Source organism: Pseudomonas sp. PDM19 (assembly GCF_014852215.1).
Taxonomy (GTDB): Bacteria; Pseudomonadota; Gammaproteobacteria; order Pseudomonadales; family Pseudomonadaceae; genus Pseudomonas.
The window spans coordinates 561,100-782,286 of the sequence record NZ_JACVBG010000002.1 but is presented as its reverse complement, the minus strand read 5'-3'; the positions used below and the strand labels follow the sequence as shown (position 1 = coordinate 782,286).

Below are 221,187 nucleotides of genomic sequence, written 5' to 3'. Positions count from 1 at the left end.
CCCGCGAGCGGTGTACTCGACCAAGAGCGACCTGCTCTTCACCATTTTCAGCGGCCTGCGCGAGGCCGGCATCAGCCTGAGCACACCGCAGAACCTGATCCTGCAGCGGCCGCAACTGGCGCGCCCGGAGCCTGCCGACGAAGCGGCAACACCGCAAGTCGGCGACGATACCGGGCCGAATCCGCCGCCGTAGAATGAAGGGGTTACGCCGGCGGGGCAGCCGCCTCGCCGGCCTTTGCGCAACAGTCCCGCGCGGGAGCCGTCGTTGCGCCTGCAGCGTCCCGTGCCCGCCGTTGGCCGGCGCCCGTCGCGGCATCCGGCACCGCCGCCTGCCGCCTTCCTTCCTCGGTTGCCGCCGGGCCTCCCCGCGGCTACGCACGGGAGATCGCGCGATGGACGAAGCCAGACTCAACGAATTCATGGGCAAGCTGGTCACCGACATGGGTGGCGCGGCGATGCTCGCCAACATCATCCTGGGCGAGGAACTGGGCCTCTACAAAGCCATGGCCGACGGCCAGTGGCTGAGCCCGGCACAACTGGCCGAACGCAGCGGCTGCAATGCCCGCCTGCTGCGCGAATGGCTCAGCGCCCATGCCGCCTCCGGCTACATGGAGCACCAGGACGGCAACTTCCGCCTGCCCGAGGAACAGGCCATGGCGCTGGCCATCGAGGACTCGCCGGTGTACGTCGCCGGTGGTGCCTCCGTGGTTGCGGCGCTCTACCACGACAAGGACAAGCTGGTCGCCGCCATGCGCGGGGACGGCGGCCTGGCCTGGGGCGATCACCACCCCTGCATGTTCTCCGGCACCGAGAAGTTCTTCCGTCCCGGCTATCGCGCGCACCTTGTTGCAGAGTGGCTGCCGGCCCTGGACGAAGTGGTCGGCAAGCTCGAAGGCGGCGCGCGGGTGGCCGACGTCGGTTGCGGCCACGGCGCCTCCACCATCGTCATGGCGCAGTCCTTCCCGGCGTCGACTTTCGTCGGCTTCGACTACCACCAGCCTTCCATCGACGTGGCCAACCAGCGCGCCGGGCAGGCCGAAGTCGCCGAACGCACCAGTTTCCAGCGCGCCAGCGCCAAGGATTACCCCGGCAACGACTACGACCTGATCTGCTTCTTCGACTGCCTGCACGACATGGGTGACCCGGTGGGCGCCGCGCAGCACGCACGCCAGGCGCTGAAGGCGGACGGCACGGTGCTGCTGGTGGAACCCTTCGCCAATGACCACCTGGATGACAACCAGAACCCGGTCGGCCGGCTGTTCTACGCCGCCTCGACCTTCATCTGCACGCCCAATTCGCTGTCCCAGGAAGTCGGGCTGGGGCTGGGTGCTCAGGCCGGCGAAGCACGCCTGCGCAAGGTGTTCGAGGAAGCCGGTTTCAGCCGCTTCCGCCGCGCGGCGCAAACGCCGTTCAACCTGATCCTCGAAGCCCGCCCGTAACGCCTCCCCGATCGGCTACAGCGCCCGGAATACGGGCGCTGTAGCACGGAAACAATTCGTCATTTTGCCGTCATCAATCCGTTATGTGGCCCGTTGAAACTCGCAGGCTTTCAACCCAGGGAAGCCCCCAAGATGTTCAATAAAAAGACTGCCAACAAAGCTGCATCTCTCGCCCTGCTCGTCGCCGCCCTCGCCGGCTGCGCCGCTCAGGCTCCGGTCGCCAGCAAGGAAGCCACCCCCAACAACGACGACTGGTACCTGGTCCGCACCGACGAGACCCTCTACCTGTTCGATGACGCCACCGTCTACCGGGACTACATCGTGACCGGCAAGACCACCTACACCAAGGAAGTCGGCGAGAAGGACAAGTTCGGCCAGAACGTCGTGCTGGTCGTGCGTGCCGAAGACAAGGACAAGGACGCGAAGAAGATCGCCTCCTACCAGTTCTACAAGCAGAGCCTGCCGCCAGCGGCCGGCTTCTACGGCGAAATTCGCCAGGAAGGCGTGATCTACGTGGCCCAGCGCTACGGCGACATGGTCGACATGAACGGCCTGGGTGAACCGATCTTCCGCCACACCGAAATCGCCAGCGGCCCCAACGGCGAGCGTGTGGTCTACCTGATGCAGAAGGAAGAGAAGAAGCCGGTCAGCCTGATCGCCCGCTTCCAGAAGATCTACGGCATCACTCCCGCCAAGGGCTGATGACGCGAAAGCGCGCGCTCCGGGGAGGGAGTGCGCGCTTTCTTCATTCCGGCGCCGCAACGGCGCGGGAGCGTGCTAGCTGGCGGGCTCCAGCTGCACAGTGGGAATCGTGTTGGGCGCTTCTATGCCCCAGTCACCGAACTGGTACCAGTCATCGCCGAGCATCTCGGCCGGGTGCATGGTGCGATCCGCGCCGTTGCCGCAGGCCAGGTTGGTCGCCGGGCAATAGCGGTCGCAGCCCCAGCAGATGCGCTCGGGATGCGGCGGATTGAGGGGAAATTTCTTGGCCATGGTCAGGCCCTCGGGTTTCCTTGTGGGATTCCTGAAGGCTATGCCTGTCAGACCGAGCTGATCCTTGATCTGCGACAATTTCGCGCGGAATTCATGCGCATCTTTACGCACGGAAGTGGCTAGGCGGCTGGCCGCTCCAGCGCTGGAAGGCGTGGCGCAGGCTGGCGGTCTCGCTGAAGCCCAGCTCCTCGGCGATGCGGTAGATCGGCATGTCGCCGTCCTGCAGCAGTTCCTTGGCGCGGGCGAAACGCAGTTCGTCGAGCAATTGCTGGTAGCTGGTCTGCTGCTGTTGCAGGTGCCGGCGCAGGCTGCGCGAGGAGCAGTTCAGGCGGCGCGCCAGCTCTTCCAGGCCCGGCGGTTCCTGCAGGCGTTCGCCGAGGATCGCGCGGACCTTGTCGAGCCAGGCGCGGCGCGCGGCCAGGTCGATGTTCTGCCGGCGGCACTGTTCGAGCATCTCGCGGTGGGTCACTGCGTCGGCCAGCGGCAGGCGCATGTTCAGCCAGCTTGCCGGGAAGCCGATGGCGCTGCGCGCGCAATCGAATTCCAGCTGGCAGCCGAACAGCGTGGCGTAGGCCGCGCGGCGATCGGCCGGGCCGGCGTAATCGAATTCAGCGCGCACCAGCGGCAACGGCTGGCCGAGCAGGTCGGCGCAGGCCACCTTCAGCGAGCCCAGGCACAGCTCGGTGTTGAACGGGCGCAGCTCTTCTTCTTCGCCGTAGCCGGTGGCGACCAACCAGGCCATGTCGCCGTCCACTTCCAGCGCGAGGTGGAAGTAGGTGCCCAGCAGCACCGGGTAGCTCAGGCCGATGCGCAATGCTTCGCCCAGGGTCGGCGCGGAGATCAGCGCATACCCCAGCAGACCGTAGGCGGTGATCCGCGTGCGCACGCCCAGGCGCAGGCCAAGGGCCGGCTCGCCAGCGAGGCTCTGCACATTGCCGAAGACCTGCTGCTCCTGCCAGGGGCTGACCAGCCGGCGCAGGTCGAGCAGGTCGTCGCCGGTGATGCCGCTGCCCTCGAGGATGGACTCGCGGCTGTGCCCCTCGGACTCCATCAGCGCGACGGTCAGCGAGGTCATGTGCAGGGAGTTGAGCCAGGTGGAGCGGGAGAAGGTCAGAGGATTCATTCGATGCCCATCGTAGACGCTACGGCGCGCCAGCGGATGTTACCGTGGCCGGCGCAGGTCAGGGTGAGGCAAGTTGCGTGCCGGCCACCCAGCGTGGCCGTATCGATCCCCACGGGGCGGGGTTTCGACGCCGGGCGGGACAATTCCCGCCCGACTGCAGGGTTACCTTTGCGGACACCGGGACGGTGCGGGTGCACCGTCCCGGCGCTCAAACGTGGAGGAACTCAACCGCGCGAGAGGAAGCGCATGCCCTCTTCCAGACCGCTCAGGGTCAGCGGGAACATCTGCTCCTTCACCAGCTCGCGCACCAGACCGGTGGAGGAGGTGTAGTTCCAGGTGTCCTTCGGGTACGGGTTGATCCAGATGAGCTTCTTGTATTTCTCCATGAAGCGCTGCATCCACACGTAGCCGGCTTCCTCGTTCCAGTGCTCGACGCTGCCGCCGGCCTGGGTGATCTCATAGGGCGCCATGGCGGCGTCGCCGACGAACACCACCTTGTAGTCCGGCCCGTATTTATGCAGCAGGTCGAAGGTGGCGGTGCGTTCGCTGGAGCGGCGCAGGTTGTTCTTCCACACCGATTCGTAGATGAAGTTGTGGAAGTAGAAGTACTCCAGGTGCTTGAACTCGGTCTTGCAGGCCGAGAACAGCTCCTCGCAGACCTTCACGTGGGCATCCATGGAGCCGCCGATATCCAGCAGCAGCAGGAGCTTCACGGTATTGCGGCGCTCGGGACGCATCTGGATGTTGAGCAGCCCGGCATCCTTGGCGGTGTGGTCGATGGTGCCGTCGATATCCAGCTCTTCCGCCGCGCCCTCACGGGCGAACTTGCGCAGGCGGCGCAGGGCGATCTTGATGTTGCGCGTGCCCAGCTCGACCTGGTCGTCGAGGTTCTTGTACTCGCGCTGGTCCCACACCTTGGCGGCCTTGCCCTGGCGCTTGCCGGCGTCGCCGACGCGGATGCCCTCGGGGTTGAAGCCGCCGGAACCGAACGGGCTGGTGCCGCCGGTGCCGATCCACTTGTTGCCGCCGGCATGGCGTTCCTTCTGCTCTTCGAGGCGCTTCTTGAACTCCTCGATGAGCTTGTCCAGGCCGCCCAGGGACTGGATCTGCGCGCGCTCCTCGTCGGTGAGCAGGCGCTCGAACTCCTTGCGCAGCCACTCTTCGGGGATCAGCGCCTTGAGGTGGTCGTCGAGCTTTTCCAGGCCCTTGAAGTAGGCGCCGAAGGCTCGGTCGAACTTATCGAAATGGCGCTCGTCCTTCACCATGATGGTGCGGGCGAGGTAGTAGAACTCGTCCATGTCGGCGAACACGACGCGGTGCTTGAGCGCATCGATCAGGTCGAGCAGCTCGCGTACCGACACCGGCACCTTGGCCGCGCGCATTTCGTTGAACAGGTTGAGCAGCATGGATATGCCCTCACAGAAAATCGGACAGTCCCCTCGCCCATTGGGAGAGGGTCAGGGTGAGGGGGAAACACGGCGCGGTGGCCATGCCCTCACCCCTGCCCTCTCCCAGAGGGAGAGGGGGAAAAGCCAGAACATCAGCGACTGGCGCGACGGCTCATGAACGCCAGGCGTTCCAGCAGCTGCACATCCTGCTCGTTCTTCACCAGGGCGCCAGCCAGCGGCGGGATGGCCTTGGTGGGATCGCGCTCGCGCAGCACGGCTTCGCCGATGTTGTCGGCCATCAGCAGCTTCAGCCAGTCCACCAGTTCGGAGGTGGAGGGCTTCTTCTTCAGGCCTGGCACCTTGCGCACGTCGAAGAAGATGTCCAGCGCCTCGCTGACCAGCGTGCCGCTGATCTTCGGGTAGTGCACATCGACGATCTTCTGCAGGGTCTCGCGGTCGGGGAAGGCTATGTAGTGGAAGAAGCAGCGGCGCAGGAAGGCGTCCGGCAGTTCCTTCTCGTTGTTCGAGGTGATGATGATGATCGGGCGCTGTTTCGCCTTGATCGTCTCGTTGGTCTCGTAAACGTAGAACTCCATCTTGTCGAGTTCCTGCAACAGGTCGTTGGGGAACTCGATGTCGGCCTTGTCGATCTCGTCGATCAGCAGGATCACGCGCTCTTCGGCCTCGAAGGCCTCCCAGAGCTTGCCCTTCTTGATGTAGTTGCGCACGTCGTGGACCTTGTCCACGCCCAACTGCGAGTCGCGCAGGCGGCTGACCGCGTCGTACTCGTAGAGCCCCTGGTGGGCCTTGGTGGTGGACTTGATGTGCCAGGTGATCAGCTTGGCGCCGAAGGACTCCGCCAGCTGTTCGGCGAGCATGGTCTTGCCGGTGCCCGGCTCGCCTTTCACCAGCAGCGGGCGCTGCAGGGTGATGGCGGCGTTGACCGCCAGCTTGAGGTCGTCGGTGGCGACGTAGGACTGGGTGCCTTCGAACTTCATCGGTGAATCCTCGAACGATGCGGGCCGGGCGCTCTGCCGGGCCGGGCGAATGGTCGGACAAGCTGCGACTATACCGCGCAGCCAAGGCGAGTGTGAACGCAGACGCGGCATTCAGTCATTGAATGGCGGGTCAGGGGATGACTGATCGCAAATGGCCTGTCGATGACAAGTTTACTTTACATCGAAGAAATCCCGATGTTAAGTTTGCTTTACATCACAAGGAGACCTCGATGAATCCCGCCCTGCGCCGCTACACCCTGTCCTGCGCCGCCCTCATGTTCATTTACTCCGCCCTGGTCGCACTGATCAGCTGGGGGCTGGACCTGCAGAAGCTGCCTTATGCCCTGCGCGTCCTGGCCGCCGCTTCTCCGGCGCTGCCACTGCTGGCGATGCTCTATGTATTCGACCGCTACCTGCGCAGCGAGCCGGACGAATTCCTGCGTTTCCTGCTGTCCCGCGCCGCCATGCTGGCCGGCGGCGTGGTGGTCGGGCTGTTCAGCGCCTGGGGCTTCCTGGAGCAGTACGCCGCCTGGCCGCGTTTCCCGGTGATCCTCGCCTTCCCGTTGTTCTGGGCCGCCTACGGCGTGGCCGTGGTGCTGCTGCGCCGGCGCTTCGCCTGACCGATCCGAGAAAGGAGCAACCATGCACAATCGCCTCAAGGCACTGCGCGCCGAACGCGGCTGGAGCCAGCAGGACCTGGCCCTGCAACTGCAGGTTTCGCGGCAGAGCGTGATCGCCATCGAGAGTGGCAAGTTCGACCCCAGCCTGCCGCTGGCCTTTCGTATAGCCCGGGTCTTCGGCCTACCCATCGAGGCCATCTTCAGCGACGCGCAGCCCGAGTGAGGCGGGTCCGCCGACTGGACTACGAAGCCCGCCGGGCATAGGCTGCTGGGTCTGCACAGCTCCGAACCTAAGGAACGCATCATGAGCCGCATTTTCGCCGACAACGCGCAGTCCATCGGCAACACGCCGCTGGTCCAGATCAACCGCATCGCCCCGCGCGGCGTCACCATCCTGGCCAAGATCGAAGGGCGCAACCCGGGCTACTCGGTGAAGTGCCGGATCGGCGCCAACATGATCTGGGATGCCGAGTCCGGCGGCCGCCTGAAGTCGGGCATGACCATCGTCGAGCCGACCTCCGGCAACACCGGCATCGGCCTCGCCTTCGTCGCCGCCGCCCGTGGCTACAAGCTGATCCTCACCATGCCCTCCTCCATGAGCCTGGAACGCCGCAAGGTGCTCAAGGCCCTGGGCGCCGAGATCGTCCTGACCGAGCCGGCCAAGGGCATGAAGGGCGCGATCGCCAAGGCCGAGGAAATCCTCGCCAGCGACCCGGCGAAGTACTTCATGCCGGCGCAGTTCGACAACCCGGCCAACCCGGCGATCCACGAAAAGACCACCGGCCCGGAAATCTGGAACGACACCGATGGCGCGGTCGACGTGCTGGTGGCCGGCGTCGGCACCGGCGGCACCCTCACCGGTGTGTCGCGCTTCATCAAGAACACCAAGGGCAAGCCGATCCTCTCGGTGGCTGTCGAGCCGGTCACCTCGCCGGTGATCAGCCAGGCCCTGGCCGGCGAAGAGATCAAGCCCAGCCCGCACAAGATCCAGGGCATCGGCGCCGGCTTCGTGCCGAAGAACCTCGACCTGTCGCTGGTCGACCGCGTCGCCACCATCGCCGACGAAGACGCCAAGAACATGGCCCTGCGCCTGATGCAGGAAGAAGGCATCCTCTGCGGCATCTCCAGTGGCGCCGCCATGGCCGCCGCGGTGAAGCTCGCCGAAGAGCCGAACATGCAGGGCAAGACCATTGTCGTGGTGCTGCCGGACTCGGGCGAGCGCTACCTCTCCACCATGCTCTTCGACGGCCTGTTCGAGGACCAGGAACTGGTCCAGTAAGCTCTATTCCGCCCCTCTGCGGGGCGGATTCCTACCTGCCGTTCCGAATCGGTGCGGCTCGGGTCACATGCGCTGTCTGCGGACCCGCAGGCAGCCATGGCCCCTCGCCATGTTCCGGCAAAATGGTTAATTCTTGCGCAGCCCGCGACGAAGCGTCGCCCATCTTTCGCGGATGGCCCGGGCTTTCCGCACCGTTGTCAGGAACACAAGAATGAAAATTTCCGCCCCGTTGCTCTCCACCCTTGCACTCTCCCTCTCCGTTGCCGCCGGCGCCGCCCAGGCCGATAACGTGAAGATCTACAACTGGTCCGACTACATCGCCCCGGACACCGTGCCGACCTTCACCAAGGAAACCGGCATCCAGGCGACCTACGACGTCTACGACAGCAACGAGACCCTCGATGGCAAGCTGATGACCGGCAAATCCGGTTACGACATCGTGGTGCCGTCGAACCACTTCATGGCCAAGCAGATCCAGGCCGGCGCGCTGAAGAAGCTGGACAAGAGCCAGCTGCCGAACTGGAAGAACCTCAACCCGGTGCTGATGAAGGCACTGGAAGTGAACGATCCGGGCAACGAGCACGGCTTCCCCTACCTGTGGGGCACCACCGGCATCGGCTACAACCCGGCCAAGATCAAGGAAGTGCTGGGCGACAACGCGCCGATCGACTCCTGGGACATCTTCTTCAAGCCCGAGTACATGGAGAAGCTGGCCAAGTGCGGCGTAGCGGTGCTGGACAACGGCCCGGAGCTGCTGCCGATCACCCTGAACTACCTGGGCCTGCCGCATCACAGCCAGAAACTGGATGACTACAAGAAGGCCGAGGAAGCGCTGCTCAAGGTGCGTCCGTACATCCGCTACTTCCACTCCTCCAAGTACGTCAGCGACCTGGCCAACGGCGAGATCTGCGTAGCCGTCGGCTTCTCCGGCGACATCCTGCAGGCCGCCACCCGCGCCAAGGAAGCCAAGAACGGCGTGGAAATCCAGTACTCCACGCCGAAGGAAGGCTCGCCGCTGTGGTTCGACATGGTCGCCATGCCCAACGACGCGCCGGATGAGAAGGCCGCCTACGCCTTCATGAACTACCTGCTGCGCCCCGAAGTAATGGCTGGCGTGAGCAACTACGTGCACTACGCCAACGGCAACCTGGCTGCCGACCCGCTGGTGGACAAGGCGATCAAGGCAGACCCTGCGATCTACCCGCCGCAGGACAAGATGGCCAAGCTGTTCGCCCTCGAATCCATGCCGATGAAGATCGACCGCGTGCGTACCCGCACCTGGAACACCATCAAGACCGGCAAGTAAGCGTCACCCTTGCCTGACAACGCGCGGCCCCGGCCGCGCGTTGTCGTTTTCGTCGCGCAAGTCGCGCTTTGCCGCGCAACTCGCACAGGGCTCGCCAGCGGCGATCCGGGCCGCTATAGTCAGCCCACGCAGCACAGATGCTGCCCCACTGAACAGGTTCGCCTTCCATGTCCCGATACCCATTGCCCGATCCGGCAATCACCGTTGCAGCCTCCCCGGCCTGCGGCGTGGGTGCGGGCGCGGCCTGCCCTCCCCCGCCCCCTGTCGTCGCTGTCGCGTCGCCTCCGCCTCCCGGTGCGGCCTACCCGCCACCCGGCGTGAGCTTCTGACGCCACACGCGTTTTCCATCGCCTGGTTTTCCGCGCTCAACTGACGCGGCGCCCGGTCTGTGTCCGGCCTATTGATGGCCGGTCGTGATCTGCCTGACGACAGGTGCATTGCATGATTTCGCTCAACCGTTCCTCCCTGGCCGCCCTGGCCAGCACCTCCCTGTTCGTGCTGCTGTGGAGCAGCGCCGCCATCATCAGCAAGTGGGGCCTGGCCCATGCTTCGCCGATGGTCTTCCTCATCGCCCGCTTCGGCACCGCGCTGGTGGCTCTGCTGATCCTCTCGCCGCTGATCGGCCTGCGCTGGCCGCGCGAGCGCAAGCAGGTGCGCCACGCCGTGCTCACCGGCCTGGTGATGCTGGGCATCTACCCGATCTTCTACCTGATGGCGCTGGACCTGCACGTCACCCCCGGCGTCATCGCCACCGTTCTGGGCGTGCAGCCGATGCTGACCAGCTTTCTGCTCGAACGCCGGCATTCGGCGCCGCGACTGGGCGGCCTCGCGCTGGGGCTGATCGGGCTGGTGATGGTGGTCTACCAGAGCATCGGACTGTCAGGCCTGACCTTCGCCGGCCTGGCCTGCTGCCTGCTGGCGCTACTGTCGATCACCGGCGGCTCGATCCTGCAGAAGAACATCCGCGAGAACCCGCTGGGCACACTGCCCCTGCAGTACATGGCCGGGCTCGCGCTGTGCATTGGCGTCGCGCCCTTCCAGCCGCTGCATGTGGAGTGGAACGCCGCGTTCATCCTCAGTGCGCTGTGGATGGGCCTGATGGTCTCGGTGCTGGCCACCGTGCTGCTCTACCGGATGATCGCGGCGGGCAACCTGGTCAACGTCACCAGCCTGTTCTACCTGGTGCCGGCGGTCACGGCGCTGATGGATTACGCGGTGTTCGGCAATCGCCTGTCCGCCCTTGGCCTGCTGGGCATGGGGCTGATCGTGCTGGGCTTGATGCTGGTCTTCCGCCCGGCAGCCCCGGCCAGTGAATCCAAGTCGACACAGGCTGTGGATAACCGCTAGCCGGCCCCGAAAGACGCAGGCGAGGATCGCTCCTCGCCTGCGCTTCGCTCAGTTGGCTGCCTCGGCCTTCGGCTGCGGCGCCGGGCGCAGTACCAGCCACAGCGCCAGGGCAATCAGCACACCACCCTGCAGGTGCGCCCAGGAAAGCGACTCATCCAGCAGCAGCACGCCCCAGAACACACCGAACGGCGGAATCAGGAAGGTCACCGTCATGGTCTTCAGCGGGCCGATGCTGGCCAGCAGGCGGAAGTACAGGACGTAGGCGAAGGACGTGCAGAGGAAGCCCAGCCCGGCCAGCGCCAGCAGGATCTTCGGGTCGGCCAGCGGCGCCAGCGGCATGTCGAGGCTGGTACCGAGGAAGAACGGCAGCAGGCACAGGGTTGAGCCCATCTGGCTGCCCAGGGCAGAGACGGCGAAGTCCAGGCCGCCCTGGTCGTTGATCCAGCGCTTGGTGAAATACCCGGCGAAGCCGTAGCAGGTCGTCGCCACCAGGCAGGCGGCGGCGCCCCAGAGCACCTGGGCATCGAAGGGGACCGGGCCGGCGCGGGTCAGCACCGCTACGCCCGCCAACCCCAGCAGCACGCCGAGCGCCTTGCCGCCGGTGAGCGCCTCACCGAAGAACAGCGAACCGATCAGCACGCCCATCAGCGGCGTGGTGGCGTTGAAGATCGCCGAATACCCCGCCGGCAGGAACTGCGCCGCCAGGCTGTACATCAGCACCGGGATGCCAGAGGCGATCACGCCGATCAGCAGAAGACGCACCAGCTTGCCGCGGAAATCCCAGCGCGTGCGCAGGGCCAGCATGATCACCACCAGCCCGATGGCCGACAGCAGCACACGGAAGAACGCCGTCGGCATCACGCCGATGGCAGGCACCAGTTGGCGCATGAACAGGAAGCTGGCGCCCCAGATGGCGGCCAGCCCGAACATATTCAGCAGAGCAGCGGGATTCATCGCGAAAAGCTCCAGGGCAGGTAAGCCATCAGCCTACGCCGGCGGCAGACACCATCCATCCATAGCTGACTTTCAAAGTCCACTGTCAGATACGACGCAGGCGAGCCATGCTCAGCACGTCGGCGTAAACGCCGTCGCGCAGGGCGAATTCGCGCAGCGTTCCTTCCACCTCGAAACCGAACTTGCGGTACAGCGCGATGGCCGGCGCATTGTCGGTGTAGACGGTCAGCTCGACGCGACGCAGGCCCATCCAGTTGTCGGCGACGTCCATCAGTTCAGCCAGCAGCCGCGTGCCAACTCCGCGCCCCTGCCAGGCTACGGCGACACCCATGCCGATGCTGCCGCATTGGCTACGACGCACGCGGGGGAATTGTTCGAGGCTGGCACTGCCGATCACCTGGTCCTGGTGCATCGCCATCAGCGTGATGCGGCGCTCGTCTTCCAGCACCAGTCGCTTGCGCCACAGATCCGGCGCCTGGTGCGGCATCTGCAGCACCTGACGTGCCACCGCCGGATCGTTGTAGAGCGCCGCGAGGCCATTGATGTGCTGTTCCGTACAGCGCTCGATGCGAAAGTCTTCCATTGCGTGTCGGCTCCTTGCCGAAGGGGTTTCCAGGGCTCTTTATCCAAGAGCGTGGCCGGCCAGCATACGCGCTAATTTCACCGGAAAGCGCCACGATCCTCCGGCGAAATCGCCCTTTCCCTCACCGTTTCCCATGGCTAAGCTCGCTGCACCAGAACCCAGCAGAGGCGCTCCCATGGCTCATCACTGGCCGGCGACCGAGATTGCGACCCTGATCCTCGAAGGCTTCGACGACTACCGCGCGAAGTTCCACCAGATCACCGCCGGGGCGCCCGCGCGTTTCGAGCAGGCACAGTGGCAGGAAGCCCAGCGCGCCTCCGCCGAACGCATCGAACTGTACGAGGAAATGGTCGCCGAGACCGTGGGCAGACTGACCCGCGCCATGGCCGGCATCGACCTGGTGGACGTGGAGCGCTGGCCCATCGCCAAGAGTGCCTACATCACCCTGATCGACCCGCGCCTGGACGATGAGTTGGCGGAAACCTGGTTCAACTCGATCTTCTGCGGCCTGTTCAGCCACGACAACATCAGCGACGGCACGATGTTCGTGCACACGACCCGGCCCTCGCTGCGCGCCCATTCGCGTGATCCGCACACCCGTATCTACCGCCCCGGCGGCCAGCTGCGCCAGGCGCTGGAAAGCATCTTCGACGACTACCGTTTCGCCGTGGACTACGATGACCGCGAACGCGACCTGCAGCGCCTGGACAGCCTGCTGCACGCCAACCTGCCGGACTGGGTGTGCAAGGACCCGACTCTGACCATCGAACTGATCGGCTCGGTGTTCTACCGCAACAAGGGTGCCTACCTGGTCGGCCGCCTGTTCACCCCGGAAGAGCAGTGGCCGCTGGTGTTCCCGCTGGTGCACCACGAAGGGCGCGGCATCCAGTTCGACACGGTGATCACCGACGAGGCGGAAGTCTCGATCATCTTCTCCTTCACCCGCTCCTACTTCATGGTCGACGCGCCGGTGCCGGCGGAGATGGTCGCCTTCCTCAAGCGCCTGCTGCCGGGCAAGCACATCGCCGAGCTGTACACCTCCATCGGCTTCTACAAGCAGGGCAAGAGCGAGTTCTACCGCGCACTGATCAACCACCTGGCGACCACCGACGACCGCTTCGTCATGGCCCCCGGCGTGCGCGGCATGGTGATGAGCGTGTTCACCCTGCCGGGCTTCAACACCGTGTTCAAGATCATCAAGGACAACTTCAACCCGGCCAAGACCGTGGACCACGCCACAGTGATCCAGAAGTACCAGCTGGTGAAGAACCATGACCGCGTCGGGCGCCTGGCCGATACCCAGCAGTTCGCCGACTTCCGCTTCCCGGTACGCAAGTTCGACCCGGACTGCCTCGCCGAACTGCTGGACGTCGCGCCCTCCACCGTGATGCTCGAAGGCGACGTGGTGCTGATCCGTCACTGCTGGACCGAGCGCCGCATGACCCCGCTGAACATCTATCTGGAGCACGCCACGCCGGCGCAGGTGGAAGAAGCGCTGAAAGACTACGGCCTGGCGATCAAGCAACTGGCGGCGGCGAACATCTTCCCCGGCGACATGCTGCTGAAGAACTTCGGCGTCACCCGCCATGGCCGCGTGGTGTTCTACGACTACGACGAGATCTGCTACCTCACCGAAGTCCATTTCCGCCACATCCCGCCAGCGCGCTACGAGGAAGACGAGATGTCCTCCGAGCCCTGGTATTCGGTGGGGCCGATGGATGTGTTCCCGGAAGAGTTCCCGCGCTTCCTGTTCGTCGACCTGAAGCTGCGCCGGCAATTCGCCAAGCTGCACGGCAACCTGTTCGACGCGGATTACTGGAAGGGACTGCAGGAGCAGATTCGCGCGGGGAAAGTGATCGACGTGTTCCCCTACCGCCGCCACGAATCGCCGGAGGAAGCGCTGGCGCGCTAGGCCAAGTCAGGCGCGCTCCTGCTGGAGCGCGCCCTTATGAAAAACCGTCAGTTCCAGTGCCGCCGCGAGGCGCGACGGTTGTCCCCCAGGCCAACCAGGGCTGCCAGCGAAGCCATCAGCACCTCGGCGATCCACGCCAGCAGCAGCCCGCCGGCCAGCGCCCAGCCAATGGCCTCGGGCTCCAGCACCACCTGGTAGCGGTAGTTCTCGTAGGTTTCCTGCAGCAATTCATGGTTTGGCGCCGTCACCATGTGCAGGGCGCGCTGGTACCAGGGGCCCTGCAGGGCCTGCCATTCGTTCTCGAACAGCTGGGCACGGCGCATCAGGCGCTCGATGTTGTCGGCGTCACGCTGGAAGACCGGGTCGGCACTCCCGCGGTAATGCGCCACCAGGGCACTCAGGTCACCCTTGAAGAACTGCCCCGATGTGTCCTTGAAGCCCTGCAGCGCCTGAGTCGCCTCGATGCGATGGGCGTCGACGCGTTGCGCGTAATCCTTGATGAAGCCCGGCACCTGGACCGCGACCATCAGCCCCAGTGCAAACAGCACCATGCGTACGTAGCTGCGCAGCATTCTTTCCCCCTTCGTTCTTATGGATGTGCAAGGCGACGCCGGATTCTCCCGCTTGCCGCACCGGCATTCCGGGAATGCTTCACGTCCCGATCAGATGCGGCCCTGGGTGACGATCTCGCCACGCCACCAGAGCATCCATTCGCCGCCCTGCATCAGGGTCCAGTTTTCGTTGTCAGTCAACGGTTCGGTGGCGATCACCGTGACCACATCGTTGGGTGTGGTTTCCGACTGGAAGTCCACCGTGACGTCGGCATCGCGCAGGCGTGCCGGCCCGAATGGCGCGCGGCGGGTGATCCAGGCCAGCTTGGTGCTGCAGAAGGTAAACAGCCAGTCGCCGTCACTGAGCAGGCAGTTGAACACGCCCTTCTCGCGGTAGGAGGCGCAGGCGGTGACCAGGGTGGGCAGCAACACCTCCACCGGCACTGGCTCGGGGAAGGCACGGCGCACGCGGTTGAGCAGATCGCAGAAGGCTGCTTCGCTGTCGGTGTCGCCCACCGCGCGGTAGAGACCGGGCTCGGGATGGAAGTCGGCGAGCTGGCCGTTGTGGGCGAAGGTCCAGTAGCGCCCGCCCATTTCGCGCACGAACGGGTGGGTGTTGGACAGGCAGACCTTGCCGACGTTGGCCTGGCGGATGTGGCCGATCACCGCCTCGCTCTTGATCGGGTAGCGCTGCACCAGCCGCGCGACTTCCGAATCGACGCTGGCGGACGGGTCCTGGAACAGCCGCACACCGCGCCCTTCATAGAAGGCGATGCCCCAGCCGTCGCGGTGCGGGCCGGTGCCGCCGCCGCGCTGCATCAGCCCGGTGAAGCTGAAGACGATGTCCGTCGGGACGTTGGCGCTCATGCCGAGCAACTCGCACATGAATCAGTTCTCCTCCATCAGTGCCTCGCGCAGCTGATGCAGCTCGCGTTCCAGGCGATTCTGCATCCTTTTCCGCCCCAGCGGCAGGAACCGCGTGAGCACGCGCAGCAGCAAGGCCGGCAGGTCGTTCAGCTCACGCGGGATAAGGTGCAGATGAAAATGTTCGACGTGCTGGTTGGCCGCGGGGCCATCGTTCACCAGCAGGTTGATGCCGACCCGCCCGTAGCCGGCACGACGCAGCACGCGCTCCATGCGCTCGGCCAGCGGGATCAGGTCCTGCTGCGCCGCTTCGGATAGTTGGTGCAGGAAGGTCGCGTGCTCGCGGGCCACCAGCAGCAGGTGCGCGGGGCGCAGCGGGTAGATGTCCAGCAGCACGATGAAATGGTCGTCTTCGTAGAGGATACGGGCCGGCACGCGACCGGCCGCGATGGCGCAGAACACGCAGTCCATGGGAACTCCTCGAAAGGCCGTTCAGTTCATGCTGGACGCGTGCGGGGCAGGACGCAAGGTCGGTCTACAGGCGCGGTTCGATCCGCGCACGATTGTCGTGCCGCTCACTGGGGTGGGAGTTCACGCCTTCCACCAGTTCAGGCTGCATCAGCTGGCGCAGGGTCGGCTCGTCTTCCGCTTCCTTGTCCTGGCGGCGCTTCTTCAGCGAACGCTCCAGTGGCCAGCGGATCAGCACGACCAGCAGGTACAGGCCGAACGCGGCGAGCAGCACCAGGGCGAGGTCGGAGACGGCGCGCCAGGCGTTGTTGCCAACCTTGAACACCACGTCCAGCGCGGTAATGGCGATCGCCGGGGCGTACAGGTTGTTCGCCGGGTCCACCGGGGTCGGGGTGAACAGCAGGACGATGACGATCACCCGCAGGGGTTCGCGCAGCCAGCGCCACATCCAGCCGGTCATCAGGAACCAGACCAGGGTCAGGCCAAGGCCGGCGGCAATATAAGCGCCCCAGGCAAGCGTGTAATCGTGTTCGTTCATGCGCGTGCGTACGTGCGGTGTCGACAGAGGGGTGCGTATGATAGCTGCTTTTCCCCATGGGTGCGCAGCCGGGCGTCATCCATGCCGTCCCCGAGGAGCCGCCATGACCGACCGTCAGCCCCCCATCGCCCGCCGCGAAGCCGCCGCCGATCCCTATGCCTGGCTGGAAAACCGCGATGCCGAGGACGTCCTCGACTACCTGAAAGCAGAAAATGCCTACCTGGAAGATCGACTTCTTCCTCAGACGAAATTGCGCGAAACCCTGTTTCAGGAGATCAAGGGCCGCATCCGCGAGACCGACCTGTCGCTGCCCACGCCCTGGGGCCCCTGGCTCTACTACCAGCGCACCACCGCCGGCGACGAGTACCCGCGCCACTACCGCAGCCCGCGCCCGGCCGATGGTTCGCTGACCGTCGAGGAGAGCGCCGAGCAGTTGCTGCTCGACCCGAACGAGCTGGCCGGCGACGGCTTCCTGTCGGTCGGCGCTTTCAGCATCAGCCCCGATCATTCGAAGCTGGCCTACAGCCTGGATACCAGCGGCGACGAGATATACACCCTCTATGTGAAGGATCTGGCTGACGGCAGCGTCACCACCCTGCCCTTCGACGACTGCGATGGCAGCCTCACCTGGGCCAACGACAACCGCACCCTGTTCTTCGGCGAGCTGGACGATACCCACCGCCCGCACAAGCTCTATCGCCACTGCCTGGGCGAGAGCGGCGCACAGCTGATCTTCGAGGAGCCCGACGGGCGCTTCTTCCTCAACTGCTACCGCGCCAGCTCCGAGCGCCAGCTGATTCTGCTGCTGAACAGCAAGACCACTAGCGAAGCCTGGGTGCTGGACGCCAGTACGCCCGAGGGCAAGTTCGTCTGCCTGGCGCCGCGCGAGGAAGGCCACGAGTACTACCCGGACCACGGCCGTCTTGAGGATGACTGGGCCTGGCTGATCCGCAGCAACCAGACCGGCATCAACTTCGCCCTCTACCACGCCAGCGAAGCGCAGCCGACCCGCGCGCACTGGATCGAGCTGGTGGCGCACCGCGACGACGTGATGCTCGAAGGCCTGACCCTGAGCGCCAGCGCGCTCACCCTGAGCCTGCGCGAAGGCGGTCTGCCGATCGTCGAAGTCCACCCACACGGCCAGCCAGCGCACCGCGTCGATTTGCCGGACGCCGCCTACAACCTCTACGTGCAGGACAGCCTGGAGTTCGACAGCGCGGTGATCCGCCTGCGCTACGAGGCGCTCAACCGCCCGGCGCAGATCCGCCAGCTGGACCTCACCAGCGGCGAACAGAAAGTCCTCAAGCAGACCCCGGTGGAAGGCCCGTTCGACGCCGACGCCTACGAAAGCCGCCGCCTCTGGGCCGACGCTGCCGACGGCGTGCAGGTGCCGATCAGCCTGGTAGGCCGCCGCGAGGTGCTGGAAGACATCGCCCGCGGCAAGCCGGCGCCGCTCTACCTCTATGGCTACGGCGCCTACGGCGAGAGCCTCGACCCCTGGTTTTCCCATGCCCGCCTGAGCCTGCTGGAGCGCGGCTTCGTCTTCGCCATCGCCCACGTGCGCGGCGGCGGCGAACTGGGCGAAGCCTGGTACCGCGCCGGCAAGCTGGAGCACAAGCAGAACACCTTCAGCGACTTCATCGCCTGTGCCGAACACCTGCTCCGCCACGGCTACAGTACCCCGGCGCAGCTGGCGATCAGCGGCGGCAGCGCCGGCGGCCTGCTGATCGGCGCGGTGCTCAACCAGCGCCCGCAGCTGTTCGCCGCGGCCATCGCCGAAGTGCCCTTCGTCGATGTACTCAACAGCATGCTCAACCCCGACCTGCCGCTGACCGTCACCGAGTACGACGAGTGGGGCAACCCGCAGGAGCCGGAGGTCTACGCCCGCATCCGCGCCTATGCACCCTACGAGAACGTCAGCGCGCAGGACTACCCCGCCTTGCTGGTGGTCGCCGGCTACAACGACAGCCGCGTGCAGTACTGGGAAGCCGCCAAGTGGGTTGCCAAGCTGCGCGTCAGCAAGACCGACGAGCACCTGCTGCTGCTCAAGACCGACCTGGGCGCCGGCCACGGCGGCATGAGTGGCCGCTACCAGGGCCTGAAGGACGTGGCGCTGGAATACGCCTTCCTGTTCAAGGTGCTGGGCATCGAAGGCAACGCTTGATGCTCTACACCTGCCCCTGCTGCGGCTACTTCAGTTTCGGCGACCCTCCGGGGTCGTACGAAATCTGCGAGATCTGCTTCTGGGAAGACGACCACCTGCAGCTCTGCTTCCCCGACGCGCGCGGTGGCGCCAACGCCGTGAGCCTGATCGAGGCGCAGGTCAACTACGTGCAGTGGGGCGCCTGCGAAAGGCGCTTCCACGCCAAGGTGCGCCCGGCCACTATCGATGACGTGAAGGACGACCGCTGGTTCCCGCTGTGGGAAAAACGCGTGGAGCTACCGGACGAAGAAGCTCCGCTGAACGGCGAGGAAGCCTGCTACTGGCTACGCACGCCGGCCTGAATACCCCTCAGCGTCGGCTGCTGACAGCCAGGCCGACGCCCATGGCGACGATCAGCCCGCCCGAGGCCGTCTGCTGCCAGCGCCGCCAGGTCGGGTTGCTGCCCACGCGATGACCGACCCGTCCGGCGACCACCGAGACCACGGCGTTCACCAGGCAACCACCGAGGTTGAACAGCAGACCGAGGCAGAGAATCTGCAGCACGAAGTTCGGGCTGCCAGCGGGCACGAACTGCGGCAGGAAGGCGAGGAAGAACAGCGCCACCTTGGGGTTGAACACGTTGACCAGCATGCCCTGCAGGAACACCCGGCTCAGGCGCGCGGGCTCGAGCTCGGTGCGTCTCTGCTCGCGCCAGGCGCCACGGACCAGCTGCACGCCGAGCCAGACCAGGTAGAGCGCGCCCAGCCACTTGAGCACACCGAAAGCCACGCTGGACATCATCAGCAGCGCCGAAAGGCCGAACGCCGCGGCCAGCATGTGCACCACGCAGCCGGCACCGATCCCGAGGGTCGACATCAGGCCCGCCGCCGTGCCTTGTGCAGCCGAACGCGAGGCGACATAGAGCATGTCCGGCCCGGGCGTGAGGTTGAGCGCGAGGGTGGCGATGAAGAACAGGCTGAGGCTTTCGAGGCTGGGCATGGCGCGGCTCCGGGACGGCAGACGCGCAGCATGCCACGGGGGCCGCTGCTGACGGAAGGATCAGCCAGCGCGGAAGATCAGGTGCTCTTCCCAGTCGTCCTCGGGCACCGAACCCTCGGCGAGCATGCGCCCGGACTGGGAGATGCGTTCATGGTGCACCGCGTCCGGATCGCCGCAGACGAGGTGGTGCCACAGCGGCAGGTCCTTGCCCTCGGACACCAGGCGGTAGCCGCAGGTCGGCGGCAGCCACTGGAACTCGTCGGCCTGGGCCGGGGTGAGCTGGATGCAGTCCGGGACGCTGGCGCGGCGGTTGGCGTAGTCGGTGCAGCGGCAGGTCTTCAGGTCCAGCAGCTTGCAGGCGATGCGCGTGTAGTAGACGGTGCCGTCGTCCTCGTCTTCCAGCTTCTGCAGACAGCACAGGCCGCAGCCGTCGCACAGCGACTCCCACTCTTCCTGATCGAGCTGGTCGAGGGTCTTGCGTTTCCAGAAGGGTTCGACTTTGGCGGCCATTTTTTAGTCAGGGGCAATTTCACGGGGCGCAAAGTCTAAGCCCGTCGTGCGCGCAGGCCAAGCGCAGGCGACCATTGACCGCGCAGCGCTTGCCAGAGCGGGCCGCGCTGGTTAGTTTGATCGCCCCACGGGCCCGCTCCGCCTGCCTTCTGCCAGCGCCGCGCGACCCGCCAACCGCCCGACCCCACCGCGATGCCCGGCCGACCACGGCACCATCGGCAGATTCCACGCCCTTCAAGGAGCCACCATGAGCGCCAACCCTCGCGTTTCCGAGCACCCGATCGACCCGCAGTTCATCAATCGCTGGTCGCCCCGCGCCTTCAGCGGCGAAGCCATTCCCGAAGCGACCCTGCTGAGCTTCATCGAGGCCGCGCGCTGGGCGCCGTCCTCCTTCAACTCGCAGCCCTGGCGCTTCCTCTTCGCCCTGCGCGACACGCCGAACTGGCAGCGTTACCTGAACCTGCTGGGCGAGTTCAACCGCGGCTGGGCGCAGCACGCCTCGGCGCTGGTGGTGGTGCTGTCCAAGACCACCTTCGCCCCGCCCGGCTCCAGCGAGGAGAAGCCCGCCCTGTGGCACAGCTTCGACACGGGCTCCGCCTGGGGCTTCCTCGCCCTGCAGGCGAGCCTGGCGGGCTGGCACACCCACGGCATGGCCGGCTTCGACCGCGAACTGGCGCGCACCGAGCTGAAGGTCCCGGCGGACCATGAAATCCACGCGGTGATCGCCATCGGCAAGCTGGGCGACAAGTCGATCCTCGCCGAGAGCCTGCAGGCCCGCGAAGTGCCCAATGCCCGCCGCCCGCTGGCGGAAATCGTGGCCGAGGGTGACTTCTCGCTCTGACGGGCAATACCCCTTGCAGGAGCGCGCCATGCGCGCGATCGCGGGCATGGCCCGCTCCTACAGGTTGACTGCGGAGTGCCCCGGTTCGCGAGCAGTAACTAGGCGTCCCCCTCGCTCCAACAGAAAAGCCCAAAGAAAAAGGCCCCGAATGGGGCCTTTTTCATGTCCGCAGCGGTCAGTAACCGCGGGAGAAATCCACCTCGCCGCGCATGGCCTGCCCCGCCCAGAAGCGCGTGAGGTTGTCGCGAAACAGGTCGATCAGCAGGCTCGGTAGCGTCGGCGCAGCGGTATGCCCGGTCAGCAGCAGGCGCGGCGTGTGCCAGAACGGGTGCGAAGTCGGCAGCGGCTCCTGGCGGCAGACATCGATCACCGCACCGGCCAGTTGGTTGGCTTCCAGCGCTGCTACCAGGTCCTCATCCACCACCGAAGTGCCACGCCCGGCGTTGAGGAACAGCGCGGTGGGCTTCATCCGCTGGAACAGCGCGAGGTTGAAGATATCCGCGGTTTCCGGCGTGTCGGGCAGCAGGTTGATCACGTAGTCGGCGGTCTCGGCCAGGCGCGGCAGGTCATCCAGCCCGCCCATGCGCCCGAAGGGCACCAGCGAACGCGGGTTCTTCGCCACGCCAACCAGTTCCACGCCGAAGGGCGCCAGCATGTGCGCCACGGCCTGGCCGATCTCGCCGGTGCCGACGATGAGGATCTGCCGGCCACTCAGGCTGCCGGGCGCGCGGTCGTCCCACTGTACACCGACCTGGCTAGCCAGGCGGCCGAGGAACTGACGTTCGTGGGCGAGCATGTAGGTGAGCAGGTATTCGGTCATGACCTGGCCGAAGATGCCGACGGCGCGGGTCAGGGCGTAATCCTTGGGGAGGTCGTCGGCCAGCAGCGGGGTGATGCCCGCCCAGCTGGACTGGATCCATACCGGGTGCACGCCCTGGCGCAACAGTTGCGCCGCCAGGGTGGGCTCGCCGAGCCACACGGGGCATTCGGCCGCCGCTTCCACCAGGGTGTCGGGGTTGTTGCCGGAGATCACCGTCAACCGGGGCTCGGCCGCCATCAGCAGGGCGGCGTAGAGGGCGTGTTCGCGATCGAGTACGAGCAGGCGCATGGTCAGGCCTTTCGCTTCGAACGGTGGAGTATTTCCGGCTGGCGCATCTGGACTCGCTTCAAGGGAGCTTCCCTGGGGAAATCGTCGTCAGTTCTAGGGAAGTCAGGCGGCTATAGACACAGCCAGAGACCAAGCGTTCCGCTCCGTTGAACCCTTTTTACCCCTGCATAATGCGCTCAGGCCGCATATTTGCACAGTGCCAGCACTGGGCGAATACGCGGCCTGAAGGGAGTGACGATGCGGTCCGGATCAGACCGGGTCGTTCCGGCGCAGCAATTCCTCAGGGAGGTGCTGGATGTACTCCTCCTCCGCCGGCGGCATCTGCAGGTGGAAACCTTGTTTCTCGATGTTTTCCAGCACCACGTTGATGTCTTCCCGGGCCAGCTGGCGCTCGGGGCTCAGCACCAGATCGAAGGCGTGCTGCGGCGCGCCGAAGGCGACCAGCAGCGCCTCGGGCACGCGGCTGAGGGCTTCGCGCTTGTCGACGTACAGGTACATCTCGTTCTTGCGCGGACTCTTGTAGATGGAGCAGATGCGTTTCATATCGGTGCTTTCCGCGTTATTCGGCAGTAGGGGCAGCCAGGCTGTCCAGTAGGGCCTGCCCCATCAGCTCGCGGCGCCAGCCTTGCAGCGAATCGGGCAGTTGGTAGGGGCCGTTGGGCCAACCGGTCTTGAGCAGGGCTTCGAGGATTTTCTTGCGCAGCATCAGCTCGGGCGCCATCTCCAGACGCTCGGCTTCCTTCTGGCCGACTTCACGCAGCTTCTTCAGCACCGGTGTGATCTCTCGCGGCAGCGGCTCGGGCAGGGTCTGCGGCCAGGCGGCTTCGGGCAGCTTCGCCGCGTGGGCCATCAGTGCGATCAGGGTGTCGCCGTCCTGGCGCACGGTGCGCGGGTGCATGTCGTCGATGCGCGCCAGGGCGACCTTGTCGGCCGGCTGGAAGCGCGCCAGTGGCCACAGGGTGTGCTCGCGCAGAATGTGGTTGCGCGGCTTGTTGCGCAACCGCGCCTGCTCCTCGCGCCAGACGCACAGTTCGCGTAGCACGGCCAGTTGCTGGCGACCCAGCTTCCACGCCAGCTTGACGTCGAGGTAGGCCTCCTGCGGGTCACTGACGCGGCTCTGGTTGCTGGTCAGGTCGGTGCCGTCAGCCAGCAGCCACTGCAGCTTCTCGTCGCTCAGGCGCGGGGCGAGCTTCACGTAGACCTCGGCCAGGTGCTGCACGTCCTCGGCCGCATAGCGCACCTGCATGTCGGTCAGCGGACGCTGCAGCCAGTCGGAGCGGGTTTCGTCCTTGGGCAGGTCGAGGCCGAGGATTTCCAGCACCAGCTTGGAATACCCCATGGAATGCGGCATGCCCAGGTAGGCGGCGGCCAGCTGGGTGTCGAACAGCGGCTGCGGCAGGCTGCCGGTCAGGCGCTGGAAGACTTCCAGGTCCTCGCCGCAGGCATGGAACACCTTGACCACCACCGGCGACTCCAGCACGGCAGCGAACGGCGACCAGTCGCGGATCAGCAGCGGGTCGATCAGCCACACGCCGCTGCCGTCGCCCACCTGCACCAGCCCGGCAGCCGGGTAGAAGGTATCGACACGCATGAACTCGGTATCGAGCGCGAGGTAAGGCAGTTCTTTCCAGTCCTGGCACTTGCGCTCCAGGGTGGCATCGTCGCGAATCCACTGAATGTCGAGGACAGTCACGAACATCTCCTTCGTTTCGGTGCGCGCAGTATATAGAGATGCATGATGTGCGAGCATTCCACTCGGCCATCGGTCTGTGACAACTGCATGGCAATCTCTACGCTTTGCCCCGCCCACAACAACAAGAAGGCAGCTTGCGCATGAAAAAGCTTCTCGGACTGGTCGTCCTGCTGGCCGTAGCCGTCGCGGTCTACCTGGCGCTCACGCCCAGCCCCATCGACCCGCTGGCCTGGACGCCGCCCAAGGCGCCACCGATGACCGGCGTGATGGAACCCAACGACACCCTGATGAAAGCCGAACTGCTCGCCCAGGGCCAGATCGTCGGCCCGGAGGACACCGCCGTGGATAGCCAGGGCCGGGTTTTCGCCGGGCTGGATGACGGGCGCATCGTGCGCATCGGCGCCGACGGCAAGGCCGAGACCTTCGTCGAGACCGGCGGCCGCCCCCTGGGCCTGGCGTTCGACAAGAGCGGCAAGCTGATCGTCGCCGACGCCTGGAAGGGACTGCTGGAGATCGACCCGCAGGGCAAGATCCGCGTGCTGACCGATTCGGCCGACGGCGTTCCCTTCGCCTTCACCGACGACCTGGACATCGCCAGCGATGGCCGCATCTATTTCAGCGACGCGTCCAGCCGCTTCCACCAGCCCGACTACATCCTCGACCTGCTCGAAGCCCGCCCTCACGGTCGCCTGCTGCGTTACGACCCGGCCACCGGCAAGACCGAAACGCTGCTCAAGGACCTGTACTTCGCCAATGGCGTGGCGCTGTCGCAGAACGAGGACTTCGTGCTGGTCAACGAGACCTACCGCTACCGCATCACCCGTTACTGGCTCAAGGGCGAGAAGGCCGGGCAGCACGAGGTCTTCATCGACAACCTGCCCGGCCTGCCGGACAACCTTGCCAGCGACCGCAGCGGCACCTTCTGGGTTGCCCTGCCCTCGCCGCGCAAGGCCGACGCCGACATGATCCAGCAGATGCCCTGGCTGAAACGCCAGCTCACCAAGCTGCCGCGCGCCGTGCTACCCAAGCCGGTGCCCTACGGCCTGGTGATCCAGGTGAACGAGAAAGGCGAGATCGTGCGCAGCCTGCATGACACCAGCGGCCAGCACCTGCGCATGGTGACTTCGGCCAAGCCGGTGAACGGCGTGCTTTACCTGGGCAGCCTGGAGAACGACCGCATCGGCCGGCTGCCGATCCACTGAAAGGCGCCGGCTCCCGGGACGCTTCAGGCCGGCGTCTGCTCCTTCAGGGCAGGCGCCGGTGCAGGCGCGGCAGCGGGTTCCAGCAGCTCCAGCATGCGTTCGCGCACCTCGCCCATCAGCGCATCGACGCCGCGCTCGGTGAACCGGGTGGAATCGATCGGCGCACCGACATGCACCTCTACCGGCATGCCGAGGTTCAGCTTGAGGCCGCCGGCCGGCAGCAGTTGCTGGATGCCGCGGATCGCCACCGGGACGATGATCGCGTCGGTCTGCTGAGCCAGGCGGAAGCAGCCCTTCTTGAACGGCTGCAGCTTGCCATCCTTGGAGCGCGTGCCCTCGGGCGCGGCCCAGAGGACGATGCCGCTCTCCATCATTTCCCGCGCCTTCGCCAGGTCAGCCATGGCCTGGTGGCGGTTGTGCCGGTCGATGGACGGGAACTCCGCCGCGCGCATCGCCGCGCCCCAGACCGGCACGGCGAACAGCTCGCGCTTGGCGAGCATGCGGATCGATCCGGGCATGGTCACGAAGATCGCCGGGATGTCGTAGAAGCTGGAATGGGTGCAGAGGATCATGTAGCGACGGCCGTCGCCGAAGTCCGGCACCTCCCCATGGCGACTCATGCGCGCGCCGGTCAGGCGTAGCAGGCTGCCGGACCAGTCGCGGGTAAAACCGTCGACCTTGGCGCGGCGCAACCGGCCGATGGCTCCCAGTGTCAGGACCCGGACGCTGTAGCCCAGGGTAATCAGAACGGTCGCCAGTCCCACCAGGGCGACGCGCAGCGGGCCCGCCTTGCGCGGTGCCGATTGCTGGTCGTGCATGTTCGCCAACTCCCACCAACTTTTCATCGTACAAGCCTTATGATGCGCCCAAGCCCCGTCACGACACAGGAACGCGCCCATGACCCAAGCCCGCCTGCTCACGCCCGAGCAACTGGCCGCCCGCCTCGATGACCCGAGTCTCGTCCTGCTCGACTGCCGTTTCGCCCTCGAAGACCCGGCCTACGGCGCGCGCAGCTACCTGGAGAACCACATCCCCGGCGCGCACTTCGCCGACCTCAACCGGGACCTTTCCTCCCCGGTGATTCCGGGCGTCACGGGGCGCCATCCGCTGCCCGATCCGCAGCATCTGCAGGAACACCTGCGTGCCTGGGGCCTGAACGCCGACAGTGAAGTGGTGCTGTATGACGACGGCCCCGGCGCCTTCGCCGCCCGCGCCTGGTGGCTGTTGCTGTGGCTGGGCAAGAGCGAGGGCGTGTACCTGCTCGACGGCGGCCTGACCGCCTGGCGCAACGCCGGCCTGCGCCTGACGACCGCCGAAACACCGCTGCGCCCCGGCGACTTCAAGGGTGAGCCGGACAACAGCCTGCTGATCAGCGCCGGCGAACTGGCCGCGAAACTCGGCGGGGCCGAACTGCCGCTGATCGATGCCCGCGGCCTGCCGCGTTTCCGTGGCGAGGTCGAACCCATCGACCCGGTCGCCGGGCACATTCCCGGCGCCCAGTGCGCCGCCTTCACCGACAACCTCGGCAACGACGGCCGCTTCCTGCGCCCGGAACACCTGCACCAGCGCTTCGCCGGCCTGCTGCGCGGACGCCCGGCCGAAGACCTGGTGGCCTACTGCGGCTCCGGCGTCACCGCCTGCCACAACCTGTTCGCCCTGAGCCTGGCAGGCTACCCGCTGGGTCGCCTGTATGCCGGTTCCTGGAGCGAATGGATCACCGATGCCCGCCGCCCGGTGGCAAAAGGCGACTGACCTCCCCGCTCTGGCGGAAAAAACGGAAGGCGCTTCACACCGGCGCCTCCCGTTCCTATGGATAGGTGTCAGGGCATCGGTCAGACTCGTGCCCATTCTTCAAAGGAGTGATCCCATGCCTTCGCGCATCCGCCAAACCCTGCTCGCCAGCCTGCTGCTGGGCCTGTGCAGCACCACCCCGCTCTATGCCGTCGCGCTGGAAGCAACGCCCTGCGCCATCCAGGACCAGTGGTCCGACCTCTACGGCGAGGACCTGGTGAAAGCGGCCAAGGCCGGCCACGCCAGCGCCCAGTACACCCTGGGTCTGGAGTACGACTCCGGCAGTGACGAGTACGACCAGGACTACGAGAAAGCCGCCTACTGGTACGAAAAAGCCGCCAGGCAGGGCCACGCCTGCGCCCAGTACAACCTCGGCAACGCCTACGACAATGGCGATGGCGTAGAGCAGGACTCGACCAAGGCGGTGTACTGGTACCAGAAGGCCGTCGACCAGGGCGACAAGGATGCCCAGTACAACCTCGCGATCATGTACGAGAACGGCACCGGCGTGACCCGCAGCTACAAGAAGGCCTTCGCCCTCTATCTGCTGTCCGCCGAACAGGGCGACGTGGACGCCGAGTACGAGGTGGGCGAAAGCTACGCCAAGGGTCGCGGCGTGGCGAAGAACCCCGCACAGGCCCGCGCCTGGTACCAGAAGGCGGCGGACCAGGGCCACGAAGAGGCCGAGGAAAAGCTCTCTGCGATGCCGGAGTTACCACCGAGCATCTAATCGCCAGAAGGAATATGAAGGAAAGCTGCGCCGACCAAACAGTTTAAAAACAGGCCTTTACATCATCTTCATCGCACTACACTTCAATTCGAGCGGCTAAGTCCGCTTCCGGCGGGGCCGAGGATAATCATCAGAAGCTGCCAAGACGCCCAGCCCCGCCGGTCATTGATGACGAGGATGTCATGGGAATCGCCGCGAATGATCTTTGCCAGTATGTGATTCGCCCTACCCTTCACTATCTGGGGCGTCACAGTGTCGCGGCCGAATCGCTGCTGCTGGGGGCAGCGGCCTGTCAGTCGGCGCTGGGGAGCGCCCTCGATGACAGCCATGGTCACGGGCTGTATCGCATTGGTGAACAGCGGCACCAGACGCTCTGGGATGGATTCCTGGCGCTGGACCCCGAGCTGGCCAGCCGCGTGCGAGGGCTGGCCAGCCAGCATGCCTTCCTCGACGCACCGCACCTCGAACTCACGGTCAACCTGCGCTACAGCACAGCCATTGCCTGGATGCTGGTGGAGGCGGAACAACTGCCCCTACCGCTGGCGGACGACCCTATGGAGCTGGCACGCGTGTGGCGCCAGGTTTTCCACCCTCACGGACGCCTCCACGACTTCGTCGACGCCTGGCACAGCTACGTCGGAAATTTCAGTCGGGTCGCCTGAACATCCCTCATCCAGATGGTGACCGATCGGTCAGAAATTATTTACATACAGCGACGAACGGACATCACTCAGATGGAACGCTCGTTTGAGCCCCGAAGCCCAAGGTAGAGCGCCTGCCGACCACTACCCAAGACCCGGGAATCTTGGTAGCTTGCGCGCCGATAAACACAGGAGTTGCTCTTACAATGAAAACAACATGGCTCAAGACCACCCTCGCACTGACCATTAGCGCTGCCTCCGCTCAGGTGCTTGCCAACGGCATCGCCATCAACGAGCAGAGCGCCAGCGGCGCCGGTACCGCCTACGCGGGCCGCGCTTCCTCGGCATTGGACGCCAGCACCATCTACGGCAACCCTGCCGGCATTTCCAAGCTCAAGCGAACTGAAGTCAGCGGCGGTCTGGCCGTGGTGTCCGCCAAGGACGACATCAGCGACGCCCACAGCTCTGCCTCGGGCTCCAACAAGGGTGACTCCGTCCCGGTTGCTGCCGTTCCCTTCGGCTACTTCTCCACCCCGCTGGACGACAAGGTCAGCATCGGCCTGGGCGTCTATGTGCCCTACGGCATCATCAACGACTACGAAAGTGGCTTCCAGGGCCGTTCCCACGGTTCCTACAGCAAGGTCCAGGTGATCACCGTCCAGCCGACCATCAGCTACAAGTTCAACGACGTGGTGGCGGTCGGCTTCGGTCCGACCATCAACCGCATCGACGGCAAGCTGGAGAACTACCTGAACACCGGCGCGCTGAACGGCGCCCTGGGTGGCAACGGCGGCGACACCAAGATCAGCATCAAGGGCGATGACACTGCCACCGGATTCAACGTCGGCCTGCTGATCACCCCCACTGACAGCACCTCCATCGGCGCCACCTACCACTCCAAGGTGAAGTACGAGCTCGAAGGCCACACCACCGTGTCCAACTCGCCTGCCGGCCTGTTCGACTCGCGCATGGACGCCAGCCTGGACATCACCCTGCCCGAGTCCCTGGACCTGTCCATCACCCAGAAGCTGGATGACCGCTGGACCGTCTACGGTGGCACCACCTGGACGCGCTGGAGCCGTCTGAAGTCCATCGAGGTACAGAACACCGGCGCCCCGCTGGCCGCGTTCGACACCATCGGCGAAGACCTGAGCTGGCACGACACCTGGTCCGCCGCGATCGGTACCTCCTACCAGTTCAACGACCAGTGGGTCCTGCGTACCGGCTTCGCCTACGATCCGTCGCCGACCACCAACGAGCACCGCACCGTGCGTATCCCGGTGGGCGATCGCAAGATCTTCACCCTGGGCGCCGGCTACTCGCCGAACGCCGACATGACCTTCGACGTGGCCTACGCCTACCTGTGGGAATCCACCGCCGGCGTAAACCAGCCGGACGGTCAGGAACTGTCGGGCCTGCAACTGCAGCCGGCCTACAGCGCCAAGTACGACAACAGCGCCCACGGCCTGACCGCGCAGATGACCTATCGCTTCTGATAGCTTCTGCGGCATGAAAAAGCCGGGCAGATTCCCGGCTTTTTCATGCCCGTGATTTGTGCTGTGGTCTTTCTGTAGGAGCGATCCGGCTCAGGCCGCCTCGTCAGGCGCTGCGTGCTCGCGGCAGATCAGCTCGCCCTCGCGCGCTTCCAGTCTTTCCCCCGTCAGCCCGCAAAGCGCGCCGTCGTCCAGCTTCTGGTGGAAGCGACAGGTGCGGCACAGGCCGAACCCCGGCACGTTTTCCTGGCGTTGCACCGTCGTCAGCAGCTCCCGCAGCAGCTCGACCAGCAACTCGCTGCGCTCCCCCAGCGCCTCTTCGGCGCGGCGCAGGAAAGCAGGCGGCACCAACGCATCGATCAGCCCCCTGCCCTCCGGCGTCAGCTCCAGGTGCACGCTGCGGCGGTCCTGCGCATCCGGACGCTTCGCGATCAGCCCCTTGGCCTCCAGCGCCTTCAACGACTGGGACACCGTGCCCTTGGTCAGCCCAAGGAAGTCCGTCACCCCCAGCGGCGTATTCGAATAGCGGTTACAGCGCGCCAGGTAGTTCAGTGCGCTCAGCTGGATCGGCTGCAGCTCCGCCATCAGCGGCTGCTCGCGGGCCCAGGCGCGCATCAGGCTGGCGATGCGTTCGAGGTAGTCGTACAGGGTCGTATCGGTCATGGGCTGATCCCTCCGATAGATAGTATCGATCAAAAACCAGTTTGACAGAAGGTTCTTTTCGCACGCAGACTGAACTGGTATCGAATCGATACATAATCAATCAGGAGAAGGATCATGAGCAAAGCTGTTTACTACCATGCCGGTTGCCCCGTCTGCGTCGAAGCCGAGCGCGCACTGCTGCCGTTGCTGAACCGCGAGGTCGAAGTGGTGCACCTGGGCGAGCAGTCGCCGCGCGTGGCCGAAGCCGAGGATGCCGGGGTGAAATCCGTACCGGCGCTGGTGGTCGATGGGCAGGTGCTGCACCTGAACTTCGGCGCCTCCCTGGCCGACCTGAAATAAGGCCGGGCGGTATGAGCGACTACCAGCCGTTGCACTGCGATCTCCATGACTATCTGGAGATCGCCTGCCTCTACCGCTACTGGCTGCGTATCGAGCTGCGTGACGGCCTGGCGTTCGACGCCCAGGCCTTCACCACGCACACGCGAAGGACCGCGGGCGGAGTGCTGGAGGAGTTTCTCGAGGTGCGGGTGGACGATGCCAGCCGGGAGTTCCGGCTGGACCGTCTGCACGCCATTACGCCCTTGTCGGCGCAGGCGCTGTTCGGAAGGGTGGAGCTGCAGGCGGCCGGCTGAGCAGCCGCCACACCCTCACCACATGAGGTCGTCGGGCACCACGTAATCCTTGTACGGATCGTCCTCGTCCGGCTCACCACTGGGTTCGCTGAGGACGATGATGCGACGCTCGTCGCGCTCCTGGATGCGCAGCGCGGCATCGCGCGGCACGATCTCGTAGCGGCCATCGTAGCTGACGATGGCCAGGCTGCCGCGGCTGAGCTTGTCGCGGACCATGTCGTTGACCGCGATGCGCTTGACCTTCTTGTTGTCGACGAAGTTGTAGTAGTCGTCCGACTCCAGTTTCGGCAGGCGCGTGCCTTCGATCAGTTGCTTGATCTGTGCGGTCTTGGCCTTCTTGTCGGCCTTTTCCTGCTGCTGACGGTTCAGCTCGGCGTCGCGGGCCTGCTTCTCGGCCTGGGCCTGCAGGGCCGCCTGACGCTGGCTGTCGTCCTTGGCAACCTGGTTCTTGTGCTCCAGGCGCTGCTGCTTCTGTTTCTGCTTGCCGGCCTGCTTGGCCTGCTTCTCGTTGACCAGCCCGGCTTTCAGCAACTGATCACGCAATGACATGCTCATGAATCAAGGCTCTCCAACAGCCCATAGTGATGCAGGACAAATCCCAGACCAACGCATAGGTGCGGCGGGATCGTCCTCAGGGGGTATAATCCTCGGGCCTGTGCCAGCGCAGCGCAAGTGCCTGGCTCGAAATCACTCATCTGGAGCGGACTCGTAACCTCCATGCTGAAGCTCATCGTTCTCGCGGTACTGGCCATCTTCCTCGTCGCCATTCTCTACGTGCACCTGCGCGGCAAGGTGCGGCTGCCCTTCCTGCGCCAGGTCGTGAACCACTCCGCCTGGTTCGCGCCCTACAACTCGCTGATGTACCTGAACTCCAGCGTGCCGTCCAAACCCTACCTGGACCGCGAGCGCTTCCCCGAACTCGACAAGCTGCGCGACAACTGGCAGATGATCCGCGAGGAAGCCGAGCAGCTGTTCGACGAGGGCTACATCCGCGACGCCCTGAACAACAACGAGGCCGGCTTCGGTTCCTTCTTCAAGAAGGGCTGGACCCGCTTCTACCTGACCTGGTACGACGGCCCCCTGCCCTCGGCGCAGCAGTTGTGCCCCAAGACCGTGGAACTGGTGAGCAGCATCCCCAACGTCAAGGGCGCGATGTTCACTCGCCTGCCGCCGCGCAGCCACCTGAACAAGCACCGCGACCCTTACGGCGGCTCGCTGCGCTATCACCTCGGCCTGGCCACGCCGAACTCCGACGAGTGCCGCATCTTCGTCGATGGCCAGCCCTACGCCTGGCGCGACGGCCAGGACGTGATGTTCGACGAGACCTTCGTCCACTGGGTGAAGAACGAGACGGACGAATCGCGCCTGATCCTCTTCTGCGATATCGAACGGCCGCTCAAGTCGCCGCTGCTGACCCGCATCAACCGCCGCGTCAGCGCTTTCCTCGGGCGCGCCACGGCGCCGCAGAACGTCGAGGGCGAGCGCGTCGGCGGGATCAACCAGGCCTACTCGGTGCTGATTCGCCTGGGCGATGCCGTGGGCAGCAAGGTGAAGGTGTTCAAGCGCGCCTATCCCAAGGCCTACCGCATCGGCCGGCCTGTACTCGCGGTCGTTCTGCTGGTGCTGATCCTGCGTTGGCTGTTCGGTTGATCACCAGCCACTGTAGAACGCGCGGGGGCGCCCAGCCCATGCGCGCGATCGCGGGCATGGGCCGCTCCTGCAATTGAACTTCGGCGCCGAAGTTCGCGCATTTACAAGAAACCATGAAAAAGCCCCGCAATCGCGGGGCTTTTTCATGGGCGCCAATTCAACGGTGGCAGCACTTATCCACAGCTGAGCGGGTTCTTCTCGTCACGTTTGGCAGCCCCCCACAGCTCGTCCATCTCTTCCAGGTTGCTGTCTTCCAGGGTGCGGCCCTGGTCGCGCAGGGCTGTCTCGATATAGCGGAAGCGGCGCTCGAACTTGGCGTTGGCGGCGCGCAGGGCGGTTTCCGGGTCGATCTTGAGCTTGCGCGCCAGGTTGACCACCACGAACAGCAGGTCGCCCACTTCCTCGGCCTGGGCCTCGGTATCGCCGCCAGCCATGGCCTCGAGCACCTCGTCCAGTTCCTCGCGGACCTTATCCACCACCGGCAAGGCGTCGGCCCAGTCGAAGCCGACCTGGGAAGCGCGCTTCTGCAGCTTGGCGGCGCGACTCAGCGCCGGCAGGGCGTTAGGTACGTCGTCCAGCAGGGACAGTTGCACCGGCTCGGCGGCCTTGGCGGCGCGCTCCTCGGCCTTGAGCTCCTCCCAACGCTGCTTGACCGCCGCTTCCGCCAGCTTCGCCGGGTCGGACTCGCCATACAGGTCGCCGTCGGGGAACACATGGGGGTGGCGGCGGATCAGCTTGGTGGTGATGCCATCCACCACCGCGTCGAACTCGAAGCGCCCCTCTTCCCGCGCCAGCTGTGCGTAGTAGACGACCTGGAAGAGCAGGTCGCCCAGCTCCTCGCGCAGGTGGTCGAAGTCGCCACGCTCGATGGCATCGGCCACCTCGTAGGCTTCCTCGAGGGTGTACGGAACGATCGTCGCGTAGCTCTGCTTCAGGTCCCAGGGGCAGCCATGCTGCGGGTCACGCAGCCGGGCCATCAGGTACAGCAGGTCGTCGAGCTTATGCATCCTTGGCACCCGCGCCGCGGTCGCGCCGCGCCTCGATGATGTTGGGCAGCTGCGAGATGCGCGCCAGCAGGCGTCCCAGCGAATCGAGACCGGGGATCTCGATGGTCAGACGCATGATCGCGGTGTTGTCTTCCTTGTCCGAACGGGTGTTCACCGCCAGCACGTTGATGCGCTCGTTGAGCAGCATCTGCGAGACGTCGCGCAGCAGGCCGGAGCGGTCGTAGGCACGGATGACGATATCCACCGGGTAGGTGCTGACCGGCACCGGCCCCCAGCTGACCTGGATGATCCGCTCCGGCTCGCGCCCGGCCAGTTGCAGCGCGGTGGCGCAGTCCTGACGGTGGATGGTGACGCCGCGGCCGAGGGTGATGTAGCCGACGATCGGATCGCCCGGCAGCGGCTGGCAGCAGCCGGCCATCTGCGTGAGCAGGTTGCCGACGCCCTGGATCTGGATGTCGCCGCGCTTGCCGTGGCCGATCTTGCTCGGCTTGCGCGGGATGAGTTCAAGCTGCTCGGTGCCGCGCTCGGGCTCGACCAGCTGCTGCGCGTAATTGACCACGTGGGCCAGGCGCAGGTCGCCGGCGCCCAGGGCGGCGAACAGGTCTTCGCCGGTCTTGTAGTTGGCCTTCTCGGCGAGCTTCTCGAAGTCCACAGGCGGCAGCGCCAGGCGGCCCAGCTCGCGTTCGAGCATGGCCTTGCCGGCGGCGACGTTCTGGTCGCGCGCCTGCAGCTTGAACCAGTGGACGATCTTCGCCCGCGCTCGCGAGGTGGAGACGTAGCCCAGGTTCTGGTTCAGCCAGTCACGGCTCGGCCCGCTTTGCTTGCCGGTGATGATTTCCACCTGCTCGCCGGTCTGCAGGCTGTAGTTCAGCGGCACGATGCGGCCGTTGATCTTGGCGCCCCGGCAGTTGTGCCCGACCTCGGTATGCACGCGATAGGCGAAGTCCAGCGGCGTGGAGCCCTTGGGCAGGTCGATGGCATGGCCGTCGGGGGTGAAGACGTAGACCCGGTCGGGCTCGATATCCACCCGCAATTGTTCGGCCAGGCCGCCGATGTCGCCCAGCTCCTCGTGCCACTCGAGCACCTGGCGCAGCCAGGAAATCTTCTCTTCGTAGTGATTGGAGCTGGCCTTGACGTCGGTGCCCTTGTAGCGCCAGTGCGCGCAGACGCCCAGCTCGGCTTCCTCGTGCATGGCGTGGGTGCGGATCTGCACTTCCAGCACCTTGCCCTCGGGGCCGATCACTGCGGTGTGCAGCGAGCGGTAGCCGTTTTCCTTGGGGTTGGCGATGTAGTCGTCGAATTCCTTGGGGATGTGCCGCCACAGCGTGTGCACGATGCCCAGCGCGGTGTAGCAGTCGCGCATTTCCGGCACCAGCACGCGCACGGCGCGCACGTCGTAGATCTGGCTGAAGTCCAGGCCCTTGCGCTGCATCTTCCGCCAGATGGAATAGATGTGTTTCGCGCGGCCGGAGAGGTCGGCCTTGATGCCGGTGGCGGCCAGGGCGTCCTTGAGCTGCTGCATCACGGTGGCGATGTACTGCTCGCGGTCCAGCCGGCGCTCGTGCAGCAGCTTGGCGATCTGCTTGTACTGGTCGGGTTCGAGGTAGCGGAAGGACAGGTCCTCCAGCTCCCACTTGATGTGGCCGATCCCCAGACGGTGGGCGAGCGGTGCGTAGATGTCGAACACCTCGCGGGCGACACGCATGCGCTTTTCTTCGTCGGCGTTCTTCACCGCGCGGATCGCGCAGGTGCGCTCGGCCAGCTTGATCAGCGCGACGCGCACGTCGTCGACCATGGCCACCAGCATCTTGCGCAGGTTCTCGATCTGCGCCTGGGTGCCGAGCACCAGGGACTGCCGCGGGCTGAGGCTGGTGCTGATCGCCGCCATGCGCAGCACGCCTTCGATCAGCTTGGCGACGACAGGGCCGAAGCGCTGCGCCACGTCCTCGAGCTTGACCTTGCCCTCGCGCACGCCACGGTAGATCACCGCGGCGACCAGCGATTCCTGGTCGAGCTTGAGGTCCGCCAGGATCTCGGCGATCTCCAGGCCCGTCTGGAAGCTGGAGGTGCCGTCCGCCCAGGAGTTGTCAGCCGTGCTGACAGCCCTGTCTTCCACCTCGCGAGCGAACTCGCAGGCTTCCAGCAGGACCTTGCGATCCAGGCCCGGGACCAGGGTCTGGACATGGTCCAGCCAGGCCTCGAGATTGATGCTGCCGTCGGTGTTGACCGGCTGGTGCGCTCTCACCTGTACCATCGTGTCTACCCTTCCCCACGGTGCGCCACAACACACCGCTCACTGCGCCGGCCTTTCTTGCTTGAGCCGGTCGGATTGCGCGAGCCTTCCTAGCTCGCCTCGAACAAAGCCATGGCCTCGACATGGGCCGTCTGCGGGAACATGTCGAGAATGCCGGCGCGCTTCAGACGATAGCCCTGTCGGGCCAGCTCGCCAGCGTCACGCGCCAAGGTCGCCGGGTTGCAGGACACATAGAGTACCCGCTCCGCGCCCAGTGAACGCATCTGCCGTGCCGGCTCGAAGGCTCCGTCACGCGGAGGGTCGAGCAGCACGGCGGTGAAATCCTCCGCCGCCCAGGGGGCGTCGGCAAGCGGTTTCGTCAGGTCCGCCTGATGGAACCGGGTATTGACCAGGCCGTTGGCCCGGGCGTTGGCGGCGGCGCGCTCGACCATGGTCTGCACACCTTCCACGCCCACCACCTCGCGCACCTGGCGCGCCAGCGGCAGGGCGAAGTTTCCCAGGCCACAGAACAAGTCCAGAACACGCTCGTCGCTGCCTGGCTTCAGCCAGTCCAGCGCCTGGGCGACCATCGCCTGGTTCACCGGCTCGTTCACCTGAACGAAGTCGCCGGGGCGGTAGGCCAGGGTCAGATTCCAGGCTTCGAGCCGGAAGCCGAGGTCGCGGTTCCCACTGTTTTCTGCAGCATCGGAGCAAAGCGTCGGTTCGCCGTCACCCTGCAACCACAGCTGCACATCCCGTGCCGAACAGAATTCCAGCAGTCGCGCGCGGTCGCTATCGGACAAAGGTTCGATATGCCGCAGCAGCAGCGCGCTGGAAGTACCGTGGAACAGTTCGACATGGCCAAGAGACTGTGGCTTGGCGAAGCCGCGCAGCAGCTCCGGCAGCTCGCGGGCGAGACCTTGCAGTTCGGGCACCAGCACCAGGCAGTCGTCGAAGGCGACGATGGCCTGGCTGGCAGCAGCGCGGAAGCCGACCCCCAGGCGCTTGGCCTTGACGTCCCAGCGCACGGCGATGCGCGCGCGGCGGCGGTAGCCGAACTCCGGCCCGATCAGCGGTGCGGCCCACTCTTGCGGGACCAGGCCGGAGAAGCGCTCCAGCTGCTCCGCCAGGGTGCGCTGCTTGAGCGCCAGCTGATCGGCATGGGACAGGTGCTGCAGGCTGCAGCCGCCACAGGTGCCGGCCACCGGGCAAGGCTCGGCGCGGCGGTTGGCGGCAGCGGTGAAGATACGTTCGCTACGGGCGTCGACGATTTGAGCGCGGGCGGACAGCACGCGGGCTTCCACCGACTCGCCCGGCAGGGCGTTGTCGACGAACCAGGTGCGCCCGTCGATGTGGGCGATGCCGCGACCGTCGTGGGCCAGGCGCTCGATGTTCAGGCGCTGTTTCTTGCCCACCGGTACCGCAGGGCTGCGCGCTCCGCCGCTGGGCTGGAAGCGCAGGCCGGATCTCTGCTTGGCCATGTCAGTTGGAGTCGAACACGCCCGAGGACAGGTAACGGTCGCCACGGTCGCAGATGATCGCCACCAGGGTCGCGTTTTCCAGTTCGCGCGACAGGCGCAGCATGGCCGCCACCGCACCACCGGAAGACACGCCGCAGAAGATGCCCTCTTCGCGGGCCAGGCGGCGCATCACGTCCTCGGCTTCGTTCTGCTGCATGTCGACGACGCGGTCGACGCGGGTGGCATCGAAGATCTTCGGCAGGTATTCCTGCGGCCAGCGGCGGATGCCGGGGATGGCCGAGCCTTCCATCGGCTGCAGGCCGACGATCTGCACGTTGGGATTCTGCTCCTTGAGGTAGCGCGACACGCCCATGATGGTGCCGGTGGTGCCCATGGAGCTGACGAAATGGGTGATCTCACCGCCGGTCTGCTGCCAGATTTCCGGGCCGGTGGAATGGTAGTGGGCGATCGGGTTGTCGCCATTGGCGAACTGGTCGAGCACCTTGCCCTGGCCTTCGCGCGCCATCTGGTCGGCGAGGTCACGGGCACCTTCCATGCCCTGCTCCTTGGTCACCAGGATCAGCTCGGCGCCGTAGGCGGTCATGGCGGCCTTGCGCTCGGCGGTGGAGTTGTCGGGCATGATCAGGATCATGCGGTAACCCTTGATTGCCGCCGCCATCGCCAGGGCGATGCCAGTGTTGCCGGAAGTGGCTTCGATCAGCGTGTCGCCGGGCTTGATGTCGCCGCGCAGTTCGGCACGGGTGATCATCGACAGCGCCGGGCGATCCTTCACCGAACCCGCGGGGTTGTTACCCTCGAGTTTCACCAGCAGGGTGTTGGAAGTTTCCCCGGCCAGGCGCTGCAGGCGCACCAGCGGGGTATGGCCGACGCAATCGGCGATAGTCGGGTACTGCACGGTCATGGAAGCACTCGGATCTGGAACAGGGCGCTCTATGATACCGGCAAAAGCCGCCCCGCCATACGAAACTTCCTAACAAGCCGTGTACAGGGGCCGGCGTCGGCCTCAGGCCGCCGCCGCGTCGGGCAGGCGCAGGTGCACGCGCAGCCCCGCCTCGGCGCAGTCCGCCCAGAGTTCGCCGCCCTGCATGCGCAGCGAGCTGCGGGCGATACTCAGGCCCAGACCGAAGCCTTCGCCGGTACGCGCATCGGAGAGCCGGGTAAAGGGCAGGAAGATGCGCTCCAGGTCACTTTCCGCCACGCCGGGACCATCGTCTTCCAGCCACAAGTGCCAGCCACCGGACTCGCGCCGGCCGCTCAGGCGGATGCGACCATGTTCCGGCGAATGACGGATGGCGTTGCGCAGCAAGTTCTCCAGCGCCTGGGCCAGGCCGTTGAGATGGCCGCGCACGCGGCAGTCCGCCGGTACCTGATAAAGGAAGCGCTCGGTACTCCAGCCTGCCTCGAAGCGCGCGTCGTCCACCAGCAGGTCCCACAGCGAGCGCAGGTCGATCTCTTCCAGCTCCACGCGCGGGCGCTCGGTATCCAGCCAGGCCAGCTCCAGGGTGTCGGCGACCAGGCGCTGCATCACCTCCACCTCCCGCTCGACACGCTGACGCAGCGCGGCCTCGCTGATCGGGCTGTCGCCGGCCACCCGCAGGCGGCTGAGCGGCGTGCGCAGCTCATGGGACAGGTCGCGCAATAACTGGCGCTGCAGGCCGACGTGGCCGCGCAGGCGCTCGGCCATGTGGTCCAGCGCGCGGCCGAGTTCGCCGAGTTCGTCGCGGCGGGCGATCAGTTCCGGGCCGGCGACCGAACCGAGGTCATCCGCCTGCAAGGCGTTGGCGTGTTCGCGCAGCCGCCCGAGCGGGCGTACCAGCCGGCGATAGATCAGCCCGCAGAGCATCAGGGCAAGGATCGTCGGCACCAGCGCATGACTGATGGATTGTCGCAGGAAGCTCAGGCCGCCCGGCAGGTAGCGCTGCGGCAGTTGCACCACCAGCCGGCCAGCGCTTGGCTCGTCCGGGAAGGGAATGCCGATGTACGGCAGGGTCACGGAGCGCGAGCTTACCGGCCATTCCAGCCCGCGCTGGAAGGTCAGGTGCGCCACGTCTGCCATGGGCAGCGGATGCGTGCCCAGCGACTGCAGGCGGGCATCCACCACGACCATCCACACTGGCTCGCGCTGCTTCATCTGTGCCAACCAGGCATCGACACCTGCCGCCCCGCCGGTACGCCACGCCTGCTGGGCCTCGTCGGCATAGCCGGCGAGCACCTGCCGCGCCGCCTCGGACAGGAAGTAGCTGTCGCGCTCCATCTGCTTGCCCCAGTTCCAGGACAGCCAGATCACCGACAGGCACAGCACCACGAGGGCGACGGCGAGCTTCCAGAACAGCGAGTGGCGGCCGGGCATGTCAGTCCTCGGCCTCGGCGAAGACGTAGCCCTTGCCCCACACGGTATGCAGCGTGTGGCGGATATAGCCGATGGCCTGCAGCTTGCGGCGCAGGTGGCTGACGTGCATGTCCAGGCTACGGTCGTGGGCGGTGAAGGCGCGATGCAGCACGTGCTGGTAAAGGAAGGGCTTGCTCAGGGTCTCGCCCTGGCTGCCGAGGAAGGTTTCCAGCAGGCGGTACTCGGTGCCGGTCAGGCCGGCCCATTGGCCATCAAGGCCGACGTCGTCCTTCTGCGGGTCCATCTGCAGCCCGGTCGGCGCAGGCGTGCTGTTCAGTGACTGGCTGCCGCGCTCCAGCGCCACCCGGCGCAGCACGGCGTCCACGCGCACGCTGAGTTCGGCAAGGCTGAAAGGCTTGGGCAGGTAATCGTCGGCGCCCTGGGAGAAGCCGGCGATACGGTCCTGCTCGGCGCCCAGGGCGGACATCAGGATGACCGGCACCGCGCGCTCACGGCGCAGGGTGCGGAGGATGTCCAGGCCACCGGTGCCGGGCAGCATGATATCCATCAGCACCAGGTCGTAGTCGCCGCCGCGCGCCTGGGCCAGGCCTTCGTCGCCGTCCTGGCACCAGGTGACCGCGAAGCCGCGTTCGCTCAAATGGGAAGACAGGTGGGCGCCCAGGGTCGGGTCGTCCTCGATGGTCAGCAGGCGCAGGCCGGACGAAGCTATGGCATTCATATCAAATAAGAGTGATTAGCAATTGCGTGAAGTATTCACGATTCCACGCGCTCCCGGCAAGGCAAAGGGCTTCCGACGAAGGTCTGAACCGCTACACTGCCGGGGATAAACGCATCGGAGGAAGCGAGTGTTCAAGGATCTCGGCATCAAGGGACGGGTACTGCTGCTCACCCTGCTGCCCACCAGCCTGCTGGCGCTGGTGCTGGGCGGCTATTTCACCTGGGTGCAGCTGTCGGACATGCACGCCCAGTTGATCGAGCGCGGGCAACTGATCGCCGAGCAACTGGCGCCGCTGTCCGCCCCGGCCATGGCCAACCACAACAACGAGCTGCTCGAGCGCATCGCCAACGAAGCGCTGGACCAACCCGACGTGCGCGCCGTGACCTTCCTCGACCCGGACCGGGAAAAACTCGTCCACGCCGGCCCCAGCATACTGACGCCAATGCCCAGTGGAGACGGCTCGCACCTGAGCATGGCGAGCAACCTGGACACCACCCACTTCCTCCTGCCGGTGCTGGGCAAGCACCGCAGCCTGTCCGGCGACCCCGACGACGACGCCGAGAAGCTGCTGGGCTGGGTCGAACTGGAACTGTCGCACCACGGCACCCTGCTGCGCGGCTACCGCAGCCTGTTCACCAGCCTGCTGCTGATCGGCGCGGGCCTTGCTGTCACCGCCCTCCTCGCCCTGCGCATGAGCCGCGCGATCAACGCGCCGCTGGGGCAGATCGCCCAGGGCGTCGCCCAGCTCAAGGAGGGCCGCCTGGAAACCCGCCTGCCGGCGCTGGGCAGCCACGAGCTGGACGAGCTGGCCGGCGGCATCAACCGCATGGCCGAGGCGTTGCAGAGCGCCCAGGAAGAGATGCAGCACAACATCGACCAGGCCACCGAGGACGTGCGGCAGAATCTGGAGACCATCGAGATCCAGAACATCGAACTGGACCTTGCGCGCAAGGAGGCCCTGGAGGCGAGCCGGATCAAATCCGAGTTCCTCGCCAACATGAGCCACGAGATCCGCACCCCGCTCAACGGCATCCTCGGCTTCACCAACCTGCTGCAGAAGAGCGAGATGACCAGCCGCCAGCAGGACTACCTGGGCACCATCCACAAGTCCGCCGAGAGTCTGCTGGGGATCATCAACGAGATCCTCGACTTCTCGAAGATCGAAGCCGGCAAGCTGGTACTGGAGAACATCCCGTTCAACCTGCGCGAGCTGATCCAGGACACCCTGACCATTCTCGCCCCCGCCGCCCACGAAAAGCACCTGGAGCTGGTCAGCCTGATCTACCGCGACACTCCGCTGCAGCTGGTGGGCGACCCGCAGCGGCTGAAGCAGGTGCTGACCAACCTGGTGAGCAACGCCATCAAGTTCACCCACGACGGCAGCATCGCCGTACGCGCCATGCTCGAAGACGAGAGCGACGACCGCGCGCAGCTGCGCATCAGCGTGCAGGACACCGGCGTGGGCCTGACCGACGCCGACCTGCGCGCGCTGTTCCAGGCCTTCAGCCAGGCGGACAATTCCCTCTCGCGCCAGGCCGGCGGCACCGGCCTGGGGCTGGTCATTTCCAAGCGCCTGATCGAGCAGATGGGCGGCGAGATCGGCGTGGAAAGCAGCGCCGGCGATGGCTCGGAGTTCTGGATCAGCCTCAACCTGCCCAAGGCCCGCGACGACGGCGACGACCTGCCGCACGCCCTGGCCGGTGGCCTGCGCGTGGCACTGTACGAGCCCCACGAACTGACGCGCACCGCGCTGCACCACCAGTTGGAGGACTGCGGCCTGGAAGTCACCGAGTTCCCTGACCTCGTCACGCTGGAGAAGACCCTGCTGGCCGGGCCGTCGGACAAGGCGCCGATAACCCTGGCGCTGCTCGGCGTGACCGCCGCCGACCACCCGCCCGAGGCGCTGCGCCAGTCCATCCGCGAACTCGAACAGCACGGCTGCAAGAGCCTGGTGCTGTGCCCGACCATCGAACAGGCGCACTACAACGACGTGCTGCCAGACGCCCAGGTGCAGAGCAAACCCGCCTGCACGCGCAAGCTGCAGCAGGCACTGAATGAACTGCTGCACCTGCGGCCGACCCGCAAGGACAAGAACGTCAACGGCAAGCTCGAGCGCATTCCACGCCTGCTCTGCGTCGACGACAACCCGGCCAACCTGTTGCTGGTGAAGACCCTGCTGACCGACATGGGCGCCGAGGTGACAGCCGTCGACAGCGGCCTCGCCGCCGTCGAAGCGGTGCAGCGCGAGCGCTTCGACCTGGTATTCATGGACGTGCAGATGCCGATCATGGACGGCCGCCAGGCCACCGAGGCGATCCGCCTCTGGGAAGGCGACCGCGAGGTCAGCCCGGTGCCGATCATTGCCCTCACTGCCCATGCCCTGGCCAACGAGAAGCGCGCCCTGCTGCAGGGCGGCATGGACGACTACCTGACCAAGCCGATCGACGAGCGCCAACTGGTCCAGGTGATCCTCAAGTGGACCGGCCTGGCGCTGGGCGAGCCGCGCGACGAGCGTCCGCGCCAGGTCCAATCATCCCTGGAAGGCCTCAGCGTCCTGGACCCGGAGGAAGGCCTGCGGCTGGCCGCCGGCAAACCGGAGCTGGCTGCCGACATGCTCGGCATGTTGCTCGCCTCGCTGTCCGCCGACCGCCAGGTGATCCGCCAGGCCCGCGAGCGCAACGATCGCAACACCCTGCTCGAACGCATCCACCGCCTGCACGGTGCCACCCGCTACTGCGGCGTACCGATGCTGCGCGCGGCCTGCCAGCGCGCCGAGACGCTGCTCAAGCAGAACGATCCGGACGGCCCCGCCGCGCTGGACGAACTGGACAAGGCCATGGCCGAGCTGGCACAGGCGACCGAGGGCCGGCTGGAAATCGAAGCCGGCCAGACGCACTGAAGACGGAATTGAATCGATGCGCATCATCCTGTTCAGCAACCAGACCTACGACCGCGACAGCTTCCTCGCCGCCAACCATGGCCTCGGCTTCGAGCTGCATTTCCAGCAGGCGCAGCTGCGCGAGGACACGGTCGCCCTGGCCATGGGCTTCGAAGTGGTCTGCCCCTTCGTCAACGACGACCTGTCGCGCCCGGTGCTGGAGCACCTGGCAGCTGGCGGCACGAAACTGATCGCCCTGCGCTCGGCCGGCTACAACCACGTCGACCTGGCCGCCGCCCATGCGCTGGGTCTTGCCGTGGTCCGCGTACCGGCCTATTCGCCCCACGCGGTGGCCGAACATGGCGCAGGGCTGGTCCTGGCGCTGTGCCGGCACCTCCACCGCGCCTACAACCGCACCCGCGAAGGTGATTTTTCCCTGCACGGCCTGACCGGCTTCGACCTGTACGGGCGCACTGTCGGGATCATCGGCAGCGGGCAGATCGGCGAAGTCTTCGCCCGCATCATGAGCGGTTTCGGCTGCCACATCCTGGCCTACGACCCTTATCCCAATCGCGCCATCGAGGCCCTGGGCGGGCGCTTCGTCGAGCTGGACGAGCTGCTCGCGCAGTCCGACATCATCAGCCTGCACTGCCCGCTCAACGAGGCCACCAGGCACCTGATCAACGCCGACAGCCTGGAACGCATGAAGCGCGGCGCCATGCTGATCAACACCGGCCGCGGCGCGCTGGTCGATACACCGGCGCTGATCGAGGCGCTGAAAAGCGGCCAGCTCGGCTACCTGGGCCTGGACGTCTATGAAGAGGAAGCCGACATCTTCTTCGCCGACCGCTCCGACCAGCCGCTGCAGGACGACGTACTGGCGCGCCTGCTGACCTTCCCCAACGTGATCATCACCGCGCACCAGGCCTTCCTGACCCGCGAGGCGCTGGCCGGGATCGCCCAGACCACGCTGGCCAACATCGCCGCCTGGCGGGCCGGCAATCCGGTCAACCTGGTGAAAAACTGAGCAGAAGGCGCTCGCATCCGCACGCCACGCGCCCTAGAATGCCGCGCTTTCCCGGAGGACCCATGGCCCAGCACGATTTCCGCTACACCCTGCTCAACCCGCAATTCACCCTCAACGAGTGCCGCGCGCTGACTCCGGGCCGCTACCAGGTCACCGGCATCGGTGGCTCGATCAAGGCCGGCGACACCATGCTGGTCAGCCTCAAGGGCAGCAAAAGCCTGAGCATGACGCTGGAAGTGGAAAAGGTCCGCCACCTGATCAACCCGCCGGGGCAGTGGATGGCCGTGGCCAAGGGCCCGGTGTTTCGTGAACTGGGTATCCACGAGTGGAAGGTCAACTGCGACGGCTGCGAGGCTACACTGGACTTCGAATTCGCCGTCGATGCCACCCTCGGCAAGGCCGCCCAGCAGCCCGCCGCCGAGCAGCGCATCGCCGAACTGGGATGGGCCAAGGTCGGCAACCGCCACCTCTGCCCGGATTGCCAGAGCAAGGAGACTGCATGAAAGCCCTGATCGCCAGCGCCTGCACCGCGCTGGCCCTGGCCGGTTGCGCCAGCAAGCCGGTTCCCGAAGCAGAGCATACCTACCGCGTGGAGTGGGTCGGTGAGCACCCGCTGATCGACTACACGCACATCAGCCTGACCCTGGACGGCAATGGCCGCGCCTACGGCAGCGCCGGCTGCAACCACTGGTTCGCCAGCTACAAGCTCGAAGGCGACCAGCTGACCTTCGGCCAGCCCGGCGCCACTCGCAAGCTGTGCGCCGACCTGGTGATGGAGCAGGAACAGCAGTTCCTCAAGATGCTTGGCGAAGTGCAGCGCTGGGATATCACCGAAGAAGGCGAGCTGCGCCTGTGGCCGGTCTCCGGCCGCGCCATGCGCATGTGGCCCGAAGGCTGAGGCATTTTCGCCCGTGCTAGAAGAGCGTGAGCTGCTCGTGGGCGCCGCGCAGATCGACCAGGCGCACGCCCACGCCGATCAGCCGCACCGCCTTGTTGCCGCGTTGGAACGCCTGCCCCAGCAATAGCCGATAGCTTTCCAGGTCCCGCGCGGCGCCGGCCTGTTCCAGGGTGGTCTGAGTGAAGTCGTGGAACTTCAGCTTGATGAACGGCTTGCCCGGCCGGTAGCTGGTGTCCAGGCGCGTCATGCGCCGCTCCAGCTCACCCAGCAACGACGGCAATTCCTCCTGGCAAGCCGCCAGGTCCGGCAGGTCCTGGTCGAAGGTGTTCTCCACGCTGATCGACTGGCGGCGGCTGTCAACCTGCACCGGACGGTCATCGACGCCCCGCGACAAGCCCCAGAGCCGTTCACCGAAACTGCCGAATTCCTTGGCCAGCTGGATACGCGACCAGTCGCGCAGGTCCGCGCAGGTGCGAATCCCCAGGCGCGCCAGCTTCTCGGCGGTAACCTTGCCTACGCCATGCAGCTTTTTTACCGGCAGTTCGGCGACGAAACCGTCCACCTCGTCGGGCGTGACCACGAACAGCCCGTTGGGCTTGCGCCAGTCACTGGCGATCTTGGCGATGAACTTGTTCGGCGCCACCCCGGCGGACACCGTGATGTGCAGGGTTTCCCAGACTCGCTGGCGAATCTCCCGGGCAATGCGCGTGGCGCTGCCGCCGCAGCGCTCGCTGTCGCTGACGTCGAGATAGGCCTCGTCCAGGGAGAGCGGTTCGATCTGGTCGGTGTAGTCGCGGAAGATCGCGTGGATTTCCCGCGAAGTCTCGCGATAGACATCCATGCGCGGGCGCACGATGGTGAGGTCCGGGCACAGCTTCACCGCCGTGCGCATGGCCATGGCCGAATGCAGCCCATAGGCGCGCGCCTCGTAGTTGCAGGTCGCGACCACGCCACGCTTGTCCGGCGACCCACCCACCGCCAGCGGCTTGCCCGCCAGGCTGGGGTCGTCGCGCATCTCGATGGCGGCATAGAAGCAGTCGCAATCGATGTGGATGATCTTTCGTTGCCGAGTCACGAAGAAGACGCCTGCATCACCATCGGAAGCCGCCCCAAAAGGCGGCGGAAAACCCGGCCATGGTAATGCAAAACGTCGCCGCTTCGGTTATCCACAGCCAGGAAAACTCCGCCGGCGGACAACTGCCGCGCTGCCGTTCGCCGCAGCTAAATATCTGATAGAAAATCACTTTTCCCTATTTTTCGTTGACACACAGGCCCATCGGCGTAGAATGGATGCCGCGGGATGGAGCAGTCTGGTAGCTCGTCGGGCTCATAACCCGAAGGTCGTAGGTTCAAATCCTGCTCCCGCAACCAGACACAGAAAAAGGGTCACTCTTCGGAGTGGCCCTTTTTCGTTTGCGCGCGATTTAAATTATTGATCGAAAGCGAAATATCGATTGACAAGACCTTTCACATCCGTAGAATGGCCGCCGCGGGATGGAGCAGTCTGGTAGCTCGTCGGGCTCATAACCCGAAGGTCGTAGGTTCAAATCCTGCTCCCGCAACCAGACACAGAAAAAGGGTCACTCTTCGGAGTGGCCCTTTTTCGTTTGCGCGCGTTTAAATTATTGATCGAAAACGAAATATCGTTTGACACAAGGCTTCATATCCGTAGAATTGCCGCCGCGGGATGGAGCAGTCTGGTAGCTCGTCGGGCTCATAACCCGAAGGTCGTAGGTTCAAATCCTGCTCCCGCAACCAGACATCAAGAAGAAAGCCACTCTTAGGAGTGGCTTTTTTCGTTGTGCGCAAAAAAGGATCGCCCACGGGTGGCGTCTCACGGATCAGGAAAATACTCTTCCGGGGACTTGGGAATTCGCGTCAGTGCCCCTACTCTGTCGCGCTAAATCGATTGAGGTGCCCGATGAGCGCCAACCCCACCACACCCGATACCCCTGCCGCCGAGGAAGCTCCTGCCCGAGCGACCTGGCTCAACTGGGTGAACGCCAACCGCCAGGCACTCGGCCTGGGCGTGACCCTGGTGCTGTTCAGCCTCGCACTGATCGCCTGCTATCACCTGCTGCGCGACATCGACGCCTACTCCCTGCACGACGCCCTGCTCGACGTACCCACTACCTCGCTGCTCGGCGCCTTCGCCGCCACCGTGGTCGGTTTCATCTTCCTGCTCGGCTATGAATGGTCGGCCAGCCGCTTCGCCGGCGTGAAGCTGCCCGTCCCGGCGCTGCTGACCGGCGGTTTCTCCGCCTTCGCCATCGGCAACGCCGTTGGCCTGTCGATGCTCTCCGGCGGCTCGGTGCGCTATCGCCTCTATGCCCGCCAGGGGCTGGGGGCTGGCGACGTCGCCTTGATGACGCTGTTCGCCAGCCTGTCGCTGGGTTGCGCGCTGCCGGTGCTGGCCGCGCTCGCCGCGCTGAGCGACCTCTCCGACGCCTCCTTGGCCCTGCACCTGCCGGAATGGCTGGTGGCAGTGCTGGCGCTGGGCATCATCGCCCTCTGCCTGTTGCTGGTGGTTGCCGTCGAACGCCGCCGCCTGCCGGAACAGCCCTCGCCCGACAGCCACCTGGTCCGCTTCGGCCGCCGCACCCTGCGCCTGCCGGGCCTGCGCCTGTCGCTGCTGCAACTGCTGATCACCGCGCTGGACGTGGCCGCTGCCGCCACCGTGCTCTATCTGCTGCTGCCCGAAGCCCCGCCCTTCGGCGCTTTCCTGCTGGTCTACCTGATTGCCCTGGCCGCTGGCGTGCTCAGCCACGTGCCGGGCGGCGTCGGCGTGTTCGAAGCCGTGCTGCTGGCAGCCTTCGCCAACCAGCTGGGCGCCGCGCCGCTGGCTGCCGCACTGCTGCTGTATCGCCTGATCTACGTGGTCCTGCCGCTGATCGTCGCCTGTCTGCTGCTGCTGTTCCTCGAAGCCCGCCGCGTGCTGGTGGCCAAACAGGCGGTGCGCATCACCTCCGGCTTCGCCGCGCAGATTCTCTCCCTGCTGGTGTTCATCTCCGGCATCGTGCTGCTGTTCTCCGGCGCCACGCCGTCCATCGACACCCGCCTGGACGAAGTCGGCTTCCTCGTGCCGCACCGCCTGATCGATGCCTCGCACCTGGCCGCCAGCCTGATCGGCGTACTTTGCCTGCTGCTCGCCTACGGCCTGCGCCGCCGCCTCTCCGCCGCCTGGGCACTGACCATCGGCCTGCTGATCGCCGGCGCCGCACTGTCGCTGCTCAAGGGCTTCGACTGGGAAGAAGCGCTGATCCTCAGCTTCACCGCCGCCCTGCTGGTGATCTTCCGCAGCGCCTTCTACCGCCGCAGCCGCCTGATGGACCTGCCCTTCTCGCCGCTGTATCTGGGCGCCGCTGCCTGCGTTATCGCCGCGTCTATCTGGCTGCTGCTGTTCGCCTACCAGGATGTGCCCTACAGCCACGAACTCTGGTGGCAGTTCGCTCTGGATGCCGACGCCCCGCGTGGCCTGCGTGCCGCGCTGGGCAGTTGCCTGCTGCTGGCCGCGCTGGCGCTGTACTGGCTGCTGCGCACCGCGCCGCCGGCCATCCACGCGCCGACCCGCGAGGACCTGGACACCGCCGCCGGCATCCTGGCCAGCTCCGCGCAGCCCGACGGCGGCCTGGCCCTGTCCGGCGACAAGGCGCTGCTGTTCCACGAGGGCAACGACGCCTTCCTGATGTACGCCCGCCGTGGCCGCAGCCTGGTGGCGCTGTTCGATCCGGTCGGCCCGGCCCAGGCCCGCGCCGAACTGATCTGGCAGTTCCGCGACCTCTGCGACCTGCACCACGCGCGCCCGGTGTTCTACCAGGTGCGCGCGGAGAACCTGCCGCTGTACATGGACATCGGTCTCACCGCGCTCAAGCTCGGCGAGGAGGCGCGGGTCGATCTGCGCCGCTTCGACCTGGAGAGCAAGGGCAAGGAGATGAAGGACCTGCGCTACACCTGGAACCGTGGCCAGCGCGACGGCCTGAGCCTGGAATTCCATGACGCCGGCAACGCGCCGATGGACGAGCTGCGCGCCATCTCCGATGCCTGGCTGGGCGGCAAGAACGTCCGCGAGAAGGGCTTCTCCCTGGGCCGCTTTACCCCGGAATACCTGCGTTATTTCCGCGTCGTCGTGGTCCGCTTCCAGGGCCGCGCCGTGGCCTTCGCCAACCTGCTGGAAACCTCCGGCAAGGAGCTGGCGAGCATCGACCTGATGCGCGTAGCCCCTGACGCACCCAAGCTGACCATGGAGTTCCTCATGCTCGGCCTGATCCTGCATTACAAGGAGAGCGGGCACACCCGCTTCAGCCTCGGCATGGTGCCCCTGGCCGGCTTGCAGCCGCGCCGTGGCGCCCCGCTGACCCAACGTCTCGGCGCGCTGGTTTTCCGCCGGGGTGAGCAGTTCTACAATTTCCAGGGGCTGCGGCGCTTCAAGGACAAGTTCCAGCCCGACTGGGAACCCCGTTACCTGGCCGTGCCCGCCGGACTGGATCCGCTGGTGGCCCTGGCCGATACGGCCGCCCTCATCGCAGGCGGCCTGAGTGGATTGGTAAAACGCTGATATGTTGAAACGACGCTGGCGACACCTGCTCGCCCTCCTCCTGCTGGTCATCATCGCCGTGGGTCTGCTGCTGTGGAGCCGGCCGGCTTCCCAGGCTTCCCTCGAACACCGCCAGCTCGCCGACGGCAGTGCCGTCGCCCTGGCCATCCCCGGCAAGCAACCGAACGCCCGTGTACTGCTGGCCGTGCAGGCCGACCAGAAACTCGACGACGGCCAATTGCTGGCCCTGGCCCACGACAGCGGCGCCCGCGTGGTGCAGTTCGTCTTCCCGGAAAAGGACTGCGCCACCCAGCAGGCCCGCATCAAGGCTGCCGGCGAGCTGCTCGACGGCCAGCCGACCCTGGTCGCCGGCATCGGTCCGGGCAGCGCCTGGGCCTTCCGCTGGCTCGCCGGGCAGACTGACGACAAGGCCAAGGCCCTGTCGGTCGGTTTCTCCCTGGAGAAGCCCGACTGCGCCGCCACCCCGCTGCCGACGACTGCCGCCCACGGCCACTGGCTGGCCGCCTGGAACGACAACCCGGACGACGCCAGCGCGCGCTTCGCCCGCGGCCTGAAGAATGCCGAGACGGTGATCACCGACTACGACACCCCGCTGCCCAAGGTCCTCGCCGACCAGTTGCGACAGCAGCTACAAGGCGGTGGCGACAACGTGCCGGTGGTGGAAGTCCCGGCCGCCAAGCCCTCGGAGACCGTCACCCTGTTCTACTCGGGCGACGGCGGCTGGCGCGACCTGGACCGCGACGTCGCGGCGCAGATGGCCGAGCTGGGCTATCCGGTGGTGGGCGTCGATGCCCTGCGCTACTTCTGGGAGCACAAGACCCCGGAACAGAGCGCCGCCGACCTCGCCCTGCTGATGCAGCACTACCGCGAGAAATGGGGCGCCAAGCACTTCGTGCTGGCCGGTTACTCGTTCGGCGCCGACGTGCTGCCGGCGATCTACAACCGCCTGCCGGCGGACGCCAAGAAGGACGTCAGCTCGGTGATCCTGCTGGCCTTTGCCCGCAGCGGCAGCTTCGAGATCGAGGTGCAGGGCTGGCTCGGCAAGGCCGGCCAGGAAGCCTCCACCGGCCCGGAAATGGCTCGTCTGCCGGGGCCGAAAGTGCTCTGCGTGTACGGCATCGAAGAGAAGGACGAAAGCGGCTGCACCCAGCCGCAGTCGGTGGGTGAGAACCTGCAACTGCCCGGCGGCCACCACTTCGACGAAGACTATCCAGCCCTGGCCAAGCGGCTGGTGAACGCCATCCGCTCCCGCCAGTCAGCCGACGACGAAGGCTGACCGACATCAAAAGGGCCGCACATTGCGGCCCTTTCACTTTGGCTTCACGGTTTTTCAGGCACGCTTAAGGCTCTATGCTCAGACTGACAGCCCCGTCGTCAGAACGCGGCGCACGAAAAAGAGCCACACAAGGAACCGTCATGAGCCTTTCCAAGTCCCCGTCACGCTACGGCAGCCTGTCCATTGCCCTGCACTGGATCATGCTGGTACTGATCGCCGCCACGTACTTCTGCATGGAGTACCGCACCAACTTCCCCAAAGGCAGCGACACCCGTGCGCTGTTTTCCCAGTTTCACTTCATGTTCGGCCTGAGCGTCTTCGTGCTGGTCTGGCTGCGTATCATCGGCCGCTTCATCTACCCCACCCCGCCGATCGTCCCGGCGCCGCCGGCCTGGCAGATGGTGCTGGCGAAGCTCGCGCACCTGGCGCTCTACGGCCTGATGATCGGCCTGCCGCTGGCCGGCTGGATCATCCTCAGCGCCGCCGACAAGCCGGTGCCGTTCTGGGGCCTGGAGCTGCCGCACCTGGTGGCCAAGAACCCGGACCTGGCCAAGCAGGTGAAGTACTGGCACGAGACCATCGCCGTGCTCGGCTACTGGCTGATCGGCATTCACGCGCTGGCCGCGCTGTTCCACCACTACATCAGCCGCGACAACACCCTGGTGCGCATGCTGCCGGGCAAGGGTGAGGCGAAGCCGGAATAACCGCGAACCTTATCCACAGTTGCCGGCAAGCTACGCAACTGACCTGTAGGAGCGCGCCATGCGCGCGGTCGCGGGCATGGCGCGCTCCTACAGGGAATTACAGGCGTCAATCCTGCCGATACGGCAGCGCCGCGCGGGCCTCTTCGGCGTAAGCCAGGATGCCCGCCCTCTCCCCCACCAGGAACTCCTCCACCGCGTCACGCAGCCCCGGATGCCCCAGTCGATGCCAGGAGCGCGTGATCACCGGCTCGAAGCCACGGATCAGCTTGTGCTCGCCCTGCGCTCCGGCGTCGAAGCGCTTGAGGCCATGGCCGATGGCGAAGTCCAGCCCCTGGTAGAAGCAGGTTTCGAAGTGCAGCCGGTCGAACTCCGCCAGGCAGCCCCAGTAGCGGCCGTACAGCGTGTCGCCGCCCAGCAGGCTGAAGGCCATGGCCACGGGCCGGCCATTCTGGTGGGCGAAGACCACGCGGATCGCCTCGGGCATGCGCTCGCCGATCAGGCTGAAGAACGCGCGGCTCAGGTAAGGCGCCTGCCCGCGTACCTCATAGGTACTGCTGTAGCAGGCGTAGACGAAGTCCCAGTGCGCCTCGGACAGCTCGCGCCCCTCCATCCAGACGAAGTCCAGCCCGAGCCCGGCGACCTGCTCGCGCTCCTTGCGCAACTGCTTGCGCTTGCGCGAGCTGAGCGCGTCGAGGAAGTCCTGGAAATCGCGGTAGCCGCGGTTGCTCCAGTGGTACTGGCAGCCCAGGCGCTCCAGCCAGCCATCGGCATCGCGCAGCAATGCATCGGCGGCGGTATCGGTGAAGTTCACGTGCACGCCGGAGCAATGCCCCTCGTCCACTTCGCCCGCCAGCGCGCCAACAAGGCTCAGCGCCGCCTCGGGCGCGCCCAGCAGGCGGGCGCCGCCGACCGGCGTGAAGGGAATGCCCACCAGCAGCTTGGGGTAGTAGGGGATGCCGGCGCGCAGGCAGGCATCCGCCCAGCTCCAGTCGAACACGTACTCGCCGTAGGAATGGCTTTTCAGATAGGCCGGCGCAGCGGCCAGCAAGCGGCCATCGTCGCCCAGCAGCACGCGATGGGACGGTTTCCAACCGGTACGGCCGCCGACGCTGCCGCTTTCCTCCAGCGCGGAGAGAAAGGCGTGGCGCAGGAACGGCTGGTCGTCCGGCAACAGGGCGTCCCACTGGCGGGCATCGACTTCGGCGAGACGGGAAAGGGTCTGGATTGGCATGGCCGACAGTCTGGCGCGGTGCATCGGCATTGGGAAGATTCGGGCGGAAAATCTCCGGCGAAGATGACATTCGCGTTCGTCGGTATCCGGCGAAAGGCTTGTCCTGGTGGTCTATGTTGGGGGTTAACGAGGCTTGCCCGCGCATGACGCCGGCACCGTTCCGCTCGCCAGCCGCCCTGCGTGGGCCGTTGGTGAATAGCCAGGAGGACGCCCCATGAGCCTGATGCAATGCGAGTACCGCAAGTACACCATCACCGCCGATGTCGTCGAACACCCCGGCCTGCCAACTCCCTGGGCCGCCGGCTGCCACATCACCGCCCCGGACGGGCAGACCACCAGGCGCAAGACGCTGCCGGTTGAATACGCCTTCATGTCGGACCTGGAAAAGGCCCAGCACGCGTCCATCGCCCACGGTAAGTGGCTGGTGGACCAGAGCCTGGACCACGACCGCCAGCTGTTCTGATCAGCTGCCTGCATAGCCCGGTTCATCACTGACCGGCATCTCCGACAGGCGTACCTGAAGCGCCAGGAACTCCTGCGCCGATGCCTGCCAGGTCTGCCCCCGTGCCCACTGCGCGCAGACCTGGCGATCCAGTTCCAGTACCCGCAGGCAGGCGCTGCGCAGGTCGGCGTCCATCACTCCGGTGACGCCCTGTTCCAGCACATCCAGCGGCCCCGCCACCGGGAACGCCGCCACTGGCGTGCCGCACGCCAGCGCCTCATACATCACCAGGCCGAGGGTGTCAGTCAGCGAGGGGAAGACCAGCACGCTGGCTTTGCGGTAGGCCTCGGCGAGTTCGTCGCCGTGGCGATAGCCAAGGAATTCCACCTGTGGATAAATCGCTTCCAGCGCGGCCCGCTGCGGGCCGTCGCCTACCACGCGCTTGCGCCCCGGCAGGTCGAGGGCGAGAAAGGCTTCGAGGTTCTTTTCCTGCGCCAGCCGGCCGACATAGAGGAACACCGGCTCGTCCAGCGGTGCGCCCGCCCCCGGCTGGAAACGCAGGATATCCACACCCTTGCGCCAGAGCGCGAGGTTGTCGAAGGCGTGATCGGCGAACGTGCTACGCATGCGCTCGCTGCTGACCAGCACGGCTGCGCTGGGTGCATGGAAGCGGCGCAGGAAGGCATAGCCCCAGCCCAGCGGCAGCCAGGGCCAACGGGTGTTCACGTATTCGGGAAAGCGCGTGTGGATGGCGCTGCTGAATCTCAGGCCCCGGCGTACCAGCCATCGCCGCGCGGCCCAACCCAGCGGGCCCTCGGTGGCGAGGTGGACGCAATCGGGAGCGAAGCCGCTGATCTTCTCGCCTACCTTCCACAGGTCCCACGCCAGCGGGATCTCCGGGTAGCTCGGGCACGGACGGTGGCGAAAGTCCTGCGGGGAGAGCAGGCCGACCACGTGGCCCTGCCCTTCCAGCTCGGCCACCAGCGCCTTCAGGCTGGTGACCACGCCGTTGACCTGCGGCAGCCAGGCATCGGTGACGATCAGCAGCCTCATGCTGCCGACTCGACCACCACGGGCTCCTCGGCGCGCGCCTGCTCCTCGGCCAGTCGGTAGAGCTGGATGCTGCCATCCCAGTGCTCGATCAGCGCCGAGCAGGACTCCACCCAGTCGCCGCAGTTGAGGTACTCCACCTCGCCAATCTGGCGGATTTCCGCATGGTGGATGTGCCCGCAGACCACGCCGTTGAGGCCGCGCTTGTGCACCTCGTGGGCGATGGCTTCCTCGAAGTCGCTGATGAAGTTCACCGCCGTCTTCACCTTGTGCTTGAGGTACGCCGACAGCGACCAGTAGCCGTAGCCATAGCGGCTGCGCCAATGGTTGAGCCAGCGATTCAGGGTCAGGGTGAACTCATAGGCGGAGTCGCCGAGGAAGGCCAGCCACTTGTGGTAGCGGGTGATCACGTCGAACTGGTCGCCGTGGATCACCAGCAACTGACGACCGTCAGCGGTGGTGTGGACGATCTCGTCGACCAGGCGGATGTTGCCCAGCAGCAGCGAGGAATAGCGGCGCAGGAATTCGTCGTGGTTGCCGGTGACGTAGATCACCTCGGTGCCGCGCTTGCTCATGGTCAGCAGGCGGCGGATCACGTTGGTGTGCGCCTGCGGCCAGTAGATGCCGCCGCGCAGCTTCCAGCCATCGATGATGTCGCCCACCAGGTAGATGCGGTCGGCGTGGTAGCGCTTGAGGAAGCCGGCCAGGTGCTCGGCCTGGCAATCGCGGGTGCCCAGGTGGACATCGGATATCCACAGGGTGCGTACCCGTTGTTTCTTCGTCGGCGTCATGCGTTGCGCGCTGCTCATCGTCGGCGACCTCCGGTGGGGTTTCTCCGAGTGTCGACCCGCGCGGTGAAGCGAAGGTGACCGACTCGCGACAGTCCCGTTACAGCCCTCGGCGCGCTAGACTGTCAGCCTGCCCGCCAGCATGAAAGCAGCCTTGCATGAGCCAGATTCTCTCCCTGCGCCAGTACAGCCATGACCACCTCGCCCACAGCCACAGCCATGCGCAGCTGGTGCTGGGGCTGTCCGGCAGCCTGGATTTCGAAGTGGGCGGTCGCGGCAGCCTGGTGACCCGGCAGACCTTCGCCGTGGTGCCGCGTGACGAGCACCACGCCTGCGCCAGCCCCGATGGCAGCCGCTGCCTGGTGGTGGACCTGGAAGACGAGGAAGACCTGCTCGGCGGCCTCGGCCTGCACAGCGATGCCGGCCGCCGCCTGCTGGAAACCCCCGGCCAGCGCCTGCTCAGCAACGACCAGGCGCAGCTGGTGCACTGGCTCGCCGGCAGCTCGCTGCATGATCCGGTGCTGGCGCGCCAGGGCGCCATCCTGCTGCTCGCCAGCCTCGCCGCCGGCCAGCAGCGCCTCGACGAATCGGCGCAACTGCCGCTGGCCAGCCTCGACAGCTACATCGACCGGCATGCCGCGCACCCGCTGCAGGTGGCGGACCTGGCGCGGCTCGCCGGCTTGTCCGCGGCGCGCTTCCATGCGCGCTTCCTCGCCGAAACCGGGCAGACGCCCATGGACTACGTGCGCCAGCGCCGCCTGCACCTGGGCCGCGACCTGCTGCGCGGCTCGCACCAGTCGGTCGGCGAGATCGCCGCGCAGGTCGGCTACGCCTCGCAGAGCGCCTTCACCGCCGCCCTCGTCCGCCAGTTCGGCACCACCCCGCGCCAACTGCGTCAGCAGTCGCGCGACAATTCCCGCTAGCCGCGCGACAGACAACCGCGCGCCAGCAACCTAGACTGCCGGCAATCAAGCAAACCAGCAGGAGCTGCGATGTCGGCAGACACCATCGAGTGGCGGGATTTCGAGCGCGTCGAACTGCGCGTGGGCACCATCATCCAGGCCGAACCCAACGTGAAGGCGCGCAAGCCCGCCTACATCCTCCAGGTTGACCTCGGCCCGCTGGGGATCAAGACCTCCAGCGCGCAGATCACCGCACACTATGACGCCAACGAGCTGATTGGCCGCCAGGTGCTGTGCGTGTGCAATTTCGAGCCAAAATCCATCGCCGGCGTGCGCTCGGAAGTGCTGGTCACCGGCGCCTACGACAGCGACGAGAAAGTGGTACTGGCCGGTTTCGACAAGCCGCTGCCCAATGGTGCGCGGCTCGCCTGAGCCTCGTTTCACCGCGCGCCGGCTGGCCTGGCGCGCCTTCCTCTTTCCAGACAAGGCCCCGCCACGACAGTCGGCGGGAGCTCAGGCATGAAGCGCGTTACTGAACTCACTCCCCGCGGCGCCCTGATCGGCCTGCACATCGGCGCCCTGATGTTCGGGCTGTCCGGCATCTTCGGCAAACTCATCCTCGCCGGCCCCCTGGTCATCGTCTTCGGCCGCGCGCTGTTCGGCTCGCTGTCACTGGCGGCGGTATTCGCCGGACATCTGCGTGAACAGAAGCGCCCCACGCTGAAACAGGCCGCCATGCTGCTGGGCGGCGGCGTGTTGCTGTGTACGCACTGGCTGACCTTCTTCCTCGCGGTGAAGGTGGGCAACGTGGCGGTGGCCACCCTCGGCTTCGCCAGCTTCCCGGCCTTCACCGTGCTGCTGGAGGGCCTGCTGTTCCGCGAGCGCATCCGCAGGGGCGAGTACCTGGTAGTGGCATTGGTGTGCATTGGCCTGGTGATGGTCACGCCGACCCTGGACCTGCGCGACGGCGCTACCGCCGGCCTGCTCTGGGGCACCCTCTCCGGCCTGCTGTTCGCCCTGCTGTCGCTGGCCAACCGGGTGAGCGTGCGCGGCATCGACCCGATCCAGGCGGCGCTGTGCCAGAACCTGACGATCATCGCCTGCCTGCTGCCGCTGGTACTGCTCGACCTGCCCTCGGTGCGCGGCATGGACTGGCTCTGGCTGGTCGCCCTGGGCTTACTCTGCACCGGCGTCGCCCACAGCCTTTTCGTCGCCAGCCTGCGGCTGATCAAGGCGCGTACGGCGGCGGTGATCTTCGCCCTGGAGCCGGTCTACGGCATCGCCTTCGCCACCGTACTGTTCGGCGAAGAACCGAGCCTGCGCATGCTGGCGGGCGGCGTGCTGATCATCTTTGCGACCTTCCTCAGCGCGCGTGGATCGCACTAGGTTTCACTTGTAGGAGCGCGCCATGCCCGCGATTCGCGCGCATGGCGCGCTCCTGCAGGTTGATGCATGGTTCCCAGGAAGTCCCGGGCAAAAAGAAGGCCGCCGCGCAGCATGCGAAACTCGAACCTTGCCCCGGGGAGGGAATGCCAAGGATTCATCGCACGACAGCCTGCGTGGCGGCCTGTTCGGTGTGGCGCCTGCGGATCAGGCGCCGGGAAATCAGTTGATGCTGTAGCCGCGCCCGCTCAGGCAGGCGCCCAGCGCGCGGCGGTAGGTGTCGGATTGGCCCGCCGGCGGCGCCTGGGTGGCGGCGGCCGGGTCGAAACCGCTCTGGCCGACGGCCCAGGTATGGCACTCGTAGCGGTCACGGCTCTGCTGCTCCGGCGACTGGCCACTGGCGGGATAGGCGATCACTTCGTAGCTGGTGGTCGGGGCAGCCTGCACGGCTGGCGGCGTTTCCACCGCGACGTACTGGCGGCGGTCGGCGTTCCACAGGTAGTAGGTCCCGGCGGCGACGAAGTAGAGCATGCTGCCGATCCAGACTTCCCGCGCGTAATCCGGCAGGCCATAGCCATGCCCCGGGCCCCAGCCATGGTACGGACCCGGTCCCGGCCCACCGGGGCCGCCATGGGGCCCTGCCATGGCGGCGGCCGAGAGGCTCAGGGCCAGCAAGGTGGCGACGGATTTGAGCGCGATGCGCGAGGACAGCTTCATTTCACCTCCAGTCACGGGCGATCCACCGCCCGCCGTTCGTGGTGAGAATTGTCTCGCGCCCGCCCCCCGCGCAGTGTCAGCAGTCGGTAAAGACTGGGTAAAAAGCCCGATACACGCGGTATCAGTCCTGTTGCAGCAACCACCGGCAATAGCGCTGCACGCCCTCTTCCACGCCCATCATCGGCGCGCGGTAGCCCGCCTCGCGGAGGAAGGCGATATCGGCGCAGGTGTAGCACTGGTACTTGCCACGCAGCTCGTCCGGGAACTCGGTGTACTCCAGCAATCCTGCGCGGATAGCCGCGTCCAGGGTCAGCGGCTGCAGGTCCTGCTGTTCACGCAGGGTGTTGATCACCGCCAGGGCCACGTCGTTGAACGGCTGGGCACGGCCGCTGCCGAGGTTGAAGATGCCGCTGCGCTCGGGGTTGTCGAGGAAGTGCAGGTTGACCTTCGCCACGTCCTCCACCGAAACGAAGTCGCGCAGGTGGCCGCCGGCCGGATAGTCACCGTATTCGCCGAACAGCCTGACCTTGCCAGTCTCGCGGAACTGGTTGAAGCAGTGGAAGGCCACCGAGGCCATGCGGCCCTTGTGCTGCTCGCGCGGGCCATAGACGTTGAAGTAGCGGAAGCCGGCAACCTGGGTGCGAGCAGTGGGCAGTACCTTGCGCACGCGCTGGTCGAAGAGGAACTTCGAATAGCCGTAGACGTTCAGCGGCTTCTCGCAGGAGCGCATCTCGCGGAACTCATGGCCACCGCCGTATACCGCTGCCGACGAGGCGTAGAGGAACGGCACGCCCAGCGACAGGCTGGCGTCCAGCAAGTCGCAGCTGTAGCGGTAGTTGTTGTCCATCATGTAGCGCCCGTCGCGCTCCATGGTGCTAGAGCAGGCGCCCTGGTGCAGCAGCGCGCGCACCACGCCGAAGTCACCGCGCGCGTAGCGCTCGATGAAGTCGCGCTTGTCGAGGTAATCGCTGATGTCGCAATCGGCGAGGTTGGCGAACTTGTCGCCTTCGGTCAGGTCGTCGACCGCGATGATGTCGGTCTCGCCGCGCTGGTTCAGCGCCTTGACGAGGTTGCTGCCGATGAACCCGGCAGCGCCTGTGACGATGATGCTCATGGCGGGCATCCTTTGCGGAGAATGGATGCCACCAGCCTAAAAGCGAGACGCAAGTCTCATTTTGATGTGAAGCAAAGAAGTTAGCCAGCTATCGAATTGATCTGCCGGGCGGTACAGCTCGGATTCAGGAGCGGTCGTTGTGGCCCAGATCGCGCTGCGGATCGATGCGGTCGCGCACCCGCTGCTTGAGCACCTTGGCCTCGGGGAAACCGCCGTCGGCCTTGCGCTCCCAGATCTGCTCGCCGTCGCAGGCAATCTGGAAAACCCCGCCGGTGCCCGGTACCAGGCTGACCTTGCCCAGATCGTCGCCGAAGGTGCTCAGCAGTTCCTGGGCCAGCCAGGCGGCGCGCAGCAGCCACTGGCACTGGGTGCAATAGGTGATGACGATTTCGGCTTTGGCTTCGGACATGAATCAGACTCTGCTGTAGGACGCGAACCTATAATACCGGTCTGAAACGCCCTACCGGACTCTTCTCTTCATGCGCCGACTGCTGTTCGCCCTCCTCCTGCTCCTTCCCCTCGGCGCCCTGGCGGCGAATACCCCACCGAAGATCGGCCTGGTTCTCTCCGGCGGCGCCGCGCGCGGTCTGGCGCACATCGGCGTGCTCAAGGCGCTGGATGAACAGGGCATCCACGTCGACGCCATCGCCGGCACCAGCATGGGCGCGGTCATCGGCGGCCTGTACGCCGCGGGCTATACACCCAGGGAGCTGGAACAGCTGGCTCTGGGGCTGGACTGGAAGCAGGCGCTGTCCGACTCGCCGCCACGGGTCGACGTGCCCTTCCGCCGCAAGCAGGACGACCGCGACTTCCTGGTGAAGCAGAAGCTCAGCTTCCGCGACGACGGCACCCTCGGCCTGCCGCTGGGCGCGATCCAGGGGCAGAACCTGTCGATGCTGCTGGAGAGCCTGCTGGTCCACACCAGCGATACGCGCAACTTCGACCAACTGGCGATCCCCTTCCGCGCGGTGGCCACCGATATCTCCACCGGCGAGAAGGTGGTGTTCAGCAAGGGTCACCTGCCCCAGGCGATCCGCGCCAGCATGTCGATCCCGGCGGTGTTCGCCCCGGTGGACGTCAACGGCAAGCTGCTGGTGGACGGCGGCATGGTCGACAACATCCCGGTGGACGTGGCGCGGCAGATGGGCGTCGACGTGGTCATCGTGGTCGACATCGGCAACCCGCTGCTGGACCGCAAGCAGCTGACCACCGTGGTGGACATGCTCAACCAGTCCGTCACCCTGATGACCCGCAAGAACTCCGAGGCGCAGCTGGCCACCCTGAAGTCCAGCGACATCCTGGTGCAGCCTCCACTGAGCGGTTACAGCTCCACCGACTTCGGGCGCGTGCCGCAACTGATCGACGCTGGCTACCGCGCCACCAGCATCCTCGCCCCGCGCCTGGCAACACTGCGCAAGCCCGCCGATGCCGAGGCGGTTGCGCTCAGCGAAGCGCGCGCACCGGGCGAGCGGCAACCGGTGATCGACCGGATCGAGGTGGAGAACAACTCCAAGGTCAGCGACGACGTCATCCTCCATTACATCCGCCAGCCGCTGGGCGAGCACCTGGACCTGGAGCGCCTGCAGCGTGACATGAGCACCCTCTACGGCCTGGACTACTTCGACCAGGTGCAGTACCGCGTGGTGCACAACAAGCCGGGCGCGGACGGCAAGTCCGACAATGTGCTGGTGATCCACGCGTACGGAAAGCGCGGCGGCACCGACTACCTGCGCCTGGGCCTGAACCTCTCCGACGACCTGCGCGGCGACAGCACCTTCAACGTCGGCGGCAGCTACCGCATGAACGGCATCAACCGCCTCGGCGCGGAATGGCTGACGCGCCTGCAGATCGGCGACCGCCAGGAGCTCTACAGCGAGTTCTACCAGCCGCTGGACGTGGGCTCGCGCTACTTCGTGGCTCCGTACGTGTTCAATGAGGCCCAGAACGTCGAGGCCACGGACAACGACGACCCGATTGCCGAGTACCGGCTCGAGCGCTATGGCTACGGCCTCAACCTGGGCCGGCAGATCGCCAACAACGGTGAATTCCGCCTCGGCGTGGCCCAGGCCTTCGGCAAGGCCGATGTGCGGGTGGGCGAGCAGGACCTGCCGGACTTCCACTTCACCGAGGGTTACGCCCAGCTGCAATACTCCTTCGACACCATGGACAACGTGGACTTCCCCCGCGAGGGCGAGAACATCCAGACCTCCTTCCGCGAGCACACGCCGTCCCTGGGCGACGACGACCGCTACCGGCAGTGGGAATTCCACCTGGACAAGGCGCTGAGCAGCGGCCCGAACACCTGGGTGCTGGGCGGCGGCTACGGGCGCACCATCGACGACGCTGACGTGGTGGTGTCTAGCTTCCTGCTCGGCGGCGCGCGGCAGCTCTCCGGCTATCGCCAGGACGCGCTGGCCGGGCAGAACTACAGCCTCGGCCGGGTCATCTACTACCGGCGCATGACCGAACGCTCCTTCCTGCCGCTGGACTTCCCCTTCTACCTGGGCGGCAGCCTGGAGCGCGGGCGGGTATGGAACAACGACAACAGCTACGACACCGGTTACGTCAACGCCGGCAGCATCCTGATGGGCTTCGAGACGCCGCTGGGGCCGCTGTCCTTCAGCTACGGCCTGAACGATGCGAGCGAGCACGCGGTGTACATCAACCTGGGGCGTAATTTCTGAGGCGGCGCCGCGCCGGGAACGGCGCACAACCGTTTGCAGTGTTATGCCCTGATGCTGACGCGCCCCTACAGGGTATGGCGGGAGCGATATCCTGCAGGTATGAAAAAGCCCGGCAGGTGCCGGGCTTTTTCATCCGCGATGAAGCTCAGGCAATCAGCGCCAGCAGCTCGCGCGCTTCGGCCTTGGCCTTGGAGTCACCGCTGGCGATCACCTGCTTGAGGATGCCGTAGGCCTCTTCCAGGTTGCCCTGGTCGATGCACTGGCGGGCGCGATCTAAGCTGGCCAGCAGCTCGTCGTGCTCGTGGCCGATATCGTCCGGCAGGTCGAAGGTCAGCTCCTCCTCCACGCCCATGGTCTTGCTGCCATGGCCGAACATCTCGCCGTGCTCGCCCAGGTCCAGCTCGGTGATTTCCGGCAGCTCGTGCAGATTGCTGCGGAAATCCGACGGCACTTCCTGTGCGACCTTGGGTGCAGCAGCCTTGCCTTGTTTGGTGGAGTCGAAGGGGTTGTCGAGCTTGTCCCAATCCAGGTCCAGCGACAGATCGCTGAGGTTCATCGCGAAGTCCGGTTGGTCCTGCGCAGCCCTGGATTGCTCCACGGGAGTGGCTGCGGGCTCGCCCAGTTCGAGGTCGTCCCAGTCAGTGAGCGTCTCGCCGGTGGGCGGTTGCAGGGTGTCTTCCGGGCGAATCAGCATTGCCGGGTAGCGCGACTTGAGCTGGTCGATCTGCTTCTGGTCACCACCGGCAGCCACCAGGGCGTGCTCTTCCTCATGGAAGCCGGCCACGTCACCCAGCTCGGCCAGTACCAGCAGCAGCTTCATGCGCAGTTCGCGGCGGTTCGGCTCGGCGTTGACGGCCTTGCGCAGCATGTCGCGGGCCTGGGTGAAGCGGCCGTAGGCGATGTAGATATCCGCACCTTCCAGGCTGTCCGAGCTGGCGGCAGGCAGACGGGCGACGCCCGGTTCCGGCGTGGCGACCACCACCGGATGCGGCACCGGCACAGGAGCCGCCGCCACCGCGGCAGCCGCCAGTGGCTTGGCCTGCGGAAGTGGCTTCACCGGCTCGGGCGCAGCCGAGCGCAGGGGCGGCATCTCGACCGGCTTTTCCTCGCGCTTGCGACGGGCGAACAGCAGCCCGACCAGCAGCGCGCCAAGGGCGCCGGCGCCCAGCCAGGGCCAGTAGTTGAAGCCGGAGCCCTGGGCATCCCGCGCCGGGGTTGCCGGCTGTGCGCCGCCCGGAGCGGGGGTGTTCTGCTGCGCCGGCGCCACGGCATTGGGAGCGGCGGGCACGGCATTGGTCGGGGCATTGCTGGTCGGTGCATCAGCTGCAGGAGCATTGGCTGCCGGGGCATTGCCGGAGGCTTCCGCGCCCTGGCGGCGATCCAGTTCGGCCTGCAGCGACTGCACCTGCTGGTCGCGGCTCTGCAGGGCCTGCTGGAGGGATACCAGCTGCTTCTGCAGGTCGTCCATGCGCTGGTTCATCTGGTCGCGCTGGGCGTTGGCCAGCAGCAGGTCAGCTTCCACCTTGGCGACGCTGGCATCAGCGGCCGGCACTGCCGGTGCGGCAGCATTGCCCTGGGCCTGAGCCGGAGCGCTGGTCGCAGCAGTGGCCGCGCCGACGGGCTGCTCGGCGGCCGGCGCTGGAGCGGCGGAAGCGGGCTGCGGCGCCGAGGCCGTGCTGGCGCTGCCGGCGTGCTCCTGGCCCTGCGGCAGGATCAGCGTCTGGCCGACCTTCAGGCGGTGCGGGTCACCATTGACGAAGGCCTGCGGGTTCAGCGCGACGATGCTATCCATCAGTTGCGCGCGGGAAGCGCCGCTGCCCGTCAGGCGCGAACTGATCTTCCACAGGGTGTCATTGCGCACCGTGGTGTAGCGGCCATCACCCGCCGGCAGCGGCGGTTGTGCCGGCGCGCGGCGCACGGGCTCCGGGCGGTAGGCGTCCGGGCGGTAACCGGAAGAGCGCGAAGGCGCGACGTCGCGCGCCGCGACATTGGCGGCCACGCTGCGGTTGGCGCTGTACTCCGGCGGATCGATCAGCACGGTGTACTCGCGCAGCATGCGACCGTTGGGGCGCTCCACGGCAATCAGGAAATTCAGGTAAGGCTCGTGCACCGGCTGCGTGGACACCACCTTGATGTAGCCACGACCATTGCGGATCACCGGGGTGAAGCGCAGGTTCTGCAGGAACACGAAGCGGTCGACGCCAGCGTTCTCGTAGTCGGCGGGACTCGCGAGCTTCGCTATGAGTTCGTCGGAGGTCATGTCGCCGGTTTCGAGCAGGGCGATCTCGGCATCCAGCGGCTGGTTCAGCCCGGAGTGCAGCGTGATATCGCCGAGCCCGAGGGCATTCGCGTGAGCGGAGACAAAAACCGAAAGTGCGGCAAGCGTCAGCGGAATTCTATTTATTCGAGCCATAACCCCATCCCATTGTCCGGGTCTGCACGCCATTCCCTGACCGCTCTAAAGCGGCAGGTTGAACCTGTCCACACACTGGAACCATGCCGGACTGCAGACCGCAACGCACCACTCCTCTGTACCTTGCAGGGTACAGGCCGTCTGATATCACGGATTAGGTGGTGCTCAGGGTTTGGTCAAGATAAATCGTCGAAAAACCGGCGAATGGTTAAGGGGTGGATAGCGAATGGCCAGCGGCCCTGCAACGGACCGCCAGAAAAATGGCTACTTTACCCGAATAACGTGATGAATTGCTCAGTTTCGCTCGAGGTTGCCGAGAATTCGACTGAGCGTTTTCTGACACAGCGCGATTTCTTCTTCCGAAATCCCCGCCAGCACTTCGTTGCGAACGGCGGCGGCGATGTTCTCGATATCAGTGATCAGGACGTCTGCCTTGGGAGTGAGGGCGATGCGTTTGGCGCGGCGGTCTTCGGCGACGGCCTGGCGACGGACCAGCCCCTGGGCTTCGAGACCATCGAGCAGGCGCGCCAGGGTCGGACCTTCGACACCGACCGACTGGGCCAGCTCGCGCTGGGTGGGGGCGGCGGCGTGACGGGCCAGGTGCAGCAACACCAGCCAGCGAGCCTGGGACAGGCCGAGGTGGCTGAGACGGCGGTCGAGTTCGGCTCGCCATGCACGCGAAGCCTGGGCCAGTTGGGTACCGAAATAGTGCTTATCGTTGTCTGACATTGTGCTGCGTACGGTAGGGGGTTGGACGGCTAATTGATTTGACTAATTATTAGCCAGCTAATCAAGCCCGTACAATGACAGATTGTCGCAGGGTGTAAATCGCTCTCTCACCATTTCGCGTACTGGTCTTCGACGAACCCCCACAGGTTGTCGATGCGCACCTCGGCCTGTCCCGCCGGTCGCAGTACGCCGCTGAAGCGCCCGAATATCTGCTTGAAGTTGCTGGCCAGCACGCCGAGATTGAGGCGCTCCTGGTGCAGCCCATGGGCCTCGAAACGCAGTTCGACCTGGCCATCGTAGGAACGGATGGCCCAGGGTTGCAGCGGGTGGTCGCGGTCGAATTCGAAGCGCACGGTGTCGACCTTCACCAACTGGCCGTCGAGCCAGTAGCAGTTCTCGGTGAAGCTGGTCTCGTTGACCCCGCACGACAGGTTCAGCCCAAGGCGCCGCCCATGCGTCTCGCCGGACAGACAGGCCCAGTTCCAGAACGTCTCGCGGCGCATGTAGCCGGCGGACCAGTCGTGGTGCGCGTAGGCATCCAGCTCACGCAGGTCGTAGTCGCCCAGCGCGCTGCGCACCTCGCCGTGGCACTGCACGCCGGCCACCTTGCGCGCGTAGACCCAGCCGTTCACCGCCGTTGGCGTACAGAGGCTCATGGGCTGGAACGCCGGCTGCTCCTCGCTGAAGCGCGCGTCGATGCGGGTGCCGTCATCCAGTTCGACCAGCAGCCGCTTCTCGAACGGCGCGGAGCTGTTTTCCAGGCGCAGCAGGTTGCGCCCCTGGCGCAGTTCACAGACGCCGTCGTTGGGCGCCTGCGAGAAGTTCGTCCCCATGCCCAGCGGGCGCTTGAACTGGCGCTCGATCATCCGCCCGCTCTCGGGGTGGTAGAGGTAGACGAAACCGATAGTGAGCAGGCTGACATCCGCCAGTGCGCAACCGCCGATCAGCGTCGGGCTGATCAGGCCGAAGTACTGGAACTGGTGGAAGCTGCGCCACTTGCTCAATGCGCCAAGGCGCCGGCCCATGGGCGAGCGGAAGTCGAAATCGCGGTAATTGATGGTCGCCGGGGTGCCGGGAAAGATGCCGTAGTGCGGTTGGCCGTTGGGCTGGATCAGCTGCTGCATGGGCGCGGGCTCGGTGACGGGGTGCGGCGCATGCTAGCACCGCGCCTGCGCGCGCCGCAGTCACGCACGGCGCCAGCTCGGGGGACCGAATGGGCCATCAGGCGACGACCTGGTTGCGTCCGAACGCCTTGGCTTCGTACAGGGCACGGTCGGCATGCTCGTAGATGCTGCGCAGCGGGTGGCCGGTCTCCGGCCACAGGCAGGACACGCCGATGGACAGCGTCACCTCGTCCGCCGTCAGCGACCCTTCGTGAGCGATGCCCAGCGCCTGCACCGACTCGCGCACGACTTCGGCGCGCTCCCTGGCCTCGCGCTCACTGGCGCCGTAGAGCAGCACGGCAAATTCCTCGCCCCCCAGGCGCACAGCCATGTCCAGCGGCCGCCGTGCGCTGGCCGTCAGCACCTCGCCGATGCGCTGCAATACTCCGTCGCCGGCCTGGTGACCATAGCGGTCGTTGTAGGCCTTGAAGTGATCGACATCGCAGAGCAGCAGCGCCAGCCCCACGCTCTCGCGCTGAGCCTGGCGCCACAGGCGCTCCAGCTGGCGATTGAAACTGCGGCGGTTGTGCAGGCCGGTCAGGGCGTCGTGCTCGGCCATGACTTTCAGCAGGCGGCTGATGAGGAAGTGCTGGCGGGACTTGTAGTCCAGCAGGTAGCAGCCCACTGCGCCGACCAGGTTGGCCAGCAGCAGGAACACCACGTTGCTGATCAGCTTGGCCAGCGGCAACCCCGCATAGAGTTCGAAGCCCACGTAGGCCAGCAGGATCACCGAAGCGCTGCCCACCGCCTCGGCGAAGCGCAGGCCGATCAGGAAGTAGGCCGCCATGCTGACCAGCAACAGGCCCTCGTAGGGATAGTTCTGGTCCACGGTGTGGGCGATGCCGGCCACGGCCGCCGCGCCGATGCCGACACTGAGGATGCAGGCCAGGCTCAGCGGCACCAGCAGCTGGGTGTGCCGGCGCTGCAGGATCAGCCCGCCGCAGACGCTCAGCAGCACCAGCACGCCGATGCGCACGGCGAGCATGTCCCAGTGTTCTGCAGTCCGGATCAGGAGAAAGTCGATGGCCGCCAGCGCCAGCCAGATCAGCACACCGATGGTCAGCGCGGTACGCTTGAGATCGAAGCTGTCTTCGAGCAGGTAATGGCGGTACTGGGTCTCGAGGTCGGGTTCGAAACGCAGGCGGCGAAAGCCCCGGGAGAGCTGTTCGGCATAGGCATTGGAGCGGACGTCGTCCAGCCAGCTTTGTTGTTGTGGCACGCTCACCTCTTCTGGTGGAGGTCTAAGTGCCACCATAGCCGTTCGGGACGTGCGTCACAAGTTTGTCGTTTTGCCCCGTCACGAAACTGACGGGGCAGCCCACTCACCAGCGATCGTCCCGGGAGTTCCGGTAACGGTCGTGGCCGTAGTAGGAGTCGTTGCAGTAACGGCGATCCGAATGCCCATGGCGCTTGCGGCAATCACGGTCGTCGTCGTCATCGTCCTTGGACATGATGACCAGCCCCGCCACCAGGGCGACTGCCGCAACGCCGATCAAGGCGTTCTTCCCGCCCTCGGTCAGCCCGCCGCCACTGGCGCATCCACTGAGTTGCCCAACGACCAGCAGCCCCGCCACTACCCGCACCCAGCTCGCCATCTGTCACTCCGACAGTGATCCGTACTGACAGGTTGGACTGGTGGAAAAAGGCGCCGTTGCTGGCACATTGATATTTCATCTGTAACGCCGTGTGTCGGCGCGATCAGACTTCCAGCTCGGCCTGCAGGGCGGCACGCACGCAGTGCAGGACACCCAGAGGCACGCGGCCTTCGAACAGCTCGGCGATGGCGCTCACCGGCGGCAGTTCGCCGTCCTCGTCGAGGAAGGCATCCTGGACTTCGCCGAGCAGTTCCTCGGGCAGGTCCAGTGCCTGTTCCAGGGTCAACTGCTGGCGGCCGATGGCCTCGGCCAGCAGGCTGTAGACGTTCTTCTCGCTGCAATCGAGCTGGCGGGCGATCTGCGCGGGGGTCATGCCGGCGCGGGCCAGGGTCACCAGTTCGTGGCGCAGGTCGGTGACCGGTGCGGGGGTGTCCGGCGCCTTGTCCGACTCGGTGAGGACATCGAGGAAGGCCTGGCCGTAGCGCTCCAGCTTGCGCGCGCCGACGCCGCTGACCTGGGCCATGGCGGACAGCGTGGTGGGCTGGCTGCGGAGCATTTCCAGCAGGGTGGCGTCGGGGAAGATGACGTAGGGCGGCACCGAGTGCTCCTCCGCCAGCTTGCGCCGCAGGGTGCGCAAGGCTTCCCACATCTCGCGCTCCTCCTGGCGCACCAGCTGGCTGGCCGGGCTGGCGCCACCGGAGGAGGAAGACTTGCTGCGCTGCGGCTTCGGATCGCGGCGCAGGGCCAACGTCTCCTCGCCGCGCAGCAGCGGACGGCAGGCCTCGGTCAGGCGCAGGCCGTTGAAGCCGTCAACATCCACGTCGGCGAAACCACGGGCGACCAGTTGGCGGAACAGCGTGCGCCACTCGTCCTCGCCACGGGATTTACCGATACCGAACACCGCCAGGTGCTGGTGCCCGACGCTGCGCACTTTTTCGGTGTCCTTGCCCAGCAGCACGTCCACCAGGTGGCCGACGCCGTAGCGCTGGCCGCTGCGGTAGATGGCCGACAGGGCCTGGCGCGCGGACTCGGTGGCGTCCCAGGTTTCCACGCCATCGACGCAGATGTCGCAGTGGCCGCAGGGGTTGGGCATCACTTCGTCGAAGTAGGCCAGCAGCGCCTGGCGGCGGCAGCGGGTTTCTTCGCACAGCGCCAGCATGGCTTCGAGCTTGTGCCGTTCGACGCGCTTGTGGCGCTCGTCGCCCTCGGAGTTCTGCATCATCTGCCGCAGCAGCAACACGTCCTGCAGGCCGTAGGCCATCCAGGCGTCGGCGGGCAGGCTGTCGCGGCCGGCGCGGCCGGTTTCCTGGTAGTACGCCTCCAGGCTCTTGGGCAGGTCCAGGTGCGCGACGAAGCGCACGTTGGGTTTGTCGATGCCCATGCCGAAGGCGACGGTGGCGACCATGATCAGCCCTTCCTCGTTGAGGAAGCGCTTCTGGTGATAGCCGCGCAGGTCGTTGGACAGCCCGGCGTGGTAAGGCAGCGCCGGGAAGCCTTGGTTAGAGAGGAACTCGGCGACCTCCTCGACCTTCTTGCGCGACATGCAGTAGACGATGCCCGCGTCGCCGCGCCGCTCGCTCAGGAAGCCCAGCAGCTGCTTGCGCGGCTGCTCCTTGGGCACGATGCGGTAGAAGATGTTCGGCCGGTCGAAGCTGGAGAGGAACTGCTCGGCGTCCTGCAGGTGCAGGCGCTGGATCATCTCCTCGCGGGTACGCATGTCCGCCGTGGCGGTCAGGGCGATGCGCGGCACGTGCGGGAACAGCTCGGCGAGCTGGCCCAGTTGCAGGTATTCGGGACGGAAGTCGTGGCCCCACTGCGACACGCAGTGGGCCTCGTCGATGGCGAACAGGCCGATTTCCAGGCGCTGCAGGAAGGCCAGCATGCGCGGCTGCACCAGGCGTTCCGGGGCGAGGTAGAGCAGCTTGATCTCGCCGCGCTGCAGGCGGTCGGCGATCTCGCGCTGGGCCTCGGGGCTCAGCGAGGAGTTCAGCGCCGCCACCGGCACACCCAGTTCGTCCAGCGTGGCGACCTGGTCCTCCATCAGCGCGATCAGCGGCGAAACCACCACCGTCAGGCCCTCGCGCAGCAGCGCCGGAACCTGGAAGCACAGCGACTTGCCGCCGCCGGTGGGCATCAGCACCAGGGCATCGCCGCCGCCGGCCACGCGCTCGATGATCCGCGCCTGATTGCCGCGGAAGGCGTCGTAACCGAAAACGTCTTTGAGGATGCGCAGGGCCTGATCGAGCATGGGGGACTCCGAATGAAGCCGCGCATTATACGCAAGCGATCCCGCTGCGGCCGGCACCTTGTCCGGGAAACTGCGGAAAAATCCGTCACATGCGTCCGAGCCCTGCGTCGGCGCGGGCTGCACGGGCATTTGGCTTTTGCCGCGGGCCTGCGGAAAGACTACAATTCGGGACCGATCACCTCCGAGGTAGTACCCGATGTCCTTCGCCGACCAATTGTCCCGCCTGCAAGCCTTTCTCGATGCCGATGACCTGCACGAGGAAGCCTTGGACTACGTGGCGGCACACGGCTACCTGACCGCCCTGGCGATCTGCCCGGAGGAAGTGCCGGAGCGCGAGTGGATCGACGCCCTGTTCGCTGAGCCGCCGCACTACCGCAGCGAGGAAGAGCGCAGCGAGATCGAATCCACCCTGGTCCAGCTGAAGGCGCACATCATCCGCCAGATGGCCGGTGACGAGGAACTGGAGCTGCCCTGCGAGCCCTACCTGGGCGACGAGCCGGACGACTCCGACATCCGCGGCTGGTGCATCGGCTTCATGGAAGGCGTGTTCCTGCGCGAGGCCATCTGGTTCGAGCAGGCCGAGGAAGAAGTCAGCGAGCTGCTGCTGCCGATCATGGTCGGTTCCGGCCTGTTCGACGAACAGCCCGAGTTCGACGAGATCGCCAGCGACCGCGGGCTGGTGGACGACATGGTCGCGCAGATCCCCGAGCTGCTGACCAACCTGTTCCTGCTGTGCCAGGCGCCGGAAGAGAAGCCGGCGCTGCTGAAGCCGCGCACTCACTGATCCGCCACCGGAGCTGCGCCACGCGGCTCCGGACTCGTTTCGCGCCAGTCGATGCCTCGAGAAATCCGCCAGAGCCGCCACGCCTGGGTTCGCTACTGCCTGCTCGGCGTCGGCTGGCTCAGCGTGGCCTTGGGCGTGATCGGCATCTTCCTGCCGGTCCTGCCCACCACTCCCTTCCTTCTGCTCGCCGCCGCCTGCTTCATCCGCAGCTCCCAGCGCTTCTACGACTGGCTGGTGAACCACCCCAAGCTCGGCCCGTGGATTCGCGACTACCTGGACGGTGAAGGCATCCCGCTCAAGGGCAAGGTCTACGCCATCGGCCTGATGTGGTGCAGCATCCTGGTTTCCGGCTTCGTGGTGCAACGCCCCTGGGCCTGGGCGTTCATGCTGACCAGTGCGACGCTGGTGAGCATCTACCTGATCCGCACCAAGACCCGGCGCCTAGACTGATCGCGGAGTCAGCTGCGGCACCTGGCCGCCCTCTTCCTGCACGGGCGCCACCACCGGCCCCACCGCATCCACGGTAAAGCCAAAGGTGTTGATGCCCCCCTCGCTGCGCACGAACACCGAACCACCATGCATGCTCGCCACCGCCTTGACGATGGACAGCCCCAGCCCGTGGCTGCTCTGGCTGTTGGCGCGGGCCAGGTCGGCGCGGTAGAAGCGCTCGAACAGGCGCGCGCGCTGTTCGGCGTTGATCGGCTCGCCGGGGTTGCTGACTTCCACCAGCGCGGCGCCGCGCTCGCCACTCAGGCGCACCTCGATACGACCGCCCGGTGCGGTGTGCTGGGCTGCGTTGTACAGCAGGTTGGTCACCGCACGCTGGAACAGCGCCCGCTCGACACAGGCACGGGCATCGCCACGAAGGTTCACCTGCACGCCCTGCTCGTCGAAGATCACCTCGAGGAAATCCACGGTCGTCGCCACTTCGGCCGCCAGCGAGGTTTCCACCCGCTCGGCCGCCAGCCCGCCCTGATCAACGCGAGCGAGGAACAGCATGTCGTTGACGATGGCGCGCAGGCGCTCCAGTTCCTCCAGGTTGGACTGCAGCACCTCTTCGTAATCCTGCGCACTGCGCTCGCGAGACAACGCCACCTGACTCTGGCCGATCAGGTTGGCCAGCGGCGTGCGCAGTTCGTGGGCAACGTCGGCGTTGAACGACTCCAGACGCAGGTAGGCCTGCTCCAGCCGATCCAGCGCCTCGTTGAAGGCGCCCGCCAGCGCAGACAACTCCGTCGGCAGGCCCTCCAGGCGCAGGCGCTGGGACAATTGCTTCGGGCTGATCTGCCGCGCCTCGGCGGAGAGTTCGCGCACCGGCCGCAGGCCGACCCGGGCAATCCAATGCCCGCACAGCGTCGCCAGGGCGATGCCCAGAGCGGACAGCACGAACAGGGTGATCAGCGTGGCGTGGCGAGCGTGCTGGAAGGCCACGCTGTCGATCGCCGCGAGCAGCACCAGCTCCGGGCGCGAGCCGCTGGCCGGCAGCACGCCGACGCGGGCGCTGAGCGGCGAATCGTGGCCGGGCAGTTCCAGTTCGGCGTAGCCGTTGCCGCTCCCGAGCATCCGCCGTACCGCGTCGTTGGGCTGGCCGTAGCGGAAGCGCGAATCGTCGCTGTCGATCCAGAAGCGGATCAGCTGGTACTCCTGGCTCAGGGTATTGAGCTTGAGCTGCATGTGCGGCCAGCGTTCGGCCAGGTCGGGCTTGTCGAGCATGCGCGCGACCATGTTGAAGCGGGTGTCCAGCTCCGAGCGCTGCAGACGCTCGATCTGCCCGTCCAGCACGCAGTAGAGGGCCGAGCCGATCAGCAGGAAGATGCCCAGCGCGGCGCCGGCGAACATGCCGGCCAGGCGCGTGGACAGCGACAGCCCCCTCATGCCTCGCGCTCCTGGGTGGTGCGGCTTTCCAGCACGTAGCCCATGCCCCGGATGGTATGCAGCAGCTTGGTGTCGAAGGGGCCGTCAAGCTTGGCGCGCAGGCGCTTGATGGCGACCTCGACGACGTTGGTGTCGGTGTCGAAATTGATGTCCCAGACCAGCTCGGCGATGGCCGTCTTGGAAAGGATTTCACCACTGCGCTGGGCCAGCACGCAGAGCAGCGAATACTCCTTGGCGGTCAGCTCCAGGCGCGTGCCGCCGCGCTGCACACGGCGGCTGACCAGGTCGATGGCGAGGTCGGCAATGCGCATCTGCGTCGCGCTTTCCAGGTGTGCGCCACGGCGGGTCAGGGCCTGCAGGCGCGCCACCAGTTCAAGGAAGGAGAACGGCTTGATCAGGTAATCGTCGGCGCCCTCGCGCAGGCCGCGCACGCGGTCTTCCACCCGCTCGCGGGCGGTGAGCATGATCACCGGCGTCTGCCGCTGCTCGCGCAGGGCGCGCAGCACGCCGTAGCCGTCGATGCCGGGGAGCATCACGTCGAGGACGATGACGTCGTATTCGCCATTGAGCGCCAAGTGCCGGCCGTCGATGCCGTTGCTGGCGACGTCCACGGTGAAGCCCTGCTCGCTCAGCCCGCGTTGCAGGTAGTCGGCGGTCTTGCTCTCGTCTTCGACAATCAGTACGCGCATGCCAGCCCTCCGTTCGTGACGCCCGCAGTCCGGCATGCTACCCAGCCGCTCCTCATACCGCACCTCCCAGCGCGGCCGGTGCCGGTTGCTGGCGATGGAACAGCCGGTCCAGCGCCAGGTACACCACCGGTGTGCTGAACAGGGTCAGCGCCTGGCTGAAGACCAGCCCGCCGACCACCGCCACGCCCAGCGGCTGGCGCAGTTCCGAGCCGGTGCCGAAGCCGATCATCAGGGGGATCGCCCCCAGCAGCGCGGCCAGGGTGGTCATCATGATCGGCCGGAAGCGCGCCAGGCACGCCTCGCGGATCGCGTCATAGGGCGACAGCCCGCGCTGGCGTTGCGCGGCCAGGGCGAAGTCGACCATCAGGATGCCGTTCTTCTTGACGATGCCGATCAGCAGCACCAGGCCGATCAGCGCCATCACCGAGAACTCCAGGCCCCAGCCCCAGAGCAGGAACACCGCGCCGATGCCGGCCGAAGGCAAGGTGGAGAGGATGGTCAGCGGGTGCACGAAGCTCTCGTAGAGCACGCCGAGGATCACGTAGACCGCGAACAGCGCCGCAAGGATCAGCAGCGGCTGGCTCGCCAGTGAACTCTGGAAGGCTGCTGCGGCGCCCTGGAATTCGCCGCTGATGCTCGACGGCATGCCGATCTCCGCCTGCGCCCGCTGCACCAGGTTCACGGCGTCGCCCAGGGCCACGCCCGGCGACAGGTTGAAGGACAGCGTGACGGCCGGGAACATGCCGTTGTGGTTGATCTGCAGCGGCCCCGACTTGGCCGGCGTGACCCGCGCCAGGGCTGCCAGCGGCACCATCTCGCCGGTCAGCGGCGAACGCAGGTGGAACCAGGCCAGGCTTTCCGCGCGGCCGCGCTGGCGCGAATCCAGTTCGAGGATGACCTTGTACTGGTTGACCTCGGTCTGGAATTCGCCGACCTGGCGCTGGCCGAAGGCGTCATAGAGGGTCTGGCTGACGTCCTCGGCGGACAGCCCGAAGCGCGCCGCCGCCACCCGGTCGATCGCAAGCGAGGTGACGCTGGCGCCCATCTGCAGGTCGTTGGACACATCCTGCAGGCCGCCCTCCTCCTTCAGCCGCTGGGTCAGGCGATCCGCCCACTGCGCCAGCGCCGCGCTGTCATTGCTGCGCAGGGCGTACTGGTACTGGGTGCGCACCGGCCCGGTGGCAAGGTTGATGTCCTGCGCCGAACGCAGGTAGAGGACGATACCCGGCACCTTGGCCAGCTTGGGCCGGATGCGGTTGATGAACTCGTCCACCGAGACGTCGCGGTCGCCACGGTCCTTGAGCACGATCCAGAAACGCCCGTTGGCCAGGCTCTGGCTGCCGCCGGTGATGCCGATGGCGTGGTTATAGCTCTGTACCGCCGGGTCGGCGGCAACGATGTCGGCGAGCTGCTTGTGCTTCTCGGCCATGTCGGCATAGGAGATGTCTTCGGCGGCCTGGGTGGTGCCGAAGACGAAGGCGGTGTCCTGGGACGGGAAGAAGCCCTTGGGAATGCCGACGTAGCCGCCCACCGCGATGGCCACGCAGACCACGAAGCCGGCCAGCACCGTGCGCTGGTGATGCAGCGACCAGTCCAGCCCCTTGGCGTAGCGTGCCAGCAGCCAACCGGCGATGCCTGCGTCATCATGTCCATGCTTCGGCGCGCCCATGAAACGCGAGGCCAGCATCGGCGCGATGGTCAGCGAAGCGACCACCGAAATCAGGATGGCCGCCGTGACGCTGACAGCGAACTCGCGGAACAGCCGCCCGACGATGCCGCCCATGAACAGCAGCGGGATGAACGCGGCGATCAGCGAGAAGCTGATGGAGACCACCGTGAAGCTGATCTCCGAGGCGCCGGCCAGTGCCGCCTGCACCCGGTCCTTGCCCTGCTCCAGGTGGCGGTGGATGTTCTCCACCACCACGATGGCGTCGTCGACGATGAAGCCCACGGCGATGATCAGTGCCACCAATGTCAGGTTGTTCAGGGTGAAGCCCAGCAGGTACATCGCGGCGAAGCTGGCGCTGAGCGACACCGCCAGCACGGTGGCGACGATCAGGGTGGCCGACAGCTGGCGCAGGAACAGCCCCATCACCAGCACCACCAGCCCCATGGTCAGCAGCAGGGTCAGCTCCACTTCATGCAGCGAGGCGCGGATGGTGCGGGTGCGGTCGTTGAGCACTTCCACTTCGACGCCCGCCGGCAGCATTTCGCGCAGGCGTGGCAGCTCGGCCTGGATGGCATCGGAGGTTTCGACGATATTCGCGCCGGGCTGGCGCAGGATCACCAGCGCCACGCCGGGGCGGCCGTCCGGCCAGGCCTGCACGTAGTCGTCTTCCGGCGCCTTCACCACCTTCGCCAGATCGCGCAGGAACACCGGTGCGCCGGCGCGGTAGGCAACCACGAGGTCGCCGTACTCGCTGGGGCTGAACAGCTGGTCATTGGCCGCCAGGGTGGACACACGGCCGTCGCCGAACAGCGCACCCTTGGCCTGGTTGATGCTCGCCGACTGCAGCGACTGGCGCAGGTCGGCCAGGGTCAGGCGGTAGGCGGCGAGCTTCTCCGGCTGCGCCTGGATGCGGATCGCCGGGCGCTGCTGGCCGACCACGAAGATCTGCCCGACCCCGCTGATCTGGCTGAGCTGGCGTGACAGCAGCACTTCGGCAAGGTCACTGAGCTCAATCAGCGGCATCAGCTCGGAATTCACCCGGACGATCATGATCGGGCTGTCCGCCGGGTTGATCTTGCGCCAGGTCGGCAGGTTCGGCATGTCCGCCGGCAGACGCCCGGCGGCGGCGTTGATCGCGGCGGTGACCTCCTGGGCGGCGACGTCGATGTTCTTTTCCAGGTCGAACTGCAGCGTCAGGGTGGTCGAGCCCAGGGCGCTGGTGGAGAGCATCTGGGTGATGCCGGGGATGGCGCTGAACTGCACCTCCAGCGGGGTCGCCACCGAGGACGCCATGGTCTCCGGACTGCCGCCGGGGAGCAGCGCCTGCACCTGGATGGTGGGGAAATCCACCTGCGGCAGTGGCGCTACGCCAAGACGGAAGAACGCCAGCAGGCCGAGCAGCAGCGAGGCGATGGTCAGCAGGCAGGTGGCAATGGGGTGGCGCACGCACCAGCCGGACATGCCGGCGCGCACGCTCATGGCTCGCTCCGGCGGGCCAGGGTCTGCACGTCGCCCTGCACGTCCACGCGGGCGCCGGGGGTCAGGCGCGAGTGGCCGTCGAGCACCACTTCATCGTCCGCCGCGAGGCCTTCGACCAGCGTGCGGCCATCCACTTCCTGGACAATGCGCACCGGCACCTTCTGCGCCTTGCCGTCCTCGATGCGGAACACGAAGGCACCGTCCAGACCACGGCGCACGGCACGGCTGTCCAGCACCAGGCCGTTGCGCAGCACGCCGGACTGCAGGTCGATGGCGACGAACTGCCCCGGCCAGAGCTGGCCGTCCTTGTTGTCGAAGACCGCGCGCACGCGGATGGTCCCGGTGCTGCTGGCGACCTGGTTGTCGATGCTGCGCAGGTGGCCCTCGCCGAGCAGCTGGCCGCCGTCGCGGCTGCGCGCGACCACCGGGGAGTCACCCTTCATCAGCGGTTGCAGCTGCGGCAGGCTTTCCTGCGGCAGGGCGAAGACCACCGAGATCGGCGACATCTGGGTGACGGTGAACAGGCCGCTGCTGTCATTGGTGCGCAGCAGGTTGCCGACGTCGACGTTGCGGATGCCGACGCGGCCGGCGACCGGCGAGGTGATGCGGGTGTAGGACAGGCGCACGCGCTCGGCGTCGATGGTGGCCTGGTTGCCGCGCAGGGTCGCACGCAGGCGCGCTGCCTCGGCTTCGGTCTGCTCCAAGGTCTGGCGGGAAATCGAGCCGCGCTGGCTCAGCGTCTGGTAGCGCGCCAGGTCCTGCTCGACGATGCGCAGCTGCGCCTGATTGCTCTGCCTGGTCGCCTCGGCCTGCTCCAGCGCGGCGTTGATGGCGCGGTCGTCGATGGTCGCCAGCAGTTCGCCTTCCTTGACCATCTGCCCCTCTTCCACCAGCAACGCGGTGAGCTGGCCTTCGACCTGCGGGCGCACCAGCACGCTGTGCAGCGAGGTGACTGTACCGACGCCATCGAGGTTCTGCGTCAGGTCCTCGCGGGCCACGCGCGCCAGGGTCACCGGCACGCCGGCTGGCTGGGCCGCCGCCTGCGGCGCCTCGTGCCGGCCGGCAAAGCCCCAGATACCCGCTCCCAGCGCCGTCACCCCCAGCAACCCTGCCGCCAGCCAAACCCGCCGTTGCCCCTGCATCCCGCTCTCCTGCGTCTGGTTCGGCCACAGCGGCCGCATCCTGGGGTTATAAGCCAGAGCGCGGGACCGCACGCTGACCCTTAAATGACAATCCTGTCAGATTCGCCGGCAGAGCCCGTACGACGGGGCTTTTCGCCCAATGGCGATGCGCCAGCGCAAGTTTTCGAAGAGCGCCTAGACTCCACACATCCCACATGGAGCGCTGGCGATGCAGCCACCCCGAGGAGCCCTCTGGCTGTTCGCCAGCCCGCTGCGTCTGCGGGCCGGCGTGCTGCTGCTCGCGCTCCTCGCGCTGACCGCCGGCGCCGCCTGGAACTTCGACACCATCCTGAAGAACGCCGAGCAGCGCTACGGCAACCTCGGCACCGCCAAGACCCGCATCGAATCCTGGGGACGGCTGATCCAGGACAGCGAGAACCTCGACGAGAGCGCCAAGCTCAAGGCCGTCAACGCCTTCTTCAACGGCGCCCTGGTATTCACCGACGACCGCACCGTCTGGCGCCAGGAGGACTACTGGGCGACGCCGGTGGAATCCCTCTACAAGGGCGCCGGCGACTGCGAGGACTACTCCATCGCCAAGTTCGTCACCCTGCGCCGCCTCGGGGTCGCCAGCGACAAGCTGCGCATCACCTACGTCAAGGCGCTGCAGCAGAACCAGGCGCACATGGTGCTCACCTACTACGCCTCCCCCACTGCCGAACCGCTGGTGCTGGACAACCTGATCCCGCAGATCAAGCCCGCCTCCCAGCGCAAGGACCTCCTGCCCGTCTACGCCTTCAACGCCGAGGGGCTGTGGCTGCCCGGCCCTGGCGGCGGCAAGCGCACCGGCGACAGCAAGAAGCTGTCGCGCTGGCAGGACCTGTTGACCAAGATGCGCGCCGAGGGCCTGGACCTCGACGAGACGCGATAGGAGAAACCCGGCATGTCATTGCTCAAGCAACTGTTCCTGGCGATCTGCCTGTTCCTCGTAGTGGCCTTCGCCGGCAGCTTCGCCGCCAGCCTGGAAAGCTCTCGCGAGCAGATGATCAGCCAGTTGCGCTCCCACGCCCAGGATGCCGCCACCGCACTGGGGCTGTCGCTCACCCCACATGTGGACGACCCGGCGATGATCGAGCTGATGGTCAGCTCGATCTTCGATTCCGGCTACTTCGCCACCATCCGCGTGGTGAGCATTCCCGAGGGCAAGGTGATAGTCGAGCGCGACAGCGACACGCAGAACCAGCAGGTGCCGGGCTGGTTCGCCAAGCTGGTCAACCTCAAGGCCCAGGGCGGCGATGCGCTGATCATGCGCGGCTGGGAACAGGCCGCGCGGGTCGAGGTGGTCAGCCATCCGCAGTTCGCCCTGGCCAAGCTGTGGGACGGCGCGCTGGGCAGCCTCGCCTGGCTGCTGGCCTGCGGGCTGGTCAGCGCCATCCTTGGCGGCTGGCTGCTGCGCACCCAGCTCAAGCCGCTGGACCAGATGGTGCAGCAGGCCCACGCCATCACCCGCCGCGAATTCCTCACCCTGCCCAAGGAGCCGCGCACTCCCGAGCTCAAGCGTGTGGTGCAGGCGATGAACCAGATGGTCGACAAGCTCAAGGCGCTGTTCGCCGAGGAAGCCACCCGCAGCGAGAAACTGCGCGAAGAGGCCTACCAGGACAGCCTCTCTGGCCTGGCCAACCGCCGCCTGTTCGACGCGCGGCTGGATGCGCAATTGTCCCCCAGCGAACAGAACGCCGCCGGCTATCTGCTGCTGCTGCGCCTGAATGACCTGGCCGGGCTCAACCAGCGCCTGGGCGGGCAACGCACCGACGCGCTGATCCGCGACGTCGCCGAGTTGCTGGAGCGTGAGCGCGAGACCCACGGCACCCCGGACTGGCTCGCCGCGCGCAGCCGTGGCGGCGAGTTCACCCTGCTCGCCCCCGGCGTCGACAGCGCCAGCGCCGAACTGCTGGCCGACCAGCTCAGCGCCGCCCTGGAGAACCTGCGCGGCACCGGCGCCAGCGACTGCAAGCCGGTGGCGCACCTTGGGCTCGCGGCCTTCCGCCCCGGCGAATCCGCGGCCAGCGTAATGTCCCGCGCGGACCAGGCCCTGGCGCAGTCACAGGCCACCCCGGACCATCCCTGGCAGCGCCTGGACAGCTCCGGCGGCCAGCCCGCGCAGGACTCCCGCGCCTGGCGCGAGTGGCTCGACGACGCCCTGCAGAAAGGCAAGTTGCAGCTGTGGTTCCAGCCTGTGCGCGCCTGCGCCGAGAAAGGCGAACTGCTGCACCAGAAAGTCCTCGCGCGGCTGCTCGATCCCAAGGGCGAGGCCATCGCCGCCGGGCAGTTCCTGCCGTGGATCGAACGCTTCGGCTGGTCCGCGCGGTTCGACCTGGCCATGCTCGAACACGCCCTCGCCCACCTCGCCCAGCAACCGGCGCCACTGGCCTTGTCACTGTCGGCAGAAACCGTGCGCAGCGCCGAGCCCCTACGCCAGCTGTTCGAAATCCTCCGCGCCCACCCGCAGGAAGCGCAGCTGATGACCCTGGAAGTAGACGAACGCTACCTGCCGCCGCCGGCCGAGCTGGAGACGCTCGCCCAGTCGGTGCAGGACGTCGGCGCCAAGCTGGGCCTGCAGCACTTCGGCGGACGCTTCAGCCTGATCGGCAACCTGACCCGTCTGGGCCTCGCGTACCTGAAGATCGACGGCAGCTACATCCGCGCAATCGACCAGGACAACGACAAGCGTCTGTTCATCGAAGCCATGTACCGCGCCTCCAACAGCATCGACCTGCCGCTGATCGCGGAGATGGTCGAGACCGAGGGCGAGCTGCAGGTGCTGCGGGAGATGGGGATTGCCGGCGCGATGGGGCGGCTGGTCGGGGCGCCGAAGCCTTCGCAGAAGAACGGCGGGTAGACCGCTGGCCCAGCCGGCGGCTCACGGGCAGGGCCCGCTCCTGCAGGGAAGCACTGAGCGGGGCTGGCTCGCTTCTACAAAAAAGCTCCTGAAACGTCAGTCCTTCTTGCCCTTCTTCGCACTGGCGTAAGCCGCCTCCAGCGCGTCGTTGATGGTCTTGAGCACCTTCACCCGCGCATAGCGCTTGTCATTGGCCTCCACCAGCGTCCAGGGCGCGATCTCGGTGCTGGTGCGGTCGACCATGTCGCCCACCGCATCCACGTAGAGGTCCCACTTGTCGCGGTTGCGCCAGTCTTCCTCGGTGATCTTGAAACGCTTGAAGGGGATCGACTCGCGCTCCTTGAAGCGCTCCAGCTGGGTTTCCTGGTCGATGGACAGCCAGAACTTCACCAGCACGATGTTGTAGTTCGCCAGTTGCTCCTCGAAGTCGTTGATCTCCGCATAGGCACGCAGCCAGTCAGCATCGGAGGCGAAGCCCTCGACCCGCTCCACCAGCACGCGGCCATACCAGGAACGATCGAAGATGGTGAACTGCCGGCGTGCCGGGATATGCCGCCAGAAGCGCCACAGATACGGCTGCGCACGCTCCTCCTCGGTCGGCGCGGCGATGGGCACGATGCGGTACTGGCGTGGGTCCAGCGCATCGGTCACGCGGCGGATCGCGCCGCCCTTGCCGGCGGCGTCGTTGCCTTCGAACACGGCGATCAGCGAGTGGCTGCGGAAACGCTTGTCGCGCATCAGCGTGGCCAGGCGCGCCTGTTCCTTGGCCAGTTGCTCCTTGTACTGGTCCTTGTCCAGCGAAAGGCTCAGGTCCAGTGCATCCAGCAGCCCCTTGTTGTCCAGGCTGGAAACCAGCGGCGCGGCATGGGGCTGCGGGGTCGGGCGGTCCTTGCGCTTGAGCGCGGCCTGCAGGCTTTCGAGGATGGTGCGGCCGACCGTCAGGCTGCGGTAACGCTCATCGGAGCCCTCCACCACGTACCAGGGCGCATAGTCGCGGCTGGTGCGGCGCAGCACGCGCTCGCCGTAGCGCACGAACTTGTCATAGACCTCGTTCTGCTTCCAGTCGATCTCGCTCAATTGCCAGCTGCGGGTCGGGTCGTTCTCCAGCGCCTTGAGGCGTTCCTTGAGCTGCTTCTTGGAAAGGTGGAACCAGAACTTGAAGATCAGCGCGCCTTCGTCGGAATACATCCGCTCGAAGCGTTCGGCATCGCTGATCAGGCCATCGAGCTGGCTGTCCTTGATCTCGCCGGTGACCCGCGCATAAAGCATCTGGCTGTACCAGTTGCCGAAGAAGATGCCGGTCGTGCCCTTGGGCGGCAGGCGGCGCCAGAAGCGCCACTGCGGCGGCCGCGAGAGTTCCTCGTCGGTGGGCAGGAGGAAGCTTTCCACCCGGATCAGGCGCGGGTCCATCCACTCGTTGAGCAGCTTCACCGTCTCGCCCTTGCCGGCGCCCTCGATGCCGTTGATCAGGATGATCACCGGGAAGCGCGCCTGCTGCTTGAGCTCGTACTGCGCCTCGAGCAGGGCTTCGCGCAGCACCGCGACTTCCTTCTCGTAGGTTTCCTTGTCGATGGAATGACCGATCTCGGCGGATTCGAACATGCACCTCTCCTTGTCTCGAAGTGAGTAAAAGGTAGCGGAAGTGACGCAGGCTGTCTGCGCGGCGGATCGGCTAAACTGCCGGCTTCGTTTCACAACCCTGCCCCCACATGCCAGACATCAGCAGCGCCCAGATCGACTGGGACGAGAACGGCCAGCCGACCTCCCGCGTCTACGGCGACGTGTATTTCTCTCCCGTCTCCGGGATCGCCGAAACGCACCACGTGTTCATCGACGGCAACCGCCTGCCCGAGCGCTTCGCCGCACTGCCTGCTGGCGGGCGCCTGTGCATCGGCGAAACCGGCTTCGGCACCGGGCTGAACTTCCTCTGCGCCTGGCAGCTGTTCGAAGAGCAGGCGCCGAGCGATGCGCAGCTGCACTTCGTCAGCACCGAGAAGTACCCGGTGGCGCTGGACGACCTGCGCCGCGCCTTCGCCCTCTGGCCGGAGCTGGCGCACCTGTCGGGGCAGTTGCTGGAACAGTACGTGGCGATCAACCCCGGTTTCCAGCGCCTGGTCTTCGCCGGGGGCCGCGTGGTGCTGACCCTGCTGGTGGGCGATGTGCTGGACACCCTGCCCGAACTGGACGCACGCATCGACGCCTGGTTCCTCGACGGCTTCTCCCCGGCGAAGAACCCGGAGATGTGGAACGACGCGCTCTACGCCCAGCTCGCCCGCCTCTCGGGGCCGGGCACCACCATCGCCACCTTCACCAGCGCCGGCTTCGTCCGCCGCGGGCTGGGCGCGGCCGGCTTCAAGATCCGCCGCACCCTGGGCTTCGGCAAGAAATGGGAGATGTCCCAGGGCGAATTCCTCGGTGTCGAACAACCCGCTGGCAAGCCGTGGTACAGCCGGCCTGGCCAATCCAATGGTGCGCGCGAAGCACTGGTGATCGGCGGCGGCATGGCCGGTTGCGCCAGCGCCGCCAGCCTGGCCGCGCGGGGCTGGAAGGTGACGCTGATCGAGCGTCACGCGGGCCTCGCCGAAGAAGCCTCGGGCAACCCGCAAGGCGTGCTCTACCTCAAACTGTCCGCCCACGGGACTGCGCTGTCGCGGTTGATCGTCAGCGGCTTCGGCCACACGCGACGGCTGATCCAGCGTCTGCAGAAAGGCGAGGAATGGTCCGATTGCGGTGTGCTGCAACTGGGCTTCGATGACGTCGAGACACAGCGCCAGGCCAAGCTGACCGAGGCCTTCCCGGCGACCCTGCTGCACCTGCTGGACAAGGCCGAGGCGGAGTCCATCGCCGGCATCGGCCTGCCGGCCGGAGGGCTGTTCTACCCCGAAGGCGGCTGGGTGCACCCACCTTCGCTGTGCCGGCACCTTGCGCAGCATCCGAACATCCGCGTGCTGACCGGTGAGGAAGTCCGCCTGCAACGCGAAGCCGAAGGCTGGAGTGCCTGGAGCGGCGAGGAAGAACTCGCCAGCGCGCCCATCGCCATCCTCGCCACCGCCGCCGAAGTGCGCCGTTTCGCGGGCGCCGAGTCGCTGCCGATGAAGCGCATTCGCGGGCAGATCACCCGCGTGCCGGCCACCGCCGAGAGCGCCGCGCTGAGTACCGTGGTCTGCGCCGAAGGCTACGTTGCCCCGCCGCGTCACGGCGAGCACACCCTGGGCGCCAGTTTCGAATTCAAGCGAGACGACACTGAGCCATCATTGGAAGAACACTTGGGCAACCTCGACCTGCTGGCGGAGATATCCACAGACCTGAGCGCTCGGATGCACATTGCCCAGCTCGACCCGGCCACGCTGCAGGGCCGCGCCGCCTTCCGCTGCACCACCCCGGACTACCTGCCGCTGGTGGGCCCGCTGGCGGATCGCGAAGCCTTCGCCCAGTCTTACGCGGTGCTCGGCAAGGATGCACGCCAGGTACCGGAAACGCCGTGCCCCTGGCTCGACGGCCTGTACCTGAACAGCGCCCACGGCTCGCGCGGGCTGGTTACCGCGCCGCTGGCCGGCGAACTGCTCGCGGCCTGGATCGACGGCGAACCGCTGCCCCTGCCGCGCGCCGTGGCCGAGGCCTGCCACCCGAACCGATTCTTCCTGCGCGACGTCGTGCGCGGCCAGAAGAACTCCTGAACACCTCGCGGTCCATCGACAGGGCCGCGACCAGCTTCCAGAGCGGACCACCGACATGGATGCACTGCTGCTTGAATCTTCCGCCATCGGCCTGATCCTCGGGCTGCTGCTGGGCCTGACCGGCGCCGGCGGTTCGCTGGTGGCGCTGCCCCTGCTGCTCAGCCTGCACCTGCCACTGCACGATGCCATCGGCGTCAGCCTCGGTGCTGTCGCACTGTCTGCCGCCATCGGTGCGGTGCCGCGCGCACGGCAGGGCCAGGTGGCATGGAAGCCGCTGTTCTGGCTGGTGATCACCGGCTGGCCGGGCAACGCCGTCGGCCAGTGGCTGGGCAAGTACGTGCCCGACGCCTGGCTGATCGTCGGCTTCTGCCTGCTGGTGCTGTGGTCGGCCTGGCGCATGTGGCAGGGCTCCAGCCAGCCACGCAACTGCGACAAACCCATGCGCAACGGGCCGCTGCTGGGCGTCGGCCTGGCGGTGGGCTTGTTGTCCGGCCTGATGGGCGTGGGCGGCGGCTTCCTGATCGTGCCGGGGCTGCTGTGGTTCACACCGCTGTCGATGATGGCGGCGACAGCCACCTCCATGGCGGTGATCGCGCTGGTATCCGGTGGCGGTTTCCTGCTCTACCTCACCCACGCCCAGCCGCCGCTGCCCTTGCTGGCGTGCCTGGCGGCCGGCGGTGCGCTCGGCGTGCTGTTCGGCAACCGCCTGGCGGTGCGCCTGGGTGGCGCGACGCTGCAGCGCCTGTTCGCGCTGATGCTGGTGGCCGTCAGCCTGTCGCTGGCCGCGCAGAAACTGATGAGCTGACAGCCTTCAAGAGCGATTAGAACTCTTCTTCCTCGGCGCCGGCTCCCGGCGTCTCGAACAGCTCGGCAGCGCGCAGCAGCCCGGCGAGGATGGCGTGCTGCTCCCATTCCGGTAGCCCGGCGAAACGCTCCAGTGCGTGCTCGGGCAACAGCGTCGGCCCATTCCTGAGCGCTCGGCGCCCGACCGCTTCCAGGCTCAGCCACTGCTTGCGGCGGTCATCGTCGTCGCGCCGGCGGGTCAGCAGGCCCTTGCTTTCCAGGCGGGTCAGCGCGCTGGAAATGGACGACTGCGACAGCGCCACCTGCCGCGCCAACTGACCAGCGGTTATCTCCCCCTCCAGTTCGACCACCTGCAGGATCAGCAGCTGCAGCGGCGTCAGTTCGCCGTCGCGGCCCAGGCTCTTGGAGTGCACTTCCGCCGCCTGCTGCAGCCGTCTCAGGGCCTGCAACATGGAGAGTGCGTGGGCGTTACGCATCGCAGTCTTGCTCTCGGCCATCTCAGTCCACCTGCTGCTCCGTCATTTTTTCTCAATGAAATCAGATAGAACTCTCGCCAGATCGACGGGTCATCCCCTAAGGCGTCCATGAGGCGCCACCCACTTGATCCCCAACGGAGAACCGGTAAGGAAATGTGCGGACTAGCAGGAGAGTTACGTTTCGACAAACAGGCTGCGGACCTTGCCGCGGTCGAACGCATCACCCATCACCTCGCCCCGCGAGGCCCCGATGCCTGGGGCTTCCACAGCGAAGGGCCGGTGGCCCTGGGGCACCGGCGGCTGAAGATCATGGACCTGGCCGAAGCATCCGGTCAGCCGATGATCGACACCTCGCTGGGCCTGTCGCTGGTGTTCAACGGGGCAATCTACAACTACCCCGAACTGCGCGGCGAGCTGGAAGCCCTTGGGTACCGCTTCTTTTCCGGAGGCGACACCGAAGTACTCCTCAAGGGATACCACGCCTGGGGTGAACAACTATTGCCACGCCTCAATGGCATGTTCGCCTTCGCCATCTGGGAACGCGACAAACGGCGCCTGTTCATCGCCCGCGACCGCCTCGGCATCAAGCCGCTGTACCTGTCGCAGACCGGCAAGCGCCTGCGCTTCGCCTCCAGCCTGCCGGCGCTGCTCAAGGGCGGCGACATCGACCCGGCGCTGGACCCGGTGGCGCTCAACCATTACCTCAACTTCCACGCCGTGGTCCCCGCGCCGCGTACCCTGCTGGCCGAGGTGCAGAAACTGCCGCCGGCCACCTGGATGACCATCGACGCCGAAGGCCACACCGAGCGCCAGCGCTGGTGGACCCTGGACTACGGGCCGCTGCCGGACGAGCGCGAGCTGACTCTGGACGACTGGGAAGACCGCCTGCTGAGCAGCCTGCGCGACGCCGTGAGCGTGCGTCAGCGTGCCGCCCGCGAAGTCGGCGTGCTGCTCTCCGGCGGAGTGGATTCCAGCCTGCTGGTCGGCCTGCTGCACGAGGCCGGCGTCGAGGACCTGTTGACCTTCTCCATCGGTTTCGAGGATGCCGGCGGCGAGCGCGGCGACGAATTCCAGTACTCCGACTTGATCGCCAGGCGCTACGGCACGCGCCACCACCAGTTGCGCATCGACGAGAACGAAGTGATTTCGCAATTGCCGGCAGCCTTCCGCGCCATGAGCGAGCCGATGGTCAGCCACGACTGCATCGCCTTCTACCTGCTCTCGCGGGAAGTTTCCAGGCACTGCAAGGTAGTTCAGAGCGGCCAGGGCGCCGACGAGCTGTTCGCCGGCTACCACTGGTACCCGAAGGTGGCCGGCGCCAAGGACCCGCTGCAGGCCTACCGCGCCGCCTTCTTCGACCGCACTCACGGCGAGTACCTGGACACCGTGCGCGAAGCCCTGCGGGTGGAGGACGTGGCCAGCGAGTTCGTCCGCGAGCACTTCGCCCAGGCCGGCGCGGATGATCCGGTGGACAAGGCCCTGCGCCTGGACAGCACCATCATGCTGGTCGACGACCCGGTCAAGCGCGTGGACAACATGACCATGGCCTGGGGCCTGGAGGCGCGCGTGCCGTTCCTCGACTACCGCGTGGCCGAGCTGTCGGCGCGCATTCCGTCCCGCTTCAAGCTCGGCGACGGCGGCAAGCAGGTGCTCAAGGCGGCCGCGCGCAAGGTCATCCCCAGCGAAGTGATCGACCGGCCCAAGGGGTACTTCCCGGTACCGGGCCTCAAGCACCTGCAAGGCAATACCCGCGCCTGGGTCAGCGAGTTGCTGCTGGACCCGAGCCAGGACCGTGGGCTGTTCGAGACGGCGATGTTCGACCGCCTGCTCAGCGACCCGGCAAGCGACCTCACCCCGCTGCGTGGTTCCAAGTTGTGGCAGTTGGCGGCCCTCAACCTCTGGCTGACGGAACAAGGCCTATGAGGGACTGTTGATGCTTCGCTGCGGCCACGCCAGCGCCGCCCATTACGCAGCGCCCGGCACGAAGCGGAAGTGCGGTGGTTCCAGCAGCCAACGCATCACGTCTTGCTGCGCAATAGACGGGCTGGCCCTTCGGGTTGCGCGGCTCGCAGCAAAGCAACAACAGTCCCTCGGCTCGGCAACGCCGCCTCGTGCGGCGTTGCCTTTTCTTTCAGCCCAGGACAGAAGCCTTATCAGGGAGCGCAAGATGAAACCCCATTCCAACCTGCCCCATCCTCACAACCAGAGGTTGCTACGCGGCCAGACACCGACCTACGAGCGGCTGCAGGCGCGTTTCGCCGGTGATCACGCGGAAAGCCACGGCCCGCTGATCCTGCAGTGCGGCTGGGGTCGCCTGCTGATCGGCCACACCTTCTCCAGCCCCGACAAGCTCGCCGCCGAGCTGCTCAACGAACAACCCGGCGAACGCGACATCGCCCTTTACGTGGCCGCGCCGCAGCAGGTGCTGGCCCATGCCCCGCAGCAACTCTTCCTCGACCCTTCCGATGCGCTGCGCCTGTGGTTCACCGACTACCGCCCGGCGCGCCGCCCCTTCCGCGGCTTCCGCATCCGCCGCGTACACAGCGATGACGACTGGGCGGCGATCAACCGCCTGTACCTGTCGCGCGGCATGCTGCCGGTCGATCCGTCCAACGTCACCCCGCGCCACCAGGGTGGCCCGGCCTACTGGCTGGCGGAGGACGCCGAGACCGGCACGGTGATCGGCACGGTCATGGGCATCAACCACGCCAAGGCCTTCCGCGATCCGGAAGGCGGCTCCAGCCTCTGGTGCCTGGCGGTGGACCCGCAGTCCAGCCGACCCGGCGTTGGCGAAGCGCTGGTGCGCCACCTGATCGAGCACTTCATGAGCCGGGGGCTTGCATACCTGGACCTGTCGGTTCTGCACGGCAACCAACAGGCCAAGTCGCTGTACCGCAAGCTGCGCTTCCGCGAGCTGCCGACCTTCGCGGTGAAGTGCAAGAACGGCATCAACCAGTCGCTGTTCCTCGGCCCCGGCCCGGAGGAAGGGCTCAACCCCTACGCCAGGATCATCGTCGACGAATCCCATCGGCGCGGCATCGAGGTGCAGGTGCAGGACGCCGACGCCGGCCTCTTCACGCTCACCCAGGGCGGCCGGCGCATCCGCTGCCGCGAGTCGCTGTGCGACCTCACCAGCGCCGTGAGCATGAGCCTGTGCCAGGACAAGACCCTCACCCACCGAGCCCTCGACCGCGCCGGCCTGCGCCAGCCGCAGCAACGCCTGGCGGGCAGCGCGCAGGAGAATGCCGCGTTCCTCGAAGTGCACGGCGCGCTGGTGGTCAAACCGGTGGACGGCGAACAGGGCCAGGGCGTCGCCGTGGACCTGCGCACAGCCGAAGAAGTCGAGGAAGCCATTGCCCACGCCAGGCAGTTCGACACGCGGGTGATCCTCGAGAGCTACCACCCCGGGCAGGACCTGCGCATCGTGGTGATCGGTTATGAAGTGGTGGCCGCCGCCATCCGCCGCCCCGCCGAGGTGATCGGTGATGGCCGGCACAGCATCCGCAAGCTGATCGAGGCGCAGAGCCGCCGTCGCCAGGCCGCCACCGGCGGCGAGAGCCGCATCCCGCTGGACGGCGAAACCGAACGCACCCTGAGCGCCGCCGGCTTCAGCTACGACGACGTGCTGCCCAGCGGCCAGCGCCTGGCTGTGCGGCGCACCGCCAACCTGCACACCGGCGGCACCCTGGAAGACGTCACCGAGCGCCTGCACCCGGCACTGGCCGACGCCGCCATCCGCGCGGCGCGGGCGCTGGAGATTCCGGTCACCGGCCTCGACCTGCTGGTCACCGAGGCCGACCAGGCGGAGTACGTGATCATCGAAGCCAACGAACGCCCCGGCCTGGCCAACCATGAGCCACAACCCGTCGCCGAGCGCTTCGTCGACCTGCTCTTCCCGCTGAGCCGCGAACTGCTGCACCGCGACAACCGTGACCAGCCACACCCCAACGTGGAGGCCCCGGCATGACCCAACTGCCACAACCGGACCTGAACTATCTGCAGCGCGTGCTGCTGGAAATGCTCGCCATCCCCAGCCCTACCGGTTTCACCGACACCATCGTGCGCTACGTCGCCGAGCGGCTGGAGGAGATCGGCGTACCCTTCGAGATGACCCGCCGTGGGACCATCCGCGCCACCCTGCTGGGGCGGCGCAAGAGCCCGGACCGCGCGGTCTCGGCACACCTGGACACCATTGGCGCGATCGTCCGCGAGATCAAGCCCAACGGCCGCCTGGCACTGGCGCCGGTGGGTTGCTGGTCGAGCCGCTTCGCCGAGGGCAGCCGCGTCACGGTGTTCTGCGAGAACGGCGTATTCCGTGGCAGCGTGCTGCCGCTGATGGCCTCTGGGCACGCCTTCAATACCGCCGTGGACACCCTGCCGATCAGCTGGGACCACGTCGAGCTGCGCCTGGATACCTACACCGCCAGCCGTGCCGACAGCGAATCGCTGGGCGTGGCCATCGGTGATTTCGTCGCCTTCGACCCGTTGCCGGAATTCACCGAAAGCGGCCACATCAGCGCCCGCCACCTCGACGACAAGGCCGGCGTCGCCGCGCTGCTGGCTTCGCTCAAGGCCATCGTGGAAAGCGGCCAGGTGCCGCCCATCGACTGCCACCCGCTGTTCACCATCACCGAGGAAATCGGCTCCGGCGCGGCCGGCGCGCTACCCTGGGACGTGAGCGAGTTCGTCGGCATCGACATCGCCCCGGTGGCCGAGGGACAGAACTCCAGCGAGCACGCGGTGAGCGTGGCCCTGCAGGACTCCGGCGGGCCCTACGACTTCCATCTTTCCCGTCACCTGCTGCGCCTCGGCGAACGCCATGAGGTCGCCGTACGGCGGGACCTGTTCCGCTACTACCACAGCGATGCGCAGTCGGCGATCACCGCCGGCCATGACATCCGCACCGCCCTGCTGGCCTTCGGTTGCGACGCCACCCACGGCTACGAGCGCACCCACATCGACAGCCTTGCCGCCCTGGCGAAACTGCTGACGGCGTACATGCTCAGCCCACCGGTGTTCGACAGCGATGCGGAACCCAGCGAAGGCACGCTGGAGCGTTTCAGCAAGCAGCTGGAGCATCCGGTGCACATGGAAAGCACCACCCACGTGCCGCCGGTGGACGACCTGATCGACAGCGGCGATGGGTCGTCCGACAAGGGCAAGGACTCGGACAAGAGCAGGAAGTGAAGCTGCGCTGAGCGCAGCGCGGGACTACAATCCCGCGCTGCGATTCACGAGCACGATTCACGAGTAGCCCGCCATGCTGATTCCCTTCGAGCTGATCGAAGCCGACACCCTAAACAACCTGCTGGAAGACTTCGTCACCCGCGAAGGCACCGACAACGGCGACGACACGCCGCTGGACGTACGCGTCGAACGCGCGCGCCATGCACTCAAGCGCGGCGAGGCGGTGATCGTCTTCGATCCGGAAAGCCAGCAGTGCCAGCTGATGCTGAAAAGCGAAGTGCCGAAGGAGTGGCTGGAGGACTGAAGCACGCGCCCAGGAACACCTCACGTCCACCCATCCTACGAAGAAGCTCAGCGGCAAGATGGGAGCACGACGTAGGGCGCATAACGCCAAGGGCGTTATCCGCCGGATGCTTAACGGCTCAGGGGGCCAGACGCGGCCCGAGGAGCACCACGCTGGCGCCGATCACGCACAGCGCCACGCCCACCCAGTCGCTCCACAGCGGGCGGCTCTTCTCGACGAAGGCCAGCCAGAACAGCGACGCGGCGACATAGATGCCACCGTACGCGGCATAGGCGCGCCCGGCGTAGTTCGCCTCGACGCGGGTGAGCAGCAGGGCGAAGACCGTCAGGCTCAGCAGGCCGGGAATTATCCACAGGGCGCTCTTGTCCAGGCGCAGCCAGAGGTAGAAGGCGTAGCAGCCGGCGATCTCGCAGAACGCGGCGAGGACGAACCAGAGGTAGTTGATCATGGGGCTCTTTCCGTGACGGGAAGTGCGCCGGTCAGCCGCGCAGGCCGCCCTCGCGTTCCCAGGCGCAGCGCACTTTCAACTCGCCTTCGCGCGGGCTGTGGAAGCCGTTCTCGGATTCCCAGCGGAAGGTGTGGCTGCCGTTGACTTCGGTTTCCAGGTGCACCACCGCGCTGGCCCAGTAGAGGCGACGCAGCAGGGCTTCGAACTGTTCGACCCAGAGTTTCCACTCGTACTCGATGGTCTGGTAGCTGGCGCCGAAATGGATTACCTGGGACTGGTACAGGCCCGCGCCTTCGGTCTCGCAGCGGCTGAACATCTCGCGGCCAAGGAACGGCCAGGCTTCGCCCATGGGCAGGCTGTCGAGCACCTTGCGGTTGGCGGCGCGGCGCAGGCGGCGCTCCATCGAGTCGCCGGGCCAGTCGCGGATGCAGCCATAGACGATGGATTCACAGTGCAAGCGGGTTCTTCCTTCAATGACACGCAAGCCTTCTAACACAGGCCTGGCATCGCGCAAAGCGCGAATCCCCGCAGCTGCGCAGTAGCCCGAAAAAGCAAAAGCCCCGCGAAATGAGCGGGGCTTTCACCGGGGTCCAACGTACATCAGCCAGGCAGGCCGGTGACTAAAACTAACCCTTTGCACCGGCCTGGGCAAGCCCTCTCTTTCATTGCACCGAAAGGGGGCGAATTCCTTGTTCAGAACCTGCTTTACGATCTTGCGAGCTAGAGCAGAACAAGGCGAGGGCAGCTGAGAAAGCGGAGTGGACACGTAGTCCATGAGCATTTCTCAGCTGCACTCAACGCAGTTATGCCGACGCGCAGCAGATCGTAATCAGGTTCTCAGCTGAGGCTGCGACGCTTGGCCTGCATCTTCTCGGCCATTTTCGCCATTTCGTCGTAGATCGCCTGGGGGTTCTGCTGCTTGATCTGCCAGGCCATGCGGCCCTGCTCGTGGGGCAGGATCATGAAGACGTCGCGGGCCACTTCCTGGTGGATGTAGTCGGCGATGTCGGCGGCGCTGATGGGCGAGCTTTCCAGCAGCTTGCCGACCTGGGTCTTCATCTCCGGGCTCGGGCCACGGAAGGAGTCCAGCAGGTTGGTCTGGAAGAACGACGGGCAGACCACGTGGACCTTCACGTCCACCAGGCTGAGGTCGGCCAGCAGGCTTTCCGAAAGCGCCACCACGCCGGCCTTGGCCACGTTGTAGTTGCTCATCGCCGGGCCCTGCATCAGGGCGGCCATGGAGGCGATGTTGACGATGCGCCCCTTGCTCTTCTCCAGCAGCGGCAGGAAGGCCTTGCAGCCCTTGACCACGCCCATCAGGTTGATCGAGATCTGCCAGTCCCAGTCTTCCAGCGAGAGTTCGCTGAAGAAGCCGCCGGAAGCGACGCCGGCGTTGTTGACGATGATATCGATGCCGCCGAATTTCTCTTCGCAGGACTGCGCCAACTGGGTCAGCTGGCTGTAGTCACGCACGTCGCAGCGCTGGGTGAAGCCGTCACCGCCGGCCTCGCGCACCAGCTTCAGGGTTTCCTGCAGGCCTGCTTCGTTGACGTCGGCCAGCGCCAGCTTCCAGCCCTCGCGGGCCCAGCGCAGGGCGATTTCGCGTCCGAGGCCGGAACCGGCGCCGGTGATCATGATGCGATTTTGCATAGGGGAGGTCTGCCTTTTCTTGTCTTGTTCGGGACGGGTGATCGACAGGGTCTGTCGACGACTGTGGCCCGAAGTGTAACCAAGGCTTTCCGCTATCAGCGGCGAAATCAGGGCGCTGAATGCCCCTGGCAAACCGCCGGCGCACTAGCGCTTCGCGGGTTGCGCGATCAGGCCTGGAGGAGCACGCAGAGCTTGCCCAGCACCAGGGCGATGCCGGCGGAGACAAGAAGGTGGGCGGCGCAGTTGATGCGCTCGCGCTTGAACTGGGCGAAGCCGCTGATGCGGTAGCGCAACATGAAGACACCCAGCGCCACGGGAAGGGCCGGGCCGAGGAAGGCGAACTGCCAATAACGATCCGGATTGACCACCGGGTCCAGGGTCATGGCTTCGGCCAGCGGCGGCAGGCCCAGTCCGCATTGAACGAGCAACCACACCACGCCGAGCACAACCAGTACAACGCCCAGCATCCCTACGACTCCCTGATGGCAAAGGCCCAGTATGTTAGTACAGGTGCCCCCCGAGGGCTGTGCGACGAATCACCCTGTGGCGTATCGGCGCTGTGACGAAAGCCGAGGGAATCAGTTTTTCTCCACGCCTCGGCGCCAGGGTTTCCCACCTCGCCCCAGCCCTCTCCCTTGCGGAGAGGGTCAGGGTGAGGGGTTGCAACTGGCTCAGATCCGCCCGAGCAACAACAACACCAGCAGCACGATCAGCACCACGCCGATCACACCGGACGGGCCGTAGCCCCAGTTGCGCGAGTGGGGGAAGACCGGCAGGCCGCCGATCAGCATCAAGATCAGGATGATCAACAGGATGGTCCCGAGTCCCATATCGTCTCTCCTCTTTCAGTCGACGAGGGGCGATGGCTCGCGGTGTTGCGATTGGCCAGCGCTTGTAATGTCCGACCGGGAGGGTGCGCGGAAGATTCAAAGAATCTGCGTGCGCCAGGCTCAGCTCAGCTCAGCTCAAGTCGCGGGGCAGCGAGCCCTTGCGCAGGCGCAGGAACATCAGCGCGGCGGTGCGCGCATCGCCGATGGCGGTATGGCGTCCTTCGATGGGGATATCCAGATTGCGCGCCAGGGTATCGAAGCGCAGGTCCAGGTGCAGGTCGGGAAAGCGCCGGCTCATCTTGCGGTGGTAGATCTCCGAGACCTCCACGCGGGGGTTGTCCAGCCGCGCGCCGAACTGTTCATGCAAGTGCCGGCGCAGCACCGCGACGTCGAACGACAGGTAGTAGCCCAGCAGCGGCCGTTCGCCGATGAAGGCCTGCACCCGGCGCAACGCCTCCACCAGCGGCAACTGGCCTTCGAGATCGGCACGACGCAGTTTGTGGATGCGAATCGACTCGCCGTCCAGCGACGGCGGCGGCTCCACCAGCAACTCCAGGCGCTCGCCGAGGATCAGCTTGCCACGCCGGATCACCACCGCGCCGATGCTGAGGATGTCAGCCTTGCGCGGGTCGAGACTGGTGGTCTCCAGATCCAGCGATACCAGCTCTTCCGCCTCCGCCGGATCGTGCCGCCACCAGTAGAGGCGGCGGCGCCAGGCGGACCAGTGCGGATCGGGGGCAGCGACGCAGGCGTTCATCGGGTCTCCAGGTGAAATTGGCGGGTCAGGCTCTGCTTGAACTTCTTCACCGTGTGCAGCCCGAAACGCAGCAGGTCGCGCTCGTGGCGGCTGAGACGGGAAACATCGAGCCCTTGTTCGCGGCCATCGCGCTGGCCCTCCAGTTGCTGGCGCAGGCGCAGCTGGAGGAACAGCTCGAAGGCTTCGCTCAGGTTCTCGACCAGCGACTCGTCCAGCACGCCGAGCGCCTTCAGCGCGGCGAGGCGGCCGAGGGTGCCGCGCTCGTCCAGCCCTTCGCGCACGGCCAGCACGCGTGCGCCGTGGACGATGGGGAAGATGCCGCCACGCTTGACGTCCAGCTGCGCGTCCTGGGTCTTGAGCTGGCCGAGGAAAGTCAGCGGCGTATCGAATTGCAGCGCCGGCAGGGCCAGGTCGCTCATCCAGCGGCTGCTGTCGCCGGCCAGCTCGTACAGGCAGTCGCGCAGGCTGTCGAACAGCCTCCGGTTGCCAGCCACTGGCCAGGCATCGGCGAGAATCGACAGGCGCATCAGTTGTTCAGGGCGACCTTGCAACGGCAGCTCGCGCAACTCGCGTTGCCACTCGGACAAGGGTTTGCACCACTCCGGCCGACTGGCCATCACGCCACCGGGGCACGGCGGGTAACCGAACTCCAACAGCGCGGCGGAGAAGCGCTGCATCAGCAGCAGGCCCTGTTCCACTGGCAGGCCGTCATCGAGAATCAGCGCGTTGTCCTGGTCGGTCTTGAGCAGCTGTTCCGCTCGCCCTTCGCTGCCCATCACCAGCAGGCAGCAACGGCCGCGCAGCACCGGCGGCACCTGCAGTTCGAACAGGCGCTCAAGCAGTTGTTCGTTGAGCGCGCTGACCAGTTGCATGATGAAGCGCAGGCGGATGCCATTGCCCGCCAGGGTCGCGATCAGTGTGTGCAGGGTCTCGGCGGCGGCGCGCAGCTCGGCCTCGCTTTCGGCGCGGGCGATGCGCAGCGCCAGCACGTGGGAATGGGTGGAGAACAGGCTGAGCACCTGGGTCAGGTGCAGCAGGCCGACCACCCTGCCCTCCTCGCACACCGCCACGCGTTCGATGCGCTGGCGAGTCATGAGGATCATCGCGTCGAAGAGGAAATCGCCCAGCTCGACATGGCTCAGCGGACGGTGCGCCAGTGGGCCGATGGGTTGCGCCTCGCTGAAGCCGTCGCGAAAGTGCGCGGTCATCAGGTCGGTGCGGGTGACGATGCCCAGCGCGCCATCCTCGCGCACCAGCAACGCGTCCGCGCCACGGCTGAGTTGCAGGCGCGCCGCGTCGCCCAACGGCAGGCCGGGCTCGACTTCGATGGCCGGTAGCAGGTGTTCGGGGGCGATGCGGGTCAGGATGAATTCGGCAAGGTTCTGCCCGTCGCGCCGCTCCAGCTGGCGCTTGCTGGCCAGGTCCGCGCGGAAGAAGCGGGCGAACTGCGGGTTGTCCGTGCACAACTGGTGGAACACCGCCGCCGGCAGTTCGTAGACGATGCTCTCTTCCACCGCCTGGTAGCGGTGCTTGCTGCTGCCGGAGAACAGCCCGCGCACGTCGAACAGGTCCTCGGCGCCATACTGGGCGAACAGCTTGCCGTCTTCGCCGCGCTCCTCGATCACGCCCTTCATCAGCACGAACAGGCAAGGCACCGGCGCACCGGCTTCGAGCAGCACTTCGTCGACCGTGTAGTAGCCCACGCTCAGCGCGTCGCGCAGTTGCTCGCGCTCCAGCGGGCGAAGCTGGTCGAAGGGTGGCGAGGCGAAGTTGAAATCGTCGGACATCCGTCATCCATCCCTGTCAAAAAAGCGGGGCCGGGGGTGTTTCCACCCCCGGCCCCGGCAGGTTAGCTCAGGCTATCAGTGGGCGGCTGCGCCACTGGCACCCAGACCGGTCTGCGAACGGATGAACTGCGGGAAGAAGCGCGCGCGCTCTTCGTCGGCAGCGGTCGACTTGTCGGTGATGGAGAAGAACCAGATACCGATGAAGGCCACGGCCATGGAGAACAGCGCCGGGTACTCGAACGGGTAGATGGGTTTCTCGTGGCCGAGGATCTGCACCCAGATGGTCGGGCCGAGGATCATCAGTACCACCGCGGTGATCAGGCCCATCCAGCCGCCGATCTTCGCGCCGCGGGTGGTCAGCTTCTTCCAGTACATGGAGAGCAGCAGCACCGGGAAGTTGCAGCTGGCGGCGATGGAGAAGGCCAGGCCGACCATGAAGGCGATGTTCTGCTTCTCGAACAGGATGCCGAGCACGATCGCGACGACACCCAGGCACACGGTGGTGATCTTCGAGACGCGCAGTTCATCCTTCTCGTTGGCCTTGCCGCCCTTCAGCACGCTGGCGTACAGGTCGTGGGACACGGCCGAGGCGCCGGCCAGGGTCAGGCCGGCAACCACCGCGAGGATGGTGGCGAAGGCCACGGCGGAGATGAAGCCCAGGAACAGGCTGCCGCCGACGGCATCGGCCAGGTGCACGGCCGCCATGTTGTTGCCACCCAGCAGGGCGCCGGTGGCGTCCTTGAAGTCCGGGTTGGTGCTGACCAGCAGGATCGCGCCGAAGCCGATGATGAAGGTCAGGATGTAGAAGTAGCCGATGAAGCCAGTGGCGAAGAACACCGACTTGCGGGCTTCCTTGGCGTCACTGACGGTGAAGAAGCGCATCAGGATGTGCGGCAGGCCGGCGGTGCCGAACATCAGCGCGAAGCCCAGGGAGAACGCGGAGATCGGGTCCTTCACCAGGCCGCCGGGGCTCATGATGGACTCGCCTTTGGGATGGACCTTGATGGCTTCGGAGAACAGGGTGCTGATGTCGAAGTTGACGTGCTTGAGCACCATGATCGCCATGAAGGTGGCGCCCGAAAGCAGCAGCACGGCCTTGATGATCTGTACCCAGGTGGTGGCGAGCATGCCGCCGAACAGCACGTAGAGCACCATCAGGATGCCGACCAGCACCACCGCGACGTGGTAGTTCAGGCCGAACAGCAGTTCGATCAGTTTGCCGGCGCCGACCATCTGCGCGATCAGGTAGAAGGCCACGACCACCAGCGAACCGCAGGCGGACAGGGTGCGGATGTCCTTCTGCTTGAGGCGGTAGGACGCAACGTCGGCGAAGGTGTACTTGCCCAGGTTGCGCAGGCGCTCGGCGATCAGGAAGAGGATGATCGGCCAGCCGACGAGGAAGCCGATGGAGTAGATCAGGCCATCGTAGCCGGAGGTGAACACCAACGCAGAAATGCCGAGGAAGGACGCGGCGGACATGTAGTCGCCGGCGATTGCCAAACCGTTCTGGAAGCCGGTGATGCTGCCGCCGGCGGTGTAGAAGTCGGCGGCGGATTTGCTGCGCTTGGAGGCCCAGTAGGTGATGCACAGGGTCAGGCCAACGAAGGCGACGAACATGACGATGGCGGAGACGTTCAGCGGCTGGCGCTGTACCTCGCCGGTGAGGGCGTCAGCCCAGAGTGCAGGTGCGAACGCGGCCAGAGCGAGGGCCGCAGAAATTCGGCCTTTCATTGCTGGGCCTCCTTGAGGATTTCCTGATTCATGCGGTCGAATTCGCCGTTCGCGCGGCGCACGTAGATGCCGGTGAGCACGAAGGCCGAGAGGATCAGCCCGACGCCCATGGGGATGCCCCAGGTGACGGACGAATCGGCACTGATCTTCGCGCCGAGCAGCTGCGGCTGGAAGGCGATGAGCAGGATGAAGAGCACGTACAGGCTCAACATGATCAGGGAGAGCAGCCAGGCGAAGCGCTCGCGCTTGGCCACCAGCTCTTTGAAGCGCGGATTGGTATCAATCCGCTGGTAGATGCTGTCGTTCATTTTGTTCTTGTCCTCACAGCGGGGATGACGCGGATGTCGTCGATCCCTAATTTATTTGAGCGCTGCAAGGGCTCCAGACGACTTTAGTCGTAGCGTTTAGCCAGACTTCGCGGACAAGCCCGGAATAGACGCTGTGAAATAAAAAAATCCCCCGCGAACCCGGAGGTTCGCGGGGGATTTTTCTACATCGGAACAGGCGATTCGGGGCTGGCGTCAGCGCTCGGCCACCAGACGCTCCATCATCGCGGCAGGGGTGTAGCGGTACAGGGTTTCGGCGCTCACCGGTGCGGGACGGGCCTCAAGGAAGCGCGGCAGGTCGTCCGGCGAATCGACGCCCCAGATGAAGAAACGGCCCGGGTCGTAGAACGACTCCTGCTTCACCCGCGCGTTGGTGGTCAACAGCTTCTTGCCGAAGAACAGGGTCTCCAGCACCCGCAGGGTGTAGCCAGCCTGGCCGGTCTGGTTGACCTCCACCAGCACGTCGGCGCCCAGGGTCATCCGCAGGCTTTCGCGGTAGGGGTAGATGGCGCTGACGTGATACGGCGAAGCAACCTGGGTGGACTTGTCGCGCACGATGTGGAAATCAAGCTCGCAGCCCTGCTTGCGCAGAGCCTCGGCGATGGCCAGTACGGTGGCCGAACGCCCCTTGTCGCGGCCGAGGAACGTGCAGGTACGGCCGGTGCCAGTGCTGCTCGAACTGCTTGCCAGCTGCCTCGCCGCCGCCTCACTGAAGGGGAAGAACTGGTCAAGCCGTTCGACGTCCAGCAGAGAACACTGCTCGGGATCGAAGCTGTAGACGCGGTCGAAGAGGCCGCGCACCGAATCGATGAACTGGCGGTCCACCAGGTCGCGAACCAGCAACACCTTGTGGCCATTGAAGGTGCTTGCGATGCCGGCGTTGATACCGTGCAGCAGCTCTCCCTCGTTGCAGACCAGGATGTCTCCGGGGCGTTCACCATGCCGAGCGTTGACTCTCCGGCCCAGCCATTCCAGCGGCATCGGCACCGGCAGGCGCTTGCCCAGTGATCGGAACAACCGATAGATGCGCCGAACGTAGCCGGGCACCTGGACGATACGGACGTCGAAGTTGTCCTTCAGCGACTCGATCATCGCCCGCTCGTACTCGGCCTTCCAGCCCAGGAAGAAGATTTTCACTCGATCAGAACACACGCACTGCAATACCCGTGGAAAGCGACGCAGGGCAACATCGAACCGACAGCCCAACGGGATGCCGACCACTTGCACCAGCGATCGAGGCTCGACGCGAGCCAGTCAATGGAAGAGGTCGATTATCCCCCAGGAACCACAGCCGTGGAAACCGGGCGTCGCCCGCCCCTGCATGGCCACCGCGAAGGACGCGCACAAAGAAAATCCCCCGCAGTCGCAATGACTGCGGGGGATTGTCCCATATAGCGCGAGAGTGCGACCTAGGCGATCACAGCCATTCCTTCACGCGATCCGGGTGCGCCTCGACCCATTTCTTGGCGGCCACGTCCGGCTTCTCGCCGTTCTGCACGGCCAGCATGACTTCGCCGATCTCCTGGCCGTCCTTCCACTGGAACTTCTTCAGGAAGGCCCAGACTTCCGGTGCCTTCTTCTCCAGTGCCGGGTTCGCCACGCTATCCACGTGCTCCTCGTCGCCATAGACCTTCTTCGGGTCTTCGAGGAACTTCAGTTTCCACTTGGCGAACATCCAGTGCGGAATCCAGCCGGTCACCGCCACGGCCTTCTTGTCGTTCTCCGCGCGGGTCAGCTCGGAGATCATGCCGCTGCCGGAACTGGCCACCAGCTTGTAGTCCAGGCCGTAGTCCTTGATCGCCTGGTCGGTCTTGAGCATCACCCCGGCGCCGGCGTCGATGCCGACGATGCGGCCGCCGAAATCTTCCTTCTGTGCATTGAGGTCTTCGATGCTGTTGGCTTTCACGTACTCCGGCACGATCAGGCCGATCTTCGCGCCCGGGTAGTTCACACCCAGGTTGACCACCTTGTCCTTCATCTTCTCGTAGTAGGCGCCGTGGGTGACCGGCAGCCAGGCCGAGAGCATGGCGTCGAGCTTGCCGCGCGCCACGCCCTGCCACATGATCCCGGCGGCGACTGGCATCAGCTTGACCTGATAGCCGAGCTTCTCGCGCATGATCTCGGCGGCGACGTGCGTGGTCGCCACGCTGTCCGACCAGCCGTCCACGTAACCGATGGTGATTTCCGGCTTGGCCGCCGCACCGGCCAGCCCGGCAGCCGCCGACAGCACCAGCCCTGCGCCCAGGCCCAACAGGCGTCGCATCATTCGCATGGTTTTCTCCCCGTGATTTTATCGGCGCGCCTGGGCGAACCCGGCGCATTTCGCGGTCTTGGCCGCCCCTTCATGATCGGCGCACCCTGATGGCGAACTGCTCTGAGAGCGACGCCAAACGGTCCGATCCGCGACAGAACCCGTCCATCCACGACCGCGCCATTCCAACCACGACCCCGCTGCCGGCCTATCGCCTCCATACAGAGGCTCGATTACCCGGCGGGGTTCCCCCGCAGTAGTCTTTCAGCAACGGAGAATCATTCTCGACTGGAGGATCGCCACCATGCTCAAGACCGTCACCTTCACCCTGATGCACTTCATGATCGCCTTCAGCGTCGCCTACGCGCTGACCGGCAGCATCACCGTGGGCGGGCTGGTCGCGGTGGTCGAGCCGCTGTGCAACGCGGTGGGCTTCCACTTCCACGAGAAGGTCTGGAAGCGCATCGAGGGCAGCGCCGCAGGCGAATCGGCGCCGGCGCACCACTGGATTCACCGCCACGCCTGAGTGCCCCGCGCAGGCACTGACGGCGGCCGACGGCGTTGCTAAGATGCGCGCCTCGCCACGGTTCGCGTGCCCCCATGCCACAGTCCTCGCGCTTTCCGCTCCTCCCCTATTGCCTCGCCCTGCTGCTTGCCCTGATCGCCCTCTGCGGGCTCTGGTACGGCCTGGGTAAACCGGTGGTCCTGCCCGATGCGGCCACGCCCACGCACAAGCTGCAGTGCGCGTCCTACAGTCCGTTCGCCAAGGACCAGTCGCCCTTCGACCAGCCTTTCGTGCTGCGCCCGGAGCAGATGGACGCCGACCTGGCCCTGCTGGCGACGCGCTTCGACTGTGTGCGCACCTATTCCATGACCGGCCTGGAAAGCATCCCGGCGCTGGCCCGCAAGCACGGCCTGAAGCTGATGCTCGGCGCCTGGGTCAACGCCAACCCGGTGGACACCGAGCGTGAAGTCGAGGCGCTGATCAAGGCCGCCAACCGGTACCCGGACGTGGTGCAGGCGGTGATCGTCGGCAACGAGACCCTGCTGCGCAAGGAAGTCACCGGGCGCTACCTGGCAGGACTTATCCACAAGGTGAAGGCCCAGGTGCGCCAGCCGGTGACCTACGCCGACGTCTGGGAGTTCTGGCACCAGCACCCGGAAATCGCCCCGGCGGTGGACTTCGTCACCATCCACCTGCTGCCCTACTGGGAAGACAACCCCAGCGGCATCGACGATGCCCTCGCCCATGTGGCGAAGATCCGCGAGGACTTCGGCCGCGAGTTCGCTCCCAAGGACATCCTCATCGGCGAGACCGGCTGGCCCAGCGAAGGCCGCCAGCGCGAGACCGCCCTGCCCAGCCGGGTCAACGAGGCACGGTTCATCCGTGGCTTCGTGCACATGGCCGAAGAGAAAGGCTGGCACTACAACCTGATCGAAGCCTTCGACCAACCCTGGAAGCGCCAGAGCGAAGGCGCGGTGGGCGGCTACTGGGGGCTGTTCAGCGCCGACCGCGAGGAAAAAGGCGTGCTCGCCGGGCCGGTCAGCAACCTACCGGGCTGGCCGCAATGGCTGGGGCTTTCCGCCGTGATCCTGCTCGGCGCCCTGCTGGTGGGCGGCCGCCCGGCCTCTGCCCGCAGTGCTTTCCTGCTGCCGCTGGCCGGCGCGCTGGGTGCCGGCTGCGTCGGCCTGTGGCTGGAGCTGTCGGTGATCACCAGCCGCTTCTGGGGCGAATGGCTCTGGGCGGCGGCGCTGGCCGGCCTCAACCTGCTGGTACTGCTGCACATCAGCCTGGCGCTGTCAGCCCGCGCGGGTTGGCGCTCGCAGGCGTTCGACGTCCTGCAGCGCCGCGCCGGACTGTGGCTGGCGACCGCCGGTTTCGCCGGCGCGGTGCTGATGCTCGGGATGGTCTTCGACGCGCGCTACCGCAGCTTCCCCAGCGCGGCCCTGCTGTTCCCGGCGCTGGTCTACCTGTGCCGGCCGGTTGCCGCGCCGCGCCGCGAAGCGCTACTGCTGGCGCTGATCATCGCCGTCGGGATTCCCGCACAGCTGGCACTGGAAGGCCTGAGCAATCTTCAGGCACTGGGTTGGGCGGCGGTAAGCCTGCTCCTGCTGGGCGCACTGTTGCGCGGGCGATGCCCGGCCGAACCAAAGGCCTGACTCAGCGGGCCGGCGCGCGCACCAGACGCAGCCCGGCCAGCACCACGGCGAAGACGGCGAGCCCGGCGTTGTAGAGCACCAGCGCCGGCAGCGTGACCAGCATGGCCAGTACCGCCAGCCACCAGCCTGCCTGGCGCGGCACGAAGAAGGCCAGCAGCGAAAGCCCCAGCGCCAGCTTGCCGAACACCCCGAAATGAATCGCCCAGCCCAGTTGCGAACGTGCGCTGCACTCCCAGCGCGTGGCTTCGTCGGCGCAGATACCCACCCAGCGACTGTCCTCCATCAGCCCGAAACGCAAGCCATAGCTGGCGGCCAGCCAGAGCGCCAGGGCGAGCGGCAGGAGGATCAGGGGCAAACGTCGGGACATGGCGCCACTACTCCGGGAGGCGGGAAATCGGCGCCCAGCATAACCAGCGCCGGGGCCGATGCAAGAGGGGCCAAAGCCTGCTTAAACTTCCTTCACCCACGGAGCCTTCGATGAAGCGATCGACCCTGTTCCTGCTGGTCTGCGCGGCCTCCAGCTTCTGGTGGCTGTGGCCGACCGCCCGCCCCCACGCACCGCAGCAGCACAGCCAGGCCCTGTCCGCTGGCGGCTTCCGCGTCGAGCGCTATTCCATCTATCCGCTACAGGACTTCAGCATCGAGGCCCGCGTGCTCGGCCGCGAGGATTACCGCCTGGGCCGCGAGGCCGAACTGTCGCCCACCGACCTCGCCCTCGGATGGGGACCGATGGATGATCCGAAGGTGTTGGCCGATATCCGCATCAGCCAGGGCAACCGCTGGTTCTACTGGCACGCCGACAAGCTGCCGATTCCCCGCCGCGAGCTGGAAACCCACGCCGCCAACATGCACATGATCCCGGCCAATGACGGCGTGGCGAGCACCCTGGCCCATGTCAGCGCCGGGGAGCACGTGCGCCTGTCCGGCAAGCTGGTGCGCGTGGAAGGCGACGACGGCTGGCGCTGGGTCAGCTCGCTGACCCGCGAGGACACCGGCGCCGGCGCCTGCGAGCTGATCTGGCTGGAAAGCCTGGAGCGTTTCTGAAGCGTCCTGTTGCCAGCGGCGCGGGGCTTTGGGCATGCTCCGGAGCATTCGCAGCACAAGGAAACTTTCATGCCTCGCGTCACCCTGCGTCCTGCCGCCCCCGACGACATTCCACTGATCCTCGAGCTGATCCGCGAACTGGCCGACTACGAAAAGCTGGTCCACGAAGTGAAGGCCGACGCCCAGCGCATGCACGACCACCTGTTCGGCCCGCGCCCCTATGCCGAAGTGCTGATCGGTGAAGTGGACGGCGAGCCCCAGGGCTTCGCGCTGTTCTTCCACAACTATTCCACCTGGCTGAGCCAGCCGGGGATCTACCTCGAAGACCTCTACGTGCGCCCCTCCGCCCGTGGTGCCGGCCTGGGCAAGGCATTGCTGACCGAGTTGGCGCGGCTGGCGGTGGAACGCGATTGCGGACGCCTGGAATGGTCGGTACTGGACTGGAACGAACCCGCCATCGGTTTCTACCGCAGCCTGGGCGCGCGCCCACAGGACGAATGGACCGTCTATCGTCTAACCGGCGACGCCTTGCGTGACCTGGCGCGCAAGGGCTGAAACGCATATCGCACTTGTAGGAAATGTGCTGGTCTTAATGCCCGGTCACCCTAGAGTTGGCCTCCTCTTGAAAGGACTCCGAACCATGACATTTCTTCGCCGCGTGGCCGCCCTGATCGGCGGCCTCGCACTGGGGCTCGCCGGGCCCGCTTTCGCCCGCGATGTGGATCAGGCCAGCTACGGCTATCCGTTGCTCAACCCGTTCGAGGCGACCATCGCCACTACCCCGCCGGAGCTGCGCCCGCAGTTGCCAACGGACGACGACATCCGCCAGTCGGACTACGCGCTCAAGCTGCGCCCGGAGCGCGAGCATGAGCTGCCGAGCAACTTCTGGCCGGTGAAGAAGCTGCACTACCGCCTGGCCTGGCAGAACCACGAAGCACCGCTGGTGTTCATCATCGCCGGCACTGGCGCCCACTACTCCAGCACCACGCCCGAGTACCTCAAGCGCCTGTTCTACAACGCCGGCTACCACGTGGTGCAACTGTCCTCGCCGACCAGCTGGGACTTCATGGTCGGCGCCTCCCGCGTCGCCACGCCCGGCTACACGCCCGACGACGCCGATGACCTGTACCGGGTCATGCAGGCCGTGCGCGCGCAGCATCCGGACCTGCCCGTCAGCGACTACTACCTGACCGGCTACAGCCTCGGCGCGCTGCACGCGGCCTTCGTCAGCAAGCTCGACGAAACCCGCCGCAGCTTCAACTTCAAGCGCGTGCTGCTGCTCAACCCGCCGGTGAACCTCTACACCTCGGTGAGCAACCTCGACAAGCTGGTGCAGACCCACGTCAAGGGCATCAACGACACCAACACCTTCTACCAGGTGGTGCTGGCCAAGCTGACGCGCTACTTCGAGCAGAAGGGCTATGTCGATCTCAACGACGCCTTCCTCTTCGACCTGCAACAGTCCAAGCAGCACCTCTCCAACGAGGAAATGGCCATGCTCATCGGCGCGGTATTCCGCTTCTCCTCCGCCGACATCGCCTTCACCTCGGACCTGATCAACCGCCGCGGCCTGATCACCCCGCCCAAGTACCCGATCACCGAAGGCACCAGCCTGACGCCCTTCTTCAAGCGCGCCATGCAGTGCGACTTCGAGTGCTACATGACCGACCAGCTGATGCCGCTGTGGCGCGCCAAGTACGACGGCGGCAGCCTGCCGCAGCTGGTTGACCAGGTCAGCCTGTACGGCGTTCAGGATTACCTGAAGGAGAGCCCGAAGATCGCCGTCATGCACAACGCCGACGACGTCATCCTCGGCCCGGGCGACATCGGTTTCCTGCGCCGTACCTTCGGCGACCGCCTGACGCTCTACCCGCGCGGCGGCCACTGCGGCAACCTCAACTACCGCGTGAACGCCCAGGACATGCTCGACTTCTTCAAGGGACAGGATGCCACGGCCACCGGCATCGCCACCGCGCAGACAGGGAACTGACTCCATGCCACTTCGCCATTCCTGGACTCTCGCCCTGCTGCTGGCCTGCGGCCTCGCCCAGGCCGAGACGCCGCAACCCATAAAGACCCCGACCTCCACCGCCTTCGACATGGCGCCGGACGAGGACGGCTTCAAGCACCCCCTGGACGCGCTGAAGTTCAACCCCGGCCTCGACCAGCGCGAGTTCGAGCGCGCCACCTTCGACGCCCTCAACGTCTATGACCCCTGGGAGTCGTGGAACCGCCGGGTCTACCACTTCAACTACCGCTTCGACGAGTGGGTGTTCCTGCCCGTGGTGAACGGCTACGAGTACGTCACCCCGCGCTTCGTGCGCACCGGGGTGAGCAACTTCTTCAGCAACCTGGGCGAGGTGCCGACCCTGCTCAACAGCGTCGCCCAACTCAAGCCCGAGCGCGCGGCGAACAGCACCGCGCGACTGCTGTTCAACACCATCCTGGGCATCGGCGGCCTGTGGGACCCGGCCACGGCCATGGGCCTGCCCAAGGTCAGCGAAGACTTCGGCCAGACCCTGGGCTACTGGGGCGTACCGGACGGCCCGTACCTGATGCTGCCGATCCTCGGCCCGTCCAACCTGCGCGACACCGGCGGCCTGGTCACCGATTTCATCGCCGCCCGCGAAGTGAATTACCTGAACTACTCCGAGCTCAGCCGCGATTACTGGGAGCTGCCGGTGCTGGAGATCGTCAACAAGCGCTACAGCAACAGCTTCCGCTACGGACAGATGAACACGCCGTTCGAGTACGAGAAGCTGCGCTACTTCTACACCGAAGCCCGGCGCCTGCAGATCCAGGAGTAAGCCGGACCGCCGCCTTCGGGCGGCGGTTTTTCTTCCGGGCAATAATCGAATTAATCGATAGTTAGACCAAAAAACTCGCAACCATTCATCCATCAATTGGGACTAGGATGATCTCCATTCACAGATCAAGGAGGTCCCCATGACCCGTTTGCGTACCGTGATCGACCAGCACATCGGCCACCCCGCCTCCGACGGCGCCGGCGTGCGCCTGACCCGCGTGATCGGCGGCCCCGGCATCGAACGCTTCGATCCGTTCCTGATGCTCGACCAGTTCGACACGCAGAATCCCGACGACTACATCGCCGGCTTCCCGGCCCACCCGCACCGTGGCTTCGAGACCGTCACCTACATGCTCGAAGGGCGCATGCGTCACGAAGACCACCTGGGCAATACCGGCCTGCTCAAGCCCGGCGGCGTGCAGTGGATGACGGCGGCCCACGGCATCATCCACAGCGAGATGCCCGAGCAGGTGGAAGGCGCCATGCGCGGCTTCCAGCTATGGCTGAACCTGCCGGCGAAGGACAAGCTGTCCCCGGCCGGCTACCGCGACATCGAACCCGAGGACGTGCCCCACGTGACCACCGCGCAAGGCGTGGGCGTGACCGTGATCGCCGGGCGCTTCGACGATGGCCAGACCGTCACCGAGGGTGCCGTGCAACGACCGGGCACCGAGCCGCACTACTACGACCTGGTGCTGCCGGCAGGCACCTCCGTGGCACCGCGCATTCCGGCGGGCCATCGGGTGATGCTGTACGTCTACGAAGGATCGCTCAAGGTACCGGGCGAGCGCGGTGACGAGGCCGTCGCCACCAACCGCCTGGTGCGCCTCGGCCAGGGCGACGAGATCCAGCTGTCCAGCGACAAGGGCGCACGCGCCCTGCTGCTGGCCGGCAAGCCGCTCGATGAACCGATCGTGCAGTACGGCCCGTTCGTGATGAACAGCCGGGAGGAGATCGAGCAGGCCCTGCGCGATTACCGCGATGGTGTCTTCGCCGTCTGAAGCCTCACCGGCCCCCTGTAGGAGCGGGCCAAGCCCGCGATCAGCGGACAAGGTCCGCTGTTACAGGCGTCTGCGGTTTACAGCGACCAGTCTTCCATCCCCAGAAAGCGCGCGATCTCCGCGCGCTTTTCCATGGCGTCGCGATACCCCAGTTCGATCAGAGCGTTGCAGTACCCTGGCTCGAACAGCAGGTAGCTGAGCACGCCCGCCCCGCTCGCCTTGGTCGCCCCCGGCCCGCGCAGGAACAGGCGCAGCGGCCTGGGCAATTCGTGGCGGTACTGCGCGGCGATCTCGTCCAGCGGCCGGCTCGGTGAAATCAGCAGCACATCCACCGGCGCCAGCCCCAGCGTCGCCCGACGCGCCTCTTCGGGCACCAGTGAGCTGAGGAAGTTGATGCGGTGCAACAGTTCGATGTCGCCTTCGAGGCTGTCGATGAAGGTGCTGTTCAACAGGTGGATACCCACCTGCGCCAGGCTCGGCGGCTGGCCCGTGCGGTAGTTGGCCACCTGCTCGTTGGCGCTGCCCACCGTGGGGTTGCCACTGACACCGATCACCAACACCCGGTTTGCGCCCAGGTGCAGCGCCGGGCTGATCGGCGCCTGCTGGCGTACCGCGCCGTCGCCGAAGAACTCGCGGAGAATCTTCACCGGGCGGAACAGCAGCGGTATCGCCGAACTGGCCAGCAGGTGCTCGATCTGCAGCCGCGTCGGCACGCCGATGCGCCGGTGGCGCAGCCAGGGATCGATGGTGGCGCGGCCCTGGTAGAAGGTCACTGCCTGGCCGGACTCGTAGCCGAAGGCAGTAACCGCCACCGCACGCAGATTGCGCCGACGCACAGCGGCGGCGATGCCGGAGAGGTCCAGTTCACGTTCGAGCAGATAGCGCAGCGGCGTGCTGTCCAGCAGCGCGACCGGCTCGCGCTTGCCCAGCCCCAGCAGGCTGTGGCCAAGGAACTTGAAGGCCTGGCTGAACACGCCGGGCCAGTCGGCGCGGTACACCTGCCCGGTGCGGAAGCCCTTCCAGACCTTGGTCAGCCGCTCCACCGCACCGGTAAAGGACAACGCCCCGCAGGCCAAGCCGACGGCATTGATGGCGCCGGCGGAGGTGCCGACGATCACCGGAAAGGGATTCTCCGCCCCCTCCGGCAACAGTTCGGCGATGGCGGCCAGCACGCCGACCTGGTAGGCCGCCCGCGCGCCGCCGCCGGAGAGGATCAGGCCGGTGACGGCCGATGATCTTGCGGGAGTGGCGGGAGGAGTGGCGGAGTCGGTCACGGCAGAAGTCCTTGTCGCGTCGTTTCCAGCGTAGTCCGCCGGAGCGTTACTTCTTCTTGTCGTAGAGCTTGGGCTCGCCCTCGGGGCGGCTCTTGAAGCGGCGGTGCGCCCAGAGGTACTGCTCGGGCTGGCGACGAATCTCGCTCTCTACCCACTGGTTGATGCGGATGCAGTCGGCCTCTTCGCTCTCGCCGGGGAAGTCTTCCAGCGGCGGGTGGATGGTCAGGCGGTAGCCGGAACCATCGGCCAGGCGCGACTGGGTAAACGGCAGCACCAGCGCGCGGCCCAGGCGGGCGAACTTGGTGGTGGCGGTAACGGTGGCCGCCTGGATGCCGAAAAGCGGCACGAACAGGCTCTGCTTGGCGCCGTAGTCCTGGTCCGGCGCGTACCAGATGGCGCGGCCGGCGCGCAGCACCTTGAGCATGGCGCGCACATCTTCGCGCTCGATGGCGGTGGCGTCGGCGTTATGCCGCTCGCGGCCGGTGCGCTGGACGAAGTCGAACACCGGGTTGTCGTGCTCGCGGTACATGCCGTCGATGGTCTGCACCTGGCCGAGCAATGCCGCGCCGATCTCCAGGGTGGTGAAGTGCATGGCCATGAGGATCACGCCCTTGCCTTCGGCCTCGGCCTTCTTCAGGTGCTCGATGCCTTCGATATGGGCGAGCCTGGCCAGTCGCGCCTTCGGCCACCACCAGCTCATGGCCATCTCGAAGAAGGCGATGCCGGTGGATGCGAAGTTTGCCTTGAGCAGGCGCTTGCGCTCGGCGGCGGAGAGTTCCGGGAAGCACAGCTCCAGATTGCGCGCGGCAATTGCCCGGCGACTGCCGACCACGCGATACATCAGCGCGCCCAGCGCACGGCCCAGAGACAGCAGCGCCGGATACGGCAGCTGCACCACCAGCCAGAGCACGCCGAGGCCGAGCCAGAGCGGCCAATGGCGGGGATGGAGGAACTCACGGCGAAAGGTGGGGCGGTCCATGGAACTTTCCGGGCACGATCAAAGCCCGACATTCTACCTTGCCGACACGTCCTGTGCCTGCCGTGAGGCCTAGCAATCGGCCACGCTTGCGGCTGCCGGGGCGGTCCGCTATAAGTCCAACCATTTTGATGACGCAGTCCGACCATGAGCCAAGCTGACCTTCTCGACCACGATCCCGTATTCCAGCTCAAGGGCAGCATGCTGGCCGTCACCGTTCTGGAACTGGCCCACAATGACCTGCCGCGCCTGGACCGCCAGCTCGCCGACAAGGTCGCCCAGGCGCCCAACTTCTTCCGCGACACCCCGCTGGTGCTGGCGCTGGACAAGTTGCCCGACGGCGAAGGCCAGCTCGACCTGCAGGGCGTGCTGGACATCTGCCGCCGCCACGGCCTGCGCACCCTGGCAGTGCGCGCCAGCCGCGAGGAAGACATTCGCCTGGCCACCATGTTCGACATTCCCGTGCTGCCGCCGTCGGGCTCCTCGCGCGAGCGCGCGGTCGAGCCCAAGGACGCCGTCCCGCAGGTGACCGGCGCCGCGCCAGTCCGTCGCCCGCGTGGCGAGAAGCTCTCCGAGAAAGTCGTCGAGCAGGCCGCCGGCGCTGGCGTGCAGGCCGACAAATCCGTGGAGAAGCCGGCTGAGCAACCCGCCGAGGCCAAACCCGAGAAGCCGGTCGACGCCCCTGCCGAGGCAACCGCCGAAGCACAGGAAGCCACAGCAGAAGCTGCCCCGGAAAAGCCTGCCGAGCCGCCGGCGCCGGTCGTCCGCCCGACCAAGCTGGTGACCACCCCGGTACGCGGCGGCGTGCAGATCTATGCCGCCGGCGGCGATCTGATCGTGCTCGCCCCCGTCAGCCCCGGTGCGGAACTTCTCGCCGACGGAAATATCCATGTGTACGGTCCGATGCGCGGTCGTGCCCTGGCCGGTGTCAAGGGCGACACCAGCGCGCGGATTTTCTGCCAGCAACTGGCCGCGGAACTCGTGTCCATCGCTGGTAATTACAAGGTCGCCGAAGACCTTCGACGCAGTCCGCAATGGGGGCAGGCGGTGCACGTCAGCCTGTCGGGTGACGTGTTGAACATCACCCGCCTTTAACGGATACTGCCGCGACTTTCAGGGACCAGAATTCTTCGTTTTTTCTTTGGGGTGAATCACCTTGGCCAAGATCCTCGTAGTCACTTCCGGTAAGGGTGGCGTCGGTAAAACCACCACCAGCGCAGCCATCGGCACCGGCCTGGCCCTGCGCGGCCACAAGACCGTCATCGTCGACTTCGACGTAGGCCTGCGTAACCTCGACCTGATCATGGGCTGCGAACGCCGCGTGGTTTACGACTTCGTCAACGTCATCAACGGCGAAGCGACCCTCACCCAGGCCCTGATCAAGGACAAGCGCCTCGAGAACCTGTTCGTGCTGGCCGCCAGCCAGACCCGCGACAAGGACGCACTCACCCAGGAAGGCGTCGGCAAGGTCATCGAAGAACTCAAGCAGTCCTTCGACTACGTGATCTGCGACTCCCCGGCCGGCATCGAGAAAGGTGCCCACCTGGCCATGTACTACGCCGATGAGGCGATCGTCGTGACCAACCCGGAAGTGTCCTCGGTCCGCGACTCCGACCGCATGCTCGGCCTGCTGGCCAGCAAATCCGCCCGCGCCGAGAAAGGCGAGGACGCGATCAAGGAACACCTGCTGCTGACCCGCTACAACCCCGAGCGCGTCACCAAGGGCGAAATGCTCGGCGTCGAGGACGTCGAGGAAATCCTGGCCATCCGTCTGCTCGGCGTGATCCCGGAGTCCCAGGCGGTGCTCAAGGCATCCAACCAGGGCGTACCGGTCATCCTCGACGAGGAAAGCGATGCCGGCCAGGCGTACAGCGACGCCGTCGAGCGACTGCTGGGCAAAGAAATGCCCCACCGTTTCCTCGACGTGCAGAAGAAAGGATTCCTGCAACGACTGTTCGGAGGACGTGAATGAGCCTTTTAGATTTCTTCCGCAGCCGGAAGGCGCAAAACAGCGCATCCATCGCGAAAGAAAGACTCCAGATCATCGTCGCCCACGAGCGCGGCAACCGTTCGCAACCGGACTACCTCCCGCAGTTGCAGAAAGACCTGCTGGAAGTGATCCGCAAATACGTGCCCATCGACCAGGAACAAGTCCAGGTCGAGTTGGCCAACCAGGGCAGCTGTTCGATCCTGGAACTCAACATCACCCTGCCGGAGCGTTGATCCGGCCCGGGTGAATCTGCGGCGGCTTCGGCCGCCGCAGTCGTTTCTGTCCCACTTACTTTCGCGTACGAGCTTCCATGCCGCTTTCCCAGATCGAATTCGTCCATGAGGACGCCGCCCTCCTGGTGGTGAACAAGCCTACCCTGCTGCTCTCCGTACCCGGCCGCGCGGACGACAACAAGGACTGCCTGATCACCCGCCTGCAGGAGAACGGCTACCCCGAAGCGCGCATCGTCCACCGCCTGGACTGGGAAACCTCCGGCCTGATCGTGCTGGCCCGCGATGCCGACAGCCACCGCGAGCTGTCCCGCCAGTTCCACGACCGCGAGACCGAGAAGGCCTATACCGCACTGTGCTGGGGCGAATCCGAGCTGGACAGCGGTCGCATCGAAGCGCCGCTGCGCTACGACCCGCCGACCAAACCGCGCCACGTGGTGGACTTCGAGCAGGGACGCCATGCGCTGACCTTCTGGCGCGTCATGGAGCGCCACGGCAACTGGAGCCGCGTCGAGCTCACGCCGATCACTGGCCGCTCGCATCAACTGCGCGTGCACATGCTGAGCATCGGCCACCCGCTGCTGGGTGATCGCCTGTATGCCGAAGGCGAAGCCCTGGAACTGCGCGACCGCCTGTGCCTGCACGCCAGCATGCTGGCGCTGACCCATCCGCAGACCGGCGAGCGCCTGCGCTTCGAGTCGCCCGCGCCGTTCTGACCGCTCTCTGATCGGCGTGCAACCGTAAACGGTTGTAAGCCCGACACCCCGTCCCCAGGCCGCAGATTCGTGCATTTACGTTAAACTTCCGGCCATTCGCTGTCCGGAGTTACCCATGCGTACAGAACTCAACCAGGGCCTGATCGATTTCCTCGCGGCCTCCCCCACTCCCTTCCACGCCACCCAGGCCCTCGCCCTTCGTCTCGAAGAGGCCGGCTACCAGCGCCTGGACGAGCGCGACGCCTGGCGCACCGAAGCCGGTGGTCGCTATTACGTCACCCGCAACGACTCCTCGCTGATCGCCTTCAAGCTCGGCACTGCGCCCCTGCTGGAGAACGGCCTGCGCCTGGTCGGCGCGCACACCGACAGCCCCTGCCTGCGCGTCAAGCCGAACCCCGAGCTGGTGCGCAACGGTTACTGGCAGCTGGGCGTCGAAGTCTACGGCGGCGCGCTGTTCGCCCCCTGGTTCGACCGCGACCTGTCCCTGGCCGGCCGCGTCACCTTCCGCCTGGCCGGCAAGGTCGAGAGCAAGCTGATCGATTTCAGGGCTCCCATCGCGGTGATCCCAAACCTGGCGATCCACCTCAACCGCGAAGCCAACATGGGCTGGTCGATCAACGCGCAGACCGAACTGCCACCGATCCTCGCCCAGGTCGCCGCCGGCGAGACCCGTGACTTCCGCGACCTGCTCGGTGAACAGCTGCAGCTGGAGCACGGCATCACCGCCGACGCCATCCTCGATTACGAGCTGAGCTTCTACGACACCCAGCGCGCCGCCGTGATCGGTCTCGACCAGGCCTTCATCGCCGGCGCCCGCCTGGACAACCTGCTGTCCTGCTTCGCCGGCCTGCAGGCCCTGCTGGGCAGCAGCGACGAGCAGAGCGGCGTGCTGGTCTGCACCGATCACGAAGAAGTGGGTTCCTGCTCCGCCTGCGGCGCCGACGGCCCGTTCCTGGAGCAGGTGTTGCGCCGCCTGCTGCCCGAGGGCGATGCCTTCACCCGTACCGTGCAACGCTCACTGCTGGTTTCCGCCGACAACGCCCATGGCGTGCACCCGAACTACGCCGACAAGCACGACGGCAACCACGGCCCGAAGCTCAACGGCGGCCCGGTGATCAAGATCAACAGCAACCAGCGCTACGCCACCAACAGCGAGACTGCCGGTTTCTTCCGCCACCTGTGCCTGGAAAACGAAGTGCCGGTGCAGAGCTTCGTGACCCGCAGCGACATGGGTTGCGGCTCGACCATCGGCCCGATCACCGCCAGCCAGATCGGCGTGCGCACCGTCGACATCGGTCTGCCGACCTTCGCCATGCACTCCATCCGCGAGCTGGCCGGCAGCCAGGACCTGCACTACCTGGCCAAGGTACTCAGCGCCTTCTACGACAGCGCCGACCTGCCCTGACCCGAACGCCCGGCACAAGCCGGGCGTTTTTCTTCCAGCACTCCGCTCCTGCAATCAATCCGGCACTTCCACACTCACGTGGATGGCATCGTGCCGCCAGAACTCCAGGTCACAATCGATGATGCGCCCATGCTGGTCGCCGTTGATGCGGGTGATGCGCAGCGCCGGGCTGCCCTCGGCGACGCGCAGCACGCTGGCTGCCTCGCCATGCAGGGCCGTGGGCACCATGTCGAAGCGCACGCGGCCGTAACGGATGTCATAGCGGCTGGCATACAACTCTGTGAGTGAGCAGGTCAGGTCGCTGTCGAGAATCCCGGGGAAGTATGCCGGGTTGAGGTAGTGCTCGACATAGAGCACCAACCGTCCATCCACCCGCCGCAGCCGGCGGACCTGGTAGACGCTGGACAACGCCGGCAGCTCCAGCAGCTCGCAGATCGCCGCGCTGGCGGGAATCTGCCGGGCCGACAGCACCTCGGTTTCCGGCACCCGGCCCTGCCCTTCCACCATGGCGTGGTAGTGGCTGCGCACCAGCGGGTTGTACAGCAGCCGCGGCGGCGAGACGAACCAGCCACGACGCTCCTCGCGGTAGATCAGCCCCTGGGCCTCCAGTTGCCCCAGCGCCTCGCGCAGGGTGATCCGCGTGGTGTCGAACAGCTCGCTCAGCTTGCGTTCGGCCGGCAGCTTGCCGCCAGCGCTGAGCAGGCCGCTGTCGATCTGTTCGATGAGTGCGCGGCAGATCGCCGTGACCGTGGGTAGCGCCGTATCGCGCATTCGATTCCCTCTTTTGGACTAGTCCAGCCCCAGAACGGGGCATTTCTTTCCCCCGACGGGGTGCGGTCATCCTAGGAAAGCCCCATGACCGTCCCGTGACAATGTCTTTTCAAGCAGTCGCCATGCCAGTTAACGACACCAGCGTAGCCCAGGCGAATCGGGGCATTGGCGATGGTCTACGCTGTTCCCCTACGACCCGCCGGCCGCTCAGGGCCGGGCCGGCGCGCCTGGGGCTTACATCAAACTGTCATCCGCCCCGCTTAGATTGGCCTGCGTCTTGCTGATCTAGACCACGCTTGAAAACACTGAACGTCATCCGAAGGAGCACCGAATGAAACGCTTGCTTGCTTCACTGCTGGGATCGGCCATTGCCTTGGGCAGCGGCCTCGCCATGGCGGCCACCGCCGATCTGCAATCGCTGGAAGCCGCCGCCCGCAAGGAAGGCCAGGTCAACAGCGTGGGCATGCCCGACAGCTGGGCGAACTGGAAGGACACCTGGAAGGATCTGGAAAGCAAGTACGGCCTCAAGCACATGGACACCGACATGAGCTCGGCCCAGGAGCTGGCCAAGTTCAAGGCCGAGAAAGAGAACGCCAGCGCCGACATCGGCGACGTCGGCGCCGCCTTCGGCCCCATCGCCTTGCAGATGGACGTCAGCCAGCCCTACAAGCCCAGCACCTGGGACCAGGTTCCGGAATGGGCCAAGGACAAGGACGGCCACTGGGCGCTCGCCTACACCGGCACCATCGCCTTCATCGTCAACAAGCAACTGGTGAAGGACGTTCCGCACAGCTGGTCCGACCTGCTCAAGGGCAAGTACAAGGTCACCATCGGTGACGTCAGCGCTGCCGCCCAGGCCGTCAACGGCGTACTGGCCGCGAGCATCGCCAACGGCGGCGACGAGAAGAACATCAAGCCGGGCCTGGAGTTCTTCGCCCAGCTGGCCAAGCAGGGTCGTCTGTCGCTGACCAACCCGGTGATCAACACCCTGGAGAAGGGTGAAGTGGAAGTCGGCATCGTCTGGGACTTCAACGGCCTGAGCTACCGCGACCAGATCGACCCGTCGCGCTTCGAGGTACTGATCCCCTCCGACGGCTCGGTGATCTCCGGCTACACCACCATCATCAACAAGTACGCGAAGAACCCGAACGCCGCCAAGCTGGCCCGCGAGTACATCTTCAGCGACGCCGGGCAGATCAACCTGGCGAAGGGCAACGCCCGTCCGATTCGCGCCGAGCACCTGACCCTGCCGGATGACGTGAAGGCCAAGCTGCTACCCAACGAGCAGTACGCCAAGGCCCAGCCGATCAAGGACCCCAAGGCCTGGGAAGAGACCTCCAAGCGTCTGCCGCGCCTGTGGCAGGAAAACGTCATCATCAACATGCAATGACGCCCAGCCGCCCCGGTGCGAGCCGGGGCGGCCGCGTTCCAACGAAGGCCCCGCCCATGCGCCACGACGTCATCCTGGTCGTCCTCGACGGCCTCAACTACAGCGTCGCCCACGACTGCATGGGCCACCTGCAGGCCCTGTGCAACGCCGGCCGCGGCCAGCTCTACCGGCTCGAATGCGAGCTGCCTTCACTGTCGCGCCCGTTGTACGAATGCATTCTCACCGGTGTGCGCCCGATCGACAGCGGCATCCTGCACAACGACGTGTCGCGTCTGTCCAACCAGCGCAGCCTGTTCCACTACGCCCGCGATGCCGGCCTGACCACCGCGGCGGCGGCCTACAACTGGGTCAGCGAGCTGTACAACCGCACGCCGTTCGACCCGGCGCGCGACCGTCATACCGACGACGAATCCCTGCCGATCCAGCACGGCCACTTCTACTGGACGGACCACTACCCCGACTCGCACCTGTTCACCGATGCCGAGTCGCTGCGCCGCCGGCATGTGCCGAACTGCCTGCTGGTGCACCCCATGAACATCGACGACGCCGGCCACAAGCATGGCCTGGGCACGCCGCAGTACCGCAACAGCGCGCGGCACGTCGACATCATCCTCTCCGAGTACCTGCACCAGTGGCTGGCCGCCGGCTACCAGGTGATGGTCACCGCCGACCACGGCATGAACGACGACCGCAGCCACGGCGGCATCCTCCCCGAGGAGCGCGAAGTGCCACTGTTCGTCTTCGGCGAGGCGTTCAGCCTCGATGACCAGGCACGCCCGCGCCAGATCGAACTCTGCGGCACGCTGTGCGAAATCCTTGGCGCCGCCCACGACAAACCGGTCTGCCGGGAGTTGCTCAAGGCATGAGATCGAACACCGGAAAACTCTTCGCCCTGCTCTGCCTGCTGCCCTTCGCGCTGTTCTTCTTCGCCTTCCAGCTCGCGCCACTGCTGTGGGTGATGATCAACAGCGTGCGCACCGGCGACGGCTGGGGCCTGGGCAACTTCAGCGAAATCTTCGGCTCGCCGTTCTACCTGCAGGCGATCCGCTACAGCCTGGAGATTTCTGTCTGGTCGAGCCTGATCGGGCTGGCCATCGCCATCCTCGGCAGCTACTCGCTGCGCCAGGTGGACAGCAAGCTGCGCGACTTCGTGATGGCCTTCGCCAACATGACCAGCAACTTCGCCGGTGTGCCGCTGGCCTTCGCCTTCATCATCATCCTGGGCTTCAACGGTGCCATCACGCTGCTGCTGAAACAGGCGGGGATCATCGAGGACTTCAACCTCTATTCGAAGACCGGCCTGATCATCCTCTACACCTACTTCCAGATTCCCCTGGGGGTGATGCTGCTCTACCCGGCCTTCGACGCCCTGCGCGAAGACTGGCGCGAGTCCGCCGCGCTGCTGGGCGCCAGCCAGTGGGCGTTCTGGCGGCACATCGGCATCCCGGTGCTGACGCCTGCGCTGCTGGGCACCTTCGTCATCCTGCTGGCCAACGCGCTGGGCGCCTACGCCACGGTCTACTCGCTGACCACCGGCAACTTCAACGTGGTGCCGATCCGCATCGCCGGGCTGGTCTCGGGCGACGTGTTCCTCGACCCGAACATGGCCAGTGCGCTGGCGATGGTGCTGGTCGGCCTGATGAGCATCATTACCCTGGCCCACCAGTGGCTGCTGCGCCGGAGCTACCATGTCGAGAAACGCTAGTCCGCTGTACCACCGAGTGGTGGTCTATGCGCTGTTCCTGATCCTGCTGGTGCCGCTGGCCGCCACCCTGCTCTACTCGCTGGCCACCTCGTGGAGCGCCAGCGTGCTGCCGGACGGGCTGACCCTGAAGTGGTTCCTGACCCTGTGGAGCGACCCGCGCTTCCTCGTCGCCTTCGGCCAGTCGCTGCTGGTGTGCTTCGGCGCGCTGACCCTCAGCGTGGCGCTGGTGCTGCCGCTGATGTTCGTCATCCACTACTACTTCCCGCGCCTGGACGCACTGATGAACGTGCTGATCCTGCTGCCCTTCGCGGTGCCGCCGGTAGTGTCGTCGGTCGGCCTGCTGCAGCTCTACGCCTCGGGCCCGGTGCCTATCGTGGGCACCCCGTGGATCCTCATCGGCTGCTACTTCACCATCGCCCTGCCCTTCATGTACCGGGCGATCAGCAACAACCTGCAGGCGATCAACCTGCACGACCTGATGGACGCCGCCCACCTGCTCGGCGCCAGCACTTGGCAGGCCGCCCTGCTGGTGGTGCTGCCGAACCTTCGCAAGGGCCTGATGGTGGCGCTGTTCCTCTCCTTCAGCTTCCTCATCGGCGAGTTCGTCTTCGCCAACCTGCTGGTGGGCACCCGCTACGAGACGCTGCAGGTGTTCCTCAACAACATGCGCAACAGCAGCGGCCACTACACCAGCGCGGTGGTGGTCTCCTACTTCCTCTTCGTCCTGCTGCTCACCTGGGCGGCGAACCGTTTAAGCAAGGACAAGGCATGAGCTTCCTCAGCGTCGAGACACTGAACAAGAGCTACGGCAGCACCACGGTATTCCAGGACATCGACTTTGCCGCCGAGCGCGGCGAGTTCGTCACCCTGCTCGGCCCCAGCGGCTGCGGCAAATCCACCCTGCTGCGCTGCATCGCCGGTCTCACTGCCGTAGACAGCGGGCGCATCCTGCTGGACGGCGAGGACATCGTGCCCAGGAGCCCGCAGAAGCGCGGCATCGCCATGGTGTTCCAGAGCTACGCGCTGTTCCCCAACATGACCGTGGAGCAGAACGTCGCCTTCGGCCTGCGCATGCAGAAGGTACCCGCAGCGGAATCCGCCCAGCGCGTGCGCGAGGCGCTGGAAATGGTCGAGCTCGGCCCGCTGGCGGCGCGCTATCCGCACCAGCTGTCCGGCGGCCAGTGCCAACGCGTCGCCCTGGCTCGCTCGCTGGTCACCCGCCCGCGTCTGCTGCTGCTCGACGAGCCGCTGTCAGCGCTGGACGCGCGCATCCGCAAGCACCTGCGCGAGCAGATCCGCCGCATCCAGCAGGAGCTGAAACTGACCACGGTGTTCGTCACCCACGACCAGGAAGAAGCCCTGACACTGTCCGACCGCATCGTGCTGATGAACGCCGGGCGCATCGTCCAGAGCGGCGACGCCGAGACGCTCTACACCGCGCCGGAAAACGCCTTTGCCGCCGGTTTCATCGGCAACTACAACCTGCTCGACGCCGCCCAGGCAACCAAGTTGCTGGACCGCCCGTTCCGCCAGCAGGTGGCGATCCGCCCCGAGTCCCTGCGCCTGAGCGTGGAGCCGGGCGAAGGCATCCCGGTTCGGGTACTCTCCCACAGCCTGCTGGGCAACGTGATCCGCTACCGGGTCGACGCCAGTGGCGTCGAGCTGACCGTGGACGTCCTCAATCGCAGCGCCGAGCGGCTGTACCCGGCCGGCACCCAGCTCGGCCTGCAAATCGACCTTGAAAGCATTCGGGAGGTGGCCTGATGGCCCTGGTGATATTCGACCTCGACGACACCCTGATCGACGGCGACTGCGCGAGTCTGTGGAGCCAGCGCATGGCCGATCTCGGCTGGGTGGACGCGGAGTCGTTCCTCAAGCGCGACGCCGAACTCATGGCGCAGTACGCGCTGGGCAAACTGCCCATGGAGGACTACATGGCCTTCGCCCTGGAGCCGATGGCCGGGCGCAGCGTGGATGAGATCGAGCGGGAAGTGGCAACCTTCGTCGAGGACGTGATCGAGCCCCTGATCCACTCCGATGCCTGCGCCAGCCTCGCCCGCCATCGCGAGGCTGGCGACCGTCCGCTGGTGATCTCCGCCTCGGGCGTACACCTGGTCCAGCCCATCGCCGAACGCATCGGCATCGACGAAGTGCTGGCCATTGACCTGGAAGTACTCAACGGCCACTACACCGGCCGCACCGAGGGCGTGCTGACCTACCGCGAAGGCAAGGTGCTGCGCCTGCTCGACCTGCTGGAGGGCGACGACAGCGCGCTGGCTGACGCGCACTTCTACTCCGACTCGCGCAACGACCTGCCGCTGCTCAAGCTGGTGGGCAAGCCGCACGTGGTGAACGCTGACCCGGTGCTGCTGGAGCACGCGCAGAAGATGGGCTGGGACGTTCTGAACTGGAAGTAGGATTCCCATCAGCAATGAAAAGGGCCGCATCAGCGGCCCTTTTCATTGCTGCAATCGACTCAGCTCAGGCTTTCGTCGATCAGCACCACCACCTTGCCCTGCACCTGGTTGCTCGCCAGGGCATCGAACGCGCTCTGCGCGTCGCGGACCGGGAAGGTGCGTTCCAGTTGCGGGCTCAACTTGCCGGATTCGAACAGCGGCCAGACCTTCTGTCCCAGCTCGGCGATCAGCTGCGCCTTGTAGTCGGCGTCGCGCGAACGCAAGGTCGAGCCGATCAGCTGGACACGCTTGCCCAGCAGCAGGGCCAGGTCCAGTTCGGCCTTGCGACCGCCCATCAGGCCAATGACCACCCATCGACCGTCGCGGCCGAGGATTTCCAGGTCCAGCTTGGCGTAGTTCGCGCCAACAGGGTCGAGGATCACATCGAAGGGAGCGAAATCCCGAAGCGATTCGAGGCTCTCGCCGCGCAGGGCGCCGCCCTCGGCACCGAGGCCTTCGCAATAGGCGAGACGGTCGGCCGAACCGACGCTCACCCAGCACGGGCTGCCGAAGGCCTTGCACAGCTGGATGCCGGCCGAGCCGACGCCGCTGGCGCCCGCGTGCAGCAGGACTTTCTCACCGGGCTGCAGCGCACCGAGCATGAACAGGTTCAGCCACGCCGTGGCGTACACCTCCGGCAGCGCGGCGGCCTCGGCCAGGCTCAGGCCCGCAGGCACCGGCAGCGCATGACGCTCGTCCACCACCACTTCCTCGGCCATGCCGCCACCGGCCAGCAGGGCACAGACGCGGTCGCCCACCTGCCAGGTGCTGCCGGCGCCGACCTCGGTCACCACGCCGGAACATTCCAGGCCGATGATGTCGCTCGCCCCCGGCGGCGGCGGGTAGAGACCGGCCACCTGCAACAGGTCGGCGCGGTTGAGTCCCGCGGCGGCGACCTGGATGCGGATCTGTCCCTGTGCGCAAGTCGGGTTCGGGCGCTCGGCCCACTCCACTCGCCCTTCGATGCCTTGCAATGCGTTCACGCTGCCTCCATAGTGACTTCGCAGGGCCCGATCCGTAAGGTCGGGCCCTTTCTTCGCGCCGAATTCACCTGCGATTGAACCCGGCGCCGCCAATTAAGGCCTAATATGCGTCATAACTCCGCGATCAGTCGAATCAGCATGAAGCGATTTTTGCCCCGTACCGCCCTGTTGTTCATCCTCGGCGCCACCGCCTTTTCCTCGTTCGCGGCGACCACCAGCCCGAACGTCTGGGACGGCCTGCAGCCCGACCGGGATCAAGTGATCGCCAGCCTCAACATCGTTGAGCTACTCAAGCGCCATCACTACAACAAGCCGCCGCTGAACGACGAGCGCTCGGCGAAAATCTACGACAGCTACCTGAAGACACTCGACCCGGCGCGCATGTACTTCACCGCCGCCGACATCGACCAGTTCGCGCCCTGGCGCACCCAGTTCGACGACTTCCTGAAAAGCGGCGAACTGGAGCCCGGCTTCACCATCTACAAGCGTCACCTCGACCGCCTGAAGGAGCGCCTGGACTTCGCCCTGGCCACCCTGAACAAGGGCGTCGACAAGATGGACTTCAACACCGACGAATCGCTGGAAATCGACCGCGAGAAATCGCCCTGGGCGAAAGACAGCGCCGCGCTCGACGACCTGTGGCGCAAGAAGGTGAAGGACGAAGTCCTGCGCCTGAAGATCGCCGGCAAGGACAACAAGGCCATCCAGGAGCAGCTGACCAAGCGCTACAAGAACCAGCTGATGCGCCTGGAGCAGACCCGCAGCGAAGACATCTTCCAGGCCTACATCAACGCCTTCGCCCAGACCTACGATCCGCACACCCAGTACCTGTCGCCGGACAGCGCGGAAAACTTCGACATCAACATGTCTCTCTCGCTGGAAGGCATCGGCGCCGTACTGCAGAGCGACAACGACTACGTCAAGGTCGTGCGCCTGGTACCGGCCGGCCCCGCCGAGAAGAGCAAGCAGATCGCCACCTCCGACAAGATCATCGGCGTCGCCCAGGGCAAGGGCGAGATGGTCGACGTGGTCGGCTGGCGTCTGGATGAAGTGGTCAAGCTGATCCGCGGCCCGAAAGGCTCGCAGGTCCGTCTGGAAGTGATCCCGTCGACCAACGCGCCGAACGACCAGACCAGCAAGATCGTCACCATCACCCGCGAGGCGGTGAAGCTGGAAGACCAGGCGGCGAAGAAGTCGGAAATCACCATCGACCACGAAGGCAAGAACTACAAGCTGGGCATCATCGACGTGCCCGCGTTCTACCTCGACTTCAAGGCCTACCGCGCTGGCGACCCGGACTACAAGTCCACCACCCGCGACGTGAAGAAGCTCATCGCCGAACTGCAGAAGGACAAGGTCGACGGTATCGTCATCGACCTGCGCAACAACGGCGGCGGCTCCCTGCAGGAAGCCACCGAGCTGACCGGCCTGTTCATCGACCAGGGTCCGACCGTGCTGGTGCGCAACAGCGACGGCCGTGTCGACGTGCTCAACGATGACGAGGGCAAGGCCTTCTACACCGGCCCGATGACCGTGCTGGTCAACCGCCTGTCCGCCTCGGCTTCGGAGATCTTCGCCGGCGCCATGCAGGACTACCACCGCGCGCTCATCGTCGGTGGCCAGACCTTCGGCAAGGGCACCGTGCAGACCATCCAGCCGCTCAACCATGGCGAGCTGAAGCTGACCCTGGCCAAGTTCTACCGCGTCTCCGGCCAGAGCACCCAGCACCAGGGCGTGATCCCGGACATCGCCTACCCGTCCATCGTCGACGACAAGGAAATCGGCGAGAGCGCCCTGCCCGACTCCATGCCGTGGGACACCATCAAGCCCGCGCTGAAGGCCCAGGCCGATCCGTTCAAGCCGTTCCTCGACCAGCTGCGCACCCGCCACGACGCGCGCACCGAGCACAACGCGGACTTCGTCTATGCCCGCGAGCGTCTCGCCCTGGCCCAGGAGCTGATGAAGGAGAAGACTGTCAGCCTCAACGAAGCCAAGCGTCGTGCCCAGCAGACCAGCATCGAGAATCGCCAGCTGACCATGGAGAACGCCCTGCGCAAATCCAAGGGCCAGGAGCCGCTCAAGGAGCTGAAGAAGGAAGACGAGAACGCCCTGCCGGAAGAGGACAAGACCAAGCCGCAGGACGACGCCTACCTCACCGAATCCGGGCACATCCTGATCGATTACCTGAATCTGGACTCCCAGGTCGCCAAACACTGATCGGATGTAATCAAACAGTCATGACGCTGTCGTGAAATGCACAGGGCCGGGAAACCGGCCCTTTTGCTTTTTACAGCCACCGAGAACCGTCATGACCGTCACCGAGCAGTTGAGCGCGCTGGACCAGATCCTCGCTCACGGCGACCTGCACTGCCTGTTCCAACCCATCCTGTCGCTTTCGGAAAGGCGCCTGGTGGGCTATGAAGCGCTTACCCGCGGCCCGTCCAATGGCCCCCTGCACTCGCCCCTGCCGCTGTTCAGTATCGCCCGCAGCAGCGGCCGCCTCAGCCAGCTGGAGCTGCTCTGCCGACGCAAGGCCTGCGCACGCTTCCGCGACCTGAAGCTGGAGGGCAAGCTGTTCCTCAACGTGTCCCCGGAGTCCCTGCTGGAACCGACCCACCAGCCCGGCCGCACGTTGCAGTTGCTGCAGACCTTCGGCATCTCGCCCAGCGACGTGGTGATCGAGCTGACCGAGCAGACCCCCATCGAGGACTTCAGCCTCCTCGACACCGCGCTGCACCACTACCGCGCCATGGGCTTCTCCATTGCGCTGGACGACCTGGGCGCCGGCTATTCCAGCCTGCGCCTGTGGTCCGAGCTGCGCCCCGACTACGTGAAGATCGACCGTCACTTCATCGAAGGCATCCACCTGGATGCGGTGAAGCGCGAGTTCGTCGGCTCGATCCTGAAGATGGCCCACGCCTCCCGCGCCCAGGTGATTGCCGAAGGCATCGAGATTCCGGAAGAGCTGGCGGTGCTCTCGGAGATGGGCGTGGACCTGGTGCAGGGCTACCTGCTCGGCCGCCCCAACGAAACTCCGCCGCGCGATGCGCGCGCCCTGCTGCCGGAAGTGGACAACGCCGGCGCACTGCTCGCCGAGGATCAGTCCGATCTCGAACCGCTGCTGCTGGAGCAACCGGCCGTGCGCGACAGCACGCCCATCGGCGATGTGCTGGAAGCCTTCCGCGCCCAGGCCAACCTGAACTCCCTGGCCGTGCTGGACCGCGATGACCAGCCGGTGGGCATTGTCCACCGGCACGCGCTGGCCGACGCGCTGCTCAAGCCCTTCGCGCCGGAGCTGTATGCACGCAAGCCGATCAGCCGGTTGATGAGCGACGACTTCCTCGCCGTGGAGCGTAGCCAGTCGCTGCAGCAGGTCAGCCGCCTGCTCACCAGTCGTGCGCGGCAGCGCATCGAGGAAGACTTCATCATCACCCTGAACGGCCGCTACCTCGGCCTGGGTCGGGTGATCGACGTGCTCAAGCTGATTACCGAGCAGAAGATCCGCCAGGCCCGGCATGCCAACCCACTGACCCTGTTGCCGGGTAACGTGCCCATCCAGCAGTGCCTGGCGCGCCTGCTGCAACAGGGCCGCGAGGCCGTGGTGTGCTACGTCGACATCGACAGCTTCAAGCCCTTCAACGATCTCTACGGCTACGCGCGCGGCGACGAAGTCCTGCTGTGCCTGGCGCAGTGCCTGGGCGAGCGGGTGGACCCGACGCGAGACTTCGTCGGCCACATCGGCGGCGACGACTTCATGCTGGTGCTGGGCACGCAGGACTGGCGCGAACGCCTCAATCACCTGCTGGAGGATTTCCAGGGACAGTGCCGGCGCTTCTATAGCCGCGAGCACCTGGACGCAGGCTGCTTCGTCGCACACAACCGCCAGGGGCGGCGCGAGGAATATCCCTTGCTGTCACTGTCGATTGGCGTGGTGCACGTGAAGAGCGGCGCCGGGCAGCGCCTGGATGCCAGCCAGTTGGCCGGGCTGGCCTCGGAGGCCAAGCGCCACGCGAAGAACATGCCCGGCTACAGCCTGCACATCCTCACGGCCGAGTGAATCAGAGGCCCAGCTCTCGGGCGCGCGTTTCGTAGTGCTCGGCCTGGGCATCATCGGGCTCCAGCCCGGGGCCGCCGCTGCGATACAACTCGCCGAGCTTGCGCGCCGCCAGCGGGTGGCCCGCCTCGGCTGCCTGGCCCCAGTAACGCGCGGCTTCCTGCGCATCAGCGGCATGGCGGGTATCACCCTTGAGCGCTTGCACACCTACCTGGTAGGCCGCCTTGTGGTCGCCCTCTGCCGCAGCGAGACGCAGCAGACGCAACCCTTCCTCGCGAGCGCCAAAACCCTGTCCGCGGAACAGCAGCAGATGTCCGTAGAAGCTCTGCGCCCCAACATCTCCCAGAGCGGCCATGCGCGAAAACTGGCCCTGCATCCAGGCCCAGGAACGCGGCTGGCGAACCATCCACGGCCAGCCCATCAGGCGTCGCGCCAGGGCGTAACTCAACCGCGCTCGCAGGCGCCAGAACAGCTCGCGGGGTGTCGCCACGTCAGAGTTCCTCGGGGTACTCGAACTCGAACACGCGCGCGACTTCCGCCGCATGCCAGCCGGCGGCAGCGGGGCCGTCCGGGGCGCCGGAGAAACGCCCCAGGCGCTCGACATACTCGAAGAAACCGGTACGCGGCAGGCGGCTGGCGCCCTGGCTGATCACCAGCGAGCTGCGCAGCGGACGACCACCGCGGGCATCCAGCGCAGCCAGGTGTTCCAGCGCGGCGGTCAGCACGGTCATCGCCGGGGTCGGCAGTTGCAGGCGCTCGATCAGCGCGCGGTAGGTGAGCAGATGGCGTTGGCGGCGAGCATCTTCCAGCTCGCCGAGCAGGCCTTCCCAATGCTTGCGACTGATCTGCACGCTCAAGAAGCGGACTCCCCAGTGCTCAGGGCACGACGCAGGCCATGCTGGATGGCGTCGCTGGCTTCGCGCTCGCCGTTCTCGATCTGTCCCAGGTAGGACGGGCTGATACCCACCGAACGCGCCAGCGTCTCAATGGATAAGCCTCGGGCTTCACGCAGTGTTTTCCAGTCCGGCTTCTCGTCGAGTGCCGGGGCGGCAACGGGTTTGACGACCTGGGCGACACCACGGCCGGCGGCAGCCAGCAGGGCCTGGTATTCGGCCCAGGGAACCACGGCGTACTCCGCTTCGCCGTCACGCATGATGACTTGAACGTTCATGACAACACTCCTTGCAGGCGGCCATCTTAACAGCCTGATGCGCGCCTGTGCCGGCTATACTGCGCAGCGCCTCTCGCCACCAGACATGGGGACCGACTTGCAGCGCCTCCTTCCATTCTGCCTATGCCTGGCCAGCGCACTGTGTGGCGCCGAGGAACTGCGCTGGGGCTATTCGCCAAGCAACGGCATGCCCTACGCAGAAAGTATCGACCATGAATTGGCACCTGGCTTCATTCGCGATCTGGGCGAAAGCGTCGGACAGCGCCTGGGGCTCGAGGTTCGCTTCGTGGAAACGCCGGACAAGCGCGCAGAACCAGCGCTCGCCCAGGGTGCGATCCATCTGCTGTGCATCAACAATCCGCAGTGGATGAAGGCGCCGGAGAAGCTGCACTGGTCGCCGAGTCTGTTCGAGGAAGAGGATGCCCTGGCCCAGCGTGCGGACGCGCCGCCGGTGGAAAACCTCGCGCAGCTGCACGGCATCCGCATCGGCACCAGCCTGGGGTATGTGTACCCCGCCCCGCTGATGCAGGCCTTCGCCGAAGGCCGGGTGAAACGCGCCGACGTGCGCGACCTGGATACCCGCCTGCACATGCTCGAAGCCCATCGCCTGGACGCACTGATCGAGATGCGCCGCCCGCTGGAATTCCTCCTCGCACAGCACCATGAACTGCCCGTGGCGATCAACAGCAGCAATGTGCAGCGCTACTCCATCTACTGCTCGTACGGCCCGGCGCTGCCGCTACCCGCCGAGCGACTGGACGCCGTGCTGCAGGCGATGGTGAATGACGGCTCGATCCAGCGCCTGCTTGGCGAACAGACGGCGCGGCTGGGTCAGAGGCGCTGAATCGCTTCGGGCGGCGGGAGTTGCTTCAGGGCTTCGCGGGTTTCCACGCCTTGCGCATCGCGCCAGACCTTGAAGGCATCGATCTCCGATTGCCAGCGACGAATCACCCAGGCCAGCACCGCCAGGTCATCGAGAAAACCGACGCCCAGCAGCCAGTCAGGCACCAGGTCCACCGGCGAGAGGAAGTACAACAGCGCCGCCACCACCGAGACCAGCGCCTGGGAACTGATGCCACGGTAATCGCCGCGCACCCAGGCCACCAGCAACTCCTGCAGCAGCTTCAGGTCGGTCTTGGCCAGCTTCACCCGGCCACTCTTGCGCGACACCGCAAACAGCAGCGCCGGCAATCTCCCACCAGCGATGAAACGGCTGGCGAGCTTCAGGAAACGGTCAAATCCCGGAGGCTTTTTCATCGACTCACCTCGATAGGAAGATTCGTACAGGGCTGGTTAAGGTTATCCACCTTTCCTGTGGATAACTCTGTTGAAAGCCACCCCCCACATCGCCAAAACGCCCGAGCCACGAGGCCTGCAGACAGATCGGCGATTTTTTGTTCAGCCCTGTAAATGCGTTAAAAATCATGCAGTTGCGGCTAAGCGATGGGCCCGCCAATGTCAAGGGGAGGACATTGTTTCATCTGCGTCAAATATGTGCATAAGGGTAACACCGGCCCCAAGGTTACTCCCTTTCAGACCCGGCGGTCAGCGCAGCGTTCCAGAGCGCTTCCAGCACAAATGAAAACGCCCCGTGGGTAACGGGGCGTTTTCTCTGGTACGAAGGTACTCAGTTACTGCTTGGGCGCTTCCGCGGCCGGGGCAGGAGCTTCGGCTTCAGGCTGGTTCGGGTCCTTGATGGCCAGCAGTTCCAGGTCGAACACCAGGACCGAGTTGGCCGGGATGGTCGGGCTCGGGCTCTGGGCGCCGTAGGCCAGCTCGCTCGGGATGAAGAGCTTGATCTTCTCGCCGACGTGCATCAGTTGCAGGGCTTCGACCCAACCCGGAATCACGCCGCCAACCGGCAGGTCGATCGGGCTGCCACGCTGGATGGAGCTGTCGAAGACCGTACCATCGACCAGCTTGCCTTCGTAGTGAACGGTGACGACGTCGGTGGCCTTGGGCTGCGCGCCGTCGGCTTTCTTCACGACTTCATACTGCAGGCCGGACTTGGTGGTGACCACGCCCTCACGCTTGCCGTTTTCCTCGAGGAACTTCTTGCCGGCTTCCAGGGCCTCGGAATTCTTCTTGGCGACCTGCTCTTCAGCGCGCTTCTGCAGGGCGGTGAAGGCTTCAGTCAGCTCTTCGTCGGTCAGCTTCTGCTTCTGCTTGCCGACGGCGTCTTCGATACCCAGGGCGACGGCTTTCGAATCCAGGTCATTCATGCCTTCCTGGGCGAGGCTCTTGCCCATGTTCAGGCCGATGCCGTAGGAGGCTTTCTGCGCAGGAGTCTTGAGTTCCACTTCGGCGGCCTGTTTGTCGCAGCCCGCGAGAACCAGGCCGACCAGCGCGATCGCTGCCGCCAACCGATGTTGTTTCATGCTGAATCCTTGTCTTTGCGCCGTCATGGCTGAAGTAATGAAGCCGCGAGCTTATCAGGCGCTCGTGGCCAGTGGCTATGGGCAATAGGAACCACTGCCGGGGGAGAAGTTCCCACAGCAAACTTATAAGAAAATTAACAGGATAAGTCAGACGGGCAGCACGGAATCGCTGTGATCGAAACGGGCAACTTTCGACGGGAAGCTTCGCAGGAAAGCCAATTGCAGATAAAAAGGCAGGCAAAGAAAAAGCCCTCAGATATTGCTACCTGAGGGCTTTTCGAATTGTGGCGCAGCGGACGGGACTCGAACCCGCGACCCCCGGCGTGACAGGCCGGTATTCTAACCGACTGAACTACCGCTGCGTCGGACCTCGAGTGGTGGGTGATGACGGGATCGAACCGCCGACCCTCTGCTTGTAAGGCAGATGCTCTCCCGGCTGAGCTAATCACCCTTCGTCTCGAAGTGGGGCGCATTCTACGGAGGACATTGATACCTGGCAAGCCCCCCGATGAAAAAAATTTTCAGATGTTCCAAAGGCTTAGATGAAGAGTGCGAATGACGAAACGGGGTTGGCCTGAACCGCGCCGAACGGAATAATGCACCCTTTGTGTCCAGGAGTTAGCCCCTCATGTGGTTCCGCAACCTGCTCGTATACCGCCTCACCCAGGATCTGCAGATCGACGCCGATGCCCTGGAGAAAGCCCTGGCCAGCAAGCCGGCGCGCTCCTGCGCCAGCCAGGAACTGACCACCTACGGTTTCTCCGCGCCTTTCGGCAAGGGCCCGGACGCCCCGCTGGTGCATGCCAGCGAGGGCTTCTTCCTGGTCAGCGCGCGCAAGGAAGAGCGCATCCTCCCCGGCAGCGTCGTGCGTGACGCGCTCAAGGAGAAGGTCGACGAGATCGAAGCTGCGCAGATGCGCAAGGTCTACAAGAAGGAACGCGACCAGCTCAAGGACGAGATCGTCCAGACCCTCCTGCCGCGCGCCTTCATCCGCCGTTCGGTGACCTTCGCCGCCATCGCCCCGAGCCTCGGCCTGATCCTGGTCGACACCTCCAGCGCGAAGAAGGCCGAAGACCTGCTGTCGACCCTGCGCGAAGCCCTGGGCTCGCTGCCGGTTCGCCCGCTGACCGTGAAGACCGCGCCGACCGCCACCCTGACCGACTGGGTGAAGACCCAGGAAGCCGCCGGCGACTTCTTCGTCCTCGATGAGTGCGAGCTGCGTGATACCCACGAAGACGGCGGTGTGGTGCGCTGCAAGCGCCAGGACCTGACCAGCGAGGAAATCCAGCTGCACCTGACCTCCGGCAAGCTGGTCACCCAGCTGTCCCTGGCCTGGTCGGACAAGCTGTCCTTCGTCCTCGACGACAAGGTCGCGATCAAGCGCCTGCGCTTCGAAGACATGCTGCAGGAGAAGGCTGAACAGGACGGCGGCGAAGATGCCCTCGGCCAGCTCGACGCCAGCTTCACCCTGATGATGCTGACCTTCGCCGAGTTCATCCCGGCGCTGATCGAAGCACTCGGTGGCGAGGCGATGCCCGAAGGCATCTGATGCCCCGGCAGGCGCCGCGTCCGCGCGGCGCCTGACAACACAACAAGGCCCACATAAAAAGAAGGACGGCCCATGCGTGCTCTCATCCTGCTCAGCCGCTTCATGGGCAACACCTTCGCCCTCTGGGTGCTGCTCTTCGCCATCCTGGCGTTCTTCGTTCCCTCCCTGTTCACCCCGCTCACCGTCGCCATCGTGCCCATGCTCGGCGTGGTGATGTTCGGCATGGGCCTGACGCTCAAGGTCGAGGACTTCGCCGAAGTCGCCCGACATCCCTGGCGCGTCACCCTCGGGGTGATTGCCCATTTCGTCATCATGCCCGGCATGGCCTGGCTGCTCTGCCAACTGATGCACCTGCCGCCGGAAATCGCCGTCGGCGTCATCCTGGTCGGCTGCTGCCCCAGCGGCACCGCGTCCAACGTAATGACCTGGCTGTCGCGCGGTGACCTGGCGCTGTCGGTGGCCATCGCGGGCGTGACCACCCTCCTCGCCCCGCTGCTCACCCCGGCACTGATCTGGCTGCTGGCCTCGGCGTGGCTGCCGGTCTCCTTCGGCGCACTGTTCTGGTCGATCCTGCAGGTCGTCGTGGTGCCCATCGTCCTAGGCCTCGCTGCCCAGCGCCTGCTCGGCGCGCGGGTGCGTCACGTGGTGGACGTGCTACCGCTGATTTCGGTGATATCCATCGTGATCATCGTCGCCGCCGTGGTCGCCGCCAGCCAGGCGAAGATCGCCGAATCCGGCCTGCTGATCATGGCCGTGGTGATCCTGCACAATGGCTTCGGCTTCCTGCTCGGCTACTTCACCGCCAAGGTCTTCGGCCTGCCGCTGGCGCAGCGCAAGTCTCTGGCGCTGGAAGTCGGCATGCAGAACTCCGGCCTTGGCGCGGCCCTGGCCAGCGCACACTTCTCGCCGCTGGCGGCAGTGCCCAGCGCACTGTTCAGCGTCTGGCACAACATCTCCGGCGCGACGCTTTCCACCTGGTTCCGCCGCATGACCGACGAGCCATCGGTCCGGGAAAAAGCCCCGCAATAGGGCAGAAAACCGGCGCCGGCTTGCCCGGCGCACCGGTTTTGTGCAAAATACTGCACATTGTGAGGACGACCTCACCACCTTCCGGTGCTCCAGCGGGGACGGCCCTCCATACCATCCACCGTCTGGAGAGCTCCATGTCCTGGATCATTCTGTTCGTCGCCGGCCTGTTCGAAGTCGCCTGGGCCGTCGGATTGAAATACACCGAAGGTTTCACCCGTCCGATACCGACCGCTCTGACCGTGCTGGCGATCATCACCAGCATGGGGCTGCTTGGCCTGGCCATGAGAAATCTGCCGCTGGGCACCGCCTACGCCATCTGGACCGGCGTCGGCGCAGTGGGCACCGTCATCGTCGGCATCGTGCTGTTCGGCGAGTCCATGGCGCCGGTACGCCTGCTCAGCGTTGCGCTGATCCTGTGCGGACTGGTCGGCCTGAAATTGAGCCACTGACGCTGTATCGGTTCTCGATACCGGCGGGCTGTCGCTTTCCCGAAAATTTGTCGGTATGCTGCGGGCCACTGTGTTTGCTTGGGTCACTGTGGCTCGTGACCAGGCGGGGCCACGCCCCGCCAACCGGCTTCGACTGCACCTTGCAACTCAGGACGAGCGCGGACTTTTCCGCAAAACAATATTCAATTGTTCAAGGTGTATTTCCATGTCGAATCGTCAGACCGGCACCGTCAAGTGGTTCAATGACGCCAAGGGCTTCGGCTTCATCACTCCGGAAAGCGGCAACGATGTCTTCGTGCACTTCCGCTCCATCCAGGGCACCGGCTTCAAATCGCTGCAGGAAGGCCAGAAGGTCTCCTTCGTTGTGGTTGAAGGCCAGAAGGGCCTGCAGGCTGACGAAGTTCAGGTTATCTGAACCGCGACACGCCCATGAAAAAGCCCCGGCATTGCCGGGGCTTTTTCTTTGTGGCGAGAACGATCAGCGCGCCGCACCCCGCAGCACGGCGACCTGCTCCTGCAGCGCCAGCCGCTGGGCATCCTCCGGTGCCACCGGCTGGCCGGCCACCAGGCAGACCCGCGACCACAGGCGACGGAAGAAGCCCTTCTGCGGATCGCGGCTGAAGAAGCTGCCCCACAGCCCCTGCAGCGCCATCGGAATAACCGGCACCGGGGTCTCTTCGATGATGCGCTCCACGCCACCGCGGAACTCGTTCATCTCGCCGTCCAGGGTCAGCATGCCCTCGGGGAAGATGCACACCAACTCCCCTTCCCGCAGATACTCGGCGACCTTGGCGAAAGCCTTCTCGTAAGTCTCGGCGTCTTCGTTACGCCCGGCGATGGGCACCGCGCCCGCGGTGCGGAAGATGAAGTTGAGCACCGGGATGCGGAAGATCTTGTAGTACATGACGAAGCGCACCGGGCGACGCACGGAACCGGCGATCAGCAGCGCATCGACGAAGGACACGTGGTTGCACACCAGCACGGCCGGGCCTTCATCGGGGATGGCTTCGAGGTTGCGGTGGTCGACCCGGTACATCGAGTGGGTCAGCAGCCAGACCAGGAAGCGCATGGTGAACTCGGGAACGATCTTGAAGATGTACACGTTCACCGCGACGTTCATCAGCGAGAGCACGAGGAACAGTTCGGGGATCGACAGCTTCGCCACCGACAGCAGCAGGATCGAGACGATCGCCGCGACCACCATGAACAGCGCGTTGAGGATGTTGTTGGCGGCGATCACCCGTGCGCGCTTGTCCTCCTCGGTGCGTGCCTGGATCAGCGCGTACAGCGGCACGATGTAGAAGCCGCCGAAGATGCCGATGCCGAGGATATCCGCCAGCACCGCCCAGGACTGCGAATGCTCCAGCACCGCCAGCCAGTTGTAGGGCTGCTCGCCCTGCGGGAAGCCGCCCGAATGCCACCACAGCAGGATGCCGAACAGGCTCAGGCCGATGGAGCCGAAGGGCACCAGGCCGATCTCCACCTTTTTGCCGGAGAGCTTTTCGCAAAGCATCGAGCCCAGCGCGATACCGACCGAGAACACGGTGAGGATCAGCGTCACCACGCTCTCGTCGCCGTGCAGCAACTCCTTGGCATAGGTCGGGATCTGCGTCAGGTAGACCGCGCCGAGGAACCAGAACCAGGAGTTGCCCACCAGCGAGCGCGACACCGCCGGGCGCTGGCGCAGGCCGAGCAGGAGGATGCTCCAGGACTGGCGGAAGATGTTCCAGTCGACCTTCAGGTCCGGCAGTGCGGCGGCCGCCCGGGGGATATTGCGGCTGGCAAGGAAACCGCAGACGGCGACCAGCACCACCGCTATGCCGACGCCGGCGGCGTAGTCCTGCCGCGACATCAGCACGCCGGCGCCGATGGTGCCGCAGAGGATGGCGAGGAAGGTCCCCATTTCCACCAGGGCGTTGCCGCCGACCAGTTCGTCCTCGCGCAGGTGCTGCGGCAGGATCGAGTACTTCACCGGGCCGAACAGCGCCGAGTGGGTGCCCATGGCGAACAGCGCGAGGAACAGCAGCGGCAGGCTGCCGAACACGAAGCCCGCGGCGCCCACTGCCATGATCACGATCTCGGCCAGCTTCAGCGCGCGCATCAGCGCGTCCTTGTTGAACTTCTCGCCGAACTGTCCGCCCAGGGCAGAGAACAGGAAGAACGGCAGGATGAACAACAACGCGCAGAGGTTGACCAGCAGGTTGCGGTCACCGCCAACGGTGAGATGGTAGAGGATCGCCAGGATCAGCGACTGCTTGAAGATGTTGTCGTTGAACGCACCCAGCAGTTGGGTGATGAAGAAGGGCAGGAATCGCTTGGTGCCCAGCAGGGCGAATTGCGAGTGTTGAGACATCGTCCTTGTATACCTGCGTAGCGGCCTTGAGCCGGAATGACAGCACGGATATGACGGCAACAGCGTGAAGAAAAGCCACATTTCCCGCACAAATCCATTCGAACCGTGCAAACCGGGCAAGAAAAAACCCGTCGCGAAGGACGGGCTTTTCAATTACCGGGATGACCTCAGAAGCCGACGCTGCCCTGCACGTAGAAGGTGCGCGGCTCGCCGAGGTAGATACCGGCGTTGTTGTCGCTGGAGCGGGTGTAGTTCATCTGGTCGAAGAGGTTCTTCACCCCGGCGGCAAGCTTCAGGTTCGACGCCTGAGGACCGAAGTCGTAGCCCACGCGGGCATTCCACAGCACATAGCCGGGGATGTCGCCGTACTGGCCATCGGCGGTCGGCTCGGTGATGTAGTTGCCGGTGAAGCTACCGTTGGCGTTGGTGGTCGGGCCGGGCGCGCGCTGCTTCGACTGGGCGAAGCCGTCGAAGTTGTAGGTCCAGCGGTCATGCTCGTAGCGCAGGCCGATGGTCGCCACCTGGCGCGAATAGAGCGGCAGGTCGCGGCCCTTGAAGCCGGGGATCTCGCCTTCGTAGGTCGCGCGGGTGTAGGTCAGGGTGCCGTAGGCGGTCAGGCCGGCGAGTACCGGGTCGAGCGCGGCCATATCGTAGTGCGCAGAGGTCTCGATACCCTGGTGCTTGGTGGCGCCCAGGTTGGTCCAGCCCACGTCGTTGCTGATGTACTGCAGTTCGTCGTCGAAGTCGATGTAGAACAGCGTGACTTCGCCACCCCAGGTGCCGTTGTCGTAGCGGGTGCCCACTTCGTAGGTCTTCGCCTTCTCCGGCTGCAGGCCGCTGGCAGTGTCGTTGCCGCTGCCACCCTGGCCGAGCTGGAAGTACTGCAGGCTGCCGAAGGAGGTCTCGTAGTTGGCGAACAGCTTCCACTCGTCCGACAGGTGATACATCACCGCCAGCGCCGGCAGCGGCTCGTTGTAGTCCTTGCTGCGGTTCTTTTCCTGGACCGGCTTGCCCTTGTTGTCGATCACCGGGCGCTCGTGCCAGTCGGTGGAGATGCGCTCGAAGCGGATGCCCGGGGTGACGGTCCAGTTGCCCACGTCGATCTTGTCGTCGAGGTAGATGGCGTTCGCCTCGGTGCCGCCGGTGCGGTCCTGGTAGGTGTGGCCGTCACCGCCGGGAGTCGGCAGCGTGGTCGGGATGTTGTTGATCAGCGCGACCTGGCTGGCGCGCTCGTGCATCGCCTCCTTCAGGTAGCGGTAGCCAATGCTCGCTTCCTGGGTGGTCGGGCCGACCATGAAGATCCTCGACACGCGCGGCTCGATACCGAAGGTGTGGTAGTCGCGCGGGTACGACGCCAGGGTCTTGAGGTCGCGGTTGGCGATGGTGCTGCCGCGGAAGCTGTCGCTGTAATAGGTCAGCACTTCCACTTGCGCGAGGTCGTCGATCTGCCGCTTGTACTTGAGCGAGACGTCCTTGCGGCGGCCGGTGAAGTTGTCATAGTCGCGCACCGACTGGTACGGGTCCTTGTCGAACTGCGCCTGGGTCAGGCCGCCGGGCATGTCGGCGCTGCCATCGTAGTAGTGGAAGTTGGCGGTGAACTCGTCAGCGTCTGTGGGGGCCCAGTGGGTCTTGAACATCACGTCGTCGATATCGGTGGCGTCATTGCTGTCGCGGTAGCCCGCGCCTTTCACGCCCGAGTACAGCAGTGCAGCGCCCATGCCGTTGTCGGCGGTGCCGCCGAGGAAAGCGTTGTAGAGCTTCTTCCAGCCGCCGTGGGAAGCGGTTTCCACGGTGCTGCCGACGTCGCCGGAGAATTCCTTGGGAATCGCGCGGGTGACGAAGTTGATCACCCCGCCGACGTTCTGCGGTCCGTAGCGCACGGAGCCGGCGCCACGCACGACGTCGACGCTGTCGAGGTTGCCCACCGACAGCGGGAACATCGACAACTGCGGCTGGCCGTAGGGCGCCACGGCGGCCGGGACGCCATCGATGAGCACGGTGGAGCGCGGCGACAGTCGCGAGGTCAGACCGCGCACGCCGACGTTGAGGGAGACATCGCTGCCGCCGGTGCCATTGTTGTCCTGCACCTGCACGCCGGGAATGCCGCGCAGCACATCGCGCACGTTCTGTGCGCCTTCTTCGATCATCTGCTCGCGACGCACCACGGTGCGCGCGCCGGGGTGGTTCTGTACCACCTGCTGGTCGGCCTCGCCGAGCCAGTCACCGACCACGGTAACGGTCTCCAGCTCCTTGGTCTCTTCCTCGGCCTGCGCTGGCAGCAGCGGCGTGGCCAGGGCTACGGCGATCGCCAGGCGCGACCACGAACGAACGTGCGACATGCTTCCCCCTCCCCGGGTATTTCGTGAAGGGGCGGGAAATTAGAACTGATTGTAAATTTTGTAAATGCAAATGTATCGCAAATGACAAAATATTCCGGTTGACTCAGATTCTCTTTTCGGCATCTCGAACGACTGTTCATCAGCCACGGCAATAGGCCAGCAGCCCTTCGGTGGCGGGCTCTGGCCGATAACGACGCCGGAAAAATCAGACGGGGCGGAAAGACCGCGCACAAGCCTGGCGGTATTCGCCGGGGCCGACGCCATAGGCCTGCTTGAACTGCCGGCTGAGGTGACTCTGGTCGGCGAAACCGAGCTGCATCGCCACATTCACCGGCATGCAGCCCTGCTTGAGCAGCGCCCTTGCCTGCTCCAGCCGGCGCTGCTTGAGCCAGGCATGTGGCGGCAGGCCGGTGGCCTTGCGAAACACGCGGGCGAAATGGAAAGGCGACAGCCCGACGGCAGCGGCCAGCTCTTCCAGCGACGGCGGCTCCATCAACCGCGAACCGAGCAGCTCGCGGGCGCGGGCCACAGCCACGGGCTCATTGCCCGCCGGCGGTGCCTCGGGAATCCGTGCGTGACGCTGGAACAGCAGCAGGAGCGCCTCGCGCCAGCAGGTCTGGCGCTGCAGTACGGTGGCGTCGGAATCCACCAGGCGGTGGGCGGCGAACAGCGCCTGCACCAGTTCCGGGTCGAACACCACGCTGGCATCGAACGACGGCGTACCGCCTCCGCCCAGCTCCAGCTCCTCCAGCACGCCGGACACCTGCGCCAGCTCCGGGTAGAAGCCGCGGTAGCGCCAGCCGGCCTCGTCGGCCTTGGAACCGGTGTGCACCTCGTCGGGGTTGATCAACACCACGCTGCCGGCCGGGGCGAAGTGCTCGGCGCCGCGATGGTGAAAGCGCTGTGCGCCCTGCTCGATCATGACGAAGGCGAAGCCTTCATGGACGTGGGGCGAGAACACCTGCTCGATATAGCGCGCGTGCAGCAGCTCGACGCCACCCAGCTCCTGGGCGCGCCAGAAGCGGGTGCGTTCGCCACTCGCGTCGTGTTCTGCCATGCACTACTCCGCCCTGGAATGATCTAAACGCCGAGCCATTGCTGGCACCTCTGTGCCTGTGCTTGCCCTCACCCCAACCCTCTCCCAGGGGGAGAGGGGGCAATCCGTGCCGGCTGACATAGCGGTTTCATCCTGCGCCGATCGGTCCCCTCTCCCATGGGGAGAGGGTTAGGGTGAGGGGTTTTGAAGCCGCGAACAGAGTATCACTCAGCCGTTGAAACCAGCTTCCAGCGCGGCCTTCACCTGCGGCCATTCCTGGTCGGTGATGCTGTAGAGGATGGTGTCGTCCAGCCGCCCGCCGGCCAGGCGCCGGTGGTTGCGCAGCACACCCTCGCGCACCGCGCCGAGCTTCTCGATGGCACGCTGGGAGCGCTCGTTGCTGGCGGCGGTCTTGAACTGCACGCGGACCATCTTCCAGCTATCGAAGGCGTGGCGCAGCATCAGGTACTTCATGGTGGCGTTGAGGCCGCTGCCGTGCTGGGCCTGGTCCAGCCAGGTGGCACCGATCTCGCAGGCCGGCAGCGCCGGGAGGAAGTCCATGAAGCGCGTGGTGCCGACGATCTGGTTGCCCAGCCGCACCACCAGCGGCAGCGCACGGCCCTCGCGCTGGTCGGCCAGGCCCTGGCGGTACCAGTCCGGGCGCCCCGGCGCGCTCATGAACTGCAGGACGTCGCGGTTCTGCTCCGCCAGCGTCACCAGGTCCGGCACGTCGGCCTCCACCATCGGCTCCAGGCGCAGGGCCCCGCGCTGCAAGGTGATGGGTAACGGTCTGAACATGGCGCCCTCCTCGAAACACGACGCGAAATCTTCGCTCACATCAGAGCGTAGCGGCCGGCTGAAGTGCCGCGCGCCGGATGGCGCTCGACGGACGGACCGCGAAAAGGCCGGCAAGCTATCAGCCCGGCGCTCCGCTCTCAAGTGTGAGGCGTGACACAGCGCCACTGAGACATTGGTAGCAGGTGTCTGACAGTTCCGGACTTTGATGCGAAACTGCTTCGATGCCACAGCGCTCCTGCGGGGGAGCCAGTTCACTTCCGGAGTCAGCATGTCGTTGTCCAGTGGGTTGATCGCAACGGTCGCCCTGCTCTACATGGCGGTCCTGTTCGCCATCGCGTTCTATGGCGACCGCCGTCGCGCCCCTCTTTCGCCGCGTGTCCGCGCCTGGGTCTACAGCCTGTCCCTGGCGGTCTACTGCACCAGCTGGACCTTCTTCGGCGCCGTCGGCCAGGCCGCCGACCAGTTGTGGTCCTTCCTGCCGATCTATGTCGGCCCCGTGCTGCTGATGCTCTTCGCACCCTGGGTGTTGCAGAAGATGATCATGATCAGCAAGCAGGAGAACATCACCTCCATCGCCGACTTCATCGCCGCGCGCTACGGCAAGTCGCAGGCGCTGGCGGTGGTGGTGGCGCTGATCTGCGTGGTCTGCGTGCTGCCCTACATCGCCCTGCAGCTCAAGGGCATCGTCCTCGGCGTCAACCTGCTGATCGGTGCCGGCCCCGACTCCACCGGCATCCGCGCCCAGGACACGGCGCTGATCGTGTCGCTGATCCTCGCGCTGTTCACCATCGTCTTCGGTACCCGCAACCTGGACGTCACCGAGCACCACCGCGGCATGGTGCTGGCGATCGCCTTCGAGTCGCTGGTCAAGCTCACCGCCTTCATCGCCGTCGGCATCTTCGTCACCTACGGTCTCTACGACGGCTTCGGCGACCTGGTCGACCAGGCCCGCGTCGCCCCGCAGCTCACCGAATACTGGAAGGAGACCGTGCACTGGCCGGCGATGCTGCTGCAGACCGGTGTGGCGATGACCGCCATCATGTGCCTGCCGCGCCAGTTCCACGTACTGGTGGTGGAGAACATCGAGCCGCGCGACCTCAACCTGGCGCGCTGGGTGTTCCCGATCTACCTGGTGCTGGCCGCGCTGTTCGTGGTGCCCATCGCCCTTGCCGGGCAGATGCACCTGCCCGCCGGCGTGATGCCCGACTCCTTCGTGATCAGCCTGCCGCTGGCCGAGGCGCATCCGGCGCTGGCCCTGCTGGCCTTCATCGGCGGCGCTTCGGCGGCCACCGGCATGGTCATCGTAGCCAGCGTGGCGCTGTCCACCATGGTCTCCAACGACATGCTGCTGCCCTGGCTGTTGCGCCGCAAAGGCGAAGCCGAGCAGCCGTTCGAGGTGTTCCGCCACTGGCTGCTGACCGTGCGCCGGGTGAGCATCGCGCTGATCCTCCTGCTGGCCTACGTCAGCTACCGCCTGCTGGGCTCCACCGCGAGCCTGGCCACCATCGGCCAGATCGCCTTCGCCGCCATCGCCCAGCTCGGCCCGGCGATGATCGGCGCGCTGTACTGGAAGCAGGCCAACCGCCGCGGCGTGTTCGCCGGCCTGGCCGCCGGCTCGCTGCTGTGGGCCTATACGCTGGTGCTGCCGGTAGTCGCCAAGGGCCTGGGCTGGCCGCTGCAGACATTCCCCGGCCTGGCATGGCTCGCCGGCCGCCCGTTCGGCCTGTCCATCGAGCCGCTGACCCTGGGCGTGCTGCTCTCGCTGATCGGCAACTTCGCGCTGTTCGGACTGGTCTCGGTGTTCTCCCGCACCCGCGTCTCCGAGCACTGGCAGGCCAGTCGCTTCATCGGCCAGGAAATCTCCCAGAAACTCAGCTCGCGCTCGATGCTCGCGGTACAGCTGGAAGACCTGCTGATGCTCGCCGCCCGCTTCGTCGGCGAGGAACGCGCGCGACAGAGCTTCATCCGCTTCGCCTACCGCCAGGGCAAGGGCTTCACTCCCAGCCAGAACGCCAACGACGAGTGGATCGCCCACACCGAGCGCCTGCTCGCCGGCGTACTCGGCGCCTCCTCCGCGCGCGCCGTGGTGAAGGCCGCCATCGAAGGCCGCGAGATGCAGGTGGAGGACGTGGTGAAGATCGCCGACGAAGCCTCCGAGGTGCTGCAGTTCAACCGCGCGCTGCTGCAGGGCGCCATCGAGAACATCACCCAGGGCATCAGCGTGGTCGACCAGTCGCTGCGCCTGGTGGCCTGGAACCACCGCTACATCGAACTGTTCGAGTACCCGGACGGGCTGATCTACGTCGGCCGCCCGATCGCCGACATCATCCGCTACAACGCCGAGCGCAATCTCTGCGGGCCGGGTGATCCGGACCTGCACGTCGCCAAGCGCCTGTACTGGATGCGCCAGGGCACGCCGCATACCTCCGAGCGGCTGTTCCCCAACGGCCGGGTGATCGAGCTGATCGGCAACCCCATGCCCGGCGGCGGCTTCGTCATGAGCTTCACCGACATCACCAACTACCGCGACGCCGAGCAGGGCCTGAAGGACGCCAACGAAGGCCTGGAGCAGCGCGTGCAGGAGCGCACCTTCGAGCTGTCGCAACTCAACCAGGCACTCACCGAGGCCAAGGGCACCGCCGAGGCGGCGAACCAGTCGAAGTCGCGCTTCCTCGCCGCCGTCAGCCACGACCTGATGCAGCCGCTGAACGCGGCGCGGCTGTTCTCCGCCGCCCTCGCCCACCAGGAAAAACTGCCCGAGGAGGCCACTGAACTGGTGCGCCACCTGGACTCGTCGCTGCGCTCGGCGGAGGACCTGATCACCGACCTGCTGGATATCTCGCGCCTTGAGGGCGGCCGTGTCAGCGCCGACGTCGCGGGCTTCCCGCTGAGCAACCTGTACGACACCCTGGGCGTGGAGTTCCGCGTGCTGGCCCAGGAGCACGGCATCGACTTCCATGTGCGCGGCAGCAAGCTGCGCGTGGAAAGCGATATCAAACTGCTGCGCCGCGTGCTGCAGAACTTCCTCACCAACGCCTTCCGCTACGCCAAGGGCCACGTGCTGCTGGGCGTGCGCCGCGAGGCCGGGCACCTGCGCCTGGAAGTCTGGGACCACGGCCCGGGCATCCCACCGGACAAGCTGCAGGTGATCTTCGAGGAGTTCAAACGCCTGGACAGCCACCAGACCCGCGCCGAAAAGGGTCTGGGCCTGGGCCTGGCGATCGCCGATCGACTGTGCAAGGTGCTCGGCCACCGTCTGGAAGTACGCTCCTGGCCGGGCAAGGGCAGCGTGTTCAGCGTCAGCGTGCCGCTGGCGCGCCAGCCGGCTCCGGCGCCGCTCAACGGCCACAAGGTGGAAACCCCGGAACAGCTCAACGGCGCGCAGGTGCTTTGTGTCGACAACGAAGACAGCATCCTCACCGGCATGAACAGCCTGCTGACCCGCTGGGGCTGCCGCGTGCTCACCGCACGTAGCCGCGAGGAATGCCAGGCGCTGCTCGAGGGCGATGCGCGTCCGCAACTGGCGCTGATCGACTACCACCTGGACGACGGCGAGCTGGGCACCGACCTCATGGCCTGGCTGCGCACCCGTCTGGGCGAGCCCGTGCCCGGCGTGGTGATCAGCGCGGACGCCCGTCCTGAACTGGTGGCGCAGATCCACGCGGCCGGTCTGGACTTCCTGCCCAAGCCGGTGAAGCCGGCGGCGCTAAGGGCGTTGTTGAGTCGGCATTTGAGTTTGCGGTGATGGTCCTCAGCGCGGGCTTAGCACCCTCTCCCCGCCCTCTCCCTGAAGGGAGAGGGAGTTAACCGTGCCGTTCTTGGTTATGTGCCATCCGGCGAGCATTGGTCTTTCATCGCGCTCCGAACCAGTCCCCTCTCCCTTCGGAGCGGGGCGCGCAGCCAGGGTTAGGCAGAGGGTCTTCCCGGCCAGCTCCGCACCCGACTCAAGCCAGCCGCCCCCGCCACTGCAGCAACACCACCCCGGCAATGATCAACCCGACGGCCAGCAAGCCCTCGACTGACAGCCGCCGCACCGGGAAACCGGCCCAGCCGAACTGGTCGCACAACGCCGACATCAGCATCTGCCCCGCCACCACGCAGGCCAGGAAAGTCGCCGCCCCCAGCTGCGGCGCCAGCATTACCGCGACCGTCAGGTAAGCCGCGCCGAACAGCCCACCCAGCCAGCCCCACCACGGCGTGGTAGCGATGCCAGCTGCCGGCGGCAACGGCACACGGAAGGCCAGCAGGGCGATGATCACCGCCGCCAGGCTCACGCCCAGGGACGTCAGGCTGGCACTCAATGGATGCCCCAGCTGCCGACCGAGCAGGGAGTTGCTGCCGGCCTGCAGGGCGACCAGCGCGCCTACACCGATGGCGGGCAGCAGAAGAAGTAGTTTCGACATCGACTTTCCTCCGTTTCTTGTCGATGCCTTCAGCTTCTGCTATCCATCCTGCGCATGGAAATGAATGATCGGTACAGCACAGATGCACTCGATTCATGACTTGCGCCGCATCGACCTCAACCTGCTGGTGATCCTCGATGCGCTGCTGGACGAGCGCCACGTCTCCCGCGCGGCCGAGCGGCTGGCGATGACACAGCCGGCGGTGAGCCATGCACTCAACCGCCTGCGCGACCTGCTCGACGACCCGTTGCTGGTGCGCGCCGGCAACCAGATGCAACTGACCCGCCGCGCCTTCGAACTGGCCGAGCCGCTGCGGGAAATCCTCGGCGGTGTGCGCCGGCTGGTGCTGGGCGACGATTTCGACCCGGCCAGCGCCGAGATGGAGTTGCGCCTGGGCATGTCCGACTACAGCGCCTGGGTAGTGCTACCGGCCCTGCTGCCGCTCCTGCGCCGCGAGGCGCCGGGCATTCACCTGGACGTAAGGCAGGCCTCGCGGGTGGGCATGGCCGAGCAGGTGGCGAGCGGCGAGCTGGATGTCGCGCTCGGGGTCTTCCCGATGCTGCCCGAAGGACTGCGGATGCAGCAGTTGTTCGAGGAACGCTTCGTCTGCCTGTGCTCGAGGGAAACCCTGGGCGAAAGACAGCGCCTGGACCTGGACGACTATCTCGCCGCCCCGCACCTGCGGGTCGCCCTGCAGCAGAGCCCGGCGGAAGAGATCGACAGTCACCTGGAAAAACTCGGCCGGCGCCGTCAGGTGGCCGCCACCGTACCGCACTTCAGCGTCGCGCCCAGCCTGCTAGCGGGCACCGACCTGGTGCTGACCATCGCCGCGCGGATGCTCCCGGATGATCTCGAAAACTGCGGCCTGGCGAGCTTCGAACCGCCGCTGAAACTGGCACCTTTCGACTTCGTGCAGATCTGGTCGGAGGCCAGCGAGGACGACCCGGCACGACGCTGGCTGCGCGGCAAACTGGCCGAGGTGACCCGCCGTACCTGAGCCGTTACTCCGGCGTTTCCAGCCGCCGGAGGATTTCCCCGACGCGCTCGCCGAGCATCTCGTTGGCCGAACGCTTCAGGCCGCGCGCCAGCTCCACCAGCACCACCTGTTCGGCCACCGGCCGCAGGCGCTGGAAGACTTCGGCGAGACGCTCGAGGTCCGCTGCACCGGGCAGCAGGTCGGCGCCTGGCTTGTCCACCAGATGGGTCACTACCAGCCGCACGATGCCGGCGGCCAGGTGTTCGGTGTCGGTGCGCAATACCGCCAGATGATCCAGCAGTGCCGCCAGCGGAATACCGGCGCGATACAGCTCGACGCCAGCGTTGAACAGGCGCGGGCTGGGAATGCTGATGCGCTCGCCATCGAAGGCCAGCAAACCCTGCGCCAGCGCCTGGTCGATCACTGCATCATCGAGCTCATCGCCGAAGAGTGCCTGCAGGTCGCTGAACTCGATGCTGCCGGGGGACTCCAGGTTCCACGGGCCGACGATGGCTTCGTCGAGGCCGAGCACGTGGTCCAGGTCGTGGCCATGCTCCCAGCTCTGCAGCAGCTCCTTGATATTGGCGATGTTGTAGCCGCGCTCCAGCAGGCGGTTGATCAGCCGCAGCCGGCGCAGATGGCTGGCGAAATACACCCCGGCGCGGCCGCGGCGCTCGGGCGGCGGCAGCAGGCCGCGATCCTGATACGCGCGCAGGTTGCGCACCGTGGTGCCGCCCTCGCGGGCGAGCTCATCCACCGTGTACTCGCGCTCGTCCTCCACCGTGGAGGGCGCATCGTCCGGGCGTTGCAGCAGGCGCTGGAGAAGATTCAGGGGTGTGCTCATGGCGCGGATGATAGTCACCGTTGCGCCCTCAGAACAATCGAAAGCACTAGTCCCAAAGTGATCCGCCGCACTGCCCTGCAGCCCAACCAAAGACGGGACCTGCACCCGCCGCAAATCCCCCGCCGCTCCACAACCCGCGCCGCCAGCGGCTCCGCGCCCCGGTAACACTCAAGGCCCGGCACGCACGGCATGGCGCATCGCCCGCCAATGGGTCAGCATCGATCGTGACATTGCTCAATGTCACGATAACAACAACCAGCCTGGAGAAAGTCATGTCCCAAGGCGCCTGGGTGCCCACCCCCGAAGACCTGCGGCACTTCCGCGAGACTCAGCAACTGGCCTACCGCTGCTGCGAAACCATTGCCGGCGAACTGCGTCCGGGCATCAGCGAGCGCGAGACCGCCGCCCTGATGAAGACCTGGCTGCTCGATCACGGCGTGCGCGACTGGTTCCACCAGCCCTTCGCCTGGTTCGGCCCGCGCACCTCGTTCAAGGGCTTCGACGGCCTGCGCCACCTGGGCGGCTTCAACCTGGCCTTCTACCCCGGCAAGCAGCGTCTTGAAGAAGGCATGCCCTTCATCCTCGACTGCGCGCCGACCCTGGGTGCCTACACCGCCGACGTCGGTTACTCCGGCGCACTGGGCCACAACCTGCTGGTGGAGCGCCTGATGGACGACCTGCTGGCGCACCGCAACCTGATCGTCGAACAGGTCCGCCGGCGCCTGCCGCTGGCCGAAGTCAGCCAGTCGGTCGACCGCCTCTGCCAGCGCCAGGGCACCCTGCCGCGGCACAAGGCCTACCCCTTCGAAGTGCTGGCCCACCGCGTGGAAAAACTCGGCGCGCGGGACAGCGGCCCCTCGCTGGCGCGCTTCGGCGTGCGCAACATTGCCACGCTGATGAAGAACGCCCTGGTCACCGGCCGCCGCGAAGGCTGGTCACCGCTGTGGTCGAGCAACGACCGCTCGCAACACGCCCCGACACCCGGCCTCTGGGCGGTCGAGCCACACCTGGGGCTGCGCGGCGTGGGCGCCAAGTTCGAGGAGCTGCTGGTGGTCACCGCAGACGACGCCTACTGGCTGGACGACGACCTGCCCCACGTGCGCCGCTGGATCGCCCGCAGCCTGGTCAGCGCTCCGGCGCGGCGGGAGGTGGCATGAACGCGATGCTGGAAAAGGCACTGCCAACACCGGAGCGCCTCGACGTGCAATCGGGCAGCGTACGCCTGGCCGTGTGGCGCTGGGGCGAACCGCATCTGCCGATGGTGCTGTTCGTCCACGGCTATCCGGACAACCATGAAGTCTGGCTGCCGCTGATCCGTCGCCTGTCCGGGCGCTTCCAACTGGTTGCCTACGATGTGCGCGGCGCAGGCGAATCGGACAAGCCGCGCAAGACCCGCGACTACCGCCTGGAACTGCTCAGCCAGGACCTCAAGGCCGTGCTCGATGCGGTCAGCCCGCAGCGCGCGGTGCACCTGGTGGCCCATGACTGGGGCTCGATCCAGACCTGGGAGAGCGTCACCGATCCACAGCTGCGCGCGCGCATCGCCTCCTACACCAGCGTCTCCGGCCCCTGCCTGGACCACGTCGGCTTCTGGATGCGCGACCGCCTGCGCCGCAAGACACCGCGCGCGCTGCTGCAGATGGCCAGCCAACTGCTGCACTCCTGGTACATCTACTACTTCCATCTGCCGTTGCTGCCGTCTCTGTCGTGGCGCTTCGGCGCGGCCAAGGCCTGGCCGCAGTACCTGCGCAAGGTCGAAGGCATCCGCAACCCGGCACGCAACCCGCACCAGGCCAGCGACGGCGAGCACGGCGTGAAGCTCTACCGAGCCAACTTCATCACCTCGATCTTCAAGCCGCGCAAGCGCCATACCGAGGTGCCGGTGCAACTCATCGTGCCGACCCGCGACCGCTATGTCGGCCAGCAACTGTTCCAACAACTCTCGCTGTGGGCGCCGCGCCTGTGGCGCCGTGACGTCACTGCCGGGCACTGGCAACTGCTCGCCGAACCAGCCCGCCTGGGCGGCTGGATCGACGAATTCGTCAGCCACATCGAAGGCGGCGAAGCCACGCCGGAACTGCAGCGCGCCGCGCTGAAACCTGGCGCCGGCCCGTTCGCCGGCAAGCTGGTGGTGGTCACCGGCGCCGGCGGCGGCATCGGGCGGTCGACCCTGCTGAGCTTCGCCGAACGCGGCGCCAGCGTACTGGCAGCGGACATCGACCCGGCCGCCGCCGAGCGCAGCGCCGAACTGGCCCGCGCGGTGGGGGCCAGCGCCTACAGCTACTACGTGGACGTGGGCGACAGCGCCGCCATGGAACGCTTCGCACAGTGGGTGAAGAGCAGCCTCGGCGTGCCCGACGTGGTGGTCAGCAACGCCGGCATCGGCATGGCCGGGCCGATGCTCAAGACCACCCCGGAGGAATGGGAGCGCCTGCTGCGCATCAACCTGTGGAGCGTGATCGACGGCTGCCGGCTGTTCGGCAAGCAGATGGTGGAGAGCGGCAAGCCGGGGCACCTGGTCAACGTCGCTTCCGGTGTGGCTTTCGCGCCGTCACGCAACTACCCGGCCTACGCCACCAGCAAGGCGGCGGTGCTGATGCTCAGCGAGTGCCTGCGCGCCGAGCTGGCGGGCAATGGCATCGGCGTCAGCGCGGCGTGCCCGGGCTTCGTCGATACCGGCATCGTCCAGGCCACGCGCTTCGCCGGACTGGATGACGAACAACAGGCGAAACACCGCGCCAAGGTACAGCGCTTCTACCGTCGGCGCCGGCTCAGCCCGGACACCGTCGGCGAACGCATCACCCGCGCAGTGGAACGCAACCAGCCGGTGGTGAAGGTTGGCAGCGAAGTGCATCTGGGCGCCCTGCAATGGCGCTTCATGCCCTGGCTGTCGCGCCTGTTCGCCCGCCTCAACCTGACTGCCTGAGAATCCCCATGAACAACCCTCATCACAAGCTGGTGCAACGCAAGGTGCAGTTCGACTACAGCGACTCGCCCCTGCACTGGATTCCCGGCGAGCCCGAGGCTTCGCACGTGGTCAACGTCATCCACATGATGTTGCCGGCCGGCGAGCTGTGGTTCTGCCGGCTGTACAACAAGGCCCTGCCCTTCGTGAAGGAAGGCCGTCTGCGCGACGACGTGCAGGGTTTCATCCGCCAGGAGGCGATGCATGCCCGCGCCCACAACGGCGCGCTGGAACGCTACCTGAGCCACCACGGCATCGACTCGACGCGCTACCTGAAGGTCATGGACTACCTGTTCGAGCAGTTGCTCAGCGATACGCCGCTGGGCCTTACCCTGTTCAATCGCACGGCCTGGCTCAAGCGCTGGTGGATCGGCCAGCGCTGCGCCATCGTCGCGGCGGTGGAGCACTTCACCTGCGTACTCGGCAAGTGGATCCTGGAGGCCGACGCGCTGGACCGCGCCAAGGCCGACCCGGTGCTGCTGGACCTGTTCCGCTGGCACGGCGCCGAAGAGGTGGAGCACCGCAACGTTGCGCACGACCTGCACGTACACCTGGGCGGGACCTTCGTCAGCCGCCAGCTGTGGATGTTCGTGGTCTGGCCGCTGATCATCTACCTGTTCGCCTTCGGCACCCGAACCCTGTCGCGCCAGGACCCGAGCATCGCCCGGCCGCGTTCCTTTGCGGCGATCTGGCGCGACGGCTCGAAGTCCGGCGTGCTGCCGAAGATCAGCTCGGTAGCCACCAGTTTCCTGCGCTACTTCAAGCCCTGGTACCACCCGGACCACGAGGCCAATACCCAGGAAGCGCTGGACTACCTCGCCCGCTCGCCGGCAGCCAACCGGGCCGCGCGCGCTTCGTAAGGCCTGCCGGCGCGCCCGCGCAGTGGATGCGCGGCGCGCGCCGATCGCATACTGCGGCATCCGTTACTCGATTCAGGGATGCCGCGTATGCCAATGGGAACCTACCCGCTTCACTCCGCCCTGTCCTCCCGCGTGGAGCGTCTGCCGGAGCAGGTGGACGTGATCATCGCCGGCAGCGGCATCATGGGTTGCGCCACCGCCTGGCAGCTCGCCGGCCTTGGCCTGAGCGTGCTGGTGCTGGACAAGACCGGCCTCGCCAGCCAGCAGTCCACCCGCGCCTGGGGCTTCGTCCGCCAGCAGGCGCGCGATCCGGCGGAAGTGCCGCTGATGATGGCGGCGATCCCGCTGTGGGAACGTCTTGAAGAGGAGCTGCAACTACCGCTGGAATGGCGTCAGGGTGGCTGTCTGTACCTGGCTGAAACGCCGGAGCAGCAGCACAAGTACGAGGACTGGCTGAAGGTCGCCGCCAACTTCGGACTCGGCACCCGGCTGCTGGGCCGCGCGGAAGTCGCACAACTGATGCCAGCCTTGAGCGATCCCACCCGCGGCGCGCTCTATACCGCCAACGACGGCCAGGCCGAGCCACGCCGCGTCGCTCCGGGTTATGCACTGCGGGCCATCGAGCGCGGTGCCGTGTTCGTCGAAGGCTGCGGCGTCACTGGAATCGATCGCGCAGCCGGCGCCATCTGCGGTGTGCAGACCGAGCGCGGCTATGTGAAAACCCGACAGCTGCTGGTTTGCGCGGGTGCCAGCAGTTGGCGCCTGGTGCAGAGCCTAGGACTGACATTGCCGCAACAGGCCGTGCGCTGCACCGTCTCGCGCACCAGCCCCGGCCCGGATGTCGGCGCGCAGAGCTTCATCGGCCACGGCATCGGCTTCCGCCAGCGTGCCGACGGCAGCATCAACCTCGCCGACGAAACCCAGGCCGACATCGACCTGAATCTCGACTATCTGCGCGATGCCAGACATTACCTGCCGCACCTGCCGGAACACCGCGAGGGCTTCTCCTTCAAGCTCAATGGCGCGCTGTTCCACGACCTGCGCCAGCGCCTGCCCGGCTCGGAAAGAAGCGTGAACGGCCCGGTCCTCGGCGAGCGTGATCCGCAGGTGAAAGCGAACACCTCGCGCGTCTTCCAGGCACAGACCAATCTCGCCAAGGCATTCCCGGCGCTGCGCGATGTGAAGGTGGTGGAAAGCTGGGCCGGCCTGATCGACGTGCTGCCCGACGGCATCCCGGTGCTCGACGCTCCGCCGGAAGTGCCAGGCCTGCTGATCGCCACCGGCTTCTGCGGCCATGGCTTCGCCATGGGGCCCATCGTCGGTCAGTTGATGAGCCAGTGGATTCACAAGGGCGAAGCCGGAATGGACCTGCATGCCTTCCGGCTGCGGCGCTTCGCTGATGGAACGGCGGGCAAGCCCTACTCGCTGTTCTGAGGGGCTGCCTGCGGCGCATATTCGTGACCGGCTATCCCCGCAGGAACGCTCCATGCGCGCGATCGCAGGCAAGGCCGCTCCTGCAGGGAGGATCAAGTGTTCAGGCGATAACGCAGGCCCGCGTTACTCGCCCTCTTCCACCAGCGGCACATCATCGCTCAGTGCCCGCTCCAGCCAGTCTGTCGGCAGGCTCTTGCTGGCCCGCGCGCCAAGCAGTTTCACCTGCTCGGCGCGGCTGATCAGGTTGCCGCGTCCTTCGCAGAGTTTGTTGCGCGCCGCCGCGTAGGTCTTGTCCAGCTGTTGAAGGCGGGTGCCCATCTCGTCCAGGTCCTGCACGAAGAGCACGAACTTGTCGTACAGCGCCCCCGCACGCTCGGCGATCTCGCGGGCGTTCTGGTTCTGCCGCTCCTGGCGCCACAGGCTGTCGATCACCCGCAGGGTCGCGAGCAGGGTGGTCGGGCTGACGATCACGATGTTGCGCTCGAAGGCCTCCTGGAACAGGTTCGGCTCGGCCTGCAGCGCCGCCGAGAATGCCGCTTCGATCGGCATGAACAGCAGCACGAAATCGAGGCTGTGCAGGCCCTCCAGGCGACGGTAATCCTTGTCGGACAGGCCCTTCACGTGACTGCGCAGCGACAGCACGTGCGCCTTGAGCGCCTGCTGGCGAATCACGTCGTCATCAGCGGCGATGAACTGCTGGTAGGCCGTCAGGCTGACCTTGGCATCCACCACCACCTGCTTGTCGCCGGGCAGGCGGATCAGCACGTCCGGCTGGAAGCGTTCGCCGTCCGGCGCGCGTAGGCTGACCTGGGTTTCGTACTCGCGGCCCTTCTCCAGGCCGGCATGCTCCAGCACCCGCTCGAGTACCAGTTCGCCCCAGTTGCCCTGGGTCTTCTGGCCCTTCAGCGCGCGGGTCAGGTTGGTGGCTTCCTCGCCCAGGCGCAGGTTCAGCTGCTGCAGGCGTTCCAGTTCCCTGGTCAGCGAGAAACGCTCACGGGCCTCAGCCTGGTAGCTCTCTTCCACGCGCTTCTCGAAGGACTGGATGCGCTCCTTCAGTGGGTCGAGCAGTTGCCCGAGGCGCTGCTGACTGGACTCGGCAAAGCGCTGCTCGCGCTCGTCGAAGATCTTCCCGGCCAGCTCGGCGAACTGGGCACGCAGGTCATCCTTCGCCGCTTGCAGGTCGCCCAGGCGCTGCTGGTGATTTTCCTGCTGCTCGCGCAGCTCGGCCGAGAGCGCCGCATGCTCGGCGGAGAGCCGGCGCAGTTCGACCTCCTTGTCGGCACGCTCGGCCTGCCAGTCCTGCTCGGCGTTACCCAGGCGCGCGCGCTCGTCCTTGCCCAGTTCGACCTCACGACGCAATGCCGCTGCCTCGGCGGAGAGCTCACCATGCCGGCCGCTCAAGCGCTGGAAGGCCTCGCGATCCGCCTCGGCCTGGGCGGACAGCCCGTCCTGTGCCAGTTGCGCGGTGGCCAGGCGCTCGCGCAACAGGGTTGCCTCCTGCTCCACCTCCACCCTGCGCGCCTGCAGACGCCAGGCAAGCGCCGCCATGGGCAGCAATCCGGCGAGCGCACCGAGCAACAGAGCGGAAAGATCGAGGGGCATGCAGAGCTCCGGGTGTGGCAATGGATCGCGCCAGTCTAACAGTCACCCGCGCGATGAGCCCTCGTCCGCTGTAAAGGCCCTGGAACAAGGCTCCTGAGCAAGCGCTCGGGACAATCCACAGAAGCTGTGGATAACTCAGTGGAGAACTTGCTTAAAACAGCCCATACCCCCAGTGAACTGGGGCCGTGTGACAGATTGGTGATTTTTTCACCAATAGAAATTTCCTTTATTTTTCAATAAGTTAAAAAACGCAAGGAAATTCACGGGGTGGCCAACTGCAATGTTTCGGGGACTTGACAGAGTGCGTCAGCATTGTGCACAAGTGCGCGCCACGCAGCAGCCGACCGCCCCGTTTCAGGGCAGTGGATAGGAAGTATTCTCAGGCAGACAGTGCATTCAACACAGGCGACGCGCGCGCCGGAAGCTCCGTCTTCCGACGCCGTTACCCGGAGAATTTCATGCGATCTGAACCTGCCGGCGCGGCAGTCGCTGCGGCCGGACGATGCGGGGTGGTTCGGGAAGCTGAATCGACTGCCGCTCGGCGGCGCTGACCCGCGCATAAATGCGCTCGGCAGCACTGCGGCTGTTGCAGTCGTAGAAGAACTGGTTGAGGTACACGCGCCAGCGACGATCATCGCTGGGATGGACGGCTATCCGTATATCCATGGTCTGGCGCTCCCTGCTTGGCCATCCCGAAACATACACCGCTCACCATGACACGACAGTGGCAAAACGATGAACGGTCAGGCCGGATGCGGCAGCCTGCCATCCACCAGGTATTGCTCACGCCGGTACAGTCGCGGGCTGTCGGGCACCTGGGCATGCTTGAAGGCGACGTACTCGGAAGTCGTCTCGCACAGCCACGGCATCAGGTTCCGCGGACGCTTCTCGGTAAACGCCGCAGGAACGAACAACGCCACATTGATACCGCCTTGCGGGCAACGCGCCGAGCGATACTCGAACGCTTCCACACCCGCATCGCGCATGGCGCTACCCACCCCTTGGGTGACGCTGTAATCCTGCGGGTCGAGCAGCGCCTCGTGCTCACGGAACGGCGGCAGATGAAGGCGCACGCCTTTCTGCACCTGGAAACGCGCCTCGAACGAAGCATGCTCGGAAAGGATTCGCCCACTGGGCGGCGGCGTCGCCATCCCTTCCCAGAGGACGAAGCGGTAAAAGGCTGACTCCGCCATGGCCGTTTCCAGCTTGAGCGCGCCATAGAACAGGCTCGGCTCATGCCGCCGGCCGAAGCGCGAGCCCCAGCGCAGCGGTGGATAGCGGAACGGTGTCTTCAATAGATAGTGCAGCGGCTCGGCGGGTGGCGGCATGCGCGGTTTGCTGGTCTCCAGCAACTCCTCGAGCAGCGCCTGCTCCTCCAGGGTGTCCACCAGTTGCAACGTCGCTACCTGGCCCTGGCTCTCCACCAGACGTACCAGTCGCCCACGAATGGGAGCGACGACCCAATCCTCATACTTCGCCCAAAGACGGGCGCCGGCTGCGAAGGACATTCAGACCTTGCCCCGGATGGCGTCCAAGTATTCGACCACCGCGACCAGGCCCTGCACCTGCTCCATCAACTGCAACGGCACGCCGCCCAGGTGGCGGTTCTCGGTGCGCAGGAAGTGGCGCATGTCTTCATGGTTGCCGCCGAACAGCGCGAACAGCGCGCGGTAAATGCGCACCAGCAGCAGCGCCAGTTCGCCGGTCTTGCTGTCCACGCGCAGACCGTTCTGCTTCCAGCGACTCACTGCACTGCGGTCCACACCGACGATGGCAGCCAGTTCCTGCTGGGTCATTGCCAGGTGTTCGCGGGCAGTCAGTACTGCCTTCGCCAGGACGGCATCGGCGACCGGGTTTTCCTTCAGCAGAGCGCTCATGGCGAAACTCCATCCAGTGCATTTGCTGCAAACATACCATTAAATGCTGAAGACGCACAAAGACGAAAGGACGCAGCCGTCTGCCGGCGACTCATGCCCGGCTTTGTATCCACAAGCTGACAAACTGGAAAAACTCTTTACCAGACATTTACTTAGCCTTGGCACTCATTGACTCAGCACTGCGGTCAGATGAAATACCCGGATCGTCCGGGACGATGAAAGCAGAAATACGCACCGCCGTTGCGGTTGCGCCAGGAGAACACCATGAAGAAGTCCGTCGCCCTGCTCTGTGCTGCCCTGATGCTTGGCAGCCCGCTGGCCAGTTTCGCCCAGCCCGGCCCTGGTCCGGACAATGGCCCGAACAACGGCTCGAACCGGCAGGACAACCGCGGGCCGCAACAGCAGCACCAGCAGCCGCAGCCGCAGCGCGCGCCACAGGGCGGCTACAACCAGCAGGCACGCCCCGTCCAGCACAACGCCCATGCCTATCGCAACCCGGACTTCCGTCCGCAGGCCGGCATGCCGGTGCCTCATCGCGACTGGCGCCGCGGTGTGGTCGTGGAGCCGAACTATCGCGGCGACCGCTACTGGGTCACCGACTGGCACGCTCGCCACCTGTACGCCCCGCCGCGCGACCATCGCTGGCTGTACGTCAACGGCGACTACATTCTGGTCGCCATTGCCAGCGGCGTGATCGTCAACATCCTCAGCGGTTACTGATTCACCTCAGGCGCTGGCACTGACCATCGAGCCGGCGCCACTGCCACCGGCCTTGCGGATCGCCTCGGCCAGCGCGGCAGCAGTCTGCTGCATGGCGGCGCTGGTGCTGGCGATGCGGCTTTGCAGCGCCATCAGCGCAGCGGTCCGCTCGGCCTCCGAGGAGTAATGACGCTGCTGCGCCTCGGCCAGCTCGCGCTGCTCCTGCTGCAACTGCTTCTGCAATTCCTTCAGGCGCTTCTGTAATTGCTCGACCGCCGTGCTGGAGCTTCCGGAACTGCCGGAACTCTTGCTGCTCTTGCCGCTCGGTGCCGTGCCGCCAGCCTGCAGACGCGGGCTTTCGGTATTGCTGCCGGCGCTTTCATTGGCAGTTCCAGCCGATGCACCAGCATCGCTTGCCACCCGTAGCTGGGTGGCAAAAGTCTGGATGGCAGGGGTGATGGAAAGACTCATGCCGGATGTCCTTTGTTCCGGGAATTCAGCCGATGTATCGGCCACCACAGGAAAATCTTGAAAGCTCCTTCGCACGGCCTGGCAAAGCCCCTAGGATAGGCGCCTTTATTTCCGGCCTGTCGCCATGGACAAGAAACGCGCCTACCAACTGATCCTCGCCCGCCTCGCCGAAGACCTGGAGATCGCCGTGCGCGCCGCACAGACGGCCCACGAGACCGCGACCCACGAGGAGAACATCGCCGAGAACAAGTACGACACCCTCGGCCTGGAAGCGGCCTACCTTGCCGCCGGCCAGTCGCGCCGCGTGGAGGAGATCCGCCACGCCCTGGCGCTGTTCGAGAACCTGCAACTGCGCGACTTCGATGAAGAACAAGGCATCCAGACCAGTGCCCTGGTGCAACTGGTCAACGAGCAAGATCAGCAGCGCTGGGTCTTCATCGGCCCGGATGGCGCCGGCCTCAAGGTGCAATGCGAAGGCAGCGAAATCCTCGTCATCACTACCCGCGCACCGCTGGGTAGCGCGCTGCTTCATCGCCACCCTGGCGACGAAGTGGAAGTCGGCACCGGCAGCGCCCGCCAGCGCTACGAAATCCTCGACGCCCGCTGACAGGTCGTGTGCCGGGCTGCCGCAAAGCAGTCGAGAGCATCGATGAAAAATCTGAGCGGAACAGACAATACCCGGCACGCCGGCTGACGCAGACTAAGCTTCAAGGCCACACCCCATCCCTCCCGGCCTCAAGGAGAAGCACCATGCTGTTCAACTGGTCCGAGTACGTCCCCGCCGTGAAGAAAGCCTTCGGCGCCCTGGGCAAGAAACACCCGAAGATGATCGCTGCCTACCAGGCCCTGGAAGCTGCTGCCGCTGACGGCGACGCTCTGGATGCCAAGACCCGCGAACTGATCGCCATCGCCGTGGCCATCACCACCCGTTGCGACGGCTGCATCGGCGTGCATGCCGAGGCCGCGCGCAAGGCAGGCGCCACCGAAGCCGAGATCGCCCAGACCCTGGCCACCGCCATCTCCCTCAATGCCGGCGCCGCCTACATCTACTCCCTGCGCGCCCTGGAAGCCTACGAGTCCGCTGCCGCTCCGAAGTGAGCACCCGCCCGCGGCGCCCCAGCGCCGCGGGCTTGCCCCTTTCCCTTCAGGGCTCGGATGAGTTATCAGTGGGGCATAGCCAGCCAAAGCCTCAGCCCATGTCGCAGCCCACCTTCGGATTCTGGAAACTCACCCTCGCCATCGCCGCCGGCATCTGGCTCGGCTGCCTGGCCGTCGCCGCCACCGCCTGGCTGATCTAGCCCGACCTGCCACCTGCCGTCGTCACCCGCCTCGCGCAACCATCCGCGGAAACTTCGACCAGTCCCCCGCCAGCGCGCAGTAACGAAGAGATGTTCCGGCAGTACCTGCAACGCCAGCAGGCCACACAGGAACAGCATAATCGACAAGTGGAGAAATCGGAGCAGGAAAAGCGCTTCAACAGCGCGCCGTGCCAGTTCTGGCGGCAGCAGTACCAGGCGAATCCCACGGCGGGGAATCGGCAGAAGATGGATGGGTATTGCGGGTAATGGAGCGAAGGGCGGGGATTTTCAGGACGCAGAAAAGACAAAGCCCCTGAAACTCTAAGAATTTCAGGGGCTTCGGCCATATGTAATGGCGGAGAGATAGGGACTCACCATAACCACCTCCAGAGCCCACAAACCCCGTCGCACTGAGGCTTTCAGCTCGAATAGTAGTACAACTGAGTAGTACAATCTGCTGTACTCCTCCCCTGCACGTGCCCACCTATGGCTGACAATCTGATCCAGAAGAAAGGCGAATCCACTTGGTACGTACGACTGGCTGTTCCTGCTGATGTACGGCAAGCGATGGGCGGGAAAAAGGTTCTGATCCAGACGTTGAAGACCGGATTGCGATCTGAGGCCATGGACAGGCGCCTGCCTGTACTCGCGGCATGGAAGGCGAAGTTTCGAGCTGCACGAAACAAACAGGCCAACCGTGGAGACGCTTGGAAGGAAGTTATCGCGTCTGATGCTCAGGACTTCTCTCGAATCTTCCGTCAGCGAAAGACAGACGCAGTGCTTGGAGAGACGAAGCCACTTCCTGCCATTGAACCTGACGCGCTCCAGGAACTCCACCAACTCTTCTTCAGTGATACCGAAGCCGGAAGGCGACGGCGTGCTGAAGCAGATGCTGTCGACGCTCTGCTGGGGTTGGACCGCGAGGTGGCCCTGTATGACTTTGCTCACAAACTGCTGCTCGAAACCTTTGGCGGACTGACCGCAGCAGTCAACGAGTTCAGCCCGGCAGAAGCTGAGGAAATGCAGGCCATCCTGACTGACCCTACCGCCTACAAGGCCAAGTCCCCCATCACCAAGCAGCGGATTGCCGCCTTCCGACAGCACCGAGAAGCACGCAATGTCGCCATCAAGACAATCGATCAGCAGCAATCGAAGCTGGAGAAGTTGTCAGCGTACTTGTCCCAAGAGAGTCTCCCACTCGACTTTGACAGCGTGTCTGCATGGATGGATTCACTCAAGCTGTCGAGCAAGACGCTTGCTCAGTATTTGCTGGCTGGCAATGTCTTCTGGAAGTGGGCACTGAAGCACGAGTCACGCTGGCGAGAAGAATTTAAAGACCGGGCGAATCCGTTCGAGAACCACGAGCTACCGCAAGTGAGAGGAAAGGCTCGGGCTGACGCTCAACGAAAAGACTTCGATCTCGCTGACATCAGCAAGCTTCATAATGCGGCATTAGCTGACGGCCCCACGGCGCTATCCGACCTGATCCTTCTTGGTGCGTACACAGGTGCTCGGATCGAAGAGCTCTGCCAACTGAAGGTCGAGCACGTCATCAGACCTGACGGAATCCCGAGCCTCGATATTGTGGACAGCAAGACTGCTGCCGGCATCCGGCAAGTTCCAGTTCACCCCGCCCTGCTCCCCGTGGTTGATCGTCTCGTCAGCGATTCCACCGATGGCTACCTCGTACCATCCGAATGCAAGAACAAGTACGGCATTCGGTCGGATGCCCTTTCAAAAGCCTTTGGGAGACTCAAGAAGGCTCATGGCTTTGGCCCGCAACACGTCTTTCATTCCATCCGAAAGACTGTCATCACCCAACTAGTAAGAGCAGGTGTTCAGGGCACGCTCATTGCCGAATTAGTCGGTCATGAAACAGGAACCATCACCTTTGACGTCTACTCGCAAGGAGCATCCTCAGCACAAAAGCTAGAAGCCATCTCCAAGCTCTCGCTCCCACTTATCAGTCCCGATCATCTCCGCGAATAAGTGCACCAAGCACACTTTGGCGACTGTTGTAAATATCGCTGGACAGGCATGGGAGTTTGTGGGAACATAATCGGCTGCTTCAGTGAGCAGACATAAATTTCGAAACCTCCTCGCAACAACGATGCGCTCAAACGCTCGGAAATTGCAGGAGGTTTTTCATGGCCCACGAATTACCAAACCAATCACGGCACACCCCGAGAGGAATTGCCTATCGAAATGAACTGAACAAGGAGACCCACCATGCTTCAAGCTATCCCCTGCACCACAATTCCCGCCAGCAACACCACTCTGATCACCATTAACGGCTTTGTCATAGACAAGTTCACCGGTGAAGTCTTCGGCTACGACGACAAGCCTTCCGTGCTCAGCGAACGCTCTGACTATCAGCCCGAACTTAGCAAGTGCCGGTGTGCTGACGACCTAAACGCGCTCCTGAAACACGTTGACCGGCGCAAGCTGCCTCCACATACGCTTCACGCCCTAATCGACGCTCAGGACTACGCGCATGGTGTATGGCGTCGGACAGGCTTGGACTGCCGAATCACCCTGCCGATGATGAACATTCTTCGCAAGCTGCACGGACTAGTTCTGTACCGGAACATCATCATCATGCGTCAAGCCGATCTGGCGAAAGCACTGGGCACATCAGAATCAAATCTGATGAAGAAGCTGAGCCCGCTGATTAGCACCAACACGGCCCGAGTCTGCACCTCAAGACAGGGTGGCATTCGCATGGGTGAGATCAAGCTGACAGTCAATCCTCGGCTGATCTTCCGGGGTGGTGACCATGCACGGGAGGAGTACATAAAGGACTGGTACCTGAATCCAGCAAGCAACAGATCAGCCCCTGCCAATGTCACACTGAAGGCCGTAGCTTAGCCTTGCGTAATTTTCTCAAAAAAGCTACGAAAAAAACTGACTGCAAGCCCCGTGGCACAAGGGCTTGAGCAAACTCCTATTACTAAAGAAAACATTTCGACGGGCACGTCGAACAGTTCCACTCACCAGAGGAATACCAACAACTCAACAAGGAGGCCATATGACCTATGCAGCACAAGCACCAGAACCCCTTCCTTCCAGTGGTAAAGGTTCGAAATCACGAACCCCAGACTACGCACCAATCCTGTTCACCCTACCGAAACCAACCACCGACAAACCGAAAGATGATTTGTTATACGGTGTCGGTATTGATGACGTCACAGACACTCTCGGTGCTGATGAGTGGTCGCACATCGTCTGGAAAGGCATGCTTGACCGCTGCTACAACGAGAACTCAACAAGATCACGTGCAACCTACACTGATTGTTCCGTAGCACCATGCTGGCACAGGTACTCTGACTTTAAGGTCTGGTTTGACCAGAACTGCATCGCTGGATACGAACTGGACAAAGACATCCTCACGCCGGGTAACAGAGTCTACAGCCCTGATACCTGCTGCTTCGTACCCCCGAACATTAATATGGTCGTACGATGGCGACGGGAGCCACCACGATCAGGGTATCCGGGAGTCACCAAATTCGGCGGCGGATTCCAAGCCGAGATTGTGCACAAGCACACTCCCCAGCTCGGTGAGTGGAGAACGGATGCACTGGAAGCCCATTGCGACTGGCAGAGACTGAAGGCCAACGTGATTGACAATCACCTTCGCGACTACCTGCGAGAGATTGCACCTGATCTTCGCGTTGTACGAGCACTGATCAAGTACGCAGATCGACTGCGCTCCAATGCTAACGCGATGACTCCTACCTTCCAGTATCAGCACTAGCGTGCAAAGGAGCGAGAGCCTGAAACGCTTTCGCTCCCACACGCTCGCCTAGTTCGGGGGAATATCACCATCGGCCTCATCGCTCGGACACGAATCCCCAGTCGCTACAACCGAGATTATCCCGCTACATACAACGCATTCGGTGCGTAACCCCACCTAAACCGTGCGAAAACCAATCAGATCAGCAGGTCTGAAGTGGCCGAAAGCATAGGGATCATTGGTGCAAACCAGACAAATCAAGGGGTCCGTCAGCAGAATATTAAGCAAAGCCCTTTTTCTCACGCCATAACCTGATTCCGGAAAAACCTCCTGAAACCGATTACCAGTTCGCCTATCCGGACGGATTCGAATCGCCCCCCCCCCCCTGATTGTCTCCCGGCCAGCCTCCTACCTCGCTCTATTTATAATGCGACGGAATTGAATTGTTCACTTTTTGAGCAATTGTCAAACTGTCCTTTCAGGGCTCACCATTAATGTCATTTCTCCAACGAACGTTAGTGAATTGACAATTCATCTGGGCAAGCTGAAAATGTGCACATCGACGCACGGCCCGGATGATGAAAATGAACGTTGTTGCTTACTACCGAGTATCGACCAAAGGGCAAGGTGAAAGCGGCCTTGGCCTCGAGGCTCAACGCGACTACGTGCAGACAGCGGCAACTCAGCAAGGCTGGAACATCATTGCTGAATATGTAGACGTAGCTGTCTCTGGCTCAGTGCATCCGCTGGAACGTCCGGAAGGCTCCAAGGCATTCGCTCACGGTGTCCCTGTAGTAGTCGCCAAGCTTGATCGTCTGAGCCGTCGCGTTAGCCATATCGCCGCACTGATGGAAACGCACCAGTTCAAAGTGGCTACGATGCCAGCCGCTAAGACGCTGGAATTGCACCTATACGCCATGCTGGCCGAGCAGGAACGCACATTCATCAGCCAACGCACCAAGGACGCCCTAGCCTCTCTCAAGGTGCGTGCAGACAATGGTGATGCTGTTGCTCAAGCCAAGATCAACAATCGCTCTCAGGCGCTCCAGAAGGCTCAGAATGCAACGCAAGCAGCCAAGGCTAGGAATGTTCACGTAGCAGCTTCGAACGCCAAGGCAGAGCAGTACAGGGGCGCTATCGAGTCGTGCATGTACAGAGGTTGCAAGACACTCGCCTCTGTCGTTCAGTGCTTGAATGAACGTGGTGTGTCTGCTGCCCGTGGCGGCGATTGGAATGCAACTCAAGTGAAGCGACTGCTTGCCAAGCTCGACATTGCGTTGGCTTGAATATCTCAGAGGCGCACAACCTTATTTTGAGAATAATTAAGATTCCCATTAGGCGAGTTATGCTGTGTTAAGAACCTCGCACAACGACTCCTTATTTTCCATACTGGAAATCCAGAACGCCGTCGATGAGCAAGGTGGCTTCCGCCGGGGGGGAAGGAAAAAGCGATGAACCAGCACCAGAGGAATCACATGGCAGACTTAGTATTCAGGCAATCAAGAGCGGTTGCAGACCTAGAGCTTAGGATTGGCGACACGCTCTTAACGACGCTGAAAATCTACTCAAAGAGATCACAAAAGTTAAAAATCAAGACGCTCATGGAAATGCGAGCTGGGGTAAGCGTGCACCCGAATTGAAAAGAGCAGCGTTGATCGCTGGCTTGCTGAAATAGGATTTACCCTACTTTAGGGTGCTCAGTGGAAGCGAGGATTATGCGGACCTATATTACAATAGGCACCATTATCGGCATAGTTTCATCTGTATTCGCCTACTTGGTAGTTATATCTTTCTGGGATGATTCGAAGGAATTTTCCCCTACTGGATTTAACTCTTTTGTGAAGGATATATTGGGCCCCATCGCCTCTGGTTTTGGGGGTGCAATCGCAGGTGCGTTGGCAAGTTTCAAAGTACAGCAGGACGCAAGCTTTAGAAAGGAACTACAGCTAGAGGTAAGAGATTACAATCGTGCTTTGCATGGGTTAGCAGGAAAGCTCAACATGCTCGGCTCTTATAAGCGTGCGATTGTTGTTCCGCATGAGAATAATCCGCTTAGATTTTGCACAATGCCGGGATTGGCGCTGGGTGAATCAGACTATGGAAGTAGTGCCGATATATTGCTCACGCCGATTTTATTGAGCTTGGAAGAGGCGGACTTATTGTCGTCCGTCAGTGAGTCCGAGGCCTTTTTTGCTTCTGTAGTTGACTCTGTTAGAGCCAGAAACAATTTACTTGAAAAGCATCGCGACAAAATGGAGCAGCACGAGAAAGGGCGCCGGAGAGAAATCTCATTGGGCGATCTTGCGAGCATCCAGGGAACAGGATCTTTGGTGCGTCTTTATTCGTTCAGTGAAGATTTCATTAAGCTTCTGGATGAAACAATCGAGCGTTTAGGAAGCACGATCGATAAGCTCGAAGCTCAATGTATTCCAAAATTGAAAAACCGTGGAATAAAGATTATGTCGCTCAAAAAAATGAAGGATGTTATGTTTATACCAACGGCGCCGCCAGCTTTTAAATCCGTTGATGATTTTGTCGCAATTATTGAGAATCAAGAACCATATGGGCGTCTCGCAGATCGCAAATGGAAGCCTCTGCCTAGATATGGGGTATAAGGTATGTCGCGCTGAATATATCCAGCTGAAATTTTTTACTTTCGCCATTTTGGAGAGCTTAAATGGGAAGGGCTAAAGAAGAGTGGATGAGATTGGACGAAGAGCGGCCCATGCGGGACTGGATTGAAGAGAACTTTGGTGATGACGCCGGCAATGAGGGATCGCCTGAGTGGGAAGCCGCTGTAGAGGCCTACTACGAGTTCTGCAGAAATGAGTCGTTCAATGACTGGGATGAGCAGGATGAACTCGAGTGGTTTATCTCTAAAAGTCCTAAAGATTCGCTCTTCGGCATTTTCAACGTTCAGTTAAAAAACATATCAGAACTTCTCAGCGTGGAAGTATCCGATGAGACAAGATTCAGTCTTTTGGTAATGCTGCATGCGCATACGGTAGCTGCGCTTGAGGCATATCTAGAATCAAACTTCATAAAGAAAGTAACAAATTCCGATACACTTATCAGGCGACTGGTAGAGACCGACCCGACGTTTTCTACAATGAAATTCACACTCAAAGAAATATTTGAGAAGCAAGAGCGCTTAAAGCTGACTGTAGCGGAGCACCTTAAGAACCTTATCTTTCACGACCTCAAGAAGATTAAGCCGATGTACAAGTCTGTCTTGGAGTGTGACTTTGGCGATATCGACTGGCTATTTAAAGCCGTACAGTTGAGGCACCACTGTGCGCATCGAGCAGGATTTGACAAAGAGGGAATTAAGGTTGATATAACTCCCGAATCCATTACCAGCCTAGTTGAGAAATCAAGATTTTTAGTGAACAAGATAGAATTAGAAACTTTCTTCTTCGAACCGGATGATATTGAGCTCTAGGAAGTTATGATTTTATTGGCTGACTAACTATCGTCTGAGAGCTTTGAAAGACGATGAATTGGTCTCCACTTAACTCGCAAAGTGGCATGCTAGCCAATCTTACATTTGCTGCCGATAGATCAACGTCAATTGAATTCTTATTTAGATCTATCTTATAGGCTTGAGCTGGATATATTCCTTTACCTTTTTCCGAAACGAGAAACCCAATTGGGAAGAAATGCAGAGCGCTCAAACTTGCTTGATGGCCATTATTATGCATAGCGAACATCTTGGCACTGATATGCCATTTAAATGGGTAAAACCAGCAATAGAAATCATGCGTATCCTGAATTGTTCTCGCCCCATTGCGCAAGACAAACTCTCTTAAAGAAAGGAAATAGTCGGAAGTATTTGCCGGGATGGCACATTCTCGGGTTGATGTTGCTGAAAGTATATGCCCCACCATCGCTCGACAAAACTTCACTACATCCACATTGAATCGAATGACATTCCCAAACCTATTGATATTGTAAACTTCCCGCCTAACCTCACTTGTTACTCGACCTATAAGCAATGAGAGTTCCTCATCATCTCTCCCTATCAGATTGTTGCAGGCCCTGCATATTGTTTTAAATTTGCTGCCATTATTTGACTGCACGCCTTTCATCTTTAAACTTGGAAGATCCATGTATTCTGAAAGGTGGAATTGCTCCGTTTTTGTAATAGTAACGCACCCTTGTGGAGGAACATGATCAAAGGTCAGTCGTTCATACTCTCCACATATTAGGCAATATCCCTCTTCAATCTGAGTGTGCTGAACACGCTCTGATATACGTTTAGTAAACTCCCCCATTTAGCCAACCCCTTACTCAGATAGGGATAAGAATCCAATCTCATAATTGGGAAAAGGCGACTTTCTATTAACTGTGTAGGGCATCGATGTTTGACTCATCCTCTGCATGTGCCTTTCTTTTCTGTGCATTTCGCTCCCTTGGACCCTCACTGTTCTGCCTCCCCCCATTGCTGGCACCATTCAAGACCGCCTTCGTTGCCATTGTCCCTGTGCGCTTGGCTGAGGCTATCCACAATCATTGCAAACCGCCATCATCCGCTGAGACACCAGTATTCCCGCCTGCGGAAGGGCCAAGACGTTCGGAACGCAGGGACCGCTCTAGGGACTCTTACCGGGCAACAACATAGCCTAAACTGAATTACTACCACTCAAAAGGAAGCGGATATGACTACCCCATGGAATCTGGGAGCGTTGAGGGAGCAGGTCCGGGTTCGCCAGCCCGCGACAAGCAAAAGACTTGTGCAGATCATCAACTCCCTTGGCCGCTCAAGCGATATTTTCAATTACCACAAGTGCCTCGCTCGCGATGCCTTCACCGCATTCAACGCTGAAAACGATCCTCACGGAATCAAATTTGCTGAGCGAATATTTGGATTTGATGATGATGACGGTGTCATCCATGAAGCAGGCTTAGTCAGCGAGGCCAATCTAATCGCCTGCATCGCAATTACTCGCAATTCGTACGACAGCTTTGGACAACTACTGAATGGCCTTGTGGTACCCGTGCCGCTCACAGGTATTTTCTACATCCACAACGTCAGAGACGCCCTCCCGACTGGAGAGCTTAAAGATCGTTTGAATGAGGCCCTTGCGTCAGAATGGTTTGGATACACACACGCCTTCATGAACATGGTCAAGCACCATCGACTGATCGTTCACAGTCCATCAATTTCGTTTATAGACGAAAACAGGGGCGGCAAGGTCGAGGGCTTCAGGCACAAGGAGAAAGACTACCCAGCGTGCTGGGTTCGAGAGGCGCTTGAGGGAACCGTGGAGCTTCAGAATTCGCTGCGAGCCTGCGGCGTACTGCTTAATCGTCTCTACCTTGGAGAAGTCCCACCGAATCAGGAAGGATTGAGTAGTACAACTGAGTAGTACAACCGGAAAAGAAAAAGCCCCGCAAACCATTGATTTGCGGGGCCTTTTTATGAATGGCGGAGAGATAGGGATTTGAACCCTAGGAACTGTTGCCAGTTCAACGGATTTCGAATCCGTCCCGTTCGGCCACTCCGGCATCTCTCCGTGCGGCGCGCATGATACCAGCTTGAAGCCCGAAGGCGAAGCCCTTATTCAGGATTTTTTCGCGTGGTATCAGACGCTTGCGTGCACTGGTCAGATCAGAGCGGTACGCCGAGGCGGTGGGCCACTTCTTCGTAGGCCTCGATGACGTCGCCCAGACCCTGGCGGAAGCGGTCCTTGTCCATCTTCTTGCGGGTCTCTTTGTCCCACAGACGGCAGCCGTCCGGGCTGAACTCGTCGCCGAGGACGATCTTGCCGTGGAACAGGCCGAACTCGAGCTTGAAGTCCACCAGCAGCAGGCCGGCGTCGTCGAACAGCTTGTTCAGCACTTCGTTGACCTTGAAGGAGTAGGCCTTCATTTCGGCCAGTTGCTCCAGGGTCGCCCAGCCGAAGGCCTGGACGTGGGATTCGTTGATGAACGGGTCGCCCAGGGCGTCGTTCTTCAGGAACAGCTCGAAGGTCGGCGGAGTGAGCTGCAGGCCCTCTTCGACGCCCAGGCGGCGCACCAGACTGCCGGCGGCGTAGTTGCGCACGACGCACTCGACCGGAATCATGGCGAGCTTCTTGACCAGCACTTCGTTGTCCGACAGCAGGGCGTCGAACTGGGTCGGGATGCCGGCGGCTTCGAGCTTCTGCATGATGAAGGCGTTGAACTTGTTGTTCACCATGCCCTTGCGATCAAGCTGCTCGATGCGCTTGCCGTCGAACGCCGAGGTGTCGTTGCGGAACAGCAGGACGAGGCGGTCGGCGTCATCGGTGGTGTAAACCGACTTGGCCTTGCCGCGATAGAGTTCTTCGCGTTTTTCCATGATGGGCTCCGCTTGCTTAAGGGGTGGGCTCAGGCGATGGTGCGCCAGTCGAGTCCAGAATGCTGATCGGCTACCTGCAGCCAGTCCGGGTCGCACCCAAGGGTGTCGACGAAGCTTTGCCGGGCCAGCTGCGGCGAGTTGTTCTTTTCGCTGAGATGCGCCAGCACCAGGTGCTGCAAGCTTTCCCAGCCCAGCTGGGCCACGAGTTCGGCGGCCTGCCGGTTGTTCAAATGTCCCCACTGGCCGCCTACACGGACCTTGAGTGGGTAGGGATACGGACCGCGGGCCAGCATGTCGGTATCGTGATTCGCTTCGATGATCAACGCATCGAGGCCACGATAGCATTCCAGCACCTGCGCCGTGGCGGCTCCCAGATCGGTGAGCTGGCCAAAGCGCTTCCGGCCATCGGAAAACACGTACTGCAGGGGCTCTCGCGCATCGTGGGAGACGCTCACCGCAGTGACTTCCAGGTCTTTCAGTACCAGGCGGTCGCCGCATTTGAGCAGCCCCGCCGGTGTCACCGGCTTGCGCATTCCCTGCAGGGTGCCGGCGCTGAGGTACACGGGTATTCGATGGTGCCGGGCCAGCAGTTCGACGCCGTTGATGTGATCGGAGTGCTCGTGCGTGACCAGTACCGCGTCCAGCTGCCCGGGCTCTACGCCCAGGCGTGCCAGACGGCGGATGGTTTCACGCAGCGGGAAGCCGCAATCGATCAGTATCCGGGTGTCAGAACTGCTCACCAAGGCCGAATTGCCCCGGCTTCCGCTCCCCAGGACCGCGAAGTGCATTCCGCATACTCTCCTGGAGTTTTTCCAACACACCCTGCGCCACGTCAGCCGGTGCGGAGGTGTTGATGTCTTTGTCGACGGTGATCTGGACGGTGTTGCTCACGCTGGTCAGGCGAACCTGGTAGCGCTGGGCCTTGGCGTCCTCTTCTTCCTTGGTCTTCTCGCCACCGCCGAACAGGCGGCTGAAGAAGCCAGGCTTGTCTTCGTCCTTCTTCTTCGCGCCTTCGGCGATGTTGACGTAGTACACGCCCAGGCTGCGGTTGAGGTCGTCGACACGGATGTCGGCACGATCCAGCGCACGGCCGACGCTGACCCAGGCACGATCGAAATCGGAGTCGACGGTCAGCACCGGGTTGCCGCTGCCGTCCTTGTTCAGCTGGACGGCGCCGGGGGTGTCGTAGTCCGAGTGCGCGGCGAGCAGGGAGACGGAGCCGCCCTTCTCGGCGCTGGTGGCCATGCTGGCGATCATTTCGTCGAGCAGCGCGGCGTCCAGGCTCGGCACAGCCGGCTTGGTCGGCCAATCGCCAGTGGCGGTGCTGCCGGCCGGGCGGGTTTCGCTCAGCACGTAGACTTCACTGGTGTTGGTCTGCACGCCGGGCTCGATGCGCACACGAACGCGCGCTTCGCTGTCTGGCTCGACGCCCGACACACGGCTGCTCAGACGACGCGCCAGGGGCGCGGAGAGCTGCGACAGCGGCTGCCAGTTGGTGCTGAATTCGCCAGTCTGCGGACGTTCGTTGGCGATGGAGAAGCCGTTGTCCTGGAAGAACTGGTGAGCGACCGGCCAGACTTCGGCCGGCGGACGCTGGGCAACCAGCCAGCGCGAGTCGCCGCTCTTCTGCAGGCTGAAGTCGCTGACTTCGCCGGCGCCGGACAGCGGCTGCGGACGCGGCACTTCGAACTCGCCTTCCTTCTCGGTGCTGGTGGCGACGTTCATCGGAATCGGCAGCAGCGGGTCGAGCTGCTTGCTCTGCATGCCCTCGGGCACCTTCATCGGTGCGGTTTCGCGGGCGTTGAGGTAATCGTCGCCACGGTCGCGGAAGTAGCCTTCCGGGCCCCACAGCCAGCCGCAGCCGGAGGTGTTGCCGATAACCAGGGCGAGCGCAGTCAGTCCTGCCAGTCGCTTCATGCGAGGGAGCTCCTTAAGCCAGGACGCCGGTCTGGCGCATGGCCTGACGCAGCGGTTCGTGGCAGCGCGGGCTGAGCCAGGTCAGAGGCAGGCGGATGCCCTCTGGAATCAGCCCCATTTCGTGCAGGGCGAACTTGACCGGGATGGGGTTGGATTCGATGAACAGCGACTTGTGCAGCGGCATCAGGCGATCGTTGATGGCGCGGGCAGCGGCGGCATCGCCACGCATGGCGGCGGCGCAGAGGTCGCTCATGGCGCGCGGGGCGACGTTGGCGGTCACCGAGATGTTGCCCTTGCCGCCCATCAGCATCAGCTCGACGGCGGTGGCGTCGTCACCGGAGTAGACGAGGAAGTCCTTGCCGACGCGATCCAGTACTTCCTTGCCGCGCTGCAGGTCGCCGGTGGCTTCCTTGATGCCGACGATGTTCGGCACCTTGGACAGGCGCTCGACAGTCTCGGGCAGCATGTCGCAGGCGGTACGGCCCGGCACGTTGTAGAGGATCTGCGGGATGGCCACGGCTTCGGCGATGTGGCGGAAGTGCTGGTACAGGCCTTCCTGGGTCGGCTTGTTGTAGTACGGGGTCACCAGCAGGCAGGCGTCTGCACCGCCGGACTTGGCGGCCTCGGTCAGCTCGACGGCTTCGCGGGTGGAGTTGGCGCCGGTGCCGGCGATGACCGGGATACGGCCGTTGACCTGGTCGACGACGCGACGGATGACGTCCAGGTGTTCGTTCACGTCCAGAGTGGCCGATTCACCCGTGGTGCCGACCGCTACGATGGCATTGGTGCCTTCCTGCAGGTGGAAGTCCACCAGCTTGGCGAGGCTGTCCCAATCCAGTCGACCCTGAGCATCGAAGGGGGTGACCAGCGCCACCATACTGCCCGCAATCATGCAACCGCTCCTGCCGGAAAAAGAAAGCCGTAATGGTACTGTCGCCACCGGCCACGCACAAGGTGACGCAGCGACCCGCGAGCGGTCAGACATTCCCCTCATCGGCGCTTTTCGCTACCCTTTCTCCTTTGTCGATGCGGCCCGCTTGGCCGCCACTCCCAGGAAAGCTGCATGTCCACCTCTCACCCTCGTGAACAATTCCTTCTGATCAGCGCTCTGGGCCCGAACCCGATGGAGTTGACCAGCGTGCTGTGCCGCACCTGCGTCGACAACCGCTGCTCGGTGGTCAGCAGCCGCCTGACCCGTCACGGCGAGTTCAGCGCGCTGATCCTGCAGATCTCCGGCAGCTGGGATGCCCTGGCCCGCCTGGAAGGCGGTCTGCCGCCCCTGGCCAAGCGTCACGGCTTCACCCTCAGCGTCACGCGCAGCAATGTCCACGTCACCCGCGCCCAGGCCCTGCCCTATGTGGCCTATGTCAGCGCCGTCTATCGCCCGGACATCCTCAACGAGCTGTGCCAGTTCTTCATCGATCACAACATCGAGCTGGAAAACCTCACCTGCGACACCTACCAGGCGCCGCACACCAACACCAGCATGCTCAACGCCACCATCACCGTGACGCTGCCGGCCGGCACCCAGATCAGCTGGCTGCGCGATCAGTTCCTCGACTTCGCCGATGCGCTGAACCTGGACGCGCTGATCGAACCCTGGCGTCCGCAGCATCCGTAAGGATGCTCCCAAGGAGAAAATTCCCATGGCAGTCGAACTGAACAAACCCGTGGCCGATTTCCAGGCCCCGGCCACCAGCGGCGTCGAATTCCGCCTGTCCGAACTCAAGGGCAAGCAGGTCGTCCTGTACTTCTACCCCAAGGACAGCACCCCTGGCTGCACCACCGAAGGCCAGGGCTTCCGCGACAGGATCGAGGACTTCGCCAAGGCCAACACCCTGGTGTTCGGCGTCTCCCGCGATGGCATCAAGTCCCACGAGAACTTCAAGGCCAAGCAGTGCTTCCCCTTCGAGCTGATCAGCGACAAGGATGAGGCCGTCTGCCAGCTGTTCGACGTGATCAAGCTGAAGAAGCTCTACGGCAAGGAATACATGGGCGTGGACCGCAGCACCTTCCTGATCGACGCCAAGGGCGTGCTGCGCCAGGAATGGCGCGGCGTGAAAGTACCCGGGCATGTGGACGCCGTGCTCGCTGCCGCTCAAGCGCTGAACCAGTAAGCCGCTGAGCCGGCGCCAATGAAAAAGGCCGCTGATCAGCGGCCTTTTTCGTTTACATCATCGGGCTGACTTGCGGCTCCAATGGCGGCTGTCGCGGCCAGGCATCCAGCACGGCCTTCACCAGAGTCGCCAGCGGGATGGCGAAGAACACCCCCCAGAAGCCCCACAGCCCGCCGAACAGCAGCACCGCGCAGATGATCGCCACCGGGTGCAGGTTCACCGCCTCGGAGAACAGCAGCGGCACCAGCACGTTGCCATCCAGCGCCTGGATGATCGCGTGGGCGGCCATCAGGTAGATGAACTGGTCGCTCCAGCCCCACTGGAACAGCGCGATCATCGCCACCGGCACGGTGACCACCACCGCGCCGATGTAGGGCACCACCACCGACAGGCCGACCAGCAGCGCGAGCAGCGCCGCGTAGTTGAGCCCCAGCACCGCGAAGGCGATGTAGGTCGCCACGCCGGTGATGAAGATCTCGATGACCTTGCCACGGATGTAGTTGGCAATCTGCTGGTTCATCTCGTTCCACACCTGCTTCATCAGCCCTCGCTCACGGGGCAGGTAGCGGCGGAACCAGTGGTAGAAGCGGCGGCGGTCCTTGAGGAAGAAGAACACCAGGATCGGCACCAGCACCAGGTAGATCATGATGTTGACCACCACCGGCAGGCCCGACAGGGAGAAGGTCAGCGCCCACTGGCCGAGCTGACCCAGTTCGCTGCGCGCCGCCTCGACGGTGTGCAGCACCTGCTCCTCGGTGACCATGTCCGGGTAGCGCTCGGGCAGCATCAACAGGGTCGCCTGCCACTCGCCGAGCATGCCGGGCAGTTCGTTGAACAGAGTGAACAGCTGCTTCCACAGCAGCGGCACCAGCACCAGCAGGAACACTGCGAGCAGCCCGAGGAACAGCGAATAGACCAGCCACACCGCGAACAGATGTGGCACACGCAGGCGCTCCAGCACGCCGACCATGCCCTGGATGAGGAAGGCGATGACCATCGCCGCCAGCACCGGCGCGAGCATCCCGCCAAAGGTCAGGATGACGGTAAATCCCAGTCCGAGAATGACCGCCAGCACTATCGCCTCCTCGTCGGAGAAATAGCGCTGCATCCAGTCCTGCAAAACCTTGAGCATCAACGAAACCTGCGAAACGAATGGGGTAACGTCGCGGTTACCCGCGATCAGGGGCTACTTCTTGCGCAGCCAGTAGCGATAGACGCCGGCTTCGACCTCTTCATGCAGCAGCGAGTGCCCGGCAAGATCGGCGAAAACGCGGAAGTCGCGCTGCGAGCCCGCATCGGTGGCGATCACCTTGAGCACCGCTCCACTGGGAAGCCGGTTCAGCTCCAGCTTGGCCTTGAGCAGCGGCAACGGACAATTGAGACCGCTGGCGTCCAGCTCCGCGTCACAGGCGGGGACGGACGGCGTGGAATCGGACATCGAAACGAACTCCGGGCAGGGCGCCCAAGAATACCGAAAGCGTTGGAAAAGTAACCAGACTCTGCAGAGACGCTGTTCATTAATGAAGCCGTCAGACTCGGGGTTGAAAGGGCCACGGAGCGGAAATACCCGATTCGAATTGCGCCGCACTTCCGCCCTGCAAACTAGGCATAGGCGTAAGCGTGCGGCTAAAGTAGAGCCTTTCTCGGAACGAGCCTTGTGTACATGAAAGTACTCCGCCCTGCCCTGCTGTCGCTCGCTGTCGCCTTCGCCATGCCGGCCCTGGCGGACGACCTGCCTTCCCTGGGGGACGCCAGCTCGTCCATCGTCTCCCCGGAGCAGGAGTTCCAGCTCGGCCGCGCCTGGCTGAGCATGCTGCGCAACCAGGTCGACACGCTCAACGATCCGCAACTCAAGGACTATGTCGAGTCCAGCGTCTACCGCCTGGCCGAGTCCAGCGAACTGCAGGACCACCGCCTGGCGTTCATCCTGATCCGAGACAAACAGATCAACGCCTTCGCCGCCCCTGGCGGCGTGGTCGGCGTCAACGGCGGCCTGTTCATCTATGCCCAGACCGAAGGCGAGTACATCGCAGTACTGGCGCACGAACTCGGCCACCTCAGCCAACGCCACTTCGCCCGCGGCATCGAAGCACAACAGCGCATGCAGGTACCGGTGATGGCCGCCATGCTGGCCGGCATCATCGCCGCCGCCGCCGGCGCCGGTGATGCGGGTATCGCTGCCATCGCCGGCACCCAGGCCGCGGCCATCCAGAACCAACTGCGCTTCTCCCGGCAGAACGAACAGGAAGCCGACCGCGTCGGCGTTGCCACCATGGTCCGCGCCGGCTACGACCCGCGCTCCATGCCCAACATGTTCGAGCGCCTGGCCCGCCAGTACCGTTACGAGGGCAAACCGCCGGAATTCCTGCTGACTCACCCAGTCACCGAATCGCGTATCGCCGACACCCGCAACCGCGCCGAGCAGTACCCCAAGGGCGGCAAGGAAGACTCGCTGCGCTACGAGCTGATGCGCGCCCGCGTCCAGCAGATGTTCGAAGACACGCCGGGCATGGCCAGCAAGCAGTTCCGCGCGCAACTCGACGAAGACCCGAAGAACGACGCTGCGCGCTACGGCCTTGCGCTGTCGCAGACCAAGATCGGCCAGCTCAACGACGCCCGCAGCAACCTGCAGCAGCTGCTGGCCAAGGCGCCCAACGACATCAGCTACAACCTGGCCATGTCCGATCTCGACATCACCGCCAACAAGCTGCCCGACGCCCAGGCGCGGGTGCAGAAGATGCTCGGCCAGTACCCGGACAGCTACCCGCTGATCCAGGCCAATGCCGACCTGATGATGAAGACCAACCGCGCGGCCGATGCCGAGAAAACGCTGTTCAAGCTGTCCCAGCGCCGCCCGCTGGACCCGGACGTGTGGAACCGCCTGGCCGACGCCTGCACCCTGAGTGGCAACGCCATTGGCGTGTACCAGGCCCGCGCGGAGTACTACGCACTCACCGGCGACTACAAGCAGGCGATCGAGCAGCTGGACTTCGCCAAGCGCCGCGCCGGCGGCAACTTCACCCTGGCCGCGCGCCTGGATGCCCGCCAGCAGGAGTTCCGCGAGCAGGAGCGCATCCTCAAGGAAATGATGGGACGCTGAGCCCTTCTCCCGCCCACAAAAAAGCCCGGCATCTGCCGGGCTTTTTCATTCACGCATGCTGATCAGGCATTGCCCGCCAGCTTCAACTTCGCCGCCTGGGTAAAGTCGAGCATGCGCTTGAGCGGCTTGATTGCCTTGGGAATCAGCGCCGGGTCGACGAAGATTTCGCCCGAGCCGTCCTTCAGGCACGCCAGGGTGCGCTCCAGGGTGTTCATGGCCATCCACGGGCAGTGCGCACAGCTGCGGCAGGCCGCGCCGTTGCCGGCGGTGGGCGCCTCGATGAATTCCTTGTCCGGGCACAGCTGCTGCATCTTGTAGAAGATGCCGCGGTCGGTGGCGACGATGAAGCGTTTGTTCGGCAGCGTTTGCGCGGCCTTGATCAGCTGGCTGGTGGAGCCCACGGCATCGGCCAGGTCCACCACCGCCTCCGGCGACTCCGGGTGCACCAGGATCGCGGCGTCCGGGTAGATCGCCTTGAGGTCTTCCAGCTGCTTGGCCTTGAACTCCTCGTGAACGATGCAGGCACCGTCCCAGAGCAGCATGTCGGCGCCAGTCTCGCGCTGGATATAGCGACCCAGGTGCTGGTCCGGCGCCCAGAGGATCGGCTCGCCGTTGTCCATCAGGTGCTCGACGATCTCCACAGCACAACTGGAGGTCACCACCCAGTCGGCGCGCGCCTTCACGGCTGCCGAGGTGTTCGCGTAGACCACCACGGTGCGCTCGGGATGCTGGTCGCAGAAAGCGGAGAACTCTTCCACCGGGCAGCCCAGGTCCAGCGAGCAGGTCGCCTCCAGGGTCGGCATCAGTACGCGCTTTTCCGGGTTGAGAATTTTCGCGGTCTCACCCATGAAGCGAACACCGGCGACCACCACGGTCTGCGCCGAATGCTGGTTGCCAAAACGGGCCATTTCCAGCGAGTCGGAAACGCAGCCGCCGGTCTCTTCGGCCAGCGCCTGGATCACCGGGTCACAGTAGTAGTGTGCGACGAGCACGGCGTTCTGCGCCTTCAGCTCGGCGGCGATGGCCGCACGGTAGTCGGCTTCCTCCTGCACGCTCAGCACCCGCGGCTGCTTCGCCGCCAGATGGGCCTGGACCAGCAGGCGTTCGGAAATCTGGGACATCGTGTGAAAACCTCAACAGGCACGGTCTGATTATGCCGGCGATTTTATCACCACCGCCTTACGACGCGGTGCACCGTGGATGGCCATACGGCAGACTTTTTCCGGCACATGGCAAAAGCCCCGTGATCTTTCGATCACGGGGCTTTTGTCTTACATGTTGGTGGGTCGTGTGGGATTCGAACCTACGACCAATTGGTTAAAAGCCAACTGCTCTACCGACTGAGCTAACGACCCAACGTGGGGCGTATAATACTGATTTCTAACGCAAAAACAACACCCTTCGAAAACTTTTTTCAGAAATATCGCGTCGGGTCGGAAATTCCCGCGGCCAAAAAGCCCTCGGAACGCAGTCGGCAGCTGTCGCATTTACCGCACGCACGCCCGTCATCATCGGCCTGATAGCAGGAAACCGTCAGGCTGTAATCCACGCCCTGGGCGATGCCCGCCTCGATGATCTGCGCCTTGGAAAGGAACTGCAGCGGCGCCTGAATGCGGAAGCCGTCGCCCTCCACACCGGCCTTGGTAGCCAGGTTGGCCATGCGCTCGAAAGCCTCGACGAACTCGGGACGACAATCCGGGTAGCCGGAATAATCCACGGCGTTCACGCCGATGAAGATATCCCGCGCACCGAGCACCTCCGCCCACCCCAGCGCGAGCGAAAGGAAAACGGTATTGCGCGCCGGCACGTAGGTGACCGGGATACCTTCGCTGGGTGCCTCGGGCACATCGATGCGGCTATCGGTCAGGGCGGAGCCGCCGATGCCGTTCAGGTTCAGGCCGATCACCTTGTGCTCGATCACGCCCTGCTGGCGAGCGACCCGCTCGGCTGCCTGCAACTCGGCACGGTGACGCTGTCCGTAATCGAAACTCATGGTGTAGCAGTCGTAGCCTTCTGCCTTGGCCATGGCGACCACGGTCGCGGAGTCCAGGCCGCCGGAGAGCAGGATTACGGCTTTCTTGTCGTTCATGGATGGCTTGATGGACATGAGAAGGTCTCCTCCGCGCTCAATGGCCCGGCTCGTCGTTCCAGAGAATCTTGTGCAACTGCAGTTGCAGGCGCACTGGCAAGTTGTCGCTGACGATCCAGTCGGCCAGCTCACGCGCGTGCACTTCGCGGTGGCTGGGCGAGAACAGCACCTCGCCGGCTCGTTGCTCCAGGCGGTACTCGATCAGCTTGGACACCGCCCAGTCATAGTCCTCGCGGGAGCAGATGACGAACTTCACCTGATCGTTGGACGTCAGCTCGCCGATGTTCTCGTAGCGATTGCGCACCACCTCCCCGGAGCCCGGAGTTTTCAGGTCGAGGATGCGGCTGACGCGGCGGTCGGTGGCGGAGATATCCAGCGCACCACTGGTTTCCAGCGAAACCTCATAGCCGGCATCGCACAGGCGCTCGAGCAGCGGGATGCAATTGGGCTGAGCCAAAGGCTCGCCGCCGGTCACGCAGACGTAGCGCGGGCGGTACTGGGCAACCTGGTCAAGGATGGCGTCGAGTGACTGGATTTCACCGCCGCTGAAGGCATAGGCGGTATCGCAGTAATTGCAGCGCAGGGGACAGCCGGTCAGGCGAACGAACACAGTCGGCAAGCCGGCGGTGCGCGTCTCCCCCTGCAGCGAGTAGAAAATCTCGGTAATGCGCAGGATCTGTTGCATATCAGCCACGGGCGTGACGGCTACACAGACCATCCGCCTCCGTTGCGTTGGAGTCGTGGGCGCGCTCACTGGGCGCCCGGCAAGCCCGGAACACTGCAGACATCAGCCGAGCTGAAACCACTGGTGCTTTCCGGGGGGCGGGAATTCTAACGAAAAAACCCGCGACGGGCGCGGGTTTTCGGACAGTGCGGTGCGGAGCCTTACTTGAGGTTCTTCAGGTCACGCTGGGACAGCTGGGCGGCGGAAGAGCCCGGATACTGGGCCACGACCTGCTGCAGGATGCCACGGGCCTTGTCGGTATTGCCCAGGCGGCGCTCGACATCAGCGAGCTTGTACAGCGAGTCCGGCACCTTGGCGCTGCTCGGGTAGGCCTGGCTGACGCGAGCGAAGGCCTGGCCGGCGCCCTGCAGGTCACCCTTGGCGAGATTTACCTCGCCAAGCCAGTACTGTGCGTTGCCAGCATACTGGCTGTTTGGATACTTGCGCAGGAAGGCGCCGAAGGCCTGGCTGGCCTTGTCGAAATCCTTGGCCTTGATCAGGTCAAAGGAGGCGTCGTAGTAAAGCTTTTCTTTTGCCGGGTCACCCGGCTCGCTGCTGGCAGCGGGCTGCTGTTGCTGGGCGGCGGCTACGCCTGCCCCGGCGGCAGCTCCGGCACTGGCGCCGGCAGCGGAGGAATCCTGTTGAACAGCAGCACCGGCCGCTCCTGCACCTGCACCGCTGGAAAGGCGGCTGTCGATGTCCTGGAAGCGTTCCTGGTTTTCCTGCTTCATTTGCTGGATCTGGTTCTGCTGCTCTTCGAGCATGCCGCGCAGACGGGACATCTCGTCCTGCATCTGCTGCAGCTGCATGAACAGCTGAGCCTGACCGGAGACGGGAGTAGTCATCCCGCCTCCGGCGTAGGCGCCATCGGCGCCTGCGGTGCCATAACCCGAAGGCGGTGTGCTGGCATAGCCACCATTACCGTCCTGTACCGGAACCGCGGCTGCCGCCATGAGGGGCAGTCCGCATGCGATCAAGGTCAGAAAACGCAGGCGCATCGGCATCAGGTCTTACTTCTTCAGCTCAACGCGACGGTTCTGGGCCCAGGACTGCTCGTCGTGGCCAGTGGCAACCGGACGCTCTTTGCCGTAGGAAACCAGTTCCAGCTGAGCCGGGGAAACGCCCTGCAGTACCAGGTAGCGCTGTACGGCCTTGGCACGACGCTCGCCCAGAGCCATGTTGTACTCGCGGGTGCCGCGCTCGTCAGTGTGACCTTCCAGGACTACGCGCTGGCCGGAACCTTTCAGGTCCTTGGCGTGTACGTCCAGGGCACGCATGGCTTCCGGCTTCAGGTCGGAGCTGTCGTACTCGAAGTAGAAGGTGGTGATAGCGCGCAGAGCGGCTTCGTCGCTCAGGGAGCCGTCAACGGCACCGCTGTTGGCGCCGTAGCCAGCGTTCGGATCAACGCCGCCATTGGCGCCTTCGCCAGTAGCATCGCCTTTCTTGGACGAACAGCCGACGGCAACAGCCATGGCGAGGGCGATAACGGCAAATTTGCCGAATTTCAGCATTTCCATCATGTAACTCCTAATGAACCCCAGTGTATAAATTTGAAACAGTTGGCAACCGTCAGTTCAGGTAAGGGGACCAGGAAGGCTCGCGCACGTCGCCTTGAGCGGTGGGTAGCGGTAACCGAACACGTCCGTTGATGCTCACGAGCATCAACACGCCCCGGTCCTGCTGGCGGGTGGCATATATTAGCATCGTGCCATTTGGCGCAACAGTGGGCGAATCATCCAGGTTGGTGTTGGAAAGTACCCGGAGATTACCGCGCTGAAGGTCCTGCGCCGCGATCTGGAAGTTGGTGAAACCGTCCTGGCGGTGAACCATGACCAGGGTCTTCTCGTCCGCCGACAGTTTCGGGTTGGCGTTGTAGTTGCCGATGAAGGTCACACGGTCGGTAGCGCCCGAGTTCACGTTCATCTTGTAGATCTGCGGCTTGCCGCCACGATCCGAGGTGAAGTACAGGGTCGAGCCGTCCGCGCCCCAGAAGGGTTCGGTGTCGATCGCCGAATTGTTGGTCAGGCGACGCAGCTGGCGGCTGCCCAGGTCCATCACGTAGATCTCCGGGTTGCCGTCACGCGACAGCACGAAGGCCAGGCGGTTGCCGTCCGGCGAGAAGGCCGGGGCGCCATTGAGGCCTTCGAAGTTGGAAATCTGCTCGCGGCGACCGGTGTCGACGTACTGCATGAAGATGCGCGGACGCTTCTGCTCGAAGGACACGTAGGCGATGCGACGGCCATCGGGCGAGAAGCGCGGCGAGAGGATCGGCTCGCGCGACTGCAGCAGGGTCACCGGGCGGGCGCCATCATAGTCGGAGCGCTGCAGGGTATAGCGGGTGTTGTCCACCGAGAAGCGCTCTGCGGTCACGTAGAGCATCTTGGTGGAGAACGCCCCCTTGATGCCGGTGAGCTTCTCGAACGACTGGTCGGCGATGTAGTGCGACATGTCGCGCAGCTGGTCGGTGGTGCCGCCCACGCTGCCGGTCAGGACCTGCTCCTGGGTCGACACGTTGAGCAGGGCGTACTGGATCTGCAGGCGGCCGCCACTGGGGACGATGCTGCCGACCAGGACGTACTGCGCACCGAGGGCCTGCCAGTCGCGGTAGATCACCTCGCTGGCCTGGGCCGGCTGGCTGATCATGTTCTGGCGCGGGATCGGCTCGAAATAACCGGAGTTGCGCAGGTCGCTGCCGATGATGTTCGACATGTCTTCGGGCAGGACGTTGCCGCCCTGCCAGCCGAACGGAACCACGGCAATCGGGACGGCCGAGTCACGACCGCTGGAGATCACCAGCGGGTCGGCGGCCTGCGCTGCGCCGGCCACCAGGGCCAGGGCGAAGAGCGCGAAGCGAATCAGGGTACTCACAGATCTAAATCCTCCGGTTTGAAGACCATTCGGCGCTGACGATACAGGCTATCGAAAGTGGCACGATCCAGTTTTTGCAGTTCGGGAACACGGCCCACGTTTTTGACCGCTGCCACCGCCGAATCGTCGAACGGTTTGTCACCACTGGAGCGGGTTACGCTTACGCCGGTGATCGCCCCGCTCGGCAGCATCTGAATCAGCACTTCTACGCTCATTCCGTTACGAGCTGAAGGAGGACGGCTCCACTGCTGGCTCACCAGGCTGACGATCAGATCGTCGAAGTTGCCCGCCACCTCGTCACCTTGCTCGTCGGCCAGGGCCTGTTGCCGTTGCGTGTCGTTGGACAGCAGGTCGGCCAGCGCCTGGGCCTTCTTGTCTTCCGTGGCCTTGCGGGCTGCGGCAGCGGCTGCAGCAGCAGCCTTCTTCTTCGCAGCCTCGACCGCGGCAGCCTTCTTCTTGGCATCATCCGCGGCGGCTTTTTTCTTCGCGTCCTCGGCGGCCTTCTTCTTGGCCTCCTCGGCAGCTTTCTTCTTCGCCTCTTCAGCGGCCTCTTTCTTGGCCTCTTCCTCGGCTTTCTTCTTGGCGATATCCGCCTGCTGTTTCTGCTCGGCAGCCTTGGCCTCAGCCGCTTTCTTGGCGGCTGCGGCAGCATCGGCCACCTTCTTGGCGTCGTCTGCCTTCTTGGCTTCAGCGGCTTTCTCGGCGGCATCTGCAGCCTTTTGAGCCGCATCGGCCTTCTTTTGTTCCTCGGCTTTCGCAGCAGCCAATGCCTGCTGCTCAGCCTTCTTCTGCTCGAGCTGCTCCTGCTCGTATTGCTTGGCCGAAGTCTTCTTCGCCTCGCCGGCTATCTTCTGGTTGGTCTGCTGGGTCGCCTGGCTCTTGGACTTCAGCTGGTACAGCGTAGCCTGGACGATCGGCCGCGAAGGCGGCAGTTCAGGCGTACTGGCCCAGCTGACGAACAGCATGGCGAAGATCAGGACGTGCAGAGCCACGGCCAGGACCGTTGGCCAGAAGTAGCCTTCCGATTGAGAGCGCTCGAGCTGGTGCATCAACTACCTGGTGCCTCGGTAATCAGACCGACGTTGCCGACTCCGGCTTTCTGCAGACCGCCCATGACGGCCATGACAGAGCCATAGTCGACTGCCTTGTCCCCACGGACGAAGACCTGGACTTTCTTACCCTGACTGCTGTTTTGCGCCATGATCGCGGTAGCCGCGGTCACCAGCTGATCGAGGTCAACGGCAGTCTGGCTGGCCTTGCCCTGATCCGGGTCCACTTCGGAGCCCATGTTCCAGTAGTAGGTCTTGTCGGCCTTGATGGAGATGGTGAGCACGCGGGAATCGTTATCCTGCGGCAGCGCTTCGCTGGAAACCTTGGGCAGGTCGACCTTGACGCCCTGGTTGAGCATGGGCGCGGTCACCATGAAAATGACCAGCAGTACCAACATCACGTCGATGTAGGGCACCACGTTCATTTCCGCGACCGGCTTGCGCTTGTGACGAACTCTTGCCATGACGGCTTACCTCTTGGTCGTCGATCAATCGTCGCTGGTGTGCACTTTGCGGTGCAGGATCGCCTGGAACTCGTCGGCGAAGGTGTAGTAGCGACCGATGAGCATTTCCGAGCGGGCGGCGAAACGGTTGTAGGCGATGACCGCGGGGATGGCCGCGAACAGGCCGATGGCGGTGGCGATCAGCGCTTCGGCAATACCCGGCGCCACGGTGGCGAGGGTGGCCTGCTGCACGGTGGCCAGGCCACGGAAGGAGTTCATGATCCCCCACACGGTGCCGAACAGACCGATGTACGGGCTGGTGGAACCGACGGTGGCGAGGAACGGCAGGCTGGTTTCCAGCTTCTCTTCCTCGCGGGAAATGGCGACGCGCATCGCGCGGGAAACGCCTTCCATCACCGCATCCGGGTCAACGCCGGCCTGCTGGCGCAGACGGGAGAATTCCTTGAAGCCGGCACGGAAGATCTGCTCGACCCCCGAATCCGGATCGGGGTTGCTGCCCGCCTGACGATAGAGCTTGGACAGGTCAATGCCCGACCAGAAGCGCTCTTCGAAAGTTTCCAGGGCCTTCTTCGCCGAGCGCATCATGTTGCTGCGCTGGAAAATCATGATCCAGGAAGTGACCGATGCGGCCACCAGGGTCAGCATCACCAGCTGTACCACGACGCTGGCGTTACTGATCAAGCTCCACATGGAAGTATGGTCGACGACGTTCGGTTCCACGTTAATCTCCTGCTGAAAGGGTGTCCGGACTGCCGGCAAATGCCGCACGCAACACATCTGGGATAGCGCGGGGTTTCAGGTTGTCCGCCCGCACGCACGCCACCAGGAATCGCCCCTCGCAGAGCAAGGTCGAATCCGACGCCCGTCGAACCTGTTGACGAAACTTCAGGCTCGCACGGTTCAACTCCTCCACCTCGACGCTGACAAGCAGCTCGTCATCCAGGCGGGCCGGCGCGTGATAGCGCGCCTCAGCCGAATGAACGACGAAAAGCAGGTTCTCCCCCGCCAGCTGTGACTGGGCGAAGCCCAGATCACGCAGCCGCTCGGTACGAGCCCGCTCCATGAACTTGAGGTAGTTGACGTAGTAGACGATGCCGCCGGCATCGGTGTCCTCGTAATAGACCCGATACCGCTGCTGGAACGGCTGACCCCCGTGTTGCGCGCGCATACTCTAGAACCAAGTAAAGACTTTGCCAATCGGCAATCGTCTACAAATGCAATTAATTACCATCTTCAGGGACGAACAGATCCGATGTCGTCCCCTCCCCCATCCGCTTCGGCACATTCAAGCCGAAATGCAGGTACGCATGCCGGGTCACTACACGCCCCCGAGGTGTGCGCATGATATAGCCTTGCTGGATCAGATAGGGCTCCAGCACGTCTTCAATCGTGTGTCTTTCTTCGCTGATGGCCGCCGCGAGGTTGTCGATCCCCACCGGGCCACCGTCGAACTTGTCGATCATGGTCAGCAGCAGGCGGCGATCCTGGTGATCGAAGCCTCTTTCATCCACGTCCAGCAGGTTCAGCGCCTTGTCGGCGATGTCGCTGCTGATGTGGCCGGTGCCGCGCACCTCGGCGAAATCCCGCACCCGCCGCAGCAGGCGGTTGGCGATCCGCGGCGTACCGCGCGCGCGCCGGGCAATCTCGTAGGCGCCCGCCGGCTCGATCTCCAGACCGAGGATGCCCGCCGAACGGGCGACGATGCTGGACAGGTCGTCCACACCGTAGAACTCCAGACGCTGCACGATACCGAAGCGGTCACGCAGCGGGTTGGTCAGCATGCCGGCGCGAGTGGTCGCCCCCACCAGAGTGAAGGGCGGCAGATCGAGCTTGATCGAACGCGCAGCCGGGCCCTCGCCGATCATGATGTCCAGCTGGAAGTCTTCCATGGCCGGATACAGCACTTCCTCGACGATGGGCGAGAGGCGGTGAATCTCGTCCACGAACAGCACGTCGTTGGGTTCGAGGTTGGTCAGCAGCGCCGCCAGATCGCCAGGCCGCTCCAGCACCGGGCCGGAAGTGCTCTTGATCGAAACCCCCATTTCCTGGGCGATGATGTTCGCCAGGGTGGTCTTGCCCAGGCCGGGCGGGCCGAAGATCAGCGTGTGATCGAGGGCCTCCTGGCGCCCACGGGCCGCCTGGATGAACAACTCCATCTGTTCACGCACCACCGGCTGACCGACGTAGTCGGCCAGCTTCAGCGGGCGGATGGCGCGGTCGAGCTGCTCTTCGCGGTCACGACCGGTTACAGAGGAGATCAGGCGATCGGCTTCGATCATCGATGGCTACCTAGACCATGCCCTTGAGGGCACGACGGATGAGTTCTTCGCTGGACAAGCCTTCCTCCTGCACGGCAGCCACGGCGCGGCTCGCCTCCTGGGGTTTGAAGCCCAGCGCGATCAGCGCACTGACCGCATCGGACTCGGCGCTTGAGACTGCGGCAACCAGTCGGGGTTCCACCACCAACGGCGCGATGGAAGGAATATTTTCCCACGCCTTGAAGCGATCTTTCAGCTCCACCAGCAGGCGTTCGGCAGTCTTCTTGCCCACGCCCGGAATCTTCACCAGGGTGGAAGTATCCTGCGCCTGCACGCAACGCACCAGCTCATCGACTTCCAGCCCCGACATCAGCGCCAGCGCCAGCTTCGGGCCCACGCCATTGAGGCGGATCAGCTCGCGGAACAGCTCGCGCTCGCGCTTCTCGGCAAAGCCGTAGAGCAGGTGGGCATCCTCGCGCACCACGAGATGGGTGTGCAGGGTCACCGGCTCGCCCAGGCTCGGCAGGCGATACAGGGTGGTCATCGGCACTTCGAGCTCGTAGCCCACGCCATTCACATCGACGATCAGGTGCGGCGGTTGTTTTTCCGCCAGGGTGCCACGCAGGCGTCCAATCACGGGTGTTTGTCCTTGCTCAATGTTTTTCCGGATATCACAGGCGCAAGCGTCCGCCACGTCGGCGGGCGCCTACCAGGCCGTGTGGCACCAGACTCTGCCGGGTGTGCGCGTGGCACAGGGCGATGGCCAGGGCGTCGGAGGCGTCGATCTGCGGCTTCTGCACAAGCTTGAGCAAGTGCATGACCATCATCTGGACCTGCTGCTTGTCCGCACCTCCGGTGCCGGCAATCGCCTGCTTGACCTGGCTCGCCGTGTACTCGGCGATCTGCAAGCCTTCTTCCGCTGCCGCGACTATCGCCGCGCCGCGCGCCTGCCCCAGCTTCAACGCCGAGTCGGCGTTACGCGCCATGAACACCTGCTCGATGCCCATCATGGTCGGCTGGTAGGTCTGGATGACCTCGCGCACGCCACGGAAGACGATCTGCAGGCGCTCGAACAGTTCGCCGTTGCCGGTACGGATGCAGCCCGATGCCACGTACTCGCAGCCACGGCCGGTGTCGCGCACCACGCCGAAGCCGGTTATCCGTGAACCTGGGTCGATACCGAGAATCAGGGTCATGTCCGTCCGATCAAACCTTGTCCGTAACCTGTACTTCAGATAACAAAAACCGGAAGCGGGAGGCGCCGCTGACGACCACTCCCGCTTCCGGCTTCAGACCAGCGCCGGTGGAGGGATCAGCCCAGCTGGGCCATCACCTCGTCCGGGATTTCCGCATTGGAGTAGACGTTCTGCACGTCGTCCAGGTCTTCGAGCATGTCGATCAGCTTGAGGACCTTCTGCGCGGTGTCCAGGTCCAGGGCCGCAGTGGTCGACGGGATCATGGTGATCTCGGCGTCTTCGCCCTTGAAACCGGCTTCGGTCAGCGCTTCGTTGACCGAGATGAAATCGGCGAAGGCGGTGAAGACATCGATGGAGCCGTCATCGTTGACCACCACGTCGTCGGCGCCGGCTTCCAGCGCGGCATCCATCAGAGCTTCCTCGTTCACGCCCGGCGCATAGCTGATCTGGCCCTTGCGCTCGAACATGTAGGCCACCGAACCATCGGTACCCAGGTTGCCGCCGCACTTGCTGAAGGCATGACGCACTTCGGCCGCGGTGCGGTTGCGGTTGTCGGTCATCGCTTCGACGATGATCGCCACGCCGCTGGGTGCGTAACCTTCGTAGGTCAGCTCGGCCATGTTGTCCGCTTCGCTGGAGCCCACGCCGCGCTGGATGGCGCGATCGATGGTGTCGCGGGTCATGTTGGCGGTCAGCGCCTTGTCCACGGCCAAGCGCAGACGCGGGTTGTCCGCCGGGATCCCCCCGCCCTGCTTGGCAGCGACGGTCAGCTCACGAATGAGCTTGGTGAATATCTTGCCCTTCTTGGCATCCTGACGTTCCTTGCGGTGCTTGATGTTGGCCCATTTGGAATGACCAGCCATAACTCACTCCGTATCACTTGTTTGCTTCGCTCGCGGCGCCCGGTTTGCGGGCGCCGCGGCAATCTGGATCGACTTACTCGGCGGCCTTCTGCTGCTCGCGGAGGCGGATGTTCAGCTCGCGCAGAGCCTTGGCATCCACAGTGCCCGGAGCCTGGGTCATGACGTCGCCGGCGCTCTGGGTTTTCGGGAAGGCGATGACTTCGCGGATCGAGGCCGCGCCGGTCATCAGCATCACCAGACGGTCCAGGCCGAAGGCCAGGCCACCGTGCGGCGGTGCGCCGTACTTGAGGGCGTCGAGGAGGAAGCCGAACTTCTCTTCCTGCTCCGCATCATCGATGCCGAGCACGCGGAACACCGCCTGCTGCATGGACTTGTCGTGGATACGGATGGAACCACCGCCCAGCTCGGTACCGTTGAGCACCATGTCGTAGGCACGGGACAGCTTGCCGGCCGGGTTGGCCTCGAGCTCTTCCGGGGTGCACTTGGGCGCGGTGAACGGGTGGTGCAGGGAAGTCAGGCTGCCGTCGTCGTTCTCTTCGAACATCGGGAAGTCCACGACCCACATCGGCGCCCACTCCTTGGTGAGCAGGTTGAGGTCATGGCCGACCTTGATGCGCAGCGCACCCAGGGCGTCGCAGACGATCTTGGCCTTGTCGGCACCGAAGAACACGATGTCGCCATCGACCGCGCCAACGCGATCGAGGATCTCGTTCAGGTTCGGCTCGGCGATGTTCTTCACGATCGGCGACTGCAGGCCTTCCACGCCCTTGGCGCGTTCGTTGACCTTGATGTAGGCCAGGCCCTTGGCACCGTAGATGCCGACGAACTTGGTGTAGTCGTCGATCTGCTTGCGCGGCATGCTCGCACCGCCCGGAACGCGCAGGGCGGCAACGCGGCCCTTCGGATCGTTGGCCGGGCCGGAGAAGACCTTGAACTCGACGTCTTTGAGCTGATCGGCCACGTCGACCAGTTCCAGCGGAATGCGCAGGTCAGGCTTGTCCGAACCGTAGCGGCGCATGGCCTCTTCGAACGGCATGTGCGGGAATTCGTCGAACTCGACGTTCAGCACTTCCTTGAACAGCTGGCGAACCATCTTCTCGGTGATCTCGATGATGTCGCTTTCTTCGAGGAAGCTGGTCTCGATGTCGATCTGGGTGAATTCCGGCTGGCGGTCGGCACGCAGGTCTTCATCGCGGAAGCACTTGGCGATCTGGTAGTAGCGGTCGAAACCGGCCACCATCAGCAGCTGCTTGAACAGCTGGGGCGACTGCGGCAGGGCGAAGAAGTGACCCGGGTAGGTGCGGCTCGGCACCAGGTAGTCACGCGCGCCTTCCGGAGTCGGGCGACCGAGGATCGGGGTTTCCACGTCGAGGAAACCGTTGTCGTCCAGATAGCGGCGGATGCTGCTGGTGATGCGCGCACGCAGCTTCAGCTTGGCGGCCATCTCCGGGCGACGCAGGTCGATGAAGCGGTAGCGCAGGCGGGTTTCCTCGCCCACGTCGGAGTATTCGTCCAGCGGGAACGGCGGGGTTTCGGCCTGGTTCAGCACTTCCAGTTCATGTCCCAGCACTTCGATGGCGCCGGAAGCCATGTTCGAGTTGCGCGCGCCTTCAGGGCGCAGGCGCACCTTGCCGGTGATCTTCACCACGTACTCGCTGCGCACACGGTCGGCCTTGGCGAAGGTCTCGACGCGATCCGGGTCGAATACCACCTGGGCCAGACCTTCACGATCACGCACGTCGAGGAAGATCACCCCGCCGTGGTCGCGGCGACGGTGTACCCAACCGCAAAGAGTGACTACCTGGCCGTCCAGGCTCTCGTTCAACTGGCCGCAATAGTGGCTGCGCATCATGGTGTGTTTCGCTTCTCGAAAGTCTTGAATTCTAGGGAACCGCTCATTCGCTGGCGGAGCAGGCGCCGGCACCGCAACCGGTGGCCGGACAGACCGCTGGAGCATCGCCGGAGGCCAGGTTCTTCTTCGCTCCGGTCTTGAAGTCGGTCTCGTACCAACCGCTGCCGCCCAGGCGGAAGCCCGGAGCCGACAACATCTTCTTCAATTCGGGAGCCATGCAGGCCGGACAATCGACCAACGGCGCATCGCTGATCTTCTGCAGCGATTCCAGCTGATGCGCGCAGGACTGGCACTGGTACTCGTAAATCGGCATGGAACACCTTGGCTGTGTAACGCCACGGGTCCGCGTCCCGCGGCAAAGAGGCCGATTATAGCCTGAAAAATCCACGGGTTGCAGCCGGACTCCGGTGGCGGAAAAGCCAGCCGGACGCACAACCTTTTAATAGAAAAGCTCAATCGATTGCCTTGATATAGACCAAGAGCTTCGCACCTGCACCGGTGATAGCCTCGAACCCAACGCCTTGAATCACCCATGTCACGATGAGGAGATCGCCATGGACATCGATATCGGAATCGCCAAACAGGATCGCGCTGCCATCGCCGACGGCCTGTCCCGTCTGCTGGCCGACACCTACACGCTGTACCTGAAGACCCACAACTTCCACTGGAACGTCACCGGGCCGATGTTCAACACCCTGCACCTGATGTTCGAAGGGCAGTACACCGAACTGGCACTGGCCGTGGACAGCATCGCCGAACGCATCCGCGCCCTGGGCTTCCCGGCGCCGGGCACCTATGCCGCTTACGCGCGCCTGTCCTCGATCAAGGAAGAAGAAGGCGTGCCGGACGCCCAGGAGATGATCCGCCTGCTGGTGCAGGGCCAGGAAGCCGTAGTGCGCACCGCACGCAGCATCTTCCCGCTGGCCGACAAGGTGGCGGACGAGCCGACCGCCGACCTGCTGACCCAGCGCATGCAGGTACACGAGAAGACCGCCTGGATGCTGCGCAGCCTGCTTGCCGAGTGATCCCTCCTTATATAAGGAAGCCCGCCAGTCGGCGGGCCTTCCTTCCCCTACGAATGGCCTAAGCGGTTGATTTGAGAAGGCAAGTGGTTTGCGGTTAAATAACCGCCGTGCGCTTCGCGCATAGGCCGCCCAGCACGCTTTCATTTTCCTTTCCAGCGTTGCACCTGGGGACGGCTGCTTCTTTTTTTCGTTACCCGCTCAAGGTGAATCCGTAGCCATGCTCAAGATCGTCCATCTCGTGACGGGCGTTGCCGCACTCGTGCTGTCCCTTATCCCGAGTCTGCGCAGTGATGCCCTGCCCTACCTACAACAGAGCGATGCCATTTACCTGGCTCTGCTCGGCCTTACCAGCCTCCTGCTCGCCCCAGGCAGCAACCTGAAACAGCCTTCGGCCCTGCAAGGCCTGGCCACTGCCCTGGTGGTTCTGGCCGTGGTGCTGCAGGTGCTGATCCTGCTCGCCCCACTGCCCTTCATCGGCGAACAACCGGCCATCGTGCTGCCGCTGCTGAGCCTGGCTGGCGCAGTCGTGCTGCAGTGGGCCGCCAACCTGAACCCGGCTCGCCCCCACGCGCCCATCGAAACCTTCCTCGGCGAGAACCGCGAAACCGGCACCGTGAAGTGGTTCAACACCTCCAAGGGCTTCGGCTTCATCTCCCGCGACTCGGGCGAAGACATCTTCGTCCACTTCCGCGCCATTCGCGGCGAGGGTCACCGCATCCTGATCGAAGGGCAGCGCGTGGAGTTCTCGGTAGTCCAGCGCGACAAGGGCCTGCAGGCGGAGGACGTGATCGCCGCCCTGCCCAACCGCCGCTGATCCACAGCCCCATGACAAAGCCCGCCAATCGGCGGGCTTTGTCATTTCTGCACTGATTAACCAGTGCGGCTCAATAGTGCGGCGGCGGAGCGTCATCTTCCGCGACGCCAACCTGGCCCTGCAGGTCTTCCAGGCGCTTGAGCAGCGCTTGCATCTGCAGACGGGTGCGCTCGATCACCCGCTCCTGCTCGTAGACCACGTCGCTCAGGGTCTGCAGTGCGTCATCCTGAAAGGCCAGCCGGCTCTCCAGGTCCATCACTCGAGTCTCCAGATCCATCATTCACTCCTGGCTGAAGCGAAAGCCATCGCCCAGCGCCATGCGCAGTTTCTCGCGCACCCGCGCCAGTTCTTCTTCTTTATAGGGAACCGCCGGGTGCTTGCCCCAGACCGGCCCCGGCCAGGCGACATCATCCTGCTTGCGCACAATCACATGCACATGCAGTTGGCTGACGACGTTGCCGAGATTGGCCACGTTCATCTTGTCCGCATCGAAAGTGTCCTTGAGCATTTCCGCCAGTTGAGTCGCTTCGCGCCACAACTGTTGCTGATCGGCGGAATCCAGCTGGAAGATTTCACTGACGTCTTCGCGACGCGGAACCAGGATGAACCACGGGTACTGCGAGTCATTCATCAACAGCAGGCTGCTCAGCGGGAAATCACCCAGCGCAACGGTGTCCTGCTGGAGACGGGAATCCAGGGCGAACATAAGACCTCTCCTGTTCGACGAGCCTTGTTTAAGCCTAGCCCCACAGGGGAGCCGAAGGGCGCGAAGAATACTAGAGAGCCCTTCCGGCGAACATGCCCGACCGACGCATCGTGCCGGAGCACGCCCTTTGCAGCGTCGCACCAGGATCGTGCATGACGCGGATTGGCATATCCCGACAACAGGCGCGTGCAGGAATCTGCACGGCAATCACGGCAATCAGCAGCGAAAAATCGTTTAAACAGCTACAACTACGGGATGCCAGAAAACGACATGCGAGCTCGTGGATGTTGCAAATCCCCAACGGAAGCCGTGAAATGCGTCAACGCGTCGCAAGACGAACACTGTGAAGGCGGCTCCGGGCATTTGTGCACGGTTGTTGCTAGAGGCAAGGACAGCGCACCGACGGCCACCCCTTTGGGAGAAGTGGACGCGGAGGCGAGAGAACTTAAGAAGTGGTCAATGGAATAGAGAACCACAAGGACTGAAGCATCAATGAAGCAATCAGGGGGCAATCTCTTTTTGCAACATGAGAACTGCTTGAATGCGACATGCGTCATGCAGCTTTGCGACAGCTCCGTAAAGATTTTGTGTGTTCATTTGGGCAACTATCGCCAACTGAACACGCGTGCTATAAGTTAGCGCCGACAAAAAAAGAAAGAGCCGTCACCGCGGCATTAGTGATGGCGAATAATTTCAAAACCAAAGGAGCAATCACAATGAAAGTGATGAAGTGGAGCGCCATCGCCCTGGCCGTTTCTGCAGGCAGCACACAACTGGCAATGGCCGAGCCCTTCGTAGGCAATCAGGCTGACGCTAAAGGCTTTGTCGAAGACAGCAGCCTGAACTTCCTGGTTCGTAACTACTACTTCAATCGCAACAAGAAAGACGGCGCCACCGATGCCCGTGACTGGACCCAGGGTTTCTGGGCCAATTACAACTCCGGCTTCACCCAAGGCACCGTTGGTTTCGGTGTTGACGCCTTCGGCTACCTGGGTCTGAAACTCGACGGTGGCAGCGGCTACGGCGGCACTGGCAACCTGCCGGTTCACGATGACGGCGACAAGGCTGACGACTTCGGCAAGGCCGGCGCAGCTGTCAAGATCCGCATCTCCAAGACCGAACTGAAATTCGGCGACATGCAGCCCACCGCTCCGGTGTTCGCTGTAGGCGGCACCCGCCTGCTGCCGCAAACCGCCAGCGGCTTCAGCCTGATGAGCAGCGAAATCGACGGCCTGGATCTGGAAGGCGGTCACTTCTACTCCGGTACTGGCCAGGACACCACCAACCGTGACGGTGAGATCTGGTCCCAGTACGGTGGCGTTACCGCCAACAGCGCTGACTTCCTGGGTGGCAAGTACGCCATCAACGACCAGTTCTCCGCTTCGCTGTACGGCGCCAAGGTCGAAGACCTGTGGGACCAGTACTACGTGAACCTGAACTACACCCTGCCGATCGCTGACAATCAGTCCCTCGGCCTGGACTTCAACTACTACAACACCCGCGACGAAGGTTCCTCCAAGCTCGGCGACATCAGCAACAACACCTACTCGCTGGCCGCCGCTTACACCATCAGCGCGCACACCCTGACCCTCGCCTTCCAGAAAGTGAACGGCAACACTCCGTTCGACTACATCGGTATCGGCGACAACAACGCCGGCGGCGACTCGATCTTCCTCGCCAACTCCGTTCAGTACTCCGACTTCAACGGCCCGGGTGAAAAATCCATCCAAGGCCGTTACGACCTGAACATGTCCGAGTACGGTGTTCCGGGCCTGACCTTCATGGGCCGCTACATCTACGGTAAGGACATCGACGGCGACAAGATCGATCCGACCAGCCCCTACGCCAACTATGGCTATGGTCCGGACGGCAAACACCGCGAGACCAACCTGGAAGCCAAATACGTCATCCAGAGCGGCCCGGCGAAAGACCTGTCCTTCCGTGCTCGTCAGGCTTGGCACCGCGCCAACTCCGACCAGGCTGAAGGCAACGTTGATGAATTCCGCCTGATCATCGACTACCCGCTGTCCGTTCTGTAATCCAGAGCGAACTGCAGGTAACTAAAAAGCCCGGCTTCTGCCGGGCTTTTTTATTGCAACTTACCTACAACTTCGAACGTATCCATTACTGCTGTTACATCGGCAATACATATGTGCCGGTTACATGGGCGACCAGTTCCTGCGGATTGCTGACCGAGTAGACAGCTACTTCGCAAACGACCTGCCGGCGCCCCAGCTTCAATATCTTCGCCTCGGCCAGCAGGTCTTCCGGCTTGGGCTTGCTGAGAAAGTTGATATTCAGGTTGGAAGTAACAGCCATCTCGACGTTATCCAGCTGCGCCAGGATCACCGCGTACATCGCCGCGTCCGCCAGCGCCATGATGGTTGGCCCGGATACGGTTCCGCCCGGCCTCACCAGCTTTCCATGGAAGGGGATCCGCGCGAAGGCGCTGCGCCCTTCCAGGGCATCGATGCGGAAATCCATCTCGTCCGCCATGGGCAACCCCGCGCGGATGAACGCCTGTACCTGCGCTGCATTCAATCGACTCACACCACTCCTCCGTCTCCACCCGCCGCGCGCTGTACGCAGCCAAACCTGCACCGTACAATGCCCAGCCTATATTCCCCTTCGCAACCGACAAAACGGCCAAAGATGCGTACCAGTCAGTACCTGCTGTCCACCCTGAAAGAAACCCCTTCCGATGCGGTCGTCATCAGCCATCAGCTGATGCTGCGCGCCGGCATGATCCGCAAGCTGGCGTCCGGTCTCTATACCTGGCTGCCAATGGGTCTGCGGGTACTGCGCAAGGTGGAGACCATCGTTCGCGAAGAGATGAACGCCGCCAGCGCCCTGGAAGTGCTGATGCCCGCCATCCAGCCCGCCGAACTGTGGCAGGAATCCGGCCGCTGGCAGCAGTACGGTCCCGAGTTGCTGCGCCTGAAGGATCGCCATGACCGCGACTTCTGCGTCGGCCCGACCCACGAGGAAGTGATCACCGACCTCGCGCGCAACGAGCTAAACAGCTACAAGCAGCTGCCGATCAACATGTACCAGATCCAGACCAAGTTCCGTGACGAGATCCGTCCGCGCTTCGGCCTGATGCGCGGCCGCGAGTTCATCATGAAGGACGCCTACTCCTTCCACGCCAGCCAGGACTCACTGCAGGCGACCTACGACGTCATGTACGGCGCGTACAGCAAGATCTTCACCCGCCTGGGCCTGGACTTCCGCGCCGTGCAGGCCGACAACGGCTCCATCGGCGGCAGCGGCTCCCATGAATTCCACGTACTGGCCGGCTCCGGCGAGGACGACATCGTCTTCGGCGAATCCACCGACTACGCCGCCAACATCGAGAAGGCCGAGGCCCTGCCGCGCGAAACCGCTCGCGGCGCCGCCAGCGAAGAGCTGCGCCTGGTCGACACCCCCGAGACCAAGACCATTGCCGCCCTGGTGGAGAAGTTCGGCCTGCCGATCGAGAAGACCATCAAGACCCTGGTGGTGCACGCCGCCGAGGAAGGCAAGCTGATCGCCCTGATCGTCCGTGGCGACCACGAGCTCAATGAAATCAAGGCCGGCAACCACCCGCTGGTGGCCAGCCCCCTGCAGATGGCCAGCGAAGCGGACATCAAGGCTGCCATTGGCGCCGCCCCCGGCTCCCTCGGCCCGCTGAACCTGCCGCTGCCCTGCATCATCGACCGCTCCGTGGCGCTGATGAGCGACTTCGCCGCCGGCGCCAACGTCGACGACAAGCACTACTTCGGCGTGAACTGGGAACGCGACCTGCCGGTACCGGAAGTCGCCGACCTGCGCAACGTCGTCGAAGGCGACCCGAGCCCGGACGGCAAGGGCACGCTGGTCATCCGTCGTGGCATCGAAGTCGGCCACATCTTCCAGCTCGGCACCAAGTACAGCGAAGCCATGAAGCTCTCCGTACTGGGCGAGAGCGGCAAGCCGGTCACCCTGATCATGGGCTGCTACGGCATCGGCGTATCCCGCGTGGTCGCCGCCGCCATCGAGCAGAACTACGACGACCGCGGCATCCTCTGGCCGGCCGCCCTGGCGCCCTTCCAGATCGCCATCGTGCCGATGAAGTACGAGAACGAAGCCGTGCGCGCCGCCACCGACAAGCTCTACGCAGACCTCACCGCCGCCGGCTTCGAAGTGCTGCTGGACGACCGCGACAAGAAGACCAGCCCCGGCGTGAAGTTCGCCGACATGGAGCTGATCGGTATCCCGCACCGCATCGTCGTCAGCGAGCGCGGCCTGGACGAAGGCACCCTGGAGTACAAGGGCCGCCGTGACGCCGAGTCGCAGCCTGTCGCCCTGTCCGACCTGCAAGCCTTCATCACGGCCAAGATCCGCAACTGAGCAGAGCGATGTCCACCGGAAGTACCACAAGCCTCGTGGCTGCCGCCCTGTGCGGCAGCCTCCTGCTGAGCGGCTGCGCCAACCAGTTGTCGCAACGCAGCGAGCATGAAGAGCGAGTCGAGCGCAAGTTGCTCGACCACAGCCTGCAGATCGACGTGGGCACGCCGGGCACCCTGGAACTGCCGCAGCGTCGTATCCGCGTGCAGGAACAGAAGACCTTCGAAGTCACAGAGTTCGAGGTCACCCGGCGCTACGACCGCTACACGCCGTATCAGGGCTGGCGCAAGGTCTACGAAATGCCGCTGGGCATCGTCGCCTTCGTCGGCGGCATCGGCGCCAATGTGGTCAACGTGTTCGCGCTCGGCAACCTGCCCGAGAGCGTCACACGCGGCTGGATTCGCTACGGCATAGACGGCATGAACCCGTTCATGAACGTCGAGTCCAACGGCCGCGCCGAGCAGAACCTGGCATCGATCGACGAGAAGCAGCGCGAAAAGCGCACCGAGTACTCCAGTCTGCCCTGGTCAGAGCGCCCGGTGACCGTTACCGCCGGGAAGAACTCCCAGGAACTGCTCACCGACCGCCACGGAGTGCTGCGCCTGAACCTGCTGGAAGGCCCCTTCAGCGACGACGAAGTCAGCCGCATCGGCCGCCTGCAGTTCAGCGTCCAGGACCCTTCGGACGACACCCGCGCCGATGCCAGCCTGCTGGTCAGCCGCTCCCTGCGCGGCAAGTTGCAGGAAGCCCACGCACTGATCTACGACGACCTGGAAGGTGACGATGTGCACCACTGGGTACACCGGGTGAAGCGCCTCTCCGACCTCGGCCTGGAAGAGGAAGCGAGCGAACTGGAACAGAGCCTGATCGAGCTGACCCGCAACGATCCGGAACTGCAGAAGGAATTCCTCCACAGCCTGATGACCGACGCCGGTCGCCTGGCAGCGGACCCCGGCGTCAGCAACTGACGCCTAGCGGCGAACGATGAAGCCGGTGATGCCCTGGGGTGTCATCGGCTGCAACTCCACCGCAGTCACCTTGGCTTTCACCGGGCCGCGCGCCAGCCACTTCTCCAGCTCGCGCACCGCCTCTTCCTCACCTTCGACCAACAACTCGACGCGCCCGTCCTCGAGGTTGCGCACCCAGCCATCGATCTCCAGTCGATCTGCCTGTTCCTGGGTGCTCTGGCGGTAATAGACACCCTGCACTTTGCCGCTGATGTAGCCGTGCAGACAGATCCTCGCCATCACTGCTTCTCCTCGCGCAATGCGCTCAGTCGCGCCTGCAGGCCGGCGGCGGTCTGCTCGCCGAGCAACTGCTCGCGCATCTTGCCCTCAGGGTCGATGATGTAGGTTACAGGCAGCGCTTCGCTGCGCGGCAGGCTGTAGCGCGGCGCGGGGTCGTCGGCCAGCACGGTGTACTGCACGCCCAGGTCCTGCGAGGCCTTCGCCAGGTCCGCGTCGCGCAGCCCGTCGAAGTTCACCCCCAGCACCCGGAAGCCCTTAGCCTTGCCCTCTTGCGCCAGATGATTCAGCTCGGGAATCTCCTTGCGACACGGCGCACACCACTCCGCCCAGTAATTAATAACTAGCCACTGGCCATCTACACTCGCAGCGGGTACTTTCTGTCCATGCTGATCGGTGCCATAGTCCGCCGAGCAGCCGGCCAGGATCAGGCCGGCCATCAAGCCAATCACAATACGGAGCCGCACTCCCATGCCTTCAATCCTCGTGTATGCGGGGTGGTCATGATGCTCGATGCCCTGCGCCTGGAGGTGCCGGACATCCTCGAAGAAGACGCCGAGGCAATGAGCAACCTGGCGGTCAGGCTCCAGGAATCGCGGCAACAGCCCCTGCAGGAAGGTCTGCAGAGGGCGCTGGGCACGCTGTTCCGCCTCAACCGATGCGCGCTGACCTTACTGGAAAGACAACGCGCCCTGCAAAGCCTCAGCGAAGAATACCGGCATTACGAACGGTTGATTCGCCAGGAAAAGGTGCCGCCAGCGCTCTTCGTGCACTTCTGCAGCGAACTCGCCGCTGGCTTCAAGCGCCTGCTGCTGCAGATCCTGCACGGCCGCAAGCCGTCGCGGCCGCACATGGCCTGGTGCCTGTACATGGCCCAGCACTTCCTCGCCCAGGCCCTGCTGCGTCACTACCAGCAATACCAGCAGCCACCGGGCAGCCTGTGGCGCGACAGCCACCTGCTGTACTGGATCGGCGAGCACCAGGAGTGCCTGGACGAACCGGTGGCGGCGGCATTCGACCCGATCCCGGCCGGCACCCTGCGCGGGCTGTACCAGCAGATACTGCTACTGGCCTTGAGTAACCCTTTCCACCTGACCGAGGGCGAAGCCCCCCAGCTGTTTTCGGCCCTGGCGCCGCTGGCCGCACTGGGCCGCCTGCTGCCCTGGGACGACGAGGAACAGGAAGGCTTCGTCGTCGACCTCGGCTCGGACGAGCCTTGCCTTGCAGTCGAACAGGCCGCTGACGCGCCGCCCGATCAACTGCGCCGACTGGAACTGGGCGCCCTGCTGATCGCCCTGCACGACCCGGCGCCGCTACGCCGCCTGGACCAGGGCGTGCTGCTGGAGCGCGTCCGCCACCATTGGCTTGGACACCAGACGCGCCGCCATGAGCGTGCCGAACAGAAGGGTACCTGCCGGGTAGTCGTCGGCCTTCCGGCTATTCAGCAGCACCTGCTGGACAGCTCGACGAGCCCCTGCCGGGAAGCGACGCTGATGGACGCCAGCGCGGGCGGTGCCCGCATCCTCTGCGCCGGCCAGCAGGCCGGGCAGCTGCCGGTCGGCCAGTTGCTGCTGATTCCCGGCAACGGCGGCACGCCAACCCTTGCGGTGGTGCGCTGGCGGCACCTCAACAACGATGGACTGCACCTCGGCCTGCGCTACCTGAAGGGACTGCCCCGTCCGGTCTGGCTGCGCCGCGCACCTGACGCACAGCGTCACCCCGGCGTCCTGCAGAGTACGCCGGAACCGGGCAACGGCTGGTATCACGGGCTCTGGGTAGCCCAGGGGCAGTTCGTCGAAGGCGAGAACCTGTGGCTGCAACTGGCCAGCTTCGACAACCAGACCATCCTGCCGCTGCCCGTCGCCAACCTCAGCACGCCATTGGTAGCTCGCCACCCGCTGCGCCTGGCCTGATTGTCGATTTTGGGAGAGATGTCACAGGCAAGATCGGCAGTAAGCCCGGAATGCCTGGAGGCCTCCTCCCTATAATTCGAACGTTCGTCCTGACTTCCGGGACGACTCTCGCTCGCCGACTATTCAGCGGCCTTCAGAATGCGACTGGCGCCAAGTACGCCAGCCTCCATCGACAGGACAGCCCGATGCAGCCTACAGACCAGCTTGTCAGCAAGGTTCCCAGCCATATTGTCGCCAGCGCACGGCCGGCCAATGCGGCCAACGGGGGACGCCTGGCCGACTTCAATGTCGCGGTCTGGCTGCACTTGCCCGGCGTGGCGGACCTGCCGGTGACGCTGCTGCTCAGCTACCGCGATGGCGAGCGCAGCCGGGAAGTGGTGATCGACCATGGCACGATCAACAAGCAGAGCCGCATCCTGCTGTCTGGCGTGGCGCGCCTGGTGTTCTCCCAGCGGATCGAGGACGCGCAGATCAAGCTGCGCGCGGCCATTCCCCTGTCGCGGGTAATCGCCGAGGAAGTCTTCATGCAGGCGGTGGAACAGCAGGCCGGAGCAACACGTCCGGTAGCCACCAGCCTGTGAAGATTCAGCCCAGCTGACGTACCAGCGTGTCGTCGTCCGACGACTCGACTGCAGCGGGTTCGGCGGCCTCTTGCGAGACGGACGGCAGGAGCGATTCGGGCCAGCTGCTGAACTGCAGACCAGTGATTCTATTCAACCGCTCCAGGGCGCTCGTCAGATCGCGCTGATGCAGGTGCACTACGTTGTTCTGGTCTTTTTTCATGGATTCGCTGGCCTTGGAGGAACTTCTGAAGGACTCCTGTGTCCTGAATCCTCCATAGCCAGAACTGTGCCAATTCTGAAATAGCCAGAAATGGCGCATTTCTGAAGCGGTACAAAGCTGTCAAAGCATCAGATTCGCCGCAAACTGACGTTTTGCGTCACTCGGAATGTGACGGCTTCAACCATTTCGCCAGACTGTCACCGAAAAGCGCCTGACGATCAGCCTGGTAGCGCGCCAGCGTTTCCCGTAATTCCGGGTACCAGGGCTCATCCAGCTCCGCCGGCAGTGCTTCCAGGCAAGGCAGCGGCCAGGGGCTGCGGTTGAGCAGGTGATGCAGGCTGTAGCTGCCCAGGTCGCGGCACAGCACCCAGGCCGCGGTGGTCGAGCCGGCACGGCAGACCAGTTGCTCGCCCTCGAGGAAATCCAGCACTTCTTCCCACTCGTCTTCAGGCAGCAGCCAACCGGCGCGGTGCAGATGCACCAGGCGCGTCGGCAGGCCGTGGCGCTGACGGTCGAAGAACACCCGCAGCACGCCGAGGATCACCAGCAGGCGCGGCAGGGCGCGGCGGCGCCAGAGCCGGGTCGAGGACAGGTTGCAGACCAGCTCGGCACCAAACAGCACGATCAGCCAGGACAGGTACACCCAGAGCAGGAACAGCGGCACGGTGGCGAAGGCGCCGTAGATCAGCTTGTAGCCAGGGAAGAAGCTCACATAGAAGCCGAACAGCGACTTGGCCGCCTCGAACAGGATCGAGGTGAAGACGCCTCCCGCCAGCGCGTGAAGGAACGGCACCCGCGCATTGGGTACTGCCGCGTAGATCAGGGTGAAGGCCGCCACGCTGGCCAGCAGCGGCATGAACTTCAGCAGCATCGCCGCGCCCGGCAGCGCATGGGGGCCGGAGAGCAGCGACAGCGAAGTGATGTAGGTGGACACGGCGAAACCGGTGCCCAGCAACAGTGGGCCCAGGCTGAGAATCGCCCAGTACAGCAGGAAACGAGTCACGCCCCGGCGCGGCTGACGCACACGCCAGATGGCATTGAAAGCCTTCTCGATGGTCACCAGCATGGTGAAGGCCGTGACCGCGAGGAAAGCCACGCCCAGCCACGTCAGATGCCGCGCCTGCACGGTGAAGTTGCGCAGGTAGGCCTCGACCGCCTCGCCGGTGGATGGCACGAAGTTGCGGAACACGAACAGCTGGATGCGCTCCCCCATGCCCTCGAAGGCCGGAACTGCCGAGAGCATGGCAAAAGTCACAGTCATCATCGGAACGACCGCGAACAGCGTGGTGTAGGTCAAGGCTGCTGCGCTGTTGGGCGCCTTGTCGGCCAGGAAGCGCTGGACCAGATAGCGGCCGAATTCGACCAGGCCCTGCAAGCGTTCGTGCATGAAGTGTCCTTTGGCTGCACTGAAAAATCCGTCCTCGTAGATCGCGGCGAACGACAGCGGTTCAGTCCAGTCCGAGGAGGCGGTTAGAATAGCCGCCACTTCATCGGCCTTGCGAGTCCCGGCACATGAGCCAGATTTCAATTTTCCACAATCCGCGCTGCTCCAAATCCCGCGGCGCCCTCGAATTGCTAGAAGAGCGCGGTCTCCAGACGACCATCGTGCGCTACCTGGAAACCCCGCCCAGCGCCGCCGAACTCAAGGCGCTGCTCGGCAAGCTGGGCATCGTCGCACGCCAGCTGCTGCGCACCGGCGAGGACGAATACAAGGAACTGGACCTGGCCAACCCGGCACTGGGCGATGACCAGCTGATCGCGGCGATGGCCAGCCATCCCAAGCTGATCGAGCGCCCGATCGTCATCGTTGGCGACAAGGCAGTGATCGGCCGTCCGCCGGAGAAGGTACTGGAGATCCTGCCTTGAGCACTCCCTATATCCTGGTCCTGTACTACAGCCGCCACGGCGCCACCGCCGAAATGGCGCGGCAGATCGCCCGTGGCGTCGAGCAGGGCGGACTGGAAGCGCGCGTGCGCACGGTGCCGGCGGTTTCCACCGAATGCGAAGCCGTCGCCCCGGATATCCCGGCCGAAGGCGCGCTCTACGCCAACCTGGATGACCTGAAGGACTGCTCCGGCCTCGTCCTCGGCAGCCCGACCCGCTTCGGCAATATGGCCGCGCCGCTCAAGTACTTCCTCGACGGCACCAGCAGCCTGTGGCTGACCGGTGGCCTGGTGGGCAAGCCGGCGGCTGTGTTCACCTCCACCGCCAGCCTGCACGGCGGCCAGGAGACCACCCAGCTGTCGATGATGCTGCCACTGCTGCACCACGGCATGCTCATCACCGGCATCCCCTACAGCGAGCCCGCCCTGCTGGAAACCCGCGGCGGCGGCACGCCCTACGGCGCCAGCCACTTCGCCACAGCCGACGGTAAGCGCAGCCTGGACGAACACGAAATCACCCTGTGCCGCGCGCTGGGCAAGCGCCTGGCCGAAGTTGCCCGCAAACTGGAGAGCTGAATGGCCCGCAAGAACAAACCGCTGCCGCCCATGGAATGGCTCAAACCCCGGCTGGCCGCCAGCCGCGCGGTCGCCCTCGGCAGCTTCATCGGGCTGATTCTGCTCATCGTCATCTGGGACGTGCTGTTTGCCGACGCCCACGGTGGCGCGCACTGGGTACCGTGGGCCTTCCTCGGCTTCAAGCTGCTGCCGCTGCTGGTGGTGGCGCCGGGGATCCTGATTGGCAGCGCGCGTGGCCACGCCTGGGCGTGCTACGTGATCAACCTGTACTTCATCCTCGGCGTGCTCAACGCCTTCGATCCCAACCATGCCATCTTCGGCTGGGCAGAGATCATCCTCAGCGTGTCGCTGTTCTGTTCGGCGCTGATGTACACGCGCTGGCGCTTCCAGTACGACCGCAAACTGGCTGGCGAGAACTGAAAAGTGCGGTTGCTGCTTCTGCCGGGCCTCAACGGCAGCAACCGCCTCTTCGCCCCACTGCTGGCCTGTCTCCCGGACACCCTGCCGGTAGAGTGTCTCGAACTACCCGTGCGCGGGCCGCAGGACTACCGAAGCTTGGCGGACTCGCTGCAACCCAGACTTGGAAGCGCCCCTTTCGTTCTGCTGGGCGAATCATTCTCCGGCCCGCTTGCGAGAATGCTGGTTCAACGCTCCCCGGCCGGATTGCGCGGGATAGTCTTCGCAGCAACCTTTGCCCGCCGACCGAACCCACTGCTAGGCCTGCTCAGGCTGCTTCCGTTACCACCGCCATCGCTCCTCGCGCAACGCAGCCTGATTCGCCAGTTCTGTGTGGGGCATGACGCTCCGGAAACATTGGTGACACTGATCGCCGATGAAATCGGGCGTATGCCCGCGGCACTAGTTCGCTCACGCCTGAAGGTACTGGCCGAGTTGCACGAGTCCGATGAGGCTTTGCCGGCTCCCTGCCTGAATCTGGTGCCTTCGGGCGATCGTCTGGTGACCAGCAGCGCACGCCTCGACATTGCTAACGGCGACTACAACATCCGGACGAAAGAAATCGCCGGACCACACTTTCTCCTGCAGAGCCGGGCAGAGCTCTGCGCAACGGCCATCATGGCGTTTCTGGACGAAGTGAGCTGAAACCTGGCTGGGCTTACCAGCCCATGGTTTCCTTGAGGAAGGGAATGGTCAGCTTGCGCTGGGCCTGCAGCGAGGCCTTGTCCAGTTCGTCCAGCAGGTCGAAGAGGAACTGCATGCTGCGCGCGCCGCGGGTGAGGATAAAGCGTCCCACTTCGTCGGTCAGGTGCAGACCCCGGCGCGAAGCGCGCAGCTGCAGGGCGCGCAGCTTCTCGTCGTCGGTCAGCGGGTGCAGCTGGAAGATCAGCGAGAGGGTCAGGCGGGATTTCAGGTCCGGCAGCTTCACCCCCAGCTCGCGCGGCGACACCGAGGCGGACAGCAGCAACTTGCGGCCAGAATCGCGCAGGCGGTTGAACAGGTGAAACAGCGCCTCTTCCCACTCACGCTTGCCGGCCAGGGCATCAAGATCGTCCAGGCAAACCAGCTCGCGCTGTTCCAGGTTGTCGAATATCTCCGGACCGTAGGCCACGAGGTCCGCCATCGGCAGGTAGACCGACGGCTCACCCAGCTGCTCTGAGCGAATGCAGGCAGCCTGCAGCAGGTGGCTGCGGCCCACGCCCTCGGCGCCCCAGAGATAGATCAGGCTTTCCGTCCACCCCGCCTCGGGCTCGCACAGTCGCTCGACATAGCCGAGCGCCGCGGCGTTGGCACCGGGGTAGTAGTTGGCGAACGTTGCGTCATCGCGCAGACGTACGCTGAGTGGGAGCTGCATAGGAGTCATGCCGGGCCGGCGTTTCTTCAATCGCTTGGGGTGGGCCTTGGTGACTGAAAGTTTATCCAAATCAGAAGGATAACGCAGCTACCACGTGCGACTCAGAGCCACCGACGCCAGGAAGCGGGACTTTGCCCGCCCCCGTAGCGCTCGTCACCAGTGGAAGCGCAGGGTGTTCTGGGCCGGAACGGCTGCGTTCGGCACCGGCTGGCCATTGGCGTCGACCGCGGGTTGCGCCGGCTCGGCCGGGGCTTCCTGCAGGCGGGCCAGCGCCAGTTGCGCACGCAGTTGCTCGGCGCTGGCAGTCACGCGGTAGACGAGCTTGTTACCCTGGACTTCCACCAGCTTGGCGCCCATCGGCTCCAGCAGGCGCGAGACTTCGGCGTAACGGGCCAGGTCGGCGCCCTCGATCTGCAGGACCTGGGCAGAAGCCGTGCCTGCCGAACCGACGAAACGCTGCGACAGGCGCTGCGAAACACCGAGCATCACCGCATCGGCCAGCGCGTCCGGGGTATCGCCCTGGGCCTGGCCCTGTTCACGGCCGTCGCCCATCCACACACGCCAGGTGGCGGTCCACTTGCCGTCGGCTTCCTTGGCGTCCACCGCCAGCAGGGCATCGGCGCCGTAGCGCTCGGAGGCAGCTTTCAGAGCGTCAGGCTGGGCGGCATTGAGGTTCACGGCAGTGCCGACCTGCTGCTCGCTGAGGTCGGCCATCGGCAGGCGCAGCGGCAGTCCGCGGCGCTGGGCCGCACGGTTCAGCGGGGCGGAGGCTTCCTGGCTGTCGCCCACCAGGCTGCTGCCGTTGGCGCTTTCATTCAGCCACCAGGCCAGCACGCTCGGCCGGCTCGCACCCCAGACCGGCAGACCGGCCTGGCGCAGGGCGTTGTCGGTGGCGGTCGGATCGAAGTCCACGACCAGCGCCATGGGCGGGCCGTTCTCGAAGCCGTACTGGCTGATCAGTTGCTGCGGGTCCTTGAAGTAGCCGGCCAGCGCCGGGCTCTGTGCGGCGCTGGCGTTGCCGGTCAGGCGCAGCACCAGGGTCTGCAGGGCACGGGTCAGGCCGGCATTGCGCTCGTCCGGCTGCTGGGAAGCGACCGGTTCGTGCACCTGGTACAGGTTGCCCAGCGTTTCAGCGAAGGACGGCAGGCTGAACAGCGACAGGCAGAGGATCAACAGGCGGGCGGTCAGGCGCATGGCGGGCTCTCGCGGCAAAAACGAAGATGCCAGCGTGCAACGAGCTGGCAAGGAAGGCCTATACCTTAAACAGCCGTCCGGCCAGCGGCAACAGCGCGAGATGGCCGCTGCCGGGCAAGCCTGATAAAATCCCGCGCCTCCCGCGCAGGCCGGGAAGCGCGAACGGCGCACCCGGCGGCAAGACGAATCATCCCTTCTATAGGCCTGGATTTATGAGCAACAAGCAACCCTCGTTGAGCTACAAGGACGCCGGTGTGGACATCGACGCCGGCGAAGCCCTGGTCGAACGCATCAAAGGCGTCGCCAAGCGCACCGCGCGTCCGGAAGTCATGGGCGGCCTGGGTGGCTTTGGCGCTCTGTGCGAAATCCCGGCCGGTTACAAGCAGCCCGTACTGGTCTCCGGTACCGACGGCGTCGGCACCAAGCTGCGCCTGGCGCTGAACCTGAACAAGCACGACAGCATCGGCCAGGACCTGGTCGCCATGTGCGTCAACGACCTGGTCGTGTGCGGCGCCGAGCCGCTGTTCTTCCTCGACTACTACGCCACCGGTAAGCTCAATGTCGACGTGGCCGCCACCGTGGTTACCGGCATCGGCGCCGGTTGCGAGTTGGCCGGTTGTTCCCTGGTCGGCGGTGAGACCGCCGAGATGCCGGGCATGTACGAAGGCGAAGACTACGACCTGGCCGGCTTCTGCGTCGGCGTGGTAGAGAAGTCCGAGATCATCGACGGCTCGAAAGTGATCGCCGGCGACGCCCTGATCGCCCTGCCCTCCTCCGGCCCGCACTCCAACGGCTACTCGCTGATCCGCAAGATCATCGAAGTCTCCGGTGCCGACATCGAATCCACCCAGCTGAACGGCCAGCCCCTGGCCGATCTGCTGATGGCGCCGACCCGCATCTACGTGAAGCCGCTGCTGCAGCTGATCAAGCAGACCGGCGCGGTCAAGGCCATGGCCCACATCACCGGCGGCGGCCTGCTGGACAACATCCCGCGCGTTCTGCCGGACAACGCCCAGGCCGTGGTTGACGTGGCCAGCTGGCAGCGCCCGGCGGTCTTCGACTGGCTGCAGGAAAAAGGCAACGTCGACGAGACCGAAATGCACCGCGTGCTGAACTGCGGCGTGGGCATGGTCATCTGCGTTGGACAGGATCAGGTCGAGGCTTCCCTGAAGGCCCTGCGTGACGCCGGCGAGCAGCCGTGGGTCATCGGCCGCATCGACGCTTGCGCCGCTGACGCCGAGCGCGTGGTCCTGAACAACCTGAAAGGCCACTGATGTCCACACCTTGCAATGTCGTGGTGCTGATTTCCGGCTCCGGCAGCAACCTGCAAGCCCTGATCGACAGTCTCGCCGGCGCTGATACGCCGGCGGTGATCCGCGCGGTGATCTCCAACCGCGCGGACGCCTATGGCCTGGAGCGTGCGCGCCAGGCCAACATCGAGACTCGCTTCCTCGACCACAAGTCCTACGCCGACCGCGAAAGCTTCGACGCCGCGCTGATCCAGGCCATCGACGGCTTCGACGCCGATCTGGTGCTGCTCGCCGGCTTCATGCGCATCCTCAGCGCGGACTTCGTGCGTCACTACCAGGGGCGTCTGCTGAACATCCATCCGTCCCTGCTGCCCAAGTACAAGGGCCTGCACACCCACCAGCGTGCGCTGGAGGCTGGCGACGCCGAGCACGGCTGCAGCGTGCACTTCGTCACCGAGGAACTTGATGGCGGTCCGCTGGTCGTACAGGCGGCAATCCCGGTAGAGTCTGACGACACGCCGGAAACGCTGGCGCAGCGCGTTCACGTGCAGGAACATGTGATCTATCCGCTGGCCATGCGCTGGTTCGCCGAAGGCCGAGTCAGGCTGGGTGAACATGGCGCCACGCTGGATGGGGAGCTTCTGCCCGCATCCGGCCATTCGTACCGAACCTAGGAGATTCGTGATGCGTAGAGCCCTGCTGTTCCTGATGGCTGTACTGACCCTGCCGGCCCAGGCTTTCGAGCTGAAGCCGTTCGAGGCCAGCTACACCGCCGACTGGAAACAGATGCCGATCAGCGGGACCGCTTCCCGCAGCCTCAAGCAAGGCGACGGCGGCCGCTGGGAACTGGATTTCAAGGCGTCCATGCTGCTTGCCAGCCTCACCGAGACCAGCACGTTCAAGGTCGAGAACGACACCTACCTGCCACTGACCTACCGCTGGGCCCGCGAAGGCCTGGGCAAGAACAAGCAGACCGAGCTCGATTTCGACTGGGCCGAGAAGCAGGTGCTGGGCAGCGACCGTGGCGACCAGGTACGCCAGCCGCTGAACAAGGGCCAGCTGGACAAGTCCACCTACCAGCTCGCGCTGCAGCATGACGTGGCCGTCGGCAAGAAGGCCATGAGCTACCAGGTGATCGAGGGTACCGATACCGATACCTACGACTTCCGCGTGCTCGGCGAAGAAAAGGTCCGCACCCAGGCCGGCCTGATCACCGCGATCAAGGTGGAGCGCGTGCGCGACCCCACCAAGAGCAACCGCAAGACCATCCTCTGGTTCGCCAAGGATTGGGACTTCCTCCTCGTGCGCCTGTACCAGCAGGAGTCCGACGGCAAGGAATACCAGATCATGCTCAAGGAAGGCACCGTGGGCGGCAAGGCCGTCCAGGGCGAGAAAGGCTGATCCTTCAGGACCAAAGAAAAAGCCGGGCAATGCCCGGCTTTTTTATGCCTCGAAACCCGGGCCGTCGAATCAGCCCTCGCTCGACGGCTTGCGCTTGAAGCGGCGGGCGATCCAGCCGATGGCCAGCGCCGGCAGAATCCACAGCTTCTTCAGCAGGACCAGCAGGGTGGCGAACAGGCCGACCTTGGCGGCGACCTTGCCGGCAATCAGCGCGCTCAGGCCATAGGCGGCGACCTTGTCAACGCTGGGGTTGAAGTCGACATAGCGGCTTCCCGGGTTGAACTCGGTCATCGCCAGCACCTTGCTGACGTTCTTCTCGATTTCCGGCAGCTGCTCCATGCCCGCGACGAAGTTCAGCACCAGCACGCCTTTGCGGCCCAGCGCGCGGATGTTGTAGTTCAGCGTGTGTTCCTTGGCGTCGCCGAACTGCAGCTCCTTGGCCCAGTACAGCTTCTTCTCTGCGGCGTCATAGCGCGGCGGCGCGGCCCAGCCGATCAGCTGGATGGCCTCGAAGCCCTGCTGCTCGCGCTGCGGGTTGGCTTCCTTGAGGTCGTCCTGCATGTCCTTGAGCATCTCGGCGTAGTCGATCTTCGCCGCATCCTCGTCGGAGACATAGCCGCTCTCCTCGTACTGCACGGTCACCGCCCAGGACTCGGCGTCGAAGGGCGACACGCCGGCCGGCATCAGCATGCCCAGCGGCGGCTCGTCGTTGGGTGGGTTGCCCCAGGCTTCGAGGACGCGCTCGGCATCCTTGCCGTCGAGGAAGACGAAATTGTCCGGCAGGTCGAAGGTCGCGAGGTTGTCGCCGACCACCACCTTGCCCTTCTGGAAGTGCAGGCTGGCGACGAAGGTCTCGGGCGACATCTCCTCGTCCGACTCGGCGGCGGCGGGAGCAGCGGCAGCCGCGGGGGCTTCGCTCTGGTTGGAGGTGGCGGGAGCGGCGAACGCCGGGGCGGCGACAGCCTGTGCGAGCAAGGCAGCCAGGAAGAGGGCTTTGCCATCCATAGGGTGAATCTCCTGAATCGTATCCATGACATCGACGGCCAATTGCAGTGCCGCCGGGCCCGAATTGTCGCACTCCAGCGTCGAACCTGTAACAGGAAATTTCACTTCCGCCGCTCTGGCGCAAGGAAAAGCCGGGCATGGGCCCGGCTTCATGGCGCGTCGCTCCGCCTCAGGGCTGGCTGGCGATAGCCTTCTCGATCGCCGCCTGCAACTGCGGATCGTCCGGTTTGGTCAGGCTGGAAAACTGGGCCACCACCTTGCCCTGGCGGTCCACCACGTACTTGAAGAAGTTCCAGCGCGGCACCTGGTCGGCCTGCTGGGCGAGGTCCTTGAACAGCGGGATCGCCTCGTCACCGCTGACATGCTGCACCGAGGTCATGTTGAAGGTGACGCCGTAGTTGCCGTAACAGACCTTGGCGGTCTCGGCGGCATCGGCGTCTTCCTGCTTGAAGTCGTCGGAGGGCACGCCTAGCACTTCCAGGCCCTGCCCCTTGTACTGCTGGTAGACCGCCTCGAGGCCCTTGAACTGCGGAGTGAAGCCGCAGTGGCTGGCGGTGTTCACCACCAGCAGCGGCTTGCCGGCGTACAGTTCGCAGAGATCGAGGCTGTCCTTGGAGCGCAGCTTGGGCAATTCGCCCTGGGTCTTGAGCAGCGCCGGGCAGTCGGCGGCCTGTGCGGCCATCGGCAGCAGCAGGGTCAGGGCGAGCAGGGAAAGACGTGGGCGCATCGTGGGAATCCTCCGGTGATCAGGCCACGCTACCCCGCGCGCCGGTCATCAGCAACTGCCCATTCCGAGCTGCATCAGCGCCAGCCCGCCGCGTTGCCAACCCCACCAGGCAAGACCGGCCAGCGCCAGGCCAAGGCCCAGCACCAGTGCGATCACCAACGGGCGCTTCACGCGGCCCCCAGTGCCGCGCGATCGACCGGGCGCTCACGTACCGGCCAGTTGAGCAGGCCGGCCAGCAGGCTGAGGAGGATGGAAACCTGCCAGACCAGGTCGTAGTTGCCGGTGTGGTCATACACGTAGCCACCCAGCCAGCCGCCGAGGAAGGCGCCGATCTGGTGGAACAGGAAGGTGATGCCGCCGAGCATCGACAGGTTGCGCACGCCGAACAGCGTGGCGACCGTGCCGTTGGTGAGCGGCACGGTGGAAAGCCACAGCAGCCCCATGGCGATGCCGAAGGCGTAGGCCGTCCAGACGCTCAGCGGCGCCCAGATGAAGGCGACGATCACCACCGCGCGCAGCAGGTACAGGCCGGTGAGCAGCCGCGGCTTGCTCATGCGCCCGCCGAGCCAGCCGGCGAGGTAGGTGCCGAAGACGTTGAACAGCCCGACCAGCGCCAGCACCGTGGTGCCGACGGTGGCGGGCAGGTGGCGGTCCACCAGGTAGGCCGGCAGATGCACGCCGATGAACACGACCTGGAAGCCGCAGACGAAGAAGCCCAGGGACAGCAGCCAGAACCCGGAATGCCCGGCCGCCTCACGCAGCGCCTCGCCGAGAGTCTGCTCGTGGCCCTGCATGGGCAACGGCTTGTCGCGCATCAGCGCCGCCAGCGGCACGATGAAGGCCACCAGCAGGCCCAGCGCCAGCAGCGCGGCGGACCAGCCCAGCCAGCCGATCAGCCCGAGGGTGCCCGGCAGCATGATGAACTGGCCGAAGGAACCGGCGGCGGCCGAGATGCCCATGGCCATGCTGCGGCGCTCCAGCGGCACCGCACGGCCGACTGCGCCGAGGATCACCGAGAACGACGTGCCCGACAGGCCGATGCCGATCAGCAGGCCGGCGCTCATGGAAAGGCTGAAGGCCGAGTCGGAATAGCCCATCAGCACCAGGCCGACGGCGTAGAGAATGCCACCCACCAGCACGGTGCGCATGGCGCCGAAGCGGTCGGCGATGGCCCCGGTGAACGGCTGGGCGATCCCCCAGATCAGGTTCTGCAGGGCGATGGCGAAGGCGAAGGTCTCGCGCCCCCAGCCGAATTCGGCGCTCATCGGAGCGAGGAACAGGCCGAAGCCATGGCGGATGCCCAGGGACAGGGCGAGGATCAGGGCGCCGGATAGCAGTATCCAGAACCCCGTGCGCGACAGCTTCGACATCAGTTGCTCCTACACGGGTATATACCCGCTTTTGTTCGTTCTTCTAAACAGCACGCAGGCCGCTGCTAGCTCTCCAGCGCGGCCAGTTCATCCAGCAAGGCTTCCAGCTGACGGCGCTTGTCATCGCCCAGGTGTGCAGCCACATCCTGCTGCGCCACGTCCCAGGCGTCGCGCCCGCGCACGATGCGCTCGAGCCCGGCCGGCGTCAGCGCCACGATGCGGTTGCGCTGATCCTCGCCCTCTTCCAGCTTCACCAGGCCATCGGCCTCCAGCGGCTTGAGGTTGCGCCCCAGCGTACTGCGGTCCAGGCCCATGGCATCGGCCAGCTCGGAGATGCTCGGCTGCTCCAGCCGCGACAGGTGCCGCAGCAGGGAGAATTGCGCAGTGGTCAGCCCGACGCCCTTCAGGGCATCGTCGTAGACGCGGGTCACGGCGCGAGCCGAGCGGCGCAGCTTGGTGCAAAGGCATTGGGTCGTCAGCATGTATGCGTGTATATACCCGCAACTCTTGCTCGGTCAATGGCCGGCGCGACCGATTGTCCCTTCTGATCGAATGCCCCATCTGGCCTATTGTCCCAACTGCCAGGGCGAGGCGTTGGCGCAGCCAAGGGCATCGTGCGGAGCCGGCCGTATAACTGCGATCAGCCAGCCCCGCGCTTTCGACGGGGCGCATCACGGTCCGAGGTCCCCGATGCCCGTCTACAAAGCTCCGCTGCGCGACACCCGCTTCCTGCTCAACGAAGTCTTCGATTTCCCCAGCCACTACCAGAACCTGGTCAACGGCGGCGAAGCCACGCCGGACATGGTCGACGCCATCCTCGGCGAATGCGCCAAGCTCTGCGAGGAAGTGATCGCCCCGCTCTATCACAGCGGCGACGAGGAAGGCTGCTACCTGGAGAACGGCGAAGTACGCACGCCCGCGGGCTTCAAGGAAGCCTACGACGCCTACGTCGCCGGCGGCTGGCAGGGCCTGTCGCACCCGGTGGAGTACGGCGGCCAGGGCCTGCCGATGAGCCTGGGCGCGCTCAAGCAGGAGATGCTGGGCACCGCCAACTGGCCGTTTTCGATGTACCCGGGCCTGTCGCTGGGCGCGATGAACACCGTCATGCAGCACGGCACCGAGGAACAGAAACACACCTACCTCACCCCGCTCACCGAGGGCCGCTGGGGCGGCACCATGTGCCTGACCGAGCCACAGTGCGGCACCGACCTGGGCCAGGTGAAGACCCGCGCGGAAACCAACGCCGACGGCAGCTACTCGATCACCGGCACCAAGATCTTCATCTCCTCCGGCGAGCACGACCTCACCGAGAACATCGTGCACATCGTCCTCGCGCGACTGCCCGATGCGCCCAAGGGCACACGCGGCATCTCGCTGTTCATCGTGCCGAAGTTCCTGCCAGGTGAAGCCGGCAGCCTCGGCCCGCGCAACGGCGTGACCTGCGGCGCACTGGAAAAGAAGATGGGCATCAAGGCCTCGGCGACCTGCGTGATGAACTTCGACGGCGCCACCGGCTACCTGATCGGCGAGCCGAACAAGGGCCTGGAGTGCATGTTCACCTTTATGAACAGTGCGCGCATCGGCACCGCCATCCAGGGCGTCGCCACTGCCGAACTGGCCTACCAGGGCGCGCTCGCCTATGCCCGTGAGCGCCGCTCGATGCGCGCCCTCTCCGGCACCAAGGAACCGGGCGAGATCGCCGACAGCCTGATGCACCACGGCGACGTGCGCCGCATGCTGCTGACCCAGAAGGCCGTGGCCGAGGGCGGCCGCGCGCTGATCTACCTGGCCACCCAGTACGCCGACAAGATGATCCAGGGCCTGCTGACCAACGACAACGCCGAGTACGACCGCTGGGACGACAAACTCGGCTTCCTCACCCCGATCCTCAAGGGCTGCCTGACCGAGCTGGGCCTGGAGAGCGCCAACCTCGGCATGCAGGTGTTCGGCGGCCATGGCTATATCAAGGAACACGGCATGGAGCAGATCGTCCGCGACGCGCGCATCGCCACGCTCTACGAGGGCACCACCGGCATCCAGGCGCTGGACCTGCTCGGCCGCAAGGTGCTGCTGATGACCCAGGGCAAGGCCGTGCGCGACTTCACCCGGCAGGTGGCGAAGTTCGCCGTCGAGCTGCTCAAGCAGGAGCCGGCCATGCGCGGCCGCGCGCTTACGCTGCTCAAGCTCTGCGCGCAATGGAACCTGCTGACCCTGCGCATCGCCCTCACCGCCCGCAAGCAGCGCGACCTGGTGAGCACCGCCAGCCACGACTACCTGATGTTCTCCGGCTACGCCGCGCTGGCGTACTCCTGGGCACTGCAGGAAGCTGCCGCGCGCAAGCGCCTGCGCCAGGGCGGCAGCGAGTCGAGCGACTTCTACAAGGCCAAGATCGCCACCAGCGACTTCTACTTCGCCCGCCTGCTGCCCCGCGCCAAGGGACATGCGGCAGCGATGGCGAAGCCGGTGCGGTCGATCATGGGGCTTAAGACGGAGCATTTCGCCTTCGACTGACGCATGCGCTTTTTGTAGGAGCGAGCAAGCTCGCTCCTACAGGGTTGCTCCGGCGGCGCAGGGTATCGAGAACGTAGGATGGGTGGAGCTTGCGATACCCATGCGGTCGGTGCATGAGCAGTGATGGGTATCGCTACGCTCCACGCCATCCTACAAGGATGTCCAGGCCAGGCTCGTGGCAAGGCGAGATCAGAGCGCCAAGGCCACCAGCACGGCGCACTCGATCATCTCCAGCATCGCCCCGGCGGTATCCCCGGTGGTACCGCCCAGGCGGGCGATGAAGCGGCTGCGCAGCCAGACGAACACCACCAGCGCGACCACCAGCGCCAGCAGGCCGGTGAGGCCCACCAGCACCATCAGCGCCGCGTTGGCCGCCAGCATCCACGGCATCGCGCCGCGCGGCAGATAATCGGCCAGCGCCTGGCCCAGCCCGCCCTTGCGCGCATAGTCGGTGGTGTAGAACAGCAGCGGCAGCGCACAACGTCCCAGCCAGGGCGCCAGCAGCAAACCCCAGTGCTGATGATTGCCAAGGATTGCGGTGATCGCCGCGAACTTCAGCAGCAGCAACAGCACCAGCGCGACCACCGCCGCCGGGCCGCAGCGCGGGTCCTTCATGATCGCCAGGGTACGTTCGCGATCACCCAGGCCGCCGATCCAGGCGTCGGCCGAATCGGCCAGGCCGTCCAGGTGCAGGGCGCCAGTGAAAGCCACCCACACCAGCAGGATCAGCGCCGCCTGCAACAGCAGGTGCACGCCACTGAGCAACTCACCCATGGCGAACAGCACGGCACCGATCAGCAGCCCCACCAGCGGGTAATACAGGGTGGCACGGCCAAACTGTTCGGGCGTCGGCATATGCCCCAGCCGCACCGGCAGGCGGGTGAGGAACTGCAATGCCACCAGCGGCAGCAGCCAGTCGCTGAGGTGGGCGGCGTGCGTGTCCGCCCCGCTCTGCTCGGCGGGCTCGGGTGCCTCTTGCTCGCGGTCCCGGTGCGGGTCGTTCATCAATTGCTTGCCTTGTGGATGCGCCAGCCGTCGCCGTCGCGGGTCACGTCCAGCGCCATGCATTCGCCGTGGGCCACCATCACTTCCAACAGGCGCCTGGCCGGCAGGCCGCTGGCCAGCGCGCCGAGCAGTCGCATCACACCGCCGTGGGTGACGACCAGCACGGACGATCCGGCGTGGGCTTGGTAGAGACGCTGCAGCGCCGCGAAGACGCGGGATTCGAAGTCACCCATGGCCTCGCCACCGGGTGGCGGGAAGGCGTATGGATCGTTCCAGAACCGCTCCAGCGCCGCGGCATCGCTCTCCATCAGCTTAGCTGGCGAAATGCCTTCCCACTGACCGAAATCCAGCTCCTGCAGGCCCGGCTCGAAGCCCAGCGGCAAGCCATGGCGCGCCGCCAGCTCCTCGGCGAAAGCCGCGCAACGCTGCAAAGGCGAGCTGACCAGTGCCGACCAGCGGCACTCATCGCCCAGCGCGTCGCGCATCTGCGCCCAGCCGGTTTCGGTCAGCGCATCGTCCAGGCGGCCGCGAAAGCCACCGCCGAGTTCGGTCTCGCCGTGGCGCAGCAATTCCAGGCGCAGTGTCATGCCGGACGATCCGACACCGCTGCCTCGGCGAAAGTCGCCATGCCGCTGTGCAACCGGCACGCCTGACGCAGCAGCGGCACTGCCAGCGCCGCGCCGCTGCCCTCGCCCAGGCGCAGGCCGAGGTCGAGCAGTGGCTGCGCGTCGAGCGCGGCCAGCACGCGGTTGTGTCCCGGCTCGGCACCAGCGTGGGCGAACAACAGCCAGTCGCGGCAGCCGGGGTTCAGGTGCGTGGCGCACAGCGCGGCGGTGGTGCAGATGAAACCGTCCACCAGCACCGGAATGCCCTTCTGCGCGCAGGCGAGATAGGCGCCCACCAGCGCGGCGATCTCGAAACCGCCGAGACGGCACAGGGCCTCGAAGGGCTCGTCGCAGTGGGCGCGGTGCAGCGCCAGTGCGCGGTCGATCACCTCGACCTTGCGTGCGACGCCCTGCGAATCCAGCCCGGTGCCCGGGCCGACCAGCGCCTGTGCCGGTTCGTCCAGCAAGGCGCAGGCGAGAGCCGCCGCCGAGCTGGTATTGCCGATGCCCATTTCGCCACCGATGAACAGCTCCGCACCGGCCTGCTGCGCGCGGCGCACGGATTCGCGGCCGGCTTCCAGTGCGATCAGGCACTGGGCCGCGTTCATCGCCGGCTCCTGGGTGAAGTTCGCGGTACCGGCGCCGACCATCACATGCAGCACACCCGGAAGCGGCTCCAGTGGTGTGGCAGTACCCAGGTCGATCACCTCCAGGCGCGCGTCGAGGTCACGGGCCAGCACGCTGATCGCCGCCCCGCCGCGCACGAAGTTGCGCAACATCTCGACAGTCACCGCCTGCGGATAGGCCGACACACCTTCGGCGACCACACCGTGGTCCCCGGCGAACAGGGCGATCCAGATGTGTTCCAGAGTCGGCCGTTCACGGCCCTGCAGCCCGGCCAGGCGGATGGTTTCCTCTTCCAGCCGGCCCAGCGCGCCGCGCGGCTTGGTCAACTGGTCCTGGCGCGCGGCGGCCTTGTCCTGCGCCACGCGGTCGATCGGCTGGGTGCCTTGCAGCCACCATTGCAGACTCATAACGCTTCCCCCTTCAACACCATGGGCAGGCCGGCGACGGTGAACACCACACGCTCGCTGACCTCGGCCAGGGACTGGTGCAGCCAGCCGGCCTCGTCGACATATCGGCGGCTGAGCTCGCCCATCGGCACCACGCCCAGCCCGGTTTCATTGCTGACCAGAATGATGCGTCCGGGCAGTTGCGGCAGCGTTTCCAGCAGCGCGTCGATCTCGCCGCGCAGGCGCCAGCCGTCTTCATGGATCAGCAGATTGGTGACCCACAGGGTCAGGCAGTCCACCAGCACGCACTGCTGCGGCGCCGCCAGGCGCTCCAGCGCGTCGGCCAGGGCCAGCGGCTCTTCCACCAGGCCCCAGTGTTCGGGGCGGCGCTCACGGTGCTGGAAAATGCGCGTGGACATCTCGCTGTCGCCGGCCTGGGCCGTGGCGACGTAGGTGACCGGCAGGCCGCTTTCCGCCGCCAGGCGTTCGGCCAGGCGGCTCTTGCCCGAACGGGCGCCGCCGAGGATCAGTTCAAGCATGGACTCTCCGCAATGACGACGTCCCTGTAGGATGGGTGGAGCCTGCGATACCCATCGCATCGCAGCAGGGAATTGATGGGTATCGCTCCGCTCCACCCATCCTACGCAGAGCGATGGTGGCGTTCGGATCGCGCACCTCCGCCGTAGGGCGCATAACGCCGCAGGCGTTATCCGCCGAAACCCTGGCAAGCAGAAACCGCGGATAACCGCGAACGGTCATCCGCCCTACAGTCCGCACAGCCGACTCAATTTTTCCGTATCCAGATGCTCCTCGACCTGATCGGCCAGGCGCTCGATGTCGCGTTCGCGCAGGGCGTGGTAATCGATGCTCTGCACCTCGTGCAGCCCGGCCCAGCGCAGCAGCGCCGAGCTGGATGCGCTGGACTCGAACAGCCCGTGCAGATAAGTCCCCATCACCTGCCCGTCGGCGCTCAGCGCACCGTCGCTGCGGCCATCGCTCAGGCGCACGGCCGGGTTCGCCAGCGCCGGGCCTTCGCTGACGCCGGCATGAATCTCGTAACCACTCACCGGCGCATCTTCCAGCGCCAGCTGACCGCTGACATTGCGCAGCTGTTTCTCCGGTTCGAGGACGGTGCGGAAATCCAGCAGGCCGAGGCCGTCGCTCTCCCCCGCCGCACCTTCCAGCCCGTACGGGTCGGCCAGGGTGCGGCCGAGCATCTGCAAGCCGCCGCAGATGCCCAGCAGTTTGCCGCCGTAGCGCAGGTGACGGCGGATTGCCTCTTCCCAACCCTGGGCGCGGAGGAAGGCCAGGTCCGGCCGCACGCTCTTGGAGCCGGGCAGGATGATCAGGTCCGCCGGCGGGATCGGCTGGCCGGGGCCGACGAAGCTCAGTTCGACCTGCGGGTGCAGGCGCAGCGGATCGAAGTCGGTGTGATTGCTGATGCGCGGCAGCACCGGCACGACCACGCGCAGGCGCTCGCCGGTCTTGGCGGTCTGGCGGGTATCGATGGCGTCCTCGGCTTCCAGGTGGAAGTCCATCAGGTAGGGCAGCACGCCAAGCACCGGCACGCCGGTACGCTCTTCCAGCCAGTCGAGGCCGTTCTGCAGCAACGCGATGTCACCGCGGAAACGGTTGATGACGAAGCCCTTCACCCGTGCCCGTTCGCTCTCGGAAAGAAGCTCCAGGGTGCCGACCAGATGGGCGAACACGCCGCCACGATCGATATCGGCAATCAGGATCACCGGGCAATCCACCGCCTCGGCGAAGCCCATGTTGGCGATGTCGTTGGCGCGCAGGTTGATCTCCGCCGGCGACCCCGCGCCCTCCACCATCACCACCGCGTACTGCGCGCTGAGGCGCTGGTGGGATTCGAGCACCGCCTGCATCGCCACGCGCTTGTAGTCGTGGTAGGCCACGGCGTTCATGCTGGTCACCGCGCGGCCGTGGATGATCACCTGGGCGCCGGTGTCGCTGTTGGGCTTGAGCAGCACCGGGTTCATGTCGGTGTGCGGCGCCAGGTGGCAGGCCTGCGCCTGAACCGCCTGGGCGCGGCCGATCTCGCCGCCGTCGGCGGTCACCGCGCTGTTCAGCGCCATGTTCTGCGGCTTGAACGGCGCCACGGCCACGCCCTGACGGCGCAGCCAGCGGCACAGCGCCGTGACCAGCGTGCTCTTGCCGGCATCCGAGGTCGTGCCCTGCACCATCAGCGTGCTCAACGCAGGCTCTCCATCTGGTTGAAGGTGCGCAGGCCGTGCTCCAGGCGCTCCCAGCCCTTCTCGTCCGGCGGCAGGCCGAAGCGCAGGCTGCCGGGCGTCTCGAACAGGCGCACGAGGATGCCCTGGCGCGCCAGGTGATCGCGCAGCGCGTGGGCGCGCATGGAGACCACCCACTGGAACAGCGCCGTGCCGCCCTGCGGGGCGAACCCATGTTCGCCGAGCAGCCCGGCCAGATGCCGGCTCGCCTCATGCAGATCACGGCGGCGCTGGATCTGTTCCTGGAACTCGCCCAGCACGGCCTGCGCGATCCACCGCGTCGGGCCGCTCACCGCCCAGGGGCCGAGCAGTTTCGCCAGACTATCCAGCAGGCGCGGTTCGGCGAAGGCGAATCCCAGCCGGGCACCGGCGAGGCCGAAGAACTTGCCGAAGGAACGCAGCACGATCAGTCCCGGACGGCTCGCACAGCTGGGCGCCAGGCTGTGCTCGGGCGTGCAGTCCATGAAGGCTTCGTCCACCACCAGCCAACCGCCGCGTTCCTGCAGGCGCGCGTGCCACTCCAGCAGCACGCCGGCCTCGATGCGCCGACCGGTAGGGTTGTTCGGGTTGACCACCACCAGCACGTCGAAGCGCTCCAGGTGATGAGGGACCTCCTGGTCGCTGACCTCGCGCAGGATGTGTCCGGCGGCGCGCCAGGACTCGGCGTGCTCGGCATAACAGGGTGAGATCACGCCGACCTTGCCCGGCCGGCGCAGGCGCGGCAGCAACTGGATCGCCGCCTGGCTGCCGGGCAGCGGCAGCAGCTTCTCGGCGCCGTAGTAGCGGCGCGCAGCGGCTTCCAGGCCGTCGCTGTCTTCGGGCAGGCGCATCCAGGCGGCTGTCGGCACGCTGGGCAGCGCCCAGGGCCAGGGCGAAATACCGGTGGACAGGTCGAGCCACTCGGAGAGCGGAATGCCGTATTGCTGCGCCGCTTTGCGCAACCGGCCGCCATGTTCGAGCATCAGAGCACTCCCAGGATGAAGATGACCACCAGCCACAGCAGCACGCCCTGACGTACCAGGGCCAGCGCGCGCCAGATGTCCGCGGCGGTCGGCGCCGGGCCTTCGCCCAGCTGCGGGCGTTCGTGGAGTTCGCCGTGGTAACGGGCTGAACCACCGAGCGATACCCCCAGGGCGCCCGCACCGGTCGCCATCACCGGGCCGGCGTTGGGGCTGTCCCACTGCGGCGCCTGTGCGCGCCAGCAACGCAGGGCAAGCCGGGTATGACCGAGCAGCGCGTAGGTGAAGGCCACCAGGCGTGCCGGGATGTAGTTGAGCACATCGTCGATCTTCGCCGCGGCCCAGCCAAAGCGCTCGAAGCGCGCATTGCGGTAGCCCCACATGGCATCGAGAGTGTTGCTCAGGCGATAGAGCACCACGCCTGGTGCACCGGCCACGGCAAACCAGAACAACGCTGCGTACACCGCGTCACTGCCGTTCTCCAGCACCGACTCGGTGGCGGCGCGGGCCACGGCGGTGTCGTCCAGTTCGGCGGTTTCGCGGCTGACCATGTAGCCCACGCGCAGGCGCGCTTCGTTCAGGTCTCCGGCGCGCAGGGCCAGTGCCACCGGCTCGGCATGTTCGCCCAGGCTGCGCAGGCCCAGCGCGGCGTACAGCGCGAGCGCCTGCACGACCCAGCCGACATAGGGCAGCAGGCTGAGCAGCAGCGCGAGCAGGGCCAGCGGGATGACGGCGATGATCCAGGCAGTGACGCCGTGGCTGCGCCAGCCGAGGCCGGGGGTGTCCTTGCCGGCGTCGGCGCGGGAGCGATTGAAACGCCGCTCCAGCCGATCCGCCAGACGCCCGAAGGCCACCAGCGGGTGCCAGCGTCTCGGTTCGCCGAACAGGGCATCCAGCACCACGCCGAGGACGCTCAGCAAGGCCAGGCTCATGGCTGCTCTCCCCAGTGGTTCTCGTACAGCAGGTCGCTGAGCGCGCGCGGTTGGCGCCAGCCCTCCAGGGCCAGCATCGGCGCCGGGTAGAACTCGCTGACCGGGCCAAGGCAGATCACCGCCACCGCCTCGGCGCCCACTGGCAGGCCGAGCAGTTCGCCCAGCGCGGCGGGGTCGAACAGCGATACCCAGCCCATGCCCAGGCCTTCGGCGCGCGAGGCCAGCCAGAGGTTCTGGATGGCGCAGGACAGCGAGGCCAGGTCCATGTGCGGCAACGTGCGACGGCCGAATACATGTGCCTCGCGGCCCTCCATCAGCGCGGCCACCAGTACTTCGGCGCAGTCGAGCACGCCCTCGACCTTCAGCTGCATGAACTCGTCGGATCGCTCGCCCAGTGCCTCGGCGGTGCGCACGCGCTCCGCCTCCACCAGCCCATGGATCGCTTCGCGCAGCTCCCGCGAGGTGACGCGGATGAACCGCCACGGCTGCATCAGCCCGACGCTGGGTGCCTGGTGCGCCGCTTCGAGCAGGCGCGCGAGCAGTTCGGGCGCCACCTCGCCGCCGCTGAAATGACGCATGTCGCGGCGCTCGGCAATGGCGCGGTAGAGCGCGGCGCGCTCCTCAAGGCTGTAGGCGTGCTCGGTCATGGTCTCAGCAGGGCGGCTGCGGCGTCCGGGTCGGACGGCAGGTAGAAATGGATGTAGGAGGCGGTGAGCCGGCCACAGCGAAACACCGCTTCGGCCACCGGTTTGTCGTTGGGGCAGACGCCACGGGCCAGCGGCTCCTCGCTGCTGTCCAGCAACGAATGGTGGAAGGTGTGCCCGCGCAGGGTGCCTTCGGGCAACGTCACCGCTTGCAGCGCCAGCGCGGCGAGGCGCTTCTGCATGCGCGCTTCGCCCGGCAGCAGGCCGAGCAGTGCGGCGCGTTCACCGGCCACATCGGTCAGCGCATCGAGCAGATAGAGCATGCCGCCGCACTCGGCGAGGATCGGCTTGCCCATCTCGTGGTGCGCGTGGATGGCCTGGGCCATGGCGCGGTTCCCGGCCAGCGCCTGCAGGTGCAGTTCCGGGTAGCCACCGGGCAGGTAGAGGCTGTCCACTTCCGGCAACGCGTCATCACGCAGCGGCGAGAAGAACACCAGCTCGGCACCCAGCTCACGCAGCAGGTCCAGGTTGGCCTGGTAGAGGAAGGCAAAGGCGTTGTCCCGCGCCACGCCGATGCGCACGTCATCGAGGCGGGAGGATTCGCCGCGCGGCTCGGGCGCGGCAAAGCTCACCGGCAGCGGCAGCTCGGTACTGGCGCTGGCCGCCAGGGCATCGGCGGCGGCGTCCAGGCGGGCGTCGAGGTCAGCCAGCTCGTCGGCCTGCACCAGGCCGAGGTGTCGGCTGGGCAGTTCCACTTCGGTATCGCGCGGCAGCGCGCCATACCAGCGAATCCACTCCGGCAGGCTGTCGCGCACCAGGTCGCGGTGACGCTGGCTGCCGATACGGTTGGCGAGCACGCCGGAGAACGGCAGGTCGCTCTGGTAGGTCGCCATGCCAACGGCCATGGCGCCGAAGGTCTGCGCCATGGACTGGCCGTTGATCACCGCCATCACCGGCACATTGAAGCGCCGCGCCAGGTCGGCCGCAGACGGCGAGCCGTCGAACAGGCCCATCACGCCTTCGATGAGGATCAGGTCGGCCTCGCCGGCGGCCTCCCACAGCAGCCGACGGCTCTCTTCCTCGCCGACCATCCACAGGTCCAGCTGGTAGACAGGCGCGTCACTGGCTCGGGCGAGGATCATCGGGTCGAGGAAGTCCGGGCCGCACTTGAACACCCGCACCTTGCGCCCGAGGCGTGTGTGCAGGCGTGCCAGGGCGGCGGTCACGGTGGTCTTGCCCTGCCCGGAAGCGGGGGCGGCGATCAGCAATGCGGGGCATTGGCGCGAGGTCATACGACGCGCTCCGCCACAACGGGATGCATCAGAACTCCACCCCTTTCTGCGCCTTGATGCCGGCTTTGAAGGCGTGTTTCACCAGGCCCATCTCGGTCACGGTGTCGGCGGCCTCGAGCATCGCCGGCTGCGCGCCACGGCCGGTGGCGACCACATGCTGCATGGGCGGACGGGCGGCGATGTCGGCCAGCACGGTGTCCAGCTCCAGGTAGCCGTGCTTGAGGGCGATATTCACCTCGTCCAGCACCACCAGGCCGACTTCGGGGTCGGCCAGCAGCTGGCGCGCCACGTCCCAGGCGAACTGCGCCTTGGCGATGTCGCGCTGGCGGTCCTGGGTTTCCCAGGTAAAGCCTTCGCCCATCACATGGAAGCTGACTTCCTCGGGGAAGCGGCGGAAGAACGCCTCCTCGCCCGTGGTCGCGGCACCCTTGATGAACTGCACCACGCCCACCTTCATGCCGTGGCCCAGTGCGCGGGCGACCATGCCGAAGGCCGAGCTGCTCTTGCCCTTGCCGTTGCCGCTGTTGACCAGGAACACGCCGCGCTCCCCCTGGGCCTGGGCGATCTTCTCGTCGATCACTGCCTTCTTGCGCTGCATGCGCGAGCGATGGCGCTCGTCCTTTTCCGGGGATTCAGTCATGGGTGGTTGCTCCTGAAACGAATTGCGCAGGCGTCAGGCTGCCGGCCGGGTGGCAGCGAACGAGGAATGGAACAGGCAGGGATGAACCACTGGCGCGCAGAAGCGCCATGCGGCAGAGGTCGCCCAGCACAGAGGCTGTCGACCTGGGGAATAGGGATTTCACCTGAAGGATTCTCCGCCGCTCTCACCCGCGCGGCACTGACCAGTCGGGGCAGGCGGAGGACGGCAACGCGCGGCGCGCAGCGCCGACGTCGGCAGCGCCTCCCGCGATGCCATGCGATGCAGCAGGCCGGTCTCCGGGCTTGCGAGTGACGCCGTGAGGCTGTCGATGAACCGCGCCTTCCCATGCCGTGGCACAGTGGCTGTCTGCGGTTCGAAGCTCGCTTACCGTTGCGGGGGCAGCGCCGGAATGGTCGATTGCGCATCGATTTCACC

The 221,187-nt window shown here is 65.0% G+C and carries 223 protein-coding genes, 7 tRNA genes, 1 pseudogene and 1 riboswitch (2 of these 232 cut by a window edge); of the genes and pseudogenes, 105 read left to right on the top strand and 126 right to left on the bottom strand.

The annotated features are described in order from the left end of the window. The 3 genes from IB273_RS12035 to IB273_RS12025 all read left to right on the top strand — a co-directional run. A protein-coding gene (locus IB273_RS12035; RefSeq protein WP_192224153.1) for a DUF3772 domain-containing protein crosses the window boundary here: on the top strand, positions 1–193 show its 3' end. Its footprint begins 2,267 nt before the window's first position; the window shows 193 of its 2,460 coding nt (coding positions 2,268–2,460); the start codon falls outside the window, past its left edge; its stop codon occupies positions 191–193. A 199-nt stretch (positions 194–392) separates the two neighbouring features. Next, positions 393–1,439, top strand: coding sequence for a class I SAM-dependent methyltransferase (locus IB273_RS12030; RefSeq protein WP_081520328.1), 1,047 nt, complete (start codon positions 393–395; stop codon positions 1,437–1,439). 132 nt (positions 1,440–1,571) lie between these two features. Next, the gene (locus IB273_RS12025; protein WP_192224152.1) at positions 1,572–2,141 is read left to right on the top strand and encodes a hypothetical protein; all 570 of its coding nucleotides are present in this window, start codon (positions 1,572–1,574) and stop codon (positions 2,139–2,141) included. Between the two features lie 75 nt (positions 2,142–2,216). On the opposite strand, the gene IB273_RS12020 is transcribed toward IB273_RS12025, so the two are convergent. The 4 genes from IB273_RS12020 to IB273_RS12005 form a co-directional block, all read right to left on the bottom strand. After that, entirely contained in the window at positions 2,217–2,432 is a 216-nt protein-coding gene (locus IB273_RS12020) for a DUF3079 domain-containing protein (RefSeq protein WP_081520326.1), read from the bottom strand. A 103-nt stretch (positions 2,433–2,535) separates the two neighbouring features. Continuing rightward, complete coding sequence (locus IB273_RS12015; RefSeq protein WP_151187901.1) at positions 2,536–3,555, bottom strand: AraC family transcriptional regulator; 1,020 nt, start codon at positions 3,553–3,555, stop codon at positions 2,536–2,538. 224 nt (positions 3,556–3,779) lie between these two features. Further along, entirely contained in the window at positions 3,780–4,961 is a 1,182-nt protein-coding gene (locus tag IB273_RS12010; RefSeq protein ID WP_192224151.1) for a vWA domain-containing protein, read from the bottom strand. Between the two features lie 134 nt (positions 4,962–5,095). Beyond that, on the bottom strand, positions 5,096–5,941 hold the full coding sequence (locus IB273_RS12005; protein ID WP_151187902.1) for an AAA family ATPase: 846 nt from the start codon (positions 5,939–5,941) through the stop codon (positions 5,096–5,098). A 230-nt stretch (positions 5,942–6,171) separates the two neighbouring features. Here IB273_RS12005 and IB273_RS12000 point away from each other — a divergent pair, with 230 nt between their 5' ends. From IB273_RS12000 to IB273_RS11980, 5 genes are all read left to right on the top strand, one after another. Beyond that, complete coding sequence (locus IB273_RS12000; protein ID WP_081520322.1) at positions 6,172–6,561, top strand: hypothetical protein; 390 nt, start codon at positions 6,172–6,174, stop codon at positions 6,559–6,561. A gap of 22 nt (positions 6,562–6,583) precedes the next feature. Next, on the top strand, positions 6,584–6,784 hold the full coding sequence (locus IB273_RS11995; protein WP_081520321.1) for a helix-turn-helix transcriptional regulator: 201 nt from the start codon (positions 6,584–6,586) through the stop codon (positions 6,782–6,784). An 81-nt stretch (positions 6,785–6,865) separates the two neighbouring features. After that, positions 6,866–7,840, top strand: a complete 975-nt coding sequence (gene cysK / locus IB273_RS11990; protein WP_081520320.1) for a cysteine synthase A — start codon at positions 6,866–6,868, stop codon at positions 7,838–7,840. A 211-nt stretch (positions 7,841–8,051) separates the two neighbouring features. Then, positions 8,052–9,146, top strand: a complete 1,095-nt coding sequence (locus IB273_RS11985) for a polyamine ABC transporter substrate-binding protein (protein WP_081520319.1) — start codon at positions 8,052–8,054, stop codon at positions 9,144–9,146. A gap of 441 nt (positions 9,147–9,587) precedes the next feature. Beyond that, the gene (locus IB273_RS11980) at positions 9,588–10,493 is read left to right on the top strand and encodes a DMT family transporter (RefSeq protein WP_151187903.1); all 906 of its coding nucleotides are present in this window, start codon (positions 9,588–9,590) and stop codon (positions 10,491–10,493) included. Positions 10,494–10,541: 48 nt separating this feature from the next. Here IB273_RS11980 and IB273_RS11975 read toward each other — a convergent pair whose 3' ends face one another. After that, complete coding sequence (locus IB273_RS11975) at positions 10,542–11,447, bottom strand: DMT family transporter (RefSeq protein WP_192224150.1); 906 nt, start codon at positions 11,445–11,447, stop codon at positions 10,542–10,544. Between the two features lie 85 nt (positions 11,448–11,532). Then, positions 11,533–12,030, bottom strand: coding sequence for a GNAT family N-acetyltransferase (locus IB273_RS11970; RefSeq protein ID WP_192224149.1), 498 nt, complete (start codon positions 12,028–12,030; stop codon positions 11,533–11,535). Between the two features lie 175 nt (positions 12,031–12,205). Here IB273_RS11970 and aceK point away from each other — a divergent pair, with 175 nt between their 5' ends. After that, a complete protein-coding gene (aceK, locus tag IB273_RS11965; RefSeq protein ID WP_151187905.1) occupies positions 12,206–13,942 on the top strand; it encodes a bifunctional isocitrate dehydrogenase kinase/phosphatase in 1,737 nt (578 codons plus the stop codon). A gap of 47 nt (positions 13,943–13,989) precedes the next feature. Here aceK and IB273_RS11960 read toward each other — a convergent pair whose 3' ends face one another. The 4 genes from IB273_RS11960 to IB273_RS11945 form a co-directional block, all read right to left on the bottom strand. After that, the gene (locus IB273_RS11960) at positions 13,990–14,514 is read right to left on the bottom strand and encodes a DUF2937 family protein (RefSeq protein WP_081520314.1); all 525 of its coding nucleotides are present in this window, start codon (positions 14,512–14,514) and stop codon (positions 13,990–13,992) included. A 90-nt stretch (positions 14,515–14,604) separates the two neighbouring features. Then, positions 14,605–15,378 carry a class II glutamine amidotransferase gene (locus IB273_RS11955; RefSeq protein ID WP_045212370.1) on the bottom strand — a complete coding sequence of 258 codons (774 nt, stop codon included), beginning with the start codon at positions 15,376–15,378 and terminating at the stop codon, positions 14,605–14,607. A 3-nt stretch (positions 15,379–15,381) separates the two neighbouring features. Then, the gene (locus tag IB273_RS11950) at positions 15,382–15,828 is read right to left on the bottom strand and encodes an HIT family protein (RefSeq protein ID WP_081520313.1); all 447 of its coding nucleotides are present in this window, start codon (positions 15,826–15,828) and stop codon (positions 15,382–15,384) included. Between the two features lie 64 nt (positions 15,829–15,892). Beyond that, positions 15,893–16,363, bottom strand: coding sequence for an MFS transporter (locus IB273_RS11945; RefSeq protein WP_192224148.1), 471 nt, complete (start codon positions 16,361–16,363; stop codon positions 15,893–15,895). A 103-nt stretch (positions 16,364–16,466) separates the two neighbouring features. Between IB273_RS11945 and IB273_RS11940 the strand changes: the two genes are divergently transcribed. Together IB273_RS11940 and IB273_RS31610 are read left to right on the top strand one after the other, a co-directional pair. Continuing rightward, positions 16,467–18,527: a S9 family peptidase gene (locus tag IB273_RS11940; protein ID WP_192224147.1), complete on the top strand. Its 2,061-nt coding sequence runs from the start codon at positions 16,467–16,469 to the stop codon at positions 18,525–18,527. Beyond that, complete coding sequence (locus IB273_RS31610) at positions 18,527–18,868, top strand: CPCC family cysteine-rich protein (RefSeq protein ID WP_192224146.1); 342 nt, start codon at positions 18,527–18,529, stop codon at positions 18,866–18,868. The genes IB273_RS11940 and IB273_RS31610 overlap by 1 nt, the downstream gene beginning before the upstream one ends. A gap of 7 nt (positions 18,869–18,875) precedes the next feature. Here the strand turns inward: IB273_RS31610 and IB273_RS11930 are convergent, their stop codons facing one another. Beyond that, positions 18,876–19,505, bottom strand: a complete 630-nt coding sequence (locus tag IB273_RS11930) for a LysE family translocator (protein ID WP_192224145.1) — start codon at positions 19,503–19,505, stop codon at positions 18,876–18,878. Between the two features lie 60 nt (positions 19,506–19,565). Continuing rightward, positions 19,566–20,015, bottom strand: a complete 450-nt coding sequence (locus IB273_RS11925; RefSeq protein ID WP_081520308.1) for a YcgN family cysteine cluster protein — start codon at positions 20,013–20,015, stop codon at positions 19,566–19,568. A 247-nt stretch (positions 20,016–20,262) separates the two neighbouring features. Between IB273_RS11925 and IB273_RS11920 the strand changes: the two genes are divergently transcribed. Further along, the gene (locus IB273_RS11920) at positions 20,263–20,856 is read left to right on the top strand and encodes a nitroreductase family protein (RefSeq protein WP_081520307.1); all 594 of its coding nucleotides are present in this window, start codon (positions 20,263–20,265) and stop codon (positions 20,854–20,856) included. A 175-nt stretch (positions 20,857–21,031) separates the two neighbouring features. On the opposite strand, the gene IB273_RS11915 is transcribed toward IB273_RS11920, so the two are convergent. The 3 genes from IB273_RS11915 to rnd all read right to left on the bottom strand — a co-directional run bounded on the left by IB273_RS11915 (position 21,032) and on the right by rnd (position 23,663). Continuing rightward, positions 21,032–21,964, bottom strand: a complete 933-nt coding sequence (locus IB273_RS11915; RefSeq protein WP_081520306.1) for a D-2-hydroxyacid dehydrogenase — start codon at positions 21,962–21,964, stop codon at positions 21,032–21,034. A gap of 249 nt (positions 21,965–22,213) precedes the next feature. Then, positions 22,214–22,507 (bottom strand): YcgL domain-containing protein, encoded by a 294-nt coding sequence (locus IB273_RS11910; protein ID WP_045212389.1) that lies wholly within the window; start codon positions 22,505–22,507, stop codon positions 22,214–22,216. 16 nt (positions 22,508–22,523) lie between these two features. After that, a complete protein-coding gene (gene rnd, locus IB273_RS11905; protein WP_192224144.1) occupies positions 22,524–23,663 on the bottom strand; it encodes a ribonuclease D in 1,140 nt (379 codons plus the stop codon). A gap of 134 nt (positions 23,664–23,797) precedes the next feature. Here rnd and IB273_RS11900 point away from each other — a divergent pair, with 134 nt between their 5' ends. Further along, positions 23,798–24,859, top strand: coding sequence for an SMP-30/gluconolactonase/LRE family protein (locus IB273_RS11900; RefSeq protein WP_081520304.1), 1,062 nt, complete (start codon positions 23,798–23,800; stop codon positions 24,857–24,859). 23 nt (positions 24,860–24,882) lie between these two features. Here IB273_RS11900 and IB273_RS11895 read toward each other — a convergent pair whose 3' ends face one another. Beyond that, positions 24,883–25,677, bottom strand: coding sequence for a lysophospholipid acyltransferase family protein (locus tag IB273_RS11895; RefSeq protein WP_192224143.1), 795 nt, complete (start codon positions 25,675–25,677; stop codon positions 24,883–24,885). Positions 25,678–25,756: 79 nt separating this feature from the next. Here IB273_RS11895 and IB273_RS11890 point away from each other — a divergent pair, with 79 nt between their 5' ends. From IB273_RS11890 to IB273_RS11875, 4 genes are all read left to right on the top strand, one after another. Continuing rightward, positions 25,757–26,611, top strand: coding sequence for a sulfurtransferase (locus IB273_RS11890; protein WP_192224142.1), 855 nt, complete (start codon positions 25,757–25,759; stop codon positions 26,609–26,611). 115 nt (positions 26,612–26,726) lie between these two features. Next, on the top strand, positions 26,727–27,380 hold the full coding sequence (locus IB273_RS11885) for a tetratricopeptide repeat protein (protein WP_081520301.1): 654 nt from the start codon (positions 26,727–26,729) through the stop codon (positions 27,378–27,380). A 182-nt stretch (positions 27,381–27,562) separates the two neighbouring features. After that, positions 27,563–28,042: a hypothetical protein gene (locus IB273_RS11880; RefSeq protein ID WP_192224141.1), complete on the top strand. Its 480-nt coding sequence runs from the start codon at positions 27,563–27,565 to the stop codon at positions 28,040–28,042. Between the two features lie 185 nt (positions 28,043–28,227). Further along, positions 28,228–29,517 (top strand): outer membrane protein transport protein, encoded by a 1,290-nt coding sequence (locus tag IB273_RS11875; protein ID WP_192224140.1) that lies wholly within the window; start codon positions 28,228–28,230, stop codon positions 29,515–29,517. Between the two features lie 90 nt (positions 29,518–29,607). Here IB273_RS11875 and IB273_RS11870 read toward each other — a convergent pair whose 3' ends face one another. Beyond that, positions 29,608–30,177: a MarR family winged helix-turn-helix transcriptional regulator gene (locus IB273_RS11870; RefSeq protein ID WP_192224139.1), complete on the bottom strand. Its 570-nt coding sequence runs from the start codon at positions 30,175–30,177 to the stop codon at positions 29,608–29,610. A gap of 114 nt (positions 30,178–30,291) precedes the next feature. Between IB273_RS11870 and IB273_RS11865 the strand changes: the two genes are divergently transcribed. Continuing rightward, entirely contained in the window at positions 30,292–30,516 is a 225-nt protein-coding gene (locus IB273_RS11865; protein WP_192224138.1) for a thioredoxin family protein, read from the top strand. 11 nt (positions 30,517–30,527) lie between these two features. Further along, positions 30,528–30,809 carry a Rho-binding antiterminator gene (locus tag IB273_RS11860; protein WP_081520297.1) on the top strand — a complete coding sequence of 94 codons (282 nt, stop codon included), beginning with the start codon at positions 30,528–30,530 and terminating at the stop codon, positions 30,807–30,809. A gap of 15 nt (positions 30,810–30,824) precedes the next feature. Here IB273_RS11860 and IB273_RS11855 read toward each other — a convergent pair whose 3' ends face one another. After that, positions 30,825–31,364: a DUF2058 domain-containing protein gene (locus IB273_RS11855; protein ID WP_151187915.1), complete on the bottom strand. Its 540-nt coding sequence runs from the start codon at positions 31,362–31,364 to the stop codon at positions 30,825–30,827. A gap of 162 nt (positions 31,365–31,526) precedes the next feature. Here IB273_RS11855 and IB273_RS11850 point away from each other — a divergent pair, with 162 nt between their 5' ends. Continuing rightward, positions 31,527–32,459, top strand: a complete 933-nt coding sequence (locus tag IB273_RS11850) for an aspartyl/asparaginyl beta-hydroxylase domain-containing protein (protein ID WP_081520295.1) — start codon at positions 31,527–31,529, stop codon at positions 32,457–32,459. A 173-nt stretch (positions 32,460–32,632) separates the two neighbouring features. On the opposite strand, the gene mazG is transcribed toward IB273_RS11850, so the two are convergent. The 6 genes from mazG to IB273_RS11820 form a co-directional block, all read right to left on the bottom strand. After that, a complete protein-coding gene (gene mazG, locus IB273_RS11845) occupies positions 32,633–33,466 on the bottom strand; it encodes a nucleoside triphosphate pyrophosphohydrolase (RefSeq protein WP_192224137.1) in 834 nt (277 codons plus the stop codon). Continuing rightward, positions 33,459–35,720, bottom strand: a complete 2,262-nt coding sequence (relA, locus tag IB273_RS11840; protein ID WP_081520293.1) for a GTP diphosphokinase — start codon at positions 35,718–35,720, stop codon at positions 33,459–33,461. The genes mazG and relA overlap by 8 nt, the downstream gene beginning before the upstream one ends. Positions 35,721–35,809: 89 nt before the next feature. Beyond that, the gene (rlmD, locus tag IB273_RS11835; protein ID WP_192224136.1) at positions 35,810–37,180 is read right to left on the bottom strand and encodes a 23S rRNA (uracil(1939)-C(5))-methyltransferase RlmD; all 1,371 of its coding nucleotides are present in this window, start codon (positions 37,178–37,180) and stop codon (positions 35,810–35,812) included. Between the two features lies 1 nt (position 37,181). After that, positions 37,182–38,081 carry a cysteine synthase CysM gene (gene cysM, locus IB273_RS11830; RefSeq protein ID WP_081520291.1) on the bottom strand — a complete coding sequence of 300 codons (900 nt, stop codon included), beginning with the start codon at positions 38,079–38,081 and terminating at the stop codon, positions 37,182–37,184. A 102-nt stretch (positions 38,082–38,183) separates the two neighbouring features. Beyond that, a complete protein-coding gene (locus tag IB273_RS11825) occupies positions 38,184–39,530 on the bottom strand; it encodes a sensor histidine kinase (protein WP_192224135.1) in 1,347 nt (448 codons plus the stop codon). Between the two features lies 1 nt (position 39,531). Then, positions 39,532–40,248: a response regulator transcription factor gene (locus IB273_RS11820; protein ID WP_081520289.1), complete on the bottom strand. Its 717-nt coding sequence runs from the start codon at positions 40,246–40,248 to the stop codon at positions 39,532–39,534. 127 nt (positions 40,249–40,375) lie between these two features. On the opposite strand from IB273_RS11820, the gene IB273_RS11815 reads away from it, so the two are divergent. From IB273_RS11815 to IB273_RS11800, 4 genes are all read left to right on the top strand, one after another. Next, the gene (locus IB273_RS11815) at positions 40,376–43,147 is read left to right on the top strand and encodes an ATP-binding protein (RefSeq protein ID WP_192224134.1); all 2,772 of its coding nucleotides are present in this window, start codon (positions 40,376–40,378) and stop codon (positions 43,145–43,147) included. Between the two features lie 16 nt (positions 43,148–43,163). Next, a complete protein-coding gene (locus IB273_RS11810; RefSeq protein ID WP_192224133.1) occupies positions 43,164–44,153 on the top strand; it encodes a 2-hydroxyacid dehydrogenase in 990 nt (329 codons plus the stop codon). Positions 44,154–44,215: 62 nt separating this feature from the next. Further along, the gene (locus IB273_RS11805; protein WP_045212435.1) at positions 44,216–44,656 is read left to right on the top strand and encodes a hypothetical protein; all 441 of its coding nucleotides are present in this window, start codon (positions 44,216–44,218) and stop codon (positions 44,654–44,656) included. Continuing rightward, entirely contained in the window at positions 44,653–45,051 is a 399-nt protein-coding gene (locus tag IB273_RS11800) for an META domain-containing protein (protein WP_192224132.1), read from the top strand. The genes IB273_RS11805 and IB273_RS11800 overlap by 4 nt, the downstream gene beginning before the upstream one ends. 16 nt (positions 45,052–45,067) lie before the next feature. On the opposite strand, the gene dinB is transcribed toward IB273_RS11800, so the two are convergent. Beyond that, complete coding sequence (gene dinB / locus IB273_RS11795) at positions 45,068–46,066, bottom strand: DNA polymerase IV (protein WP_225610183.1); 999 nt, start codon at positions 46,064–46,066, stop codon at positions 45,068–45,070. A 279-nt stretch (positions 46,067–46,345) separates the two neighbouring features. Between dinB and IB273_RS11790 the strand changes: the two genes are divergently transcribed. From IB273_RS11790 to IB273_RS11765, 6 genes are all read left to right on the top strand, one after another. After that, positions 46,346–46,422, top strand: a tRNA-Met gene (locus IB273_RS11790). Positions 46,423–46,539: 117 nt separating this feature from the next. Next, positions 46,540–46,616 (top strand) — tRNA-Met (locus IB273_RS11785). Between the two features lie 116 nt (positions 46,617–46,732). Continuing rightward, a tRNA-Met gene (locus IB273_RS11780) sits at positions 46,733–46,809 on the top strand. Between the two features lie 163 nt (positions 46,810–46,972). After that, entirely contained in the window at positions 46,973–49,606 is a 2,634-nt protein-coding gene (gene mprF, locus IB273_RS11775; RefSeq protein WP_081520283.1) for a bifunctional lysylphosphatidylglycerol flippase/synthetase MprF, read from the top strand. Position 49,607: 1 nt separating this feature from the next. Continuing rightward, positions 49,608–50,882, top strand: a complete 1,275-nt coding sequence (locus IB273_RS11770) for a virulence factor family protein (protein ID WP_192209745.1) — start codon at positions 49,608–49,610, stop codon at positions 50,880–50,882. A gap of 140 nt (positions 50,883–51,022) precedes the next feature. Beyond that, complete coding sequence (locus IB273_RS11765) at positions 51,023–51,586, top strand: cytochrome b (RefSeq protein WP_081520281.1); 564 nt, start codon at positions 51,023–51,025, stop codon at positions 51,584–51,586. Positions 51,587–51,692: 106 nt separating this feature from the next. Here IB273_RS11765 and IB273_RS11760 read toward each other — a convergent pair whose 3' ends face one another. After that, a complete protein-coding gene (locus IB273_RS11760) occupies positions 51,693–52,817 on the bottom strand; it encodes a GNAT family N-acetyltransferase (protein WP_192224131.1) in 1,125 nt (374 codons plus the stop codon). Between the two features lie 214 nt (positions 52,818–53,031). Here IB273_RS11760 and IB273_RS11755 point away from each other — a divergent pair, with 214 nt between their 5' ends. Further along, positions 53,032–53,280 carry a hypothetical protein gene (locus IB273_RS11755; protein WP_081520280.1) on the top strand — a complete coding sequence of 83 codons (249 nt, stop codon included), beginning with the start codon at positions 53,032–53,034 and terminating at the stop codon, positions 53,278–53,280. Here IB273_RS11755 and IB273_RS11750 read toward each other — a convergent pair whose 3' ends face one another. Both IB273_RS11750 and IB273_RS11745 read right to left on the bottom strand, forming a co-directional pair. Beyond that, complete coding sequence (locus IB273_RS11750; protein ID WP_192224130.1) at positions 53,281–54,312, bottom strand: glycosyltransferase family 4 protein; 1,032 nt, start codon at positions 54,310–54,312, stop codon at positions 53,281–53,283. Then, positions 54,309–55,118: a UDP-2,3-diacylglucosamine diphosphatase gene (locus IB273_RS11745; protein WP_192224129.1), complete on the bottom strand. Its 810-nt coding sequence runs from the start codon at positions 55,116–55,118 to the stop codon at positions 54,309–54,311. Before IB273_RS11745 ends, IB273_RS11750 begins: the two co-directional genes overlap by 4 nt. A gap of 137 nt (positions 55,119–55,255) precedes the next feature. On the opposite strand from IB273_RS11745, the gene IB273_RS11740 reads away from it, so the two are divergent. The 4 genes from IB273_RS11740 (at position 55,256) to IB273_RS11725 (ending at position 57,620) form a co-directional block, all read left to right on the top strand. Beyond that, complete coding sequence (locus IB273_RS11740; RefSeq protein ID WP_192224128.1) at positions 55,256–56,020, top strand: helix-turn-helix transcriptional regulator; 765 nt, start codon at positions 55,256–55,258, stop codon at positions 56,018–56,020. A 69-nt stretch (positions 56,021–56,089) separates the two neighbouring features. Then, positions 56,090–56,431: a tRNA-binding protein gene (locus tag IB273_RS11735; protein WP_151187927.1), complete on the top strand. Its 342-nt coding sequence runs from the start codon at positions 56,090–56,092 to the stop codon at positions 56,429–56,431. 87 nt (positions 56,432–56,518) lie between these two features. Further along, on the top strand, positions 56,519–57,385 hold the full coding sequence (locus IB273_RS11730) for a DMT family transporter (protein WP_192209746.1): 867 nt from the start codon (positions 56,519–56,521) through the stop codon (positions 57,383–57,385). Positions 57,386–57,407: 22 nt separating this feature from the next. Beyond that, positions 57,408–57,620: a hypothetical protein gene (locus IB273_RS11725; protein WP_151187929.1), complete on the top strand. Its 213-nt coding sequence runs from the start codon at positions 57,408–57,410 to the stop codon at positions 57,618–57,620. On the opposite strand, the gene IB273_RS11720 is transcribed toward IB273_RS11725, so the two are convergent. The 3 genes from IB273_RS11720 to IB273_RS11710 all read right to left on the bottom strand — a co-directional run bounded on the left by IB273_RS11720 (position 57,605) and on the right by IB273_RS11710 (position 59,622). Continuing rightward, a complete protein-coding gene (locus tag IB273_RS11720) occupies positions 57,605–58,099 on the bottom strand; it encodes a hypothetical protein (RefSeq protein ID WP_192224127.1) in 495 nt (164 codons plus the stop codon). The genes IB273_RS11725 and IB273_RS11720 overlap by 16 nt on opposite strands. A gap of 121 nt (positions 58,100–58,220) precedes the next feature. Then, a complete protein-coding gene (rfaD, locus tag IB273_RS11715) occupies positions 58,221–59,213 on the bottom strand; it encodes an ADP-glyceromanno-heptose 6-epimerase (protein ID WP_192224126.1) in 993 nt (330 codons plus the stop codon). Positions 59,214–59,337: 124 nt separating this feature from the next. After that, positions 59,338–59,622: a SelT/SelW/SelH family protein gene (locus IB273_RS11710; RefSeq protein ID WP_151187931.1), complete on the bottom strand. Its 285-nt coding sequence runs from the start codon at positions 59,620–59,622 to the stop codon at positions 59,338–59,340. A 70-nt stretch (positions 59,623–59,692) separates the two neighbouring features. On the opposite strand from IB273_RS11710, the gene IB273_RS11705 reads away from it, so the two are divergent. After that, on the top strand, positions 59,693–61,897 hold the full coding sequence (locus IB273_RS11705) for a patatin-like phospholipase family protein (RefSeq protein WP_081520271.1): 2,205 nt from the start codon (positions 59,693–59,695) through the stop codon (positions 61,895–61,897). 145 nt (positions 61,898–62,042) lie between these two features. Here the strand turns inward: IB273_RS11705 and IB273_RS11700 are convergent, their stop codons facing one another. The 6 genes from IB273_RS11700 to recQ form a co-directional block, all read right to left on the bottom strand. Then, positions 62,043–64,310: a FimV/HubP family polar landmark protein gene (locus IB273_RS11700; protein WP_192224125.1), complete on the bottom strand. Its 2,268-nt coding sequence runs from the start codon at positions 64,308–64,310 to the stop codon at positions 62,043–62,045. 294 nt (positions 64,311–64,604) lie between these two features. Continuing rightward, complete coding sequence (gene slyA / locus IB273_RS11695; RefSeq protein WP_081520269.1) at positions 64,605–65,039, bottom strand: transcriptional regulator SlyA; 435 nt, start codon at positions 65,037–65,039, stop codon at positions 64,605–64,607. Positions 65,040–65,146: 107 nt separating this feature from the next. Continuing rightward, a complete protein-coding gene (locus tag IB273_RS11690; protein ID WP_192224124.1) occupies positions 65,147–66,163 on the bottom strand; it encodes a DUF2804 domain-containing protein in 1,017 nt (338 codons plus the stop codon). Positions 66,164–66,260: 97 nt separating this feature from the next. After that, on the bottom strand, positions 66,261–67,457 hold the full coding sequence (locus IB273_RS11685; RefSeq protein WP_192224123.1) for a sensor domain-containing diguanylate cyclase: 1,197 nt from the start codon (positions 67,455–67,457) through the stop codon (positions 66,261–66,263). A 67-nt stretch (positions 67,458–67,524) separates the two neighbouring features. Further along, entirely contained in the window at positions 67,525–67,797 is a 273-nt protein-coding gene (locus IB273_RS11680; protein WP_081520266.1) for a hypothetical protein, read from the bottom strand. A gap of 103 nt (positions 67,798–67,900) precedes the next feature. After that, entirely contained in the window at positions 67,901–70,045 is a 2,145-nt protein-coding gene (gene recQ / locus IB273_RS11675) for a DNA helicase RecQ (protein ID WP_192224122.1), read from the bottom strand. 196 nt (positions 70,046–70,241) lie between these two features. On the opposite strand from recQ, the gene IB273_RS11670 reads away from it, so the two are divergent. Next, positions 70,242–70,829: a YecA family protein gene (locus tag IB273_RS11670; RefSeq protein WP_045212487.1), complete on the top strand. Its 588-nt coding sequence runs from the start codon at positions 70,242–70,244 to the stop codon at positions 70,827–70,829. A gap of 51 nt (positions 70,830–70,880) precedes the next feature. Next, on the top strand, positions 70,881–71,279 hold the full coding sequence (locus tag IB273_RS11665; protein ID WP_192224121.1) for a YbaN family protein: 399 nt from the start codon (positions 70,881–70,883) through the stop codon (positions 71,277–71,279). On the opposite strand, the gene IB273_RS11660 is transcribed toward IB273_RS11665, so the two are convergent. The 4 genes from IB273_RS11660 to IB273_RS11645 are packed head-to-tail and all read right to left on the bottom strand — an operon-like array spanning position 71,271 to position 77,683. Beyond that, positions 71,271–72,704, bottom strand: a complete 1,434-nt coding sequence (locus IB273_RS11660; RefSeq protein ID WP_192224120.1) for a heavy metal sensor histidine kinase — start codon at positions 72,702–72,704, stop codon at positions 71,271–71,273. The two genes, IB273_RS11665 and IB273_RS11660, sit on opposite strands and share 9 nt — an antisense overlap. Further along, positions 72,701–73,393, bottom strand: a complete 693-nt coding sequence (locus IB273_RS11655) for a heavy metal response regulator transcription factor (protein ID WP_151187940.1) — start codon at positions 73,391–73,393, stop codon at positions 72,701–72,703. The genes IB273_RS11660 and IB273_RS11655 overlap by 4 nt, the downstream gene beginning before the upstream one ends. Before the next feature lie 52 nt (positions 73,394–73,445). Beyond that, positions 73,446–76,541 (bottom strand): multidrug efflux RND transporter permease subunit, encoded by a 3,096-nt coding sequence (locus IB273_RS11650; RefSeq protein WP_192224119.1) that lies wholly within the window; start codon positions 76,539–76,541, stop codon positions 73,446–73,448. Further along, entirely contained in the window at positions 76,538–77,683 is a 1,146-nt protein-coding gene (locus IB273_RS11645; RefSeq protein WP_218189956.1) for an efflux RND transporter periplasmic adaptor subunit, read from the bottom strand. The genes IB273_RS11650 and IB273_RS11645 overlap by 4 nt, the downstream gene beginning before the upstream one ends. A gap of 208 nt (positions 77,684–77,891) precedes the next feature. Here IB273_RS11645 and lapG point away from each other — a divergent pair, with 208 nt between their 5' ends. After that, positions 77,892–78,593, top strand: coding sequence for a cysteine protease LapG (gene lapG / locus IB273_RS11640; protein ID WP_081520260.1), 702 nt, complete (start codon positions 77,892–77,894; stop codon positions 78,591–78,593). Positions 78,594–78,605: 12 nt separating this feature from the next. Then, complete coding sequence (gene lapD, locus IB273_RS11635; RefSeq protein ID WP_192224118.1) at positions 78,606–80,561, top strand: cyclic di-GMP receptor LapD; 1,956 nt, start codon at positions 78,606–78,608, stop codon at positions 80,559–80,561. A gap of 96 nt (positions 80,562–80,657) precedes the next feature. Here the strand turns inward: lapD and pap are convergent, their stop codons facing one another. Further along, positions 80,658–82,163 (bottom strand): polyphosphate:AMP phosphotransferase, encoded by a 1,506-nt coding sequence (gene pap, locus IB273_RS11630; protein WP_192209757.1) that lies wholly within the window; start codon positions 82,161–82,163, stop codon positions 80,658–80,660. Between the two features lie 107 nt (positions 82,164–82,270). Here pap and mnmC point away from each other — a divergent pair, with 107 nt between their 5' ends. Both mnmC and IB273_RS11620 read left to right on the top strand, forming a co-directional pair. Continuing rightward, positions 82,271–84,238 carry a bifunctional tRNA (5-methylaminomethyl-2-thiouridine)(34)-methyltransferase MnmD/FAD-dependent 5-carboxymethylaminomethyl-2-thiouridine(34) oxidoreductase MnmC gene (gene mnmC, locus IB273_RS11625; RefSeq protein ID WP_192224117.1) on the top strand — a complete coding sequence of 656 codons (1,968 nt, stop codon included), beginning with the start codon at positions 82,271–82,273 and terminating at the stop codon, positions 84,236–84,238. A gap of 55 nt (positions 84,239–84,293) precedes the next feature. After that, positions 84,294–85,043 carry a sulfite exporter TauE/SafE family protein gene (locus IB273_RS11620; protein WP_081520256.1) on the top strand — a complete coding sequence of 250 codons (750 nt, stop codon included), beginning with the start codon at positions 84,294–84,296 and terminating at the stop codon, positions 85,041–85,043. 16 nt (positions 85,044–85,059) lie between these two features. On the opposite strand, the gene IB273_RS11615 is transcribed toward IB273_RS11620, so the two are convergent. Next, positions 85,060–85,539: a MarR family winged helix-turn-helix transcriptional regulator gene (locus IB273_RS11615; RefSeq protein ID WP_081520255.1), complete on the bottom strand. Its 480-nt coding sequence runs from the start codon at positions 85,537–85,539 to the stop codon at positions 85,060–85,062. A 132-nt stretch (positions 85,540–85,671) separates the two neighbouring features. Here IB273_RS11615 and IB273_RS11610 point away from each other — a divergent pair, with 132 nt between their 5' ends. From IB273_RS11610 to IB273_RS11595, 4 genes are all read left to right on the top strand, one after another. Continuing rightward, positions 85,672–87,441 carry an N-acetylglutaminylglutamine amidotransferase gene (locus IB273_RS11610; RefSeq protein ID WP_192224116.1) on the top strand — a complete coding sequence of 590 codons (1,770 nt, stop codon included), beginning with the start codon at positions 85,672–85,674 and terminating at the stop codon, positions 87,439–87,441. Positions 87,442–87,685: 244 nt separating this feature from the next. Further along, positions 87,686–89,485, top strand: a complete 1,800-nt coding sequence (ngg, locus tag IB273_RS11605; RefSeq protein WP_192224115.1) for an N-acetylglutaminylglutamine synthetase — start codon at positions 87,686–87,688, stop codon at positions 89,483–89,485. Beyond that, a complete protein-coding gene (locus IB273_RS11600; RefSeq protein ID WP_081520252.1) occupies positions 89,482–90,705 on the top strand; it encodes an osmoprotectant NAGGN system M42 family peptidase in 1,224 nt (407 codons plus the stop codon). The genes ngg and IB273_RS11600 overlap by 4 nt, the downstream gene beginning before the upstream one ends. A 73-nt stretch (positions 90,706–90,778) precedes the next feature. Next, complete coding sequence (locus IB273_RS11595) at positions 90,779–91,009, top strand: YheU family protein (RefSeq protein WP_081520251.1); 231 nt, start codon at positions 90,779–90,781, stop codon at positions 91,007–91,009. A 118-nt stretch (positions 91,010–91,127) separates the two neighbouring features. Here the strand turns inward: IB273_RS11595 and IB273_RS11590 are convergent, their stop codons facing one another. The 11 genes from IB273_RS11590 to IB273_RS11540 all read right to left on the bottom strand — a co-directional run bounded on the left by IB273_RS11590 (position 91,128) and on the right by IB273_RS11540 (position 100,810). Then, positions 91,128–91,457 (bottom strand): YnfA family protein, encoded by a 330-nt coding sequence (locus IB273_RS11590; protein WP_138215220.1) that lies wholly within the window; start codon positions 91,455–91,457, stop codon positions 91,128–91,130. Between the two features lie 31 nt (positions 91,458–91,488). Further along, the gene (locus IB273_RS11585) at positions 91,489–91,914 is read right to left on the bottom strand and encodes a hypothetical protein (protein ID WP_024766159.1); all 426 of its coding nucleotides are present in this window, start codon (positions 91,912–91,914) and stop codon (positions 91,489–91,491) included. Positions 91,915–92,294: 380 nt separating this feature from the next. Beyond that, the gene (locus tag IB273_RS11580) at positions 92,295–93,107 is read right to left on the bottom strand and encodes an SDR family oxidoreductase (protein ID WP_045210280.1); all 813 of its coding nucleotides are present in this window, start codon (positions 93,105–93,107) and stop codon (positions 92,295–92,297) included. 167 nt (positions 93,108–93,274) lie between these two features. Next, positions 93,275–93,574, bottom strand: a complete 300-nt coding sequence (locus tag IB273_RS11575; protein ID WP_081520249.1) for a hypothetical protein — start codon at positions 93,572–93,574, stop codon at positions 93,275–93,277. A 204-nt stretch (positions 93,575–93,778) separates the two neighbouring features. Then, complete coding sequence (locus IB273_RS11570) at positions 93,779–93,937, bottom strand: DUF3309 family protein (RefSeq protein ID WP_081520248.1); 159 nt, start codon at positions 93,935–93,937, stop codon at positions 93,779–93,781. Between the two features lie 130 nt (positions 93,938–94,067). After that, positions 94,068–94,694: a 3'-5' exonuclease gene (locus tag IB273_RS11565; protein ID WP_192224114.1), complete on the bottom strand. Its 627-nt coding sequence runs from the start codon at positions 94,692–94,694 to the stop codon at positions 94,068–94,070. After that, on the bottom strand, positions 94,691–96,481 hold the full coding sequence (locus IB273_RS11560; RefSeq protein ID WP_192224113.1) for a DUF294 nucleotidyltransferase-like domain-containing protein: 1,791 nt from the start codon (positions 96,479–96,481) through the stop codon (positions 94,691–94,693). The genes IB273_RS11565 and IB273_RS11560 overlap by 4 nt, the downstream gene beginning before the upstream one ends. 75 nt (positions 96,482–96,556) lie before the next feature. Continuing rightward, a complete protein-coding gene (locus IB273_RS11555; RefSeq protein ID WP_081520245.1) occupies positions 96,557–98,212 on the bottom strand; it encodes a cation acetate symporter in 1,656 nt (551 codons plus the stop codon). Then, complete coding sequence (locus tag IB273_RS11550; protein ID WP_081520244.1) at positions 98,209–98,520, bottom strand: DUF485 domain-containing protein; 312 nt, start codon at positions 98,518–98,520, stop codon at positions 98,209–98,211. The genes IB273_RS11555 and IB273_RS11550 overlap by 4 nt, the downstream gene beginning before the upstream one ends. Before the next feature lie 213 nt (positions 98,521–98,733). Further along, positions 98,734–99,675: a hypothetical protein gene (locus IB273_RS11545; RefSeq protein WP_151187951.1), complete on the bottom strand. Its 942-nt coding sequence runs from the start codon at positions 99,673–99,675 to the stop codon at positions 98,734–98,736. Between the two features lie 280 nt (positions 99,676–99,955). Beyond that, the gene (locus tag IB273_RS11540; RefSeq protein ID WP_081520242.1) at positions 99,956–100,810 is read right to left on the bottom strand and encodes a glycine betaine ABC transporter substrate-binding protein; all 855 of its coding nucleotides are present in this window, start codon (positions 100,808–100,810) and stop codon (positions 99,956–99,958) included. Positions 100,811–101,093: 283 nt separating this feature from the next. Here IB273_RS11540 and IB273_RS11535 point away from each other — a divergent pair, with 283 nt between their 5' ends. Together IB273_RS11535 and IB273_RS11530 are read left to right on the top strand one after the other, a co-directional pair. Beyond that, the gene (locus tag IB273_RS11535; RefSeq protein WP_192224112.1) at positions 101,094–101,315 is read left to right on the top strand and encodes a DUF2061 domain-containing protein; all 222 of its coding nucleotides are present in this window, start codon (positions 101,094–101,096) and stop codon (positions 101,313–101,315) included. A gap of 74 nt (positions 101,316–101,389) precedes the next feature. Beyond that, entirely contained in the window at positions 101,390–102,949 is a 1,560-nt protein-coding gene (locus tag IB273_RS11530; RefSeq protein ID WP_192224111.1) for a beta (1-6) glucans synthase, read from the top strand. Between the two features lies 1 nt (position 102,950). Here the strand turns inward: IB273_RS11530 and IB273_RS11525 are convergent, their stop codons facing one another. Continuing rightward, positions 102,951–103,316, bottom strand: coding sequence for a hypothetical protein (locus tag IB273_RS11525; RefSeq protein ID WP_192224110.1), 366 nt, complete (start codon positions 103,314–103,316; stop codon positions 102,951–102,953). A 110-nt stretch (positions 103,317–103,426) separates the two neighbouring features. Between IB273_RS11525 and IB273_RS11520 the strand changes: the two genes are divergently transcribed. From IB273_RS11520 to IB273_RS11500, 5 genes are all read left to right on the top strand, one after another. Then, a complete protein-coding gene (locus IB273_RS11520; protein ID WP_192224109.1) occupies positions 103,427–103,993 on the top strand; it encodes a hypothetical protein in 567 nt (188 codons plus the stop codon). Between the two features lie 69 nt (positions 103,994–104,062). Beyond that, positions 104,063–104,548: a GNAT family N-acetyltransferase gene (locus IB273_RS11515; protein WP_192224108.1), complete on the top strand. Its 486-nt coding sequence runs from the start codon at positions 104,063–104,065 to the stop codon at positions 104,546–104,548. An 85-nt stretch (positions 104,549–104,633) separates the two neighbouring features. Further along, complete coding sequence (locus tag IB273_RS11510; protein WP_081520236.1) at positions 104,634–105,983, top strand: serine/threonine protein kinase; 1,350 nt, start codon at positions 104,634–104,636, stop codon at positions 105,981–105,983. Positions 105,984–105,987: 4 nt separating this feature from the next. After that, positions 105,988–106,800, top strand: a complete 813-nt coding sequence (locus IB273_RS11505) for a VacJ family lipoprotein (protein ID WP_151187955.1) — start codon at positions 105,988–105,990, stop codon at positions 106,798–106,800. Between the two features lie 139 nt (positions 106,801–106,939). Next, a complete protein-coding gene (locus IB273_RS11500) occupies positions 106,940–107,800 on the top strand; it encodes a pirin family protein (RefSeq protein WP_192224107.1) in 861 nt (286 codons plus the stop codon). Positions 107,801–107,877: 77 nt separating this feature from the next. On the opposite strand, the gene IB273_RS11495 is transcribed toward IB273_RS11500, so the two are convergent. Then, the gene (locus IB273_RS11495) at positions 107,878–109,074 is read right to left on the bottom strand and encodes a patatin-like phospholipase family protein (protein ID WP_192209766.1); all 1,197 of its coding nucleotides are present in this window, start codon (positions 109,072–109,074) and stop codon (positions 107,878–107,880) included. 46 nt (positions 109,075–109,120) lie between these two features. Then, positions 109,121–110,053, bottom strand: coding sequence for a lipid A biosynthesis lauroyl acyltransferase (locus IB273_RS11490; RefSeq protein ID WP_151187958.1), 933 nt, complete (start codon positions 110,051–110,053; stop codon positions 109,121–109,123). A 144-nt stretch (positions 110,054–110,197) separates the two neighbouring features. On the opposite strand from IB273_RS11490, the gene minC reads away from it, so the two are divergent. From minC to IB273_RS11465, 5 genes are all read left to right on the top strand, one after another. After that, entirely contained in the window at positions 110,198–111,145 is a 948-nt protein-coding gene (minC, locus tag IB273_RS11485; protein ID WP_192224106.1) for a septum site-determining protein MinC, read from the top strand. 61 nt (positions 111,146–111,206) lie between these two features. Continuing rightward, positions 111,207–112,022, top strand: coding sequence for a septum site-determining protein MinD (gene minD, locus IB273_RS11480; protein ID WP_017522034.1), 816 nt, complete (start codon positions 111,207–111,209; stop codon positions 112,020–112,022). After that, positions 112,019–112,273 carry a cell division topological specificity factor MinE gene (gene minE, locus IB273_RS11475; protein ID WP_045210300.1) on the top strand — a complete coding sequence of 85 codons (255 nt, stop codon included), beginning with the start codon at positions 112,019–112,021 and terminating at the stop codon, positions 112,271–112,273. The genes minD and minE overlap by 4 nt, the downstream gene beginning before the upstream one ends. 77 nt (positions 112,274–112,350) lie before the next feature. Further along, positions 112,351–112,986: an RluA family pseudouridine synthase gene (locus IB273_RS11470; RefSeq protein ID WP_192224105.1), complete on the top strand. Its 636-nt coding sequence runs from the start codon at positions 112,351–112,353 to the stop codon at positions 112,984–112,986. 115 nt (positions 112,987–113,101) lie between these two features. Then, positions 113,102–114,391 carry a M18 family aminopeptidase gene (locus IB273_RS11465; RefSeq protein WP_081520220.1) on the top strand — a complete coding sequence of 430 codons (1,290 nt, stop codon included), beginning with the start codon at positions 113,102–113,104 and terminating at the stop codon, positions 114,389–114,391. 54 nt (positions 114,392–114,445) lie between these two features. Here the strand turns inward: IB273_RS11465 and IB273_RS11460 are convergent, their stop codons facing one another. After that, on the bottom strand, positions 114,446–115,162 hold the full coding sequence (locus tag IB273_RS11460; RefSeq protein WP_081520219.1) for a UTRA domain-containing protein: 717 nt from the start codon (positions 115,160–115,162) through the stop codon (positions 114,446–114,448). Between the two features lie 331 nt (positions 115,163–115,493). On the opposite strand from IB273_RS11460, the gene IB273_RS11455 reads away from it, so the two are divergent. The 6 genes from IB273_RS11455 to IB273_RS11430 are packed head-to-tail and all read left to right on the top strand — an operon-like array spanning position 115,494 to position 120,674. Further along, the gene (locus IB273_RS11455) at positions 115,494–116,552 is read left to right on the top strand and encodes an ABC transporter substrate-binding protein (RefSeq protein WP_151187961.1); all 1,059 of its coding nucleotides are present in this window, start codon (positions 115,494–115,496) and stop codon (positions 116,550–116,552) included. Between the two features lie 56 nt (positions 116,553–116,608). Beyond that, a complete protein-coding gene (locus IB273_RS11450; protein ID WP_192224104.1) occupies positions 116,609–117,418 on the top strand; it encodes an alkaline phosphatase family protein in 810 nt (269 codons plus the stop codon). After that, the gene (locus tag IB273_RS11445) at positions 117,415–118,257 is read left to right on the top strand and encodes an ABC transporter permease (protein ID WP_015478217.1); all 843 of its coding nucleotides are present in this window, start codon (positions 117,415–117,417) and stop codon (positions 118,255–118,257) included. Before IB273_RS11450 ends, IB273_RS11445 begins: the two co-directional genes overlap by 4 nt. Continuing rightward, positions 118,241–119,029, top strand: coding sequence for an ABC transporter permease (locus IB273_RS11440; RefSeq protein WP_192224103.1), 789 nt, complete (start codon positions 118,241–118,243; stop codon positions 119,027–119,029). The genes IB273_RS11445 and IB273_RS11440 overlap by 17 nt, the downstream gene beginning before the upstream one ends. Continuing rightward, entirely contained in the window at positions 119,026–120,021 is a 996-nt protein-coding gene (locus IB273_RS11435) for an ABC transporter ATP-binding protein (RefSeq protein WP_192224102.1), read from the top strand. Before IB273_RS11440 ends, IB273_RS11435 begins: the two co-directional genes overlap by 4 nt. After that, positions 120,021–120,674, top strand: coding sequence for an HAD family hydrolase (locus tag IB273_RS11430; protein ID WP_192224101.1), 654 nt, complete (start codon positions 120,021–120,023; stop codon positions 120,672–120,674). Before IB273_RS11435 ends, IB273_RS11430 begins: the two co-directional genes overlap by 1 nt. A 59-nt stretch (positions 120,675–120,733) precedes the next feature. Here IB273_RS11430 and IB273_RS11425 read toward each other — a convergent pair whose 3' ends face one another. Further along, positions 120,734–121,696 (bottom strand): NAD(P)H-quinone oxidoreductase, encoded by a 963-nt coding sequence (locus tag IB273_RS11425; protein ID WP_192209771.1) that lies wholly within the window; start codon positions 121,694–121,696, stop codon positions 120,734–120,736. A gap of 138 nt (positions 121,697–121,834) precedes the next feature. Here IB273_RS11425 and IB273_RS11420 point away from each other — a divergent pair, with 138 nt between their 5' ends. Next, positions 121,835–123,913 (top strand): carboxy terminal-processing peptidase, encoded by a 2,079-nt coding sequence (locus tag IB273_RS11420; protein ID WP_192224100.1) that lies wholly within the window; start codon positions 121,835–121,837, stop codon positions 123,911–123,913. Positions 123,914–124,004: 91 nt separating this feature from the next. Beyond that, positions 124,005–125,753: a bifunctional diguanylate cyclase/phosphodiesterase gene (locus IB273_RS11415; RefSeq protein ID WP_151187966.1), complete on the top strand. Its 1,749-nt coding sequence runs from the start codon at positions 124,005–124,007 to the stop codon at positions 125,751–125,753. 1 nt (position 125,754) lies between these two features. On the opposite strand, the gene IB273_RS11410 is transcribed toward IB273_RS11415, so the two are convergent. The 3 genes from IB273_RS11410 to IB273_RS11400 all read right to left on the bottom strand — a co-directional run bounded on the left by IB273_RS11410 (position 125,755) and on the right by IB273_RS11400 (position 126,921). Continuing rightward, positions 125,755–126,171 carry a tetratricopeptide repeat protein gene (locus tag IB273_RS11410; protein WP_225594682.1) on the bottom strand — a complete coding sequence of 139 codons (417 nt, stop codon included), beginning with the start codon at positions 126,169–126,171 and terminating at the stop codon, positions 125,755–125,757. A 70-nt stretch (positions 126,172–126,241) separates the two neighbouring features. Continuing rightward, on the bottom strand, positions 126,242–126,607 hold the full coding sequence (locus IB273_RS11405; protein ID WP_081520209.1) for a hypothetical protein: 366 nt from the start codon (positions 126,605–126,607) through the stop codon (positions 126,242–126,244). After that, positions 126,604–126,921 (bottom strand): helix-turn-helix domain-containing protein, encoded by a 318-nt coding sequence (locus IB273_RS11400; protein ID WP_192224099.1) that lies wholly within the window; start codon positions 126,919–126,921, stop codon positions 126,604–126,606. Before IB273_RS11400 ends, IB273_RS11405 begins: the two co-directional genes overlap by 4 nt. 85 nt (positions 126,922–127,006) lie before the next feature. Between IB273_RS11400 and IB273_RS11395 the strand changes: the two genes are divergently transcribed. Then, a complete protein-coding gene (locus IB273_RS11395) occupies positions 127,007–127,765 on the top strand; it encodes a transporter substrate-binding domain-containing protein (protein WP_192224511.1) in 759 nt (252 codons plus the stop codon). Here IB273_RS11395 and IB273_RS11390 read toward each other — a convergent pair. The 4 genes from IB273_RS11390 to IB273_RS11375 form a co-directional block, all read right to left on the bottom strand. After that, positions 127,753–128,178: a YkvA family protein gene (locus IB273_RS11390; RefSeq protein WP_045210318.1), complete on the bottom strand. Its 426-nt coding sequence runs from the start codon at positions 128,176–128,178 to the stop codon at positions 127,753–127,755. The two genes, IB273_RS11395 and IB273_RS11390, sit on opposite strands and share 13 nt — an antisense overlap. Positions 128,179–128,552: 374 nt before the next feature. Then, positions 128,553–129,299 carry an FKBP-type peptidyl-prolyl cis-trans isomerase gene (locus tag IB273_RS11385; protein ID WP_081520206.1) on the bottom strand — a complete coding sequence of 249 codons (747 nt, stop codon included), beginning with the start codon at positions 129,297–129,299 and terminating at the stop codon, positions 128,553–128,555. A 285-nt stretch (positions 129,300–129,584) separates the two neighbouring features. Then, positions 129,585–129,661 (bottom strand) — tRNA-Asp (locus IB273_RS11380). Positions 129,662–129,674: 13 nt separating this feature from the next. Continuing rightward, positions 129,675–129,750 (bottom strand) — tRNA-Val (locus IB273_RS11375). A 177-nt stretch (positions 129,751–129,927) separates the two neighbouring features. Between IB273_RS11375 and rdgC the strand changes: the two genes are divergently transcribed. From rdgC to IB273_RS11355, 4 genes are all read left to right on the top strand, one after another. Then, positions 129,928–130,848, top strand: coding sequence for a recombination-associated protein RdgC (gene rdgC / locus IB273_RS11370; RefSeq protein WP_017522054.1), 921 nt, complete (start codon positions 129,928–129,930; stop codon positions 130,846–130,848). 72 nt (positions 130,849–130,920) lie between these two features. After that, on the top strand, positions 130,921–131,877 hold the full coding sequence (locus IB273_RS11365) for a bile acid:sodium symporter family protein (RefSeq protein ID WP_081520205.1): 957 nt from the start codon (positions 130,921–130,923) through the stop codon (positions 131,875–131,877). A 134-nt stretch (positions 131,878–132,011) separates the two neighbouring features. After that, entirely contained in the window at positions 132,012–132,326 is a 315-nt protein-coding gene (sugE, locus tag IB273_RS11360) for a quaternary ammonium compound efflux SMR transporter SugE (protein ID WP_017522056.1), read from the top strand. 205 nt (positions 132,327–132,531) lie between these two features. Next, positions 132,532–132,741, top strand: coding sequence for a cold-shock protein (locus IB273_RS11355; protein ID WP_045210321.1), 210 nt, complete (start codon positions 132,532–132,534; stop codon positions 132,739–132,741). A gap of 63 nt (positions 132,742–132,804) precedes the next feature. Here the strand turns inward: IB273_RS11355 and IB273_RS11350 are convergent, their stop codons facing one another. From IB273_RS11350 to IB273_RS11335, 4 genes and pseudogenes are all read right to left on the bottom strand, one after another. Beyond that, complete coding sequence (locus IB273_RS11350; protein ID WP_081520204.1) at positions 132,805–134,679, bottom strand: MFS transporter; 1,875 nt, start codon at positions 134,677–134,679, stop codon at positions 132,805–132,807. Between the two features lie 167 nt (positions 134,680–134,846). Beyond that, a complete protein-coding gene (locus tag IB273_RS11345) occupies positions 134,847–137,018 on the bottom strand; it encodes a TonB-dependent receptor family protein (protein ID WP_192224098.1) in 2,172 nt (723 codons plus the stop codon). Between the two features lie 205 nt (positions 137,019–137,223). Beyond that, positions 137,224–138,075: a helix-turn-helix transcriptional regulator gene (locus IB273_RS11340; protein WP_192224097.1), complete on the bottom strand. Its 852-nt coding sequence runs from the start codon at positions 138,073–138,075 to the stop codon at positions 137,224–137,226. 207 nt (positions 138,076–138,282) lie between these two features. Continuing rightward, a pseudogene (locus IB273_RS11335) lies at positions 138,283–138,881 on the bottom strand (GNAT family N-acetyltransferase). A 239-nt stretch (positions 138,882–139,120) separates the two neighbouring features. Here IB273_RS11335 and IB273_RS11330 point away from each other — a divergent pair. Continuing rightward, the gene (locus IB273_RS11330; RefSeq protein ID WP_081520200.1) at positions 139,121–142,597 is read left to right on the top strand and encodes a PAS domain-containing hybrid sensor histidine kinase/response regulator; all 3,477 of its coding nucleotides are present in this window, start codon (positions 139,121–139,123) and stop codon (positions 142,595–142,597) included. A gap of 199 nt (positions 142,598–142,796) precedes the next feature. Here the strand turns inward: IB273_RS11330 and IB273_RS11325 are convergent, their stop codons facing one another. Continuing rightward, positions 142,797–143,255, bottom strand: coding sequence for a DMT family transporter (locus IB273_RS11325; protein ID WP_151187969.1), 459 nt, complete (start codon positions 143,253–143,255; stop codon positions 142,797–142,799). A gap of 82 nt (positions 143,256–143,337) precedes the next feature. Here IB273_RS11325 and IB273_RS11320 point away from each other — a divergent pair, with 82 nt between their 5' ends. Further along, positions 143,338–144,252, top strand: a complete 915-nt coding sequence (locus IB273_RS11320; RefSeq protein ID WP_192224096.1) for a LysR family transcriptional regulator — start codon at positions 143,338–143,340, stop codon at positions 144,250–144,252. Positions 144,253–144,256: 4 nt separating this feature from the next. Here IB273_RS11320 and IB273_RS11315 read toward each other — a convergent pair whose 3' ends face one another. After that, positions 144,257–144,955 carry a MerR family transcriptional regulator gene (locus tag IB273_RS11315; RefSeq protein ID WP_230986170.1) on the bottom strand — a complete coding sequence of 233 codons (699 nt, stop codon included), beginning with the start codon at positions 144,953–144,955 and terminating at the stop codon, positions 144,257–144,259. A 392-nt stretch (positions 144,956–145,347) separates the two neighbouring features. Between IB273_RS11315 and IB273_RS11310 the strand changes: the two genes are divergently transcribed. From IB273_RS11310 to IB273_RS11295, 4 genes are all read left to right on the top strand, one after another. Beyond that, complete coding sequence (locus tag IB273_RS11310; protein ID WP_192224095.1) at positions 145,348–146,232, top strand: M24 family metallopeptidase; 885 nt, start codon at positions 145,348–145,350, stop codon at positions 146,230–146,232. Next, on the top strand, positions 146,229–148,001 hold the full coding sequence (locus IB273_RS11305) for an SDR family oxidoreductase (protein WP_192224094.1): 1,773 nt from the start codon (positions 146,229–146,231) through the stop codon (positions 147,999–148,001). The genes IB273_RS11310 and IB273_RS11305 overlap by 4 nt, the downstream gene beginning before the upstream one ends. An 8-nt stretch (positions 148,002–148,009) precedes the next feature. After that, entirely contained in the window at positions 148,010–148,900 is an 891-nt protein-coding gene (locus IB273_RS11300) for a metal-dependent hydrolase (RefSeq protein ID WP_192224093.1), read from the top strand. A gap of 87 nt (positions 148,901–148,987) precedes the next feature. Beyond that, positions 148,988–150,334 carry an NAD(P)/FAD-dependent oxidoreductase gene (locus IB273_RS11295; protein ID WP_192224092.1) on the top strand — a complete coding sequence of 449 codons (1,347 nt, stop codon included), beginning with the start codon at positions 148,988–148,990 and terminating at the stop codon, positions 150,332–150,334. 123 nt (positions 150,335–150,457) lie between these two features. On the opposite strand, the gene rmuC is transcribed toward IB273_RS11295, so the two are convergent. From rmuC to IB273_RS11275, 4 genes are all read right to left on the bottom strand, one after another. Continuing rightward, on the bottom strand, positions 150,458–151,822 hold the full coding sequence (gene rmuC, locus IB273_RS11290; RefSeq protein WP_192224510.1) for a DNA recombination protein RmuC: 1,365 nt from the start codon (positions 151,820–151,822) through the stop codon (positions 150,458–150,460). A gap of 570 nt (positions 151,823–152,392) precedes the next feature. After that, on the bottom strand, positions 152,393–152,602 hold the full coding sequence (locus IB273_RS11285; protein WP_139791670.1) for a hypothetical protein: 210 nt from the start codon (positions 152,600–152,602) through the stop codon (positions 152,393–152,395). 77 nt (positions 152,603–152,679) lie between these two features. After that, positions 152,680–153,444 carry an RES family NAD+ phosphorylase gene (locus tag IB273_RS11280; RefSeq protein ID WP_192224091.1) on the bottom strand — a complete coding sequence of 255 codons (765 nt, stop codon included), beginning with the start codon at positions 153,442–153,444 and terminating at the stop codon, positions 152,680–152,682. After that, positions 153,445–153,813, bottom strand: a complete 369-nt coding sequence (locus IB273_RS11275) for an antitoxin Xre/MbcA/ParS toxin-binding domain-containing protein (protein ID WP_045210335.1) — start codon at positions 153,811–153,813, stop codon at positions 153,445–153,447. A gap of 264 nt (positions 153,814–154,077) precedes the next feature. On the opposite strand from IB273_RS11275, the gene IB273_RS11270 reads away from it, so the two are divergent. Continuing rightward, on the top strand, positions 154,078–154,533 hold the full coding sequence (locus IB273_RS11270) for an RcnB family protein (protein ID WP_192224090.1): 456 nt from the start codon (positions 154,078–154,080) through the stop codon (positions 154,531–154,533). Between the two features lie 6 nt (positions 154,534–154,539). Here the strand turns inward: IB273_RS11270 and IB273_RS11265 are convergent, their stop codons facing one another. Next, complete coding sequence (locus tag IB273_RS11265; protein ID WP_192224089.1) at positions 154,540–154,983, bottom strand: hypothetical protein; 444 nt, start codon at positions 154,981–154,983, stop codon at positions 154,540–154,542. A gap of 124 nt (positions 154,984–155,107) precedes the next feature. Between IB273_RS11265 and IB273_RS11260 the strand changes: the two genes are divergently transcribed. The 8 genes from IB273_RS11260 to IB273_RS11225 all read left to right on the top strand — a co-directional run bounded on the left by IB273_RS11260 (position 155,108) and on the right by IB273_RS11225 (position 163,456). Beyond that, complete coding sequence (locus IB273_RS11260; protein WP_151187979.1) at positions 155,108–155,590, top strand: GreA/GreB family elongation factor; 483 nt, start codon at positions 155,108–155,110, stop codon at positions 155,588–155,590. A gap of 143 nt (positions 155,591–155,733) precedes the next feature. Further along, on the top strand, positions 155,734–156,081 hold the full coding sequence (locus IB273_RS11255; RefSeq protein ID WP_017522075.1) for a carboxymuconolactone decarboxylase family protein: 348 nt from the start codon (positions 155,734–155,736) through the stop codon (positions 156,079–156,081). Between the two features lie 686 nt (positions 156,082–156,767). After that, positions 156,768–158,270, top strand: a complete 1,503-nt coding sequence (locus tag IB273_RS11250; protein WP_192224088.1) for a tyrosine-type recombinase/integrase — start codon at positions 156,768–156,770, stop codon at positions 158,268–158,270. A gap of 240 nt (positions 158,271–158,510) precedes the next feature. Then, positions 158,511–159,149, top strand: coding sequence for a hypothetical protein (locus IB273_RS11245; protein ID WP_192224087.1), 639 nt, complete (start codon positions 158,511–158,513; stop codon positions 159,147–159,149). A 160-nt stretch (positions 159,150–159,309) separates the two neighbouring features. Next, the gene (locus tag IB273_RS11240; RefSeq protein WP_192224086.1) at positions 159,310–160,035 is read left to right on the top strand and encodes a hypothetical protein; all 726 of its coding nucleotides are present in this window, start codon (positions 159,310–159,312) and stop codon (positions 160,033–160,035) included. A 557-nt stretch (positions 160,036–160,592) separates the two neighbouring features. Continuing rightward, complete coding sequence (locus IB273_RS11235; RefSeq protein ID WP_318652477.1) at positions 160,593–161,300, top strand: recombinase family protein; 708 nt, start codon at positions 160,593–160,595, stop codon at positions 161,298–161,300. 429 nt (positions 161,301–161,729) lie between these two features. Next, positions 161,730–162,629 carry a hypothetical protein gene (locus IB273_RS11230; protein ID WP_192224085.1) on the top strand — a complete coding sequence of 300 codons (900 nt, stop codon included), beginning with the start codon at positions 161,730–161,732 and terminating at the stop codon, positions 162,627–162,629. 62 nt (positions 162,630–162,691) lie between these two features. Continuing rightward, positions 162,692–163,456, top strand: a complete 765-nt coding sequence (locus IB273_RS11225) for a hypothetical protein (RefSeq protein WP_192224084.1) — start codon at positions 162,692–162,694, stop codon at positions 163,454–163,456. 4 nt (positions 163,457–163,460) lie between these two features. On the opposite strand, the gene IB273_RS11220 is transcribed toward IB273_RS11225, so the two are convergent. Continuing rightward, positions 163,461–164,288: a metal-binding protein gene (locus IB273_RS11220; RefSeq protein WP_192224083.1), complete on the bottom strand. Its 828-nt coding sequence runs from the start codon at positions 164,286–164,288 to the stop codon at positions 163,461–163,463. A gap of 384 nt (positions 164,289–164,672) precedes the next feature. Here IB273_RS11220 and IB273_RS11215 point away from each other — a divergent pair, with 384 nt between their 5' ends. Next, positions 164,673–165,383: a hypothetical protein gene (locus IB273_RS11215; protein WP_192224082.1), complete on the top strand. Its 711-nt coding sequence runs from the start codon at positions 164,673–164,675 to the stop codon at positions 165,381–165,383. A 57-nt stretch (positions 165,384–165,440) separates the two neighbouring features. Here IB273_RS11215 and IB273_RS11210 read toward each other — a convergent pair. The 5 genes from IB273_RS11210 to dapA form a co-directional block, all read right to left on the bottom strand. Beyond that, positions 165,441–165,530 (bottom strand) — tRNA-Ser (locus tag IB273_RS11210). A gap of 95 nt (positions 165,531–165,625) precedes the next feature. Next, positions 165,626–166,336 carry a phosphoribosylaminoimidazolesuccinocarboxamide synthase gene (gene purC / locus IB273_RS11205; RefSeq protein WP_045210340.1) on the bottom strand — a complete coding sequence of 237 codons (711 nt, stop codon included), beginning with the start codon at positions 166,334–166,336 and terminating at the stop codon, positions 165,626–165,628. A 29-nt stretch (positions 166,337–166,365) separates the two neighbouring features. Then, positions 166,366–167,124, bottom strand: a complete 759-nt coding sequence (locus IB273_RS11200) for an MBL fold metallo-hydrolase (protein WP_081520173.1) — start codon at positions 167,122–167,124, stop codon at positions 166,366–166,368. Continuing rightward, on the bottom strand, positions 167,063–168,253 hold the full coding sequence (bamC, locus tag IB273_RS11195; protein WP_081520172.1) for an outer membrane protein assembly factor BamC: 1,191 nt from the start codon (positions 168,251–168,253) through the stop codon (positions 167,063–167,065). Before bamC ends, IB273_RS11200 begins: the two co-directional genes overlap by 62 nt. A 13-nt stretch (positions 168,254–168,266) precedes the next feature. Further along, on the bottom strand, positions 168,267–169,145 hold the full coding sequence (gene dapA, locus IB273_RS11190) for a 4-hydroxy-tetrahydrodipicolinate synthase (RefSeq protein ID WP_045210343.1): 879 nt from the start codon (positions 169,143–169,145) through the stop codon (positions 168,267–168,269). A 171-nt stretch (positions 169,146–169,316) separates the two neighbouring features. Between dapA and IB273_RS11185 the strand changes: the two genes are divergently transcribed. Then, on the top strand, positions 169,317–169,874 hold the full coding sequence (locus IB273_RS11185; RefSeq protein ID WP_081520171.1) for a glycine cleavage system protein R: 558 nt from the start codon (positions 169,317–169,319) through the stop codon (positions 169,872–169,874). A 25-nt stretch (positions 169,875–169,899) separates the two neighbouring features. Beyond that, the gene (locus IB273_RS11180; RefSeq protein ID WP_192209780.1) at positions 169,900–170,370 is read left to right on the top strand and encodes a peroxiredoxin; all 471 of its coding nucleotides are present in this window, start codon (positions 169,900–169,902) and stop codon (positions 170,368–170,370) included. A gap of 52 nt (positions 170,371–170,422) precedes the next feature. On the opposite strand, the gene IB273_RS11175 is transcribed toward IB273_RS11180, so the two are convergent. After that, complete coding sequence (locus IB273_RS11175; protein WP_192224081.1) at positions 170,423–171,502, bottom strand: AI-2E family transporter; 1,080 nt, start codon at positions 171,500–171,502, stop codon at positions 170,423–170,425. A 54-nt stretch (positions 171,503–171,556) separates the two neighbouring features. Further along, the gene (locus tag IB273_RS11170; protein WP_017522093.1) at positions 171,557–171,808 is read right to left on the bottom strand and encodes a sulfurtransferase TusA family protein; all 252 of its coding nucleotides are present in this window, start codon (positions 171,806–171,808) and stop codon (positions 171,557–171,559) included. Between the two features lie 225 nt (positions 171,809–172,033). Between IB273_RS11170 and IB273_RS11165 the strand changes: the two genes are divergently transcribed. Further along, positions 172,034–173,470, top strand: a complete 1,437-nt coding sequence (locus tag IB273_RS11165) for a M48 family metalloprotease (protein ID WP_081520168.1) — start codon at positions 172,034–172,036, stop codon at positions 173,468–173,470. A 62-nt stretch (positions 173,471–173,532) separates the two neighbouring features. Here the strand turns inward: IB273_RS11165 and nadA are convergent, their stop codons facing one another. The 17 genes from nadA to IB273_RS11080 all read right to left on the bottom strand — a co-directional run bounded on the left by nadA (position 173,533) and on the right by IB273_RS11080 (position 187,146). Continuing rightward, positions 173,533–174,591, bottom strand: coding sequence for a quinolinate synthase NadA (gene nadA / locus IB273_RS11160; protein WP_081520167.1), 1,059 nt, complete (start codon positions 174,589–174,591; stop codon positions 173,533–173,535). 158 nt (positions 174,592–174,749) lie between these two features. Then, a tRNA-Lys gene (locus IB273_RS11155) sits at positions 174,750–174,825 on the bottom strand. Between the two features lie 59 nt (positions 174,826–174,884). Next, positions 174,885–175,559 carry a 7-cyano-7-deazaguanine synthase QueC gene (queC, locus tag IB273_RS11150; protein ID WP_192224508.1) on the bottom strand — a complete coding sequence of 225 codons (675 nt, stop codon included), beginning with the start codon at positions 175,557–175,559 and terminating at the stop codon, positions 174,885–174,887. 37 nt (positions 175,560–175,596) lie between these two features. Then, positions 175,597–176,244 carry a 7-carboxy-7-deazaguanine synthase QueE gene (queE, locus tag IB273_RS11145; protein ID WP_192224080.1) on the bottom strand — a complete coding sequence of 216 codons (648 nt, stop codon included), beginning with the start codon at positions 176,242–176,244 and terminating at the stop codon, positions 175,597–175,599. A 200-nt stretch (positions 176,245–176,444) separates the two neighbouring features. After that, the gene (ybgF, locus tag IB273_RS11140) at positions 176,445–177,287 is read right to left on the bottom strand and encodes a tol-pal system protein YbgF (RefSeq protein WP_081520165.1); all 843 of its coding nucleotides are present in this window, start codon (positions 177,285–177,287) and stop codon (positions 176,445–176,447) included. Between the two features lie 6 nt (positions 177,288–177,293). Continuing rightward, positions 177,294–177,800, bottom strand: a complete 507-nt coding sequence (gene pal / locus IB273_RS11135; RefSeq protein ID WP_017522099.1) for a peptidoglycan-associated lipoprotein Pal — start codon at positions 177,798–177,800, stop codon at positions 177,294–177,296. A 52-nt stretch (positions 177,801–177,852) separates the two neighbouring features. Beyond that, a complete protein-coding gene (gene tolB / locus IB273_RS11130; RefSeq protein WP_192209784.1) occupies positions 177,853–179,151 on the bottom strand; it encodes a Tol-Pal system beta propeller repeat protein TolB in 1,299 nt (432 codons plus the stop codon). After that, positions 179,148–180,203 (bottom strand): cell envelope integrity protein TolA, encoded by a 1,056-nt coding sequence (tolA, locus tag IB273_RS11125; RefSeq protein ID WP_151187985.1) that lies wholly within the window; start codon positions 180,201–180,203, stop codon positions 179,148–179,150. Before tolA ends, tolB begins: the two co-directional genes overlap by 4 nt. After that, the gene (gene tolR, locus IB273_RS11120) at positions 180,200–180,664 is read right to left on the bottom strand and encodes a protein TolR (protein ID WP_081520162.1); all 465 of its coding nucleotides are present in this window, start codon (positions 180,662–180,664) and stop codon (positions 180,200–180,202) included. The genes tolA and tolR overlap by 4 nt, the downstream gene beginning before the upstream one ends. 24 nt (positions 180,665–180,688) lie before the next feature. Continuing rightward, positions 180,689–181,384, bottom strand: a complete 696-nt coding sequence (gene tolQ, locus IB273_RS11115; RefSeq protein ID WP_045210353.1) for a protein TolQ — start codon at positions 181,382–181,384, stop codon at positions 180,689–180,691. A 1-nt stretch (position 181,385) separates the two neighbouring features. After that, complete coding sequence (gene ybgC, locus IB273_RS11110) at positions 181,386–181,832, bottom strand: tol-pal system-associated acyl-CoA thioesterase (protein WP_081520161.1); 447 nt, start codon at positions 181,830–181,832, stop codon at positions 181,386–181,388. 52 nt (positions 181,833–181,884) lie between these two features. Next, positions 181,885–182,943 carry a Holliday junction branch migration DNA helicase RuvB gene (ruvB, locus tag IB273_RS11105; protein ID WP_138215289.1) on the bottom strand — a complete coding sequence of 353 codons (1,059 nt, stop codon included), beginning with the start codon at positions 182,941–182,943 and terminating at the stop codon, positions 181,885–181,887. Positions 182,944–182,953: 10 nt separating this feature from the next. Beyond that, complete coding sequence (ruvA, locus tag IB273_RS11100; RefSeq protein ID WP_081520159.1) at positions 182,954–183,559, bottom strand: Holliday junction branch migration protein RuvA; 606 nt, start codon at positions 183,557–183,559, stop codon at positions 182,954–182,956. 34 nt (positions 183,560–183,593) lie between these two features. Next, complete coding sequence (ruvC, locus tag IB273_RS11095; protein WP_081520158.1) at positions 183,594–184,118, bottom strand: crossover junction endodeoxyribonuclease RuvC; 525 nt, start codon at positions 184,116–184,118, stop codon at positions 183,594–183,596. Positions 184,119–184,234: 116 nt separating this feature from the next. Continuing rightward, on the bottom strand, positions 184,235–184,981 hold the full coding sequence (locus tag IB273_RS11090; RefSeq protein ID WP_192224079.1) for a YebC/PmpR family DNA-binding transcriptional regulator: 747 nt from the start codon (positions 184,979–184,981) through the stop codon (positions 184,235–184,237). 73 nt (positions 184,982–185,054) lie between these two features. Continuing rightward, the gene (gene aspS / locus IB273_RS11085; RefSeq protein WP_139791666.1) at positions 185,055–186,833 is read right to left on the bottom strand and encodes an aspartate--tRNA ligase; all 1,779 of its coding nucleotides are present in this window, start codon (positions 186,831–186,833) and stop codon (positions 185,055–185,057) included. 43 nt (positions 186,834–186,876) lie between these two features. Further along, on the bottom strand, positions 186,877–187,146 hold the full coding sequence (locus IB273_RS11080; protein ID WP_081520156.1) for an FmdB family zinc ribbon protein: 270 nt from the start codon (positions 187,144–187,146) through the stop codon (positions 186,877–186,879). Positions 187,147–187,387: 241 nt separating this feature from the next. Between IB273_RS11080 and IB273_RS11075 the strand changes: the two genes are divergently transcribed. Together IB273_RS11075 and IB273_RS31935 are read left to right on the top strand one after the other, a co-directional pair. Then, positions 187,388–187,858: a Dps family protein gene (locus IB273_RS11075; protein ID WP_081520155.1), complete on the top strand. Its 471-nt coding sequence runs from the start codon at positions 187,388–187,390 to the stop codon at positions 187,856–187,858. A 217-nt stretch (positions 187,859–188,075) separates the two neighbouring features. Then, entirely contained in the window at positions 188,076–188,672 is a 597-nt protein-coding gene (locus tag IB273_RS31935) for a cold shock domain-containing protein membrane protein (RefSeq protein WP_412548073.1), read from the top strand. A gap of 70 nt (positions 188,673–188,742) precedes the next feature. Here the strand turns inward: IB273_RS31935 and IB273_RS11065 are convergent, their stop codons facing one another. Then, complete coding sequence (locus tag IB273_RS11065) at positions 188,743–188,949, bottom strand: SlyX family protein (RefSeq protein ID WP_045210356.1); 207 nt, start codon at positions 188,947–188,949, stop codon at positions 188,743–188,745. A 3-nt stretch (positions 188,950–188,952) separates the two neighbouring features. Then, positions 188,953–189,378, bottom strand: coding sequence for an HIT family protein (locus IB273_RS11060; RefSeq protein ID WP_151187988.1), 426 nt, complete (start codon positions 189,376–189,378; stop codon positions 188,953–188,955). A 716-nt stretch (positions 189,379–190,094) separates the two neighbouring features. Here IB273_RS11060 and IB273_RS11055 point away from each other — a divergent pair. Beyond that, positions 190,095–191,417, top strand: coding sequence for an OprD family porin (locus IB273_RS11055; protein ID WP_081520152.1), 1,323 nt, complete (start codon positions 190,095–190,097; stop codon positions 191,415–191,417). Positions 191,418–191,511: 94 nt separating this feature from the next. On the opposite strand, the gene IB273_RS11050 is transcribed toward IB273_RS11055, so the two are convergent. Further along, positions 191,512–191,919: a PaaI family thioesterase gene (locus IB273_RS11050; RefSeq protein WP_139791665.1), complete on the bottom strand. Its 408-nt coding sequence runs from the start codon at positions 191,917–191,919 to the stop codon at positions 191,512–191,514. Positions 191,920–192,030: 111 nt separating this feature from the next. Here IB273_RS11050 and IB273_RS11045 point away from each other — a divergent pair, with 111 nt between their 5' ends. Together IB273_RS11045 and IB273_RS11040 are read left to right on the top strand one after the other, a co-directional pair. After that, on the top strand, positions 192,031–193,746 hold the full coding sequence (locus tag IB273_RS11045; RefSeq protein WP_192224078.1) for a proline--tRNA ligase: 1,716 nt from the start codon (positions 192,031–192,033) through the stop codon (positions 193,744–193,746). Between the two features lie 8 nt (positions 193,747–193,754). Continuing rightward, entirely contained in the window at positions 193,755–194,711 is a 957-nt protein-coding gene (locus tag IB273_RS11040; protein ID WP_151187990.1) for a hypothetical protein, read from the top strand. A gap of 3 nt (positions 194,712–194,714) precedes the next feature. Here IB273_RS11040 and IB273_RS11035 read toward each other — a convergent pair whose 3' ends face one another. Both IB273_RS11035 and IB273_RS11030 read right to left on the bottom strand, forming a co-directional pair. After that, entirely contained in the window at positions 194,715–194,990 is a 276-nt protein-coding gene (locus IB273_RS11035) for an acylphosphatase (RefSeq protein ID WP_081520148.1), read from the bottom strand. After that, the gene (locus IB273_RS11030) at positions 194,990–195,460 is read right to left on the bottom strand and encodes a TlpA disulfide reductase family protein (RefSeq protein ID WP_138215301.1); all 471 of its coding nucleotides are present in this window, start codon (positions 195,458–195,460) and stop codon (positions 194,990–194,992) included. Before IB273_RS11030 ends, IB273_RS11035 begins: the two co-directional genes overlap by 1 nt. Before the next feature lie 30 nt (positions 195,461–195,490). On the opposite strand from IB273_RS11030, the gene IB273_RS11025 reads away from it, so the two are divergent. Both IB273_RS11025 and IB273_RS11020 read left to right on the top strand, forming a co-directional pair. Next, positions 195,491–196,900, top strand: coding sequence for a PilZ domain-containing protein (locus IB273_RS11025; RefSeq protein WP_081520146.1), 1,410 nt, complete (start codon positions 195,491–195,493; stop codon positions 196,898–196,900). A gap of 185 nt (positions 196,901–197,085) precedes the next feature. Further along, positions 197,086–197,481 (top strand): hypothetical protein, encoded by a 396-nt coding sequence (locus tag IB273_RS11020; RefSeq protein ID WP_151187992.1) that lies wholly within the window; start codon positions 197,086–197,088, stop codon positions 197,479–197,481. Positions 197,482–197,485: 4 nt separating this feature from the next. Here the strand turns inward: IB273_RS11020 and IB273_RS11015 are convergent, their stop codons facing one another. Both IB273_RS11015 and IB273_RS11010 read right to left on the bottom strand, forming a co-directional pair. After that, positions 197,486–197,683 carry a hypothetical protein gene (locus IB273_RS11015; RefSeq protein ID WP_192224077.1) on the bottom strand — a complete coding sequence of 66 codons (198 nt, stop codon included), beginning with the start codon at positions 197,681–197,683 and terminating at the stop codon, positions 197,486–197,488. Positions 197,684–197,840: 157 nt separating this feature from the next. Next, positions 197,841–199,070 (bottom strand): YihY family inner membrane protein, encoded by a 1,230-nt coding sequence (locus IB273_RS11010; RefSeq protein ID WP_081520143.1) that lies wholly within the window; start codon positions 199,068–199,070, stop codon positions 197,841–197,843. Between the two features lie 125 nt (positions 199,071–199,195). On the opposite strand from IB273_RS11010, the gene arsC reads away from it, so the two are divergent. From arsC to IB273_RS31415, 4 genes are all read left to right on the top strand, one after another. After that, positions 199,196–199,549 carry an arsenate reductase (glutaredoxin) gene (gene arsC / locus IB273_RS11005; RefSeq protein WP_192224076.1) on the top strand — a complete coding sequence of 118 codons (354 nt, stop codon included), beginning with the start codon at positions 199,196–199,198 and terminating at the stop codon, positions 199,547–199,549. After that, on the top strand, positions 199,546–200,142 hold the full coding sequence (wrbA, locus tag IB273_RS11000; protein ID WP_192224075.1) for an NAD(P)H:quinone oxidoreductase: 597 nt from the start codon (positions 199,546–199,548) through the stop codon (positions 200,140–200,142). Before arsC ends, wrbA begins: the two co-directional genes overlap by 4 nt. Next, the gene (locus tag IB273_RS10995; protein WP_192224074.1) at positions 200,143–200,562 is read left to right on the top strand and encodes a DUF2069 domain-containing protein; all 420 of its coding nucleotides are present in this window, start codon (positions 200,143–200,145) and stop codon (positions 200,560–200,562) included. Between the two features lie 396 nt (positions 200,563–200,958). Then, the gene (locus IB273_RS31415; protein WP_225610153.1) at positions 200,959–201,243 is read left to right on the top strand and encodes a hypothetical protein; all 285 of its coding nucleotides are present in this window, start codon (positions 200,959–200,961) and stop codon (positions 201,241–201,243) included. Between the two features lie 13 nt (positions 201,244–201,256). Here IB273_RS31415 and hda read toward each other — a convergent pair whose 3' ends face one another. Together hda and IB273_RS10980 are read right to left on the bottom strand one after the other, a co-directional pair. After that, positions 201,257–201,961, bottom strand: a complete 705-nt coding sequence (gene hda / locus IB273_RS10985; protein ID WP_024764559.1) for a DnaA regulatory inactivator Hda — start codon at positions 201,959–201,961, stop codon at positions 201,257–201,259. 144 nt (positions 201,962–202,105) lie between these two features. After that, positions 202,106–203,146, bottom strand: coding sequence for a DUF2066 domain-containing protein (locus tag IB273_RS10980; RefSeq protein ID WP_192224072.1), 1,041 nt, complete (start codon positions 203,144–203,146; stop codon positions 202,106–202,108). A 212-nt stretch (positions 203,147–203,358) separates the two neighbouring features. Here IB273_RS10980 and purM point away from each other — a divergent pair, with 212 nt between their 5' ends. Genes purM through IB273_RS10965 form a run of 3 tightly spaced genes read left to right on the top strand, consistent with a single transcriptional unit; the run spans position 203,359 to position 205,797 of the window. Then, entirely contained in the window at positions 203,359–204,420 is a 1,062-nt protein-coding gene (purM, locus tag IB273_RS10975) for a phosphoribosylformylglycinamidine cyclo-ligase (RefSeq protein WP_192224071.1), read from the top strand. Further along, entirely contained in the window at positions 204,420–205,070 is a 651-nt protein-coding gene (purN, locus tag IB273_RS10970) for a phosphoribosylglycinamide formyltransferase (RefSeq protein ID WP_138215310.1), read from the top strand. Before purM ends, purN begins: the two co-directional genes overlap by 1 nt. A gap of 10 nt (positions 205,071–205,080) precedes the next feature. Next, positions 205,081–205,797 carry a DUF3108 domain-containing protein gene (locus IB273_RS10965; RefSeq protein WP_081520136.1) on the top strand — a complete coding sequence of 239 codons (717 nt, stop codon included), beginning with the start codon at positions 205,081–205,083 and terminating at the stop codon, positions 205,795–205,797. A gap of 69 nt (positions 205,798–205,866) precedes the next feature. Here the strand turns inward: IB273_RS10965 and IB273_RS10960 are convergent, their stop codons facing one another. From IB273_RS10960 to IB273_RS10945, 5 genes are all read right to left on the bottom strand, one after another. Continuing rightward, positions 205,867–206,802 carry a DUF2167 domain-containing protein gene (locus tag IB273_RS10960; RefSeq protein WP_192224070.1) on the bottom strand — a complete coding sequence of 312 codons (936 nt, stop codon included), beginning with the start codon at positions 206,800–206,802 and terminating at the stop codon, positions 205,867–205,869. A 169-nt stretch (positions 206,803–206,971) separates the two neighbouring features. Then, entirely contained in the window at positions 206,972–207,529 is a 558-nt protein-coding gene (locus IB273_RS10955) for a glutathione peroxidase (protein ID WP_192224069.1), read from the bottom strand. Positions 207,530–207,577: 48 nt separating this feature from the next. Continuing rightward, on the bottom strand, positions 207,578–207,700 hold the full coding sequence (locus IB273_RS31605) for a hypothetical protein (RefSeq protein WP_256205158.1): 123 nt from the start codon (positions 207,698–207,700) through the stop codon (positions 207,578–207,580). Continuing rightward, on the bottom strand, positions 207,697–208,890 hold the full coding sequence (locus IB273_RS10950; RefSeq protein ID WP_192224507.1) for an MFS transporter: 1,194 nt from the start codon (positions 208,888–208,890) through the stop codon (positions 207,697–207,699). The genes IB273_RS31605 and IB273_RS10950 overlap by 4 nt, the downstream gene beginning before the upstream one ends. A 74-nt stretch (positions 208,891–208,964) precedes the next feature. Then, positions 208,965–209,381 (bottom strand): MarR family winged helix-turn-helix transcriptional regulator, encoded by a 417-nt coding sequence (locus IB273_RS10945; RefSeq protein WP_081520132.1) that lies wholly within the window; start codon positions 209,379–209,381, stop codon positions 208,965–208,967. A 208-nt stretch (positions 209,382–209,589) separates the two neighbouring features. Between IB273_RS10945 and IB273_RS10940 the strand changes: the two genes are divergently transcribed. Continuing rightward, on the top strand, positions 209,590–211,410 hold the full coding sequence (locus IB273_RS10940; RefSeq protein WP_192224068.1) for an acyl-CoA dehydrogenase C-terminal domain-containing protein: 1,821 nt from the start codon (positions 209,590–209,592) through the stop codon (positions 211,408–211,410). Between the two features lie 189 nt (positions 211,411–211,599). Here IB273_RS10940 and IB273_RS10935 read toward each other — a convergent pair whose 3' ends face one another. The 10 genes from IB273_RS10935 to cobO all read right to left on the bottom strand — a co-directional run bounded on the left by IB273_RS10935 (position 211,600) and on the right by cobO (position 220,752). Beyond that, positions 211,600–212,322, bottom strand: coding sequence for an adenosylcobinamide-GDP ribazoletransferase (locus IB273_RS10935; protein WP_225610181.1), 723 nt, complete (start codon positions 212,320–212,322; stop codon positions 211,600–211,602). A 92-nt stretch (positions 212,323–212,414) separates the two neighbouring features. Beyond that, complete coding sequence (gene cobC / locus IB273_RS10930) at positions 212,415–213,002, bottom strand: alpha-ribazole phosphatase family protein (protein WP_081520130.1); 588 nt, start codon at positions 213,000–213,002, stop codon at positions 212,415–212,417. Continuing rightward, complete coding sequence (cobT, locus tag IB273_RS10925) at positions 212,999–214,054, bottom strand: nicotinate-nucleotide--dimethylbenzimidazole phosphoribosyltransferase (RefSeq protein WP_081520129.1); 1,056 nt, start codon at positions 214,052–214,054, stop codon at positions 212,999–213,001. The genes cobC and cobT overlap by 4 nt, the downstream gene beginning before the upstream one ends. After that, complete coding sequence (cobU, locus tag IB273_RS10920) at positions 214,051–214,572, bottom strand: bifunctional adenosylcobinamide kinase/adenosylcobinamide-phosphate guanylyltransferase (RefSeq protein WP_192224066.1); 522 nt, start codon at positions 214,570–214,572, stop codon at positions 214,051–214,053. Before cobU ends, cobT begins: the two co-directional genes overlap by 4 nt. A 225-nt stretch (positions 214,573–214,797) precedes the next feature. Then, entirely contained in the window at positions 214,798–216,237 is a 1,440-nt protein-coding gene (locus IB273_RS10915) for a cobyric acid synthase (protein WP_192224506.1), read from the bottom strand. 8 nt (positions 216,238–216,245) lie between these two features. After that, positions 216,246–217,247, bottom strand: a complete 1,002-nt coding sequence (cobD, locus tag IB273_RS10910; protein ID WP_081520126.1) for a threonine-phosphate decarboxylase CobD — start codon at positions 217,245–217,247, stop codon at positions 216,246–216,248. Further along, a complete protein-coding gene (gene cbiB / locus IB273_RS10905; protein ID WP_192224065.1) occupies positions 217,247–218,176 on the bottom strand; it encodes an adenosylcobinamide-phosphate synthase CbiB in 930 nt (309 codons plus the stop codon). The genes cobD and cbiB overlap by 1 nt, the downstream gene beginning before the upstream one ends. After that, on the bottom strand, positions 218,173–218,823 hold the full coding sequence (gene bluB, locus IB273_RS10900) for a 5,6-dimethylbenzimidazole synthase (protein ID WP_192224064.1): 651 nt from the start codon (positions 218,821–218,823) through the stop codon (positions 218,173–218,175). The genes cbiB and bluB overlap by 4 nt, the downstream gene beginning before the upstream one ends. Beyond that, the gene (locus IB273_RS10895; RefSeq protein ID WP_192224063.1) at positions 218,820–220,112 is read right to left on the bottom strand and encodes a cobyrinate a,c-diamide synthase; all 1,293 of its coding nucleotides are present in this window, start codon (positions 220,110–220,112) and stop codon (positions 218,820–218,822) included. The genes bluB and IB273_RS10895 overlap by 4 nt, the downstream gene beginning before the upstream one ends. A 28-nt stretch (positions 220,113–220,140) precedes the next feature. Continuing rightward, positions 220,141–220,752, bottom strand: a complete 612-nt coding sequence (gene cobO / locus IB273_RS10890) for a cob(I)yrinic acid a,c-diamide adenosyltransferase (RefSeq protein ID WP_081520122.1) — start codon at positions 220,750–220,752, stop codon at positions 220,141–220,143. A 269-nt stretch (positions 220,753–221,021) separates the two neighbouring features. Continuing rightward, a riboswitch (cobalamin riboswitch) is annotated at positions 221,022–221,187 on the bottom strand (it continues 57 nt past the right edge of the window).

Bases quoted from the DNA above. Each gene is read 5' to 3' on its own strand.
- IB273_RS11235 (WP_318652477.1), top strand. From the start codon at position 160,593: ATGAAAATGAACGTTGTTGCTTACTACCGAGTATCGACCAAAGGGCAA.
- IB273_RS11305 (WP_192224094.1), top strand. From the start codon at position 146,229: ATGAACGCGATGCTGGAAAAGGCACTGCCAACACCGGAGCGCCTCGAC.
- IB273_RS10955 (WP_192224069.1), bottom strand. From the start codon at position 207,529: ATGCGCCCACGTCTTTCCCTGCTCGCCCTGACCCTGCTGCTGCCGATG.
- IB273_RS11045 (WP_192224078.1), top strand. From the start codon at position 192,031: ATGCGTACCAGTCAGTACCTGCTGTCCACCCTGAAAGAAACCCCTTCC.
- cobC (WP_081520130.1), bottom strand. From the start codon at position 213,002: ATGACACTGCGCCTGGAATTGCTGCGCCACGGCGAGACCGAACTCGGC.
- IB273_RS11970 (WP_192224149.1), bottom strand. From the start codon at position 12,030: ATGGAAGACTTTCGCATCGAGCGCTGTACGGAACAGCACATCAATGGC.
- IB273_RS11560 (WP_192224113.1), bottom strand. From the start codon at position 96,481: ATGTCCGACGATTTCAACTTCGCCTCGCCACCCTTCGACCAGCTTCGC.
- IB273_RS11745 (WP_192224129.1), bottom strand. From the start codon at position 55,118: ATGAGCAGCGCGCAACGCATGACGCCGACGAAGAAACAACGGGTACGC.
- IB273_RS11655 (WP_151187940.1), bottom strand. From the start codon at position 73,393: ATGCGCGTACTGATTGTCGAAGACGAGAGCAAGACCGCCGACTACCTG.
- IB273_RS11960 (WP_081520314.1), bottom strand. From the start codon at position 14,514: ATGCTGCGCAGCTACGTACGCATGGTGCTGTTTGCACTGGGGCTGATG.
- IB273_RS11310 (WP_192224095.1), top strand. From the start codon at position 145,348: ATGTCCCAAGGCGCCTGGGTGCCCACCCCCGAAGACCTGCGGCACTTC.
- IB273_RS11690 (WP_192224124.1), bottom strand. From the start codon at position 66,163: ATGCAGCAGCTGATCCAGCCCAACGGCCAACCGCACTACGGCATCTTT.
- IB273_RS11740 (WP_192224128.1), top strand. From the start codon at position 55,256: ATGAGCCAGATTCTCTCCCTGCGCCAGTACAGCCATGACCACCTCGCC.
- IB273_RS11915 (WP_081520306.1), bottom strand. From the start codon at position 21,964: ATGCGCCTGCTCGTACTCGATCGCGAACACGCCCTCTACGCCGCCCTG.
- IB273_RS11275 (WP_045210335.1), bottom strand. From the start codon at position 153,813: ATGAGCGCTCTGCTGAAGGAAAACCCGGTCGCCGATGCCGTCCTGGCG.
- IB273_RS11010 (WP_081520143.1), bottom strand. From the start codon at position 199,070: ATGCACGAACGCTTGCAGGGCCTGGTCGAATTCGGCCGCTATCTGGTC.
- IB273_RS11080 (WP_081520156.1), bottom strand. From the start codon at position 187,146: ATGCCGATTTACGAGTACCAGTGCCAGTCCTGCGCGCATCAGCTGGAA.
- aceK (WP_151187905.1), top strand. From the start codon at position 12,206: ATGGCTCATCACTGGCCGGCGACCGAGATTGCGACCCTGATCCTCGAA.
- bamC (WP_081520172.1), bottom strand. From the start codon at position 168,253: ATGAAGCGACTGGCAGGACTGACTGCGCTCGCCCTGGTTATCGGCAAC.
- cobU (WP_192224066.1), bottom strand. From the start codon at position 214,572: ATGCTTGAACTGATCCTCGGCGGCGCCCGTTCGGGCAAGAGCCGCCTG.
- rdgC (WP_017522054.1), top strand. From the start codon at position 129,928: ATGTGGTTCCGCAACCTGCTCGTATACCGCCTCACCCAGGATCTGCAG.
- purM (WP_192224071.1), top strand. From the start codon at position 203,359: ATGAGCAACAAGCAACCCTCGTTGAGCTACAAGGACGCCGGTGTGGAC.
- IB273_RS11260 (WP_151187979.1), top strand. From the start codon at position 155,108: ATGGACAAGAAACGCGCCTACCAACTGATCCTCGCCCGCCTCGCCGAA.
- IB273_RS11945 (WP_192224148.1), bottom strand. From the start codon at position 16,363: ATGAACGAACACGATTACACGCTTGCCTGGGGCGCTTATATTGCCGCC.
- IB273_RS11170 (WP_017522093.1), bottom strand. From the start codon at position 171,808: ATGTCCGATTCCACGCCGTCCGTCCCCGCCTGTGACGCGGAGCTGGAC.
- IB273_RS11865 (WP_192224138.1), top strand. From the start codon at position 30,292: ATGAGCAAAGCTGTTTACTACCATGCCGGTTGCCCCGTCTGCGTCGAA.
- IB273_RS11165 (WP_081520168.1), top strand. From the start codon at position 172,034: ATGAAAGTACTCCGCCCTGCCCTGCTGTCGCTCGCTGTCGCCTTCGCC.
- IB273_RS11400 (WP_192224099.1), bottom strand. From the start codon at position 126,921: ATGAACGTTCAAGTCATCATGCGTGACGGCGAAGCGGAGTACGCCGTG.
- IB273_RS11570 (WP_081520248.1), bottom strand. From the start codon at position 93,937: ATGGGACTCGGGACCATCCTGTTGATCATCCTGATCTTGATGCTGATC.
- cysM (WP_081520291.1), bottom strand. From the start codon at position 38,081: ATGACCGTGCAGTACCCGACTATCGCCGATTGCGTCGGCCATACCCCG.
- IB273_RS31610 (WP_192224146.1), top strand. From the start codon at position 18,527: ATGCTCTACACCTGCCCCTGCTGCGGCTACTTCAGTTTCGGCGACCCT.
- IB273_RS11765 (WP_081520281.1), top strand. From the start codon at position 51,023: ATGAGCCTTTCCAAGTCCCCGTCACGCTACGGCAGCCTGTCCATTGCC.
- bluB (WP_192224064.1), bottom strand. From the start codon at position 218,823: ATGACCGAGCACGCCTACAGCCTTGAGGAGCGCGCCGCGCTCTACCGC.
- IB273_RS11230 (WP_192224085.1), top strand. From the start codon at position 161,730: ATGCGGACCTATATTACAATAGGCACCATTATCGGCATAGTTTCATCT.
- pap (WP_192209757.1), bottom strand. From the start codon at position 82,163: ATGTTCGAATCCGCCGAGATCGGTCATTCCATCGACAAGGAAACCTAC.
- IB273_RS10945 (WP_081520132.1), bottom strand. From the start codon at position 209,381: ATGCTGACGACCCAATGCCTTTGCACCAAGCTGCGCCGCTCGGCTCGC.
- IB273_RS11415 (WP_151187966.1), top strand. From the start codon at position 124,005: ATGACCGTCACCGAGCAGTTGAGCGCGCTGGACCAGATCCTCGCTCAC.
- IB273_RS11200 (WP_081520173.1), bottom strand. From the start codon at position 167,124: ATGCACTTCGCGGTCCTGGGGAGCGGAAGCCGGGGCAATTCGGCCTTG.
- IB273_RS11810 (WP_192224133.1), top strand. From the start codon at position 43,164: ATGCGCATCATCCTGTTCAGCAACCAGACCTACGACCGCGACAGCTTC.
- relA (WP_081520293.1), bottom strand. From the start codon at position 35,720: ATGGTACAGGTGAGAGCGCACCAGCCGGTCAACACCGACGGCAGCATC.
- IB273_RS11055 (WP_081520152.1), top strand. From the start codon at position 190,095: ATGAAAGTGATGAAGTGGAGCGCCATCGCCCTGGCCGTTTCTGCAGGC.
- IB273_RS11580 (WP_045210280.1), bottom strand. From the start codon at position 93,107: ATGCAAAATCGCATCATGATCACCGGCGCCGGTTCCGGCCTCGGACGC.
- IB273_RS11460 (WP_081520219.1), bottom strand. From the start codon at position 115,162: ATGCGCGATACGGCGCTACCCACGGTCACGGCGATCTGCCGCGCACTC.
- IB273_RS11590 (WP_138215220.1), bottom strand. From the start codon at position 91,457: ATGATCAACTACCTCTGGTTCGTCCTCGCCGCGTTCTGCGAGATCGCC.
- IB273_RS11525 (WP_192224110.1), bottom strand. From the start codon at position 103,316: ATGTCCCGACGTTTGCCCCTGATCCTCCTGCCGCTCGCCCTGGCGCTC.
- IB273_RS11825 (WP_192224135.1), bottom strand. From the start codon at position 39,530: ATGCCCGGCCGCCACTCGCTGTTCTGGAAGCTCGCCGTCGCCCTCGTG.
- IB273_RS11800 (WP_192224132.1), top strand. From the start codon at position 44,653: ATGAAAGCCCTGATCGCCAGCGCCTGCACCGCGCTGGCCCTGGCCGGT.
- lapD (WP_192224118.1), top strand. From the start codon at position 78,606: ATGTCATTGCTCAAGCAACTGTTCCTGGCGATCTGCCTGTTCCTCGTA.
- IB273_RS12025 (WP_192224152.1), top strand. From the start codon at position 1,572: ATGTTCAATAAAAAGACTGCCAACAAAGCTGCATCTCTCGCCCTGCTC.
- IB273_RS11385 (WP_081520206.1), bottom strand. From the start codon at position 129,299: ATGAAACAACATCGGTTGGCGGCAGCGATCGCGCTGGTCGGCCTGGTT.
- IB273_RS11770 (WP_192209745.1), top strand. From the start codon at position 49,608: ATGTTGAAACGACGCTGGCGACACCTGCTCGCCCTCCTCCTGCTGGTC.
- IB273_RS11535 (WP_192224112.1), top strand. From the start codon at position 101,094: ATGCTCAAGACCGTCACCTTCACCCTGATGCACTTCATGATCGCCTTC.
- IB273_RS11755 (WP_081520280.1), top strand. From the start codon at position 53,032: ATGAGCCTGATGCAATGCGAGTACCGCAAGTACACCATCACCGCCGAT.
- IB273_RS11185 (WP_081520171.1), top strand. From the start codon at position 169,317: ATGTCCACCTCTCACCCTCGTGAACAATTCCTTCTGATCAGCGCTCTG.
- IB273_RS11395 (WP_192224511.1), top strand. From the start codon at position 127,007: ATGGGGACCGACTTGCAGCGCCTCCTTCCATTCTGCCTATGCCTGGCC.
- IB273_RS11820 (WP_081520289.1), bottom strand. From the start codon at position 40,248: ATGAATGCCATAGCTTCGTCCGGCCTGCGCCTGCTGACCATCGAGGAC.
- IB273_RS11550 (WP_081520244.1), bottom strand. From the start codon at position 98,520: ATGAACGACAGCATCTACCAGCGGATTGATACCAATCCGCGCTTCAAA.
- IB273_RS11735 (WP_151187927.1), top strand. From the start codon at position 56,090: ATGTCGGCAGACACCATCGAGTGGCGGGATTTCGAGCGCGTCGAACTG.
- mnmC (WP_192224117.1), top strand. From the start codon at position 82,271: ATGCCAGACATCAGCAGCGCCCAGATCGACTGGGACGAGAACGGCCAG.
- IB273_RS12030 (WP_081520328.1), top strand. From the start codon at position 393: ATGGACGAAGCCAGACTCAACGAATTCATGGGCAAGCTGGTCACCGAC.
- nadA (WP_081520167.1), bottom strand. From the start codon at position 174,591: ATGTCCCAGATTTCCGAACGCCTGCTGGTCCAGGCCCATCTGGCGGCG.
- IB273_RS12010 (WP_192224151.1), bottom strand. From the start codon at position 4,961: ATGCTGCTCAACCTGTTCAACGAAATGCGCGCGGCCAAGGTGCCGGTG.
- IB273_RS11555 (WP_081520245.1), bottom strand. From the start codon at position 98,212: ATGAAAGGCCGAATTTCTGCGGCCCTCGCTCTGGCCGCGTTCGCACCT.
- IB273_RS31935 (WP_412548073.1), top strand. From the start codon at position 188,076: ATGCTCAAGATCGTCCATCTCGTGACGGGCGTTGCCGCACTCGTGCTG.
- IB273_RS11340 (WP_192224097.1), bottom strand. From the start codon at position 138,075: ATGGCAGAACACGACGCGAGTGGCGAACGCACCCGCTTCTGGCGCGCC.
- IB273_RS11650 (WP_192224119.1), bottom strand. From the start codon at position 76,541: ATGAGCGTGCGCGCCGGCATGTCCGGCTGGTGCGTGCGCCACCCCATT.
- IB273_RS11565 (WP_192224114.1), bottom strand. From the start codon at position 94,694: ATGAACGCCTGCGTCGCTGCCCCCGATCCGCACTGGTCCGCCTGGCGC.
- IB273_RS11490 (WP_151187958.1), bottom strand. From the start codon at position 110,053: ATGGACCGCCCCACCTTTCGCCGTGAGTTCCTCCATCCCCGCCATTGG.
- IB273_RS10940 (WP_192224068.1), top strand. From the start codon at position 209,590: ATGCCCGTCTACAAAGCTCCGCTGCGCGACACCCGCTTCCTGCTCAAC.
- IB273_RS11975 (WP_192224150.1), bottom strand. From the start codon at position 11,447: ATGAATCCCGCTGCTCTGCTGAATATGTTCGGGCTGGCCGCCATCTGG.
- rlmD (WP_192224136.1), bottom strand. From the start codon at position 37,180: ATGGCCAAGCAGAGATCCGGCCTGCGCTTCCAGCCCAGCGGCGGAGCG.
- IB273_RS11950 (WP_081520313.1), bottom strand. From the start codon at position 15,828: ATGGACTGCGTGTTCTGCGCCATCGCGGCCGGTCGCGTGCCGGCCCGT.
- IB273_RS11410 (WP_225594682.1), bottom strand. From the start codon at position 126,171: ATGGGCTGGCCGTGGATGGTTCGCCAGCCGCGTTCCTGGGCCTGGATG.
- IB273_RS11955 (WP_045212370.1), bottom strand. From the start codon at position 15,378: ATGTGCGAGTTGCTCGGCATGAGCGCCAACGTCCCGACGGACATCGTC.
- IB273_RS11610 (WP_192224116.1), top strand. From the start codon at position 85,672: ATGTGCGGACTAGCAGGAGAGTTACGTTTCGACAAACAGGCTGCGGAC.
- IB273_RS11245 (WP_192224087.1), top strand. From the start codon at position 158,511: ATGCTTCAAGCTATCCCCTGCACCACAATTCCCGCCAGCAACACCACT.
- IB273_RS11015 (WP_192224077.1), bottom strand. From the start codon at position 197,683: ATGAAAAAAGACCAGAACAACGTAGTGCACCTGCATCAGCGCGATCTG.
- mazG (WP_192224137.1), bottom strand. From the start codon at position 33,466: ATGCATAAGCTCGACGACCTGCTGTACCTGATGGCCCGGCTGCGTGAC.
- IB273_RS11420 (WP_192224100.1), top strand. From the start codon at position 121,835: ATGAAGCGATTTTTGCCCCGTACCGCCCTGTTGTTCATCCTCGGCGCC.
- pal (WP_017522099.1), bottom strand. From the start codon at position 177,800: ATGGAAATGCTGAAATTCGGCAAATTTGCCGTTATCGCCCTCGCCATG.
- IB273_RS10915 (WP_192224506.1), bottom strand. From the start codon at position 216,237: ATGGTGCAGGGCACGACCTCGGATGCCGGCAAGAGCACGCTGGTCACG.
- IB273_RS11575 (WP_081520249.1), bottom strand. From the start codon at position 93,574: ATGCTGGGCGTTGTACTGGTTGTGCTCGGCGTGGTGTGGTTGCTCGTT.
- purN (WP_138215310.1), top strand. From the start codon at position 204,420: ATGTCCACACCTTGCAATGTCGTGGTGCTGATTTCCGGCTCCGGCAGC.
- IB273_RS12005 (WP_151187902.1), bottom strand. From the start codon at position 5,941: ATGAAGTTCGAAGGCACCCAGTCCTACGTCGCCACCGACGACCTCAAG.
- slyA (WP_081520269.1), bottom strand. From the start codon at position 65,039: ATGTCAGACAACGATAAGCACTATTTCGGTACCCAACTGGCCCAGGCT.
- IB273_RS11540 (WP_081520242.1), bottom strand. From the start codon at position 100,810: ATGCGAATGATGCGACGCCTGTTGGGCCTGGGCGCAGGGCTGGTGCTG.
- IB273_RS11355 (WP_045210321.1), top strand. From the start codon at position 132,532: ATGTCGAATCGTCAGACCGGCACCGTCAAGTGGTTCAATGACGCCAAG.
- IB273_RS11430 (WP_192224101.1), top strand. From the start codon at position 120,021: ATGGCCCTGGTGATATTCGACCTCGACGACACCCTGATCGACGGCGAC.
- IB273_RS11530 (WP_192224111.1), top strand. From the start codon at position 101,390: ATGCCACAGTCCTCGCGCTTTCCGCTCCTCCCCTATTGCCTCGCCCTG.
- ybgF (WP_081520165.1), bottom strand. From the start codon at position 177,287: ATGCCGATGCGCCTGCGTTTTCTGACCTTGATCGCATGCGGACTGCCC.
- IB273_RS11280 (WP_192224091.1), bottom strand. From the start codon at position 153,444: ATGTCCTTCGCAGCCGGCGCCCGTCTTTGGGCGAAGTATGAGGATTGG.
- IB273_RS11940 (WP_192224147.1), top strand. From the start codon at position 16,467: ATGACCGACCGTCAGCCCCCCATCGCCCGCCGCGAAGCCGCCGCCGAT.
- dapA (WP_045210343.1), bottom strand. From the start codon at position 169,145: ATGATTGCGGGCAGTATGGTGGCGCTGGTCACCCCCTTCGATGCTCAG.
- IB273_RS11440 (WP_192224103.1), top strand. From the start codon at position 118,241: ATGTCGAGAAACGCTAGTCCGCTGTACCACCGAGTGGTGGTCTATGCG.
- mprF (WP_081520283.1), top strand. From the start codon at position 46,973: ATGAGCGCCAACCCCACCACACCCGATACCCCTGCCGCCGAGGAAGCT.
- ngg (WP_192224115.1), top strand. From the start codon at position 87,686: ATGAAACCCCATTCCAACCTGCCCCATCCTCACAACCAGAGGTTGCTA.
- IB273_RS10995 (WP_192224074.1), top strand. From the start codon at position 200,143: ATGGCCCGCAAGAACAAACCGCTGCCGCCCATGGAATGGCTCAAACCC.
- minE (WP_045210300.1), top strand. From the start codon at position 112,019: ATGAGCCTTTTAGATTTCTTCCGCAGCCGGAAGGCGCAAAACAGCGCA.
- IB273_RS11060 (WP_151187988.1), bottom strand. From the start codon at position 189,378: ATGTTCGCCCTGGATTCCCGTCTCCAGCAGGACACCGTTGCGCTGGGT.
- ruvC (WP_081520158.1), bottom strand. From the start codon at position 184,118: ATGACCCTGATTCTCGGTATCGACCCAGGTTCACGGATAACCGGCTTC.
- lapG (WP_081520260.1), top strand. From the start codon at position 77,892: ATGCAGCCACCCCGAGGAGCCCTCTGGCTGTTCGCCAGCCCGCTGCGT.
- IB273_RS11365 (WP_081520205.1), top strand. From the start codon at position 130,921: ATGCGTGCTCTCATCCTGCTCAGCCGCTTCATGGGCAACACCTTCGCC.
- hda (WP_024764559.1), bottom strand. From the start codon at position 201,961: ATGACTCCTATGCAGCTCCCACTCAGCGTACGTCTGCGCGATGACGCA.
- IB273_RS11880 (WP_192224141.1), top strand. From the start codon at position 27,563: ATGGGAATCGCCGCGAATGATCTTTGCCAGTATGTGATTCGCCCTACC.
- IB273_RS11025 (WP_081520146.1), top strand. From the start codon at position 195,491: ATGATGCTCGATGCCCTGCGCCTGGAGGTGCCGGACATCCTCGAAGAA.
- IB273_RS11805 (WP_045212435.1), top strand. From the start codon at position 44,216: ATGGCCCAGCACGATTTCCGCTACACCCTGCTCAACCCGCAATTCACC.
- IB273_RS11685 (WP_192224123.1), bottom strand. From the start codon at position 67,457: ATGGTGGCACTTAGACCTCCACCAGAAGAGGTGAGCGTGCCACAACAA.
- IB273_RS11225 (WP_192224084.1), top strand. From the start codon at position 162,692: ATGGGAAGGGCTAAAGAAGAGTGGATGAGATTGGACGAAGAGCGGCCC.
- IB273_RS11700 (WP_192224125.1), bottom strand. From the start codon at position 64,310: ATGGCTCGAATAAATAGAATTCCGCTGACGCTTGCCGCACTTTCGGTT.
- IB273_RS11265 (WP_192224089.1), bottom strand. From the start codon at position 154,983: ATGAGTCTTTCCATCACCCCTGCCATCCAGACTTTTGCCACCCAGCTA.
- IB273_RS11285 (WP_139791670.1), bottom strand. From the start codon at position 152,602: ATGGATATACGGATAGCCGTCCATCCCAGCGATGATCGTCGCTGGCGC.
- IB273_RS11345 (WP_192224098.1), bottom strand. From the start codon at position 137,018: ATGTCGCACGTTCGTTCGTGGTCGCGCCTGGCGATCGCCGTAGCCCTG.
- IB273_RS11520 (WP_192224109.1), top strand. From the start codon at position 103,427: ATGAAGCGATCGACCCTGTTCCTGCTGGTCTGCGCGGCCTCCAGCTTC.
- cbiB (WP_192224065.1), bottom strand. From the start codon at position 218,176: ATGAGCCTGGCCTTGCTGAGCGTCCTCGGCGTGGTGCTGGATGCCCTG.
- IB273_RS11670 (WP_045212487.1), top strand. From the start codon at position 70,242: ATGTCCTTCGCCGACCAATTGTCCCGCCTGCAAGCCTTTCTCGATGCC.
- aspS (WP_139791666.1), bottom strand. From the start codon at position 186,833: ATGATGCGCAGCCACTATTGCGGCCAGTTGAACGAGAGCCTGGACGGC.
- IB273_RS12015 (WP_151187901.1), bottom strand. From the start codon at position 3,555: ATGAATCCTCTGACCTTCTCCCGCTCCACCTGGCTCAACTCCCTGCAC.
- IB273_RS11250 (WP_192224088.1), top strand. From the start codon at position 156,768: ATGGCTGACAATCTGATCCAGAAGAAAGGCGAATCCACTTGGTACGTA.
- IB273_RS11925 (WP_081520308.1), bottom strand. From the start codon at position 20,015: ATGGCCGCCAAAGTCGAACCCTTCTGGAAACGCAAGACCCTCGACCAG.
- IB273_RS10960 (WP_192224070.1), bottom strand. From the start codon at position 206,802: ATGGATGGCAAAGCCCTCTTCCTGGCTGCCTTGCTCGCACAGGCTGTC.
- IB273_RS11995 (WP_081520321.1), top strand. From the start codon at position 6,584: ATGCACAATCGCCTCAAGGCACTGCGCGCCGAACGCGGCTGGAGCCAG.
- IB273_RS11920 (WP_081520307.1), top strand. From the start codon at position 20,263: ATGAGCGCCAACCCTCGCGTTTCCGAGCACCCGATCGACCCGCAGTTC.
- IB273_RS11090 (WP_192224079.1), bottom strand. From the start codon at position 184,981: ATGGCTGGTCATTCCAAATGGGCCAACATCAAGCACCGCAAGGAACGT.
- IB273_RS11680 (WP_081520266.1), bottom strand. From the start codon at position 67,797: ATGGCGAGCTGGGTGCGGGTAGTGGCGGGGCTGCTGGTCGTTGGGCAA.
- minC (WP_192224106.1), top strand. From the start codon at position 110,198: ATGAGCCAAGCTGACCTTCTCGACCACGATCCCGTATTCCAGCTCAAG.
- purC (WP_045210340.1), bottom strand. From the start codon at position 166,336: ATGGAAAAACGCGAAGAACTCTATCGCGGCAAGGCCAAGTCGGTTTAC.
- IB273_RS11445 (WP_015478217.1), top strand. From the start codon at position 117,415: ATGAGATCGAACACCGGAAAACTCTTCGCCCTGCTCTGCCTGCTGCCC.
- IB273_RS11240 (WP_192224086.1), top strand. From the start codon at position 159,310: ATGACCTATGCAGCACAAGCACCAGAACCCCTTCCTTCCAGTGGTAAA.
- cysK (WP_081520320.1), top strand. From the start codon at position 6,866: ATGAGCCGCATTTTCGCCGACAACGCGCAGTCCATCGGCAACACGCCG.
- IB273_RS12020 (WP_081520326.1), bottom strand. From the start codon at position 2,432: ATGGCCAAGAAATTTCCCCTCAATCCGCCGCATCCCGAGCGCATCTGC.
- dinB (WP_225610183.1), bottom strand. From the start codon at position 46,066: ATGCGCGACGACCCCAGCCTGGCGGGCAAGCCGCTGGCGGTGGGTGGG.
- IB273_RS11615 (WP_081520255.1), bottom strand. From the start codon at position 85,539: ATGGCCGAGAGCAAGACTGCGATGCGTAACGCCCACGCACTCTCCATG.
- sugE (WP_017522056.1), top strand. From the start codon at position 132,012: ATGTCCTGGATCATTCTGTTCGTCGCCGGCCTGTTCGAAGTCGCCTGG.
- IB273_RS11455 (WP_151187961.1), top strand. From the start codon at position 115,494: ATGAAACGCTTGCTTGCTTCACTGCTGGGATCGGCCATTGCCTTGGGC.
- queE (WP_192224080.1), bottom strand. From the start codon at position 176,244: ATGCAACAGATCCTGCGCATTACCGAGATTTTCTACTCGCTGCAGGGG.
- IB273_RS11645 (WP_218189956.1), bottom strand. From the start codon at position 77,683: ATGCAGGGGCAACGGCGGGTTTGGCTGGCGGCAGGGTTGCTGGGGGTG.
- IB273_RS11895 (WP_192224143.1), bottom strand. From the start codon at position 25,677: ATGCACGACCAGCAATCGGCACCGCGCAAGGCGGGCCCGCTGCGCGTC.
- IB273_RS11705 (WP_081520271.1), top strand. From the start codon at position 59,693: ATGCGCCGACTGCTGTTCGCCCTCCTCCTGCTCCTTCCCCTCGGCGCC.
- IB273_RS11725 (WP_151187929.1), top strand. From the start codon at position 57,408: ATGCCCGCGATTCGCGCGCATGGCGCGCTCCTGCAGGTTGATGCATGG.
- IB273_RS11350 (WP_081520204.1), bottom strand. From the start codon at position 134,679: ATGTCTCAACACTCGCAATTCGCCCTGCTGGGCACCAAGCGATTCCTG.
- IB273_RS11465 (WP_081520220.1), top strand. From the start codon at position 113,102: ATGCGTACAGAACTCAACCAGGGCCTGATCGATTTCCTCGCGGCCTCC.
- cobT (WP_081520129.1), bottom strand. From the start codon at position 214,054: ATGAGTCTGCAATGGTGGCTGCAAGGCACCCAGCCGATCGACCGCGTG.
- IB273_RS11470 (WP_192224105.1), top strand. From the start codon at position 112,351: ATGCCGCTTTCCCAGATCGAATTCGTCCATGAGGACGCCGCCCTCCTG.
- IB273_RS11075 (WP_081520155.1), top strand. From the start codon at position 187,388: ATGGACATCGATATCGGAATCGCCAAACAGGATCGCGCTGCCATCGCC.
- IB273_RS11850 (WP_081520295.1), top strand. From the start codon at position 31,527: ATGCTGAAGCTCATCGTTCTCGCGGTACTGGCCATCTTCCTCGTCGCC.
- IB273_RS11220 (WP_192224083.1), bottom strand. From the start codon at position 164,288: ATGGGGGAGTTTACTAAACGTATATCAGAGCGTGTTCAGCACACTCAG.
- IB273_RS11175 (WP_192224081.1), bottom strand. From the start codon at position 171,502: ATGCTCAAGGTTTTGCAGGACTGGATGCAGCGCTATTTCTCCGACGAG.
- IB273_RS11660 (WP_192224120.1), bottom strand. From the start codon at position 72,704: ATGAGGGGGCTGTCGCTGTCCACGCGCCTGGCCGGCATGTTCGCCGGC.
- IB273_RS11730 (WP_192209746.1), top strand. From the start codon at position 56,519: ATGAAGCGCGTTACTGAACTCACTCCCCGCGGCGCCCTGATCGGCCTG.
- rnd (WP_192224144.1), bottom strand. From the start codon at position 23,663: ATGTTCGTGACTGTCCTCGACATTCAGTGGATTCGCGACGATGCCACC.
- IB273_RS11855 (WP_151187915.1), bottom strand. From the start codon at position 31,364: ATGAGCATGTCATTGCGTGATCAGTTGCTGAAAGCCGGGCTGGTCAAC.
- IB273_RS11985 (WP_081520319.1), top strand. From the start codon at position 8,052: ATGAAAATTTCCGCCCCGTTGCTCTCCACCCTTGCACTCTCCCTCTCC.
- tolR (WP_081520162.1), bottom strand. From the start codon at position 180,664: ATGGCAAGAGTTCGTCACAAGCGCAAGCCGGTCGCGGAAATGAACGTG.
- recQ (WP_192224122.1), bottom strand. From the start codon at position 70,045: ATGCTCGATCAGGCCCTGCGCATCCTCAAAGACGTTTTCGGTTACGAC.
- IB273_RS11505 (WP_151187955.1), top strand. From the start codon at position 105,988: ATGCCACTTCGCCATTCCTGGACTCTCGCCCTGCTGCTGGCCTGCGGC.
- IB273_RS11885 (WP_081520301.1), top strand. From the start codon at position 26,727: ATGCCTTCGCGCATCCGCCAAACCCTGCTCGCCAGCCTGCTGCTGGGC.
- IB273_RS11910 (WP_045212389.1), bottom strand. From the start codon at position 22,507: ATGAAACGCATCTGCTCCATCTACAAGAGTCCGCGCAAGAACGAGATG.
- IB273_RS11875 (WP_192224140.1), top strand. From the start codon at position 28,228: ATGAAAACAACATGGCTCAAGACCACCCTCGCACTGACCATTAGCGCT.
- IB273_RS11255 (WP_017522075.1), top strand. From the start codon at position 155,734: ATGCTGTTCAACTGGTCCGAGTACGTCCCCGCCGTGAAGAAAGCCTTC.
- IB273_RS10895 (WP_192224063.1), bottom strand. From the start codon at position 220,112: ATGACCTCGCGCCAATGCCCCGCATTGCTGATCGCCGCCCCCGCTTCC.
- IB273_RS11035 (WP_081520148.1), bottom strand. From the start codon at position 194,990: ATGGCGAGGATCTGTCTGCACGGCTACATCAGCGGCAAAGTGCAGGGT.
- IB273_RS11760 (WP_192224131.1), bottom strand. From the start codon at position 52,817: ATGCCAATCCAGACCCTTTCCCGTCTCGCCGAAGTCGATGCCCGCCAG.
- IB273_RS10980 (WP_192224072.1), bottom strand. From the start codon at position 203,146: ATGCGCCTGACCGCCCGCCTGTTGATCCTCTGCCTGTCGCTGTTCAGC.
- IB273_RS11435 (WP_192224102.1), top strand. From the start codon at position 119,026: ATGAGCTTCCTCAGCGTCGAGACACTGAACAAGAGCTACGGCAGCACC.
- IB273_RS11980 (WP_151187903.1), top strand. From the start codon at position 9,588: ATGATTTCGCTCAACCGTTCCTCCCTGGCCGCCCTGGCCAGCACCTCC.
- IB273_RS11300 (WP_192224093.1), top strand. From the start codon at position 148,010: ATGAACAACCCTCATCACAAGCTGGTGCAACGCAAGGTGCAGTTCGAC.
- IB273_RS11710 (WP_151187931.1), bottom strand. From the start codon at position 59,622: ATGTCCGAAGCCAAAGCCGAAATCGTCATCACCTATTGCACCCAGTGC.
- queC (WP_192224508.1), bottom strand. From the start codon at position 175,559: ATGAACGACAAGAAAGCCGTAATCCTGCTCTCCGGCGGCCTGGACTCC.
- ruvB (WP_138215289.1), bottom strand. From the start codon at position 182,943: ATGATCGAAGCCGATCGCCTGATCTCCTCTGTAACCGGTCGTGACCGC.
- IB273_RS11620 (WP_081520256.1), top strand. From the start codon at position 84,294: ATGGATGCACTGCTGCTTGAATCTTCCGCCATCGGCCTGATCCTCGGG.
- cobO (WP_081520122.1), bottom strand. From the start codon at position 220,752: ATGACTGAATCCCCGGAAAAGGACGAGCGCCATCGCTCGCGCATGCAG.
- IB273_RS11325 (WP_151187969.1), bottom strand. From the start codon at position 143,255: ATGTCGAAACTACTTCTTCTGCTGCCCGCCATCGGTGTAGGCGCGCTG.
- IB273_RS11720 (WP_192224127.1), bottom strand. From the start codon at position 58,099: ATGAAGCTGTCCTCGCGCATCGCGCTCAAATCCGTCGCCACCTTGCTG.
- IB273_RS11930 (WP_192224145.1), bottom strand. From the start codon at position 19,505: ATGCCCAGCCTCGAAAGCCTCAGCCTGTTCTTCATCGCCACCCTCGCG.
- IB273_RS11450 (WP_192224104.1), top strand. From the start codon at position 116,609: ATGCGCCACGACGTCATCCTGGTCGTCCTCGACGGCCTCAACTACAGC.
- IB273_RS11900 (WP_081520304.1), top strand. From the start codon at position 23,798: ATGAAAAAGCTTCTCGGACTGGTCGTCCTGCTGGCCGTAGCCGTCGCG.
- IB273_RS11515 (WP_192224108.1), top strand. From the start codon at position 104,063: ATGCCTCGCGTCACCCTGCGTCCTGCCGCCCCCGACGACATTCCACTG.
- arsC (WP_192224076.1), top strand. From the start codon at position 199,196: ATGAGCCAGATTTCAATTTTCCACAATCCGCGCTGCTCCAAATCCCGC.
- IB273_RS11215 (WP_192224082.1), top strand. From the start codon at position 164,673: ATGACTACCCCATGGAATCTGGGAGCGTTGAGGGAGCAGGTCCGGGTT.
- IB273_RS11065 (WP_045210356.1), bottom strand. From the start codon at position 188,949: ATGGATCTGGAGACTCGAGTGATGGACCTGGAGAGCCGGCTGGCCTTT.
- IB273_RS11600 (WP_081520252.1), top strand. From the start codon at position 89,482: ATGACCCAACTGCCACAACCGGACCTGAACTATCTGCAGCGCGTGCTG.
- IB273_RS10965 (WP_081520136.1), top strand. From the start codon at position 205,081: ATGCGTAGAGCCCTGCTGTTCCTGATGGCTGTACTGACCCTGCCGGCC.
- IB273_RS11870 (WP_192224139.1), bottom strand. From the start codon at position 30,177: ATGACCGATACGACCCTGTACGACTACCTCGAACGCATCGCCAGCCTG.
- IB273_RS11040 (WP_151187990.1), top strand. From the start codon at position 193,755: ATGTCCACCGGAAGTACCACAAGCCTCGTGGCTGCCGCCCTGTGCGGC.
- ybgC (WP_081520161.1), bottom strand. From the start codon at position 181,832: ATGCGCGCGCAACACGGGGGTCAGCCGTTCCAGCAGCGGTATCGGGTC.
- IB273_RS11860 (WP_081520297.1), top strand. From the start codon at position 30,528: ATGAGCGACTACCAGCCGTTGCACTGCGATCTCCATGACTATCTGGAG.
- IB273_RS11295 (WP_192224092.1), top strand. From the start codon at position 148,988: ATGCCAATGGGAACCTACCCGCTTCACTCCGCCCTGTCCTCCCGCGTG.
- IB273_RS11320 (WP_192224096.1), top strand. From the start codon at position 143,338: ATGCACTCGATTCATGACTTGCGCCGCATCGACCTCAACCTGCTGGTG.
- IB273_RS11890 (WP_192224142.1), top strand. From the start codon at position 25,757: ATGACCCAAGCCCGCCTGCTCACGCCCGAGCAACTGGCCGCCCGCCTC.
- IB273_RS11750 (WP_192224130.1), bottom strand. From the start codon at position 54,312: ATGAGGCTGCTGATCGTCACCGATGCCTGGCTGCCGCAGGTCAACGGC.
- cobD (WP_081520126.1), bottom strand. From the start codon at position 217,247: ATGCTCGAACATGGCGGCCGGTTGCGCAAAGCGGCGCAGCAATACGGC.
- IB273_RS11270 (WP_192224090.1), top strand. From the start codon at position 154,078: ATGAAGAAGTCCGTCGCCCTGCTCTGTGCTGCCCTGATGCTTGGCAGC.
- IB273_RS11020 (WP_151187992.1), top strand. From the start codon at position 197,086: ATGCAGCCTACAGACCAGCTTGTCAGCAAGGTTCCCAGCCATATTGTC.
- IB273_RS11180 (WP_192209780.1), top strand. From the start codon at position 169,900: ATGGCAGTCGAACTGAACAAACCCGTGGCCGATTTCCAGGCCCCGGCC.
- IB273_RS11030 (WP_138215301.1), bottom strand. From the start codon at position 195,460: ATGGGAGTGCGGCTCCGTATTGTGATTGGCTTGATGGCCGGCCTGATC.
- IB273_RS11665 (WP_192224121.1), top strand. From the start codon at position 70,881: ATGCCTCGAGAAATCCGCCAGAGCCGCCACGCCTGGGTTCGCTACTGC.
- IB273_RS11595 (WP_081520251.1), top strand. From the start codon at position 90,779: ATGCTGATTCCCTTCGAGCTGATCGAAGCCGACACCCTAAACAACCTG.
- IB273_RS11390 (WP_045210318.1), bottom strand. From the start codon at position 128,178: ATGAAAAAGCCTCCGGGATTTGACCGTTTCCTGAAGCTCGCCAGCCGT.
- IB273_RS11500 (WP_192224107.1), top strand. From the start codon at position 106,940: ATGACCCGTTTGCGTACCGTGATCGACCAGCACATCGGCCACCCCGCC.
- IB273_RS11510 (WP_081520236.1), top strand. From the start codon at position 104,634: ATGACATTTCTTCGCCGCGTGGCCGCCCTGATCGGCGGCCTCGCACTG.
- IB273_RS12000 (WP_081520322.1), top strand. From the start codon at position 6,172: ATGAATCCCGCCCTGCGCCGCTACACCCTGTCCTGCGCCGCCCTCATG.
- IB273_RS11330 (WP_081520200.1), top strand. From the start codon at position 139,121: ATGTCGTTGTCCAGTGGGTTGATCGCAACGGTCGCCCTGCTCTACATG.
- rfaD (WP_192224126.1), bottom strand. From the start codon at position 59,213: ATGAGCATCATCGTCACAGGCGCTGCCGGGTTCATCGGCAGCAACCTC.